Origin of the sequence: Bradyrhizobium sp. AZCC 1693 (genome assembly GCF_036924745.1) — a bacterium.
Lineage (GTDB): Bacteria > Pseudomonadota > Alphaproteobacteria > Rhizobiales > Xanthobacteraceae > Bradyrhizobium.
On sequence record NZ_JAZHSD010000001.1, the window covers coordinates 339,649 to 569,587 of the forward strand.

General features: G+C 62.7%; 206 protein-coding genes, 1 tRNA gene and 5 pseudogenes (2 of these 212 running past the window's edge). 119 read left to right on the forward strand and 93 right to left on the reverse strand.

From position 1 onward, the window contains the following. Together V1293_RS01690 and V1293_RS01695 are read left to right on the forward strand one after the other, a co-directional pair. On the forward strand, positions 1–857 hold the 3' portion of the coding sequence (locus V1293_RS01690) for a putative bifunctional diguanylate cyclase/phosphodiesterase (protein WP_334506120.1). Its footprint begins 1,093 nt before the window's first position; the window shows 857 of its 1,950 coding nt (coding positions 1,094–1,950); its start codon lies off the left edge, out of view; its stop codon occupies positions 855–857. A 337-nt stretch (positions 858–1,194) separates the two neighbouring features. Continuing rightward, a complete protein-coding gene (locus V1293_RS01695) occupies positions 1,195–1,539 on the forward strand; it encodes a hypothetical protein (RefSeq protein WP_334506122.1) in 345 nt (114 codons plus the stop codon). Between the two features lie 544 nt (positions 1,540–2,083). Here the strand turns inward: V1293_RS01695 and fabA are convergent. Further along, entirely contained in the window at positions 2,084–2,614 is a 531-nt protein-coding gene (fabA, locus tag V1293_RS01700) for a bifunctional 3-hydroxydecanoyl-ACP dehydratase/trans-2-decenoyl-ACP isomerase (RefSeq protein WP_334506124.1), read from the reverse strand. Positions 2,615–2,652: 38 nt separating this feature from the next. Continuing rightward, positions 2,653–3,273, reverse strand: coding sequence for a TetR/AcrR family transcriptional regulator (locus V1293_RS01705; RefSeq protein ID WP_334506126.1), 621 nt, complete (start codon positions 3,271–3,273; stop codon positions 2,653–2,655). 225 nt (positions 3,274–3,498) lie between these two features. Between V1293_RS01705 and V1293_RS01710 the strand changes: the two genes are divergently transcribed. Further along, positions 3,499–3,888 carry an MAPEG family protein gene (locus V1293_RS01710; RefSeq protein ID WP_334506128.1) on the forward strand — a complete coding sequence of 130 codons (390 nt, stop codon included), beginning with the start codon at positions 3,499–3,501 and terminating at the stop codon, positions 3,886–3,888. 12 nt (positions 3,889–3,900) lie between these two features. Here V1293_RS01710 and V1293_RS01715 read toward each other — a convergent pair whose 3' ends face one another. The 4 genes from V1293_RS01715 to V1293_RS01730 form a co-directional block, all read right to left on the reverse strand. Then, positions 3,901–4,452 (reverse strand): TIGR02281 family clan AA aspartic protease, encoded by a 552-nt coding sequence (locus V1293_RS01715; RefSeq protein WP_334506130.1) that lies wholly within the window; start codon positions 4,450–4,452, stop codon positions 3,901–3,903. A 28-nt stretch (positions 4,453–4,480) separates the two neighbouring features. After that, on the reverse strand, positions 4,481–4,684 hold the full coding sequence (locus V1293_RS01720) for a DUF1289 domain-containing protein (RefSeq protein WP_334506132.1): 204 nt from the start codon (positions 4,682–4,684) through the stop codon (positions 4,481–4,483). Positions 4,685–4,729: 45 nt separating this feature from the next. Beyond that, a complete protein-coding gene (locus V1293_RS01725; RefSeq protein WP_334506134.1) occupies positions 4,730–6,334 on the reverse strand; it encodes a sensor histidine kinase in 1,605 nt (534 codons plus the stop codon). A gap of 201 nt (positions 6,335–6,535) precedes the next feature. After that, on the reverse strand, positions 6,536–7,492 hold the full coding sequence (locus V1293_RS01730) for an NAD(P)-dependent oxidoreductase (protein ID WP_334506136.1): 957 nt from the start codon (positions 7,490–7,492) through the stop codon (positions 6,536–6,538). An 89-nt stretch (positions 7,493–7,581) separates the two neighbouring features. On the opposite strand from V1293_RS01730, the gene V1293_RS01735 reads away from it, so the two are divergent. From V1293_RS01735 to V1293_RS01745, 3 genes are all read left to right on the forward strand, one after another. Continuing rightward, positions 7,582–8,019: a VOC family protein gene (locus V1293_RS01735; protein ID WP_334506138.1), complete on the forward strand. Its 438-nt coding sequence runs from the start codon at positions 7,582–7,584 to the stop codon at positions 8,017–8,019. 177 nt (positions 8,020–8,196) lie between these two features. Beyond that, complete coding sequence (locus tag V1293_RS01740) at positions 8,197–9,342, forward strand: Mrp/NBP35 family ATP-binding protein (RefSeq protein ID WP_334506140.1); 1,146 nt, start codon at positions 8,197–8,199, stop codon at positions 9,340–9,342. 182 nt (positions 9,343–9,524) lie between these two features. Further along, on the forward strand, positions 9,525–10,613 hold the full coding sequence (locus V1293_RS01745) for a TRAP transporter substrate-binding protein (protein ID WP_334506142.1): 1,089 nt from the start codon (positions 9,525–9,527) through the stop codon (positions 10,611–10,613). 280 nt (positions 10,614–10,893) lie between these two features. On the opposite strand, the gene V1293_RS01750 is transcribed toward V1293_RS01745, so the two are convergent. Next, on the reverse strand, positions 10,894–12,252 hold the full coding sequence (locus V1293_RS01750) for an MATE family efflux transporter (RefSeq protein ID WP_334506144.1): 1,359 nt from the start codon (positions 12,250–12,252) through the stop codon (positions 10,894–10,896). Positions 12,253–12,593: 341 nt separating this feature from the next. Here V1293_RS01750 and V1293_RS01755 point away from each other — a divergent pair, with 341 nt between their 5' ends. Beyond that, on the forward strand, positions 12,594–13,682 hold the full coding sequence (locus tag V1293_RS01755; RefSeq protein WP_334506146.1) for a TRAP transporter substrate-binding protein: 1,089 nt from the start codon (positions 12,594–12,596) through the stop codon (positions 13,680–13,682). 188 nt (positions 13,683–13,870) lie between these two features. Here V1293_RS01755 and V1293_RS01760 read toward each other — a convergent pair whose 3' ends face one another. The 7 genes from V1293_RS01760 to gph form a co-directional block, all read right to left on the reverse strand. Then, positions 13,871–15,526, reverse strand: a complete 1,656-nt coding sequence (locus tag V1293_RS01760) for a TRAP transporter large permease (protein WP_334506148.1) — start codon at positions 15,524–15,526, stop codon at positions 13,871–13,873. A 28-nt stretch (positions 15,527–15,554) separates the two neighbouring features. After that, a complete protein-coding gene (locus V1293_RS01765; protein WP_334516588.1) occupies positions 15,555–16,136 on the reverse strand; it encodes a TRAP transporter small permease subunit in 582 nt (193 codons plus the stop codon). A gap of 207 nt (positions 16,137–16,343) precedes the next feature. Beyond that, entirely contained in the window at positions 16,344–17,945 is a 1,602-nt protein-coding gene (locus V1293_RS01770; RefSeq protein ID WP_334506150.1) for a TRAP transporter large permease, read from the reverse strand. Continuing rightward, positions 17,942–18,481: a TRAP transporter small permease subunit gene (locus V1293_RS01775; RefSeq protein ID WP_334506152.1), complete on the reverse strand. Its 540-nt coding sequence runs from the start codon at positions 18,479–18,481 to the stop codon at positions 17,942–17,944. The genes V1293_RS01770 and V1293_RS01775 overlap by 4 nt, the downstream gene beginning before the upstream one ends. A 356-nt stretch (positions 18,482–18,837) precedes the next feature. Next, positions 18,838–19,866, reverse strand: a complete 1,029-nt coding sequence (moaA, locus tag V1293_RS01780; RefSeq protein ID WP_334506154.1) for a GTP 3',8-cyclase MoaA — start codon at positions 19,864–19,866, stop codon at positions 18,838–18,840. Between the two features lie 146 nt (positions 19,867–20,012). Continuing rightward, complete coding sequence (locus V1293_RS01785) at positions 20,013–20,456, reverse strand: hypothetical protein (protein ID WP_334506156.1); 444 nt, start codon at positions 20,454–20,456, stop codon at positions 20,013–20,015. Between the two features lie 154 nt (positions 20,457–20,610). Further along, on the reverse strand, positions 20,611–21,297 hold the full coding sequence (gene gph / locus V1293_RS01790) for a phosphoglycolate phosphatase (protein WP_334506158.1): 687 nt from the start codon (positions 21,295–21,297) through the stop codon (positions 20,611–20,613). A 157-nt stretch (positions 21,298–21,454) separates the two neighbouring features. Here gph and V1293_RS01795 point away from each other — a divergent pair, with 157 nt between their 5' ends. Further along, positions 21,455–22,195: an SDR family NAD(P)-dependent oxidoreductase gene (locus V1293_RS01795; RefSeq protein ID WP_334506160.1), complete on the forward strand. Its 741-nt coding sequence runs from the start codon at positions 21,455–21,457 to the stop codon at positions 22,193–22,195. A gap of 12 nt (positions 22,196–22,207) precedes the next feature. Here the strand turns inward: V1293_RS01795 and V1293_RS01800 are convergent, their stop codons facing one another. Both V1293_RS01800 and V1293_RS01805 read right to left on the reverse strand, forming a co-directional pair. After that, positions 22,208–22,741, reverse strand: a complete 534-nt coding sequence (locus V1293_RS01800) for a cupin domain-containing protein (RefSeq protein WP_334506162.1) — start codon at positions 22,739–22,741, stop codon at positions 22,208–22,210. 14 nt (positions 22,742–22,755) lie between these two features. Then, positions 22,756–23,178 (reverse strand): cupin domain-containing protein, encoded by a 423-nt coding sequence (locus V1293_RS01805; RefSeq protein ID WP_334506164.1) that lies wholly within the window; start codon positions 23,176–23,178, stop codon positions 22,756–22,758. Between the two features lie 191 nt (positions 23,179–23,369). On the opposite strand from V1293_RS01805, the gene V1293_RS01810 reads away from it, so the two are divergent. The 7 genes from V1293_RS01810 to V1293_RS01840 all read left to right on the forward strand — a co-directional run bounded on the left by V1293_RS01810 (position 23,370) and on the right by V1293_RS01840 (position 29,231). Further along, entirely contained in the window at positions 23,370–24,392 is a 1,023-nt protein-coding gene (locus V1293_RS01810) for a helix-turn-helix transcriptional regulator (protein ID WP_334506166.1), read from the forward strand. Between the two features lie 139 nt (positions 24,393–24,531). Next, positions 24,532–25,230 (forward strand): ribose-5-phosphate isomerase RpiA, encoded by a 699-nt coding sequence (gene rpiA / locus V1293_RS01815; protein ID WP_334506168.1) that lies wholly within the window; start codon positions 24,532–24,534, stop codon positions 25,228–25,230. Positions 25,231–25,254: 24 nt separating this feature from the next. Next, positions 25,255–25,800, forward strand: a complete 546-nt coding sequence (locus V1293_RS01820; protein ID WP_334506170.1) for a DUF2059 domain-containing protein — start codon at positions 25,255–25,257, stop codon at positions 25,798–25,800. A 141-nt stretch (positions 25,801–25,941) separates the two neighbouring features. Beyond that, positions 25,942–27,327, forward strand: a complete 1,386-nt coding sequence (gor, locus tag V1293_RS01825; RefSeq protein WP_334506172.1) for a glutathione-disulfide reductase — start codon at positions 25,942–25,944, stop codon at positions 27,325–27,327. Positions 27,328–27,598: 271 nt separating this feature from the next. Continuing rightward, complete coding sequence (locus tag V1293_RS01830; protein WP_334506174.1) at positions 27,599–27,829, forward strand: AbrB/MazE/SpoVT family DNA-binding domain-containing protein; 231 nt, start codon at positions 27,599–27,601, stop codon at positions 27,827–27,829. After that, a complete protein-coding gene (locus V1293_RS01835) occupies positions 27,826–28,227 on the forward strand; it encodes a PIN domain-containing protein (RefSeq protein WP_334506175.1) in 402 nt (133 codons plus the stop codon). Before V1293_RS01830 ends, V1293_RS01835 begins: the two co-directional genes overlap by 4 nt. 152 nt (positions 28,228–28,379) lie before the next feature. Then, positions 28,380–29,231 (forward strand): 3-hydroxybutyryl-CoA dehydrogenase, encoded by an 852-nt coding sequence (locus tag V1293_RS01840; protein ID WP_334506177.1) that lies wholly within the window; start codon positions 28,380–28,382, stop codon positions 29,229–29,231. A gap of 313 nt (positions 29,232–29,544) precedes the next feature. Here V1293_RS01840 and V1293_RS01845 read toward each other — a convergent pair whose 3' ends face one another. Next, positions 29,545–30,135, reverse strand: coding sequence for a cysteine hydrolase family protein (locus V1293_RS01845; RefSeq protein ID WP_334506179.1), 591 nt, complete (start codon positions 30,133–30,135; stop codon positions 29,545–29,547). A gap of 122 nt (positions 30,136–30,257) precedes the next feature. On the opposite strand from V1293_RS01845, the gene V1293_RS01850 reads away from it, so the two are divergent. Further along, a complete protein-coding gene (locus tag V1293_RS01850; protein ID WP_334506181.1) occupies positions 30,258–30,470 on the forward strand; it encodes a hypothetical protein in 213 nt (70 codons plus the stop codon). A gap of 223 nt (positions 30,471–30,693) precedes the next feature. On the opposite strand, the gene V1293_RS01855 is transcribed toward V1293_RS01850, so the two are convergent. Both V1293_RS01855 and V1293_RS01860 read right to left on the reverse strand, forming a co-directional pair. Next, a complete protein-coding gene (locus V1293_RS01855) occupies positions 30,694–31,188 on the reverse strand; it encodes a hypothetical protein (RefSeq protein ID WP_334506182.1) in 495 nt (164 codons plus the stop codon). Between the two features lie 100 nt (positions 31,189–31,288). Then, complete coding sequence (locus V1293_RS01860) at positions 31,289–32,194, reverse strand: alpha/beta hydrolase family protein (RefSeq protein WP_334506183.1); 906 nt, start codon at positions 32,192–32,194, stop codon at positions 31,289–31,291. Between the two features lie 170 nt (positions 32,195–32,364). Between V1293_RS01860 and V1293_RS01865 the strand changes: the two genes are divergently transcribed. Genes V1293_RS01865 through V1293_RS01875 form a run of 3 tightly spaced genes read left to right on the forward strand, consistent with a single transcriptional unit; the run spans position 32,365 to position 35,901 of the window. Continuing rightward, on the forward strand, positions 32,365–33,753 hold the full coding sequence (locus tag V1293_RS01865) for a class II 3-deoxy-7-phosphoheptulonate synthase (RefSeq protein WP_334506184.1): 1,389 nt from the start codon (positions 32,365–32,367) through the stop codon (positions 33,751–33,753). A 1-nt stretch (position 33,754) separates the two neighbouring features. Further along, positions 33,755–34,108 carry a diacylglycerol kinase gene (locus V1293_RS01870; protein WP_334506186.1) on the forward strand — a complete coding sequence of 118 codons (354 nt, stop codon included), beginning with the start codon at positions 33,755–33,757 and terminating at the stop codon, positions 34,106–34,108. 44 nt (positions 34,109–34,152) lie between these two features. Continuing rightward, positions 34,153–35,901, forward strand: coding sequence for an NAD+ synthase (locus V1293_RS01875; protein WP_334506188.1), 1,749 nt, complete (start codon positions 34,153–34,155; stop codon positions 35,899–35,901). A 10-nt stretch (positions 35,902–35,911) separates the two neighbouring features. On the opposite strand, the gene V1293_RS01880 is transcribed toward V1293_RS01875, so the two are convergent. Both V1293_RS01880 and V1293_RS01885 read right to left on the reverse strand, forming a co-directional pair. Next, positions 35,912–37,081, reverse strand: coding sequence for a DUF2865 domain-containing protein (locus V1293_RS01880; protein ID WP_334506190.1), 1,170 nt, complete (start codon positions 37,079–37,081; stop codon positions 35,912–35,914). 249 nt (positions 37,082–37,330) lie between these two features. After that, positions 37,331–37,654: a hypothetical protein gene (locus tag V1293_RS01885; protein ID WP_334506192.1), complete on the reverse strand. Its 324-nt coding sequence runs from the start codon at positions 37,652–37,654 to the stop codon at positions 37,331–37,333. A gap of 463 nt (positions 37,655–38,117) precedes the next feature. On the opposite strand from V1293_RS01885, the gene cysS reads away from it, so the two are divergent. The 4 genes from cysS (at position 38,118) to V1293_RS01905 (ending at position 42,155) form a co-directional block, all read left to right on the forward strand. Next, positions 38,118–39,533, forward strand: coding sequence for a cysteine--tRNA ligase (gene cysS, locus V1293_RS01890; RefSeq protein ID WP_334506194.1), 1,416 nt, complete (start codon positions 38,118–38,120; stop codon positions 39,531–39,533). 117 nt (positions 39,534–39,650) lie between these two features. Further along, entirely contained in the window at positions 39,651–40,163 is a 513-nt protein-coding gene (locus V1293_RS01895) for a GNAT family N-acetyltransferase (RefSeq protein WP_334506196.1), read from the forward strand. Beyond that, on the forward strand, positions 40,160–41,758 hold the full coding sequence (gene cimA, locus V1293_RS01900; RefSeq protein ID WP_334506198.1) for a citramalate synthase: 1,599 nt from the start codon (positions 40,160–40,162) through the stop codon (positions 41,756–41,758). Before V1293_RS01895 ends, cimA begins: the two co-directional genes overlap by 4 nt. A gap of 19 nt (positions 41,759–41,777) precedes the next feature. Further along, positions 41,778–42,155: a VOC family protein gene (locus tag V1293_RS01905; RefSeq protein WP_334506200.1), complete on the forward strand. Its 378-nt coding sequence runs from the start codon at positions 41,778–41,780 to the stop codon at positions 42,153–42,155. Positions 42,156–42,167: 12 nt separating this feature from the next. On the opposite strand, the gene V1293_RS01910 is transcribed toward V1293_RS01905, so the two are convergent. Then, positions 42,168–42,788, reverse strand: coding sequence for a TIGR00730 family Rossman fold protein (locus V1293_RS01910; protein WP_334506202.1), 621 nt, complete (start codon positions 42,786–42,788; stop codon positions 42,168–42,170). Positions 42,789–43,000: 212 nt separating this feature from the next. Between V1293_RS01910 and V1293_RS01915 the strand changes: the two genes are divergently transcribed. The 10 genes and pseudogenes from V1293_RS01915 to V1293_RS01960 all read left to right on the forward strand — a co-directional run bounded on the left by V1293_RS01915 (position 43,001) and on the right by V1293_RS01960 (position 55,501). Next, complete coding sequence (locus V1293_RS01915; RefSeq protein WP_334506204.1) at positions 43,001–44,995, forward strand: ABCB family ABC transporter ATP-binding protein/permease; 1,995 nt, start codon at positions 43,001–43,003, stop codon at positions 44,993–44,995. A gap of 45 nt (positions 44,996–45,040) precedes the next feature. Further along, positions 45,041–45,751, forward strand: a pseudogene (locus tag V1293_RS01920) (phosphatidylserine decarboxylase); the annotation flags it as partial. Positions 45,752–45,826: 75 nt separating this feature from the next. Beyond that, positions 45,827–46,717 (forward strand): CDP-alcohol phosphatidyltransferase family protein, encoded by an 891-nt coding sequence (locus V1293_RS01925; RefSeq protein ID WP_334506206.1) that lies wholly within the window; start codon positions 45,827–45,829, stop codon positions 46,715–46,717. A gap of 130 nt (positions 46,718–46,847) precedes the next feature. Further along, positions 46,848–47,567: an RraA family protein gene (locus V1293_RS01930; RefSeq protein ID WP_334506208.1), complete on the forward strand. Its 720-nt coding sequence runs from the start codon at positions 46,848–46,850 to the stop codon at positions 47,565–47,567. A 36-nt stretch (positions 47,568–47,603) separates the two neighbouring features. After that, complete coding sequence (locus V1293_RS01935; RefSeq protein WP_334506210.1) at positions 47,604–48,572, forward strand: Bug family tripartite tricarboxylate transporter substrate binding protein; 969 nt, start codon at positions 47,604–47,606, stop codon at positions 48,570–48,572. Positions 48,573–48,762: 190 nt separating this feature from the next. Then, complete coding sequence (locus tag V1293_RS01940; RefSeq protein WP_334506212.1) at positions 48,763–49,536, forward strand: motility protein A; 774 nt, start codon at positions 48,763–48,765, stop codon at positions 49,534–49,536. Positions 49,537–49,564: 28 nt separating this feature from the next. Continuing rightward, positions 49,565–50,392: an OmpA/MotB family protein gene (locus tag V1293_RS01945; RefSeq protein WP_334506215.1), complete on the forward strand. Its 828-nt coding sequence runs from the start codon at positions 49,565–49,567 to the stop codon at positions 50,390–50,392. A gap of 158 nt (positions 50,393–50,550) precedes the next feature. Then, positions 50,551–52,449, forward strand: a complete 1,899-nt coding sequence (locus V1293_RS01950) for a potassium transporter Kup (protein WP_334506217.1) — start codon at positions 50,551–50,553, stop codon at positions 52,447–52,449. 154 nt (positions 52,450–52,603) lie between these two features. Continuing rightward, a complete protein-coding gene (locus tag V1293_RS01955; RefSeq protein WP_334506219.1) occupies positions 52,604–54,529 on the forward strand; it encodes a potassium transporter Kup in 1,926 nt (641 codons plus the stop codon). 399 nt (positions 54,530–54,928) lie between these two features. Then, the gene (locus tag V1293_RS01960) at positions 54,929–55,501 is read left to right on the forward strand and encodes a hypothetical protein (protein ID WP_334506221.1); all 573 of its coding nucleotides are present in this window, start codon (positions 54,929–54,931) and stop codon (positions 55,499–55,501) included. 96 nt (positions 55,502–55,597) lie between these two features. On the opposite strand, the gene V1293_RS01965 is transcribed toward V1293_RS01960, so the two are convergent. Together V1293_RS01965 and V1293_RS01970 are read right to left on the reverse strand one after the other, a co-directional pair. Beyond that, on the reverse strand, positions 55,598–56,071 hold the full coding sequence (locus V1293_RS01965; RefSeq protein ID WP_334506222.1) for a VOC family protein: 474 nt from the start codon (positions 56,069–56,071) through the stop codon (positions 55,598–55,600). A 119-nt stretch (positions 56,072–56,190) separates the two neighbouring features. After that, on the reverse strand, positions 56,191–56,625 hold the full coding sequence (locus V1293_RS01970) for a hypothetical protein (RefSeq protein WP_334506223.1): 435 nt from the start codon (positions 56,623–56,625) through the stop codon (positions 56,191–56,193). 436 nt (positions 56,626–57,061) lie between these two features. Between V1293_RS01970 and V1293_RS01975 the strand changes: the two genes are divergently transcribed. The 5 genes from V1293_RS01975 to V1293_RS01995 all read left to right on the forward strand — a co-directional run bounded on the left by V1293_RS01975 (position 57,062) and on the right by V1293_RS01995 (position 62,804). Continuing rightward, positions 57,062–58,783 carry a pyrroloquinoline quinone-dependent dehydrogenase gene (locus V1293_RS01975; protein ID WP_334506225.1) on the forward strand — a complete coding sequence of 574 codons (1,722 nt, stop codon included), beginning with the start codon at positions 57,062–57,064 and terminating at the stop codon, positions 58,781–58,783. Between the two features lie 79 nt (positions 58,784–58,862). Further along, positions 58,863–59,228, forward strand: a complete 366-nt coding sequence (locus V1293_RS01980) for a c-type cytochrome (RefSeq protein ID WP_334506227.1) — start codon at positions 58,863–58,865, stop codon at positions 59,226–59,228. A gap of 36 nt (positions 59,229–59,264) precedes the next feature. Next, positions 59,265–60,047 (forward strand): substrate-binding periplasmic protein, encoded by a 783-nt coding sequence (locus V1293_RS01985; protein ID WP_334506228.1) that lies wholly within the window; start codon positions 59,265–59,267, stop codon positions 60,045–60,047. A 460-nt stretch (positions 60,048–60,507) separates the two neighbouring features. Further along, the gene (locus tag V1293_RS01990) at positions 60,508–62,016 is read left to right on the forward strand and encodes an amidohydrolase family protein (protein ID WP_334506230.1); all 1,509 of its coding nucleotides are present in this window, start codon (positions 60,508–60,510) and stop codon (positions 62,014–62,016) included. Positions 62,017–62,048: 32 nt separating this feature from the next. Then, positions 62,049–62,804 (forward strand): ThuA domain-containing protein, encoded by a 756-nt coding sequence (locus V1293_RS01995; protein WP_334506231.1) that lies wholly within the window; start codon positions 62,049–62,051, stop codon positions 62,802–62,804. A gap of 31 nt (positions 62,805–62,835) precedes the next feature. Here V1293_RS01995 and V1293_RS02000 read toward each other — a convergent pair whose 3' ends face one another. Next, positions 62,836–64,236 (reverse strand): ABC transporter substrate-binding protein, encoded by a 1,401-nt coding sequence (locus V1293_RS02000; RefSeq protein ID WP_334506233.1) that lies wholly within the window; start codon positions 64,234–64,236, stop codon positions 62,836–62,838. A 242-nt stretch (positions 64,237–64,478) separates the two neighbouring features. Here V1293_RS02000 and V1293_RS02005 point away from each other — a divergent pair, with 242 nt between their 5' ends. Next, entirely contained in the window at positions 64,479–66,674 is a 2,196-nt protein-coding gene (locus V1293_RS02005; protein ID WP_334506235.1) for an ATP-binding protein, read from the forward strand. Positions 66,675–67,106: 432 nt separating this feature from the next. Here V1293_RS02005 and V1293_RS02010 read toward each other — a convergent pair whose 3' ends face one another. Continuing rightward, complete coding sequence (locus V1293_RS02010) at positions 67,107–68,300, reverse strand: OpgC domain-containing protein (protein ID WP_334506237.1); 1,194 nt, start codon at positions 68,298–68,300, stop codon at positions 67,107–67,109. 906 nt (positions 68,301–69,206) lie between these two features. Between V1293_RS02010 and V1293_RS02015 the strand changes: the two genes are divergently transcribed. After that, the gene (locus V1293_RS02015) at positions 69,207–70,184 is read left to right on the forward strand and encodes a helix-turn-helix domain-containing protein (protein WP_334506239.1); all 978 of its coding nucleotides are present in this window, start codon (positions 69,207–69,209) and stop codon (positions 70,182–70,184) included. 252 nt (positions 70,185–70,436) lie between these two features. Here V1293_RS02015 and V1293_RS02020 read toward each other — a convergent pair whose 3' ends face one another. The 5 genes from V1293_RS02020 to V1293_RS02040 form a co-directional block, all read right to left on the reverse strand. Continuing rightward, positions 70,437–71,066 (reverse strand): L,D-transpeptidase, encoded by a 630-nt coding sequence (locus tag V1293_RS02020; protein WP_334506241.1) that lies wholly within the window; start codon positions 71,064–71,066, stop codon positions 70,437–70,439. A 119-nt stretch (positions 71,067–71,185) separates the two neighbouring features. Further along, positions 71,186–72,574 carry a sensor histidine kinase gene (locus V1293_RS02025; RefSeq protein WP_334506243.1) on the reverse strand — a complete coding sequence of 463 codons (1,389 nt, stop codon included), beginning with the start codon at positions 72,572–72,574 and terminating at the stop codon, positions 71,186–71,188. Then, positions 72,561–73,253, reverse strand: coding sequence for a response regulator transcription factor (locus V1293_RS02030; RefSeq protein ID WP_334506245.1), 693 nt, complete (start codon positions 73,251–73,253; stop codon positions 72,561–72,563). Before V1293_RS02030 ends, V1293_RS02025 begins: the two co-directional genes overlap by 14 nt. 269 nt (positions 73,254–73,522) lie before the next feature. Then, positions 73,523–73,975, reverse strand: coding sequence for a hypothetical protein (locus tag V1293_RS02035; RefSeq protein WP_334506247.1), 453 nt, complete (start codon positions 73,973–73,975; stop codon positions 73,523–73,525). A gap of 462 nt (positions 73,976–74,437) precedes the next feature. Continuing rightward, the gene (locus V1293_RS02040; protein WP_334506249.1) at positions 74,438–74,608 is read right to left on the reverse strand and encodes a hypothetical protein; all 171 of its coding nucleotides are present in this window, start codon (positions 74,606–74,608) and stop codon (positions 74,438–74,440) included. A 349-nt stretch (positions 74,609–74,957) separates the two neighbouring features. Between V1293_RS02040 and V1293_RS02045 the strand changes: the two are divergent. Beyond that, positions 74,958–75,116 (forward strand): annotated as a pseudogene (locus V1293_RS02045) (PRC-barrel domain-containing protein); the annotation flags it as partial. A gap of 104 nt (positions 75,117–75,220) precedes the next feature. Here the strand turns inward: V1293_RS02045 and V1293_RS02050 are convergent. The 5 genes from V1293_RS02050 to V1293_RS02070 all read right to left on the reverse strand — a co-directional run bounded on the left by V1293_RS02050 (position 75,221) and on the right by V1293_RS02070 (position 81,789). Next, positions 75,221–75,442: a hypothetical protein gene (locus V1293_RS02050; RefSeq protein ID WP_334506251.1), complete on the reverse strand. Its 222-nt coding sequence runs from the start codon at positions 75,440–75,442 to the stop codon at positions 75,221–75,223. Between the two features lie 148 nt (positions 75,443–75,590). Beyond that, entirely contained in the window at positions 75,591–76,670 is a 1,080-nt protein-coding gene (locus V1293_RS02055) for a hypothetical protein (protein ID WP_334506253.1), read from the reverse strand. 4 nt (positions 76,671–76,674) lie between these two features. Then, a complete protein-coding gene (locus tag V1293_RS02060; RefSeq protein WP_334506255.1) occupies positions 76,675–77,895 on the reverse strand; it encodes a vanadium-dependent haloperoxidase in 1,221 nt (406 codons plus the stop codon). A 743-nt stretch (positions 77,896–78,638) separates the two neighbouring features. Then, positions 78,639–79,598, reverse strand: coding sequence for a c-type cytochrome (locus tag V1293_RS02065; RefSeq protein ID WP_334506257.1), 960 nt, complete (start codon positions 79,596–79,598; stop codon positions 78,639–78,641). An 880-nt stretch (positions 79,599–80,478) separates the two neighbouring features. Further along, positions 80,479–81,789 carry an adenylate/guanylate cyclase domain-containing protein gene (locus V1293_RS02070; protein ID WP_334506259.1) on the reverse strand — a complete coding sequence of 437 codons (1,311 nt, stop codon included), beginning with the start codon at positions 81,787–81,789 and terminating at the stop codon, positions 80,479–80,481. A gap of 424 nt (positions 81,790–82,213) precedes the next feature. Between V1293_RS02070 and V1293_RS02075 the strand changes: the two genes are divergently transcribed. From V1293_RS02075 to V1293_RS02095, 5 genes are all read left to right on the forward strand, one after another. Next, positions 82,214–83,185 (forward strand): Bug family tripartite tricarboxylate transporter substrate binding protein, encoded by a 972-nt coding sequence (locus tag V1293_RS02075; RefSeq protein WP_334506261.1) that lies wholly within the window; start codon positions 82,214–82,216, stop codon positions 83,183–83,185. Positions 83,186–83,883: 698 nt separating this feature from the next. Beyond that, complete coding sequence (locus V1293_RS02080) at positions 83,884–84,333, forward strand: GNAT family N-acetyltransferase (RefSeq protein ID WP_334506263.1); 450 nt, start codon at positions 83,884–83,886, stop codon at positions 84,331–84,333. Between the two features lie 163 nt (positions 84,334–84,496). Continuing rightward, positions 84,497–84,826, forward strand: coding sequence for a rhodanese-like domain-containing protein (locus tag V1293_RS02085; protein ID WP_334506265.1), 330 nt, complete (start codon positions 84,497–84,499; stop codon positions 84,824–84,826). A 6-nt stretch (positions 84,827–84,832) separates the two neighbouring features. Further along, positions 84,833–86,005 (forward strand): aminotransferase, encoded by a 1,173-nt coding sequence (locus V1293_RS02090; protein WP_334506267.1) that lies wholly within the window; start codon positions 84,833–84,835, stop codon positions 86,003–86,005. Positions 86,006–86,050: 45 nt separating this feature from the next. Then, positions 86,051–87,115 (forward strand): polyamine ABC transporter substrate-binding protein, encoded by a 1,065-nt coding sequence (locus V1293_RS02095; RefSeq protein ID WP_334516590.1) that lies wholly within the window; start codon positions 86,051–86,053, stop codon positions 87,113–87,115. A gap of 440 nt (positions 87,116–87,555) precedes the next feature. On the opposite strand, the gene V1293_RS02100 is transcribed toward V1293_RS02095, so the two are convergent. The 7 genes from V1293_RS02100 to V1293_RS02130 form a co-directional block, all read right to left on the reverse strand. Next, positions 87,556–88,491, reverse strand: coding sequence for a lipid A biosynthesis lauroyl acyltransferase (locus V1293_RS02100; protein WP_334506269.1), 936 nt, complete (start codon positions 88,489–88,491; stop codon positions 87,556–87,558). A gap of 20 nt (positions 88,492–88,511) precedes the next feature. Beyond that, positions 88,512–89,789, reverse strand: a complete 1,278-nt coding sequence (locus V1293_RS02105; RefSeq protein ID WP_334506271.1) for a beta-ketoacyl-ACP synthase — start codon at positions 89,787–89,789, stop codon at positions 88,512–88,514. Between the two features lie 167 nt (positions 89,790–89,956). Beyond that, positions 89,957–91,159, reverse strand: coding sequence for a beta-ketoacyl-ACP synthase (locus V1293_RS02110; protein WP_334506273.1), 1,203 nt, complete (start codon positions 91,157–91,159; stop codon positions 89,957–89,959). Then, complete coding sequence (locus V1293_RS02115) at positions 91,152–91,625, reverse strand: 3-hydroxyacyl-ACP dehydratase FabZ family protein (protein WP_334506275.1); 474 nt, start codon at positions 91,623–91,625, stop codon at positions 91,152–91,154. The genes V1293_RS02110 and V1293_RS02115 overlap by 8 nt, the downstream gene beginning before the upstream one ends. 112 nt (positions 91,626–91,737) lie before the next feature. Beyond that, complete coding sequence (locus V1293_RS02120; RefSeq protein WP_028346689.1) at positions 91,738–92,031, reverse strand: acyl carrier protein; 294 nt, start codon at positions 92,029–92,031, stop codon at positions 91,738–91,740. Positions 92,032–92,377: 346 nt separating this feature from the next. Further along, on the reverse strand, positions 92,378–92,995 hold the full coding sequence (locus tag V1293_RS02125) for a GyrI-like domain-containing protein (RefSeq protein ID WP_334506277.1): 618 nt from the start codon (positions 92,993–92,995) through the stop codon (positions 92,378–92,380). 718 nt (positions 92,996–93,713) lie between these two features. Continuing rightward, complete coding sequence (locus V1293_RS02130) at positions 93,714–94,055, reverse strand: hypothetical protein (protein ID WP_442894196.1); 342 nt, start codon at positions 94,053–94,055, stop codon at positions 93,714–93,716. 298 nt (positions 94,056–94,353) lie between these two features. Between V1293_RS02130 and V1293_RS02135 the strand changes: the two genes are divergently transcribed. Then, complete coding sequence (locus V1293_RS02135) at positions 94,354–94,974, forward strand: ParB-like protein (RefSeq protein ID WP_334506280.1); 621 nt, start codon at positions 94,354–94,356, stop codon at positions 94,972–94,974. 10 nt (positions 94,975–94,984) lie between these two features. Here V1293_RS02135 and V1293_RS02140 read toward each other — a convergent pair whose 3' ends face one another. From V1293_RS02140 to V1293_RS02150, 3 genes are all read right to left on the reverse strand, one after another. Next, a complete protein-coding gene (locus V1293_RS02140; protein WP_334506282.1) occupies positions 94,985–95,470 on the reverse strand; it encodes an MgtC/SapB family protein in 486 nt (161 codons plus the stop codon). Between the two features lie 37 nt (positions 95,471–95,507). Next, positions 95,508–96,086, reverse strand: a complete 579-nt coding sequence (locus V1293_RS02145) for a peroxidase-related enzyme (protein WP_334506283.1) — start codon at positions 96,084–96,086, stop codon at positions 95,508–95,510. A gap of 108 nt (positions 96,087–96,194) precedes the next feature. Then, a complete protein-coding gene (locus tag V1293_RS02150; RefSeq protein ID WP_334506285.1) occupies positions 96,195–97,952 on the reverse strand; it encodes an ATP-binding protein in 1,758 nt (585 codons plus the stop codon). A 650-nt stretch (positions 97,953–98,602) separates the two neighbouring features. Between V1293_RS02150 and V1293_RS02155 the strand changes: the two are divergent. Next, a pseudogene (locus tag V1293_RS02155) lies at positions 98,603–100,354 on the forward strand (putative bifunctional diguanylate cyclase/phosphodiesterase); the annotation flags it as partial. 95 nt (positions 100,355–100,449) lie between these two features. Then, the gene (locus V1293_RS02160; protein WP_334516591.1) at positions 100,450–101,709 is read left to right on the forward strand and encodes an MFS transporter; all 1,260 of its coding nucleotides are present in this window, start codon (positions 100,450–100,452) and stop codon (positions 101,707–101,709) included. A 27-nt stretch (positions 101,710–101,736) separates the two neighbouring features. Here V1293_RS02160 and V1293_RS02165 read toward each other — a convergent pair whose 3' ends face one another. Together V1293_RS02165 and V1293_RS02170 are read right to left on the reverse strand one after the other, a co-directional pair. Then, positions 101,737–102,714 carry a tripartite tricarboxylate transporter substrate binding protein gene (locus tag V1293_RS02165; protein ID WP_442894327.1) on the reverse strand — a complete coding sequence of 326 codons (978 nt, stop codon included), beginning with the start codon at positions 102,712–102,714 and terminating at the stop codon, positions 101,737–101,739. A gap of 97 nt (positions 102,715–102,811) precedes the next feature. Next, the gene (locus tag V1293_RS02170; RefSeq protein WP_334506289.1) at positions 102,812–103,612 is read right to left on the reverse strand and encodes a transporter substrate-binding domain-containing protein; all 801 of its coding nucleotides are present in this window, start codon (positions 103,610–103,612) and stop codon (positions 102,812–102,814) included. Positions 103,613–103,732: 120 nt separating this feature from the next. Here V1293_RS02170 and V1293_RS02175 point away from each other — a divergent pair, with 120 nt between their 5' ends. The 10 genes and pseudogenes from V1293_RS02175 (at position 103,733) to V1293_RS02220 (ending at position 113,053) form a co-directional block, all read left to right on the forward strand. Further along, positions 103,733–104,458 carry a TetR/AcrR family transcriptional regulator gene (locus tag V1293_RS02175; protein WP_334506291.1) on the forward strand — a complete coding sequence of 242 codons (726 nt, stop codon included), beginning with the start codon at positions 103,733–103,735 and terminating at the stop codon, positions 104,456–104,458. A gap of 14 nt (positions 104,459–104,472) precedes the next feature. Then, the gene (locus V1293_RS02180) at positions 104,473–105,375 is read left to right on the forward strand and encodes an amidohydrolase family protein (RefSeq protein ID WP_334506293.1); all 903 of its coding nucleotides are present in this window, start codon (positions 104,473–104,475) and stop codon (positions 105,373–105,375) included. A 13-nt stretch (positions 105,376–105,388) separates the two neighbouring features. Next, on the forward strand, positions 105,389–106,393 hold the full coding sequence (locus tag V1293_RS02185) for a Bug family tripartite tricarboxylate transporter substrate binding protein (protein ID WP_334506294.1): 1,005 nt from the start codon (positions 105,389–105,391) through the stop codon (positions 106,391–106,393). A 55-nt stretch (positions 106,394–106,448) separates the two neighbouring features. Continuing rightward, positions 106,449–107,174, forward strand: coding sequence for a PIG-L deacetylase family protein (locus V1293_RS02190; RefSeq protein WP_334506296.1), 726 nt, complete (start codon positions 106,449–106,451; stop codon positions 107,172–107,174). Beyond that, positions 107,171–107,863 carry a 4-carboxy-4-hydroxy-2-oxoadipate aldolase/oxaloacetate decarboxylase gene (locus V1293_RS02195; RefSeq protein WP_334506298.1) on the forward strand — a complete coding sequence of 231 codons (693 nt, stop codon included), beginning with the start codon at positions 107,171–107,173 and terminating at the stop codon, positions 107,861–107,863. Before V1293_RS02190 ends, V1293_RS02195 begins: the two co-directional genes overlap by 4 nt. Before the next feature lie 7 nt (positions 107,864–107,870). Further along, complete coding sequence (locus tag V1293_RS02200; protein ID WP_334506300.1) at positions 107,871–108,713, forward strand: hypothetical protein; 843 nt, start codon at positions 107,871–107,873, stop codon at positions 108,711–108,713. A 95-nt stretch (positions 108,714–108,808) separates the two neighbouring features. After that, positions 108,809–109,759: a catechol 2,3-dioxygenase gene (locus tag V1293_RS02205; protein WP_334506302.1), complete on the forward strand. Its 951-nt coding sequence runs from the start codon at positions 108,809–108,811 to the stop codon at positions 109,757–109,759. A gap of 125 nt (positions 109,760–109,884) precedes the next feature. After that, positions 109,885–111,099 (forward strand): cytochrome P450, encoded by a 1,215-nt coding sequence (locus tag V1293_RS02210; RefSeq protein WP_334506304.1) that lies wholly within the window; start codon positions 109,885–109,887, stop codon positions 111,097–111,099. Between the two features lie 93 nt (positions 111,100–111,192). Beyond that, positions 111,193–112,236 (forward strand): DUF3616 domain-containing protein, encoded by a 1,044-nt coding sequence (locus tag V1293_RS02215; RefSeq protein ID WP_334506306.1) that lies wholly within the window; start codon positions 111,193–111,195, stop codon positions 112,234–112,236. A gap of 80 nt (positions 112,237–112,316) precedes the next feature. Continuing rightward, positions 112,317–113,053, forward strand: a pseudogene (locus V1293_RS02220) (DUF2272 domain-containing protein). A gap of 148 nt (positions 113,054–113,201) precedes the next feature. Here the strand turns inward: V1293_RS02220 and V1293_RS02225 are convergent. The 3 genes from V1293_RS02225 to V1293_RS02235 form a co-directional block, all read right to left on the reverse strand. Next, positions 113,202–114,155 (reverse strand): hypothetical protein, encoded by a 954-nt coding sequence (locus V1293_RS02225; RefSeq protein ID WP_334506308.1) that lies wholly within the window; start codon positions 114,153–114,155, stop codon positions 113,202–113,204. 372 nt (positions 114,156–114,527) lie between these two features. Next, positions 114,528–114,601: transfer RNA gene (locus tag V1293_RS02230), tRNA-Gln, on the reverse strand. Between the two features lie 192 nt (positions 114,602–114,793). Beyond that, positions 114,794–115,498 (reverse strand): TetR/AcrR family transcriptional regulator, encoded by a 705-nt coding sequence (locus V1293_RS02235; RefSeq protein ID WP_334506310.1) that lies wholly within the window; start codon positions 115,496–115,498, stop codon positions 114,794–114,796. Between the two features lie 139 nt (positions 115,499–115,637). Between V1293_RS02235 and V1293_RS02240 the strand changes: the two genes are divergently transcribed. Next, positions 115,638–117,926, forward strand: a complete 2,289-nt coding sequence (locus V1293_RS02240) for an arylsulfatase (protein ID WP_334506312.1) — start codon at positions 115,638–115,640, stop codon at positions 117,924–117,926. A 190-nt stretch (positions 117,927–118,116) separates the two neighbouring features. Here the strand turns inward: V1293_RS02240 and V1293_RS02245 are convergent, their stop codons facing one another. The 3 genes from V1293_RS02245 to V1293_RS02255 are packed head-to-tail and all read right to left on the reverse strand — an operon-like array spanning position 118,117 to position 123,044. Then, positions 118,117–118,677 carry an invasion associated locus B family protein gene (locus V1293_RS02245; protein WP_334506314.1) on the reverse strand — a complete coding sequence of 187 codons (561 nt, stop codon included), beginning with the start codon at positions 118,675–118,677 and terminating at the stop codon, positions 118,117–118,119. A gap of 57 nt (positions 118,678–118,734) precedes the next feature. Then, entirely contained in the window at positions 118,735–121,881 is a 3,147-nt protein-coding gene (locus V1293_RS02250) for a multidrug efflux RND transporter permease subunit (protein WP_334506316.1), read from the reverse strand. After that, entirely contained in the window at positions 121,878–123,044 is a 1,167-nt protein-coding gene (locus V1293_RS02255; RefSeq protein ID WP_334506318.1) for an efflux RND transporter periplasmic adaptor subunit, read from the reverse strand. The genes V1293_RS02250 and V1293_RS02255 overlap by 4 nt, the downstream gene beginning before the upstream one ends. Positions 123,045–123,304: 260 nt before the next feature. Between V1293_RS02255 and V1293_RS02260 the strand changes: the two genes are divergently transcribed. The 6 genes from V1293_RS02260 (at position 123,305) to V1293_RS02285 (ending at position 129,237) form a co-directional block, all read left to right on the forward strand. Next, positions 123,305–123,544, forward strand: a complete 240-nt coding sequence (locus tag V1293_RS02260) for a hypothetical protein (RefSeq protein ID WP_334506320.1) — start codon at positions 123,305–123,307, stop codon at positions 123,542–123,544. 260 nt (positions 123,545–123,804) lie between these two features. Continuing rightward, the gene (locus V1293_RS02265; RefSeq protein ID WP_334506322.1) at positions 123,805–126,312 is read left to right on the forward strand and encodes a TonB-dependent receptor; all 2,508 of its coding nucleotides are present in this window, start codon (positions 123,805–123,807) and stop codon (positions 126,310–126,312) included. A gap of 23 nt (positions 126,313–126,335) precedes the next feature. After that, the gene (locus V1293_RS02270) at positions 126,336–127,025 is read left to right on the forward strand and encodes a Fe2+-dependent dioxygenase (protein WP_334506324.1); all 690 of its coding nucleotides are present in this window, start codon (positions 126,336–126,338) and stop codon (positions 127,023–127,025) included. Next, complete coding sequence (gene exbB / locus V1293_RS02275; RefSeq protein WP_442894197.1) at positions 127,022–127,978, forward strand: tonB-system energizer ExbB; 957 nt, start codon at positions 127,022–127,024, stop codon at positions 127,976–127,978. Before V1293_RS02270 ends, exbB begins: the two co-directional genes overlap by 4 nt. A 3-nt stretch (positions 127,979–127,981) precedes the next feature. Then, entirely contained in the window at positions 127,982–128,449 is a 468-nt protein-coding gene (exbD, locus tag V1293_RS02280; protein ID WP_334506325.1) for a TonB system transport protein ExbD, read from the forward strand. Then, the gene (locus V1293_RS02285; protein ID WP_334506327.1) at positions 128,446–129,237 is read left to right on the forward strand and encodes an energy transducer TonB; all 792 of its coding nucleotides are present in this window, start codon (positions 128,446–128,448) and stop codon (positions 129,235–129,237) included. The genes exbD and V1293_RS02285 overlap by 4 nt, the downstream gene beginning before the upstream one ends. Positions 129,238–129,291: 54 nt before the next feature. Here the strand turns inward: V1293_RS02285 and V1293_RS02290 are convergent, their stop codons facing one another. The 8 genes from V1293_RS02290 to V1293_RS02325 form a co-directional block, all read right to left on the reverse strand. Next, positions 129,292–129,696, reverse strand: coding sequence for a hypothetical protein (locus V1293_RS02290; protein WP_334516594.1), 405 nt, complete (start codon positions 129,694–129,696; stop codon positions 129,292–129,294). 64 nt (positions 129,697–129,760) lie between these two features. After that, a complete protein-coding gene (locus V1293_RS02295; RefSeq protein WP_334506329.1) occupies positions 129,761–130,441 on the reverse strand; it encodes a site-2 protease family protein in 681 nt (226 codons plus the stop codon). Between the two features lie 51 nt (positions 130,442–130,492). Further along, the gene (locus V1293_RS02300) at positions 130,493–130,885 is read right to left on the reverse strand and encodes a GFA family protein (RefSeq protein WP_334506331.1); all 393 of its coding nucleotides are present in this window, start codon (positions 130,883–130,885) and stop codon (positions 130,493–130,495) included. A gap of 72 nt (positions 130,886–130,957) precedes the next feature. Beyond that, positions 130,958–131,347, reverse strand: a complete 390-nt coding sequence (locus V1293_RS02305; protein ID WP_334506333.1) for a RidA family protein — start codon at positions 131,345–131,347, stop codon at positions 130,958–130,960. 35 nt (positions 131,348–131,382) lie between these two features. Next, a complete protein-coding gene (locus V1293_RS02310) occupies positions 131,383–132,129 on the reverse strand; it encodes an SDR family NAD(P)-dependent oxidoreductase (protein WP_334506335.1) in 747 nt (248 codons plus the stop codon). Positions 132,130–132,275: 146 nt separating this feature from the next. After that, positions 132,276–133,010: an SDR family oxidoreductase gene (locus V1293_RS02315; RefSeq protein WP_334506337.1), complete on the reverse strand. Its 735-nt coding sequence runs from the start codon at positions 133,008–133,010 to the stop codon at positions 132,276–132,278. Between the two features lie 124 nt (positions 133,011–133,134). Beyond that, complete coding sequence (locus V1293_RS02320; RefSeq protein WP_334506338.1) at positions 133,135–134,955, reverse strand: IlvD/Edd family dehydratase; 1,821 nt, start codon at positions 134,953–134,955, stop codon at positions 133,135–133,137. 191 nt (positions 134,956–135,146) lie between these two features. Then, a complete protein-coding gene (locus V1293_RS02325) occupies positions 135,147–136,178 on the reverse strand; it encodes a LacI family DNA-binding transcriptional regulator (RefSeq protein ID WP_334506340.1) in 1,032 nt (343 codons plus the stop codon). A 193-nt stretch (positions 136,179–136,371) separates the two neighbouring features. Here V1293_RS02325 and V1293_RS02330 point away from each other — a divergent pair, with 193 nt between their 5' ends. From V1293_RS02330 to V1293_RS02395, 14 genes are all read left to right on the forward strand, one after another. After that, entirely contained in the window at positions 136,372–137,439 is a 1,068-nt protein-coding gene (locus V1293_RS02330) for an ABC transporter ATP-binding protein (protein ID WP_334506342.1), read from the forward strand. A gap of 39 nt (positions 137,440–137,478) precedes the next feature. Then, positions 137,479–138,798 (forward strand): ABC transporter substrate-binding protein, encoded by a 1,320-nt coding sequence (locus V1293_RS02335; RefSeq protein WP_334506344.1) that lies wholly within the window; start codon positions 137,479–137,481, stop codon positions 138,796–138,798. A 122-nt stretch (positions 138,799–138,920) separates the two neighbouring features. Continuing rightward, positions 138,921–139,880, forward strand: a complete 960-nt coding sequence (locus V1293_RS02340) for a carbohydrate ABC transporter permease (protein ID WP_334506346.1) — start codon at positions 138,921–138,923, stop codon at positions 139,878–139,880. Next, a complete protein-coding gene (locus V1293_RS02345; RefSeq protein ID WP_334506348.1) occupies positions 139,873–140,808 on the forward strand; it encodes a carbohydrate ABC transporter permease in 936 nt (311 codons plus the stop codon). Before V1293_RS02340 ends, V1293_RS02345 begins: the two co-directional genes overlap by 8 nt. Positions 140,809–140,856: 48 nt before the next feature. Continuing rightward, a complete protein-coding gene (gene denD, locus V1293_RS02350) occupies positions 140,857–141,843 on the forward strand; it encodes a D-erythronate dehydrogenase (protein ID WP_334506350.1) in 987 nt (328 codons plus the stop codon). A gap of 33 nt (positions 141,844–141,876) precedes the next feature. Further along, positions 141,877–142,824 (forward strand): sugar kinase, encoded by a 948-nt coding sequence (locus tag V1293_RS02355; RefSeq protein WP_334506352.1) that lies wholly within the window; start codon positions 141,877–141,879, stop codon positions 142,822–142,824. After that, positions 142,821–143,471 (forward strand): bifunctional 4-hydroxy-2-oxoglutarate aldolase/2-dehydro-3-deoxy-phosphogluconate aldolase, encoded by a 651-nt coding sequence (gene eda / locus V1293_RS02360; RefSeq protein WP_334506354.1) that lies wholly within the window; start codon positions 142,821–142,823, stop codon positions 143,469–143,471. The genes V1293_RS02355 and eda overlap by 4 nt, the downstream gene beginning before the upstream one ends. A gap of 55 nt (positions 143,472–143,526) precedes the next feature. Further along, positions 143,527–144,696 carry an acetyl-CoA acetyltransferase gene (locus V1293_RS02365; RefSeq protein WP_334506356.1) on the forward strand — a complete coding sequence of 390 codons (1,170 nt, stop codon included), beginning with the start codon at positions 143,527–143,529 and terminating at the stop codon, positions 144,694–144,696. Positions 144,697–144,813: 117 nt separating this feature from the next. Further along, complete coding sequence (locus V1293_RS02370; protein ID WP_334506358.1) at positions 144,814–145,014, forward strand: hypothetical protein; 201 nt, start codon at positions 144,814–144,816, stop codon at positions 145,012–145,014. A gap of 149 nt (positions 145,015–145,163) precedes the next feature. Then, a complete protein-coding gene (locus V1293_RS02375) occupies positions 145,164–146,366 on the forward strand; it encodes a CaiB/BaiF CoA transferase family protein (protein ID WP_334506360.1) in 1,203 nt (400 codons plus the stop codon). Positions 146,367–146,377: 11 nt separating this feature from the next. After that, positions 146,378–147,544 (forward strand): acyl-CoA dehydrogenase family protein, encoded by a 1,167-nt coding sequence (locus V1293_RS02380; RefSeq protein ID WP_334506362.1) that lies wholly within the window; start codon positions 146,378–146,380, stop codon positions 147,542–147,544. Positions 147,545–147,557: 13 nt separating this feature from the next. Then, positions 147,558–148,694, forward strand: coding sequence for a thiolase family protein (locus tag V1293_RS02385; RefSeq protein WP_334506363.1), 1,137 nt, complete (start codon positions 147,558–147,560; stop codon positions 148,692–148,694). Then, entirely contained in the window at positions 148,691–149,050 is a 360-nt protein-coding gene (locus V1293_RS02390; protein WP_334506365.1) for a Zn-ribbon domain-containing OB-fold protein, read from the forward strand. Before V1293_RS02385 ends, V1293_RS02390 begins: the two co-directional genes overlap by 4 nt. Before the next feature lie 526 nt (positions 149,051–149,576). Further along, entirely contained in the window at positions 149,577–150,104 is a 528-nt protein-coding gene (locus V1293_RS02395) for a carboxymuconolactone decarboxylase family protein (protein ID WP_334506367.1), read from the forward strand. Positions 150,105–150,117: 13 nt separating this feature from the next. On the opposite strand, the gene V1293_RS02400 is transcribed toward V1293_RS02395, so the two are convergent. Beyond that, positions 150,118–151,374, reverse strand: coding sequence for an Hsp70 family protein (locus V1293_RS02400; RefSeq protein ID WP_334506369.1), 1,257 nt, complete (start codon positions 151,372–151,374; stop codon positions 150,118–150,120). 230 nt (positions 151,375–151,604) lie between these two features. Here V1293_RS02400 and V1293_RS02405 point away from each other — a divergent pair, with 230 nt between their 5' ends. Then, on the forward strand, positions 151,605–153,938 hold the full coding sequence (locus V1293_RS02405) for a Tex family protein (protein ID WP_334506371.1): 2,334 nt from the start codon (positions 151,605–151,607) through the stop codon (positions 153,936–153,938). A gap of 49 nt (positions 153,939–153,987) precedes the next feature. Here V1293_RS02405 and glsA read toward each other — a convergent pair whose 3' ends face one another. Genes glsA through V1293_RS02425 form a run of 5 tightly spaced genes read right to left on the reverse strand, consistent with a single transcriptional unit; the run spans position 153,988 to position 159,520 of the window. Further along, a complete protein-coding gene (gene glsA, locus V1293_RS02410) occupies positions 153,988–155,847 on the reverse strand; it encodes a glutaminase A (protein WP_334506373.1) in 1,860 nt (619 codons plus the stop codon). Positions 155,848–155,869: 22 nt separating this feature from the next. Continuing rightward, entirely contained in the window at positions 155,870–157,924 is a 2,055-nt protein-coding gene (locus V1293_RS02415; protein WP_442894198.1) for a TRAP transporter permease, read from the reverse strand. Between the two features lie 51 nt (positions 157,925–157,975). Beyond that, complete coding sequence (locus V1293_RS02420; protein ID WP_334506377.1) at positions 157,976–159,136, reverse strand: TAXI family TRAP transporter solute-binding subunit; 1,161 nt, start codon at positions 159,134–159,136, stop codon at positions 157,976–157,978. A 58-nt stretch (positions 159,137–159,194) separates the two neighbouring features. Next, positions 159,195–159,287 (reverse strand): hypothetical protein, encoded by a 93-nt coding sequence (locus tag V1293_RS36085; RefSeq protein WP_442894328.1) that lies wholly within the window; start codon positions 159,285–159,287, stop codon positions 159,195–159,197. Positions 159,288–159,298: 11 nt separating this feature from the next. Beyond that, on the reverse strand, positions 159,299–159,520 hold the full coding sequence (locus V1293_RS02425) for an acetyl-CoA carboxylase biotin carboxyl carrier protein subunit (protein ID WP_334506379.1): 222 nt from the start codon (positions 159,518–159,520) through the stop codon (positions 159,299–159,301). A 141-nt stretch (positions 159,521–159,661) separates the two neighbouring features. Between V1293_RS02425 and V1293_RS02430 the strand changes: the two genes are divergently transcribed. Both V1293_RS02430 and V1293_RS02435 read left to right on the forward strand, forming a co-directional pair. Next, a complete protein-coding gene (locus V1293_RS02430; protein ID WP_334506381.1) occupies positions 159,662–160,639 on the forward strand; it encodes an IclR family transcriptional regulator in 978 nt (325 codons plus the stop codon). Continuing rightward, positions 160,569–162,128, forward strand: coding sequence for an acyl-CoA carboxylase subunit beta (locus V1293_RS02435; RefSeq protein WP_334506383.1), 1,560 nt, complete (start codon positions 160,569–160,571; stop codon positions 162,126–162,128). Before V1293_RS02430 ends, V1293_RS02435 begins: the two co-directional genes overlap by 71 nt. A gap of 116 nt (positions 162,129–162,244) precedes the next feature. Here the strand turns inward: V1293_RS02435 and V1293_RS02440 are convergent, their stop codons facing one another. The 4 genes from V1293_RS02440 to V1293_RS02455 form a co-directional block, all read right to left on the reverse strand. After that, complete coding sequence (locus V1293_RS02440; protein WP_334506385.1) at positions 162,245–163,525, reverse strand: MFS transporter; 1,281 nt, start codon at positions 163,523–163,525, stop codon at positions 162,245–162,247. Positions 163,526–163,803: 278 nt separating this feature from the next. Continuing rightward, positions 163,804–163,989 (reverse strand): hypothetical protein, encoded by a 186-nt coding sequence (locus V1293_RS02445; RefSeq protein ID WP_334506387.1) that lies wholly within the window; start codon positions 163,987–163,989, stop codon positions 163,804–163,806. Beyond that, positions 163,986–165,677 carry an FAD-dependent monooxygenase gene (locus V1293_RS02450; RefSeq protein WP_334506389.1) on the reverse strand — a complete coding sequence of 564 codons (1,692 nt, stop codon included), beginning with the start codon at positions 165,675–165,677 and terminating at the stop codon, positions 163,986–163,988. The genes V1293_RS02445 and V1293_RS02450 overlap by 4 nt, the downstream gene beginning before the upstream one ends. A 12-nt stretch (positions 165,678–165,689) precedes the next feature. Further along, a complete protein-coding gene (locus tag V1293_RS02455; protein WP_334506391.1) occupies positions 165,690–166,460 on the reverse strand; it encodes an enoyl-CoA hydratase in 771 nt (256 codons plus the stop codon). Positions 166,461–166,597: 137 nt separating this feature from the next. On the opposite strand from V1293_RS02455, the gene V1293_RS02460 reads away from it, so the two are divergent. After that, complete coding sequence (locus V1293_RS02460; RefSeq protein WP_334506393.1) at positions 166,598–167,134, forward strand: PaaI family thioesterase; 537 nt, start codon at positions 166,598–166,600, stop codon at positions 167,132–167,134. Between the two features lie 62 nt (positions 167,135–167,196). Next, positions 167,197–167,817, forward strand: a complete 621-nt coding sequence (locus tag V1293_RS02465; protein WP_334506395.1) for a TetR/AcrR family transcriptional regulator — start codon at positions 167,197–167,199, stop codon at positions 167,815–167,817. 448 nt (positions 167,818–168,265) lie between these two features. On the opposite strand, the gene V1293_RS02470 is transcribed toward V1293_RS02465, so the two are convergent. Then, positions 168,266–169,372 (reverse strand): IS110 family transposase, encoded by a 1,107-nt coding sequence (locus V1293_RS02470; RefSeq protein ID WP_334506397.1) that lies wholly within the window; start codon positions 169,370–169,372, stop codon positions 168,266–168,268. Positions 169,373–169,571: 199 nt separating this feature from the next. Then, positions 169,572–170,486, reverse strand: a complete 915-nt coding sequence (locus V1293_RS02475; RefSeq protein WP_334506399.1) for a LysR family transcriptional regulator — start codon at positions 170,484–170,486, stop codon at positions 169,572–169,574. Positions 170,487–170,586: 100 nt separating this feature from the next. Here V1293_RS02475 and V1293_RS02480 point away from each other — a divergent pair, with 100 nt between their 5' ends. The 8 genes from V1293_RS02480 (at position 170,587) to V1293_RS02515 (ending at position 180,038) form a co-directional block, all read left to right on the forward strand. Further along, on the forward strand, positions 170,587–172,083 hold the full coding sequence (locus V1293_RS02480; RefSeq protein ID WP_334506401.1) for a CoA-acylating methylmalonate-semialdehyde dehydrogenase: 1,497 nt from the start codon (positions 170,587–170,589) through the stop codon (positions 172,081–172,083). A 27-nt stretch (positions 172,084–172,110) separates the two neighbouring features. Then, complete coding sequence (locus tag V1293_RS02485) at positions 172,111–173,256, forward strand: isobutyryl-CoA dehydrogenase (RefSeq protein WP_334506403.1); 1,146 nt, start codon at positions 172,111–172,113, stop codon at positions 173,254–173,256. Next, on the forward strand, positions 173,253–174,326 hold the full coding sequence (locus V1293_RS02490; RefSeq protein ID WP_334506405.1) for an enoyl-CoA hydratase/isomerase family protein: 1,074 nt from the start codon (positions 173,253–173,255) through the stop codon (positions 174,324–174,326). Before V1293_RS02485 ends, V1293_RS02490 begins: the two co-directional genes overlap by 4 nt. Positions 174,327–174,360: 34 nt before the next feature. Beyond that, positions 174,361–175,248 carry a 3-hydroxyisobutyrate dehydrogenase gene (gene mmsB, locus V1293_RS02495; protein WP_334506407.1) on the forward strand — a complete coding sequence of 296 codons (888 nt, stop codon included), beginning with the start codon at positions 174,361–174,363 and terminating at the stop codon, positions 175,246–175,248. 10 nt (positions 175,249–175,258) lie between these two features. Further along, positions 175,259–176,989, forward strand: coding sequence for an AMP-binding protein (locus V1293_RS02500; RefSeq protein WP_334506409.1), 1,731 nt, complete (start codon positions 175,259–175,261; stop codon positions 176,987–176,989). A 3-nt stretch (positions 176,990–176,992) separates the two neighbouring features. Beyond that, positions 176,993–177,472 (forward strand): MaoC family dehydratase, encoded by a 480-nt coding sequence (locus V1293_RS02505; RefSeq protein ID WP_334506411.1) that lies wholly within the window; start codon positions 176,993–176,995, stop codon positions 177,470–177,472. A gap of 263 nt (positions 177,473–177,735) precedes the next feature. Then, complete coding sequence (locus V1293_RS02510) at positions 177,736–178,653, forward strand: SDR family NAD(P)-dependent oxidoreductase (RefSeq protein ID WP_334506413.1); 918 nt, start codon at positions 177,736–177,738, stop codon at positions 178,651–178,653. A 155-nt stretch (positions 178,654–178,808) separates the two neighbouring features. Then, on the forward strand, positions 178,809–180,038 hold the full coding sequence (locus V1293_RS02515; protein ID WP_334506415.1) for an NAD(P)/FAD-dependent oxidoreductase: 1,230 nt from the start codon (positions 178,809–178,811) through the stop codon (positions 180,036–180,038). 88 nt (positions 180,039–180,126) lie between these two features. Here the strand turns inward: V1293_RS02515 and V1293_RS02520 are convergent, their stop codons facing one another. From V1293_RS02520 to V1293_RS02530, 3 genes are all read right to left on the reverse strand, one after another. Continuing rightward, complete coding sequence (locus V1293_RS02520; protein WP_334506417.1) at positions 180,127–181,209, reverse strand: D-TA family PLP-dependent enzyme; 1,083 nt, start codon at positions 181,207–181,209, stop codon at positions 180,127–180,129. Positions 181,210–181,325: 116 nt separating this feature from the next. Continuing rightward, entirely contained in the window at positions 181,326–183,140 is a 1,815-nt protein-coding gene (locus tag V1293_RS02525) for an ABC-F family ATP-binding cassette domain-containing protein (RefSeq protein ID WP_334506419.1), read from the reverse strand. Between the two features lie 3 nt (positions 183,141–183,143). Then, a complete protein-coding gene (locus V1293_RS02530) occupies positions 183,144–183,629 on the reverse strand; it encodes a YaiI/YqxD family protein (RefSeq protein ID WP_442894199.1) in 486 nt (161 codons plus the stop codon). Positions 183,630–183,783: 154 nt separating this feature from the next. Here V1293_RS02530 and V1293_RS02535 point away from each other — a divergent pair, with 154 nt between their 5' ends. After that, complete coding sequence (locus V1293_RS02535; protein WP_334506421.1) at positions 183,784–184,578, forward strand: hypothetical protein; 795 nt, start codon at positions 183,784–183,786, stop codon at positions 184,576–184,578. 175 nt (positions 184,579–184,753) lie between these two features. Here V1293_RS02535 and V1293_RS02540 read toward each other — a convergent pair whose 3' ends face one another. Beyond that, on the reverse strand, positions 184,754–187,126 hold the full coding sequence (locus tag V1293_RS02540; RefSeq protein WP_334506422.1) for a xanthine dehydrogenase family protein molybdopterin-binding subunit: 2,373 nt from the start codon (positions 187,124–187,126) through the stop codon (positions 184,754–184,756). A gap of 208 nt (positions 187,127–187,334) precedes the next feature. Between V1293_RS02540 and V1293_RS02545 the strand changes: the two genes are divergently transcribed. Beyond that, on the forward strand, positions 187,335–188,378 hold the full coding sequence (locus V1293_RS02545; protein ID WP_334506424.1) for a Ppx/GppA phosphatase family protein: 1,044 nt from the start codon (positions 187,335–187,337) through the stop codon (positions 188,376–188,378). A gap of 112 nt (positions 188,379–188,490) precedes the next feature. Here V1293_RS02545 and V1293_RS02550 read toward each other — a convergent pair whose 3' ends face one another. Further along, positions 188,491–189,120, reverse strand: a complete 630-nt coding sequence (locus V1293_RS02550; protein ID WP_334506426.1) for a phasin family protein — start codon at positions 189,118–189,120, stop codon at positions 188,491–188,493. Positions 189,121–189,509: 389 nt separating this feature from the next. On the opposite strand from V1293_RS02550, the gene V1293_RS02555 reads away from it, so the two are divergent. Both V1293_RS02555 and V1293_RS02560 read left to right on the forward strand, forming a co-directional pair. Next, the gene (locus V1293_RS02555) at positions 189,510–190,199 is read left to right on the forward strand and encodes an RlmE family RNA methyltransferase (RefSeq protein ID WP_334506428.1); all 690 of its coding nucleotides are present in this window, start codon (positions 189,510–189,512) and stop codon (positions 190,197–190,199) included. A gap of 214 nt (positions 190,200–190,413) precedes the next feature. Then, positions 190,414–191,232, forward strand: coding sequence for a helix-turn-helix domain-containing protein (locus V1293_RS02560; protein WP_334516597.1), 819 nt, complete (start codon positions 190,414–190,416; stop codon positions 191,230–191,232). 24 nt (positions 191,233–191,256) lie between these two features. Here V1293_RS02560 and V1293_RS02565 read toward each other — a convergent pair whose 3' ends face one another. From V1293_RS02565 to V1293_RS02575, 3 genes are all read right to left on the reverse strand, one after another. After that, positions 191,257–191,478: a hypothetical protein gene (locus tag V1293_RS02565; protein WP_334506430.1), complete on the reverse strand. Its 222-nt coding sequence runs from the start codon at positions 191,476–191,478 to the stop codon at positions 191,257–191,259. A 128-nt stretch (positions 191,479–191,606) separates the two neighbouring features. Beyond that, positions 191,607–192,074, reverse strand: a complete 468-nt coding sequence (locus tag V1293_RS02570) for a phasin family protein (protein WP_334506432.1) — start codon at positions 192,072–192,074, stop codon at positions 191,607–191,609. 361 nt (positions 192,075–192,435) lie between these two features. Then, positions 192,436–193,911, reverse strand: coding sequence for a DHA2 family efflux MFS transporter permease subunit (locus V1293_RS02575; RefSeq protein WP_334506433.1), 1,476 nt, complete (start codon positions 193,909–193,911; stop codon positions 192,436–192,438). A 139-nt stretch (positions 193,912–194,050) separates the two neighbouring features. Here V1293_RS02575 and V1293_RS02580 point away from each other — a divergent pair, with 139 nt between their 5' ends. Beyond that, a complete protein-coding gene (locus V1293_RS02580; RefSeq protein ID WP_028346604.1) occupies positions 194,051–194,299 on the forward strand; it encodes a hypothetical protein in 249 nt (82 codons plus the stop codon). Between the two features lie 210 nt (positions 194,300–194,509). Continuing rightward, complete coding sequence (guaB, locus tag V1293_RS02585) at positions 194,510–196,000, forward strand: IMP dehydrogenase (protein ID WP_334506434.1); 1,491 nt, start codon at positions 194,510–194,512, stop codon at positions 195,998–196,000. 65 nt (positions 196,001–196,065) lie between these two features. Here the strand turns inward: guaB and V1293_RS02590 are convergent, their stop codons facing one another. After that, the gene (locus V1293_RS02590; RefSeq protein ID WP_442894200.1) at positions 196,066–198,195 is read right to left on the reverse strand and encodes a methyl-accepting chemotaxis protein; all 2,130 of its coding nucleotides are present in this window, start codon (positions 198,193–198,195) and stop codon (positions 196,066–196,068) included. Positions 198,196–198,681: 486 nt separating this feature from the next. On the opposite strand from V1293_RS02590, the gene V1293_RS02595 reads away from it, so the two are divergent. Together V1293_RS02595 and V1293_RS02600 are read left to right on the forward strand one after the other, a co-directional pair. After that, positions 198,682–199,704: an NADP-dependent oxidoreductase gene (locus tag V1293_RS02595; RefSeq protein WP_334506436.1), complete on the forward strand. Its 1,023-nt coding sequence runs from the start codon at positions 198,682–198,684 to the stop codon at positions 199,702–199,704. A 114-nt stretch (positions 199,705–199,818) separates the two neighbouring features. Continuing rightward, complete coding sequence (locus V1293_RS02600; RefSeq protein WP_334506437.1) at positions 199,819–200,097, forward strand: hypothetical protein; 279 nt, start codon at positions 199,819–199,821, stop codon at positions 200,095–200,097. Between the two features lie 90 nt (positions 200,098–200,187). Here V1293_RS02600 and V1293_RS02605 read toward each other — a convergent pair. Beyond that, positions 200,188–201,031 (reverse strand): annotated as a pseudogene (locus V1293_RS02605) (metallophosphoesterase family protein). Positions 201,032–201,100: 69 nt separating this feature from the next. Beyond that, positions 201,101–202,078, reverse strand: coding sequence for a dienelactone hydrolase family protein (locus V1293_RS02610; protein WP_334506438.1), 978 nt, complete (start codon positions 202,076–202,078; stop codon positions 201,101–201,103). A gap of 814 nt (positions 202,079–202,892) precedes the next feature. Here V1293_RS02610 and V1293_RS02615 point away from each other — a divergent pair. Then, complete coding sequence (locus V1293_RS02615) at positions 202,893–203,306, forward strand: hypothetical protein (RefSeq protein WP_334506439.1); 414 nt, start codon at positions 202,893–202,895, stop codon at positions 203,304–203,306. 69 nt (positions 203,307–203,375) lie between these two features. Further along, positions 203,376–204,050, forward strand: a complete 675-nt coding sequence (locus V1293_RS02620) for a transposase (protein ID WP_334506440.1) — start codon at positions 203,376–203,378, stop codon at positions 204,048–204,050. An 8-nt stretch (positions 204,051–204,058) separates the two neighbouring features. Here V1293_RS02620 and V1293_RS02625 read toward each other — a convergent pair whose 3' ends face one another. After that, on the reverse strand, positions 204,059–204,469 hold the full coding sequence (locus tag V1293_RS02625) for a hypothetical protein (protein ID WP_334506441.1): 411 nt from the start codon (positions 204,467–204,469) through the stop codon (positions 204,059–204,061). A 196-nt stretch (positions 204,470–204,665) separates the two neighbouring features. Here V1293_RS02625 and V1293_RS02630 point away from each other — a divergent pair, with 196 nt between their 5' ends. Both V1293_RS02630 and V1293_RS02635 read left to right on the forward strand, forming a co-directional pair. After that, positions 204,666–205,088 carry an MAPEG family protein gene (locus tag V1293_RS02630; RefSeq protein ID WP_334506442.1) on the forward strand — a complete coding sequence of 141 codons (423 nt, stop codon included), beginning with the start codon at positions 204,666–204,668 and terminating at the stop codon, positions 205,086–205,088. Positions 205,089–205,162: 74 nt separating this feature from the next. Further along, positions 205,163–206,461 (forward strand): RsmB/NOP family class I SAM-dependent RNA methyltransferase, encoded by a 1,299-nt coding sequence (locus V1293_RS02635; RefSeq protein ID WP_334506443.1) that lies wholly within the window; start codon positions 205,163–205,165, stop codon positions 206,459–206,461. A gap of 101 nt (positions 206,462–206,562) precedes the next feature. Here the strand turns inward: V1293_RS02635 and V1293_RS02640 are convergent, their stop codons facing one another. Both V1293_RS02640 and V1293_RS02645 read right to left on the reverse strand, forming a co-directional pair. Further along, positions 206,563–206,895 carry a DHCW motif cupin fold protein gene (locus V1293_RS02640; RefSeq protein ID WP_334506444.1) on the reverse strand — a complete coding sequence of 111 codons (333 nt, stop codon included), beginning with the start codon at positions 206,893–206,895 and terminating at the stop codon, positions 206,563–206,565. Positions 206,896–206,909: 14 nt separating this feature from the next. After that, on the reverse strand, positions 206,910–207,143 hold the full coding sequence (locus V1293_RS02645; protein WP_334506445.1) for a nuclear transport factor 2 family protein: 234 nt from the start codon (positions 207,141–207,143) through the stop codon (positions 206,910–206,912). 181 nt (positions 207,144–207,324) lie between these two features. Here V1293_RS02645 and guaA point away from each other — a divergent pair, with 181 nt between their 5' ends. The 10 genes from guaA to V1293_RS02695 all read left to right on the forward strand — a co-directional run bounded on the left by guaA (position 207,325) and on the right by V1293_RS02695 (position 223,240). Next, positions 207,325–208,920, forward strand: coding sequence for a glutamine-hydrolyzing GMP synthase (gene guaA / locus V1293_RS02650; RefSeq protein WP_334506446.1), 1,596 nt, complete (start codon positions 207,325–207,327; stop codon positions 208,918–208,920). 70 nt (positions 208,921–208,990) lie between these two features. Then, positions 208,991–212,302 (forward strand): DEAD/DEAH box helicase, encoded by a 3,312-nt coding sequence (locus V1293_RS02655; protein ID WP_334506448.1) that lies wholly within the window; start codon positions 208,991–208,993, stop codon positions 212,300–212,302. Positions 212,303–212,586: 284 nt separating this feature from the next. After that, positions 212,587–215,091, forward strand: a complete 2,505-nt coding sequence (locus V1293_RS02660) for a DEAD/DEAH box helicase (RefSeq protein ID WP_334506450.1) — start codon at positions 212,587–212,589, stop codon at positions 215,089–215,091. A 37-nt stretch (positions 215,092–215,128) separates the two neighbouring features. Then, positions 215,129–215,533, forward strand: a complete 405-nt coding sequence (locus V1293_RS02665) for a hypothetical protein (protein WP_334506451.1) — start codon at positions 215,129–215,131, stop codon at positions 215,531–215,533. Between the two features lie 852 nt (positions 215,534–216,385). Next, positions 216,386–217,804, forward strand: a complete 1,419-nt coding sequence (locus V1293_RS02670) for an amidase (protein WP_334506453.1) — start codon at positions 216,386–216,388, stop codon at positions 217,802–217,804. 55 nt (positions 217,805–217,859) lie between these two features. Next, positions 217,860–218,381, forward strand: a complete 522-nt coding sequence (locus V1293_RS02675) for a DUF1993 domain-containing protein (RefSeq protein WP_334506455.1) — start codon at positions 217,860–217,862, stop codon at positions 218,379–218,381. 36 nt (positions 218,382–218,417) lie between these two features. After that, positions 218,418–219,553, forward strand: a protein-coding gene (locus V1293_RS02680; RefSeq protein ID WP_334506457.1) for an IS3 family transposase whose coding sequence is annotated in 2 segments (ribosomal slippage) — positions 218,418–218,676 and positions 218,676–219,553 — 1,137 coding nt in all. Because the reading frame shifts where the segments join, the coding sequence is not laid out codon by codon here. Positions 219,554–220,523: 970 nt separating this feature from the next. Continuing rightward, complete coding sequence (locus V1293_RS02685) at positions 220,524–221,738, forward strand: MFS transporter (protein ID WP_334506460.1); 1,215 nt, start codon at positions 220,524–220,526, stop codon at positions 221,736–221,738. A gap of 183 nt (positions 221,739–221,921) precedes the next feature. Further along, positions 221,922–222,449 (forward strand): MarR family winged helix-turn-helix transcriptional regulator, encoded by a 528-nt coding sequence (locus V1293_RS02690; protein WP_334506462.1) that lies wholly within the window; start codon positions 221,922–221,924, stop codon positions 222,447–222,449. A gap of 95 nt (positions 222,450–222,544) precedes the next feature. Then, positions 222,545–223,240 carry a GNAT family N-acetyltransferase gene (locus tag V1293_RS02695; RefSeq protein ID WP_334506464.1) on the forward strand — a complete coding sequence of 232 codons (696 nt, stop codon included), beginning with the start codon at positions 222,545–222,547 and terminating at the stop codon, positions 223,238–223,240. A gap of 21 nt (positions 223,241–223,261) precedes the next feature. Here the strand turns inward: V1293_RS02695 and V1293_RS02700 are convergent, their stop codons facing one another. After that, positions 223,262–223,717 (reverse strand): SRPBCC family protein, encoded by a 456-nt coding sequence (locus tag V1293_RS02700; protein ID WP_334506466.1) that lies wholly within the window; start codon positions 223,715–223,717, stop codon positions 223,262–223,264. A 121-nt stretch (positions 223,718–223,838) separates the two neighbouring features. Here V1293_RS02700 and V1293_RS02705 point away from each other — a divergent pair, with 121 nt between their 5' ends. The 4 genes from V1293_RS02705 (at position 223,839) to V1293_RS02720 (ending at position 226,713) form a co-directional block, all read left to right on the forward strand. Further along, entirely contained in the window at positions 223,839–224,924 is a 1,086-nt protein-coding gene (locus V1293_RS02705; RefSeq protein ID WP_334506469.1) for an adenylate/guanylate cyclase domain-containing protein, read from the forward strand. Between the two features lie 85 nt (positions 224,925–225,009). Next, a complete protein-coding gene (locus tag V1293_RS02710; RefSeq protein ID WP_334506471.1) occupies positions 225,010–225,387 on the forward strand; it encodes an ArsR/SmtB family transcription factor in 378 nt (125 codons plus the stop codon). 3 nt (positions 225,388–225,390) lie between these two features. After that, positions 225,391–225,924, forward strand: coding sequence for an SRPBCC family protein (locus V1293_RS02715; RefSeq protein ID WP_334506473.1), 534 nt, complete (start codon positions 225,391–225,393; stop codon positions 225,922–225,924). A 39-nt stretch (positions 225,925–225,963) separates the two neighbouring features. Beyond that, positions 225,964–226,713 (forward strand): DUF899 domain-containing protein, encoded by a 750-nt coding sequence (locus V1293_RS02720; RefSeq protein WP_334506475.1) that lies wholly within the window; start codon positions 225,964–225,966, stop codon positions 226,711–226,713. Between the two features lie 76 nt (positions 226,714–226,789). On the opposite strand, the gene V1293_RS36090 is transcribed toward V1293_RS02720, so the two are convergent. The 4 genes from V1293_RS36090 to V1293_RS02740 all read right to left on the reverse strand — a co-directional run. Further along, positions 226,790–226,993 (reverse strand): hypothetical protein, encoded by a 204-nt coding sequence (locus V1293_RS36090; protein ID WP_442894201.1) that lies wholly within the window; start codon positions 226,991–226,993, stop codon positions 226,790–226,792. 61 nt (positions 226,994–227,054) lie between these two features. Beyond that, positions 227,055–228,554, reverse strand: a complete 1,500-nt coding sequence (locus tag V1293_RS02730; protein ID WP_334506479.1) for a tripartite tricarboxylate transporter permease — start codon at positions 228,552–228,554, stop codon at positions 227,055–227,057. Position 228,555: 1 nt separating this feature from the next. After that, entirely contained in the window at positions 228,556–229,014 is a 459-nt protein-coding gene (locus V1293_RS02735) for a tripartite tricarboxylate transporter TctB family protein (protein WP_334506481.1), read from the reverse strand. A 55-nt stretch (positions 229,015–229,069) separates the two neighbouring features. After that, positions 229,070–229,939, reverse strand: partial view of a Bug family tripartite tricarboxylate transporter substrate binding protein gene (locus V1293_RS02740; protein WP_334506483.1) — the 3' portion only. The gene runs 114 nt beyond the window's last position; 870 of the gene's 984 nt are visible here — the last part of the coding sequence; its start codon lies off the right edge, out of view; its stop codon occupies positions 229,070–229,072.

The window sequence follows — 229,939 nt, forward strand, 5'->3', positions numbered from 1 at the left end:
CCAAGGCGAGATGCCGTGGCCAGCCGGTGATCTTCTCCAGCGAGCACGAAGTCGAAATCCGCAAGCTAAGCACCATTGAACACACGTTGCGAAGGATCGATCTCGACGCAGAACTGTCGTTGCACTATCAGCCGATCGTCAATGTCGGGACGGGGCGGCTGGTCGGCTTCGAAGCGCTCGCGCGATGGCATAATCCCGAGTTCGGCGATGTCGCTCCTGACGTTTTCATTTCGGTCGCGGAGCGCACCGAACTGATCGGGACGATCACGCTGGTCCTGTTGCGCAAGGCGTTGGCCGCGGCCGGCGCCTGGCCGGAGGATATCTTCCTGTCCTTCAATTTGTCGATGCGCGACCTGATCTCGCAAGTCACCATCCTGCAGACCGTGGCCCTCATCGAAAGCAGCGGCATCGATCCTCGCCGCATCATTATCGAGGTCACCGAAACGGCGCTGATGCAGGATTACGAGCGGGTGCAGGAGTCGCTCAGGATTCTGCGATCGATGGGATTGAAGGTAGCGCTGGACGATTTCGGGTCGGGGCAGTCCAGCCTGAGCTATGTCCATCAATTGTCGCTGGACAAGATCAAGATCGACCGGGGCTTCATTCGCAATATCGCGACGCAAGAGAACGCCCGCAACATCGTCAAGACGGTGATCGACCTGTGCCGCAACCTGAAATTCGACTGCGTGGTCGAAGGTGTGGAAACGGCAGAGCAGGTGGAGATCATCGGCCGTCTCGGTTGCTCGACGATGCAGGGATATTTTTTCGCGAAGCCGATGCCGCAAAGCGAGGTCGAGAGCTTCATCGCCGACTATCGCATATCAGATCATCCGCGACTGGCCGCTGCGGCCGGGTGAGATTCGATCGACACCTGATGTCGCAGCGCCGTTGCCGTTAAGTGCAATGGGCTGGCACCGCAACATGATGGCGACAACCTGTCATCGATCGCGCGGCCATCGCAATGTCACCACGCCGTCACCCTTAATGTCGCCAAATTGACGGAACATTTATTTGTGGCTGGCACGAAGGTGCCCGATCTCGCCTCGAACTGCTCAACGCTCGAACTGCTCAACGTCCGCAACGCCGACCGGTTGTCGGCGCGCGACGCTTTGCGAGTCGATCGGGGAGATACGGGTGATGCCGGGCGCTTGCCGGCGATCCGAATTAATCAGTTGTTACAAGGGAATGAGAATCATGCGTCAAGCAACATCGAAGGCCGTGGCAGGTTCGAGCACGAACCGCCGACAGGTACTGTCACTCGCGGCGGGCATAGCCTTGCTCGCGGGCGTCACCACGGCTCACGCGCAGAGCACGGGTATCGCCGCCTGTGACGACTTCCTGACCAAATACGATGCCTGCATCGTCTCCAAGGTCCCCGAGGCGCAGCGCGCGATGTACAAGACGCAGATCGACCAGACGCGCAAGGCGTGGGTCGACATGGCCAAGAATCCGTCGGCGAAGGCGACCATGGAATCGACCTGCAAGCAGACCCTGGATGCGACGAAGGCCTCGCTCACGGCGTATGGCTGCTCGTTCTGATCGGCGTGCGCCGCTGGAAAGGAGTGGCGCCGAGTAGGCGCCATTCCTTGGCGGCGAGCGGGGGGAGCGGCCGACGATGCCGGCGAGGCGCTCTTCCGGAACTTTGGCCGAAACGACGTGTGCACCGCCGGCGCACGATTCACGATCATGCGGCGCGTCTTCAAGGCGCGGTCCGCAAACTTCTCTTTATGCCGATTAACCACTTGTTAACCATAACGCCCCAGCATTGCCCCTCTATAGAGTCGCCACGGGCGTTAGTCCGAAGGCGCGATTGATCGTTCATCTTGGGGGCGGGCTGAGGCTCGCGGGGCTCCAAGGAGTAACGTCATGTCGTCACCTGGCGTACGGCACCAGGCAAGTCTGCTTTCCGAATTCGTCCCGGCGATTTTCGGCGCGCTTGGTTTGGGTGTCCCGATTGCGGTTGCGATCATCTGGATTTGTTCCTGATCGGCATGCCCGCTTGTTTTTTGACGGCGCTCGGCTGTGAGGGGCGTGGTGGGCTGCGACCGATGAAAAGGCCGCGGTCTCCTTGTCGGACCGCATCTCAGACAGCGGCTGCGATCAGTCCGACCCTCATATCCCTGGCGAGATACACGCATGCGTCGTCGGCAAACACGCTGCCATTCGCGACGCCAACAGCCAGCTTGCCACGCCTTACGAGGCGCATGTTGACCTCGTAGCGCACCCGCCTGACGTCTGGCGTTATATGCCCCCGGAACTTGACCTCGCCGACGCCGACGGCGCGGCCCTTGCCCGGTGAGCCCGACCAGCCAAGCCAATAGCCGACGATCTGCCACATGGCGTCCAGACCCAGACATCCCGGCATCACGGGATCGCCGGGAAAGTGACAGTCAAAAAACCAGAGGCTAGGCGTGATATCCAGCTCGCCAATGATATGGCCCTTGCCGAATTCGCCACCGTCCAGGCTGATCTCGGTGATACGGTCCATCATCAGCATGGGCGGAGCGGGCAGCTGGGCATTACCCGGGCCGAAATAGCCGCCTTGGCTCGATCTGAGCAGTTCTTCCTTTGTGTAGGACGATTGCGGCGCGTGAAAGTCGCGAGGGTTGGGCAAGGAGTTCTCCTTCGGCGTTGGCTGGCGGTAACTCGGCGTCAGGCGACTTTGTCGCGACCGTTTTTTTCGATGCTGGAACTCGCAGTCAGGCGCAGGGCTCCGGCCATGAAGGCCCAAATCTCATCCGTGAGTTTTTCCGGATCGGGTCGTTGTTCGCTCATCAGGGCACCGATAAGCGCCTGGCGAATTCCGCCGCTCATCAGCGCAATGGTGAGATGTGGATCGATGTGATCGGGAACGAAGCCGTCACGCTGCGCCGCCTCGATCATGCGTGCGCCGCCGGCGAGTTGTTTGTTGGTGAAAGCTCGCTCGACATCGACGACTTCGGGCGCGCGGCTCAAGGCGCCGATGACAAGCGGCGCGAAGGGGTGGTCGTAGTGGAAGGCGATATAGGAGGCTATGCGCCGCCTTTCTCGGTTTGCCCAGCTTTCCGAGCGCCGGCACGTGTCGTTGAAAACCTCTCCATCGAGGCGGCTGTAGAACGCTTCGACAACAGCGGCGATCAGGCCTGCCTTCGATCCAAAGTGGTGATAGGCGAGCCCGACCGAAACCTGCGCGCGCTTGGCCACGGCCTGCATTTCCAGATGCCCATGGCATTGAATGAGCTCCGCTTGGGCCGCCCGGACCAATCTTTCTGGTGTCGCGATCGTTGGGGTCATCTGGAATACACTGAATTGAATTCAATTCAATGTCCTTCTCAGCCGGAATGCAAGTCAAAAGTTTCCCAGGAGACTGTGACGTATTCCGGTGATGCGCACTCTTCGGCAATCTCGGCGTGGCTCTAGCGGGAATGATTTGTCCGCGCTCGCGCCTTAACCTGCGCCGTCATGGGGGCGCCGCGGGAAGTGGCTTAGATCGTATGCATCATCGCAGGCGAGGCAATCATGACAGCCGATCTGTGGGCATTAGTTGCGGCCATACTGCTGGCCGTCGTTCAGCTTACCCTGTCCAGTGTGCTGACACTCCGTCAGCTCGGAGGTAGTTGGGTCGCAGGACCTCGTGACGAGCCGCGCGAGGTTACAGGTATGAGCGGACGCTTTGTTCGGGCGCACCGGAATCTGCTCGAGATATTTCCACAGTTCCTCGCCGCACTGTTCCTGGTGCATGCAGCTCATGCCGCTGGATCACTGTCGATAATTGGAGCCTGGTTGTTCGTCATCGCCCGGCTGCTTTATGTTCCCGCCTACGCCTTTGGCCCTGTGGGGCTACGGCCAATCTGTTGGCTCGCTGCACAGGCTGGGATTTTCATGATCGTGGCCGACTTGTTTGTTTGAACCGATAATGCCCTAGTTCGCCGCCGCGCGGCGCTTGCTCCGGCCTGCGACGTCGGGATAGCCGTGCAGCATCACCTTGTCGGCCTGCACGCCCCAGCTTTCCAGCCGATCCAGAAAGCTCATGCCGAGCAGGTTGGTCTTCATCTGCCCGCGCGGCACCACCAGCGCCGGCACCGATTTCTCGACGAGGCCGCCGACCGCGAGGCGATCGAGCGTCAGCCGCGCCGCCTTGGTGTGGCCGCCGGCGGTTTCGACGTCGACATTGTATTCGAGCATTTCGATCGGCAGGCCGATCGCCTTCGCGGTCTCCCAGGTCAGCACCACCGACGTCGCGCCGGTGTCGATCACCATCGGCGCCTTGACGCCGTTGATCTTGGCATGCAGCGCGAATTCGCCGGCCTTGCCGCGCGCGATCTGCACGGCGGGCGCCGGCTCCAGGCTGCGTTGCCGCAGCATTTTCGTGACCGAGTTGCTGGCGCGCGCGATCTGGTCCGGATCGCCATAGGCGACGACGGCGCCGGCGGTGGCGGCGAGCATCGCCAGAACGAGCATGACGCGGATCACAGCGCGCCTCCGCCAATTCGCGCGGTGATCAGCCGCGTTCGGTGCGCGGCGTCATCTGAACGAGGCCGGCGTCCGCCATGCGGGCCGCAAGCCCTTCCATGACGGCCAATCGCTCCGCCGTCTCCATGCGGTGCCAGCGCGCGATCTCCGGCAGCGTTCGTCCACAGCCGAAGCAGAGTTTGGTTTTGGGGTCCATCATACAGACTGCGATACACGGCGTTTCTTTGCTCATTTATCGATAGTGAAATGGTTTGCGTCCCTTGCGCAAGCGCTCCAGCTACAACCCGGTTCCTGCACTCATGATCGGTTTGTGACGTGCCCGCCGCTTGTCGTCGGCGGCCGCTGCGACGGTGGGGTCCGGCTGCAGGGGCGGGGCGTCCTCGGCCATCGGCGCCAGCGCGCTCATCACGCGCTCCGGCGGGAAGGTGACGATGACTTCGGTGCCGATGCGCAGCTTCGATTTCAGCGTGAAGGTACCGCCATGCATGTCGATCAGGCTCTTTGCGATCGGAAGGCCCAGCCCGGCGCCCTGTTCGGCCGATTTGATCGAGTTGGAGCCCTGGCCGAACGAGGCCAGCACGATCGGGATTTCATCCTCGGCGATGCCGGAGCCGTTATCCTTGACGCTGAGATATTGCCCTCCGGAAGCGGTCCAGCCGACCTTGAGCCAGATCTCGCCGCCCTGCGGGGTGAACTTGATCGAGTTGGACAGCAAATTGAGCACGACCTGGCGCGTGGCGCGTTCGTCGCCCCAGATCCGGGGCATGCCGTGCTCGAACACCTCGTGGATGGTGATGCCGCGGCTGGTCGCACGCAGCTTCAACAGATGGTGGCAGTCGGCAACGACGTGCACCAGCGACACCGCTTCCTCGTTCAGTTCGTAGCGGCCGGCCTCGATCCGCGACAGATCGAGAATCTCGTTGATGAGGTTGAGCAGGTGGACGCCCGAATTATGGATGTCGGCGGAATATTCCTTGTATACCGCCACCGCATGCGCGCCAAAGATTTCGCTCTTCATCACCTCGGAGAAGCCGAGGATGGCGTTCAGCGGCGTTCGCAGCTCATGGCTCATCTGCGCCAGAAAGCGTGACTTGGCGACGTTGGCGGATTCGGCGCGGTGCCGCGCTTCGTCCGAGATCGCCTTGGCCTGTTCGAGCTCGCCGATCAGCGCGTCCTTTTCGGCGCGCGCTTCCAGGGTCGCCAGCGTCGTCGAATGGAGCTGATGGGCGAGCAGGGCAAAATAGGCTTCGGCGGCGACCGCAAGCAGCGCCAGCGCGTAATTGTCGAAGGTCCCGCCCAGCACGAAATTGAGCGCGATCGCCGCCGTCACCGGTGCGGTCGCCGCCATCGCCGCAATCGGGAGCGTCGCCGCCAGCATGCTCGACACCGCGATCACCAGCAGCATCAGGAACATCATCATCGTGTTCGAGACGACGTCGACGCCGGCCGGATGCATCAGGATCGCCGTCCAGCTCAGGCCGTAGAGCAGGTCGAGCAGCACGAACCGGGTTTGCCATCTGCGCGAGGCGGCGAGCGAGGGCTGCTCGCCGAGGAAGCGCCTGCAATTGTGAATGATGGCGGCATGGATGCAGAGCATGCCGACGGTCCAGACCGCGGCCGGCACGGCGGCCTTCCAGAGGCCGAACAGCACGCCGGTTGCAACCACCAGCAGCATGACGACAAAGGAGGCCGATACGCGGGTCTGGGCGTATTGCCGGAGCAATTCGGTATCGAATGCCGGGCGGGTGCCGCTTGATGACGTTAACCGGTCCCGCGCCTCGCGCACCCGCTGCGCCGCCACGCGCCGGGTATTGACCGGCGGTGCGACCGGCGCTTCTGCCGGAAGCTGGACAACCTCAGGCTTTTCTGCGGGGTTACTCATCAAACAACACAAATCCTGCCCGCGAACCGCGCGGGCTTTTTGCATTGTCTATCTGTGGCGCTAAATCATTAAGCGATGACTTAAAGAGCTAAAAATATCCGTTAACGGGAAGTTAAAATTAACCTGTTCCCGCGAGGGAACCCCGCTTCTGTGGGGATAAGAAGCGGGGCCAATCCACCTGCCTTAACCGGTTTTTTTAACTCAGCGCTCCAGCCGGGCCATCAGGCTCGACGTATCCCAGCGCTTGCCGCCCATCTTCTCGACCTCGGCGTAGAACTGATCGACCAACGCGGTCACCGGCAGGTTGGCGCCATTGCGGCGGGCCTCGGCGATGCAGATCGAGAGATCCTTGCGCATCCATTCGACCGCAAAGCCGAAATCGAACTTGCCCTCGTTCATGGCCTTGTAGCGGTTCTCCATCTGCCAGGACTGCGCCGCGCCCTTGGAGATGGTCTCGACCACGGCCCCAACATCGAGCCCCGACTTCTTTGCGAAATGAAGGCCCTCGGACAGGCCCTGGACCAGGCCTGCGATGCAGATCTGGTTGACCATCTTGGTTAGCTGGCCGGCGCCGGCGGGCCCGAGCAGTTTGCACATCCGCGCGTAAGCGCCGGCGATGATCGGCTCGGCCGCGGCATAGGCATCTTCCTTGCCGCCGCACATCACGGTGAGCACGCCGTTTTCTGCTCCCGCCTGGCCGCCGGACACCGGCGCGTCGATGAACTTGAAGCCTGCCTTGGTGGCGGCGGCGTCGAGCTCGCGGGCAACTTCGGCGGAGGCGGTGGTGTGGTCGACGAAGACGGCGCCCTTTTTCATGCCGGCGAAGGCGCCCTCAGTGCCGAGCGTGACCGCGCGCAGATCATTGTCGTTGCCGACGCAGCACATCACAAAGTCCTGACCCTCGGCCGCTAACTTCGGCGTCGGCGCAGTGCGCCCGCCGAACTTGTCCGCCCATTCCTTCGCCTTGGCGCCGGTGCGGTTGTACACGGTCACCTCGTGGCCGCCTTTTTTCACGAGATGTCCTGCCATGGGGAAACCCATTACGCCGAGACCGAGAAAAGCGACTTTAGCCATGTGTGCTACCTTGAAGTTTTGCCGGCGACATTGGGCTGGCCGGACGGGTGTTCTTGAGGGAGCCGCACCATACAAGCTGCGCATGGGAGGGCAACGCCTTCGTTTGGCGGGCGGGCCCGGATTTGTGCTAGGATAGGGCCTCAAGAACCTCACAAAAAAGGGAGTGACATCGCATGGGCGTCAGCGTGGGCGTGCTCGACCATTTCAACATCCGGACCCGCAACCTTGCCGATACGGTCCGGTTCTATGAGGACATTCTGGGCCTGGAAAAGGGCGCCCGGCCGAACTTTGCCTTCCCGGGAGCGTGGATGTACAGCGAGGGCAAGGCGGTGGTGCACCTCGTCGATATCTCCAGTACCGAGGAACCGCAGAAGCCCGATTCCGGCGTCGTCCACCATGTCGCGTTTGCCAGCTACGGCTTTGACGGCATGAAGCGGCGGCTGGAGCAGAAGGGCATGGCATACGATTCCCGGCAGGTGCCGGGCGGCGACCTCTGGCAGATCTTCGTCAATGACCCCAACGGCGTCATGATCGAACTGAACTACGAGGCTGCCAAGGAGCAGACGGCCGCAGCCCCGTCCGAGCGGCGGGACGACGTGGGAGCGAGGTAGCCTTTTGCGCTGAACCGCTCTATTGGGTCGCATCGGACTGGCATAGCGTTTTGCAACGAGGCCCCGCTGTTCGGATTTGCTCCGAGGCGGATCGGGTCGCGTCAAGAAAGCGTGTCGATACAAGAGAGTAGAGCCCGGTTCTCACTCAGAACCGAACGGGCTCCAGGAGATGCGCGAGTGAGCGTTACGCAGCAACAGGTTCTGGATTCCCTTAAGCAGGTGGCCTCGCCGCGTGGCGTGCCCTTGACCAATGCCAACGTGCTGTCGGCGATTTCGGTCACCGACGGCAAGGTGTTCTTCTCCATCAACGTCGACGCCGCGGAAGCCCGCGCCTGGGAAAGCGTGCGCGCGCAGGCCGAGGCCGCCGTGCGCGCCATCCCCGGTGTCACTGTTGCGATGATCGCGCTGACGGCCGAGCGTAAACCCGGCTCGCCGCCATCAGCACCTGCACCGCATCGCCATGCGCATTCACATTCTTCCGGCGTGCAACCGGCTTCCACGCACCGCCCGCCACAAGGCGCGCCGTCGCCGATGTCGAAGCAGGCGGAGATTCCGGGCGTTGCCGCCGTCATCGCGGTGGCCTCGGGCAAGGGCGGCGTCGGCAAGTCGACCACCGCGCTCAACCTGGCGCTGGGCCTGCGCGATCTGGGCTTGCGCGTCGGCCTGCTCGATGCCGACATTTACGGCCCGTCGGTGCCGCGGCTGACCGGCATTCACGAAAAGCCGCAGCTCAACGATGACCGCAAGATGATTCCCATCCAGCGTTTCGGCCTTGCCATCATGTCGATCGGCTTCCTGGTCGAGGAAGACACCGCGATGATCTGGCGCGGGCCGATGGTGATGTCGGCGATCACCCAGATGCTGCGCGACGTGGCGTGGGGTACGCTCGACATTCTGGTCGTCGACATGCCGCCCGGCACGGGCGATGCGCAACTGACGCTGGCGCAGAACGTGCCGCTGAAGGGGGCGGTGATCATCTCGACGCCGCAGGATCTCTCGTTGATCGACGCGCGGCGGGGGCTCGCGATGTTCAAGAAGGTCAACGTGCCGGTGCTCGGCATCGTCGAGAACATGAGCTACTTCCAGTGCCCTGAATGCGGCACGCGGTCGGACATTTTCGGTCATGGCGGCGCGCGGCATGAAGCGGAACGGCTGGGTGTCCCGTTTCTGGGCGAGATCCCGCTGCACATGTCGATCAGGACCACCTCCGATGACGGTAACCCGGTGGTGGCGAGCGAGCCGGACGGACCGCATGCCGCGATCTACCGGGCCATCGGGACCAGGGTCCGCGACCAGCTTCAGGGCGCTATCGCCGCGGCCTGAGGCCCTTATCCGTGCCCCCTAAGACTTTGGTTTAATCGGTGCAGTCATGCCTTTGTCGCGTTTTCGATAGCGAACTTCCGTGTTAAAGCCGCCCCGCCAGAGCGCCCCGGATAACGTGGAATTCGCCCCGCCGGAGGACAGCTCGAGGAATATGGGAAACGACCCGTCGTAAGGAGACTTGAATGAAGCGTCGTGATTTTTTGAAGGTTTCAGCGGCCGGTGCTGCCGCGACAGCCGTTGCCTCGCCGGCGATCGCGCAATCATCGCCCGAGATCAAATGGCGCCTGACGTCGAGCTTCCCGAAATCGCTCGACACCATCTATGGCGGCGCTGAACAGGTGTCGAAATACGTCGCCGAGATGACCGACAACAAGTTCCAGATCCAGGTGTTCGCAGCCGGCGAACTCGCGCCGGGTCTGCAGGCGCTCGACTCGACCTCCAACGGCACCGTCGAGATGTGCCACACCGTTTCCTACTATTACGTCGGCAAGGACCCGACCTTCGCCATCTACGCCTCAGTCCCGTTCGGCCTCAACGCGCGCCAGGCGAACTCCTGGTGGTATCAGGGCGGCGGTGAGGCACTCGGCAACGAGTTCTTCAAGAAGTTCGGCGTGATCGGTTTCCCCACCGGCAACACCGGCACCCAGATGGGTGGCTGGTTCCGCAAGGAGATCAAGACGGTTGCCGACCTGTCGGGCCTCAAGATGCGCATCGGCGGCATTGCCGGTCAGGTGCTGCAGAAGGTCGGCGTGGTGCCGCAGCAGCTCGCCGGCGGCGACATCTATCCGGCGCTGGAAAAGGGTACCATCGATGCGGCCGAGTGGGTCGGCCCCTATGACGATGAAAAGCTCGGCTTCGCCAAGGTCGCCAAGTACTACTACTACCCGGGTTTCTGGGAAGGCGGTCCGACGGTCCACTCCTTCGTCAATCTGGAAAAGTGGAATGCGCTGCCGAAGAACTACCAGGCGATCCTGACCAACGCGTGCGCCAATGCCAACAGCTGGATGAATGCGCGCTACGACATGCAGAATCCGACGGCGCTGAAGCGTCTGGTCGCCGGCGGCACGCAGCTTCGTCCCTTCACCAATGAAGTGCTGGAAGCCTGCCTGAAGGCCACCAACGAATTGTGGGCCGAGATCTCCGGCAAGAACGCTGACTTCAAGAAGTCGATCGACGCGATGCAGGCCTACCGCTCCGACCAGTATCTGTGGTGGCAGGTTGCCGAATACACCTACGACAGCTTCATGATCCGCTCGCGCACGCGCGGCTGATCTAGTTCTAGTCCTTAAGCAGAAGCCCGGTCTCCGCGAGGAGGCCGGGCTTTTTGCGTTCGGCCGGCCAGGGCCATGGCCGGCTTGCCCTGAACGTTCGGATTTTGCGCGAAGTTGTGACGCTGGAGCGCCTCTTCGGCGGCACACCACAGGGTCGGACACAAAATCGCGAAAACAACCCCATGCAAAGTAGAATGGGTGCCGGCTCGCAGCACTCGTGCTGCGCTGCGTCCGGGGTAGGAGAAGAAAAAATGGTCCGTCGTCACGGCCCAACCTGATCTCATCCCGCGCTGGCCTCCTGGTGGAAAACCAGCCGTTTCCGGAGCTCGCGGCGCAGCAACCAGAGGCTCAGCAGCGCCTGCATCGTGGTCGTGACAATGGACAAGTACCAGATGTGTTCTGCGCGGAAACCGGATTGCGCCGACAACCATAAGGTCGGGATCACATATGTTATCAAGCGCAGGGTCGAACTTATGAGCTGCGGCCTCGTATTGCCCAGGCCCTGGAACGTACTCGAGCACACAAAGATCAAACCCTGCGCGACGAGGTTTAGCGAAACCATTTTCAGGAACAAGGCGCCGTCGGCAATCGTGGCTTTGTCTTCTGTAAAGCCTCTTAGCAAAAGCTCGGGCCGCCACTGCGTAACGGCCGTTGCGGCAGTCATCACCACAGTGACTGCCATCAGGACGTGTCCGATTGCCTGCTTTACCCGTACGCCGTTTCCCGCGCCGAAATTCTGTCCGATGATGGGGGCTGCCGCGAACGCAATGGCCATGGCCGGTACCTGAATGAGCCCGAGCACGCGAGAACCGATGCTGAAGCCGGCCTGCGCGGATGGACCCAAATCCCCGAGGGCATAATATATTGTTGCCATGTACACGAACATGATTGCGAACTCGCCGCCAGCCGGAAGACCGACGCTCAAGATGCGCCTCCACTGTGCAATCTGCGGGCGCCATTGTTCGGGATCGAGCGCGAGATAGTTTTCCGCTTTTTGGAAATACACCCAAAGGACGAGAACGCCGCCAGCGACTGCAAGGGAGCTGGCGAGGCCAGCTCCCTTCACACCCATGGCATAGCCCGTTCCCCAGCCCAGGATGAGCACAGGGGCTAGAATGATGTTTATTGTCACCGTAAGCGCCTGGACATACATCATGGGTGCTACGATGCCGATGCCACGCAATGCCGACGACATCGCAAACATCGCAAACTGCAGGCCGAGAGCTGGCATAAACCAGACAAGGTACGTCGTCCCTGCCGCGACTGTTGCAGCGTCTGCCGCAACCGAGTTCATGTAAGGCCGTGCCACAGCGAAGCCCGCGGCCATGGTACACGCACCGCCGACGACCGATAGCCCGAGCGACTGATTGAATTTCAGATTTGCATCAGTCCGATCTCGGCGGCCGACGGCTTGTGACACTGCCGCCAGCGTGCCGACGCTCACAACTTGCGTCAGAGCATTGGTGATAAATCCGGCATTGCCTGCAGCGCCGATGCCGGCAATGGCTGCTTCGCCCAGAGCGGCCACGAAGTAGAGGTCGATCAATCCGCAGAGCAATACCAGAACAAGGCCTGCGAAAATGGGGACGGCCATGGTCAAGGCATGGCTCAAAATTGAACCCTGAGTGAGGTCTTTCATGATGATGGAGTCCGATGAAAAGCTGGAAGGGATCAGTGGCGCAGACCGATGGCCGCGAACCGGGAGAGTTCGCGTGGCCAGGTACTGCGCTTCTCAGCTTCCTTGGTTCACCGGTGCCATTCTCTGGTTGGTTCTGAAAATCACTCGAAGCGAATTCGCGACCAAACTAGCGCGGATAACCAAGGCTCGCCAAGGGGAGGCCGAGAGCCCGGTTGCACCCCGCTGGCTTAAATTTGGGGTTTACCCCCAATGTCGGGATGGAAATCGGGAACCGGATGTTCCATGCTGGCTGGAAGCCTCGCCAAGAAGGCTGACACACGCAACCAACAGGGATGGATTCAATGAAAAGAAGAGATTTTCTTAAAGTCACCGGCATTGGCGCGGCCGGCGCCGCAACGCTGGCGGCCCCCGCCATCGCGCAGTCGATGCCGGAACTCAAATGGCGTTTGGCGGCGAGCTGGCCGAAATCACTCGACACGCTGTGGGGCGGCGTCGAGTACATGGTCAAGCTCGTTGCCGAAGCTACCGACAACAAGTTTCAGGTTCAGGCCTTTGCCGGCGGCGAAATCGTGCCGGGGCTGCAGGTCCTCGACGCCGTGCAAAACGGCACCGTCGAGATGGGCCATACGGCCTCCTACTATTACTTCGGCAAGGATCCGACATTTGCGTTCGGCACCGCGGTGCCGTTCGGGCCCAACCAGCGGATCAACCAGGCCTGGTACATGCTCGGCGGCGGACGGGACCTGCTCAACCAGTTCTACAAGGGCTACAACGTCACCTCGTTTCTGGCTGGCAATACCGGCTGCCAGATGGGCGGCTGGTTCCGAAAGGAGATCAACACGGTCGACGATCTGAAGGGACTCAAGATGCGTATCGGCGGCTTTGCCGGGCGCGTGATGCAGAAACTGGGCGTCGTGCCGCAGCAGCTCGCCGGCGGCGATATCTATCCCGCGCTTGAAAAAGGCACGATCGATGCGGCGGAATGGGTAGGGCCCTATGACGACGAGAAGCTCGGCTTCTACAAGGTCGCGCCGCATTATTACTATCCCGGCTGGTGGGAAGGTGGCCCGATGCTGCTTGGCCTCGTCAACCTCGATAAATGGAACGCGCTGCCGAAATACTACCAAAGCGTCATCGAGCAGGCAGGCCAGGCCGCCAATAGCTGGATGATGGCCAAATACGATCAAGGCAATCCACCCGCGATGAAAAAATTGCTCGCCGGAGGCACCAAGCTCCATGCTTTTTCGCCGGCGATTATGCAGGCCAGCCTCAAGGCGACCAAGGAATTGTACGCCGAAACATCAGCGACCAATCCGAACTTCAAGAAGATCCTGGAGTCGATGAACACGTTCACGTCCAATGGATACCAATGGTTCCAGGTCGCGGAGCTCGGTTACGACAGCTTCATGGCGCGCAACCCACAGGGTTGATGGCGTCGCAGCTACCCCGATAAGCCAAAACCCCGGAGCGAAAGCTCCGGGGTTATTCGTTTCCGAGCGCTGTCATCGTCCGCGAAGGCGGACGATCCAGTACGCCGTGCATTCTCGGCGAATCGCTGACGTTGGCGATTACGTCATGCCCCGCCTTCGCGGAGCATGACGGGGAGAGAATTCGCTCGCTACTGTTTCGGTCCGCCAAAATCCAGCGGCGGCATCTCGATCTGCGGTACCTCGATCTTGATCGTGTTCGGATCGACCGTTGAGGCAGTGCCCTTATAGTGCATCACCATCTGCGGGAACGCGATCACCAAGAGGACCATGATGACCTGGATCACGACGAACGGCACGGCGCCCCAATAGATCTGGCCGGTGGTGACAGGATCCATGCGCTTGCCTGTCACACGATCGAGGTACGATTCTTTCGGTGCCACTGAACGCAAATAGAACAATGCGAACCCGAACGGCGGATGCATGAATGACGTCTGCATGTTGACGCCGAGGATCACGCCGAACCAGATCAGATCGATACCGAGTTTTTCCGCCACCGGCCCGAGCAGCGGGATGATGATGAAGGCCAGTTCGAAGAAGTCGAGGAAGAAGGCCAGAACGAAGACAAGCGCGTTGACGAAAATGAGGAAGCCGATCTGGCCGCCGGGGAGGGAAGTCAACAGGTGCTCGACCCACACGTGGCCGTTCACGCCGTAGAAAGTCAGCGAGAATACCCGCGCACCGATCAGGATGAAGACGACGAAGGCGGAAAGCTTCGCAGTCGATTCCGTCGCCTGCCGGATCAGGTCCCAACTTAGCCGTCGCTTGGCGGCGCCGAGAATGATGGCGCCGGCAGCGCCCATCGCGCCACCCTCGGTAGGGGTCGCGATGCCGATGAAGATCGTGCCGAGCACGAGGAAGATCAGGAACAGCGGCGGCACCATGACAAACGTTGTTTGTTGCGCCATCGCGGACAGGAAGCGGAATCCCGTAAGCTTGTCGATCACCCAGTTCACGACCGCCACGAAGAAGGCGAACAGGATGCCATAGAACATGCTGAGCACGACGTAGTCGGCGCCGCGGGCCTCCGAACTGCGCATCATGAACCAGCCGAACACGCAACTGGCGATGAAAAGTGCGCCAAGAGACCATAGCCCGCGGCTGCCGTCCTTCTCGCGGAAGCCAATGGCCTCCGCCGGCAGCCCCGGAGCCGCCTTCGGGAAGATCATCGTCACCAGAAAGGCATATCCGGCATAAAGGCCCGCAAGCACGATACCCGGGATGAAGGCGCCTTCGTACATGTCGCCGACCGACTTGCCGAGCTGGTCGGCCATCACGATCAGAACCAGCGAAGGCGGAATGATCTGCGCCAACGTGCCTGAGGCCGCGATAATGCCCGTCGCCATCCGGCGGTCGTAACCATAGCGCAACATGATCGGCAGCGAGATCAGGCCCATCGAGATCACGGAAGCGGCAACGACGCCGGTCGTAGCTGCCAGCAGGGCGCCGACGAACACGACGGCATAGGCGAGACCGCCGCGGATGGTGCCGAATAATTGTCCGATGGTATCGAGCAAGTCCTCGGCCATGCCGGATCGCTCCAGCACCAATCCCATGAAAGTAAAGAACGGGATCGCGAGCAGCGTGTCGTTGTTCATCACGCCGTAAACGCGCTCGGGAAGCGCTTGCAGGAAGTCCGGGCGGAACTCTCCCAGTTGAATGCCCACGATGGCGTAAAGCAGACCGACCGCGCCGAGCGAAAATGCCGCCGGATAGCCAAGCAGCAGCATGATCACCAGCGACGCGAACATAATTGGCGCCATGTTGGCGATAAGAAAGGCTGTCATCTCTTGTCCTCTGCCTGCGCGCTTGCGATCAGCGTTTTTCGATCGCCTCGACCAGGTGTTCGACCTCGGCCTCGAGCGCGTGGACCTGTGATGCGTGTGGATCCGGAATAAGGCCGCGCATCACGGCGATGCGCTTGATGAGCTCGGAGATGCCCTGAACCAGCAAGAACGCGAAACCGATGATAACCAGCGATTTAGCCGGCCATTGCGGAAGCCCGCCTGCGTTGCCCGACTGCTCGTTGACTTCGAACGACCGCATAAAGAACGGGCCGCCGGTGATGATCATAACGACGCACAGCGGAATCAGAAAGAAAGCGTGTCCAACGACATCGATCACGCTGCGTGCGGTCTTCGGCAGCCCGTTACTGACGATGTCGATCCGGATGTGTTCGTTGTCGAGCAAGGTCCACGGCGAGCAAAGGAGAAAGACGATGCTGAAAAGCACCCATTGCAGCTCAAGCCATGAGTTGGATGAAATGTCGAGCGTCTTGCGCAATACGGCGTTGACGGCCGATATCACCACGGCAACGAGAATCAGCCAGGCCAGACGCTTGCCCGTCCACCTCGTGAACGCGTCGATTCCACGGCTCAGTTTCAAGAGCGCTTGCAACAGTAACCCTCCCCAATTCGCATCTGCAGTCTTGACGGCACCCTGAGGGCGCAGCGGCTTGTCCAGCCGGGCTAGCATGAAGCCATCGCACCAAACCAGCGGGCGCGGCCGTCGTCAATTGGAAGTTTGTTGATATTGAAAGGGAATTAGCCTTGTGGATCGGGGTCGTCCAGCCCCCGGGCGCCGGCCTGTCTGGACCCGTGCTCGCTATTGCTTTTGAGGGCCGAAATCCAGCGGCGGGAGCTCGATTTCCGGCACCACGATCTTGACCTTGCTGAGATCGACGTCGACCGGTTTGTCGAGCAAAGCCGTCACCGTGACGGGGAAGGCGATCACGATCGCCACCATGATCGCCTGCAGGCCGATCCAGGGCAGCGCCCCCCAATAGATGTCGGAACTCTTGACCTCCTTCGGTGCGACACCACGCAGGTAGAACAGCGCAAAACCAAACGGCGGATGCAGGAACGATGTCTGCATGTTGACGCAGAGCATGACACCGAACCAGATCAGCGCGGCATCGGGTCCGACGACCGGCGCCAGCACCTTCTGCGCGATCGGCGCCACCATCGGCAGGATGATGAAGGCGATCTCGAAGAAGTCGAGGAAGAATGCCAGGAAGAAGATGAAGAGGTTGATGAAGATCAGGAAGCCCCAGACACCGCCGGGAAGCGAGGTCAGATGGTGCTCGAGCCAGACGCCGCCGGAGACGCCGAGGAACACCACCGAAAAGCAGGTCGAGCCGATCAGGATGAACACCACCATGGTGGAGAGCCGCATGGTCGACTCGTAGCCCTGTCTGATCAGATCGCGCAGGTCCGGAATGCGGACGGCTTCCAGGCAGAGCCAGACAACGGCGAGATAGACCACCGCGAAGGTCAGCTTGAACAGCTTGCCTTCACCGAGCATGATTCCGACGATAGCGCCGACGCCGGTGGCGGCGACGCCGATCAGCAGCATCTTGTGGCCCTTGCTGCTCAGCTCCTTGTGGTGAATGGCGGCGAGAACGATGGCGCCGATCGCTCCCATCGCGCCGGCTTCGGTCGGCGTCGCCAGACCGAGCATCATGGTGCCGAGCACCACGAAGATCAGCACGGCCGAGGGAATGATGCCCATCAGGCATTTGCGCCACAGCGGCCAGCCGGTCAGTGTCCGCGCTTCCTTCGGAACCGCGGGGACGTGACTTGGCTTGAAGATGCCGAGGAAGAACGTGTAGCCGGCGAACAGGGCGATCTGGAGCACCGAGGGCCCCCAGGCGCCGAGATACATGTCGCCGACCGACTTGCCGAGCTGGTCGGCCATCACGATCAGCACCAGCGAGGGCGGCACCAACTGGGTGATGGTGCCGGATGCGGCGAGCACGCCGGTGATGTAGCGGACGTTATAGCCGTAGCGCAGCATTACCGGCATCGAGATCAGGGCCATGGCGATGACCTGCGCCGCCACCGTGCCGGTGATCGCGCCAAGGATGAAGCCGACGATGATGACGGAATAGCCGAGGCCGCCGCGAATCGGGCCGAACAACTGGCCCATCGAATCCAGCATGTCTTCGGCGAGACCGCACCGCTCGAGGACCGAGCCCATGAAGGTGAAGAAGGGGATCGCCAGCAGCAATTCGTTGGAAAGCACGCTGCCGAAGATGCGCCCCGGTATAGCCTGCAGGAAGTTCATGTCGAAGAAGCCGAGATAGATCGACAGGAACCCGAACGACAGGCCGAGCGCGGCCAGCGTGAAGGCCACCGGGAAGCCGATCAGCATGGCCAGAATCAAGCCGCCGAACATTAGCGGCGGCATCATTTCCAGCGTGATCATTGGGTCGGCCTCTCGTATTTCGCATCGATCACGACATAGCCTTTCAGTGCAGCGATGCGCTTGATCACCTCGGAGACGCCTTGCAGCGCCAGGAAAACGAAGCCCACGGGAACGACGAGCTTGATCGGCCAGCGCAGCAGGCCGCCGGCATTGCTCGAGGTCTCGCCGACGGCGTAGGCCTGCATGAAAAACGGCCACGACAGATAGCTGAGCAGCAGGCAGGACGGGATCAGGAAGCAAAGCGTTCCGATCAGGTCGAGCCGGAGCTGGCCGCGCTCGGACAGCATCAGATAGAGAATTTCGACGCGAACATGCTCGTTCTTCTTGAACGTGTAGGACGCGCCGAACATCACGAAGACGGCGAACATGTACCACTGCAGTTCGAGCCAGGCGTTGGAGCTGTAGCCGAACGCGTAGCGGATCATCGCATTGGCGGCGCTCACCACGCAGGCTGCGAGCACGAGCCAGTTGCAGACGCCGCCTAGTTTCTCATTGAGCCAATCGATTGAATTACTCAGTGCCAACAACGGGCGCATTATGCTCTCCTCGGACACGTCATCGACGCGCCGGATTTTTCATGGATATTGCGTAGCATCCCCTCGCCAGGCACGCAGAGCCGCCGCCGCACGGCGGGCGCGCGGGTTCGTTCCGGCGCGAAACGCGCGCAGATCCACAGCTCATTCGCTGGAGCGATTGCAACGATAGTCCTCCCCCATCCCGTGCTTACCGCCGTCTTGACTGCACCTTGAAGATGCAGCGGCCTGTCCCGGCCGTGCTGGCGTGAAAGCAGTCGCACCATTTCAGCGCGGCGAGGCGGCGTCAATTGGGGTATGGAAAATCGGCGCGCAGGGTCAATTGTTGCGCGAAAAGCCTTAATCCGGCACCGAAAATTTCAACCGCCGGTAACGCTCATATGGCGGCTAACGCTGGGACGGTTATGCCGGCGGTCGATGATGAAGTCGTGGCCCTTTGGCTTCAGCCCGATCGCGCGGTCGATCGCGGCCGACAGCAAATCATTGTCGGCGGAGGCTCGCAACGGCTTGCGCAAATCGGAGGCATCCTCGTGGCCGAGGCAGGTGTGCAGCGTGCCGGTGCAGGTGATCCGTACCCGGTTACAGGACTCGCAGAAATTATGGGTCATCGGCGTGATGAAGCCGAGCTTGCCGCCGGTCTCGCTGACCCGGACATAGCGGGCGGGGCCGCCGGTATCGTCGTCGAGGTCGGTCAGCGTGTAGTGCTTGGCGAGGCGGGCGCGCAGCAGCGACAGCGGCACGTACTGGTCGATCCGGCCTTCGCCGATGTCGCCCATCGGCATGACTTCGATCAGCGTCAGCGCCATGCCCTTGCCGTGCGCCCATTCCATCAGCGCGGGGATTTCCTCCTCGTTCATGTTCTTCAGCGCCACCGCGTTGATCTTGACCGCAAGGCCTGCGTTGCGCGCGGCTTCGATGCCGGCCAGAACCTTGTCGAGATCGCCCCAGCGGGTGATGGCGCGGAACTTCTGCGCATCGAGCGTGTCGAGCGAGACGTTGACGCGGCGAACGCCGCAATCGTGCAATTCGCCGGCGAAGCGCGCCAGTTGCGAAGCGTTGGTGGTCAGCGTCAGTTCATCCAGCGCGCCGCTTCCCAGATGCCGCGACAGCGAGCGCACCAGCGACATCACGTTGCGCCGGACCAGCGGCTCGCCGCCGGTGAGGCGGATCTTGCGCACGCCCTTGGCGATGAAGGCCGAGCACAGCCGGTCGAGTTCTTCCAGCGTCAAGAGATCGGCTTTCGGCAGAAAAGTCATGTCCTCGGACATGCAGTAGAAACAGCGCAGATCGCATCGATCGGTCACCGACACGCGCAGATACCGGATGGTCCGGCCGAACGGATCGACCATCGGACGGAACAATTGATCGGGTGACGGGGATCCGCTCATTCAAGCTGCCTTCAAGCTGCCTTGCAACTGCCTGGTACCGAGGTCTTCACGTGTTGGCTCGCTAGCATAATCTAGGCACGTTGTAAGGCGCCTACAATCAGCAAGCTTGCGGGTGCAGTGCGAGGTCCGGCAGGGGGGCGCCGGATTCAGCGGGTCGCGGGCTGCGCCGGGGCCGGGTTCGGCGCCGCGGCAGCCTTGGGCGGTTTCGGCTTCTTCGGGCGCATCGGCTTGCGCGCCTTCGGCGGCGGCGCGGCCGGCCTGAGTTCCGCGAACACCGGACTGGGCTCGATGATGGTCGTCGGCGGCGAGGCAAAATCGCCGGGATTGCGGATCACCTGGACCGGAACCGTGACCGGCTGGAACTTGGGGCTGGCGAAGGTGACGGAGAAGCCGGCGTCGGGTGCGGGCACGTCGATCGAGCAGGGGGTCTTGCAGGCTGGTCCGAGCGAGGTCGTTGCATCCGCTCCCGGTGGCACCGATTCCATCGCAACCTTCACCACCGGCGGCGCCGGCTTGAAGGAATCAAGAGAAAGCGACGAGCAGCCGGCGAGGCTCGCTCCGGTGACGGCTATCGCGACGACACGATGCATGATTGATCACTCTGAACTTGCGGCAATCCGCCACAATCCCCAATGGCAAACCATAGGAGCGCAAGAACAAAGCTGCAACCAATCAGGGCTAAATCGTTAAAGAATGGTTAACGCTGAACATTAGCGTTTCTAATACATCCGGTGAATCAGAAGGTTAAGTCCGGGACGCGACCCTGCTGAGGCTTTCCACCGCCGTCGGCAGCTCGCGCATATGGCCGATCAGCCGGTCGGGCTTCAGTTCGGCGATCGGCACATCGGTGTAGCCGAACTCGACGCCGATCACGGGAATGCCGGCCCGCCGCGCCACGCCGACGTCGGGGCCGGCGTCGCCGACCATGATGGTCGCAGCCAGGTCGCCGCCCGCCCGCGCCACCGTCTGCTGCAGGATGATGGGGTCAGGCTTGGAGACGCCGAACGTATCGGCGCCGCAGATGGCGGAAAATCGTTCGCTCAGGCCCAGTTGGTCGAGCAGCCGCTTCGACAGCCATTCCAGCTTGTTGGTGCACACCGCGAAGCGGCAGCCCTGCGCCGCAAGCTGATCGAGGGCGGCTTCCAACCCCTCGAACGGCCGCGAGGCGTCCGCAATGTGGGCGGCGTAATAGTCAATGAAATCGCGCATGAGGCGGTTGACGTCTTCCACGCTCATCGCCTGGCCTTCCAGCTCGAGCCCGCGCTCGATCAGCTTGCGGGCGCCGGCGCCGATCATGTTGCGCGCCGATTTCAGAGGCACCGGCGGCAGGCCTTCACGGCCGAGCACGAAATTGAGCGCGGCGATCAGGTCGGGCGCGGTGTCGACGAGGGTGCCGTCGAGGTCGAAGACAACAGTGCGGGGAAGGGTCATGGGAATTCGCTAGCGGCAGGCAAAGCATCATGCAAGTAGGGAAGTTCAAAATCCCGGGAGGAACCGCCATGCGAGAGTTTGCCGGCAAGACAGCCTTTGTGACCGGCGGAGCCGCAGGCATCGGACTTGCGCTCGGCCGGGCGTTTGCTCAACCGGCATGAAAGTGATGCTGGCGGATATCGAGACGGATGCGCTGCAGGCCGCCGTCAAGGGCCTGCAGGAAATCTCTCCCGACATACGCGGCACCATCTGCGATGTGGCCGACGCCGCAAGTGTCGAGCGCGCGGCGAAGGCTGCATTCGACGCCTTTGGGAATGTGCATGTGGTCTGCAACAATGCCGGTGTCGCTGCCGGCGGCGGTTTCGACCACATCTCGCTGGATAATTGGCGATGGGTGATCGACGTCAATCTGATGGGCGTGCTTTACGGCATCAAAAGCTTTCTGCCGCACATCCGCGCCCATGGCGAAGGCGGCCATATCGTCAACACCGCGTCGATGGCGGGTATGCAGACCGGTTTGGGATTCAGCCCTTATGGGGCGACCAAATTTGCCGTCGTCAGCATGTCTGAGGGTCTTAGCCTTCAGCTCAAGCCGCTCGGCATCGGCGTCAGCGTATTGTGCCCGAGCTTTGTCCGCACCCGCATCGGCGAGAGCGGGCGCAACCGGCCGGAGCGCTACGGGCAGTCGCAGCCGCTCGATCCTGCCGCTCCGGCGGCAGCCATGGTGGCTGAGATCGCGAGACAGATCGAGGCGGGGCTCGATCCCGCGACCGTCGCCGCGCGCGTGCTGGAGGCCATTCGCCAGGATGAACTCTACATTTTCACCCATCCCGGCATGCGCGCCGAGGTCGAGCCGCGATTTGCCGCCATTCTGGCCGCAATGGACAAGGTGCGATAGCGGTTTCCCATCTCAGGGGGCGGCGAGCACGTCCAGGCCGACCCTCGCATTCTCCTCGGGACTTGCATTCCAATAGCCGAAGCTGTCCGCGGTCGTAAGCGCCTGACGGAGTCTTTCGGGCGTTATCGCGCCGGGTTGCTTCGCGGCATTGCCGGCCGGCAGGCTCATCGCTCGCAACAGGCTGCCCAGCTTCGGCGTCGTCACGATGATCGACACGGCGGGTTCGGAGAAGCGATTGCGAAAGGCGTGCCGCGCGTTTGGCGGCACATGAAATACATCGCCCGGCTGAATGCGTATCCATTCATAGTTGCCACCCACCTGCGAAAGCCCCTCAAACTCTCCCGAAATGTGCACGAACGTTTCCGGGTCGACGTGGCTGTGGAGCGGTACAAATACGCCGGGTGGGATGGTGCCTCGCATAATGCACGGCGAAATCTGTGGTCCGGTCAGGAATTCCAGGAGCGGTCCGAGGGCCTCGAAGTGCTCGAGGTCCTGCCAGTTCACCAGATGGGCCATCGGCGTATCTTGCGTGCGGTGATTTTGCATCGCATGTCTCCCGGTCATCGTTTCGGATCGGGCGCAATCAGCTCGCGATTATCCGCGTCGACCACGAAGACGACGAGGAGCTGTGCGGATTCGGAGCCGCTTGCATTTTCGCTGATCACGTGGTGCGAGCCTGGCAGTTCGAACCAGCTTGCTCCCGCGGCATAGACCTTGGGCGGTTCGTCGTTGATTTGACTGCGGATCTCGCCGGACAGCACCTGCGCAAAAATCAGATGGGCGGCCGGATGCGTGTGCGGCGGCGACTTCGCGCCCGGCCTGTAATAGACCACCGACGCGACGAGGCTTTTTCCGGCAATGCTCGGTATCGGCTGCTTCAGCGACGAAATCACGGTTTCGCGCGGCGGCTCGACGGTTGCGGCGTTGGCTGGCACCGAAGCCGAGGCGATCAACGCAGCCAGCGCGCGGGCGCTCATTTTCATGGCGTCTCTCCATGGGCTCGACGGAAACGATCGCTGCAGTTCCATCCGGCGGAACTGCAGATCTGTTGAGCAATGCTAGGGAAGGTGGGCCTGCCCGGCTTGGGCAGAAGTGAACAGAGATTTGGGAACGAGTGCACATGGTGCGGGATTTTTCCCGGTCTCGCGCGATGCCGGCCAGGCAAGGAGGTGCCGTGAGCGCTGTTCCGAACGATCAGCCTTTTCGTTTCTCGACACGCAGCCTGACACCCGCGGAGCGTCTGCCGGCATGGTATGAGGTGTTTTGCCGGTCGGCCTCGCGGCGCTTTTGCAGCGTGGCCGATGAAGCCTGTCACGCCGATATGCAGATATGGTCGTTCGGGCCGGGCGATTCCTCCAACGCGTCAGCTACCCAGGTCCGGATTCAACGGACCACGCTTACGCATGCCATTGAGACGCACCGCACGCGAGAGCTTCTGACCGACGGCTGCGACGACCTCGTCCTCACGATTCAGGAGGCCAGTGAAAGCTCGGTGACCCAATGCGGCAGGGAAGTAATGGCGAACGCGGGCGCGGGCGTTCTGACGTCGAACGCCGATGTCAGCGCGATGTCGTTCGGTGGGTCGTCGAAATTCGTCAGCGTCGCGGTGTCACGCAAGATCATCATGGCGCTGGCGCCGGGCGCGGAGGACGCGATCGCCAAACCCACGCATCTGGATTCCGCCGTGTTGCCGTTGCTGGTCAGCTATCTCGGCATCCTCGAGGATCAATCCGCGGTGCAGTCGCCGGAAGTGGCGCAGGCCGTGTCGCTGCATATCCACGATCTCTGTGCGCTGGCGATCGGTGCGTCGCGCGATGCGGCCGAACTCGCCGGTGGACGTGGATTGCGGGTAGCCCGGTTGCGGATGTTGAAGGACGATATCGCCCGGCATCTGAGGCACGGGCCGGTAACGGCCGCGGACCTCGCCCGGCGCCATCGCGTGACGCCGCGCTATGTGCACAAATTGTTCGAGACTGAGGGCATGTCATTGTCCCAGTTTGTCCGCGCCAAGCGGCTGGCGCTGGTCCATCGCAGCCTCAGCAATCCGAACCTGGCCGACCGTACCATCGGCGCGCTGGCGTTTGAGGCCGGTTACGGCGATCTTTCGACTTTCAATCATGATTTTCGTCGTCACTATGGAATGACCCCGTCCGCCCTGCGCGCGGCCGTCATTGCCGCCGGCAAGGGAAAGGCCTGATTGGGCCCTTGCTTTGGGGGAGGCGAGGCTGGTCAACCCCAAAATCGGCGTTTTGAGAGGCTGTCGACGCTGTTCCTGCCGGCAAAACGACGCTAGACATGCGCCCGCGGATCGGCGGATTTCGAAAGGCATTCGGCACGTGGATATGGACCAACTAAAGCGGCAGGCGGCGGCGCGGGCGCTGGAGCATGTGCAGGATGGCATGAAACTCGGGCTCGGCACCGGCTCGACCGCCAGGCATTTCGTCGATCTGCTCGGCCAGAAGGTTGCCGGCGGGTTACGCGTGGTGGGTGTGCCGACGTCGGAAGTGACCCGCGCCCAGGCCGAAGCCTGCAAAATTCCGCTGACCACGCTCGATGCGATAGATCGCCTTGATCTCACCGTCGATGGCGCCGACGAGCTCGATGGCGCGCTGAACCTGATCAAGGGCGGCGGCGGCGCGCTGTTGCGGGAGAAGATCGTGGCGGCGGCCTCGGATCGCATGATCGTGATTGCCGACGATACCAAATGGGTCGATGTTCTCGGCCGTTTCCCCCTACCTGTAGAGGTGATTCCGTTCGGGCTGGCCGCCACCCAGCGGGCCATGGCCACGGCATTTGCCCAAAGCGGCGTTTCCGGGCAAATGGGGCTCCGCAAGGGCAAGGACGGCCACGTTTTTGTCACCGATGGCGGCCACTGGATTGTCGATGCCCATCTCGGGCGCATCGCCGATGCGCCGCGTCTGGCGGGCCTGTTGAGCCTGATCCCGGGTGTCGTCGAACACGGGTTGTTCATTGGCCTGGCCAGCACCGCCGTCCTGGCAGGTGCCCAGGGAATTCGCGTAGTTGAGCGGCGGTAACGCCGGTAATCGAGGAGAATTGGAATGAAGAGCCTTTCACGGATTTTGTCGGCGGCCGGCCTTGCAGTGGGACTGGCCCTGACCGCCGTTCCGGCCGAGGCGCAGCAGAAGAACGCGCCCGCGGCGCCCGCGACCACGCCACTCAAGCCGGGTTCGCCGGCGGCGATCGCCGCTGCCAAGGAAATCCTGGCGATGAAGAACGCGAGCGCGATGTACGCCAACGCCGTTCCCAATCTCGTCGAGCAGACCAAGAACGTGCTGCTGCAGAGTAATCTGAACTATCAGAAAGACCTCAACGAGGTCGCCGTGATCGTTGCCAAGAATCTCGCCGGCCGCGAAAAGGAAATCGGCGAGGGCATGGCGCAGGTCTACGCCAACGAGTTCACCGAGCAGGAGTTGAAGGATCTCGTCACCTTCTACAAGTCGCCGCTCGGCCAGAAGCTGCTCGCGAGCGAACCCCGCGCCATTCAGTTCAGCATGTCCTACATGAACCAGTGGGCGCAGGCCTTTGCCGAAACCATCAACGGCCAGTTCCGCGCCGAGATGAAGAAGCGCGGCAAGGACATCTGATCTCCAGGTGAAGCATGCCCTCGGACCTGATCCGAGGGTGGACTTCCGATTCGCATAGCAATCAAATCTACGCAGACCTATCTGCGTAGATAACGCGTCAAACAAAAAGAGAAACCAGAAGCGGCTTCGGGCGGGTTTGAAATGGCTGAGTTCGACGTCGATCTGTTCGTCATCGGCGGTGGTTCGGGCGGCGTTCGCGCCGCCCGCATCGCAGCCAACCACGGCGCCAAGGTCATGGTCGCCGAAGAATACCGGATGGGCGGCACCTGCGTGATCCGCGGCTGCGTGCCGAAAAAGCTGTTCGTGATCGGCTCGCACGTCCGCCACGAGATCGAGGATGCCGCCGGTTTCGGCTGGACCATATCGGACGTCTCCTTCGACTGGCCGACGCTGGTCGCCAACAAGGACAAGGAGATCGCGCGGCTCGAAGGAATCTACGCCGCCAATGTCGAGAAATCAGGCGCGCGCATTGCAAAGACCCGTGCGGTGCTGGAAGACGCCCACACGCTGCGGCTGATGACCGGCGAAAAGGTTACCGCAAAATACATCCTGATCGCGACCGGCGGCGCGCCTAACCATGGCCGCGAGATCCCCGGCATCGAGCACGTCATCTCCTCGAACGAGGCGTTTCATCTCACCGAATTGCCGAAGCGCATCGTGATCCAGGGCGGCGGCTATATCGCGCTGGAATTCGCCGGCATCTTCGCCGGCTTCGGCTCCGACGTGACCGTGATCTATCGTGGCGACAACATTTTGCGCGGTTTCGACGAGGACGTCCGCAAGCACGTGCGCGCCGAGATGGAAAAGCAGGGGATTACGATCATCACCGGCTGCACCATCGATAGAGTGGACAGGCACGGCAACGAATTCACCACGCATTTGTCTGATGGTTCGAGCATCGCCTCCGACAAGGTGATGTTTGCAATCGGCCGGCACCCGAACGTCGCCAACCTTGGCCTCGAGAAGGCCGGCGTTGCCATCAACCCGGCGAATGGCGGCATCGCCGTCGATGAGTGGTCGAAGACCTCGGTCGACAACATCTATGCGATCGGCGACGTCACCCATCGCCTCAATCTGACGCCGGTGGCGATCCGCGAGGGCCATGCCTTCGCCGACAGCGTGTTCGGCAAGCGCCCGGTCCAGGTCGACCACGCCACCATCCCGACGGCTGTATTCTCGCAGCCCGAGGTCGGCACCGTGGGCCTGACCGAAGCGCAGGCGCGCGCGCTGGTGAGCCATGTCGACATCTACAAGGCCGATTTCCGCCCGATCAAGGCGACGATGTCCGGCCGCGACACCCGCGTGCTGATGAAGCTCGTGGTCGACGGCACGACGGATCGCGTGCTCGGCTGTCACATCGTCGGCGATACCGCCGCCGAAATCGTCCAGGCGGTTGCGATCGCCGTGAAGATGAAAGCGACCAAGGCCGATTTCGACGCCACGATTGCGCTGCATCCGACTGCCTCGGAAGAGCTGGTGACGATGCGCACGCCGACGGCGCGGTACGTGCGCCAGGCGGCGGAGTAGGCTGGCGGTCAGCGTGTAGGGGTGTAGTCCGCTGTCAAGGCAAGCATAGCCGGATGATGCGGGCTAGTTGCTGCATCCGACCGCGGCCGAAAAGCCGGTGCGGACGCTGACGGCGAGATATGCGCGCGAGGCGGTGGTGTAGCGGAGCGCAGACAGTCCGATCTACGCGCGCTTCTACGACCGTGCGGAATTTTCCTGGCCCGGCCGGCTTGAAATACGATGATATCCTGAATATGATATCCTGAATTTCGATGATATCATGGAGGCGGTAATGCTGGTGTCCAAGTGGGGCAATAGCCTCGCGGTCCGCTTGCCCAAGAAGCTGGTCGAGGCGTTGAAACTCAGCCCCGGCGACGAACTCGACGTTGTTGCGGCCTCTAAGGGGAGGGTCGCGGTCGAGAAAATCGACAAGCGCGCAGAATTTCTGCGACAGGCGGAAGCGTTCCGTTTTCCTTTGCCCGAAGGCTATAAGTTCGACCGCGACGAGGCGAACGAACGGTGAGCGCATTCTTCGACAGCAATGTCCTCATCTACGCCTTCTCGACCGATGCCCGCCGCGAGCGCGCACTGGCCGCAATTGCAGGCGGTGGTGTCATCAGCGTGCAGGTGCTGAACGAGTTCACCAACGTATTGCGCAAGAAGCAAAAGCAGGAATGGCCCGTTATCGAAGCGGTCCTGCATTCCCTGCGTTTCCGGTTTCCCGAGATTGTGCCGCTGACGGCTGACACACATGCTGCCGCACTCGGGCTCGCGCGCGAACACGGCCTGGCCCTCAACGATGCTCTCATCGTTGCGGCAGCCACCGGGGCTGGCTGTGACACTCTCTACAGCGAAGATATGCAGCACGGCCGCGCGATTGCCGATCTGACGATCCGCAATCCGTTTGTTGAGAGGGCGTAGCACGGAGGGATTGCATCCAGGTATATCTTCGCAGCATTCCGGCGGTCTCGGATATCTTCGCGCTCACGGGCGCTATTTGCTGCAGGCTACCGATGGCCGCCACATTCTGATAACCACGTAGTCCGGCATTCAAGAACAGAGGTATGCGAGCAATGATCGAATCAATCGGTATCGTCGGCGCGGGCACGATGGGCAACGGCATCGCGCAGGTGTGTGCCGCCGCCGGACTTCCCGTGGTCATGACCGACATTTCGGATGCTGCGCTCACCCGCGGCATGTCGGTCGTCTCCAACAGCCTGGAGCGACTGGTAAACAAGCAGAAGATGTCCGACGCCGACAGGCAGGCCGCGCTGGCCCGGATCACGACGAGCACCGACACGGCGAAATTTTCCACCTGCGATCTCGTGATCGAGGCGGCGACCGAGAACGAAGATTTGAAGGTCAAGATCCTGAAGGATCTCTGCACGAAGCTATCGCCGCGGGCGCTGCTCGCTACCAACACCTCCTCGATCTCGATCACAAAACTCGCCGCCGCGACCGATCGTCCCGACCGCTTCATCGGCCTGCACTTCTTCAATCCGGTGCCGCTGATGGCGCTGTTGGAACTGATCCGGGGTTTGCAGACGTCCGACGATACACATGCCAAGGCGGAAGCCTTGGCAAAACGGATCGGCAAAGTATCCATAACGGCGAAGAACAGCCCGGGCTTTGCGGTCAACCGCATCCTCTGTCCGATGATCAACGAGGCGATCTTCGCGCTTCAGGAAGGTATCGCCACGGCGGAAGACCTCGACGCCGGCATGAAGCTCGGCTGCAACCATCCGATCGGCCCGCTTGCGCTGGCCGACATGATCGGCCTCGACACCATGCTTTCGGTGATGGAAGTCTTCTATGAGGGATTCAACGATCCGAAATATCGCCCCGCGCCGTTGCTGAAGGAAATGGTCGCCGCCGGCCATCTCGGCCGCAAGACCGGGCAGGGGTTTTACAGCTACGGGAAGTAGGGTAGCGGCGCGTGCAGGATGGGTGGAGCGAAGCGATACCCATCATTTGTTGTGTATGCGGCGCCTTTCGCGAATGGCTGTAGGCGTCCCACGCGGCCGCGACGATGGCGTCGAGTTCGCGTTGCAGCGGCTGGAAGGCCGGATCGACGAAGCGGCTGCGATAGCGCTTCTCGAATTCTTCGCGCGGCAATCTGACGGCCGGCATTCCCTTGCGAACGTCCGGCTCCGCCATGGATCGATCCTCACGCGATTTGACTGCCGTGGGGTAAACGCCGGAGCCGGAGCGGCAGTTCCGAGGGCCTCGCCGGAGCGCTTAATCCGGGCGCCACAGGTTGAACAGCTCCGCGGCGCTGACCAGATCGATCTGCTCGTTGAACCGCGTCCGGTACATGGTCATCAGCGCATCGTGGCCGGTGTCGGAAGAACTGCACAAGGCGTCCTGCACGATCACCACGCGAAAACCGAGATCGACCGCGCCGAGCACGGTGGAAAGCACGCAGACGTCGGTCTCCGCGCCCGACACCACAACCGTCCCGACGTGCCGCTCCACCAGCAAATGACCGAGCCGCGAGCCGAAGAATGCCGAATAGGCGGGCTTGTCGACGACGGGCGCCGGCGGCGAGTAGCGCGCAAGCTCAGGCACGATATCGAGCGCGCGGGATGCGAGATTGCTGCGCGTCGCGCGATGCCATCTCGTGAAATAGGCCTGCCATTGACCGCGCCGGTCCTGCGGCCGCTCGGGCGTGATGAAGCGTGTGAATACCGTCCGCTCGGTGTACCGCGCGCATATGTCCGAAATCACGGGCAACACGCGTTCCATCCACGGCGTTTCCCACACCCCACCCTTGGCGAAGATGTTCTGCATATCGATGCATAGATGCGCGGCGTCGCTGATTCCGGCCATTCTCGATCTCTCGCCTCGTCGGAGAGCTAATTCGGTGAGCCGGAACTGGTTTCAAGGTTGGCGAGACGGAACGGTCGCGGTCCCAAGCGCGTTGCACATCGAGCAGGTCAAGGGAGGTCGTGATGGCCTACTTTTCCGGAATGCAGGACGGGATTGAGCAGGGCGGCAAGATCGTGGCGGACGTCGTCAGCGCCTTGCTGTTGTTGGCTTTTGCGATCGCATTCTTCGGGTGGCTAGGCGGCGCGATTGCGTTTCTGATTCTCGAAGCCGGACTTCTGGCACTCGAATACGTCTTGCCGCGCGACGATGGTGACGCGGCGGGTGTGGTAAGGTAGGGCCGGTCGTCAGGCAAGCCGCCTGATAGTCATCCTTGCGCAGGCAAGGAGGCTCTCATGTCCGTGAAGATCGATGCCGACGACCTGACAGCAACAGTACGCTACGCGCTGCAGACCACCCGCGCCACGGCAGCATGTCCCGCGTTGTGCCGTCACAAGGCGACGGGAAATGGCAGCCATGCAGGAACAATCCACGAGGAACGCTATTGGCGGCGCGTCCCCATCACCAGCGTTCCCTGGAGCAATCATGCTGAAACCCCTCCTTGTCGCGTCCACGTTTCTGCTCGTCTTTTCCATTCAGGCCGAAGCGCGGCCCCATCACCGGCATCACGGTCACCGGGCGCACGCCTGGTGCGGCAGTTACTTGAGCAAATATCTTGGCAAACCGGACCGTCGCCTTGCGCTTGCACGCTCCTGGGCGAGCGAAGGCATGAATGCCGGCGGCCCCGGAATCGGCGTGGTGGTGGTCTGGGCGCACCATGTCGGCATCATTACCGGGCAAACACCTGACGGCCAGTGGATCGTTCATAGCGGCAATGATGGCGGCGCGGTTCGCACGCGAGCCCGATCGCTTGCCCGAGCGATAGCATTCAGGCGTGTATGATCCGGACGTTCCGGCTGCACGATCCAGCGACGTCCCGCATGCAAAAATGCAAAGCCCGACAGTCGATCCGAACTGTCGGGCGAGCAATAGTATCAATTGCGAGGAATGAGCCATTGTCGAATTTTGTTTCGGCGCGGTCTATCCGGGAAACCACGGTTTGTTGCAGTTCCGCCAAGCGGAACCGCGCACCATTCGAAAACTGAATCGGAAGAACCTAGTCTCCCGCCTCGATCCATTCCGCTGCCCCGCGCCACAGCGTGTCGCGATGTTCGGGCCGGAAGAATCCCATGTGCCCGATCCTGCTCGCGCCGGTGTCGGCCGGCGTCACCGTGATGATGTCAGGCTTGATGGAGGTAAATCCCGAGCACAGCAATTCGACCGCGGGCCGCGTCGCCCAGGGATCGTCGGACATGCAGAGCGCGCGCAACGCGCCTTGGTATTTCGAAAAATTCTGCAAGGCTTCGAGTTTGGCGTCGTCGAACAGATAGCGTGGGCTCATCACCCAGCCGACCCATTGCAGGAACGCATCCTTCGGCAGGTCCATGCCGAGGCCGGCCTTGCCCGGCATGTAGCCGAGCGCGCGGGTGAGGGGGAGGCCGACAAAATTCAGCATGGCGTAGACGCGGTAGCGCTCCGGCGCCGTCATCAGTTTCCAGTAGCCGGCCTGGGCGGCAATGAACAGCGCGCGCGAAATCTCCGAATTGTTCGGCAACAGGCCGAGCGCCTGGCCGCCGAACGAATGTCCGACATAGGCGAAGGGAAGCGCCTTGTAGCGCTCGTGCATCCAGGCGACCGCAGCCGTAATATCCTGTGCGGCCCAGTCCGACATCGAGGCCTTGAAGCCGACCAGTGATTTCGGCCTGATGTAGCCGGTCAGCGCCTGCTGCCTGCTATCGCCGGTGCCGCGGTAATCGTAGGTCAAGACCGCGCAGCCGCGCTTGGCGAGGTAGCCGGCAAAGCCGCGGTAGAGTTTTCGGGGGACGGCGGTCGCCGAATTGATCAGGACCGCGTGGCGCTTGGCCCCGCGGGGCAGAAACAGTGTCGCGGCAAGGGGATATCCATCCGTCGCGGGCACCGTGATGTCGTCGCAAAATACGTCGTCCAGCCCCGGCTCGGCCACTGCTTCTTCTCCTCAGGTTGCGAGCGGCCACAGCAAAAGCGAAATCGGCTTTTGCCGCAAGGGCTTGTCGGGACTACCGGAAATCTAACTGGCGGTCGGCGAAAGGCCTGTGTATAAACCGGCCTTCACAATCGCTTGTAAGTAGCGGTTTTTGCTCAGGAGTTAACGTCATGTCCGAGCGGTGGACGCCTGATAGCTGGCGCACCAGGCCGGTGCTGCAAGTGCCCAATTATCCCGATGCCAAGGCATTGGCCGATGTCGAGGCGCAGCTCGCCACGTTTCCGCCGCTGGTGTTTGCCGGTGAGGCGCGCAATCTGAAAAAGGCGCTGGCCCGCGTGGCCGCGGGCGAAGCCTTCCTGCTGCAGGGCGGCGATTGCGCCGAGAGCTTTGCCGAGCATGGCGCCAACAACATCCGCGATTTCTTCCGCGTGCTGCTGCAGATGGCCGTGGTGCTGACCTATGCCGGCGCGCTGCCGGTGGTGAAGGTCGGCCGCATCGCCGGACAATTCGCCAAACCGCGTTCGTCGAACACGGAAAAGATCAACGGTGTCGAACTGCCGAGCTACCGCGGCGACATCATCAATGACATCGCGTTCACCCCGGAAGCGCGCATCCCCGATCCGCAGCGCCAGTTGATGGCCTACCGGCAATCGGCCGCGACTCTCAATCTGCTCCGCGCGTTCGCGACCGGCGGCTTTGCCAATCTCGGCAGCGTCCATCAGTGGATGCTCGGCTTCCTCAAGGATTCCCCGCAGTCGCGGCGGTACCAGGAACTGGCGGATCGCATCTCCGACGCGCTGAATTTTATGCGCGCCTGCGGCCTCGATCTGGAAAGCCATCCCGAGCTGCGCGCCACCGATTTCTACACCAGCCATGAAGCGCTGCTGTTGGGTTACGAGCAGGCGATGACGCGGGTCGATTCCACGACCGGCGACTGGTACGCCACCTCGGGCCACATGATCTGGATCGGCGATCGCACCCGCCAGCTCGACCACGGCCATGTCGAGTATTTCCGCGGCATCAAGAACCCGATCGGCCTGAAATGCGGTCCCTCGCTGAAGCCGGACGAACTGCTGAAGCTGATCGACATCCTCAATCCCGACAACGAGCCCGGACGGCTGACGCTGATCAACCGCTTCGGCTCCGACAAGGTCGGCGACCATCTCGCGCCGCTGATCCGCGCCGTGCAGCGGGAAGGGCGCGTCGTGGTCTGGTCGTGCGATCCCATGCACGGCAACACCATCACCTCGACCTCGGGCTACAAGACCCGTCCGTTCGACCGGGTGCTGTCGGAGGTGAAGTCGTTCTTCGCCATCCATGCGGCGGAGGGGACGCATGCCGGCGGCGTGCACCTGGAAATGACCGGGCAGGACGTCACCGAATGCATCGGCGGCGCCCGCGCCATCACCGACGAGGACCTCAACGACCGCTATCACACGGTCTGCGATCCCCGCCTCAATGCCGAACAATCGATCGACATGGCCTTCCTGATCGCCGAACTGCTCAAGCAGGAACGCGCGGGCAAGGAAAAGCCGATGCCGGCCGCAGCGGGACTCTGACTTGCTGCGACTCTGGCGGGCCACCATCAACACGCGCAACGGCCTCGCTTTTGCGATCCGCTCGGAGCAGGCTGTCCGCGAGGAAATTTTCGCGCTGGCGCTTTCCGTGCCGCTGGCCTGGCTGGTCGGCGCCACGGCCATGCGCCGCGTGGAACTTGTCGCGGCCGTAGCCTTTGTCCTGGTGGTCGAGCTTCTCAACACCGCGATCGAGAAGCTCGCCGACCGCCTGACCACCGACCACGATCCGAAGATCGGCCAGGTCAAGGACATGGGGTCGGCCGCGGTCGGCGTGGCGCTTTTGATGGCCGGCCTGTTCTGGCTGTTCGCCCTCGCTGAACGCATAGGCGCAATTTAAAGCGAGCAATTGCAGTTTGCTCTTGTGCAAGGCACCATCGCCCCATGACCGAGACCTTTACGATCACGCTGGCGCAGTTGAACCCGACGGTCGGCGACGTCACGGGCAACGCCGCCAAGGCGCGGGTGGCGCGCGAGAGGGCGAAAGCCGATGGCGCCGACCTCGTCGTGCTGCCCGAATTGTTCATCTGCGGTTACCCGCCGGAAGACCTGGTGCTGAAGCCCGCGTTTCAGGCCGCCTGCCGCGCCGCGGTCGAAGAGTTGGCCCGCGAAACCAAGGGCGGCGGTCCGGCCATGCTGATCGGCACGCCCTGGGTCGAAGACGACAAGCTCTATAATGCCTGCGCGCTACTCGATGAGGGCCGCATCGCCGCCCTTCGCTTCAAGGCGAACCTGCCGAATTACGGCGTGTTCGACGAAAAACGGCTGTTCGCGCGCGGCCCGGCCGCGGGGCCGGTCACCGTCAAGGGCATCCGGGTCGGCGTGCCCATCTGCGAGGACATCTGGCTCGAAGAATCAGAGGAATACGAAAACATCGTCGAGTGCCTCGCCGAAACCGGCGCGGAAATTCTGGTGGTGCCGAACGGCTCACCCTACGCGCGCGACAAGAACGATTTGCGCCTGTCGATCGCGGTGGCCCGCGTCACCGAAAGCGGCCTGCCGCTGGTCTATCTCAACCAGATCGGCGGACAGGACGAACTGGTGTTCGACGGCGCGTCGTTTGCGCTCAACGCCGATCTCTCGGTCGCGGCGCAGCTGCCGGCGTTCGAAGAGAGCATCGTCACGCTGAACTGGACCAAGGGCGCCGACGGCTGGCGCTGCTCCGGGCCGGTGATGCCGCTCATCGAGGGCGACAAGGGCGATTACGCGGCCTGCGTGCTGGGCCTGCGCGACTACGTCCGCAAGAACGGATTCCCCGGCGTGCTGCTCGGCGTCTCCGGCGGCATCGATTCCGCGCTGTGTGCGGCGATCGCGGTCGACGCGCTCGGCGCCGATCAGGTTCGCGGCGTGATGCTGCCGTTCCGCTTTACCGCGCAGGTCTCGCTCGACGATGCCGCAAAGCTCGCGAAAGCACTCGGCATCCGTTACGAGGTGCTGCCGATCGCGGATGCCGTGAACGGCTTTGAAAAAATCCTTTCCGGTCCGTTCGCCGGCCTGCCGCGCGACATCACCGAGGAGAACTTGCAGGCGCGCACCCGCGGCACGCTGTTGATGGCGATTTCCAACAAGACCGGCGCGATGGTGGTTACGACCGGCAACAAGTCGGAAATGTCGGTCGGCTATGCCACGCTCTATGGCGACATGAATGGCGGCTTCAATCCGATCAAGGACATCTACAAGACCGAAGTGTTTCGCCTCTCAAGCCTGCGCAACGCGTGGAAACCGGACGGCGCGCTGGGACCTTCGGGCGAGGTCATTCCGGTCAACATCATCACGCGACCGCCGACGGCGGAGTTGCGCGAAAACCAGACTGACCAGGATTCGCTGCCGCCATACGAGATGCTGGACGGAATTCTCGAGCGGCTGGTCGAGCGCGAGGAGCCGCTGGCCACGATCATCGCAGCCGGCTTCCCGGCCGAAATGGTGACGCGGATCGACCGGTTGCTCAACATTGCCGAATACAAGCGCCGGCAGGCGGCGCCGGGCGTCAAGGTGACAGAAAAGAACTTTGGCCGCGACCGCCGCTATCCCATCACCAACCGCTTCCGCGACAATGGCAGGGCGCTTCCCGCGCCCGACGAGAAGCTGGTCGCACGCGCCGGCCGCGCCTCGGCGGACGCGTTCGAGGGGTAATTTCGCTACATTATTGCTTCGGTGGAATGAAGGTCGGGCCGACGGTGCGGATCTTGTCCTTGTCGGCGGCGGTAGCGGTCGTATCGGCCGGGGCTGCTGTCGCAGCCGGCGCGGCGGCGGTGCCGGCAGGCGCTGCGCCTTTCTTGGGCGGTGGCGTTGCGCCCTTCGGCTGCGCGCGCTGTTGCATGCGCCTCGCGCTCTCCTCGGTAACGATGATGTCGCCCTGTTCGACGCCGGCCCTGTCATCGACTGACTTCAGCGCTTCCGACCAGGTCTGGCCGGCGGCCTTGCAGGCGCAGGACGGGTTGAACTCGGAGCGGAATTTGAACGCGTTCGGCAGCGACGTGTAAGGCTGGCCGCTGATCGAGACCGCCTGATTGATGTCCTCGCCAGGATTGCGGTAGGTGAACAGCGTCGCTTCCGTCGCCGGGCAAAGTGCCTTGCAGGTCTTCTCGTCGTCCTGAAACCGCGCCTGGTAGGTGGCGAACGACACCGGAAAGTAACCGCCGTCGCAGGTGCGGACGCAGACGGTGCGGAAGGTGCCGGACGGCGCGCCGAGGTCGGCGCTGGGCGGCGGCAGCGTCTGGTTGTTGTTGCCGAACAGACTGTCGATGAAGTTGCCGGGACCGCGCGCGGCAGCGGCATATTGCGGGCCGCAATTGTTCTGCCCGAGCGCCGTCAGCACCGAGCGGCGCTGGTTTTCGCGGTCGGCGCCGCCGATGCCGCCGCTGCGCAGGCGCTCCAGGCTGGTGGTGATCTGGTCGAGATTGGCGCGCATCTGCTGAATCTGGTTGTTGACCGGGCCGCACTGGGCGGACCGGCCGTTGAACAGCGAGAAGAAGCCCGAGCTCTCGCAGCCCATGCGCTTGGCCTGCAGCGTGACCCGATCGAGTTCGGCCTGCTGCTTGGCCTGGGCTTCCTGATAGCGGCGGATCTGTTCGTCCTTGGCGGGGTCGCCGGTGCCGGCGCCGCGGTCGATGGTCGCCAATTGTCCTTCGAGCCGGATGCAGATCGGATTGGCCTGCGCGCCCTGCTGCTGCGGCGGGGCGTCCTGGTTCATCTGCGCCATGGCGTCATCGTTCGACTGAGCCAAGGCGGGTGTGCCCGGGGCAGCGATGCCGAGCAGGATGGCGCAGGTCAAAATCCGAAAGGAGAGGGGCGCGTTGCGAATTTCCAGCATATCCGGCCATTGAGAGCTGATCCGCGCGGCTTGAAAGCCCTAATCGCGGCCAAGGCGGCGTGTTGCAACCAAGGCCGCATCCAATACCCCCTTCTCAGGGCAGCGTCACGTCGTTTCCGGGGCGCGGATGTGGCAACCAGCCCTTGATATTCCGCGATAATCGCCTCCATGGCGCTTTCGCGCGAGAGCCTGCCCGGACTTGATCCGTGGGTGAATCCCGGTTCTGGTTCAACCGGAACCGAAAAGGCGCTAGCGCTGGCAGGTGATGGCGACGTATTCGCTGCAACCTTGGCCAGAGCATCTATCGCCGCCGTCTTTCGGAACCGCGCCGGTAACTTCGTCGGGATCGACGCGGCGATAGGCGGTGGCCTGTGCAAATTCCCGTGACTGGCAGTAGGAGCGGGCGGCGTGGGCGCCGCATTTTTCGCCTCTGGCGAGGCATTCATCCACGCCGTAACCATCGGCCTGGTTGGCAACGATGAAAACGCGGCTGTCGGCGGAAGCGGCCGAGGCGGCAAGCAGGAAGGCGCTGGCCAGGAAGGCACTGGCAATGCGTGCGCAGGAAAGTCGCATGGATGACACCGGCAGGGGATAAGGAATCGCTCCACACAGATAGGCCCAAAGGGTTAATAATGATTAACCATGAGCCCACGGGGCGGCAGCGAATGGCGGGGGTTCGGCGGCCTGTTCGGCCCCAAATCGGGCACGAGCAAGGCCTTGACGACGTCCTTCCGATACCGCAATGGTGGAACCATGAACGGTCTCCTCGCCATCTGCAGCATTTGCCGCGAGATTATTAGCTAGCGATTCGCTGGCTGAGGCCGTCTTTTCTCAAAAACTGAGATCACTGGACGCCCGGCCGGCAGCGCACCGGCTCTCGCATTCGCATGTTCTTGCGGCGAATGGGTTGCGAATGCGAGAGCCGGTGCGCTGCAAGAAACTAAAAGTTTAGTGCCGCCTGCGATTTGAAGTTCCTGGTCGATCTCGCTGCTACCACTGAAGGAACTTCAAATCTCGGCACTGGGATGGGTATTCCATGGAATTACGACTCTACGATACGTTGACGAAGGAGAAGCGGCCGTTTGTGCCGCTTAATGCCGACAGCGTCGGCATCTATGCCTGCGGACCGACGGTCTATGACTTCGCCCATATCGGCAACGGTCGCGCGGCGATCGTGTTCGACGTGCTGTTCCGCGTCTTGCGCCATCGCTATGGCGCCGACCACGTGAAGTACGTTCGCAACATCACCGACGTCGACGACAAGATCAACGTGCGCGCCGCGCGCGATTATCCCGGCGTGCCCTTGAATGAGGCGATCCGCAAGGTCACCGAAGAGACCTATCAGCAGTATCAGGACGACGTCACCGCACTCGGCTGCTTGGCGCCGACGGTGCAGCCGCGCGCGACTGAACATATCCCGGAAATGCGGGCGATCATCGAGAAACTGGTTGCCGGCGGCTTTGCCTATGTCGCCGAAGACCATGTGCTGTTCTCGCCGCAGGCGATGAACGAAGCCAATTCCGTGATGCCGCGCTACGGCGCGCTGTCGAAACGCTCGCTCGACGAGATGATCGCGGGCGCCCGCGTCGACGTCGCCCCCTACAAGCGTGACAACACCGACTTCGTGCTGTGGAAGCCGTCGAAACCGGGCGAGCCGTCGTGGCCGTCGCCATCGGGCATCAAGGCGGAAGGCCGCCCCGGCTGGCACATCGAATGCTCGGCGATGGCCTGGAAGCATCTCGGCGAAAAATTCGACATTCATGGCGGCGGTATCGACCTGGTGTTCCCGCACCATGAGAACGAACTCGCGCAGACCTGCTGCGCCTTTCATTCCGACCGCATGGCGAATGTCTGGATGCACAACGGATTCCTGCAGCTCGAAAGCGAGAAGATGTCGAAATCGCTCGGCAACTTCTTCACCATCCGAGAGATGCTGGCCGATTGGCCGGGCGAAGTGCTGCGTTTGAGCATGCTGAAGACGCATTACCGCTCGCCGCTCGACTGGACCCTGAAGGGCGCGGAAGAGAGCGCGAGGACGCTCGACGATTGGTACGCGGTCGCGGCCGACGCCGAGGGCGGTCAACCGTCGCCGGTAATGGTCGAGGCGCTGTATGATGATCTCAACACGGCGCAGGCCAGGGCTGTCTTGCACGGCCTGCGCAATGCGGCGGCGTCCGGCGGCGCGCGCGAACGCGGCGAGTTTGCGGCCTCGCTCCGGCTGCTCGGCTTCCTCTCGATGAGTGCTGCGGCATGGAAGGGACGCAAGCAGCAGGCGAGCGGCGTCGATGCGGAGCAGGTCGATCGCCTGATTGCGGAGCGCACGGCGGCGCGCGCACGAAAGGATTTCAAGGAGTCCGATCGTATCCGCGACGAGCTTGCCGCCATGGGTGTCGCCATCAAGGACGGCAAGGATGCGGACGGAAAACCCGTGACCACATGGGAGATCGCGTGATGGACAAGCCCGATACGCCGTTCCCGAAGCACTGGCGCTATTACATCTTCATCAAATGGGCGCTGATCGTTGCCGCGGTCATCCTGGCCTTGCGATTGTTCGGAGTGTTTTGACGCGATGGGACAGGCATTGCCCAAACCCGGCCTGCGGCCGTTTCTGCCGGCGGATGTTCCGATGCTGGCGGCGATCTTCGTTGCCGCCATCGAGGGGCTGACCGGCGATGACTACAGCGAAGCGCAGCAGGAAGCCTGGGCTCAGGCTGCCGAGGATGAAGAAGCTTTCGGCAAGAAACTCGCCGGACAATTGACGCTGATCGCGACCATCCAGAACGCGCCGGTCGGCTTCGCCTCGCTGAAAGGGCCTGATCACATCGATATGCTGTTCGTCCATCCGAGCGTCGCCGGGCAGGGCGTCGCCTCGATGCTGGTCGACGCGTTGGAAAAACTGGCGGGCGCACGCGGGGCTAAAACCCTGACGGTCGATGCCAGCGATAACGCGGAGCCGTTTTTCAAGAAGCGCGGTTACGCCGCCAAACAGCGCAACACCGTCTCGCTCAACGGCGAATGGCTCGCCAACACCACGATGCAGAAGACGCTGGCTGACAATGCCGCGCCGGGAGTTCCGTCATGAGCCGCGAACGCCTTTATCTCTTCGACACCACGCTACGCGACGGCGCGCAGACCAACGGCGTCGATTTCACGCTGCACGACAAGCAGATCATCGCGCAGATGCTGGATGAACTCGGCATCGACTATGTCGAGGGCGGCTATCCCGGCGCCAATCCGACCGACACCGAATTCTTTTCGGACAAGCCGACGTTCGAGAGCGCCAAATTCACCGCCTTCGGCATGACGCGCCGTCCGGGGCGTTCGGCCTCGAACGATCCGGGGCTTGCGGCGCTGATCGAGGCCAAGGCCGATGCGATCTGCTTTGTCGCCAAATCCAGCGCCTATCAGGTGCGGGTGGCGCTGGAGACCACAAATGAGGAAAACCTCGCCTCGATCCGCGACAGCGTCGTTGCCGCGAAGGCGGCGGGGCGCGAGGTGATGGTCGATTGCGAGCACTTCTTCGACGGCTACAAGGAAGATGCCGATTTCGCGCTCGCCTGCGCCAAGGCGGCCTATGAGTCCGGGGCGCGCTGGGTGGTGCTGTGCGACACCAATGGCGGCACCATGCCGCACGAAATCGAGACCATCGTAGGCACGGTGACAAAACATATTCCGGGCAGCCATGTCGGCATCCACGCCCATAACGACACCGAGCAGGCGGTGGCCAATTCGCTGGCTGCCGTGCGTGCCGGTGCGCGGCAAATCCAGGGCACGCTGAACGGGCTCGGCGAGCGCTGCGGCAACGCCAATCTCTGTTCGCTGATCCCGACGCTGCGCCTGAAGAACGAATTCTCCGGCGCCTTCGAGATCGGCGTCACCGCGGAGAAAATGACGACGCTGATGAAGGTATCGCGGACGCTCGACGACATGCTGAATCGCGCACCCAACCGCCATGCGCCCTACGTCGGCGAAAGCGCCTTCGTCACCAAGGCCGGTATTCACGCCTCGGCGATGATGAAGGACCCGCACAGCTACGAACACATTTTGCCTGAATCGGTCGGCAACCATCGCAAGGTGCTGGTGTCCGATCAGGCCGGCCGCTCCAACGTGATGGCCGAACTCGACCGCGCCGGCATCACCTACGAGAAGACCGATCCCAAATTGGCGCGCCTGGTCGAGGAATTGAAGGAGCGGGAGGCGGCGGGCTACGCCTATGAATCCGCCAACGCCTCGTTCGACCTGCTGGCGCGGCGCACGCTCGGCCGCGTGCCGGAGTATTTCAAGGTCGAGCAGTTCGACGTCAATGTCGAGCAGCGCTACAACGCCAATGGCCAGCGCGTCACCGTGGCGCTCGCGGTGGTCAAGGTCGATGTCGCCGGCGAGCGGCTGATCTCGGCGGCGGAAGGCAACGGCCCGGTCAATGCGCTCGACGTCGCGCTGCGCAAGGACCTCGGCAAGTACCAGAAATACATCGAGCGCCTGAAGCTGATCGATTACCGCGTGCGTATCCTCAATGGCGGCACGGAAGCCGTAACGCGGGTCTTGATCGAGAGCGAGGACGAGAACGGCGATAGCTGGATCACGGTCGGGGTCTCGCCCAATATCATCGATGCCTCGTTCCAGGCGCTGATGGATTCGGTGGTCTACAAGCTGGTGAAATCCGGCGCGCCGGCCTGAGTTGAGAATGTAGCACGAAATGATCGACCACATCTCCGTCGGCGTCAGCGACCTCGAACGTTCCGCACGCTTTTATGAAGCAACGCTTGCAGCGCTCGGCCTATCGCGTCTGGTAACGCGCCCCGCCACCATCGGCTTTGGCAAAACCTACCCCGAATTCTGGATCAACCTGCGCGCCGGCATGGCACCGGTCCCGCCCGAGAGCGGCGCGCATATCTGTCTTCGCGCCAAAACCACCGGCGATGTCGATGCGTTTCATGCCGCCGCGCTGAAATCCGGTGGCCGCTCCGACGGCGCGCCGGGCCTGCGGCCGCATGACCGCGTGAGGTATTACGCGGCGTTCGTTGTTGACCCCGATGGTAACCGCATCGAGGCGGTGACGTTTCCGAGTGAGTGAAGCGCCGACTACCTACAGCTTCCGCGCCAATTCCGGCGCCATTTCCTTGGTGCCTTCGGGGGCGCGGGCTGCGGCGGCGCGCAGGCGCGGCACGATGTCCTCGACCCGTTCGGCCTTGAGGATGTCGATATCCAGCGCCGGGCGGATGAACTCGGTTTCACGCATATGCGCCAACAGCGCGATCAGCGGCTCCCAGAAGCCGTCGATGTTGGCGAGCAGCACCGGCTTGGAGTGGCGGCCGAGCTGCTGCCAGGTCATCTGCTCGACCAGTTCTTCCAGCGTGCCGACGCCGCCGGGCAGGGCGACGAACGCATCGGAATGTTCGAACATTAGTCGCTTGCGCTCGTGCATGTCGGGCGTGACGATCATTTCCTGAACGCGCGTCAGCATATTTTCGCGGGATCGCAAAAAGTCCGGAATGATGCCGGTGACCAGGCCGCCGTGATCCAGCGTGGACTTGGCGACCGCGCCCATCAGGCCGACCGATCCGCCGCCATAGACAAGCCGGATATTGTTCTCGGCAAAAGCCTTTCCCAGAGCATGGGCAGCTTTTACAAAGCTTGGGCTGGAACCGGGGCCGGAGCCGCAATAGACGCAGACGGTTTTGATTTGTTCGGTTTTGATTTGATCCATGGAGATCATGTGGCACTGCACCCATTAAAGCTCAAGTCTGGTTGACTTCGCTGATGCAGCAGAAATAGGCCCGAAATCAAACCAAACGGGGGAAAGATTTATCTTTCAAGGCTGTACGGCAGAGTTAAAGGCTCTATATGACGAGCATATGCAGACTATCGAAAATTCCCTGAAGGCGACTGGTGCGCCACCTTGCTCTGGGCGCGACGCCAATGGCTGACCCTGATTCGCACCCGCACGCCGGCGCCGCCCCTCCGGCCAGCAACTCTCCCGAAAAAGCGACCCTGGTGGGGACGCTGGTGCATCTGTGGCCCTATATCTGGCCCGGCGACCGCGCCGACCTGAAGATGCGCGTGGTCTGGTCGATGGTGCTGCTGCTGGCAGCCAAGCTCGCGACGCTGACGGTGCCGTTCACCTTCAAATGGGCGATCGATGCGCTCAATGGCGCTGGCTCTGCGCCGGTCGAGCCGTCCAACTGGATGCTGTGGCTGATTGCCTCGCCCCTGCTGATGACCGCGAGCTACGGCGCGGTGCGCGTGCTGATGGCGGTGCTGACGCAATGGCGCGATGGCATTTTCGCTCGCGTGGCGATGCATGCGGTGCGCAAGCTCGCCTACATCACTTTCGTTCACATGCACGAATTGTCGCTGCGCTTCCATCTGGAGCGCAAGACCGGCGGCTTGACGCGCGTGCTGGAGCGCGGCCGTACCGGCATCGAAGTGATCGTACGGATGGTGATCCTGCAGCTGATCCCGACCATCGTCGAGGTCTCGCTCTTGATGGCGGTGCTGCTATGGCAGTTCGACTGGCGCTACGTGCTGGTCACCGCGATCACGGTCGTGATCTACATGTACTACACTTACCTCGCCACCGAATGGCGGATCGAGATCCGCCGCAAGATGAACGATTCCGACACCGAGGCGAACACCAAGGCGATCGACTCGCTGCTGAACTACGAGACGGTGAAATATTTCAGCGCCGAGGCGCGCGAAGCCGAGCGCTACGACCGTTCGATGGAGCGCTACGAGCGCAACAGCGTCAAGACCTACACCTCGCTGGCGGTGCTCAACGCCGGGCAGGCGGTGATCTTCACGTTTGGCCTCACCGCAACCATGCTGATGTGCGCAGTGGGCATCCGCAACGGCACCAATACGGTCGGCGATTTCGTCATGGTCAACGCCATGATGATCCAGCTCTACCAGCCGCTGAATTTCATGGGCATGGTCTATCGCGAGATCAAGCAGGCGATCATCGACATCGAGAAGATGTTCAACGTGCTGCAGCGCAATCCCGAGGTCAGGGATATCCCGGGTGCAATGCCGCTGGTCGTCAGCTCCGGCAATGTGCGCTTCGACGACGTGCGCTTTGCCTACGATCCGGAGCGGCCGATCCTCAAGGGTCTCAGCTTCGAGGTGCCCGCCGGCAAGACGTTTGCGATCGTAGGTCCATCCGGCGCCGGCAAGTCGACGATCTCGCGGCTGCTGTTTCGTCTCTACGACGTCTCCAGCGGCAAAATCCTGATCGACGGCCAGGACATCAGGAACGTCACGCAGGCGAGCCTGCGCGCCTCGATTGGCATGGTGCCGCAGGACACCGTGCTGTTCAACGACGCCATCCGCTACAACATCCGCTACGGCCGCTGGGACGCCGGCGATGCCGAGGTCGAGCAGGCGGCGCAACTGGCGCAGATCGACAGCTTTATTCGAAACTCGCCGAAGGGGTACGAAACCCAGGTCGGCGAACGCGGCCTGAAACTGTCGGGCGGCGAGAAGCAGCGCGTGGCAATTGCGCGCACGGTGCTGAAGGCGCCACCGATCCTGGTGCTCGATGAAGCAACGTCCGCGCTCGACAGCCATACCGAGCATGAAATCCAGGAAGCGCTGGAGCGCGTCTCGCGTGGCCGCACCTCGCTGGTGATCGCACACCGGCTGTCGACCATTGTCGGCGCCGATGAAATTATCGTGCTGGATCAAGGGCGCATCGCCGAGCGCGGCACCCATATCAGGCTTTTGGCGTCCGGCGGGCTCTATGCCAGTATGTGGAATAGGCAGCGCGAAGCCGAGGAGGCGCGGGAGAAGCTCGCCCAGATCGACGATGGCAACGTTGCGCCGAACCGCGCCCCGCCGCCGGTCGATGATCCGCTCAACGAGCAGCCGCAATCCAAAGATCCCTTGTCCAAAGATCCCTTGGCAACCGCCGCGGAATAATCCAAATACGGCGCTACTTCCCGGAACCGGAAGTCGGCCAGACAACAGCGAGCCCTAATGTCGATTGCGAATTCCATCCGTGCGCAGATCCCGCCGATCCATCCCGAGGGCTATCCCTTCATTGGCGGCTTTGCGCTCGTCAGCCTGATCCTGTTCTGGATCTGGACGCCGTTGGGCTGGATCGGCTCGCTCCTGACGATCTGGTGCGCGCTGTTCTTCCGCGATCCCGTCCGCGTCACGCCGGTGCGCGACGGCATCGTGGTGGCGCCGGCCGACGGCCGGGTCTCCATGGTCGCGCAGGTTTTGCCCCCGGCCGAACTCGGCCTCGGCGACCGGCCGCTGCCGCGCATTTCGATCTTCATGAGCGTGTTCAACTGCCACGTGAACCGCAGCCCGGTGGCGGGCCGGATCGACCGCATCGCTTACCGGCCCGGCGCCTTCATCAACGCCGAGCTCGACAAGGCCAGCGAAGACAATGAGCGCAATTCGCTTGTCATCTCCACGACGAACGGACGGATCGGCGTGGTCCAGATCGCCGGCCTGGTGGCGCGGCGGATTGTCTCATTCGTGCGGGAAGGCCAGTCGATCGGCGCCGGCGAGCGGTTCGGCCTGATCCGTTTCGGCTCGCGCCTGGACGTTTATCTGCCCGAAGGCACGCGATCGCTGGTTTCCGAGGGCCAAACGGCCGTGGCCGGCGAGACGATTTTGGCCGATTTCGGGTCGAGCGAGCAGGGGCGGACGTTTCGGGCCGATTAACCACCCGCCGGCCGCCTAAATGCCAGGCCGCCGCCAATGGTGAACCGGGCTGCCGCTTGCTATATAATGGCAGGCATGCTGACCCCCGATCCCAAATACACTGAACTGCGCCGCCGCCGGTTTCGCCCGATCCCGGTGCGGATGCTGGTGCCCAACGTCATCACCTTGCTGGCGATCTGCGCCGGGCTGACGGCGATCCGCCTGTCGATCGAAGGGCGGATGGAGCTCGCGGTCGCCGCCATCGTCTTCGCGGCGGTGCTGGACGGGGTCGACGGCCGTGTCGCGCGCATGATCAAGGGCCAGTCGAAATTCGGCGCCGAACTCGACAGCCTTGCGGATTTCGTCAATTTCGGCGTTGCGCCCGGCCTGATGCTGTACTTCTGGCAGCTGCAGGAATTGAACAATGGCGGCTGGATCGCGGCGATGGTGTTTGCGATCGCGGGCGGCCTGCGGCTGGCGCGTTTCAACGCCTCGATCGACGATCCGAACAAGCCTGCCTTTGCGGCGAACTACTTCACCGGCGTGCCGGCGCCGGCCGGCGCCATCCTTGCGATGCTGCCGTTCTATCTGGCGTTTCTGGGCGTCTCGAAACCGCCGGCCATGCTGACCGCGGGCTATACACTTCTCATCGCGTCCCTGATGGTGTCGCGCCTGCCGGTATTTTCCGGCAAGACGGTGCGGATGCGTGTGCCGCCGGAAATGGTGCTGCCGGTTTTCGTCTCCGTGGTGTTCTTCGTCGCGCTGTTGATCGGCTATCCCTGGCACATCTTTTCGATCGGCTCGGTGCTCTACCTCCTGAGTCTGCCCTGGGGGTGGAAGTCTTATCGCGACCATGAGCGCAAGGCCGCCCTTGCCGCGCAGCCGGCCGCGGCGACAGAGGCCGCCGCCGCGGCGTCAGCTCCGGCGGCGACATTTTCGCCGGCCGCTGGCGATACCAAGGACGAACGGCCGTCGCGGCTGAACTGAGCATCCTCGCTACTCTCCGATATAGCTGCCATGAGCCGCAGCCGAGTTGGGTTCTGCCCCAATCTCGGCTATAGGGGCTTGGCGACGTACGGCCTCAAAGAGCCGGGCCGAAAAATCAGGAGAGAACGCCGTGAACAAAGCCGTTACCGCCCCGCTGCCTGCTTCCGTCCTCGAGGCGCTGGCGCGCTATGACACGCCGACGATCTGCAATGCGATGGAGATCGTGGCGCCGGAACGCCGCCTGATCGGCTACACCACCAAGCCGCTGGTCTGCCCGTTCCCCGATTTGCCGCCGATGGTCGGCTACGCCCGCACCGTGACGATCCGCTCGGTGCTGAAATCCACCCTTCCGGCCGATGAGCAGGCCCGCCGCCGCATCGCCTATTACGAATATGTCGGCACCGGCTTTGGCCCGCGCATCACCGTGATCCAGGATATCGACGGCGCCGATGTCGGTTACGGCGCGTTCTGGGGCGAGGTGCAGAGCAACGTGCACAAGGCGCTCGGCTGCCTCGGCGTCATCACCGACGGCTCGATCCGCGACATCCCGCAATGGGCGCCGGGCTTTCAGGCGCTGGCCGGCTCGGTCGGGCCGTCGCACGCCTGGGTTCACGCCGAACACTGGGGCGGCGAAGTGCGCGTCGCCGGCATGACGGTGCATTCCGACGATCTGATCCACGCCGACCAGCACGGCGCCATCGTGATCCCGACAGATATCGCGGCGAAGATTCCGGAAGCCGCCGAACTCTGCGGCCGGCGCGAGACGCCGATCCTGGAGATCACGCGCAGCCCGGACTTCACGCTGGAAAAACTCAAAGAGGCGCTGAAACGTTCGTCCGAGATCCACTGACAAAAAGTCGGGGTTCAACAAACAGGGGGAAACGTCATGAAGGGGTTCTGCGCGGCGCTGTCATTCTTGATCCTCTTCGGTGCCGCGCCAGTGCAGGCGCAAACCTACCCCTCTCGTCCCATCACGCTGGTGGTGCCGTTCCCGCCGGGCGGATCGACCGATGCGGCCGCCCGGATCATGGCCGAGCGGATGCGCGCGACGCTCGGGCAGTCCGTCGTGATCGAAAATGTCGGCGGCGCCGGCGGCAGCATTGGTGTCGGGCGCGTCGCCCGCGCCGCGCCTGACGGCTACACCTTCGACATCGGCCAGTGGGACACCCATGTCGGCAGCATCATCTACAAGCTCGACTACGACCTCGAAAAAGATTTTGAGCCGATCGCGCTTGTTTCGAACAATCCCCAGCTCATGGTCGCCAAGAATGACCTGCCGGCGAAGACGCTTGCCGAGCTGGTCGCGTGGATGAAGGAAAATCCCGGCAAGATCAACTTCGTCAACCAGAACGCGGCGGCGAACGTCACCGGCGTAATGTTCGAGAACCTGACCAGGCAGAAGGTGCAGTTCATTCCCTATCGCGGCGCAGGCCCCGCGATGACCGACCTCATCTCCGGCACGGTGGATCTGCTGGTGGTGCAGGGCGCGGTGGCGCTGCCGCAAATCCGCGCCGGCAAGATCAAGGCGCTGGCCAACCTCTCGGCGACGCGCTCGGCTTCGATGCCGGATATTCCGACCGCGGACGAGACCGGCGTGCCCGGCCTCTATATGTCGGGCTGGTTCGGCTTCTGGGCGCCGAAGGGCACGCCGAAGGATGTCATCGCCAAACTCAACGCCGCGACGGTGGAGGCACTGGCCGATCCGGCGATCCAGAAGCGCTTTACCGAACTGGGCCTCGACGTTGCGCCCCGTGCGCAGCAAACGCCGGAAGGATTGGCCGCTTTCCAGAAGGCCGAGATCGAAAAATGGTGGCCGATCATCAAGGCCGCCGGCATCGGCGCGCAGGCGCAGTGAACGCCAACCGCTATGGTTAGCGAACCCTTGAGATCGTGCGGCTCGCTGCCCGCAATTCTACGACCGCGCTTTAGGTTTAACCTTTACGCCTCTTTAATGGCGCGGTCGTAGGGTGCCTCTTGCGCAGCTCCGGATGAGCCGCGCGACCGGTCAGAATGGCCGGTAGTTCGCGTATGCGTCGGAGTTCAGAATGGATATCACTACGCTCCTTGGCCTGGTCGCCGGCGCCATCGTCCTGTCGACGCTGATCCTGATGGGCGGTGACTTCCGGATGTTCTACGACATCCACGCCGTCATCATCATCTTCGGCGGCTCGACGGCGGCGACACTGATCCGCTTCCCGCTGAGCGCCATCCTGCACGGCATGCCCTTGGGTGCAAAATTCGCCTTCACGATGAGCCGTCTTTCGGCACGCGATCTGGTCGACGAATTGGCCCGCATCGCCGAAATCGCCCGCAAGCAGGGTCCGGTCGGCCTGGAAAAGGTCGAGACGGATGAGCCTTTCCTCGCCAAGGGAATCCGCTACGTCGCCGACGGCTACGATCTCGAATTCATCCGCGACAACATGGAGCGCGATCGCGACAATTTCCTGATGCACCTGAACGAGGGGTCGAAGATCTATCGCGCGATCGGCGATTGCGCGCCGGCGTTCGGCATGATCGGCACGTTGCTCGGCATGGTGCAGATGTTCTCGAACATGTCGGACCCTTCGAAACTCGGACCCTTCATGGCGGTCGCCTTGCTGGCGACGCTTTACGGTGCGCTTGTCGCAAACCTGATCTGTCTGCCGATCGCCGACAAGCTGCATGGCAAGCTGATCGACGAGGAAACCAACCGCACGCTGATCATCGACGGCATCCTGATGATCCGCGACTCCAAGAGCCCGGCGCTGGTGCGTGAAATGCTGCTGGCCTACCTGCCCGAAAAACATCGCCACGAGGAAGGCGAGCTGGTTCCAGCCTGATCGGCTGATAGCGGCACGGACATAAAGCATGGCCAAGAAAAAACGCGAAGAGGCACACGGCGGTCACGGCTGGTTCGTGACGTTCGCCGATCTGATGGCGCTGCTGCTGGCATTTTTCGTGATGCTGGTCGCATTCTCCACGCAGGATTCGGCCAAGTTGAAGATCGTCGCGGGTTCGATGCGCGATGCGTTCGGCGTCCAGACCGAATCCCGATATTCGGGAATCGTCGAAGCCGACGGCCTGCCGACGCGGCCGAAGCTGAAGAATGTCGAGCATATTTCGCCCGAGGATTCCTCCAATACGCCGACGCCGGACGATAAGGACCGTCAGCGCGAAAGTGGCGCCCGCCTGAAGGTTGATCGCGAGTTCGCGCTCGCTTCGGCCTCATTGCGCCAGGCGCTGCAGGACATGCCGGAACTGACCGAAATGTCCAGGCACATCATTTTCGAAGAGACCAGCCAGGGCCTCAATCTCGAAATCGTCGACCAGGATGGCCGCTCGATGTTCGCCGACGGCTCCAAGGTGCCCTACGACCGCACCCACCGGCTGATCCAGAAACTGGCCGTGCCGCTGAAGGCGACACCGCTGCGGGTCAACATTGTCGGCCACACCTCGGCCGGCTTCGTGCCGGCGCGCAGCGAATATGGCGCGTTCGATCTGTCGGCGGACCGCGCCAACGTCGTGCGCCAGATCCTCGAGCGCGAAGGGCTGCCGGCATCCCATATCTTTGCCGTCGGCGGCAGGGCCGACAGCCAGCCATTGTTTCCCGACGATCCGACATTGCCGGCAAACCGTCGCGTCACCATCACATTGATGCGCGAGAATCCGCCGCTTCCGCCAAATCTGAAGCCGTAACGCGGTGAGACTACCATAATACCATCTCGCGATTTCGATCTGCTTTGCGTGAGCTCCGCATCGCATGCGGTGCTATGCTGGACCGACGATTGACAGGCAGCGCGGAAGCGTCGATAGCCGCCCGGATCAATTCAACGACGAGAACGTTTCTCTCCACCATGACTGTCAGCGTCACATCTACCGAAGCCCATGAGGGGCAGGCCACCTCTGGCTTTTTGGCCCTGACGCTGGGTAGCATCGGCGTCGTGTTCGGCGATATCGGCACCTCGCCGCTGTATGCGTTCCGCGAGGCCGTCACCCATGCCGCGAATGGGGCGCCGGTGTCGCGCACCATCGTTCTCGGCGTGCTCTCGCTGATCCTGTGGTCGTTGTTCATCGTCGTGACCGCCAAATATGTGCTGCTGCTGTTGCGCGCCGACAACAACGGCGAGGGCGGCACGCTGTCCCTGATGGCGCTGGGGCAGCGGGCGTTGGGCCGGCGGAGCTTGCCGTTGCTGGCGCTCGGCGTGGTCGGCGCCTCGATGTTCATCGGCGATTCCATGATTACGCCGGCAATTTCGGTGTTGTCGGCGGTCGAAGGTCTCAAGCTGGTCACGCCCGCGCTCGAACATTATGTGGTGCCGCTGACGATCTTCATTCTCGTCGTCCTGTTCTCGGTGCAGAGCAGCGGCACCGCGCGCGTCGCCTCCGCCTTCGGACCGGTCATGGTGGTCTGGTTCGCGACATTGGCAGTGTTGGGCCTCATCCACATCAGCGACGATCCGACCGTCATGGCGGCGATCAATCCCTGGTACGCGATCCAGTTCATGCTTTCCCACGGCACCATCGGGCTGGTGACGATGGGCCTGGTGTTTCTGGCCGTGACCGGCGGCGAGGCGCTATATGCGGATCTCGGCCATTTCGGACGCAAGCCGATCCAGGCCGGATGGCTCTATTTCGTATTGCCGGCGCTCTTGATCAATTATTTCGGGCAGGGCGCGCTGGTGTTGTCCGATCCGGCGGCGATCGAAAATCCGTTCTACCGGTTGGTCCCCGGAGTCCTCTTGCTGCCGCTGGTGGTGCTGGCGACCGCGGCGACCGTGATCGCGAGCCAGGCGGTGATAACAGGCGCCTTTTCGTTGATCCGCCAGGCCGTGCAGCTCGGCCTGCTGCCGCGCTTCGAGGTTCGCTACACCTCGGAAACCCATGCCGGCCAGATCTATCTGCCGCGCGTCAACCGGCTGCTGCTGATCGGGGTCGTGCTGCTGGTGCTATTGTTCCGCACCTCGAGCGGTCTGGCGTCGGCCTACGGCATCGCCGTTTCCACCACCATGGTCGTAGACGGCATCATGGGCTTTGTCGTGGTGTGGAAATTGTGGAACTGGCGCGCGGCGACGGCGGCGGCCGTGATCCTGCCTTTCGTCGTCGTCGACATGAGCTTCTTTGCCGCCAACCTCTTGAAGCTGTTCGAAGGCGCCTGGGTGCCGCTGCTGTTCGGCATTGCCGTGGCGGTGATGATCTGGACCTGGCGCCGCGGCGCCGGCATCCTGACCGTCAAGACAAGGCGCATCGAGGTGCCGCTGGCGGATCTGATCAAGAGCCTGGAAAAGCGTCCGCCGCACATCGTCAAGGGCACGGCGGTGTTTCTCACTTCCGACCCGAGCTTCGTGCCGACCGCGATGATGCACAACCTCAAGCACAACAAGGTGCTGCACGAGCACAATGTGATCCTGACCATCGAAACTGCTCAGACGCCGCGCGTCGATCCGGCCGAGCGCGTCAAGATGGAAACGATCAGCGAGAAGTTCTCTCTCGTGCGGCTGCGGTTCGGCTTCATGGAATCGCCGAACGTGCCCAAGGCGCTGGTGATCGCGCGCAAACTCGGCTGGCAGTTCGACATCATGGCGACGTCGTTCTTCGTGTCGCGGCGGTCGCTGAAACCCTCGGCGCAGTCGGGCATGCCGCTATGGCAGGACCATCTTTTCATCGCCATGAGCCGGTCGGCCAATGATGCCACCGACTACTTCCAGATCCCGACGGGCCGGGTCGTCGAGGTTGGAACTCAGGTAACCATCTGATATTTATAAGAAATTTATTCCAGAAAGGTTCCGGCATCCATGCTTCTGGCGCATACCGGAGGCCTGAATTCCGGCTAACCTATGCAGGCACGCCGGGAGTATAGGGCTGCGCTTCTGCATTTGTGCAGTGCGGCAAACGACCGAGGCCCGTTTCATGTCAGTCCAGTTTGCGATCCCCGCGGCGGAAACGCCCGCGGCCAATGGGCATGGCGAAGCGCATTCCACCGCTACCTTCAAGGCGCTGATGCTCGGCAGCATCGGCGTCGTCTATGGCGACATCGGCACCAGCCCCTTGTACGCGCTGCGCGAAGCGGTGGTTGCCGCCAGCGGGACTGCGGCCGATGCCGCGCCGCAGGCCGTGCTCGGCGTGCTCTCGCTGATCCTGTGGGCGCTGATCGTCGTGGTGACGCTGAAATACGTCGTCATCCTGCTGCGCGCCGACAACAACGGCGAGGGCGGAACGCTGGCGCTGATGGCGCTGGCGCAACGCGCGGTCGGCAAGGGCGGGGCCGCGATCGTGCTGCTGGGCATCATTTCCGGCGCGCTGTTTTACGGCGACGCAGTCATCACGCCGGCGCTGTCGGTGTTGTCGGCGATCGAGGGCATCAAGCTCGTCACCGTGACTTTCGAACATTATGTCGTGCCGCTGACGGTGATTATCCTGGTGGCGCTGTTTGCGGTGCAATCCCGCGGCACCGCCCGCGTTGCCGCGTTCTTCGGACCGGTGATGTGCGTCTGGTTCGCCGTCATCGCAATCGCGGCGCTGCCACAGATCGCGCGCCATCCCGAAGTGCTGCTGGCGCTCAACCCGTTCCATGCCGTCTCCTTCATGCTCCATCACGGCATGATCGGCTTCGTGACGCTGGGCGCGGTGTTTCTGGCCGTCACCGGCGCGGAGGCGCTCTATGCCGACCTCGGCCATTTCGGCAAGCGGCCGATCCAGACCGCGTGGCTCGTTATCGTGCTGCCGTCGCTGGCGGTGAACTATCTGGGGCAGGGCGCACTCCTGATCGCCGATCCCAAGGCGATCGAGAATCCGTTCTTCCTGATGTTCCCGGACTGGGCGCTGATCCCGATGGTGGCGCTGGCGACGGCGGCGACCGTGATTGCGAGTCAGGCCGTCATCACCGGCGCCTATTCGCTGACGCGCCAGGCGATCCAGCTCGGCCTGATGCCGCGGTTCGAAATCCGTCATACATCGGAAGCCCATTCCGGCCAGATCTATATTCCGCGCATCAATCTGCTGCTGTTCGTAGCGGTGATGCTGCTGGTGGTGCTGTTCCGCTCGTCGAGCGCGCTGGCCTCGGCCTACGGCATTTCCGTGACCGGCACCATGGTGGTCACGGCCATGATGGGCTTTGTCGTGATCTGGCGGGTCTGGAAATGGTCGCCGGTCGCGGCTGCAGCCCTGATCGCCCCGTTCCTGTTTCTCGACATCACCTTCCTCGCGGCCAATCTGCTGAAGGTGTTCGAGGGCGGCTGGGTGCCGCTGGCGCTCGGCGGCATCGTGATGCTGTTGATGTACACGTGGCGCCGCGGCAGCCGGCTGCTGTTCGAGAAATCACGCAAGCTGGAATTCCCGCTCGCCGATCTGGTGGCGATGCTGGAGAAGCGCCCGCCGCAGCGCGTCTCCGGCACGGCGGTGTTCCTGACCTCTGATCCCGAATGCGCGCCGACGGCGCTGATGCACAGCCTGAAGCACTACAAGGTGCTGCACGAGAAGAACGTCATCCTCACCATCGAAACCGCGCCGACGCCGCGGATCGACCCGGCCGAGCGGGTGCGGATGGAGCAGCTCAGCGAGACCTTCTCGCGGGTCACGCTGAAGTTCGGCTTCATGGAATCGCCCAACGTGCCGAAGACGCTGGCGATCGCCCGCAAGCTCGGCTGGCAGTTCGACATCATGTCGACGTCGTTCTTCCTGTCCCGCCGCGCGCTGAAGCCTGCCGCGCATTCAGGCATGCCACGCTGGCAGGACCTGCTGTTCATCCGCCTCAGCCGCTCCGCCAACGACGCCACCGATTATTTCCAGATCCCGACCGGCCGCGTGGTGGAAGTGGGAACGCAGGTCACGATCTAGGGCATGATCCGGAAAAGTGTGAAGCGGTTTTCCTCGCGACAAACGCGGAACGCGTTTGCGCGGAGATCATGCTTAAACAATAAGCTAAAGCGCGATGACGATTCGCCCCCAATTCATCGCGCTTTAGGGGTCTGAACCCGCAAGTTCCGCCTACATTGTCGCAGGACGGCAACAGCCTGATTATTTCTTCGGCGGAACAGAAACATCTGACTCCACACGCATCCCGGTTTGGATCAGTCTCTTGACGCCGGGCGGCGGATCGAAGTTTTACCCGGCTGGCCGCAGCGCGCGAATGCCCGCGGCATTTCATGTGCGACTGTGGAACTGCGCGCGGAAGCCCAGGCTGGAGTGGCAAAAATATTCCGATGCGATGATGTGGTTTTGTGAGGAGTGGCGCAAATGAGTTTCATCCGCGCGAACGACGACCCCAACCCCGATAGTCCCGACGATCCGCTTTACTACGCACCGCGCTCGGCGCGCAGCGTGGCGGACCCGCGATCTAACGCGACACCGCAGGTAAGATCGGACCATTTTCCTCCCGCTCCCCCTTTGTCTCGTTATGATGAGATGCGCGAGGAAGCCTTCGCCAAATTCAGCCATCCGTTGGAGTCCCAGTTCGTTTACGAACGCCGTCGACCACGCGGACTGCTCGCCACTGCGGGTGCCATTGCCGCAGCGATCGGTGTCACTGCGATCCTGGCGCTCGTTTTGTTCAACGTGTTTCCAAGGTCAAAAAGTGATCCCTCGGAACTCGCCGTTTCCATTTCGACTCCCGCATCGGCGACGCCGGCCCAAGTGACGACGTCCGAAGACTCCCAGGAGCTGCTTCAGAGATTCAAGCAGTTTCAAAAGATACAAGGAAGCGAAGACGCGGCTGTTTCCGAACCTGCCTCCGCCGGAACGGCTAAAGAAGCGCCCGAAAAATCCCAGGCTCTGCTTGAAAAATTCATGCAGTGGCAGCAAAGGAAATAGCGCGAGGAACAGGGAAGGCCGGCCGGAGCGATCGTTCTGCGATCGCAAATGGACGCCACCAGACCTTGCGACGCGTGAACATGCGACGCGTGAACATCAGCCGCGTCGCGCCGCTTTGATCGCGGCGACGTCGATTTTCTTCATGTCCATCATGGCATCGAATGCGCGCTTTGCTTCGGCGCCGCCGGCCGCCAGCGCCTCTGTCAGCACGCGCGGCGTGATTTGCCAGGAGACGCCCCACTTGTCCTTGCACCAGCCGCACGCACTCTCCTGACCTCCATTGCCGACAATGGCGTTCCAGTAGCGGTCGGTCTCTTGCTGATCATCGGTGGCGATCTGAAACGAGAAAGCTTCGTTATGCTTGAACGCGGGACCGCCGTTGAGGCCCATACACGGCACGCCGGCGACGGTGAATTCCACCGTCAGCACGTCGCCCTGCATGCCGGAGGGATAGTCACTGGGTGCACGGTGGATGGCGCCCACGGCGCTGTCGGGAAAGGTTTCGGCGTAGAAACGGGCAGCAGCTTCCGCGTCCTTGTCGTACCACAGGCAAATCGTGTTCTTGGCCATTGCTTGTCCTTTCGGTGGGCTTGCGCGCCGTCCGCCTAGTTCTATCGATGCCCTGCTGTCTGGGCCGCTCTTTATCCTTCGGTTCTATCCTTAGGCTCTCCCAACGCCAAGAGACGAAGTCAGGTTCGATGAGAATCCTCGGAATCAGGCGCAACGGCTTGTCGGCGTGCTGCTGGTTGAACCAGCCGACCGTCATCGGTGCAGCGGCGGCTGCCTCGATCTCGCGATTGGCCAGCGCAGCAACGATATCGTCCTCGAACACGAACGGAGACGTGGCGGCACCGATCGTCCCGCACCGCGAGCACGACGCCGCTGCGATGATAAGGACGCGAAACCTGCACACCGCCCGCGGGCTGCGTATCCTTGCGGGCGATGACGTCGAGCACGGGGTCGCAATCGGCGCGGCGATACCGGATCGCACTGACCACCCATTCCCGCGTCAGCTTGACACCGAGTTGCTCGGCAATTTTCTCGCCGAGTTCGATCTGAAACCCCGGGACCGGTCCGCTCTTGCTTGCAAACGGCAGCGCGTTGGGGCTGGCGCAGAGCGTCAACGCGCCGCGCTCGATGACGATTTTCCAGCGAGCGAGCATCTGCCGACGCGCGTGCTACTATGCTAGACTGCAGCAAAGCCCGTGTAGGCCCAGGAATGCCCCAGGCGCGCGGAGGGTAGGCCGACAGCCGATGGTGCGATGCATCAAACGCGGTGTCGGCAATGTCGCTGTCAGGATCACGTCGCCCACAAAGGGAACACGATCGTGTCGGATAGTTGTTCAAGGAAGCGGCTGCTGAGATGCGAGCCCACCGCAGCCGCGAAAGGGCTGGCTTGCGCTCGGGATGTAGCACGAGCGGGGATGGGCGTCTCATGAACACCAAATCGGAATGCTCCCGCACGCGGCACGACAACGATCGCGTCGGCAGCTGATCGGGTGCAGCGGGCCCGGCAATGGAAGGTAAGTAATGTAGCAAAACGAACGGGAGGAAGTACCCATGAAGAAACGGCCAGGCTACCTTGTTGAATTTGTTGCGCTTGCCATCGGTGCGACAGTCGCCGCACCGTCAACGTTTGCTCAATCGGTGGATACCGCGCGCATCGAAGCTGCCGGCCAAAATGACTGGCTGACCTATCACGGATCCTACAAATCCCATCACTACAGCCCGCTCGCACAGATCAACACCAACAACGTCGGCAATCTCGCCGTTGCCTGGATCCACATTCCGGGCCGGTCGACCCGCGGCTTGCAGTCGATGCCGCTGGTCGCTGATGGCGTGCTCTACTACACCGGCTCCTACAGCCGCACCTTTGCGCTCAACGGCGCCACCGGCGAAGTGATCTGGTCCTATTTCCCGGAACTGGACGAGGCGTTGATCGCCCGGCAGACCCACTCGCCCTACAATCGCGGCCTCGCGCTCGGCGAAGGCAAGGCCTATGTCGGAACGATGGATGGCCGACTGATCGCGCTCGACATGAAGACCGGGAAGGTCATGTGGGACACCAAGCTGCTGGATTCGCAAAAGCTGACGGTCGGCTTCACCGGCGCGCCGCTTTACGCCAAGGGCACGGTGATAATCGGCGCACAGGGCGGCGAGTGGCCGGGCCGCGGCCCGATCTTCGGGGTCGACGCCGCGACTGGAAAGAAGAAGTGGGAGTTCCTGACGGTTGCCGGCACCGACGAAGCCATGAAAACCTGGGGCAGTGATTCATGGCGCACCGGCGGCGGCGGCGGTTGGATGCCCGGCACCTACGATTCCGAGACCAACACCATCTGGTGGGGCACCGCCAACCCGGCGCCGCTCTACGACTGGTCTGGCAGCGACTACAAGACGCAGGGCGCGCGTCCCGGCGACAACCTCTATACCTCCTCGGTGATCGGCCTCGATCTCGAGTCCGGCAAGCTGAAGTTTTATCACCAGGAGCTGCCGCACGACGCCTGGGACTTCGACAGCGCGGTCGGCGAGTTCGTGATGCTCGATCGCGACGGCCAGAAGCTCGTCGTGCACCCCAACAAGAGCGGCTACATCTTCGTCTACGACCGCTCCGCCAAGGTGAAGAACGTCTGGCGGATCACCGAGAACAGCAACTTCGTCAAGAACATCGATCCCAAGACCGGCGAATTGACCGGCCGCCGCGACTTCTCGGCCGGCAAGGTCGAGGAGCCGCTGTGCCCGCATATTTCCGGCGGCGTCAGCTTCAACGCCGGTTCCTACAATCCGAAGACCGGCCTCTACTACAAGCTCGGCCAGGAATGGTGCATGACGCTGGACGTCGTGAAGACGACGCCGGTGACCGCTCCACAGGCCCAGCTGAACATCGGTGCCAACTTCAAGATCGCACCGCCGCCGAGCGGCGAGATCTATGGTCATCTCGACGCGCGTGACCCAGTGACCGGCGCGAAGAAATGGGAGGTGCGTTTCCCCGAGCCGCCGCTTGCGAGTGTGCTGTCGACCGGCGGCAACCTGGTCTTCGTGCCCGACTCGCGGGGGGTGGTTCATGCTTATGACGCGGAATCCGGGACCGAACTGTGGAACCACAACAACGGCACCGGCCATCAGGGCGGCATCATCAGCTATTCCGCGGGCGGCAAGCAATATGTCGCCATGACGGCCGGCTTTGGCGGCATGGCGTCGGACGACTACGCGCCGACCTTCGGCGGCGTGTACAAGAGCATGCCGCGTGACGATGGCGCGCTCGTCGTCTACAGCCTGAAATAGGCGGTCGCAAACGATTTGCCGGGGGCGGGCGCAAGCCTGCTCCCGGTGCATTGGGGAGGCGGCGGGTGTTCTTGTAGAAATGGAGCGGCACGTCTTGAAATTGCAGTCCAGGAAGATCGCCGGACGAGTGTCTACGGTCGCGGGCGCATGGTTACTGTGTGCCACGGCGGTTCACGCGCAGTCTGCCACCCCTGCGCCCGACAACGGGACGTTCGACGTCGAGCAGGTGTTCGCGGGGACTTGCGGCTTTTGCCACTCCGACGGCGGTCGGGCTGCCGGCAAGGGGCCGCAGTTGATGAATTCGCCGCGCGACGACGACTTTATTCGCAACCGCATCAAGCATGGCAAGCAAGGCGCGATGCCGGCATTCGATGGCGCCTTCACCGACGCGCAGATCGACCAGATGGTCAAATTCATCCGGGCCTTGAAACCGCGCGAGGGCTGAGCCGCCGAGACCCGACCAACCCCACGGGGACACGGAATGAAGACCATTCTCCCGCTCTCGGTCGTTGCAGCCTTCGCGTTGATCGGTCCGGCGTTGATCTGTCCGGCGCAGGCACGATCGCTCGACACGATCCGCTCCACCGGCGTGATCGGGCTTTGCGCTCACCCCAACTCGCTTCCATTCGCAAGCAAAGCCGGCGATCCTCCCGGCTTTCAGGTTGAATTGGGACAGGCGCTGGCACGCGATCTCGGCGTCTCGCTGAATCTCGACTGGATTATCACCCGGTACCAGATGCGCAGCGCCGGCTGCGACATTCTTCTGGATGTCATTGCCGATCGCGAGGCGCAAAGCGAGACTAATTTGAGGATCTCAAAACCCTATTATCGCACGGGCGTTGCTCTGGCTGTGCCGTCGGCCAGCAAGTTGACGTCGTTCAAGAGCCTGAACGAAAACACGAAGGTTGGGGTTCAGGTCGGATCCATGGCGGCGATGATCATCGGCCAGCGGCGTGTGCCGACGTCGACCTTCGGGTTTGAGATCGACAGCCTCGAGGCCCTGGCAAACCATGAGATCGACGCGGCGGCGGTAACGCCGACGGTGGCGAGCTATTTCAATCTGACGCATCCGGACAAGGCACTCCGCATATTGGATCGCGACGAGAGCGAGGCGAACCTCAATTGGAATGTCGCTGTTGGCATGGTCCGCCCGGATGACAGTCTGCGCGATGCGATTGATGGGGCTCTTGAGCGGCTGCGCGCCGATGGCACGGTCGAACGAATCTATCGGCGCTACGGTGTCATCCTGCAATCGCCGAAATAGCTGCGCCGGTGCGCGGCGGCCGCCTCAAGCCCCCTCGATCACGCCCAACCATTGCCGCTCGACCTTTCGGCGTCAGAGGCGCATTCTTGTGCGTGTTCATCTGGTCTCTCCGGGGAAATGGCAGTGGGTTGCGCTCATTCCGGTAAACCCGCCGGTCGCAAGAGGGCGGCGTTTGGACAGCGTGACTGTCGGATTACCTCGCTTGCGCCAATCGAGATTTGAGCATTGAATTCAGCGATCATGCGCCACTACCGCAAGTAGTTTTCTCAGCATGCCTGCGCTCTCGCAGGATGACACGATAAAGAGAAGCGCTTGGGCGTAAAGCGCGTGCGATGGCTTCATCCGTAGCTAGGCGGAAGCTACGCCCCATGATCCATCCAACTGACCGGGAGTGAACGAAACTCGCGAGCCTATGCGCGCAACTGACCAGCACCGTCGACGCCAAAAAGGGAGGAGAACGATGAGTACCTGGCTTAGTGAACGAGAGCAGCGCCTCGTCGCAGGCGCCGAGGCAGCATCGGCGGCAACGCCGATTCCCACTCAGATTGTTTCCAACGGCGAATATCTGCCACCCCCGCAGAGCGCCACGCAAAAGAAGGTCGAGGCGCGGATCAACGAGCTCGCCGACCTGAACGGCAAGCACCTCGGCTTGAGCCGCAGGCAGTTCCTGCACACGAGCTGCGGCATGGCGGCGGCGTTCCTCGCCATGAACGACATCTACGGCAATGTCTTCCAGGTCGCGGCTGCCGAGGCCCGCGAGCCCGAGCTGATGCTGGCCCGCGCGCAAGGCCTCGCCGGCCAGTTCATCTTCGACGTCCAGACCCATTTCGTGCGCGACGATTTCGACCACAAGGAGCTCTTGGACCTGGCCGGGTTCGCGAGCCAGCACTGGAATCCGAAGATGAAGGAGGAGGGCGTCGCCTCGCTCGCCCGCTACAAGTTCCAGAACTATGTGAAAGAGATCTACTACGACAGCGACACCAACATGGCGCTCTTGAGCGGCGCGCCGTTCGACGATCCGAGCTGGTGGCTTCTGTCCAACGAGCAGATCGTCAAGGCGCGCGAAACCATCAACGATTTCGCGGGCTCGCGCCGCCTGCTGGCGCACAGCGTCATCACCCCCAAGCAGCCCGGCTGGATGGAGGAGGTCGACAAGGCGATCGAGGTCTATAAGCCCGATTCCTGGAAGTCCTACACGATCGGCGATCCGCTGGCCCCCTCCAAGTTCCCATGGCGGCTCGACGACGAGCAGGTGATGTACCCGTTCTACGACAAAGCGGTGAAGGCCGGCATCAACACGCTGTGCATCCACAAGGGGCTGCTGCCGCCCGATTACGAAAAGTCGTTCGCCGGCGTGTGGGAATATGCAACCGCATGGGACATCGGAAAGGCCGCGAAGGATTGGCCGCAGATGAACTTCGTGATCTATCACTCGGCGCTGCGGCCGTTTCTCGAGCTGCCGGATCAGGCGTGGGCGGAGTTCACGTCAACGGGCCGCATCCGCTGGGCCACCGATCTCGCGGAAATCCCGCAGAAGTTCGGCGTTACCAATGTATATGCCGAGCTCGGCACGTCCTTTGCCAACTCGGCGGTGGCGCATCCGAAGTTCTGCGCCGCGCTGGTCGGCACGCTGATCAAGGGCATGGGGGTTGATCACGTCATGTGGGGTACTGACTCGGTCTGGTACGGCTCACCGCAGTGGCAGATCGAGGCGCTGCGCCGCCTCGAAATTCCGGAGGACATGCAGAAGAAATACGGGTTTGCGCCGCTCGGCGACGCCAATAGCGCCACCAAGCAGCTGATCTTCGGCGGCAACGCCACCAAGTTCTACAAGATCAGGCTGAAAGCGGCTGACAACACCAGGATGCCAACCTTTTCCGCGGACCGGCTTGCGGCACTCAAGAGCGAGTATGCACTGGCGGCCAAGGAGCCCTCGAACCTGCGCTACGGCTACGTTCGCGCCGCCTAAGCGCCAACGGCTTCGGCGGCACGGGAGGGATTGTGAGGCGACGTGAGTTCATCGCGCTGCTCGGCGGCGCGGCGGCAATCCGGCCACTCGGCGCGCATGCGGCGCGCCCGCCGGAGCGCGTGCTCTATTTCACATACTCGGCCGGCTACCGGCACGATGTCATACCGCTTTCAAAGGAAATCCTGCCCCGGCTTGGTAGCAATTCGGGTGTCTTTGAAGTCACTGCAACGGAAGACACGTCTGAATTTTCTACCGAAAACCTTAAGCGCTACGCCGCGGTGATGTTCTTCACGTCAGGAGAACTTCCGATGAGCGACGCGCAAAAGACAGCTCTTCTTCATTTTGTGCGCTCGGGCCGCGGGTTCGTCGGTGTTCATTCGGCGACGGACACATTCTACACCTGGCCGGACTATCTCGATCTGGTCGGCGGCTACTTCAATGGTCATCCCTGGCATCAGGCCGTGACAATCGAGGTGGTTGATCCCGGCGATCCGCTGGTGGCTTTTCTCGGGAATTCGTTGCAAGTCGAGGACGAGATCTACCAGATCAGCGACTTCGACCATCGTGGATCGCGCGTGCTCCTGCGCCTCGATCCAGGCTCGGTGGACCTTGGCAAGACCGGCGTGCATCGGCGATTCTATGGTTGGCCTCTCGCATGGACGCGATACTACGGCGAGGGACGCGTGTTCTATACGGCGCTAGGCCACGAGCCGTCAGTTTGGCAGGACGCCCGCTACCAGCGAGTCCTGGCGAATGCCATCCTCTGGTCTGTGCGAAGGTCACCCTAGCGCGACTTGTGCAGGGGTGGGAACGGCTCGGCTATCCGCGGATCGCCGCATTGGCTTTCTCGGCGGCGCTGGTCATCGCAATCTTCGCCGGTTTCGCTCCGGTGACCGCTTCATTCACGCCGATCATGAAAGCGTCCAGGATGGGTCTCGAGAGCGGATGGAAAAGGATCGCCTTGGCGCGCTCGACATCGGCATTCTGCAAGTTGGTCAGCGCCGCCTCGGCGGCTTGTGCGCCGAACGCCTTCTTGAAGTCCTGGCTCGACCACGCCGACACGCGTGTCGTCGCCAGCCCCGCTGCGGCGGTCCGCAGCGAGGTCGGCTTGCTGGTCGCCCACAGCAGAAACAGGAAAGCCGCCCGCTTGTTTCGTGACCTGGAATTGATGCATGCCTGCCAGTGCGACATGAAGGGCACGGACGTGCGACCAGCGACATGTGGAAAGGCGGCAAACACGGCCTTGCCGGCAACGTGGCTTCTTGCCGGATTGGAGATGTCGGTAGCGAAATTGCTGCTGTCGATCGCCATCGCCGTCCTGCGCTGCAGGAAGTCGTCCAGCACGTGATACCATTCGTAGCCGCTCACACCGCCGGGGCCGGCTTGACTAAGCAACTTTCCGTACATCTCGATGGCCGCGATTGCCTCCGGGGTCGCGAAGGCGGCCCTGTTGTCCTTGACCATGTCCCCGCCATAGGAGAACACGAAGCTCATGGCCGGTGGGGACGAATTGCCACCGGCTTGCGCCCGCATGGCTATTCCGGACATCTCATCGGTCTTGATCGCGTTGGCGGTGACTAGCAGCTCTTCGAAAGTCCGGGGAACCTGAAGGTTCCTGGCTGCCAGCGCATCGCCGTTGATGAACAAGGTCACCGCCTCTGATGTGATCGGGATGGCGTAGCGTTCGCCGTCCCGCCACAACGGAAAGGCGCGGGCCGTCTTGAGAACGTCGTTCTCATCATACCAGCCGGGATCGGTCAGCGACTTGTCGGAATAATAGGCGTTCAGCGGTTCGACCCATCCTGCCGAGATGCCCTGGCCGTAGGTCGTGAACATGAAGACGTCGGGTGTGCTGTCGCGACGGTTGAGCTGGACCGGCAGCGCGCCCAGGTACGTGGTCTCCAGCCGGAAGTCGGGAACGACGCTGATACCGGTGAGCTTGGTGAAATCAGGCAAAAGCGGAGTGATCGCGTTGGACCAGGGATGGATCGCGCCCGCGAGCGTGAGCGTCTGCCCGGCAAACTGCTTCCAGTCTATCGCCGCGTTGGCATAGGCCGCGGCGGCATCCTCCGCGAAACCCCACCGCGGCAGCATGGCGAGGGCCGGCAAGGTCGCCCCGGCCGCGCCCAATCCCTTGACGAAGCGGCGCCGGCTGGCCGACCTTGGACTGCCCGGCAACTTTTCAAGCAACTTTTCAGGCAGCTTTTCACTTGGAGCCATATGGTTGCTCCGGTGGTTGCTCCGGCCGCGGGATCGGACTTCACAGCGCACGGGATTTTCCCGTGACGTTCTGGCCCTTGCGGGGGGAGACTAACGGGCTTCTAAGCCGCTATGATCTGCACGGTTGAGCGTGCCGGTTCCCGCTCATCGGCGCGGACTATGGCTATATTTACATTATACTAGCGATACTCCGCGCCGGCATCAGAAAACAGCCGCCACGCGGGCGTCGAGGCTTAAGGCCAATGTCAGTCTTTCTGAGCCAGTCCTCTCGATGGTTTGCCCCTCCGCTGGCGCTGGTGGTCGCGGTTCTTCTAACTGTGGCTGTTGCGACCGGGCTTCTCGGCTTCCAATATTTGCAGGAGCGACAAGCGGCAAATCTCGCGCAGGAGCGCAACCGCCAGGTGCTCGAGACGCTGGATCGCCTGAAAGCCGTCATCGCCGACGTTGAGGCGCAAAGGCGCGGCTATCTGCTGACTCTCGATCCGCAATATCTCAAGGCCTATGGTGTCTCCGACGAAAGCGTACGGCGGGACGCCCAGGCGCTCCAGGCGCTGGTAGCGGGCGATCCATTGCAGAGCCATCGTGCCGGACACCTGGCGCTGACCGTCGCAGCGAAGCTGCGCGAGATCGATGAAATCGTCAAAACGGTCCGCACCTACTCCGGGCCGGCCGCGCTGGCGATGATCCGCAGCCTCGACGAGATAAGGTCGCAGATCGACCAGATGGTGGACCACGAGCGCTTCCTGCGCGTGGATCAGGAGAGGCGCGCCGAGGCACTCGAACGACGCAAAGCCTGGCTGATCGCGACCGCGATCGTCATTGTCGCAGTCCTGGCAGGGGTGGCGTTGGCGCTCGCACGGCTCGAAGCGACCCGGCGGCGTAAAGCGACAGAGGAGAACGTTCGGCTCCAGAACGATATCCTGGCGCGCGACAAGAAGATCCGGCGCCTGGTCGACTCCAACATCATCGGGATCATCATCTGGGAAGTCGAGGGGCGTATTCTTGAGGCCAATGACGAGTTCCTCCGCATGGTGGGATACGACCGGGAAGATCTTATCGCGGGTCACCTGCACCGGACAACGATGACGCCGCCGGAATGGCGCGACCGCGACGCTCGTACCGTGGCAGAGCTCAGGCGGATCGGGACTGCCCAACCATTCGAGAAGGAGTACGTGCGGAAAGACGGAAGCCGCGTGCCGGTGCTGATCGGCGGGGCGATGTTCGGGGAAGGTACAAGTCAAGGTGTTGGCTTTGTTCTCGATTTGACCGAGCGCAAGCGGGCGGTAGAAGCGCTGCGGCAGAGCGAGGAGCGCTTTCGCACCCTCGTGCAGTTCTCCTTCGACGTCTACTGGGAGACCGATGCGCAACATCGCTTTAGTCACCAGGAGTTCGCGGAGAGCCTTGCCGACGCGCCGGAATTGGGCTCCGAGATCGGCAAGACCCGTTGGGAAGTGCCTTACCTGGAGCCTGATGAAGAGGCCTGGCGCAAGCACCGCGAGACGCTCGATGCCCACCTGCCATTCCGTGATTTTGAGCTCGCGCGGCTTGGGCCCGACGGAAGCAAGCGTTACGTGTCCGTCTCTGGCCTGCCTGTGTTTGACGATACGGGGCGCTTCGTCGGCTACCGCGGCGTCGGGCGGCACATCACCGAACGCAGGCGCGCGGAGGAAGCCTTGCGCGCCATGCAGGCGGAGCTCGCACACGTCAATCGCGTCACCTCGATGGGGGAGCTGTCGGCCTCGATCGCCCACGAGGTCAACCAGCCGATCGCCGCAACGGTTACCAACGCCCAGGCCGCCCTGCGCTGGCTGCGCGCCCAACCGCCCGATCTCGACGAGGTTCGCGCCTCCCTCAGCCGTATCGTCGAGGACGGCAAGCGCGCCGGCAACGTCATCAGCGGGATCCGGGCCCTCATCAACAAGGTGCCGCCGCGGAAGGACCGGTTCGACCTCAATGAAGCCGTCCTCGAAATGGTCGCGCTGACCCGAAGCGAAGTGCTCAATCATGGCATCTTGCTGCAGACCGAGCTCGCGCCGGGATTGCCCAGGGTGGACGGCGATCGCACTCAACTGCAGCAGGTGATCCTGAACCTGATCCTCAACGCCGTTGAAGCCATGGGCGGCCTCGACGAGGGGACGCGCGAGCTGCGGATCACCACGGAGAGGGAGGCCGCCGGCGGCGTGCTCGTCACGGTGCGCGATTCCGGCCCGGGCCTGAACCAGGCGGATGTGGAGCGCGTTTTCACGGCCTTCTACACGACCAAGCCCAAGGGCATGGGCATGGGCCTTGCGATCTGCCGGTCGATGGTCGAGGCCCATGGAGGGCGGATGTGGGCGAGCGCGAATGAACCTCGGGGCGCCGTCTTTCAATTCACCCTGCCGCTGGAACGAGACGAGAGCATTCCAGCCAAGCACGTCCGGCCCAAGCCGGCCGCGTGATATGGCAGCTTCGCCGGAAGCCTCACGCTGCGTAACTCAGTAAGGCCGCATCAGTTGGTGGCCTTTTTCATCTAGCCGGCCGGGGAGAAGCGGCCCCAGCAGGGGGGCTAGGGGCTGAGCTGGGGCCGCCCATTCCAACCGCCAGCAACGCGGATACAAGCGGCCAACGGTCCGCCAAACTACCGCAACTCGGTTTGATCGTTCCGAACTAGTTTGGAGTACCTCGGTTGGCGGCCTCTTTCATATCAGACCAAACCGTGCGATCTCGCCCATAGGCAGCTTGACGCGCGCGGATTGGGCGATGTCCGCCCTCAGGCGTAACTCAGAAGAAATTTGTCGCGCTGAGTTCTTCTCAGTTGGACCCGATTCGGACATTGCCGGCTACAGGGCGGCGGCCCATCTGCGGGTTTGGAGATTATTCTTTCGGCAATCCTACCCGTCTGAGAATGTCGCGGTAACGGGCTCAGTCGGCTGCGTCCACAGTGGCTGCCGCCCGGGTTTGATCCTCGTCGAGTTCAGCAGCATCGCGGCGACGATCATTACCAGGATGCCGCCGACGCTGAGTGCGATCTGCATCCCAACCCCGTTCGAGATCTCGAGCAGCGCCGCGTGGCTACCGCAGGCCAAGAGAACGCCGAGGCAATAGATCGGCAGCGAGTTCTGGCCGCAGCGGATCGCGCCACGCAGCATCGGCGTCTTCAACGCCTGCCAGTCGCGCGGCACGAGCCGTTCCGCCAGGACCGCGATCGCCAAAAAATGCAGCAGCCGCACGGGATCGAGATTCGATTTGTCCAATGGGTGAAACAGCTTCGCCAGGGCCTGCGGGATCAAGGTTTCCAGCGGCTTGATGTGCCAGCTCAAGGCGATGACCAGGCTGAAGAGCAAATACAGGACGGCAACGACCAGCGCCGTGCGTGACGTTGTCCATGACTGGACACGCTTGCCCGCGATCATCCACCACGCGCCGAGTACGACCAGGAACTGCCAGGCCAGTGGATTGAAGGCCCAATGGCTGCTCGGCCACGCCGGTACCGTCCAGCCGAAGACATGCACCAGCGCATAAAGCGCGAAGGAGGCGCCCAGCGTCGCGTTCGGGCAGCGCAGCAGCAGCCACAACAACGGCGCGAACAGCAGGTGAAGCAGCACGAAGACGGGCAACACGTCGGCATTGACCGGACGGTATTGCAGGATCACCGCGTGCGCGAGCGCCGCGCCCGGATGTTCCAACAGAATGCGCGTATTGCTCTCGTCGGCAAGATGGTCGCGGCCTGCGAGGTGAACCATGATGGCGCAAGCGAGCGTGAGCAGCAGAAATGCGGCATAAATGTCCCATCCTCGCCGCAGCGAACGGCTTATCACGCCGCTCCAGCCCTCGCACCGACGCGCTCTACCGTAGGCCAGCGCGCAGGTCACACCCGAGACGAACATGAACACTTCCGCGGCATCGCTGAAGCCGTAGTTCCGCAGTGTCAGCCAGCTTCCGATGTTGTTGGGGACATGGTCAAGAAAGATGCACCATAGCGCGACGCCGCGGCAGGCATCGATGCGCAGGTCGCGGCCAGACCCCTTGAACTCCGGCGGTGGCTCGCCGACCAATGGCTTCGAGGCGTGAATTCGAGCGAGCATCTGGTTGCCCTGTCCGGCGTGCGAGCACGCTTTCGGTCGGACGCAGATCGATGAGGCACTCCTCCGGAACGCCTTCGCATTTCAAATTGCGCGCGATGCTCCCGGAGTGTGCGGGTGTCGAGCGGCTCGCCGACCGAATTGATGCGGTTACGAGGCTCGGCTACCGGATGGTTGGGCCCCTTCCGTCGCGGTGTCGTCGCCCAAAACGCCACCCCGATTGCTGGGGCCGGCAGGATCGCTGGCATCCCAATTCGTTCCCGGGGTTTCATCGCTGGCAATCGGGATCAGAAGCTGCTTGCGCATCTCGGCGAGTCGGGCACGGCAATATTCCCGGTAAAGTAGATCGAGTATGACGGGCATGATCGAACCCTCGCTTGATCATCACTGCTAACGCCCCTGCCATCATTGTCGGGCATTTCACCCGCGGCTGAGTTTGAACAGAGCCAGCGGAATCTGTTTCTGATGCGATCTGATTGCTATCTCGTGCGCAAAGTACGGAGCGACTTCGCTATCAGACGATCAGACATCCATGCGCTGCAAGTCGATCGCATCCCGCGCGGATCGTTGAGTTCGATCAGAACAGCGTAGCAGAGCTGTACTTGAAGTCGCTGCGCTGGTGATGTTCACAACGTGATGCCAGCAACCAGAAATAGCTTCATCATGGTTATATCCTCTTAAAAGAGATATTTGCACCACGACTTTCGCCAATCACCTAGTCCAAATTTCCTCGCCGCGACGTGAACCATTTCACATGCAGCGTCGATCGCGAAGAGTGACACTAACAGACGGACGGTGTAGCTTCTTGGACTTCTGCGCACCTCGTAACGGAGCTCGGTGCGCGAATCGCAAATTGCAGATATTGGCGGTGGATTATCGGAGTACCTTATCAAGGCTGGGAGATTCCGCATGCCCGCGGGTGCAGCCGATTTCATGTCGCTTCGATTTTCGACGCGAGAGCTTGCGGAGCGGATGCGCGCACCGATGTGGCGCGAGGAGTTTGGACGACGCATAGTCCACGTCGATATCGATCCTTCATCGGATGTTCCATTTCGTGCCGAAGCAACGCTGCAATCGCTTCAGGGTTTGCGCGTGCTCGCATGGAAGGGATCGGCCATGCGTTTCAAGCGTTCGCAAACGAACATTGTTGATGGTGATGACTCGATCGGCCTAATCGTCAGCTCTCCCGGCAGGAGTCAGCTATCGCAGCGTGGCCAGGAGATCGAGTTCCGCGCCGGCGATGCAATCGCGCTTCTGCATTCGGAACCAGCCACCGTCACCTATGTAGAAGGATTGCAATTTGGTCTGGCCGTGCCGCGCGACGCGCTTACGGCGCGCGTGACGAATGTCGAAGACTTCGCCATGCGGCCGATTTCTCGCCGAACCGAAGCGCTCCGACTTCTGATGATTTATCTGAAGTCGGCATTGAAAGAGGGCGCTCTAGCCGCCCCTAAGCTACGTGATGCGATCGTGACTCATATTCACGATCTCGTGGCGCTCGCAATCAGTGAGCGCGCTCCCTTGGGCGAGAGCAGCGCGAGCGCGGTTATTGCTGCGCGCCACAGCGCCGCCGTCGACCACATCGCGGCACACTTTCAGGACCCGGAGCTCAGCCTGGAGGCTGCAGCCCATTGCCAGGGCATCTCTCCTCGTTATCTGCAGCGCCTGATGGCGTCATCGGGAACGTCGTTCACCGGGCTCGTGAATGAGCTACGGCTGCAACGGGCATTCACGTTGCTAACCGTGCCTCATGGCAGCGTGCAGCGAATTTCCGACATCGCGCTCGAGGTCGGCTTTTCGGATATATCGCATTTCAACCGACTCTTCCGGGCCCGCTTCGGCGTTTCGCCACGTGACGTGCGCAGCGCCGGAGGCTGTGCCACATGACCTCTGCTTTGCACATTTTGCGGCACGTGCTCATACCGAAGAGTTGAAGCATTGGCGTTTGCACCGTCACGTTTATCCCTCGGCCGACCTCCCTGGAATGGACCTAGCCTGCGATGGGAGCGGGTTGCCGGGAATGTCGGACGTTGGCACACAAAGCAAACGTGTTGAAGGCCAGCCCAGATGTCCGCTTCTGTGCGCAAATGCGGACATCGCCAAGTCCTTGGGCGTTTCGGGATTTATGAGTACACGCCCCTACGCGCTCCGGCCCGGCGGCAGCACGACGACGACCGCGCCCGGCTTCACCCGGTTCACGAGATCGATGACGTCTTCGTTGGTCATGCGGATGCAGCCGGACGAAATGGCCTGACCGATATATTCCGGCTGGTTGGTGCCGTGGATGCGGTACAGGGTGTCCTTGTTGCCTTCGTAAAGGTAGAGCGCCCGCGCGCCGAGCGGATTGGCCGGACCTCCGGGAATGCGCTTCGGGTAGGGGCCGAGCCGAGCCTGGATCTCCGCCGTCGGGATCCAATCCGGCCATTCAGCCATGCGGCCAACCGTGGCGACGCCGGACCAGGCCAGCGCTTCTTCGCCCACGGTCACGCCGTAGCGGACCGCCTTGCCGCCCGGCAGGACGTAATAGAGAAATCGCGCGTTGGTATCGACCAGGATCGTGCCCGGCTGCTCCTTGCGCGTGTAGTCGACAATATGCCGGCGATAAGTCTCCGGAATGCTCGCCTGCGCATAAGGCGGGTGGGCGAGCAATTCCCGGTCCCTTGGGGTCAAACTGGCATTCGACGACGGTGCAAGCGTTGCTTGCATGCAGCCGCCGAGAACGGAACCGAGCAACCCCACAAAAAGCAACGCGAACCCGGACTTTGGCATCGCCAGTCCCCCAAAGCGTTACATGTTGGTCCATTTGCTGCTCAAATAGTGCAAAAATCAAGGCGGCACGGAAGCGACCTCGCAATATCGAAGTCGTTCGGGTCTTGCCGGTGTGGCCCTTATTCGCGACTACCGATCGGCGCGCAAAACCAGAGTTTGAGCGTGAGACCCGGCGAGTTATCGAGCATTTCGATCCGCGCGCCGTGAAGATGGGCGACGGCGGCGACCAGGCTGAGCCCCAGACCGTTCCCCGGGGAGTAGCGGCTGTGTTCGAGCCGGTAAAAGCGCTTGAAGACCTGCTCGTATTCGTGGGCGGGAATTCCGGGCCCGTCATCGGCGATCGAGATGACCGGCTTGCCATCGATGTTTTCGTTGGTGACCACGACTTGCCCTCCGGCGCGGCCATGCTTGATCGCATTGTCCACGAGATTGGCGATGGCATCGAAGATCAGGTCGCGATCGCCGGTCACCAGCACCTCGCGATCGCCGACGACGGTGAGGCGGGTGCCTTCCTGTTCAGCCGCAGCATCGTACAGCTCGACAACCTCGCCGGCGATTTCCACCAGATTCACGGTGCGGAATGCCCCCCTTCGTGCCTGGGTCTCGATTTGCGCAATCCGCGTGAGCGACGAAAATATCCGCAAGACGGCATCGAGGTCTGCGATCGTGTCGCCGATCAGCGCCTTCGCGTCCTCGCCGATGCGATCGCCGTGATAGGCCTTCTCCAGCCGTCCGCGCATGCGCGTCAGCGGCGTGCGGAGGTCGTGCGCGACATTGTCGCTCACCTGCTTGACTTCTCCCATCAATGTTTCGATGCGGTCCAGCATCAGGTTGAGGTTCTCCGCAACGCGGTCCCATTCGTCATGGGTGCCGCGGAGCGGGATACGCTGATCCAGGCCGCTCTGCATGATTGCCCGGCTGGCGGCGTTGATCGATTCAATCCGCCCCACGGTTCGGCGCGTCACGAGGATGCTCGCTACCCCCGCAATCACAAACAGCAATGCGGCGACCGAGATCATGGCCGTCTTGATCTGGTCAGCGAAGCTGTCGAGGTCGCTGATATCCCTTCCCACCAGCAGACGGTCGCCACTTGGAAATGTCTGGAGCATCGCCCGCAGCAGCGGCCGGTTTGCCGCGTTGGGCAACGCCTCGTTCGCGCGAAACTCTATCCATCCGTGGGCTGCGGTGGCTGTCGGTGGCCATTCCCTGAGATTGCCGGCCAGCACTGCCAATGAGGGGGCGGCCAACATATAGACATTGTCTGCAAATTTGCCGTCGGCGATGCGTTGTTGAATTTCCGCGATCAGCCCATCGCGCCCCGACCGTTCATATGCGCCCTGCAGGCTCGAATACTCCGTCATGATGCCGCGATCCGACCGGCTGCGCACATAGGAGGAGGTGGACAGGTAGACATAGTAGAAAAGCGCCGACACGATCATGCCGAACGTCCCGATCGCGATCAGCGCCTGCTTGAAGGTCGATGACGTAAGCGTCTTAGCCAGGAGCACGGAGAGAGTACCCGACACCGCGAACCGTATGGATCAGCGGATAGGCCTGCTGGCCGTCGACCTTGCGACGCACGCGCCCGACATAGACGTCGATGATATTTGTGGAGGGATCGAAATGAAGGTCCCAGACGTGCTGCAGCAGCATTGCCCGGGATACGACGCGGCCTTCGTTGCGGACCAGATACTCGAGAAGCTGGAACTCCCGGGGCAAAAGGAAAATGTCCTTGCCGCGCCGGCTGGCGGTCCGCGACACCAGGTCGAGCGCGAGATCGCCGACACGCAAGATGGTTTCCTTGACAATGGTGTCGCTGCGCCGGCCAAGCGCCTCGACGCGGGCCAGGAGTTCGAGGAACGAAAAAGGCTTGACCAGATAGTCATCGCCGCCGGCGCGCAAGCCGCGCACCCGATCGTCGACTTCTCCGAGTGCACTGACGATCAGGACGGGTGCGGCGACGCCGTCGTCGCGCAACTGACGCATGACGGCGATGCCGTCGATGTCGGGCAGCATGCGGTCAATCGTGATGACGGCATAGTCGCCGGCGGCGCCGCGGCTCAGCGCGTCGTTGCCGTTGGTGGCCAGATCCACCGTGTATCCGCTGGTCGTGAGCGACTCCACGAGCTGACCGGCGGTTTCCGGATCATCCTCAACGACCAGAATGCGGCGGTGACTTCCCGTCATGGTCTTCCGTCTCCGAACGGCCGGCCCTGCACGCTGGAAACTCGCTTATGTAATCTGAAGGTCGCATGAACAAGGTGACGGCCGCCACCCGCCGAACCGGATCCCTTTTCCGGAAACATCCGCCAGTGGCGACCATCACCATGTCCGGATCCTTGCGCACGGACGGCACGGACGCGCTGGGACCCGGTACGACCGCCGAGGCGCTAGATGTCGCTTCGGCGACTCACCAGTTCAATAAGGCAGCGGCATTGCCTCAATCGCGATACGCTTCAGTAGTAGCCGTAGTCGCCACAGACGTTGACCCATCGCAGTCCGTATGGCGTCCACGTCCTGCGCCAGCAGCTGTCGTAGGCGGCGTAGGCGAAGGGCGCGCCAATGAACGCAAAGCGATGGTGGCGGTGATGGATAAAGTGGCCGTGGTGTCGGAACGCGAAGCTTGAAAACCGAGGCGAGAATCCAGCATGCGCAAAACGCGAGCCGACGAAATGGCTGCCGCCGCCGCTGAAACGCGGGCCTCCACTCATGCCGCCGACATGCATTCCTCCTCCCATGCCGCCGGCACGCATTCCGCCTCCCATTCCGCCGCCATGCATTCCACCTCCCATGCCGCCGCCGCCGTGCCCGCCCCCGCCACCACCGCCGCGAGCGAGCACCGGTGACGCCAGGGCAAGCGTCGCAGCCATCGCACCCGCGATGAGGCCATTAAGGATCTTGTTGTTCATCCCAATTCCTCCGTGGTTGAATTGCAGCGACGAATACCGTCGCAAGAAGAAGACGGCCAGGAGAGCCAAATGATCCATGATTTCAAATGAAAACGGCGACAGTTTCTGACACGAAAGTTAGTTTCGCCGCTTCGCTGTACGAAGCATTCCGCACATCGCCAGCCGAACCGGCAATGTCCGTAAGGTGTCAATATTGGAAATACCAGACGCGACGTTGCGGCGTAGGCAGAAGCAGCGGAACTATTCTGGCGTCCAATCCGACAGAACGAGGAACGTGACGTATGGATGCGAGCGCACGGGATGTGAGGCAAAGGCGTTGCAGCGTTCGTTGCCGGACGAGGCGCTAAGTATCGTCGCGCGGGCTTTGGCAGAGAGTTCGACGAGCCAATTGCTATGCCGAACGGGCGCGATGCCCCATAACTTAGGCAGCGCCGCCAATGCGTTTTCTAGTTGCGCCGGCCGTTAGCCACCGGACCGATGCAAAAACGGATCAACGGACTCAGCTAACAGGGTGGCCAATTGGGTGGCAACAGGCGTGGACTGCTTTTCGGGCGGCAGCCAGCCGACAGAACGGACCGCCAGTCCAGCACCAGCGGCAACTATCGCAATTGCAGCGAGATGTTTGATCCTCATGGCGATGGTTCCTTCATCGGCCCCACAGACTAACCGGCCACTCTCTGAAATGGTTCCAGAGCGCATCTGATCTTGTCTGCAATCGCGGCCGTCACGCTACTCACTGCAGCAAGCACTATGCCGCGGTCGTACTCACCATCGACCGAGCGTCATACTGCCGGTGCGATCATAGGTCATTGCAAGAATTTCCATAGCCTGGCCGGGACAAAAGCTACCGAACTTGGGGCCAATGACCCGATATTCTGCGCGGCAAGTTCCTCAATGCGTCGGCTTGGCGCTCCGATTGCTTCCCCCCCTTCCGTCCTAACGGCGTCACGATCAGAAGTCAGGGAACGAAAGCTGCGGTGCGGCGCAATCCGAATTGATCGGCAAAGCCGTCGTGCTTACCGACGGAAAGGCAGGCACGGTCGAGAACGTTTGGCTGGATGAATTGCACGGGCTTCGGATTTCCATCGAAGGTCATGAAGGAAGATGGCCGGTCTCAACGATCAAGCTTGCGGAGTCCTAGACCTCGCATCGGCTGCGGGCCGGCCCCAGCTCAGCCCTTACCCCCCCTGCTGGGCCGCTTCTCTCCGGCCCGCGAAATGAAAAAGGCCGCCAACTGAGGCGGCCTCACTGCACTCCAAGCTCCTTGATCGCCAGAGCCGAAATATCCGCAGGATCACGCACGCCAGTTTGCCCGATCTCGATTATCTTCTTAGCGACCATCTCGGCTATCGGATCGTTCCGGTCAACGAGGCCGATAGTCCGCAAAGCTTGCTCGTAGGCCGTCGTCAAGCGGCTGATTTCCTCAGGCCCCATCGGCATGTTTTGCAGTAGACGACAAATGGGCATGGCTCAGTCCACCAGGTACGCAAGCAAAATCATACCACGGGGGAATTTGGGAGGGGCGGGAATAAGAGGTAGCTCGCGCGCCCCCGGGGGCACGTTGAGAACAAATCAGGACCAGACCAAAACCGGCCACTGCGAAATTCAACCTGGGTCAGTAGGGTTCAAACAGGCCAGTACCGGCGGAACTATAGGGGTGACCACTGATCAATTCCCGGTGTGCCGCTTCCCAATCTTTTGCAGCCTTCACCGACTCCTCGAAAGCTGCGCCGCTTTCGAGCAGCGCACGTTTGAGCGCGGGCTCGAGCGGCTGTTCGGCGCCAGTATCGTCGAGGGGCATCCTGTCCTCACGCACGGCCTTCATTAACCGGGCAATCTCGCCTGCCGCGTGGGCCGGTGTGTGCATCAGCACCAGCCGGCGCATCGGCATGGGGTTGTTCGGCACGTGACAGTTATCGCATTGCGCGTCGCGCATCCGCAGCGCAAGTGTTCTGTAGGTGAGCTCGAGCTTTGGCAGATAAGGATTGTCTCGCAGGAACAAGCCGTCGAAGAGCGTCACGCGCGGCTGGATGTGTCCCTCCTTGTCCATCCACATCCATTTGCCGTCGAACCTGGGCCATACCGGTTGCGTGGAGACAACAGGGCTGTCGCTGCCCCGCTCGGTAAATTGCCCGATGATGATCTTTGCGGTCTTTGGATTGACCCAGAGCAGAACCGAATTGGCGGCCTGGTAAACACTCCACTTCGCCTCGTCGTGCCAGAACGGGTACGGAAACTGCCCGGGCGGCAACAGGTTGCGGAATCCCGCGCGCAGACGGATCAGGTACAATCGCTCGCGCTCGACGTATTCGGTGCTGTACTCGCCGCTGTACATAAACAGCGAGAGGTAGAGGCCGGCGATCACGTCGGGCGCAAACTGCGTGAGATTGGTGTTATCGAGCGCTGCCCCGGCGTCCTGATTCCGGCGCCCCCACAGCAGCCTCGGTGCGAGGCTGCGCCGCAACGCGGAGTCGCCGAACAGGCTGCGCCGGCATCGGTCGAAGGCTGCCTGGTCAGAGGGTGAAGCAGGCGGACAGACATGCTGCAACTCGAGTGCGACCTCGGAGGCCATCCGCCCGATCTGGTCGGTAAGGTCGGGCAGATCGTCGTCGATGTCAGCGGCATCAGCGGCAAGGAGGGCGGCGAGCAGCAGCGCGCCGCCGGTTACCAGCCGCCTTGAGATGGCGCCGAACATGGGCCTACCGCGTCGGCTTGATGTAATTTGCCACGAGATGGTCGGCGATCTTGCGACCCATCGCTTCTCCGACCTCCAGCGAATTGCGGAAATGAATGCCGCCCCAGATGCGCACCTCTTTGTGCTCCTGGGCCATCTGCGCAAAGCTGGTGAATTGGCGTGAAAGGCGCGCGTCGGAAGTATCGCTCGCGGTGAAGCTTTCCGTCCCGTTGCCGAAAACAGCTTCCAGAACGCCTCGCGCCGCACCCGCGTTGATCGCCGCCTGCGCCGGGTATTCCGGATGCATCGGCGTGGTGTTCAGAGGCTGCCAGCCTGCGTCGCGTTCAGTCGCATCGTTGCCGTCCTGGTCGCCGTTGCGGATCGCGGTGATCGGCCGCCAAAAATTGTATTGGAATTTGGCGTCCCAATCGACAATGAAGCAATTGGCGAGCGCCATGGACATCAGTGCGAACGCTCGCGCACTTTCTGCCACAGGGAGGCTGCGCCGGGCGGAAGCCTGCCTGGCCGCCTGGAACCACGCGGGCCCAAGGTTGGCCTGCGTCCAGAAGCGCACGGCGTCGGACTGCGCTTCGGTCCGCTTCATGCTTTTTACGCCGCCCATTTCCCTGGTTTCGTTGTAATCGCGCGCGTAAAGCGCACCGTTGAGGGCCGGGGGCGGAGCCGGGCGGAACTGACTCGCGCTGTCCATGCCCCACGGCTTGGCCGTCGCATATTGAGGGAACAGCGGCGGCGTGGTCGGGACCCATACGCCAGGCGTGGTGAGCGGGCGGTATGTGTCGGGCATGTTTGTCGCGTCGCTCTGACGTTCGGTGAAAATGGCGCCCGCAACCTTTTCGCCCAAATCAATACCCGCAGCCCGTGCGGAGTTGTCCGGAATGGTTTGCATCGTCTCCGCGAAGGCCGCATCGATCCGCGCCTTCTGGCCAGGATACTGGCGCATGAGAATTTCGCGGGCAGCCGCCGCTGCCGCGCCCTCGGCCGAGGCGTTCGGGTCACTTGGAAGCTCTGGCATGTAACGCGAATATCGGTTCTGCACCGAGTTGACTGCGTCAGACATAGAGACGTTCACCAGGGCCATGCTGCGCGTCCAGGGATTACCGGCCACGTTGACCGCCTTCATCACGCCCATGGCGGTGTTGTTCCAGTCGGTGATGACGTCCGCGCGGACCAGTGTATTTGCTGAAATCAGGGACAGGCCGACGATTGCAACTTTCAGCACGTTCATCGTTGCCTCCTTCGAAAAGTTGGATTTTCGAATGACTGCCAGTGGATGTACCTCCGTCATCATCTTGTCGTGCGTGCAGCCGCATCCGCGCCCGTCACGCGAAAGCGTCGCCCAACGACCAAGGGTCCATTACAATTTCGCCAAGTGGTCCGATCGCGGCGGTACTTAGCGAAGGTCGAGCCTGTGCTCGGCCGTGTCCGCTGTCGAAGCTGATATCGCGGACCAGCGGTCGTCAAAACTCGCAGCCGGGAGCTTGTTTGCGTCAACCGTGACGCCTTTCAATATAGTCGTGCTGGCGGAGACGGCGATGCCGTCTGTCGAATGCGAGTGCGATCTCATGTTAGCGGCGGTTGCGGCAACAGCGAGCAGAGCGACCGCCACGAACCCAGTAATCGTTCGATGCCTCGTCATGAGGACCTCCTACTGTGGTCCGAACGCCCCTTAGTGTGGGTCACGGGAACTTCGCGAAGGTTCAACAACAATGCGGCAAGTATGGATTGCGTGAATCAACAGACGGACAAGCAAGCTGTCTTAAATTCAAATCGCCGCTCAGACTGGGCTCAGGTCATTAACTCATAAAATTTCAGAGTGGTCGACCACCTTCCGCGTCGGTGCGCATTCCGGACTCAGGTCGGAGATCGCGTGAGGTCTGCAAGGTGCCGAGGCGCCGACATTCAATGAGATCGCGCTCCGACTCGAACATTGACATCGGGCTCACGGTCTTTGCGAGCAGCCAGGAAACATTAAGGCATAAGCGACGCCGTATAGGCGACCAGCGCGATCATGTCGTCGATGCTGAGCTTTTCAACAACAGGTTTCATGAGTTCGCTATTGGCGCCCTTCCGCGCGCCCGTTTTGAAGTCGTAAAGCTGACGGAACGTATATGTGGGCGAACGAGACGCAATTCCGGGCGCTACGGCAGTCCCTCTGAGGTCGGCACCATGACATGCGGCGCACTGGACGCGGAGATCGCCGGTAGCTGCCAACGCCCGCCCTTTCTGGATGCTGCCAAGCGGGACGTAGGCGACGAAACGAGCGCGCGAGTCCCGACTGACAAAGTGTTCAACGTTTTCCGGAATTTCGATGATGCGCTGGCCGATGGGCTCGTTCTCGCCGCCGTCCATCGGGGCCAGGAACAAGTCCCTGACATGTGTCTTCGGGACGGTGTCGGTTTCTACGACCGCGATGTTCGATCTCGGCTTGATTGACGCAAAATAGTCGGCAGCCTCCTTGAGTTCCTGACCGGTGACGGCTTTGGACGTCTTGATCATCAGGTCGGTGGCGATGCGGGGCACCGAATTCGTACGCAAGCCCGTCTTGAACTCCATTGTTTGCTGGATGATGTATTCCGCGGAAAGACCAAACAGGCTGGCATTCTCAGGGCCGCCCGGTCCGTCTGCCCGGTGGCAGACGCCGCACGCGAGCACGTCAGGCTTTCTTCCCTTTGCCACGATCTCTGGCATTGCCGGATGGTCTTCGGGATGCCAGTCCGGCGCGGTGAACAGATCCCGCACTTGGGTGAGCGTAAAACCGGCGGCACTGTCGGGCACGCGCCGGATCGTGCCGTCGTCAGCGGCGCGTTGAAAATTCGGCGGGTTTACCGGATAGGCCCATGCTGGCGGGCCGTCTTGGCTTTGTGCAGGCGCGCTCGCCGAAGCGAGCGACGCCAGCGAAAGGGCGAAAAGCGCTGAAGAAACTCTCATGGCTAAGACCTCCATGCGCATGGGCGGACCTAGACCTTCGAAGGCGAAAGCGTCACTATCGACCATTCACGAGGCAGCGCCGCAGAAATCTACGGGCGCGGCAATTCCTCCATTAGGGATTTCAGGAAGCATTCAAGGGTCGAGATTGGCTGGCGTCAACAAGCGATTTGGGTGTAGTCCGGTTGGGGGCAGGCAGTGCCAGACCGCGCAAACGTTTTCAGCTTCGCATCCTGCAACCGAAATAGCCGCTGATCCCGCGATCGGCTCTGGGCCAAAAACGGGAGTTCGGTGGCGGGAGAGCGCAATTTGCGTCGTGTCTGAAAGTGCAAATTACGGCATGGGCATAAGTTCAGTTGGTAGCGGTCTCTTACCCTGGGGGCAGCCCGTTCGGCCCTTGGGGGACTGAATCGGAGCTGGAGACTCGCTGGAATGATTCGGATCAGATGCCGATGTCTTGGTCGCGCTCATGTACTCGGCCACGGTAGCGTTCGATGACCATTCCACGTAACTAACAACGACGAACGCAAGTACGAGCAAGGTGAGAAGCACGACCGCCACCGTGGTGCCTATTCCCCGCCAATGGATTTGGCTATTGAATAGTGGCATCGCTCGTCTCCCGAAACGGGGTTTGCGTCGGCCTTAAATCCACTCGCGATTTTCAAATGTGAACCGCCTCACGTCTCACGGTCACTTGATGCCGAGACAGAACGACGACGTCTTTCTGCTTGGGAGCCGTCGCACACGAGCAATCATTTGGGCGGACAAGCTTAATGACAATGCGGATCGCTTGTGCGTCAGCCGGCTGATCGGACAGAGCAGCATGGAAGGCTTCTTCCAAAGCAACCGACAAACTCCTTTTCAGAAAATTCGCTTTGTGCCACTACCGTTCGGCCGCGAACAATCTGACGTTCTCTGTGAGGCCCTTCAGGGAATGACTACCTTCGTCATGAAACCTGATGTTTGATCCTGCGACAAGATCACGGACTGTATTCGACACCAGAACCTGTCCGGGCTTTGCCATCGTTGCGACACGCGATGCAATGTGGACTGCGATGCCGCTCAGATCATCATCGGCCATTTCGACCTCGCCGGTATGAAGGCCAGCCCTTACCTGCAGCCCAAGAGCTTCAACGCCTTCATTGATCGCCAGAGCGCACCGGATTGATCGCGCCGGCCCGTCAAAGGTTGCCAGGAAGCCGTCTCCCATTGTCCTCACCTCATGCCCTTTATGTCGCGAAATCTCCCGCCGCACGAGCGCGTTGTGCCGATCAAGCACATCGTGCCATGCACGATCTCCGATTGTCTCGGCACGCTTGGTTGAGTTTACAATGTCAGTGAACAGAACGGTGGCAAGCACGCGATCAGATTCGATTGCGGACCGCGAGCCTGTCAGGAACTCTTCAACCTCATTCAATACCCGTTCTGTTTCGCCAGTCCACAACATGTGATCACTGCCGGGCAGTTCGAGATATTTCGCGTTTGGGATTTGCCGGGCCATGAACCGGCCGGCTTCAACGTTGACGCGAACGTCCCCTTGTCGATGAATAATGAACGTCGGCACCCGTATCGACGGAAGGATTGGACGAACATCGATTTCGCTGTTCATTCGCATAAGAGCGACAACTGCGGAAGGACTTGCACCTAGACGTTCAAAACGGGCCCAAGACAGCTTGAACGTCTCATCTGATGCCACACTGGGGGCAAACAAGCGCAGGCTCTCGCCGGTCCCCCAATTTTTTTCCATGCGATCCAGAGCGGCTTCGATTTTGTCCGGCGGCAAAACCCACGAGCGGAAGTGGCCATAGGCGCCGTACAGGACCAACGCTCGGGTGCGCTCCGGGTAGGTGGCCGCGAACAAGATTGACATTGCACCGCCTTCGGAGATGCCGAACAGGGCAGCCTGTTGCGAGCCCACGGCATCCATCACCGCGCGAACATCGTCCATGCGCTCTTCCAGGGTTGGCACACCAACCGTTCTGTCGGAAAGTCCGGTGCCGCGCTTGTCGAACATGATCAGGCGGGCGAAGGACGCCAATCGGGTCCAAACCCGCGCACGATAGGGCTCCTCCCAAGCGGCGTCGAGGTTCGAAATGAAACCAGGAACGAACACGAGGTCGAAGGGCCCTTCGCCGACGACCTGATAGGCGATGCGAACATCACCGCTCTTTGCGTACTGGGTTTTCGGAACCATTGCACATCACTTCACGTAAAGTGGCGTGGCGTGATCGGCTTCGTCGACTTCCTAGTGAGCAGGTTCGATCTGAATCTTACCAGTTTGCCGCGGTACGCGGAAGCCAAAACCGCGTAGCCCAGCATCAGCATGCGGTAACCGGCTGCTTTCTCAACCAGCTATCACACAAGCCGATTTGGATGTGCTGGTCCGCGGAATCACGAACGAGTGCAACACGGTTCTTGATTCATGCCTTCCGCCGGTCGTGCAACTGATGTAGCCTGATCATGAGCTGCCGAGCGGGACGTGCCGAAGTCCCTTTTATTTAGCCGCAGCGCTCATGCCGTCGGCAGGCGCGCATCAAAATCAAACTGACATCTGAGTGTATGCGGGTCCCATGCGGCTCCGCAGGGCTTCGCATCCCAGCAGCTTGGGGAGTCCGCAAATGAAAGTTCCGCGCCGTCAATTCCTGCATCTGGCAGTAACCGCTTCCACGCTCCCAATATCATCCCGGTTTGCTATCGCGCAGAGTTACCCGACCCGACCGGTGCACCTGCTCGAAGGCTTTGGCGCCGGCGGAGCGCCCGACGTCGTCGCGCGATTGATCGGTCAATCGCTGTCGGCGCGACTTGGACAATCGTTTGTCATCGAGAACCGCAGCGGCGCTACCGGCAACATCGCAACTGAGGCGGTCGTGCGGGCATCTCCGGACGGTTACACGCTGCTGTTGGTCAGCGCAGGAAATGCGATAAATGCGACAATGTTCAACCTTAGCTTCGACGTCATCCGCGATATCGCGCCGATCGCAGGTATCGTTCGGGTGCCCTTGGTCATGGAGGTCCACCCGTCGATTGCCGCCAGGTCAGTCGCGGAGTTCATCGCCTACGCGAAGGCCAATCCCGGCAAGGTCAATATGGCGTCAGCCGGGATCGGATCTCTGCCCCACGTGGCCGGCGAAATGTTCAAAACGATGGCCGGCGTCGATCTCTTTCATGTGCCTTATCGGGGCGCGCAAGTATTTCCTGCCCTTCTCAGCGGCGAAGCGCAGGTCTATTTCGGCCCGCTACTCTCATCGATCGAATATGTCAGGGCCGGCAGTTTCCGCGCCTTGGCGGTAACGACTATGGCGCGCTCGCCAATATTGCCGGACGTTCCAGCTCTGGGCGAAACCTTGCCCGGTTACGAGGCAAGCGCATGGTACGGCATTGGCGGTCCAAAACGCACGCCGGAAGAAGTCATCGAAAAACTGAACAAGGAAGTCAATCTCAGCATTGCCGATCCGAAACTCCAGGCGCGGCTCGCCACTCTGGGCGGCACCGCTCTTGGCGGGTCGCCCGCCGACTTCGCCAAACTGATCTCGGACGAGGTCAAGAAATGGAGCAGGGTGGTTGTGGCGGCCAATATGAAACGGGAGTGAGCAGCGGGGGAGCTGCCGAACTACGGGATTTCGGCCGGCGTACGTCCGTTTCGGTGCCAAAACCAGAAGTCTTCAACGGCTTGGGTCATGTTCCGCTAGCTCAGTGGATGTCGGCGCTTCGGTCCCGTCACCATCTACCACCGCCGGGTCGCGCCATACCCGCGTATCAAACATCTGATTACCTGCCGATCGCAGTAGTTCATGCATTTGTTATCATTCGTCCCACCACCGGGGTTGGCACATCTGCCCACGCAATTTGCGGCTCGATCCTCACATCCCGCGGCTGTCACTGCTTCTGCCGGTGAGTTGAGGAGCACTCCGATGCCTATGAGGGTGATCGCGAAGAAAAGGTGCCGTGCCATGTTCGAACCTCCTGAGAAAGGTGAGCGGGCCACTCTAAATCCTAACCTCTCGACGAGGCTAAACCTACTTTTTTCCGATCAGGCCCTTGGGCGGCGGGTTGGCTATTGCTGTCGAGGAGGGCAAGCGTGCTGTGCTTAATTTTCAACGCAAAAACGTTAAAATTGTGCAAGCCCGACAACCGCGCCGTCTCGGTACGCTGTAAAATGTTCTCAGTGATGTCCGAGTGGGTCATTCTCAGACATCGGCGTACGCAGTCACTACATCCGCTCATCTTTCAATAGCGGGCATTGCGCTACGCTGGTTCGGCAGGTCCGTTTGACTAGGGGCAGATGACAATGGGTGCCGTTTACCGTCTGGCGAAGCGCAAGGACGCAAGTGGTTTGTACGACATTCGGCGACGATCGATCCTTGAACTCGCGCCTCCAACGATGCCCAAGGCCGAGGCCGAGGCGTGGGCGTTACAACTCACGCCTTCCGGGATGGAGCAAAAGCTCCGTGAGCTGGAAGTGTGGGTTGCCGAACTGGACGACGTCGTCGTCGGATGGGGGGCCATTCGCGGCGACATGCTGGAGGGCTTGTATGTGGCGGCCGAATTTGCCGGGCAGGGCGTAGGCGCCGGATTGCTCGATCGGCTGGAAGGGCTGATACGCGACCGCGAGTTCCCCTCGGTGCGCGCTGAGGCCAGCTCAAACGCCCGGGATTTCTACCTTCGCCGCGGCTACCGGGCGGCCGGTCCTCAAACGCCCAAAGGGGCCTGGCCGGTCGCGAAAGAACTTCTGCCCTGAAAACCGGGCGGGAGGAGAATAAGTGCGTTGGGCGGCGGTTTGGTTTTGACCGCCGTTTAAACCGTTCGCGGCGCTTGATTTTCGCGCCGCGAGGGGCGACTTTGGCGCCCGCTTGGCCGGGCTGATCGGAGCCCCGCGCGGCGGGTTGTCAGGAGGATATTGCGTGGCGGACCATCAGGTGCACGATTTGACGCCGGAAGATGTGGCGAAGGGGATGGCGGAGGGACGCTATCTGCTGGTCGACGTCCGCGAGCCCAATGAGGTTGCGGTGGAAGCCTATCCGGACGGCGTGGTGGTTCCGCTGCAGTCCTTCGACCCGGCGGCCATTCCGGACCCTGCGGGCAAGCAGGTGGTGTTCGCCTGCCGCTCCGGCAAGCGCTCGGTGACGGCGTCGCTGGCGGCGCAGGCGGCGGGCCTTGCCTATGACAAGCATCTGGCGGGCGGCATTTTGGCGTGGAAGGCTGCGGGATTGCAGACCAGGACCGGCGGCTGACGCGCCATGACGTCCATGAACAAGGTCTTTGCCGACCTTCCGGTCACCGTGTTCGAGGCGATGTCGCAGGCGGCCCGCGACAACAACGCCATCAATCTCGGCCAGGGCTTTCCCGACGACCCCGGGCCGGAGGACATCCGCCGCGCCGCGGCTGATGCCACGGTGAACGGCTACAACCAATACCCGTCGATGATGGGCATTCCCGAACTGCGGCAGGCGATCGCGGCCCATTACGGCCGCTGGCACAAGCTCATCCTCGATCCGATGACGGAAGTGATGGTGACCTCGGGCGGGACCGAGGCGCTGACGGCGTCCATCCTCGCCGTCGTCGAACCCGGCGACGAGGTCGTGGTGTTCCAGCCGGTCTATGACAGCTATCTGCCGATCATCCGCCAGGCCGGCGGCATTCCGCGCCTGTTGCGGCTCGAGCCGCCGGACTGGCGGCTGACGGAAGAGATGCTGGCGAGCGTCTTCAATCCCAAGACCAAGGCGGTGCTGTTCAACAACCCGCTCAACCCGGCCGCGGTGGTCTATCCCCGCGAGGACCTCGAATTGCTGGCGCGGTTCTGCCAGAAGTTCGACACCATCGCCATTTGCGACGAGGTCTGGGAGCACGTGATCTTCGATGGCCGCGAGCACATCCCGCTGATCACGATCCCGGGCATGCGCGACCGCACCATCAAGGTCGGCAGCGCCGGCAAGATCTTTTCGCTGACGGGATGGAAGATAGGCTTCGTCTGCGCCGCGCCGCCGCTGCTCAGGGTCGCGGCCAAGGTGCACCAGTTTCTGACCTTCACGACAGCGCCGAACCTGCAGGCCGCCGTCGCCTACGGCCTCGGCAAGCCAGATGAATATTTCTACGACATGCGCAAGGAGCTGGCGCGGAGCAGGGACCGTTTGACCAGGGGATTGGAGAGCATCGGCTTTCCCGTGCTGAAGTCGCAGGGCACGTATTTTCTCACCGTCGACCTGTCGCCGCTCGGTCTCAACGAAACCGACGTCGAGTTCTGCAAGCGCATCGTGACCGATTATAAAGTCGCCGCGATCCCGGTATCGGCGTTCTACGAGCAGGACGCGGTGACCTCGGTGGTGCGGTTCTGTTTTTCCAAGAAGGACGAGACGCTGGATACCGCGCTGGAGCGCCTGTCGGACGCGGTGCACGGCCGCCGCAAGAGGTAGCAGATGCGTGACCGCCTCCGACGTTCGCTTCGCGTGATCGGTGTGATGACGGTCGCGCTGTCGCTCTCGCCCGCGCAGGCCGAGGAGCGCACGGTTAATTTCTACAACTGGTCGAACTATATGGCCCCGGGGGTGCTGGAGGACTTCACCAGGGAAACCGGCATCAAGGTGGTCTACGACACGTTCGACGCCAACGAGACGCTGGAGACGCGGCTCCTGGCGGGGAAGTCAGGCTACGATGTCGTCGTTCCAACCGGCTATTTCCTGCAGCGCCAGATCACGGCAAAGGTTTTTCTCAAGCTCGACAAGTCCAGGCTGCCGAACCTCGCCAATGCCTGGCCGGTCGTGACCAGCCAGCTCGCCACCTATGACCCCGGCAACAATTACGCCGCCAACTACATGTGGGGCACCACGGGCATCGGCTACAACGTCAAGACGATGCAGAAAATTCTCGGCCCCGACGCCAAGATCGACAGTTGGGATATCGTCTTCAAGCCGGAGAATCTCGCAAAATTCAAAGACTGCGGCATCCACATGCTGGATTCCGCCGACGACATTCTGCCCGCGGCGCTCAGCTATCTCGGCATCGATCCGAACTCGACCAGGCAGGCCGACCTGGAAAAGGCCGCCGAGCTCGTCAGCAAGATCAGGCCCAACGTCCGCAAGTTTCATTCCTCGGAATATCTGGGCGCGCTGGCGTCGGGCGAAATCTGCTTCGTGGTCGGATGGTCGGGCGACATCATGCAGGCGCGCAGCCGCGCCGCGGAAGCCAGGAATGGCGTCGAGATCGGCTATACGATTCCGAAAGAGGGCGCACAGATGTTCTTCGACAATCTCGCGATCCCCGCTGATGCGAAGAACGTCGCGGAGGCCTATGAGCTGATCAACTATCTCTACCGCCCCGACGTCGCGGCGAAAAATTCCGACTTCCTGTCCTACGCCAACGGCAATCTGGCGAGCCAGAAGCTGGTCGATCCGAAGATCCTCAATGACCGGAATATCTACCCGGACGAGGCGATGCAGAAAAAACTGTTCGTGATCCAGGCCCGCGACCCGGCGACACAGCGTGTCATCAACCGGCTGTGGACGAGGGTGAAGACGGGGAAGTGACGGCTCTGCCGTCATTCCAGGGCGATGCAGAGCATCGAACTATGGTGCGCAGTTGCGCACCTGAGAATCTCGAGATTCCTCGATGCGCAATTGCGCATCTGAGGTCTGGTGCTTACGCACCATCCCGGAATGACAGTGTTGATACTTGTCGTGCGTAGCCCAACAAACTTCTGTTGCCGGAACCCAAGCGAGAATCTATAGCTCCCTCCGGGGAGCATCACATGACCAACATTCTCACGTTCTTTTCAACGCGCACGCTGCTGCAGATTATCTTCATCCTGGGATCGGCCGTCGCGATGAAGGCGTGGAGCCTCGGCTTGCTGTTCGGCGGTTAGGCTTTCCGTAGCCCGGGTGAAGCGAAGCGCAACCCGGGAAAATGCGAGACAGCGCGAAAATAGACCCGGATTGCGCTTCGCTCCATCCGGGCTACGCTCGCTTAACTACCGCCACCGCCTGTGCAGCCACAGCCACTGGTCCGGATATTCCCTGACCCAGCCTTCGACCACTGATGTCACCGCCTGCATCGTGCCCTGGATATCGATCTGGCCCGAAGCATCGCGCACCGGCTTGACCTCTTCGGACAGTTCGGCGCGGAATCTGTGGTTGGGGAGGCGGATGATGCGCACGCCGTGCACGGGGCAATCGACCTGCCGCAACAGCCGCGCCAGTGTCGGGTTGGCCTTGGTCTTGCGGCCGAAGAACGTCACCTCGACGCCGTTGCCCATGTATTGATCGACCAGCATCGCGACGTGCTGGCCCCTTTGCAGCGCCTCGGCGAGCTTGAGCGGCGCCTCGCGGCCGGCCGGCACCAGCGTGCCCATCTTGACGGCGCGGATCCGTTCGATGGCGCGGTCGGCGGCCTCGATGTTCGGCCGGCGGAACAGGATCGCGCAATCCAGCCCATGGGCGACCGCGCCGAGCGCCGGAATTTCCCAATTGCCGAGATGGCTGGCGAAGATGATCGCCGGCTTGCCGTCGTCGCGCAGGTGATCGAAGATCTGCTTGGTTCGCGCGCCGAACTCGACGCGGCTCGGCTTGTCCGGATGATCGACGTCGTAGTCCCAGATGTGATCGAGATGGGCGAACTCGGCGCCGATGCGGCCGAGATTGTCCCAGACGCCGGCCAGAATGGTCTCGATCTCTTCCGGCGACTTGTCGGGAAGAGCTGCCGTGAGATTCTCGCGCCCGATGCGGTCCTCGCGCAGCCGCCGGCCGATGAAGCGGGTGGCGCGGCCGAAGAAATTGGCGGTCTTGTCCGGATCGAAATAGCGCGTGGTGCGCAACAGCGCGATCGTCAGCGCGCCGACGGCGGCTTCCGCCACGGGCTTTGCGGCATCGCGCAGGCGCGCCTTGGTGCGTAGGAGCAGGCGTTTCATGGTCTACAAGCAGCTACGCGCTAGACCGGTTCGCGCGTCAGGATCAGCGAGGCGTTTTGCCCGCCGAAACCGAACGAGTTCGACATCACGGCGGTAACCTTGGCGTCGCGCGCGGTGTTGCCGACCACATCGAACAGGATCGCCGGATCCGGAATTTCGTAATTGATGGTCGGCGGAATCCGCTGGTGTTCCAGCGTCAAGAGCGAGAACACGGCCTCGACCGCGCCGGCCGCCGAGATCGTATGCCCGACCATCGACTTGTTCGACGACACCGGAATCTTCGGCAAATGGTCGCCGAACACCACCGCTGTCGTGTTGTATTCCATCTTGTCGTTTTCCGGCGTCGCGGTGCCGTGGGCGTTGATGTGGTCGATCTGTTCGGGCTCAAGGCCGGCATCCGCGAGCGTCTTGCGCATGCAGCCGATGATCGGCTTGCCGTCCGGGCTGGAGCGGGTGCGGTGGAACGAATCCGTCAGTTCGCCGCAGCCGGCGACCACGCCGAGAATTTTCGCTCCGCGGGCGATGGCCGATTCATAGCTCTCCAGCACCATCGCGCCGGCGCCTTCCGCCATCACAAAGCCGTCGCGGTTCTTCGAGAACGGCTTTGAGGCGGCCTGCGGCGGATCGTTCTGCGTCGACAGCGCCGACAGCAGCGAGAAGCGCACCATCGCTTCCGGGTTCACCGAGCCGTCGGCGCCAACGCATAGCGCAGCGTCGGCGTCGCCGCGGCGGATCGCCTCGACGCCGAGCTGGATTGCGGTCGCGCCGGAGGCGCAAGCCGTGGAGAGCGAGATCGGCGAACCCTTGGTGCCGAACGCTTCGGCCAGATGGCTCGCCACCGAGCCGAACATGAAACGGTGATGGTAGGCCGCGAACCGGCCGCCACCGCTGAGGCGCAGCATGTCGTCGTAGCCGAATTCGGTCTTGCCGATCGCGCGCCCGAGCTCGAGCCGTTGCGGCCATTCGACCTCGACCGGCGCCACCGCCAGGAACAGCGGGCCGGGAAAATCGGCCTTGGCGCCGATCGCGGCCTGTTCGAGCGCTTCTTCGGTGGCCATTTCGGCCAGCCGCTCGGTCAGTCCCGTCGAGGTGACGGGATCGACGGTGACGAAATCGACCGTACCGGCCATGGTCGACTTCAAGCCGTCGATCGGAAAGCGCGTCACGGTCTTGATGCCGGACTCGCCCGCGGTCAGCTTGCGCCAGTTGTCCTGCTTGCCGGCGCCGAGCGACGTCACCACGCCCATGCCGGTGACGACGACGATCGGCCTACCGAATTTATCTGATGGTGCTGACATGGTTCCCCCGATGTTGCGCCGTAATTCGCGGGACACCGTTCCTTCGGATCGTCATCCCGCTCAATCTCTCTTCTTGAGCATGATCTCCGGGCAAACGCACCGCGTTTGTCCCGAGGGAAAACCGGTATCCACTTTTCCCGATCATGCTCCAAGCGCTCTCGCGCCGATTACTTGACGGCCTCGACCAGAGCCATGCCTTCGCCCTGCCAGTGACCGGCCCCCACCACCACAATCTGGTCCGGGGGACCTGCCTTTTCAACCTCAAGCCCGGTCGGATCATTCGGCGGAAACAGCGTGCCGCGGGAGAGCGAGAGCGCAGCCAGCGCCAGTCCCAGCGGAAACTGGGTCTCCAGCGTGTGGCCGAACATCGTTCCGGTGGCGCGCACGGCGAATCCAGGGTGCTGGCGCAAGAAGGCTTTTTCTTCGGACGTCACCGGCTCGACGCCGGTCGCGCCCGTGATCAGATGGCCGCTGTCGCCGGGGACGCCGAGCTTCGGCCACAGCGCTTCCAGCGATTTGGTCACCGCGCCCGGCTGCTTGCGCTGCGCGAGGTCGGCGACCACCTTGGTCAGTTTTGCATATGGCTTGGCGCCGCGCGCTTCGGCGTGCTCGCGGGATTCCAGCACCAGGAAACAGCCGGCGGAGCCGAGCGCAAAACCGCTGTGGCGATCGCGCTGCCAGACCGGCGCGTACGTCTCTTTCAGATTGAAGTCGCCGAATTCATAGAGGACCAGCAGATCGGAGCGCTCGCCATTATGGGCGGCGCCGACCAGCGCGATTTCGCTCTGTCCGGACGAGATGCGCGCCAGCGCGATCCGCGCCGCGTCGATACTGGCGGCTTCCTCGCCCATGAAGGTGCGCGACGTTCCGCACACGCCGTGGACGATGGCGATGTTGCCGGCGAGCAGGTTGGAGAGCTGGGCCAGAAACAGCGTCGGCCGCAGATCGTTCATCAGCCGTTCGTTGAGGAATCCGGGGCTGGAATTTCCCTTGGCGTCGGCGGTCATGATCGCGAGGTCGACCGCGAGGTCGCGCTCGCCGCCGCCGGCGGCGACGATCATGTCCGTCCGCCCCAGGATTTCCTTGTTGCCTTTGATGCCGGCCGAATCCAGCGCCAGCCCCGCGGCGTAGGTGCCGATGCGCTGCCACGCTTCCATCTGGCGCTGGTCGCCCTTCTTCGGGATCTGGGCGTCGAAGGTAACAGGCGCCAGCGGATGCACGATGTAGGGCGCGAACCGCTTGTCGTCGACGTTGATCTTTTTGGCGTTCAGCGCATCCCAATGCGCGTCCAGCCCCTCGCCGAGCGAGGAGACGATACCGATGCCGGTGATCCAGACTTCCTTGGCGGGCGGGGAATTTGGCTCAGTCATGCGTCATCGCCTGCAGTGGGAAGCCGATCTCGTTGGCCTTCGCGTCCATGTGCACGCGCAGGGCCGGGTCGGGGAAGGGGGCAAGGCCGAAGGTGAGTTCAGCGCTGCACTTCAACTCCTTGCCGATGCGTATTTTTGCCTTCGTGACGGCAAAGCCGGAGCCTTCGTGCTCGAGCTTCGCATCGATCGTCAGCAAAGAGCCGGGGCTGACGTAACCCCGCATCTTGGCTTCCTTCACGATGGCCAGGAACGGCATGCGCTCGAACTTCAGGACGCCGAGTATCAGCCAGCCGGAGCTCTGCGCCATCGCTTCGGTCAGCAGCACGCCGGGCATGATCGGGAAACCCGGAAAATGCCCTTCAAAGATGGTATGCGACGCCGGAACCTGGGCCTCGACCGTAATTTTCTTCTCGTCGAGATTGAGGTCGACGATGCGATCGATCAGCTGAAAGTAATCAAGGTTCATGGCGGGCGACTAAAGCGTTTTCCAGCGAAGTGGAGGCCGGTTCGCGTCAAGAAAACGCGTCAAAACCAAGAATCTAGAGCCCCGTTCCGATTCAATCGGAACGGAAATGGCTCTAGGCGCCCGGCGCTGCATTCTTGGCGGCGACCAGTTCGTCGATGCGATCGGCGAGATTCTGCAGCACGAAATACTGCTCGGTCGTGGCCTTGCCGTCGTTGACCTCCTGGGTCCATTTTTCGAGCGGCATCTTGATCCCGAACGCCTTGTCGATGGCAAAGGCGATGTCGAGGAAGTCCAGGCTGTCGATTCCCAGATCGTCGATGGCGTGGCTCTCCGGCTTGATCGTGTCGCGCGGAATGTCGCAGGTTTCCGCGATAATGTTGGCGATCTGATCGAATGTGGAAGACATCATTAAGCCTTTGATATATTGGAGCTAATCCGGAACGGCTTGGAGGAGGCGGGTGAACGGCCCCGGAAGGCCCTGATCCCCCGGCCGGAGTCGAGTGCCCGTATATCGGAGCGGGCCGCTTAGTTCAATGGAGGCGGCCGTTCCCGTGACATTGGATTTGGGAGCGAAAATGGCGGTTTTTGGTCGCGGGATCAGTGGTGGCACGGTTGTGATCCGGGCCGCAATTGATTGATATCGCTGCCCCCACACATCCTGCGAACGACGCTATCCGCCCTGGGCGCTTAACTCGATTCATTCATGAGCGATGGTTGCAAGCCGCGTTGCCATCGTTCAAAGGGCGTGGCCTTCAGCCGGCGCTTCTGACCGGCTGCCGCAGAATCGTCTTGAGCTTTTCCGGTGGCGTCTTGCGTGGATCGCTCAGATAGATCTCGTGATGTGGCCCTGCAAATGTCACCTCCTTCGCAGGCATAATCTCGTTGTGGAGCCTGGCCAGCGTCGGGCCTTCGTCGTCATAGCTGCCGATATGCAGCGTCTGCAGGCATTGGCCTTCGTCCAACGGCTCAAGGCGTAGCGAGACCGGAGGCTCCCCAAGCTTGTCCCGCGATCTTGCCAGGGCAGCCTCGTACAGGGATCGCTCAATGAAGTCAGGCACCATGATCATCATCGTCCATTGCCACAGATGCTTCCGGCGCTCGACAAAATCGTCGGGATTGTCAGCCCACCAAAGGCCTTCGAGGGGCGGAACGACGTAATCTTTTCCCGACTTGGCTTTGCTGGAAAATTTCATCGCGTAGCTCACGGAATACAGCCACTCGATGGCAGCCTTGTAGGCCGGATCGCGATTGGGGTCGCCTTTTCCGTTGATCTTGACGAATTTCATGACCGGCACGTCGACGGTAGCAAAACTGCCATTAGGCGCGCTGTAGAGCGTTGAGAGCTTCTTCTTGAAATCGATCTTGTCCACGTTCGTCTCTGGTCGGTTATTGGTGCGCTGTGTCCAGGCCCGATGGGTGGAGCGCAGCGAAACCCATCGCCGCCTCAGGCCGCAATTGATTGACATCGCTGCGCTCCAGCCATCCTTGTATCAGCACGACCTGCTAGGGTGTGAGCGTTCCGCAAGGAATGGCCCCGGCCCGGGTGGCCGCCCGGACCGGGCCGCCGATCGTTGGATCGTAACCCATCGAAGCATTGTGAGCTGATCTTCGTAGCAGGATCACGATCGGCATCTTCGTCGAGGCCCGCATTGTTGAATGAGCATCAGGCTCGCATTCAAGGGAGGATCGAGAAGATGAGCAAGCGTAGCATAATTTGCGCCGGCATCGATACTGGCAAGCACAAGCTCGATGTGGCGCTGCATGGGGCGAAGCCCCACGGGCGGATGACCGAGGCTATTCACACGAGACCGCGGGTGCAGCAAGCACCCGGCATTCCCTGCTCCCTCCGATTTCGGGGGGAGGGACAAGTTCATGCAAACCTCGGGCGCAAATGCGCCGCGAGAATGCGGGCGCACACTCGGTCGTCATCACCCGCCAACGGGTCGCGCGAATGCGCGCCCGATGACAGGCTCCGGCAGGTGATCCAGTATTCCAGAGACAGCAGTGATTGAATCGATAGGCCGCAGCGTACTGGATACCCGCCTTCGCGGGTATGACGATCTGATTTGGTGCGACGATCGTGCTTCGCTACCCCTGCGGCGTCACCGAAATCCTGGCACAGTCGCGGCGGCCCATCAGCACGCAGTCCTGGGTCTTGCGCAGATCGGCGATGCTGACCGCAAGCCAGATGCCGATGGCGGTCAACGCCACGGTGAAGGCGAGCGCTGCGACATTGGCGAGCATCCGATGACGGAAATCGTCGCCCTCGTCGCGCGGCCGCTCGTAGCGGGACAGATCGTTCACCGCGGGCGACGTGCTGGTGCTGGGGGGCTTGGCGTTGGGCGTCTTGATGTTAGGCGTCTTGGTCGGATCGGGTTCTTCCCGTCCGCCCGGAGGGTGGGCGGAGGTACGCGGCCGGAACTTGAGCACGACGTGCTCATCGTCCGAAATAAGAGGCCGCTGGGTTTTCACTGCCGCCGATCCGCGAAAAATCCTGCGTCTTTCTTAGCACGTCGGCAGCGTTTCCAACATGAAATGTTGCTGGGCGCGGAGCAGCCATCCATCCGCGCAACGTTTGATGGAACCTGCTGCCGTCGATCGGAAGTCCGTGGCGTCAGGCCGCAAACCTCGGGTCGCGGCCATTTGAGGGCTCGCGCCATCATGGCATGGTAAGCCTTGTTTCTGAGCCATTTTGCGGATTAGGGCACGAAGTACGGGGGGGCAAACGATGGCCAATACGCGCGACCCGATCCTCAAGCCGGTCCCGATCCTGTCACTGCGTCCGACCCAGATGACGGTCGGGCTGCGAGAGGTAAAGGAGAAGCGCAAGCGCTGGCGGGAGCACAAGTCGGAAAAGAAGCGCGCCGAGCTGCTCGGCAAGCACATGATCCCGGTCGTGCTCGGGCCGGATGAGCACCATTACGTCGTCGACCATCATCATCTGGCGCGTGCACTGCATGACGAGGGCGTCGAGCATGTCCTGGTCACGGTCATCGGCGATCTCACCATGGTCGAGCGCGAAGCGTTCTGGACCGTGATGGACCACAGGAGATGGGCCTATCCCTACGACGCCATGGGTGAACGCCGGCACTACGGGGATCTTCCGAAATCGGTGTCCGGGCTCAAGGACGATCCGTTCCGCAGCCTCGCCGGCGAATTGCGCCGCGTCGGCGGCTTTGCAAAGGACATTACCCCGTTCAGCGAATTTCTGTGGGCGGATTTCCTGCGCCACAAGATCTCGCGCAAAAGCGTCGAGGAGAATTTCGACAAGGCGATGGAGAAGGCGCTCGGCTTTGCCAGGAGCAAGGACGCGGTCTATCTGCCAGGCTGGTGCGGACCCGCCGATTAATTAATAGCGGCTACGTCGGTAGTTTGTCCGACGGAGGCGGTTCCTGTGCCGTCTCGTCCTTGCCGCCAAGCCTCTTGTGCAACCAGCGTTCCATTCGGCCGCCAACGGTCAGGATCGCAAACGTGATGGCCAATGCGATCGTGACCAATCGCCATTGTCCGAGACCGCAGACAATTCCGATGCAGGCCGCCAGCCAGGTGCAGGCGGCACTGGTGAGCCCGCGAACCCTGAAATGACGTCCCGCGTGGACAATGACCCCGGCGCCGAGAAAACCGATCCCGGTCAGGATTCCCTGAATCACCCGGCTGCCGGCGTCCGACACGATGTTGGCGTTGTCCGAATGGACCATCACCGTCAGCATGGCCGTCGCAAGGCTGACCAGCCCCAGCGTCTTCAATCCGATCGGCTTTCCCTGCAGATCGCGGTTGAGACCGATCAGGCCGCCCGCGAGCGTGGCGACGCCGAGACGCAATATGATTTCGGTCCACTCCAGCAACGCGGGAAACCTCCGGGCCTCAGGCTAATTCTCAGGGCTATTTCGGCAGCCGCCCCATCATGTAGAATTCGTCGTTCGGGCGCATCGCGGTGACGTTGGCCAACCGGTTCGACAGCGCAAAGAAGGCCGCGATCGCTGCGATATCCCAGATGTCGTCGTCGGAAAAGCCGTGGCCCGCGATCTCGGCGAAATCCGCTTCCGAAACCGTGTTGGCCTCCTGGCTCACCTTCATGGCGAAGTCGAGCATGGCGCGCTGCCGCGGCGTGATGTCGGCCTTGCGGTAGTTGACGGCGATCTGGTCGGCGATGACAGGATTCTTGGCCCGGATGCGCAGGATCGCCCCATGGGCAATCACGCAGTAATGGCACTGGTTGGCGGCGGACGTCGCCACCACGATCATCTCGCGCTCGGCCTTGGAAAGCCCGCTGTCCTTTTCCATCAACGCGTCGTGATAGGCAAAAAAGGCGCGAAACTCGTCAGGACGATAAGCCAGCGTCAGGAAGACGTTCGGGACGAAGCCGGATTTCTCCTGCACCGCGAGGATCCGGGTGCGGATGTCCTCCGGCAGCTTGTCGATGGCGGGCGGCTGAAATCGTTTGGTGGCGGGCTTGCTCATGAAAGGTTCCGGCTTAAGGCCGCGAGGCGGCGTTGCCGGGACCATATAGCGTTTTGGGCTGAGGTGGATACCGGCCCGCGTGAAGAAATCACGCGAGCCTTGCTGCCGTCAGCGCAGCGGCTTTTTCAGGAGCGAGAACCGGTCGGGGTCCAGCCCCATCGAGGGCTGCAGCATCGGCGCTTCCACCGGCGTCATGACGCGGGCGGCAGGCCGGTCGTTGATGCCGGGATCGTTCGGCACGTCGCGGTTCGAGGTGGCGCCGCGCCAGCGGTCCAGCACGGCCGAGACGAAATGCATGTCGTGGCCGGCGGTGACCGACGGCACGGACGCGATGGTGGCTTCGCTGCGCGGCAGTTGGTGGACCGGAACCTCCTTGAAGCGCAGGCGCGTCGGCAGCGCCACGCCTTCGCCGAAGGCCAGCACTTCGCGGGTGCCGAGCGAGGGCACGAACGACAGGAGGTTCGCGGCGGCGTCCGAGACCGCCGAGCGCAACAGCGCCTGGTCGCGGTCGTTGGCAAGCCGCATCGCAAACAGCGTGTTGCACTGGGAGATGATGGTGGCGTCGAGTTCTGCCGGACGCTGGGTGACGAGGCCGAGAAAGACGCCGTATTTGCGGCCCTCCTTGGCGATGCGCGAAACGGCTTTCCGGGTCGGGCCGAAACCGATGTTGCGGTCGGCCGAGGCGTAGCGGTGCGCCTCTTCGCAAACGAACAGCAGCGGCGACACGCCGTCGCTCCACAGGCCGAAATCGAACGCCATGCGGCACAGCACCGACACGACGGAATCGACGACTTCGGCGGGGAAGCCGGCGAGCTGCATAATGGTCATCGGCCGGCCATTGGCGGGCAGGCGGAACAGATGGCTGATCACCTCCGCCATGGTGTCGCCGCCGACATTGGCGTTGTCGAACATGAAGGTGTAGCGCGGATCGTTGCGCACGGTCTCGATGCGCGAAATCAGCTTGTGATAGATGATGCGCGAGGAGCGGTTCTCCAGCTTGCCCATCCGTTCATCGATCAGCGAGATCAGATCGGTCAGCCGGTAGGGCACCGGCGTATCGACGGTGTAGCCGCCCGACTTCTGGTCCATGCGCTTGAGCCCGAGCCGGTCGGAGTTCTGGTACTGGGTGTAGATCCCCTTCGCCATCGGGATGACTTCGGCGAGAACGTCGAGTTCTTCCGGCACGCCTGGACGGCCGCCGAACAGGACGTCCACAATCTCTTCGAAATTGAACAGCCAGAACGGCAGTTTCAGGTTGCGCGGGTTGAGCACCAGCGCACGGTCGCCGAAGCAGCGGCCATACTCGTTGTGGACGTCGAGCAGGAATACCCGCAGGTTCGGCCGGGCTTTAAGAATCTCGTTGAGCAGCAGCGAAACGCTGGTCGATTTGCCGACGCCGGTGGAGCCGAGCACCGCGAAGTGCTTGGAAAGCATCTCCTCGACATCGACATAGGCGATGACGGAACGGTCCTGCTGCAGGGTGCCGACGTTGATCTGGTCCGATCCGCTCGGCGCATAGACGGTGCGGAGGTCCTCGGCGGTAACGAGGTCGACGGCATCGCCGATGGTCGGATAGTTGGTCACGCCGCGCTGAAACTTGGGGCGGTCCCCACCGGAAATCTCGCCGAGCAGGTCGACCGATGCGGTCGCCATGTATTCATCGGAGCTCGGCTGGTTCTCGCACGACACCTCGGTGATCATCGCAATGATGGTGGTGGCGGTCGCACAGCGAATACTGATGAAGCGGCCGACGGTGGCACGCGCTTCGGAGACGGGCATCGGGCCCGCGGCCAGAAGTCCGACCCGGGCGAGGGAGCCACGCACGGAAATCACACGTCCAAAGGATGTCACGGTATTGGATCTCATGAATTGGGGTCTGGCCCCCCATTATGGGCAGCGCCGGCTAGCGAAACGGTTAAACAGGCGGGGTTTCGTATCAGCTAAATCCGCGGCATCTGGGTCAGGATTCGTTTTTGCAGCGGAGTCCCGTCAGCACCGTCGGGTGTCAGTTGCGCTGGAAAATAAGGGCTTTCTTGCATTTCCGGCCATGCGTGACGCCGGCTTCGGATTAATCATTCGTTTACCACCTCGCACGAGAGCCACCGGCCGCCGGGCGCGTCTCGGTAACCTCCGATGCTGGATCGCGGAATGGAGCCAGCACGTGTGCAAGGTAACCGATTGCTAACCGCAAGTTGTAACGCCCCTTCCATTAGTGCTGCGTAACAATATCGCAGGGGGGCGCTTCGGAAGTCCGGGTTCCTTTGCGGGGTTCGATCGCACGCTAACTTTCATCTGGCGCAGCACCTGCCGCCAAACCGGAGCATCTTGGCGGAACACGCGCGGGGGAGGCATCTCGGGTGGACATCGACAGCGGCCAGCAAATGTCGGGCGATGCTGCCGGCCCCGCGCAAGGAGCCGGAGCAATCACGCGGCTTGCGGCATGCTGCGTGCTGCTCGCGACGGCGGTTGTCGGCGACATTGCGACCCTGGAATGGAGTCTTCGCGAACGCCTCCTGCTGGCGCTCGTCGCCGTGCTGGCGGTGGCCGCCGGATTGCTGCTGCGGCGTGACCGGTTGACCGATCAACGGCTGGCGGTGGAGCGGCGCCAGCTCTCGATCGCCGTGAACAACATCCCGCAAGGCCTTGTTCTCTATGATGCATCCGCGCGGATCATCATTTGCAACCAGCCCTATCTCGACATGTTCGGACTATCGCCCGATGTGGCCAAGCCCGGCTGCAGCATGCAGCGGCTGATCGCCCACCGGAAGGAAACCGGATCATTCGACGGCGACGTCGATGCGTTCTGCAACGCGATCATCCAAACGGTGAGGCTCGGCAAAGCGACGCGGCAGCTTACGGAAGCGCCGGGTGGCCGGGCGATCGAGATCATCAACCGGCCGCTGAAAGGCGGCGGATGGGTCGCGACCATCGAAGACATCACCGAGCGCAGGCGCGCGGACGAGAAGATCGCGCATCTGGCGCATTATGACGGTTTGACCGACCTGCCGAACCGGATCCTGTTCCGCGAGCGGTTGGAAGCCTCGCTGAAAGCGATCCGGCCGGGCGAGCAACTGGCAGTGCTCTATATCGACATCGACGAGTTCAAGAGCGTCAACGACGCGCTCGGCCATCCGACCGGCGATGAATTGCTCAAGGGCGTCGCCGAGCGTCTGCGCGGTTGCCTCAAGGAAACCGACGTGGCGGCCCGGCTCGGCGGCGACGAGTTCGCCGTGATTCAAACCGCTATCAAGGATCGTTCGGAAACCGCTCGGCTCGTTGATGAAATCCATTCGGCGATCAGGCAGCCAATGGAATGCATGGGGCACCTGATCACGACCGATGCCAGCATCGGCATCGCACTTGCCCCCGGCGACGGGGCGGACCTCGATCAGTTGTTGAGGAATGCGGACCTCGCGCTCTACGGCGCCAAGGGCGACGGACGGCGAACCTACCGCTTCTTCGAGGCCGGCATGGATCGTCGCGCCCGGGCGCGGCGAAGCCTCGAGCTCGAGCTGCGCCAGGCGATCAGCGATGGCAGCCTCGAGCCCCATTATCAGCCGGTGGTGAATATCGAGGACGGCAAGATCAGTTGCTGCGAGGCGCTGCTGCGGTGGCGGCACCCCGAACGCGGCATGATCTCGCCGGCGGAATTCATCCCGATCGCGGAAGACAGCGGCCTGATCAATCAGCTCGGCCTGTGGGTGCTCAATACCGCCTGCGCCGAGGCCGCCACCTGGCCGGATCATGTTCGCGTCGCGGTCAACGTCTCGCCGGTGCAGTTCAGAAGCCAGTCGCTGGCGCTGAACGTGGCGGCGGCGCTCGCGGCCTGCGGTCTTCCCGCCAGCAGGCTGGAACTCGAGATCACCGAGGCCGTGCTCATTCGCGACGACGAAGCGGCGCTCGACATGCTGCACCAGTTGCGCAAGCTGGGTGTCCGGATCGCGCTGGATGATTTCGGCACCGGCTATTCCTCGCTCAGCTACCTGCAGCGTTTCCCGTTCGACAAGATCAAGATCGATCGCTCCTTCATCAGGGATCTCGCCGGTCCCGGCGCGTCCTCGTCCATCGTTCAGGCGGTGGTGAACATCGCGGCAGCCAGCGACATGACGACGACGGCGGAGGGTGTCGAAACCGAGCAGCAACGGAATCTGCTGTACATCCTCGGCTGCACCGAGATGCAGGGCTATCTGTTCAGCCCCGCGATACCAGCCGCCGAGGTGAGGCGGTTGTTGCTCTCGCACCGCGCCAGGGCCATGTCGGCTGCTTGAAGTCGGCTGCTTGAAACGCCGGGCGCAGCTTGCTATCCAGTTCTGCATAACAAGAAACAGGGCAGGTGGACCGCGATGAATCGCGACAACGCATCTTGAGCGAGCCGGCGCCGCCTTCCGCGCTCGCACCATTCCGCGTCAGGAACTACCGCTTTCAATGGCCGGCCGATCTGCTCACCTCCTGGGCGTTCGAGATGGAAACGCTGATTCTCGGCTGGTACGTGCTGGTCGAGACCGGATCGGTGCTGCTGCTCACCTTGTTTGCCTCGCTCGGCTATGTCGGTACGCTGGTAGCGCCGATGTTCGGCGTTGTCGGCGACCGGATCGGTCACCGTGATTTGCTGGCGATGATGCGCGCGACCTACGCGGTGCTGGCGGCCGTGTTGATGACGCTGGCGCTGTCGGGCCAACTTGCACCGGTCTACGTCTTCATGGTCGCCGCCGTGATGGGCATCGTCCGCCCATCGGACCTCGGCGTGCGCGGTGCGCTGGTCGCGACCATCATGCCGCATGGCCAATTGATCGGCGCGATCAGCATCTCGCGCACGACAATGGATACCGCGCGCATCGCCGGCGCGCTGAGCGGCGCCGGATTGTTTGCCGCGCTCGGCATGGGTCCGGCCTATGTGGCGATCGTCTGCCTTTATATTACCGCCACCGCGCTGACGCTGTGCATCGTGGCCCCGGCAAAGCCGGGCTCCGCGGGCGAGGCCGCCAGCGATGTGCTGAAGGCATCGCCGATGCGCGACCTGAAGGATGGCGTCGCCTATGTCTGGACCACGCCGCGGATGCAGGCCGCGCTGTGGGTGGCGTTCCTCGCCAACCTGACGGCCTATCCGCTCTCCAACGGCCTGCTGCCGTATATCGCCAAGGCGATCTACGGCACCAACCAGACCGGACTTGGTTATCTGTCGGCGAGTTTCGCGATCGGCTCGCTGGCCGGTTCGATCGTGTTGAGCCTGGTCCGCGATCTCCGGGTGGCGCGGCTGATGATCGGCGCCACCGTCGTCTGGTACGCAACCTTGCTGGTGTTTGTGCAGATGCAGACGGTGCCGACCGCGATCATATGCCTGGTGGTGGCGGGCTTCTCGCAAAGCCTGGCCATGATCTCGATCGCCGTTATCCTGATGCGGACCGCGAGCGAGAATTTCCGCGGCCGGGTGATGGGGGTGCGCATGATGGTGATCTACGGCCTGCCGATCGGCCTGTTGGCCGCCGGCAGTCTGATCGACGAGATCGGATTTGCGGCGACCGGAACACTTTACGCGGCGGTCGGCCTGGCCTTGATGCTGGCGGTCATGCTGCACTGGCGCGCTGATCTCTGGCACGTGCACGCGCCGGCGAATGCGCGGTGATCCAACTGGCAAAGTCCGCGCAATCGCTCACTGCACCTTGATATTCGCCTCTTTCAGCACCGGCTCCCACTTCGCGGCCTCCGCGCGCATGAAGGCGTCGAAATCCCTGGGCGAATTGCCGACCGGCGTGGCGCCCATCTTGTCCAACGCCGTGACAACGACCGGATCCTTCAGCGCAGCGGCAAGGTCGGCGTGGATTTTTGCGACCAGGTCAGGCGCCATGCCGGCGGGGCCGAGAAAGCCCCACCAGACCGAGGCGTCGTAGCCGGGGATGCCTGCCTCCGCGATCGTGGGAACGTCAGGCAATGCCTTCGAGCGCTGCGCCGTCGTCACCGCAAGCGCGCGCACCGCATTGCCTTCGAGCTGGCCGACCACTTCGGGCAGCGGATTGACGCTCATCGGAATCTCGCCGGCGATGACGGCGGTCAGCGCAGGGGCGCCGCCCTTGTAGGGGATCGCCTGGATCTTGACCTTGGCCATGTAGTTGAGAAGCTCGCCGGCGAGATGGGCCGAGGTGCCGTTGCCGGACATGCCGTACGATAATGACTCCGGCTTTGCGCGCGCCGTCGCCAGCAACTCCTGCAAATTCTTCACCGGGCTATTCTTGGACACCACGATCGCGAGCGGCGAATAAGCGATCTCGCTGATGGCGGTAAAATCCTTGAAGGTGTCGTAGGGCAGCTTTGGATAGAAGAACTGGTTCAGCGGATGGCCGCTGGCGACCAGGATCAGCGTGTAGCCGTCCGGCGCGGATTGCGTCAGCGCCTGCGAGGCGATGATCCCGCCGGCGCCCGGACGATTTTCGATCACTGGCTGCTGGCCCCAGGTCTTCGACAGCGATTGCCCGAGCGTGCGCGCCAGCACGTCGACGGCGCCGCCGGCGGCGTAGGGCACCAGAATGCGCACGGGCCTGGTCGGGAACGTCTCCGCATGGACGTTGGTGCCGGCCAGCGAAAGCAGGGCGGCGGCGGCGACACTGCGGATGATTGTTCTGCGTGAGGGCATGAAGCGAAATCCTTCCTTGTTGGGCGTATCATTTGATAAATTCATCGGTCCTGCCTCGTTCGCGCGCACCAATTCCCGGCGAAGCAGCGTGGCATCGCTACTCCGCGGCCGAAATCACGGCGCCGCGCAATCCGGCCCGCGCGATCGCGGCCCCCACCACGCCTTCCGACTTCACTTCATTCGTGAACTGGCGGATGAAAGCCATTGCCTGCGCGCGTCCTTTGGGAATGGCGATGGCGTGCCGCTCGATCCCCCAGCGGCCTTCGAGAACTTTCGACCCCGGCAATTTCTCCGCCATTTCGAACAGCGTGGCCTTGTTGGTCGCGTAGGCATTGATCGCGCCGGTCGACATCATCTCGATCGCGACATCGAAGGTGGCGGCGCGAACGACCTGGGCATGCTTGAAGTCGCGCGAAAGGGTGGCGTCGGAGGAACTGCCTGCGGTCACGCCGACGCGCAATCCTGGCGCATCTACCTCCGCCGGCGTTGTCAGCGCGGACCCGCGCGGGACGAGATAGCCGAGCTCGATTTCGAGAAAGGGCGGGCCGAAGTCCATATCCCGCGCCCGCACCGCCGTCGCATTGGTAAAGGCGACATCGACCTCTCCACTTTTAACAGCGGCGAGGACCTCGGCGTTTTTGGCGAACACGACCGGCTCATAGGGGACGCCGAGCCGCCGCGCGAGCGCCTTGCCGAGTTCGTAGCCGACGCCCCGCGGTTCGCCCGAACCGGCATCCGGCAGGATCGAGGTCGGCGTGCCCGGATAGAGCCCGGCCCGCAATACGCCGGATGGCGCCAGTATCAGGCGCGGTTCCGGATCGACCGCGATGGCAGGGGCGATGCCGCACCACGCCAATGCGCCGGTAACGATCAGAAACGCAACGATGATCCGGCGCATCCGGCGACTCTCCCTTGTCATCCCGGCCAGTCGCGGGGGCTGCTCGCCACCCAGATGTTTGTTGACTAGACCTGATATTTTGTACAAACGTACAAAAGTCGAGAGCGGAAAGCAAATGCCATGACGCGAAATCCCAACATGCGGGAAGCCATCCTGAGCGCGGCCGAGCTGTTGTTCTCGACCCGCGGCTTCAATGCCGTGTCGATCCGCGACATCGCGCTGGAAGCCGGCGCCAATCCGGGCAGCATCACCTATCATTTCAAGAGCAAGGACGGCTTGCTGCTCGAAATCTACAAGCGCCATTGCGGTCCCATGAACAAGCGCCGCATCGAGTTGCTGGTGGCGGCACGGCGCGTGCGCGACGTTCAGGACCGGCTGGAGGCGATCGTGCGGGCCTATGTGCAGCCGGCGTTTTCATCCAGCAGCGATCTTGCCGGCGGCGGGGCGCGCTTCACGCGGCTGCGGGCCGTGATGTCGGCCGAAGGCAACGCCGTGGTGGGACGCATCATCGCCGAGATCTTCGACGACACCACCAACGCCTTTATCGAGGCCATCGAGGAAAGCCTGCCGCATCTGCCGCGGACGACGATCGTCTGGCGATCGCAATTCCTGCTCGGCGCACTCTATTATACCCTCGTCAGCCCGGAGCGGGTCACAAGGCTGTCGCGCGGCGAAGCTGATGGCGCCGATATGGCGGAAGCGATCGAGCAACTCGTCGCGTCGACGGTCGCTTCGTTGCAGGCCTCCGACGTTGATCACATCGACAGCGCATCCCCTCGGGTGAAACCGATCCAGCCGCTGGCAAAGGGCGTCGCCGGGAAGCGGAAAGAAAATTCGGCTTCGTGAATAATCGAGACGCCATGAAGCGCGACCAAAGCACTGCAGAAGGCAACATGCACAAGCCGACGATTCCCGGACCCGATCCTGATACGCGAACACCGAAATTCAAGCTCCCGGCGCTGGCGTGCGACGCGCATACCCACATCTTTGGCCCCGGCGACAAATACCCTTACGCGCCCGGACGGCCTTATACGCCGCCCGATGCGCCGCTCGAAGATTTCCAGGCATTGCACAAAAAACTCGGGATCGGCCGCGCCGTCATCGTCAATGCCAGCGTGCACGGCACCGACAACCGGGTGGCGCTTGACGCCATCGCCGTGAGCGATGGAACCTTTCGCGCCGTCGCCAATATCGACGATACCATTGCGGAGCGCGGCCTTCGCGAATTGCATGAGGGGGGCTTTCGTGGCTGCCGCTTCAACTTCGTGCGCCATCTCGGCGGGGTGCCTGACATGAGGGTGTTCCATCGCATCGTCGCGATGGTCGCCCCGCTCGGCTGGCATATCGATCTGCATTTCGACGCGATCGATTTGCCTGAATATGCCGAGATGCTGGCAAAATTGCCGGTGCGTTACACCATCGATCACATGGGGCGCGTCAAGGCATCTGACGGCCTCGACCAGCTTCCGTTCCGGACGCTGATTGACCTGATGACGCGTGACGAGAAATGCTGGGTCAAGGTGTGCGGCTGCGAGCGGGTGTCATCCGGCGGACCACCGTTCCACGACGCGGTGCCGTTCGCGCGGCGTATCATCGAGACCGCGCCCGATCGCGTGATCTGGGGAACCGACTGGCCGCACCCGAACGTCAAGGTGATGCCCAACGACGGCGACCTGGTCGACCTCATTCCGCTGTTTGCGCCGGAGCCCGAGCTGCAGCAGAAGATCCTGGTCGACAATCCGGCGCGGCTGTTCGAGTTTTGAAGGAGCGCATTCGATGGCGGATAAGCGCGAGCGATACACAATGAGCCGGCGCCCCGCCTCGTTCGCCGGGATGGCTGCGCTGGCGGCGGCATTGTTGCTGCCGCAAATCGCCGGCGCGCAAAACTATCCGAACCGGCCGGTGCGGCTGATCCTGCCGTTCGGCGCGGGCGGGGTTGCCGACGTCACGGCGCGGCTCGTTACCGAAAAACTCGGCGAAAAGCTCGGCCAGCGCTTCGTCATCGAGAACATGGCGGGCGCCGGCGGCATCAATGCCGCGCGCGCGGTGCTGTCCGCACCTGCCGACGGCTATACGCTGGCGCTGCTCTCTAACGGCACCGCCATCTCGGTATCGTTGTTCAAGAACCTTGGCTTCAATCCGGTGGCCGACTTCGTGCCGGTGTCGAGCATGGGCTATTTCGACTTCATCTTCGTGACGCAAGCCGGTTCGCCATATCCGACGCTGGCTGAATTCATCAGGGCGGCCAAGGCAAAACCCGGCACGCTCAATGTCGGCACCATCAACGTCGGGTCGACCCAGAATCTTGCGGCGCAATTGTTCAAATCGACCGCCGGTGTCGATGTCACCATCGTGCCGTTCCGCAGCTCGCCGGATGTGCTGATCGCGCTCTTGCGCGGCGATATCCAGATGGCGATCGAGAACTACAGCGCGGTGCAGTCGCATGTTGCCGACAAGGCGGCCATTGCCGTGTCGTCATCGGGGCTCGTCCGCACGTCGTTCCTGCCTGAGGTGCCGACGGTGAAGGAAGCCGGCGGCGGCGATTTCGAGGCGCGGTCGTGGAACGCGATTTTTGCGCCCAAGGGCACGCCGCCGGAGGTTATCGCTACGCTGAACGCCGCGCTGCGCGAGGTGCTCGAGACGCCGGACTTGAAGAAGCGCGCGCTCGATCTCGGCATCGAGGCCAAGGCCAGTTCGCCCGAGGAAATCCTCGACCGGCTCAAGGCCGATATCGACAAGTGGGCGAAAGTGATCGAGCGGGCAGGAATTGCCAAACAATAGTCACGCGGCCGGTGCGGCCGGCCACGTGTACAAATCGAAGAAGGAAATCCCGATCATGAGCAATGCTGGCAAAACGGGCCTGGTGGTCACGGCGCATCCCGGCGATTTCGTCTGGCGCGCGGGCGGCGCGATCGCGCTGCATGTGAAGAAAGGCTATCGCGTCAAGATCGCCTGCCTGTCGTTCGGCGAGCGCGGCGAGAGCCAGTTCGCCTGGAAGGAGGCGGGCGCGACGATGGAGAAGGTCAAGGCCGGACGGCGCGACGAGGCGCAGCGCGCGGCGGAGATGCTGGGTGCGGAAATCGAATTTTTCGACGCCGGCGACTATCCGTTGCGGCTGACGGATAAGCATTTCGACCGCATGGTCGATATCTACCGCGAGCTCAATCCGTCCTTCGTGCTGACCCACGCGCTGGAGGATCCCTATAATTTCGACCATCCGAACGCCGCGCACTTCGCCCAGGAAACCCGCGTGGTCGCGCAGGCGATGGGCCACAAGCCCGGCGCCAAATACACCTATTCCGCGCCGCCGGTGTTCCTGTTCGAACCGCATCAGCCGGAGATGTGCAATTTCACGCCGCAGGTGATCCTCAACATCGACGAGGTCTGGGAGATCAAGCGCAAGACGTTCGAGATTCTGGCCGCGCAAAAGCATCTGTGGGCTTACTATGAGCGGGTCGCGCTGCAGCGGGGCGTGCAGGGCGGCCGCAATACGGGCAAGCCGATGACCTATGGCGAGGCCTATCAGCGGCTGTTCCCGATGGCGATGGAGGAACTGGCATGAAGACGGTCGTCGTCCGCAATATCAAGCGAGCCGATGCTGAGCTCGTCAAACGGCTGGGCGCGCTCGGCGTCGCCACCGCGCATGAGGCCTATGGCCGCTTCGGGTTGATGAAGCCCTATCTGCGCCCGGTGTGGAGCGGGGCCGAGACGGCAGGCACCGCCGTAACCGTGCTGGCGCAGCCCGGCGACAACTGGATGATCCATGTCGCGGTAGAGCAATGCCAGCCCGGCGACATCCTGGTGGTCGGTTGCACCACAGACAATACCGACGGCATGTTCGGCGATCTCTTGGCTACCTCTCTGATGGCGCGCGGCGTCAAGGGACTCATCATCGATGCCGGCGTGCGCGACGCCAAATCGCTTCGTGAAATGGGTTTTCCGGTGTGGTCGAAGGCGATCTCGGCCAAGGGCACGGTGAAGGCAACGCTCGGCGCGGTCAACGTGCCCGTGGTCTGCGCCGGCATCAACGTGGTGCCCGGTGATGCGGTCGTTGCCGACGATGATGGCGTCGTGGTGATCGGGCGCAAGGATGTCGACGACGTGGTTGCGAAGGGCGAGAAGCGCGTTGCCGACGAAGACGGCAAGCGCAAGCAACTCGCCGCGGGCGTACTCGGGCTTGATATGTACAACATGCGCGAGCCGCTGGCGAAGGCCGGCCTGGTCTATGTCGACGAACTGGAGGACGACTGAGGTGGCGATGCGCCTGCGCACCTTGCTCGGCGACCATCCCGGCACGGCCGCGCTCAAGAACGGATCGATCAGATCGGATCTGGTGGAGTTCGATTTCGCGCAGTATTCGCCGACCAACAGGGGCTTCAAGCCGATGGTCCGCGAAGGCGCGTTCGACGTCTCGGAGATGGCGATCGTCACCTATCTGATGGCGAAGTCTTTTGAGAAGCCGATGGTGCTGCTGCCGGATATCGTGCTGGCGCGGTTCCAGCATGGGCATGCGCTTTACAATGCGAAAAAGGGAAAGCTCGCGCCGCGTGACCTCAACGGCAAGCGCGTCGGCATTCGCTCCTTCACCACCACGACTGGCGCATGGCTGCGCGGTATCCTCGCCAATGACTACGGCGTCGATCTCGATTCGATCGACTGGGTGACGTTCGAGGATGCCCATGTCGCCGAATTCGTTGATACGACCAGGCGGGCAGCCGCAGGCAAGCAGATCGTGCAGATGCTGATCGACGGCGAACTCGATGCCGTGCTTGGCGAGAAATCGGACCATCCGGATTTGAAGCCGCTATTCGCCGACGTCGCGGCCGAAGAGAACGCCTGGTTCGGGAAACACAAGGTGGTACCGATCAACCACATGGTGGTGGTGAGCCGGACCTTGTCCGACCGGCACCCGGACGTGGTGCGGGAAGTCCATCGGCTGCTTGCCGAATCTGCCGCCGCTTCATTCGCCGCGCCCCGCTTCAGCCCGGACGAGATGCGGCGCTCGCTGGAGCTGATTATCGATTACTCCGCGCAGCAACAACTCATTCCGCGCGCGTTCGCCGTCGACGAATTGTTCGACGATGTGACGCGGGCGCCGTAATTGTAGGGTGGGGAAAGGCGCATTGCGCCGTGCCCACCATCTGGTTTGAACTGGTGGGCACGCTGCGCTTTGCCCACCCTACAGAGAGACCGACAATGACCCCCGAGCCGATCTTCGATCTCGCCCATCTCGGCCACATGGAATTGCTGACGCCGAAGCCCGACGAGAGCCTGAAATTCTTCGTCGACGTCATGGGCATGACGGTCAGCGGCCAGAAGGGCTCGTCGGTCTACTTGCGCGGCTGGGACGATTACGAGCGCTATTCGCTCAAGCTGACGGCCTCGAAAACCTCAGGCATGGAGCACATGGCGTTGCGGGCCCGCAGCCCGCAGGCGCTGGAGCGCCGCGTCGCCGCGCTGAAGGGTTCCGGCTTCGACATCGGCTGGATTGACGGCGACATGGGGCAGGGACCGGCGTTCCGCTGCCGCGACCCCGATGGCCACATCGTCGAGCTCTATTACGAGACCGAATGGTATCAGCCGCCGCCGGAACTCAAGCCGGCGCTGAAGAACCAGGCGCAGCGGTTTCCGGCGCGCGGCGTCAATGTCCGCCGGCTCGATCATCTCAATTGCCTCGCGGTGGACATCAAGGCCAACCGGCTCTTCTTCGAAAACTATCTGGGCCTCCGCACTACCGAACAGATCGTGCTCAACGACGGCACGGAAGCGGCGATGTGGATGACGATGTCGAACAAGAGCTACGACTTCGCCTATACCCGCGACCATTACGGCAAGGCGGGCCGCTTTCATCACGTCACCTACGCGCTCGACAGTCGCGAGGAGATCCTGCGCGCCGCCGATATCTTTCTCGAAAACGGCATCCATATCGAGACCGGCCCGCACAAGCACGCGATCCAGCAGACCTTCTTCCTCTACGTCTACGAGCCCGGCGGCAACCGCGTCGAGGTCGCGAACGCCGGCGCCCGCCTTATTCTTGCGCCAGACTGGAAGCCGATCGTCTGGACCGAGGAGGAGCGCAAGAAGGGCCAGGCGTGGGGGCTGAAGACGATCGATTCGTTCCATACGCACGGCACGCCGCCGGTGTGAGAGGCGCGCAGGGATCATCGATAGCGACAAATTTTCGGCGAGGATGATCGAAAGTGCCAGCCTTGCGGCTTCACTGTCGCGCACCATCTTGATCAGGTGGCGAATCGGCAGTGTGGAACGGCGCGATGGCACAGCATGTGGATTTCGATTTCACCAGTGAGGCGTTTTTTCGTGATCCGCAGGCCGGCGTCGCGCAACTGCGGGCGATCGGTCCCGCCGTCGCGACGCGATTCCCGATCGTAGGCCGGGTCTGGGTCACCACGACCTACGAGGCGGCGGCGCGGGTGCTGAAGGACAGCACGCTCTTCACGCTGCGCAAGGAGGGCGGGGCGCTGGTCGGGCTGCCCTGGTGGATGCCGAAAGTGATCGGAACGGTCGCCAATAACATGCTGACGATGGACGAGCCGGATCACACGCGGCTGCGAAGTATCGTCGATGAGGCGTTCCGCCGCCGCGCGGTGCTCGACATGGAGCCGCATATCCGAGCGATCGCCGATCGTCTCTCCGATGAATTGTTTGCGGCGGGAAGCCCCGCTGATCTGGTGCAGCGCTACGCGCGGACGCTGCCGCTTGCGGTGATCTGCGAACTACTCGGCCTGCCGCCGGCCGACCGGCCGAAATTCATTGCCTGGGCCAATTCGATGGCGCATCTCACCAATGCATTCGGTTTTCTGCGGTTGATCGGCGGCCTCTTCAAGATGCGCCGCTATTTGCAAGAACGCCTGCGGATCGCCCGTGAAGAGGGCGGCGAAGGATTGATCGCGGAACTGGTGCGCGTCGAGCAGGAGGGCGGACGCATCACGCCGGACGAAATGGTCTCGATGGTGTTTCTGCTGTTGGGTGCGGGTTCCGAGACCACCACGCATCTGATCAGTGGTTCGGTGTTCGAACTGCTGAAGGATCCGGCGAGGCGCGACTGGCTCGCGGCGGACTGGGGCCGCGCCGGGCTCGCGATCGAGGAATTTTTGCGCTTCGTCTCGCCGGTGCAATTCTCCAAGCCGCGCTACGTGCGCAGGGATGTCGACCTCGAGGGCGTGAAACTGAAGAAGGGCGACCGGGTGATGGCGATGCTCGTCGCCGCCAATCTGGACTCCGGCGCGAATGAGTGTCCCGAACGGCTTGATCTCGAGCGGCGGCCGAACCGGCATCTATCGTTCGGCACCGGGATCCATTTCTGCCTTGGCCACCAGCTCGCGCGGATCGAAGGGATCTGCGCGCTGCAGGCGCTGTTCACGCGCTGGCCGGGATTAAAGCTGGTGGTCGAGCCGTCGGAAGTTCATTGGAGAAGGCGGCCGGGCATTCGCATGATCGCAGAGTTGCCCGTGATGGCCGGCGTTTGATCGGAATTGCGAACGCGGTTGTATTATATGATTTGACACGCGTGCGATGCAGGCGCAGTGTGATCGCTTTACGGATTTTTGGGGCAATGACGCATGACCCGCCTGTTGGTTGTCGCCATCCTATCCACACTCATCACTTCCGGAATAGCTGCAGCACAAGCCGCTAATCTGATCGCGACCTATCGCGGCGCCTGCGACGGCTCGGCTGCGGTTGCGCTCGACCGGGATCGTTTTGCCGTGGCCGATGACGACAGCAATGTCCTCAACGTCTACCGAACGGGACAAGAGGCAGCCATTCTGGAACTCAACCTGGATCAGTTCCTCGAAGCGCCGAAAAAGAAGAAGCCCGGACCGGATGGCAATCCGGTTTTCAAGGAAGCCGACATCGAAGGTGCGGCGCGTATCGGTGATCGCATCTACTGGATCGGTTCGCACGGCCGCGATTCCGATGGCAATGCGGAGCCGGGTCGGTCACGCCTGTTTGCGACCCGTATCGTATCGCATCCGGATGGATCGCGTCTGGAGCCGATAAATCCCCGCGCGTATACGTCCCTGCGTGAAGACATGTTCGACGACTCAAAGCTGAAGCCGCTGAAGCTTTCCAAAGCTTTTGCGTCCGGCGAGAAGAAAGGGCCAGCTCCTGAAGCAAAGAACGGCTTCAATATCGAAGGCCTCGCTGCAACACCTGAAGGCGGCCTCCTGATTGGATTTCGCAATCCGCGTCCCGGCAAACAGGCGATAGTCGTCCCTCTCAATAATCCGGCCGACGTAGTGGACGCGGGAAAGAAGCCTGTCTTCGGCAATCCAAGGCTGCTTGATCTCGAGGGGCGTGGCATCCGCAGCATCGAATGGATAAACAACGTCTACGTCATCGTCGCCGGGCCGTATGGCAAAGCCAAGGAGTCGAAGATCAAGCCGCCATTCGCCCTCTTCACCTGGAGCGGCAACGAGGCCGACGTCAAACCGCGCATGATGAAGAAAATCAAACTCCCGGACGATTTCGCACCCGAAGCGGTATTCGAAATTCCGGGCAGTTCAAACATGATGCTGCTGTCCGACGATGGAACCGACAAGTGCAAGGACGCGGACAAACCCAGGAAATCTTTTCGAGCTTTGACCGTTCCGGCGCCGAAGTGACGTCGGCATGGCGCGCTCGCTCGATGGTGCAAGGTATACCGGCGTACTGCGACGTTTGAGACTGCAGGAAAGGATGAGTGATGTCATTTCAGGAAAAACTTATTGCTCATGCTCTGGAACAGTGGACGTGGTTTGGTCGGGACAAGGACCGGGACGACAAGTTCGTCGACGCGAATGGGAATACAACGACGAACGAAACATCAAACGGAGTGCCGAACAGGCGCAAGGAAACCGTTGAGCCGTTCTCCAGCCGGGTTGCGAACTATTGGCTGGGCATTCCGAGCAAGCAGTATGACGATCTCGTCAAGAAATTCGCCAAAGCCAACGGCAGACTCGATGGGACTATCGATCTGGCATGGTCGGCGGCGTTCATTTCCTATTGCATGCAGATGGCCGGGGCCGGCTCCAACTTCCCCTATCGTCTGGCCATACGACCTGGATGGTCCAGTCGATCAAGAACAGGAGCAACGGGAAACTGAAGGCGGCGCTTGTCGGCTTCCGGCTCGGTGAAATTCCGCTCAAGCCCGGTGATCTCATTGCGAGGCCGCGTCAAGCGGGGATCACTTACGATAATGCGGTGGCGAAAGGCTGGTTCATCAGCCATTCGGATATCGTGGTGGAGGTCGATAAGGAGAACGAAGTTGCCTATGTGATCGGTGGCAATGTCGGGCAGTCGGTCAGCAAGGCGAAAGTTACGATCGATTCCGACGGAAAGCTGAACGATACGGACGGCTGGATGGTCCACATCCAGAACAACATCACGATCAAGGAAACGGTCGTTGCGGCGTTGCCGACCCATGAAGCAAGAGTTGGATAAAGCGACGGGCAGGGTGCCGTAACGCGGTGCCGCGAAGGGCGTCCCTCTGTTCACAGGATTGAGTATCCACGTCGCAAGAACGAGGGGGCGTCAGGCTCGGCGAGAGCAACGGGTACTCAAGCCGATCCGTCACGTGCCGACCTGAGCCCTAGGGAAGTGGCAGTTTATCGTCTCCGAGCACGACTGATTCGAACACGCCCTCGTTCATCAGTGCTTTGATACTATTCCGCACCGTCCTGCGCCGCGATAGATATTCGGGTGCCCCGACCTCGAAGAGGGCATCGAGCTTCTCATCCAATGTTGGCTGCTTCAATGCGTCCTTGATGTCGGCTTTGCTGCCGCGTCCCTGGTGGGTGATGTCCGACACCCAAATCGCGAGCTCGGGCTGCTTGTCGACGAGATCGTGAGTGCTTGCCAACCGCTTGACCTTCCGGCGCACGATGTCCAGGGCTGTGGACACGGAGGCCTTGACCGCATCCTGCTCGTTGAGGAGCCAGTGCATCAGCTTTGCCGTGTTCAGGGCTTCCGCATCGCCGACGGTTGTCGTGTCCGGGTTCAGATAGGTCATGAAGGACACGAGCTGATCTTCAACCTTTCCGTTGGGCCGGTGAACCGTTGTGACTTCCTCCAATGAATAGGACCGCCCGTCAGTGACGCGATGCAGCCGTCCAGATTCGATCGTCAGGTCGGGGAAGTAGTCCTGCGCGGTTGGCAGTCCGATCAGTTTGCGAAACAGAAGAATAAGATTGTCATCAGGCGTGTGCGCCGCCAGCTGATAAAAGCCAAATGTAAATCGAGCCCGGTCATACGTGTTGACGAGAAGTTGATGGCCGCCAGCGCTCTCCGCAACGACGGTCGGCCAGATGAAATGCGCCCATAGCCCAAAATCGGTGCTGGCCTCATGGCGATCGTAGAAAAGTGCTGGAAGCTCGTTCATGAACTTCGTCTGCGCGAGTCCCTTATGTATTCCGTCGCCATCTCTGAATGGAACGGTGTAGGCAACGAAGAACTTCCTGGTGCTCCCAGCTGGTTTGGCGAACCATTTGGTGAACTTGGTTTGTGGCTCACCATCCTGGGTGATTTTGAAATCGATCGCTGTCATTGACTACTCCCACATTCGCCAGGATCGACGCCAGATACCCGTCGAGCGGTTGTCGCGCGGGCTAGGCTCGGCCTGACGCTTGCGAGCTTTTCGGCGAATGATCGCCATCAATTTATGATGGAAGCAAGAATCTGGGGCAACCAAATACTGGGGCGACGCAGGGGATGCCGGGTGCCTCCGCTAAGCCCCCTATGTTCGAGCGCGCCACTACCACTTCCTTGCGCGCGAGACCGCGGGTGCAGCGCGCACGGGCATTCCCTGCGCCTTCGCATTTTCGAAGGTGAGCCGATCAAGACTCGGACGCATCGCGACTGCGAGACCGTGAAGCCATGTCTGAGTGGAGCACCATCGGCGTAACGGGCCATCGGCGGCTGGCTGGGGAACTAGGATTCGAACCTAGACAAACAGAGTCAGAGTCTGTTGTGCTACCGTTACACCATTCCCCAATAATTGCTCATGACATCAATAGGTTAGTCGGATGTCCGGGCAATTGGCTGGAGCGGGATTGTGTAAATCGCCGCTTTTGCTGGTGCGTCGTTCTACTCGCTCGGTCCGGGCCTTGGCAAGCGCGGAAGGAGAGGCATTTTCGGGCCCACTTGCAGGGGCTGCTGCGGGCGGCATTTGCCGCGGTCCCGGGGTCAAGCCCGTGGACGACGAGCCTGTTTCTTGCGCCGGCGCGAAGGGCGAACTGTCGGCGCCGTCATCTCCGTCTGCAGCAACAGCCGCAGGCAGTTCGCCAGCCGATCTTCCATTTCCCGGTCGTGAATGGATAGCGGCCCGGGATCGTTGAGGATGGCGTTGACCAGCGTTCCCAGCACGATCTGAAAGCCGAAGGCGATGGCGCGCGTTTTTGCCGCCTTGTTGGCCCGGCCCATGGCGCCAAGCAGAATCGGCGTGGCGTCCGCCACGTTGGCGCGCGCCAGCCCCTTGAAGGTGGACCACCGGTCCGGCCTCGTGTCGTCGTGCTGAAGTGCTGCGCGCAGCACGCCTTCGTGGTTTCGGATCCAGCCGATGGTCCCGCGGACGAGGAGACGGCTGAGCTCGGCGAGATCGGCATCGGCCAATCGCCTGTCTTCCTTCATCCGCGACAGCCGGCTTCCGCCGTCGCGCGCGGCGAGCTCGATCAACGCATTGAAATAGGCGTCCTTGCTCTCAAACCGGCTGTAGAAGGCGCCAACGGTGGCGCCGACCTGCCGGCACAGCGCCTCGATCGACAATTCCGCGAGGCTGTGCGTGCGCAACATCTCCGCGCCGGCCTGGAGCAGGGCGGCCGTGGTCTCGCGGCTGCGCTTCTGCCGCGACGGGGTGACGCCGGGAAGGTCGAGTTCGGCCGGTCGCTGCATCCGGAACTTGCGTCTCCCGTTCGAAATAATCATAATCATAATTCGGATTATAGTTTTTGGCAATGCAGGCGGCGCGTTGCCGTGACCTCGGCGAACCGGCGGATCAACCGCGGTCGCTCCAAAAAAACGGGAGGAGAGCATGGCGGCAGGCAGCGCAAAACCGTTCGGCGGCACGATCGGCAAGACGGTGGCTGGCTCAAAACCCTGGTGGCCGCAGACGCCGAAGCCGCCGCAGGGCGCGCCGAACATCCTGGTCGTGCTGTTCGACGATGTGGGATTCTCCGATTTCGGCTGCTACGGCTCGGCGATCAGGACGCCGACCATCGACAAGCTCGCCGCCGAAGGTCTGCGCTATTCGGGCTTCCACACTACGGCAATGTGCTCGACGACGCGCGCCGCGCTGCTCACCGGGCGCAACCATCATTCGGTCGGCGTCGGCTGTCTCGCCAATTTCGATAGCGGTTACCCCGGCTATCGCGGCAAGATCGCGCGCGAGGCGGGTACGCTGGCGGAAATGCTGCGGCCGCACGGCTATCGCAACTACATGGTCGGCAAATGGCACGTCACGCCTTTGACCGAAAGCGGCGCCACCGGGCCGTTCGACGGGTGGCCGCTCGGCCGCGGCTTCGACCGCTTCTATGGTTTTCTCGATGCCGAGACCGATCAATTCGCGCCGGAGCTCGTTTCCGACAACACGCATGTCGATGCACCCGGCGTCTACGCGGACGGCTATCACCTGACGTCCGACCTGATCGACCAGTCGATCCGTTTTATCGCCAATCACACTGCCGACCGGCCCGATATTCCCTGGCTGACCTGGGTGGCGCTCGGCGCCTGTCACGCCCCGCATCAGGCGCCGATGGACATCATCAAGAGCTATGATGGGATGTTCGCCCATGGCTGGGACGTCGAGCGCGAGCAGCGGATGGCGCGGCAGAAGGCGATGGGGATCGTGCCGCCGGAAACCCGATTGCCCGCCCGCAATGACGGTGTGAAGGCATGGGAAGAGCACAGTGCCGACGAAAAGCGTGTCTTCACGCGGCTGCAGGCGGCGTTTGCCGGCATGCTCGATCACGCCGACCAGCATCTGGCGCGGCTGATCGGCTTTCTTGACACGGCCGGCATCCGCGACAACACGCTGATCCTGGTTTTGTCCGATAATGGCGCGAGCCAGGAGGGCGGGCCGCTCGGTTTCGTCAACGCGATGGGGCCGTATAATTTCCGTCCTGAACCGATCGCGGAAAAGCTGCGCCGGATCGACGACATCGGCGGACCGGATTCGCACAGCAATTTTCCGCACGGCTGGGCGATGGCGTCGAACACGCCGCTGCGCCGCTACAAGCAGAACACCCATGGCGGCGGCATCCGCGATCCCTTCGTCATGAACTGGCCGAAGAAGATCGCCGCCAAAGGTGAGGTGCGCCATCAATTCGTCCATGCTTGCGACCTGACGCCGACCTTGCTCGACCTGATCGGCATCGCGCCGCCGGCCGAAATTGGCGGCGTTGCGCAGATGCCGATCGAAGGCGAGAGCTTTGCGCGCTCGATTGCCGATCCAGCCGCGCCGTCAAAGTCCTCGCCGCAATACTTTGAAATGTTCGGGCATCGCGGGATCTGGCAGGACGGCTGGAAGGCGGTTTCCTTCCATCCCTCCGGCACGCCGTTCGAGAACGACAAATGGGAGCTGTTTCACCTCGCTCAGGATTTTTCGGAGACCAACGATCTGGCGGCGCAAGAGCCCGAGCGGCTTGAAGCGATGATCAAGCTGTGGTGGCGCGAGGCCGAGAAACACAATGTGCTGCCGCTCGACGACCGGTTCGGCCCGCGCTTTGCGGAAAACGCCGCGCGCTTCCATGGCGCACGCAACAAGTTCACCTTTCACGCCGGCATGGGACACGTGCCGACCGACGTCGCGCCCGATGTCCGCAGCCGCAGCTACACCATCGAGGCGCATGTGGAGATTGGCGATGATGGCGCTGAGGGCGTGCTGATCGCCCACGGCGATGCGACGTCAGGCTACAGCCTCTACATCAAGGACGGCGTGCTGGTGCACGATCTCAATATCGGCGGCGGCCATGAGATCGTGACCTCGAACCGCAAGGTGCCGTCAGGCGCGCACCGGCTCGGCGTGCATGTCGAGCGTCTGCTGCGCAAGGAGCCGCCGGCCAAGGGCTCCCGCACGGGCGTGACGGCCTATACGCTCCTGATCGACGGCGAGGCGGCAGGCTCGATCCAGACCCAGCTCGCCTTCAACAATTTCATCTCCTGGTCCGGCCTCGACATCGGCCGCGATCGCTCCAGCCCGGTCTCGCACTACGCGGCGCCGTTCGAATTCACCGGGCAGTTGCTGCGGGTGACGGTCGACATGCATGACGACCAGAAGCTCGACGGCGAGGGGGTGGGGGCGGCCGAGATGGCAAGGCAGTAGCCGATCAAACCTCAGCTGTCGTCGCCCCCTTGTGCGCAATTGCGCACTGGGGCGGGCGATCCGGTATTCCAGAGGCGCTAATGATTGAAACAATAGGCCGCGGCGTACTGGATTTCCCGCCTACGCGGGGAATGACACCTTGTGTGGGGCGGCGCCGTCACGCTGCTCGTCGCAACCGACGAAACCTGCCCTACTTGATCTTCTCATACGCCGCGCCGAAATCGGCCAGCGGCATCGGAATCGTGATCGTCTCCTTGGCCAGATTCTGGAACGACACCATCAACTGCTTGCCGGATTTCAACGCGGCCAGCACGTCGGGCGAAATCTGGAGGTTGGCGTAGCAGCCGCGGGCTTCGCAGGTCTGGATCTGCAGGTCGGATGTCTTGCCCTCGTCGACCTGGAATTTGGCACCAGCCGGCAGGTTGAGCCCGAGCGGCAATTGAACGAGCGCGATCGGCGCGCGGGTCTCGGCTGATACCCGGATATTGATCAGGACGATCAACTGGCCGGTCTTGGTCAGAACCGCGCTCTGCTCGATCGCGCATTCGAGCGGCGCGCCGCGGCTTGCGCTGCTGCACCGTGCAACCCAGCCGGGAGGTGCGGCAGTATTCGCGCTTTCGGCGGCAGGTGCCGGTGTTGCCTGCACCACGGGCGTGGCGTTGTTCTTGGCTTTGGGCGCCTGGGCGTGGCTATGGTCGCACAAACCCGATATCGCTGCGGCGGCGATCGCAAATTTTACTAAAACTTTCACTGAACCGGCTCCGAAATAAACTACCTTCGGATGTGTCGGTTCCAGTGCAAAGTCAAGTCATTCCGCCGCTTGCTTGACCGAGGCTCGCCCGCCCGGATGCGCCTCATGATCGGGATCGGCCGGCCGGCCCCAGCGCGCGAACGCGTTCGAGAGCCTGTCGAGATAGAGATAGACCACCGGCGTCGTAAACAGCGTCAGCGCCTGGCTGACGATCAGGCCGCCGACCATGGCATAGCCGAGCGGCTGGCGGATTTCCGATCCGGTCCCGCTGCCGAGCATCAGCGGCACGCCGCCGAGCAGCGCCGCCATGGTCGTCATCATGATCGGGCGGAAGCGCAATAGCGCCGCCTTGCGGATCGCGGCTTCGGGCTCGAGCTCTTCGTCGCGCTCGGCCGTGATCGCTAAGTCCACCATCATGATGCCGTTCTTCTTCACGATGCCGATCAAAAGCACGATGCCGATCAGTGCGATCAGGCTGAAGTCGAATCCGAACAGCATCAGGATAGCGAGTGCGCCGACGCCGGCGGACGGCAGCGTGGACAGGATCGTGATCGGGTGGATGTAGCTTTCGTAGAGGATGCCGAGGATCAGATACACCACGACGAGGGCTGCAAGGATCAACAGCGGCACCGTGCCGAGCGACTGCTGGAACGCCTGCGCGGTGCCCTGGAAGCTCGAATTAAGCGTCGCCGGCGCGCCGAGCTCGACCATCGCCTTCTGCACCGCGTCGGTGGCCTGTCCCAGCGCCACGCCCTGCGCGAGGTTGAAGCTGATCGTGATCGCCGGAAATTGGCCCTGATGGCTGATCGACAGCGGCCGCACCGGCACACTGGTCCAGGTGGCAAAGGTCGACAGCGGCACCTGGTCGCCGGTGCTGGGCGATTTGACGTAGATCTTGTTCAGCGTGTCAAGGCTGCCCTGCAGCTCCGGCAGCACCTCGAGCACCACCTTGTAGGTGTTGAGCTGGGTAAAATACTGCGTCACCTGGCGCTGGCCGAACGCGTCATAGAGCGTATCGTCGATCAGTTGCGGCTGGATGCCGTAGCGCGAGGCGGTGTCGCGGTTGATCTTGAGCTCCAGCGTGGTGCCGTTGGTCTGCTGGTCGGTGGCGACATCGCGAAGCTCCTGCAGCGTCTGCATCTTCGCCAGGATCTTCGGCGCCCATTCGTTGAGCTCGGCAAGGTCGGCGTCCTGCAGCGTGAACTCGAACTGGGTTCGCGTCGGCCGGCCGCCGAGCCGCACGTCCTGCGCCGCCTGCATATAGAGGCGGGCGCCCTCGATCTTCTCCAGCTGGGGACGCAGGCGGGCGATGATCTGTTGCGCGGTCGCCTTGCGTTCGTCGCGCGGCTTCAGCGTGATGAACAGATTGCCGTTGTTGCCGGCGCGTCCGCTGCCGCCGATCACCATCGCGACCGAGGCCACATCCGGGTCGGCCTGCACGATCTTGCCGAGTTCTTCCTGGTGCCGCTTCATGTCGGCAAAGGAAATGTCCTGGCTGGCCTCCGAGGTGGCCGTGATCAGGCCGTTATCCTGCTGCGGAAAGAAGCCCTTCGGGATGATGACGAAGAGGTAGACCGACAGTCCCAGCGTGGCGAAGAAGATCATCAGTGTCGTGAGCTTCCAGCGCAGCGCGAGATCGAGGCCGCGTTCATAGGCGTGCAGCATCGCATCGAAACCGCGTTCGCTCCATTGGTAGAACCGGCCATGCCTGGTCTCGCCATGCGCGCGCAGGAAGCGCGAGGCCATCATCGGCGTCAACGTCAGCGACACGATCATCGAGACGAAGATGGTCATCGCCAGCGTCACGGCGAATTCGCGGAACAGCCGCCCGATGATACCGCCCATCAACAACAGCGGGATCAGCACCGCGACCAGCGAGATACTGATCGACACGATGGTAAAGCCGATTTCGCTGGCGCCCTTGAAGGCGGCGGCCATCGGCCTCTCGCCTTCCTCGATATGGCGCGTGATGTTTTCCAGCATCACGATGGCGTCGTCGACCACGAAGCCGACGGCGATGGTGAGCGCCATCAGCGAGAGATTGTCGAGCGTGTAGCCGAATACCCACATCAGCGCGCAGGCGCCGAGCAGCGCCAGCGGCACGGTCACCGTCGGGATCACGGTCGCCCAGAAACTGCGCAGGAAGATGAAGATCACCATGACGACCAGCGCGATGGTCAAGAGCAGGGTGAATTGCACATCCTCCACTGCGGCGCGGATGGTCTGGGTGCGGTCGCTGATAACCTCGATCTTGATCGCCGGCGGGATCGCCGCCACCAGCCGCGGCAGCGTCGCCTTGATCTTGTCGACGGTCTCGATGACGTTGGCGCCGGGCTGCTTGAATATCACCAGGAACACGCCGCGCTTGCCATTGGCCCAGGCCGCCTGCTTGGCGTCTTCCGGGCCGGTGACGGCCTGGCCGATATCGCGGATCCGCAACGGGCCGCCGTTGCGGTAGGCAATGATGACGTCGTTCCAGTCCTTGGAATCCGGCAACTGGTCGTTGGCGTAAATGGTGTAGGAGCGGCGCTCGCCGTCGATATTGCCCTTCGGGCTGTCGACGGTCGTGATCGCGATCTGGCTGCGCACATCTTCGAGCGACAGGCCCTTGGCGACGAGTTTCGCCGGGTCGATCTGGATACGGATCGCGGGCTTCTGCTGCCCGCCGATGATGACCTGGGCGACGCCTGAGATCTGGCTGATCTGCTGCGCAAGCTGGGCGTCGACGGCGTCGCTGACCGTGGTCAGCGGCAGCGTGTCCGATGTCGCCGATAACAGCAGGATCGGCGAGTCCGCCGGGTTGACCTTGCGATAGATCGGGGGCGAGGGGAGGTTTTTCGGCAACTGTCCGCTTGCGGCGTTGATTGCAGACTGCACGTCATTGGCGGCGGCGTCGATCGAGCGGTTGAGATCGAACTGGATATTGATCGCCGCGGTGCCGAGGTAGCTGGTCGAGGTCATCTGCGCGACGCCCGGAATTTGCGCGAACTGGCGTTCCAGCGGTTGCGCAACCGACGATGCCATGGTTTCCGGACTGCCGCCGGGCAGGGATGCCGTGACCTGGATGGTCGGAAAGTCGACTTGCGGCAGCGGCGCGACAGGCAGCAGAGGATAGGCGACAAGGCCGACGAACAGGAAGCCGGCCATCATCAGCGACGTGCCGATCGGGTAGCGAATGAAGGGAGCGGAGATTCCCTGGCTCATTCGCTGGTCGTCCTGGCCTGAGCCTGATCCGAACTGGCGACCGCCGTCGTCACCAGCGTGCCCGGCTGAACCTTAAACTGGCCCGCCGTGATCACCTGCTCGCCGGGCGCCAGCCCTTCGTCGACCACGGAACGGCCGTCGATCGCGCGCGTCACGCTGATCTTGCGGAGTTCAGCCTTGTTCTCCTTGTTGACCGTGTAGGCATAAAGGCCATTGGCGCCATGCTGAACGGCATCGTCGGGGATTACGGTTGCGTCCTTCAGCGTTGCGATCAGCAGCCGGGTTGAAACCGACTGGCCCGGCCACAGCGCATGATCCTTGTTGTCGAACACGGCCTTGAGCCTGACGGTGCCGCTCGACGTGTCGACCTGGTTGTTGATCAGCGAAAGCGTGCCGGTCGAAAGCATCCGCTTGCCGTCGGTGGAGAGCGCGATCGTCTTGGGAGAGCCGGCGGCGAGCGCGGTCTTGATATCCGGCAACTGGTCTTCCGGCGCGGTGAAGATCACCGCGATCGGCTCGATCTGGGCGATGGTCACGATGCCGGTCTGCGATGCGGCATTGACGATATTGCCGACATCGACCTGCCGGAGCCCGACGATACCGGAGATCGGCGCCCTGACGGTGGCGTAATCGAGCTGGGTCTGCGCGTTCTCGATCGCCGCCGTGTCGGCCTGGATCTGCGCCGTGAGCTGCGCGACGGTCGAGCGCTGCGTATCGGTCTGTTGCCGGGTGGCGAATTCGCCGAGCTTGGTAAAGCGCTGCAGGTCGAGACTGGCGTTGGCAAGGTTGGCTTCGTCCTGGGCCTTCTTGGCCTTGGCCTGGTCGAGCGCGGCCTGGAACGGCCGCGGATCGATCTCGACCAACGTATCGCCCTCCTTGACGAACTGGCCCTCCTGAAACGCGATCCGGTTGATCTGACCGTCGACGCGGGTGCGGACCACCACGGTGTTGAAACCTTGCACGGTGCCGAGGCCGGTCTGGTAGACCGGAAAATCGGCCTGTTCGACCGCCGTAATTCGCACGGGGACGGCGGCTCGGGCAGGCACGCGCTTCCGAGCGTCAGCCTGCGCCGGATGGCTCTGCAATCGCTGCCAGCCCGAATAACCCAGCCCGGCGATTGCTACGATCAGCAAAGCCCAACGAATGGTGCGTGACTTCGACATGGACATAGCGGCTCAAGGCTCGAAGGAAATTCCCAGCATTGCCGATATAATGTCCGCCCACTTGCCCTGTACAAACACTAAGGCTTGAGAATCCTAAACAATTGGAAAGGTTTGAAACCGCCGTCGGGCGGCGTCCTGCGCCAGCGCCAAATGGCCCGCGATCGCTCGCGATCTCTGGCCTGTCTTTCGAGCAGGGTTGAATGCGGGATCGATGTCGTCCATATCGCGCGCGTCAAGCGGTAAACGATCGGGGGTGCAGGATGGACGAACTGAATGGGCGCATAATGGCGTGCCAGATTCTGATCACGGGATTGATTGCGCGCGTCGCGAACGATTCGCCCGACCCGTTGCGCTTCCTCACCGACTTTCGCGATGAGATCAAAGCCGTGGTGAAGGGCGTCAACATATCAGGCATGGACAACACCGATCGCGTCCGCCAGGTCGCGCAATCGACGGTCGATGAATTGTTTTCGCTGATGAAGCCGCCGAGCACGGACTGATGGTCGTAAAGGCGATGATGCAACTAATGCCTGATTTTACGGCGTTTCCTGCATCTCTTTAGAACGTTTACAAAGTAGTTTTAGAACCTTTCAAACGGCGATTTAGAATCATTGTGATTTAGAATCATTGTGATCTGGATGGATTCAACCGGACTGTTGCCCCAATCGCGTTGACCCCAAAATTTCCGATCGGTACTGACCGCGCGGGACTATTCGCCGCATGTCGATTTGCCGCGAATTAAAACGATCAGGGGCACGTAATGAATTTTGCAAAGGCACCGAGGTCGCTTCGTTTTGAAGCGGCGGTCAACTCGCTCGGTCAAACGGTTGAAAACAATTCCGGCAAGAAGGTTTCCGCCGTTGCGGGCCTCATTGCGGTGGCGTCGTTTTCCGGCGCTGAAGCGCAGCAATCCAACCTCCCGCCGGTGACGGTCGATGCCCCGGTCGCTCGCCCGCGTCCTGCTGCGTCAAAACCTTCGCCGGACCAGCTCAGCGCCCGCAGCGCGCTGCGTCGCGCCGCCCGCCGCGCACAGCCGGCGCAGGTCGCCCCCGTGCCGTTCCCGAATGCGGGGAGCCTGGCGGCGGATCGCAATCCCTATGCGGATGCCGCCGCGCCCTACAAGGTCGATCGCGTGCAGGCCTCCGGCAAGTTTCCGGAGCCGCTGCTGAACACGCCGAAAACCATCACGGTGCTCAGCAAGGAAGTGTTGGCGGATCAGAACTCCACCACGCTGAAGTCGGCCGTTCTGAATACGGCTGGCGTGACGCTCGGCACCGGCGAGGGCGGCAATGCCTTCGGCGATCGCTTCTTCATCCGCGGCTTCGATGCCCGCAACGACGTTTTCCTCGATGGTATGCGCGACGCCGGCGTCAGCGTCCGCGAGAACTTCTTTACCGAGCAGGTTGAGATCTTGCGTGGACCTGCCTCGTCTTTTGCCGGACGCGGCACCACCGGCGGCGCGATCAACATTGTGACCAAGCAGGCGTCGACCGAGAAAAGCTTCTATAATATGGACACCACGTTCGGCACTGACCACACCAAGCGGGTCGTGCTCGACGTCAACCAGGTGATCAGCCCGACGCTTGCGGTGCGCGCGGGTGGCCTGTTCCAGGATGCCGGCGTCGCCGGCCGCGACTACATCAAGGACGACCGTGACGGCGGATTTATCGCGGCGAAGTGGACACCGCTCGATACTGTCAAATTGTACGCGAACTACATTCACACCAATCTGCATGGCTTGCCCGATTTCGGTGTGCCCTATTACCGGCCCGGGGCGCCACAGCCCAACAACCGGTTCACCAACACGTCGGGCGGTCCGTACCCGGACTTCGGCGTCAACCGCAACAATTTCTACGGCCTCGTCAATCGCGACTATTACAGCATCAAGCAGGACATCGGAACCTTTGGCGGCGAGGTCGCGATCACCCCGGATTTGACGTTGAGCAACAAGAGCAGGGTACAGCGCTCGGTGCTTGACTACATCGGAACGCTTCCGGAAGGGCCGAACACCACCACAAACACGATCAACCTCAATCCGCAAAGCCGCTATCAGGTCACCGAAAATATCGCCAACCAGACCGAGGCGACGTACAAGTTCGGTTTAGCCGGATGGAAGCATACCGCGCTCGGCGGCGTGGAAGTCTCGCGCGAGATCGCGAGCATTGACAAGTATGCCAACCTCAGTTCGGAACAACTGGGTGGAACCGCCCTCGGATCGATACCCAACGCCAGCATTTATGCGCCCCAGTACACGTTTGCGAATGTCGGCATCAACCCGACCTGGGCCGGCCTGCCGACCAAGGTCGCGATCGACACCAAGAGCGTCTATCTGCTCGACACCGCCAACTACAACGATTTCGTCATCCTCAACGGCGGCGTTCGCCTCGACGATTATCACATCAAGGTTAGCGGGTTCAGCACGGCGAGCGTGTTCGGCGCGCAGGACCAGCGTTACAGTCTGCCGAATTTCAACCTCGGCATGGTCCTCAAACCGCTGCCGATCGCGAGCATCTACACGGCCTACGCGACATCCTCGAATCCGGTCGGCGCCGAATTCGACGGCACCAGCGTGCAATATGGCGGACTGGCACCGTCATTGAACGGCAACCCCAACCAAATTTTCGGGCCTGAAAAGAACAAGGCGGTCGAGGTCGGCACCAAATGGGAGTTGTTCGACCGGCATTTGCTGCTGACCGCGGCGCTGTTCCAGACCGAGAAGGAAAATGCGCGCGAGTCGCGAAATACCACGGTGAATGGGCAGACGGTGTCTCTTATCACCGCCGGCGCGGCCTATAAGATCCAGGGCATCGATCTCGGCGTCGGTGGCAAGATCACGGACAAGTGGAGCGTGTTCGGCGGACTTGTGCTGATGAAATCGGAGGTGACGAAGTCGCTCGTACCTTCGCCGCAACCGCTGATCTATCCGACCAATGTCGGTTTGAAGCTGGCCAACGTCGCGCACCAATCGTTCAGCATGTTGAGCAAATACCAGCTCACCGATGTCTGGGAGATCGGCGGCCAGGCGGTGTACCGGTCCAAGATGTATGGCGGCACCTTCCTCGCCGCCAACCAGGGCACGCAACTGCCGAGCTATTGGCGCTTCGATACGTTCGTGGAAGCCAAGGTCAACAAAAACTGGACCGCAAAGCTGTTCGTCGCCAACATCACCAACAAGCTCTACTACGACGCGTTGTACCAAAGCGCGACCCCGTTCGTGTTCGTGGCGCCGGGCCGTAGCGTGAGCATGGTGCTTTCGGCACGGTTCTAGATTAATTCAGGGGATGTAGTGGTATGCTGATCTGCGTCCCCGAGGTGCTGAGCAAGGATGATGTGGCGGATTTCCGCCGCATCATGGACGCCTCCGCCTGGGAGGACGGCCGCTCCACCGCCGGCGCGCAATCCGCACTGGTGAAGAAGAACGAGCAGCTTCCGCCGGACAGCGAGGTCGCGCGCGCGCTCGGCAATCGCGTGCTTTCGGCATTGACGGCCAGTCCGCGGTTCATCTCGGCGGCGATCCCGCTGCAGATCTTCCCGCCGCTATTTAATCGTTACGTGGCCTCCGGCGGGCACCATTTCGGCCTCCATGTCGACAACGGGGTGAGGGGAGATCGTCTCACCGGCCAGCGGATCCGGACCGACCTGTCGGTGACGCTGTTTCTGTCGGAGCCGGACGAGTATGACGGGGGCGAGCTGGTGGTCGAGGATCTCTATGGTTCCCACGAAATCAAGCTCGCGGCCGGGGACCTCGTGCTTTATCCTGCGTCTAGTTTGCATCTGGTCACGCCGGTCACACGAGGTATGCGTGTGGCATCTTTTTTCTGGCTGCAGAGCATGGTACGGGATGCACACGCCCGTAGCCTGATCTTCGATCTCGACACCTCGATCCAGGCCCTTGTGGAGCGGCTGGGGCGAGACGACCCTGAAACGGTCAAATTGACCGGTATCTATCACAACCTGATCCGCTACTGGGCCGAAGTATGAAGAACATGTCTCTTTCTCGCGTGACGACATTTGCGGTGATCTCGGCGCTGGCGATGCTGTCGCTGGCGGGGCCGTCGTCGGCCCAGCAGGGCACGACCCCTGCGGCGCCGACCGCACCTGTGGCCCAGCAGGCGCCCGCCGTATCGCAGTTGCCCGTTGCCCCGGCGGCGCAGTCGGCTCAGCCTGCCGCGCCTTCCGATGCGGCGGCGACGCCGGCCGAACGTGAAGGAAAGCCTCTGAAGGCCACGGCCGCCGAACTCAAGGAATTGTCGCCTTGGTCGATGTTCAAGTCGGCCGACGTACTGGTCAAGGCGGTGATGCTCGGCCTCGCCTTTGCTTCGCTCGTGACCTGGACCATCTTCATCGCCAAGATGCTCGAACTGACCGTGGTTCAGCGCAAGCTGCGCTCGGCGCTGGCCAAGATCGCCGACGCGCGGTCGCTGGCGGAAGCGCAATTCGCGCTCGGCGCCAAGGGCAGTGTGCTGGCGTCCTTCCTTGCGGCGGCGATGCGCGAGGCGCGGCTATCGGCGGGCATCTCCAGCGACGCGGGCATCAAGGAGCGCGCCGCTTCGAGCTTTGCGGAAATCGTGCGCGCCGAGGCGCGGCGGATCCGGCTCGGCATGGGCCTGTTGGCGACCATCGGCGCGACGTCGCCCTTTGTCGGACTGTTCGGCACCGTCTGGGGCATCATGAACAGTTTTATCGGCATTTCGAAATCGCAGACCACGAACCTTGCCGTGGTGGCGCCCGGCATCGCCGAAGCGCTGCTTGCCACCGCGATCGGTCTCGTTGCCGCGATCCCGGCCGTCATCATCTACAATCACTTTGCGCGCGTCACCAAAGGCTACCTCGAACTGGTCAGCCGTGCATCGGGTGCCGCGGGACGGCTGCTGTCGCGCGATCTCGACCGTACCCATGTCAGCGGCTCGCATTCCCGCACGGCGGCGGAGTAGGCGATGGGCGCCTCGATCGCAGAACACGACGTCGATGACGACAGCGATTTCGCGGAATCGCACGAGATCAATGTCACGCCGTTCATCGACGTCATTCTCGTTCTGCTGATCATCTTCATGGTCGCGGCGCCGTTGTCGACCGTCGACCTGCCGATCGATCTGCCGACCTCGACCGCAACCCCGCAGAAGAAGCCGGACAAGCCCACTTATGTGAGCATCAAGCCGGATCTCTCGGTTGCGATCGGGGAAAACATGGTCAAGCGCGTCGACCTGGTGCGTTCGCTCGATGGGATGGCCGATGCCAGCAAGGAGCGCCACATCTTCCTGCGCGCCGACCGTGCCGTGCCCTATGGCGAATTGATGGACGTCCTCGAAATCCTGCGCGCCGGCGGCTATTCCAAGATCAAGCTGGTGGCGCTCGAAGGCGTTCCCGAAGCAGCGGCGTCGCAGGCGGCGCCGGCAAAGCCTTGACCGCGCTCGACGAGCAAAAACCCTCCCGGCGGCTCTGGGTTTTTGCCGCGGTGACCGCGCTCGTGCTTCACGTCGGCGGCGCGGCGCTGGCGATTGCGCATTTGCAGACCGAAGAAGCCGATGACGCCCTCGGCGCGTCGGCGATCGAGATCGGGCTCGAAATGGCCTCTGTCCGCCGGGAGGTGACCGACCTCCCACCGGGTCCGGACACCGATGCTTCCGCGGCTTCGCCTCAGCTCTCCGAACAGAAGGCCGAGGTCAAGGAAACCGAACTCCCGCAGGACAAGCCGACCGAGCCCGAAGAGGCCGACCGGGTGGTGACGGAGAACGAGTCGAAGAAGCCGAAAGAGGACGATCCGAAGATCGCGGCGGTGCAGACGCAGGCTTCCACCGAGTCGATTGCCGCCGAAGCCACCGCGACGCCGAGTTCTGAGGCGATTCCGGAAGGGCAGCGTTCCGTCGCGCCGGTGATCGGCACAGGCGAGAGCGCGCGGCGTGCACGCGCGACATGGCAAAAGGAGCTGGTTGCGCATCTCGACAAGCACAAGCGGTACCCGAAGGAACGGCAGCAAAAATCCGCCGAGATCCAGGTGCGCTTCACGCTCGACCGCCTGGGCCACGTGCTCGCGACCGATATCGAAAAGGGCTCGGGCGATCCGGCCTTCGACGAGGCCGCGCTAGCGATGGTGCGGCGCTCCGATCCGGTGCCGATGCCGCCACCGGTGATCGCCGACGAAGGCCTGACCTTCACGTTGCCTGTGATCTTCCGCGTCAAGAACAAGAGCTGAAGCTGCGCAAGGCGAGGCGCGCGAAGCCGTGCCCGCTGCGCGAAGACGCCCGCGTCAGCGCCAGTAATAGCGGATGCTGACATACACCACGGCAAGGCACGCAAAGATCAGCGCCACCGGGAGCGGCCGCTTTGTCGCCGGGCCGGATGCGGCAGCTTTGGGCCGTGGGGGCGGCCGTCGGAACGCGGTGACGGTGCCGGTGGCCGGCTCGCTCGCGCGCGAGGGAATTTCGGGTGGCGTTCCGGAGCCGCCCATCTCGGCATAGTAGCTCTTGTACATGAGCTGGATGGTGGCCTCGGAGGCGTCCGCCTCCGTCATCCTCGCCAGTAGCTGCCTATAGCCTTCCAGAAAGCTCTGCGCCTCGGCGGGCAGGGCGGAAAACCCGTTGAGCTTGGCCAGCATTTTCCAGGTTGCAAAATCTGCCCTCGCACGGGTATCGGCGCGTCGTGCAATCAACATATCGGCAGCTTTTGTCGCCATGGCCGGGGTCGGTTCTTCCCTGTGTGCTGTCTCTATCTGAAGTTTAAGCGTTGCCGGTGATGAAGAGAAGCGCGCTGATCACATATCCGGTCAAAGTTCGAAGTATCACCGAAATAACATCAAGATTTAGGCCGAGCTGCGCGCCGATGACGGGAAGCAGGATCAGAAGTCCGAGCAGGATCAACATCCCGTACGGTTCCAGTCGCGACAGCGGGTAAGCCAGCACCTGCGGCAAGAGTCCGACGGCGACCCGGCCGCCGTCCAGCGGCGGGATCGGCATCATGTTGAAGATCGCCAACACGATATTGATCAGGAAAGCGTTTTTGAGATTGTCCGCGGTCCATTTCGCGGCGTCCGCCGGCACCAAGGGCAGGGCATGAAAGGCAAACGCCACCATCGTCGCCAGGATGATGTTGGTGGCGGGCCCCGCCAGCGCCACCCAGACCATGTCGAGCCGGGGGTTGTTCAGGTTCCGGAAATTCACCGGGACCGGCTTGGCATAACCGAACAAGAACGGCGAATGCGACAGCAGCAGCACGGCCGGCAGAATCACGGTGCCAAAGGGGTCGATATGCTTGAGGGGATTGAAACTGACCCGGCCAAGCTGCCAGGCAGTCTTGTCGCCAAGCCGGTACGCCACAAAGCCGTGGGCGGCCTCGTGAAAGGTGATGGCGATGAGGAGGGGGAACACCCAGACCGAGATGTCGTAAAGAGAGATGTTCAAACGGTCTGCCCCCGGTTTGCGCTTCGAAGACGCCAGCCTAGCATGCCCGCGCTACTGGAGAACCGTCTCCGGATACTGCCGCAGCCCGTCGTCGAGCCGCACCCACGCCATCTTCTCCGAGACCCAGATGTGCTCGGTCGGCGCAAAGGCGTTGCGGTCGTCGAAGACGGCCAGCGCAACGCCCACGACGGTGCCGTTGGTCCGGCGCGAAAACAGCCGCGTCCCGCAAGCCTTGCAGAATACCCGGTCGAGCGCCTCCGAGGAGGGATAGCGGGCCGTCTCGCCTTCAACCGTCAGCGCCCGCTGGTCGAACAGCGCGCGGGCAAAAAACGGCGAGCCCATCGCCTTCTGGCAGTTGCGGCAGTGGCAGATGCGGACGTTGAGCGGCTCGCCCTCGGTCTTGAACCGGACCGCGCCGCAGAAACATCCGCCTTCTCTGATCATTGCACCCTCGCGACTGGATTCGACATTCTGGGATTCATGCCAAGAGTTCCCAAGCGGGCCACCAATTGCCTGTCATGCTTCGGCGATTGCTTCGATTTCCAACAGCCAGGCTTCGTCGAAAATGCCGGCAATGATGACTGTGAGCGCGGGAGCATGGTCTCCCAAGGCATCCTGTCGCGCTTGACGGTTTTCGAGGGCGAATTTTCGATCGGACAGGAAGATGGTCACCTTGACGAGGTTGCCGATGGTCATGTCCGCGGCTTCGAGCTGCGCAAGGACATTGGTCCATGCAAGTCTCGCCTGTGCACTAAAGCTCTCCGGCACTGTGCCGTCGCGAGTCACGGGAATCTGGCCGCTGATGTAAAGCCGCCGGGCGCCGTTCGTTGTTTCCAAGGCTTGAGAATAACCACCAACGGCTTGAGGTGCAGATTTGGCGTTTATCGATCGAAGTTGAACGGGCATCAGAGGTCTCGTCTCGGCGCTGAGTTCTTACGAATTTAGTACGTCGCCCGGCCGCCGGAAATGTCGAATACGGCGCCGGTCGAGAAGGCGCAATCCTCCGACGCCAGCCACGCCACCATCGCCGCGAGTTCTTCCACCAGCACAAAACGACCTTTTGGAATCTTCGACAGCATGAAGTCGATGTGCTGCTGCGTCAGCTGGTCGAAGATCGCGGTTTTCGCCGCCGCGGGTGTCACCGCGTTGACCAGGATGTCATGCTGGGCGAGTTCCTTGCCGAGCGATTTGGTCAGCGCGATCAGGCCGGCCTTCGAGGCCGAATAATGCGCCGCGTTGGGGTTGCCTTCCTTGCCGGCGATCGAGGCGATGTTGACGATGCGGCCGTATTTCTGCGCCAGCATCGCCGGCACCACCGCCTTGCAGCAGATGAAGGGGCCGTCGAGATTGATGCGCAGCACCTTGCGCCATTCATCGAGGTCGGTTTCCCACACCGTCTTGTTGATGCCGGCGATTCCGGCGTTGTTGACAAGGATATCGATCTTGCCCAGCGCCTTCAGCGTCTCATCGCGGGTCTTCTCGACGGCGGCGAGGTCGGAGACGTCGACCTTGAAGGCCGAGACGGCAGCGCCGATTTCCTTTGCGGTCTTTTCCGCAAACGGCAGGTCATGATCCCAGATCGCGACTTTCGCGCCGGAGGCGACGAAGCGTTCGGCGATCGCGCGGCCAAACCCCTGAGCCCCGCCGGTGACGACAGCGCAACGGCCGTTCAGATCGATCTTGTTCATGGGAAGGTCCTTTTACGTAAACCGTGCCGCGCTGGTTGTCTTCTTCTCCCTCGCCCTGCTCTTCGCGGGGAGAGGGCGGGGTGAGGGGCTCTATCCGCGAGCACTGCCGGCGAGTTGAATATCGTGCCTTGCCCCTCGCCCGGAAACTACAGCGTCCAGCCGCCGTCGATGACATGCGCGACGCCGGTCGTGAACGCGCTCTCGTCGCTGGCGAGATAGACGGCAAGGGCTGCGATTTCCTCGGCGGTGCCGAGCCGGCCCATCGGTTGCCGCGAGACGAACATCTCGCGCCCGCCGGGGCCCGCCGCCGCCGCCCGTTGCAGCATCGAGGGCGTCTCAATGGTGCCGGGGCAGATGCAGTTGCAGCGGATGCCTTTGGCGATGAAGTCCACCGCCACCGACTTGGTCAGCGCCGCGACCGCGGCCTTGGTCGCGCCATAGACGTAGCGATTGGGCGCAGCCTTTACCACGCCGGCTGCCGAGGAGATGTTGACGATTGTACCTTTGCCATTCTCCAGCATGCCCGGCAGGAATGCGCGGATCGTACGGTGCATCGACTTGACGTTGAGGTCGAAGGAAAAATCCCAGTCCTCGTCGGAGCAATCCAGCACGGTGCCGTTATGCACGAAGCCTGCCGCATTGAGCAGGATGTCGGTGTTGCCGGCGCGCCCGGCCATGGCGGCGACGGCAGCGCTGTCGCGGACGTCGAGCTTCGCCACTTCCGCGATACCTTCGCCCTTGAGGGCTTCGAGCTTGGCCTCGTCGATGTCGGTGGCGAACACCGTCGCCCCCTCACGCGCAAAAGCCAGCGCACAGGCGCGGCCGATTCCCACGGCGGCGGCGGTGACGAAGGCGCGCTTGCCCTTCAGGCGGTCTGACATTTTTTCTTCCTTGAGCGATTGAGTATTGTTTCTCGACGTCATACGCGGGCTTGACCCGCGTATCCATCTTCTTCGCAAAAAGGATGGATTGCCGGGTCAAGCCCGGCAATGACGGTCTTATTGCCTAGTGATTATCCCGCGCCACGCCGACCGTGCCGGCAATATTTTGATAGCGCGTGGCGAGTTCCATGCAGGCGCCGGTGGCCTGCTGGCCGACGGTCGAGCGATAGACCTCCTGCCACGGCGTCTGGTTGGCCGGGTAGGGGAAGCCGCCCTTGTCCTTCAGCTCGGCGCGACGCTTCTTCAGTTCATCGCTCGTGATCAGGATGTTGGCGTCGCCTTTGTTGAGGTCGATGCGAACCTTGTCGCCGGTCCGCAAGATCGCAAGCCCGCCGTCCGCGGCGGCTTCCGGCGAGGCGTTGAGGATCGACGGCGAGCCTGAGGTGCCGGACTGCCTTCCGTCGCCGATGCAGGGCAGGGACAGGATGCCGCGTTTGATCAGCGCCGCCGGCGGCTGCATGTTCACGACCTCGGCACCGCCGGGATAGCCGATCGGCCCGGCGCCGCGGATGAACAGCACGCAGTGCTCGTCGATGTTGAGCGAGGGATCGTCGATGCGGTGGTGATAATCCTCAGGCCCTTCGAACACGATGGCGCGGCCTTCGAACGCATTCGGGTCTTTGGGGTTGATCAAATAGCGGTCGCGGAATTCCTTCGAGATCACGCTGGTCTTCATGATCGCGGAATCGAACAGGTTGCCGCGCAGCACCAGGAAACCCGCATCCTTTACCAGCGGCTTGTCGTAGCTCCAGATCACGTCGCCGTCGGGCTTGGGTGCCTCGCGGCAGTTCTCGCCCATGGTGCGGCCGTTGACGGTGACAGCATCCTCGTGGATGCGCTTGTGCGCCATCAATTCACGCACCACCGCCGGCACGCCGCCGGCGCGATGATATTCCTCACCAAGATAGAAGCCGGCCGGCTGCATGTTGACCAGGAGCGGGATGTCATGGCCGTGCTTCTGCCAGTCGTCGATCGACAGCTCGACGCCGATGTGCCGCGCCAACGCGTTGATGTGGATCGGGGCGTTGGTCGAGCCGCCGATCGCCGAATTCACTGCGATGCAGTTCTCGAACGCCTTGCGGGTCAGGATGTCGGAGGGCTTGAGATCCTCCCAGACCATCTCGACGATGCGCTTTCCCGTTTCATAGGCGATCTGGCCGCGTTCGCGGTAGGGCGCGGGGATCGCCGCGCATCCTGGCAGCGACATGCCGAGCGCTTCGGCAAGCGAGTTCATGGTCGAGGCGGTGCCCATCGTGTTGCAGTGGCCGACCGAGGGGGCCGAGGACGCCACGATTTCGATGAACTCGTTGTAGTCAATCTCGCCGGCGGCAAGCCGTTCGCGTTGCTTCCAGACGATGGTGCCGGAGCCGGTGCGCTCGCCGTTGAACCAGCCGTTCAGCATCGGACCGCCGGAAAGCACGATCGCGGGCAGATTGACGGTTGCCGCCGCCATCAGGCAGGCCGGCGTGGTCTTGTCGCAGCCGGTGGTCAGCACCACGCCATCGAGCGGATAGCCGAACAGGATTTCGACCAGGCCGAGATAGGCGAGGTTGCGATCGAGCGCCGCGGTCGGCCGCTTACCGGTTTCCTGGATCGGATGCGTCGGAAATTCCATCGCGATGCCGCCGGCCGCGCGGATACCCTCGCGCACCCGGTGCGCCAGTTCGAGATGGTGCCGGTTGCACGGCGAGAGGTCGTTGCCGGTCTGGGCGATGCCGATGATCGGCTTGCCGGACTGCAATTCCTCCCGGGTCAGGCCGTAGTTGAGGTAGCGCTCGAGATAGAGCGCCGTCATTCCCGGATTATGCGGGTTATCGAACCACTCGAGGGAGCGTAGCCTTCGGCCCTTGCCATTGGTGGGCGCCTTGTTGTCGGTTTTTTTCATTGATTCCTCCCGCACTGCAAACTGATGGCGGCTCAAAACACGGCAGCACTTGCACCATCCTGAAAATTCCATCCGCTGCAAACGCAGCCGCCGCGTCCAGTTCAGATTTCGCGGACTCGATCCTAATCCGCCCTAAAAGATAGCGCTACCATTTTCTGCCGCGGCGCGACCAAGGCTGTGAGCGACGCGCATCAGGTGCTTGAAGGCATCGAGCTTTCGCGGACCATCAACTGAAAGCCAAGGTCGATAACCGGCTCCTTCGGGCGGCGGCCCTCGATCGCGTCGATCACCATGCTGACGGCGTGCCGGCCCATTTCGTAGCGATTGGTGCGCACGCTGGAAAGCGAGGGGACCGCAGAGGCGGTGAATTCCAGATCGTTGAAACCGACAATGGCCAAGTCGCGGGGAACCGAAATCTGCCGGCGCTGGCATTCGAACAGGACACCGAGCGCAAGGTCGTCGTTCACGCAGAAAACGGCGTCGATGTCGGGCGTCTGCGCAAGGAGGTCGGCGAACAGCGTGCCGCCAAGCGTGACGGTGGTCGGCACGGAAGTCGTGACGACGAGCGTCGGATCGAACAGCGAGGCCGCCTTCATGGCATCCCGATACCCTTCGAACCGCCGCTGCACGCGAGGGTCCATTCGCGCGCCGAGGAATCCGATGCGGCGGTATCGTTGCTCCAGGATGTGCGAAATTGCCGCAAAAGCTGCGTCGTAATGCGAGAAGCCGACCATCATGTCCACTGGACTGTCGCCGATCTCCATGATCTGCGTGATCGGGCAATTCATGGATTCCAGGATCGCGCGCGAATCCGCGGTCTGGTTGATGCCGGTGACGATCAATCCCGCGGGCTTCTGCGCCCGGAACAGGCGCAGCAGCTTTTCCTCCTGCAGAATGCTGTAGCGGGTATTGGCAAGCTGAATGGTGTAGCGGCTACCTTCGGAAGAATCGTAGATGCCGCGCAACACATCGGCGAATACGTTGTTGGTGAGGGAAGGGATCACGACGCCGATGACTTCGGTACGGTGCGAGGCCAGCGCACGCGCGGCGAGATTGGGGACGTAACCCAGTTCCTTCACGGCGCTGTCGACGCGTTCCCGCTTGTTCACCGATAGCGCTTCGGGGTTCCTGAAAAAACGCGATGCCGTGATTGGGCTGACGCCAGCAAGCTTGGCGACCTCGGTGAGGCGGATTTTGCCAGACTTTGTCTGTTTTCGTCCCATCTAGCGCTCATATCACAACAGATTAGACGTTTGAACAATTATTGACAGCGCTACCATCGGATTGCTAAAAACCGCCAAACTGCGGATGATGATGACGGTTGAATTCGGCTTCCGGCATTAGAGTCGAAAAGACAGCAGAGCGCCGCCGTCCACCTGTGGCGCCACAAAACAGAAGATGAGGGGAGAGAGTTCGATGTCGTCGGTACAGATTCGCGACGTGCGAAAGTCGTTCGGCAATTTTGAAGTTTTGCACGGCGTGTCGATTCCGATCGAGGATGGCGAGTTCGTCGTGCTCGTCGGCCCCTCCGGTTGCGGCAAGTCGACCTTGTTGCGGATGCTCGCCGGTCTCGAAAACATCACCTCGGGCACGATTTCGATCGGCGATCGCGTGGTCAACAATGTCCAGCCCAAAGAGCGCGACATTGCCATGGTGTTTCAGAACTACGCGCTCTATCCGCACATGACCGTCGCCGACAATATGGGCTTCTCGCTCAAGCTGCGCGGCGCGAGTGCCGATGAAATCTCGAACGGGGTGAAGCGCGCCGCGGAAATCCTGGCGCTGACGCCGTTGCTCGAACGTTATCCCCGGCAGTTGTCGGGCGGCCAGCGCCAGCGCGTCGCCATGGGCCGCGCCATCGTGCGCGATCCCCAGGTGTTCCTGTTCGACGAGCCGTTGTCCAACCTCGACGCCAAGCTGCGGGTTGCGATGCGCACCGAGATCAAGGAACTGCATCAGCGCTTGCGAACGACGACGGTCTACGTCACCCATGACCAGATCGAGGCCATGACCATGGCGGACAAGATCGTGGTGATGCATGATGGCGTCGTCGAGCAGATGGGCACCCCGCTCGAGCTCTATGACACCCCGGCCAACCAGTTCGTCGCCGGGTTCATCGGTTCGCCGGCGATGAACTTCCTCAAGGGCAAGGTGAAGTCGAACGGCAGCGCCGGGTTCGAAGGTCCGAACGGCGTCAAGCTGCCGCTGGCATCGGCGCCCGCCAACTCTGACGGTCAACCGGCGGTCTATGGCGTGCGGCCCGAACATTTCACCATCGCCGACGACGGTGCCGAAGCCGAGATCGTCGTGGTCGAGCCGACTGGCTCGGAAACGCAAGTGTTCGCCAAGCTCGGCGGCGAGCAGGTCGTCGCCGTATTCCGCGAACGTCATCAATTCAATCCGGGCGACAAGGTCCGGCTGAAGCCAGACCCGGCACTCGTGCATCTGTTCGACGAGCAGACCGGGAAACGACTGAACGCCTGAAAATAAAGTCAAAATTATAAAACAACGGGAGGATGGACTATGCAGGATTTTACCCGCCGCTCTCTGCTTCAGGGTGGCACTGCGCTGGCGGCGGCTGGCGCGCTGACCGGACCGGCACTGCTCGATTTCGCCAAGGCCTGGGCACAAGCCTCGCCGTGGAAGGCTGAGTCCGGCGCCAAGCTGACGGTGATGCGCTGGAAGCGCTTCGTGCCGGCGGAAGACGATGCCTTCAACGCCATGGTCGCCGCATTCAAGGCCGCGACCGGCACCGAAATGAACGTGTTCTCGGAGTCGTTCGAGGACGTGCAGCCGAAGGCCTCCGTTGCCGCCAACACCGGCTCGGGCCTCGATATGGCGTGGGGACTGCACACGCTGCCGCAGTTGTTCCCGACCAAGGTCCTGAAGATGAACGACGTTGCCGATTATCTCGGCAAGAAGTACGGCGGCTGGACCGATGCCGCGGCGAAGACCTGCATGCTGGGCAACGACTGGCTCGGCATTCCCGTCGCCACCGTCGGCGGCTACATGACCTACCGCAAGTCGGCGACCGACAAGGCCGGCTTCAGCGAGTTTCCGAAGGATTTCCCGGGCTTCCTTGAGCTGTGCAAGGCGCTGAAGAAGAACAACACGCCGGCCGGCTTCGCGCTCGGCCATGCCACCGGCGACGCCAACGGCTGGCTGCACTGGATCCTGTGGGGCCACAACGCCTGGACCGTCGACAAGGACGACAAGGTCATCATCAATTCGCCGGAGACCGCGAAGGCGCTCGAGTACGTCAAGGCGCTCTCGGAAACCTTCATTCCGGGCGCTGCATCGTGGAACGATTCTTCCAACAACAAGGCCTTTCTCGCGGGCGAACTCTATTGCACCGCCAATGGCATCTCCATCTACGTTGCCGCCAAGGATGATCCGACCAAAAAGGAAATTGCCGACGACACCTATCATGCGCTGTATCCGGTAGGTCCGATCGGGAAGCCGACCGAATTGCAACTGGCGGTGCCGATCCTGGCGTTCAACTTCACCAAATATCCGAATGCGGCGAAGGCATTCACCGCCTTCATGCTGGAGAAGGAGAACTACGATAAATGGCTGATGGGCGCGCGGGGCTATCTGACCCATACGCTCAATGCCTATGATGCGTCCCCGGTGTGGACGGCGGACCCGAAGAACCAGGTGTTCAGCCAGGCCAGCAAGCGGGCGCTTCCGGCTTCCGGCATCGGCACGCCCGGCGAGAAGGCGGCAACCGCGATCGCCGACTTCATAGTGGTCGACATGTTCGCCAACTATGCCACCGGTTCGAAGGATGCCAAGACCGCCATGGCGGAAGCCGAGCGGCAGTTGAAGCGCATCTATCGCTGACCAACCGGCGCGGGCGGCGGATATCGGCCGCCCGCGCCGTCAATAAAGCATGATCCGGAAAAGTGGGTACCGGTTTTCTGAAAAGATCATGCTCAAGACAGTGAGTAATCGGGACATCGCCCATGGCTGACATCGCAATCGCGCCAAGAAGCGCCAAGTCGGAAATCCGCGAGGCGACCGCATGGGATCAGCTCAAGCACAACCGCAACTGGCTTGGCTTCTGGTTCATGGTGCCGGCGCTGGCGTTCCTGATTTTCTTCCTGGCCTATCCGCTGGGTCTCGGTATCTGGCTTTCCTTCACGGACACTCGCATCGGCCGCATCGGCCAATATGTCGGAGTCGAAAATTACGAGTGGCTGTGGGACGATTCGATTTTCTGGCTCTCGGTCTTCAATACGCTCCTCTACACTTTCATCGCGAGCGCCATCAAATTCGGAATTGGCCTCTATCTCGCGCTTCTTCTGAATGAAAACATGCCGTTCAAGGCGATGCTGCGCGCGCTGGTGCTGATCCCCTTCATCGTGCCCACCGTGCTGTCGGCGCTGGCGTTCTGGTGGATCTTCGATTCGCAATTCTCGATCATCTCGTGGTCGCTGAAGCAGATGGGCCTGATCACCCAGAACATCAACTTCCTGGGCGATACGACCTGGGCGCGGATTTGCGTGATCTTCGCCAATATCTGGCGCGGCGTTCCGTTTGTGGCGATCACGCTGCTGGCGGGTCTGCAGACCGTGCAGCCGTCGCTTTATGAAGCCGCCACCCTCGACGGCGCAACGCGCTGGCAGCTTTTCCGGCACATCACGTATCCGCTGCTGACGCCGATCATCGCTGTCGTGATGACGTTCTCGGTGTTGTTCACCTTCACCGACTTCCAGTTGATCTGGGCGATGACGCGGGGCGGCCCGGTCAACGCCACGCATCTGATGGCGACCTTGTCGTACCAGCGCGCGATCATCGCGGGTCAGTTGGGCGAGGGCGCGGCGATCTCGAGCGCGATGATCCCGTTCCTGCTCGCCGCGATCATGGTGTCCTGGTTCGGGCTGCAACGCCGCAAGTGGCAGCAGGGTGAAAACAATGACTGATCTCCCCACCTCGCGGATCGATCTCAAGGCCGTCCTGCACGGCTCGGCGCCGACAGTCGCGAAGGATGATCACAGCGAAGGCATGAGCTATCTGCAGTCGGTGCCGCGCCGGCTGGTGACGCTCTATCTGCCGCTGTCGATCATCGTCATTATCCTGCTGTTTCCGTTCTACTGGATGGGTTTGACGGCGATCAAACCCGACGAGCAACTGATCGACCTCGATAAGTTCAATCCATTCTGGACCTGGAATCCGACCTTCAAGCATATCTATAAATTGCTGTTCGACAGCTATTATCCGTACTGGCTCTGGAACACGATGTATGTCGCGGTTTGCGCCACCATCCTGTCGATCATCGCAAGCGTGCTCGCCGCCTATGCCATCGTTCGGCTTCGTTACAAGGGCGCTAACCTGGTCGGCGGGCTGATTTTCCTCGCCTATCTGGTGCCGCCCTCGATCCTGTTCATCCCGCTTGCCACCGTCGTATTCCAGTACGGGCTGTTCGACTCGCCGATGGCGCTGATCCTGACCTATCCGACGATCCTGATTCCGTTCTCGACCTGGCTATTGATGGGCTATTTCAAGACCATCCCGTTCGAGCTGGAAGAATGCGCGCTGATCGACGGCGCCAGCCGCTGGCAGATCCTGATCAAGATCGTGCTGCCGCTGGCGATCCCCGGCCTGATTTCGGCGTTCATCTTCTGCTTCACGCTGTGCTGGAACGAGTTCATCTACGCGCTGACCTTCCTGCAATCGACCGCCAACAAGACGGTGCCGGTCGCGATCGTCAACGAATTCGTCGATGGCGACATCTATCGCTGGGGCTCGCTGATGGCGGGCGCGCTGGCGGGCTCGCTGCCGCTGGTCATCCTTTACGCCTTCTTCGTCGAGCATTATGTGTCGGCCATGACGGGAGCCGTAAAAGAGTGAGCGCTTGAGGCCCGTGTCGGATAACAGGGTTCAAAAAGGAGACGGGTCTTGCACATTCTGATTCTCGGCGCCGCCGGCATGGTGGGCCGCAAGCTGACCGACCGGCTGCTGCGCGAAGGCCGCCTTGGCAGGCACGAGATCACCCGCATGACCTTGCAGGACGTGGTCGCGCCCGCGAAGCCTGCGAATGCCTCGATCCCGATAAGCGTTGTGGCTTCCGATTTTGCCGATTCCGGCGCGGCGGAACCGCTGATCGCCGATCGGCCGGAGGTGATCTTTCATCTCGCCGCGATTGTCTCCGGCGAGGCCGAGGCCGAATTCGACAAGGGCTACCGGATCAATCTCGACGGCACGCGCTACCTGATCGACGCCATCCGCCACGCCGGCGGCGGCTACAAGCCGCGCCTGGTGTTCACGTCCTCGATCGCGGTGTTCGGCGCGCCGTTCCCGGAAAAGATCGGCGACGAATTCTTCCATACGCCGTTGACCAGCTACGGCACGCAGAAGTCGATCTGCGAGCTCCTGATCAACGACTACACCCGCAAGGGCTTGCTCGACGGCATCTCGATCCGCCTGCCGACGATCTGCGTGCGGCCGGGCAAACCGAACAAGGCGGCCTCCGGCTTCTTCTCCAATATCATCCGCGAGCCGCTGGCGGGCGAGGAGGCGGTGCTGCCGGTCTCCGAGGACGTGCGGCACTGGCACGCCTCGCCGAAATCGGCGGTCGGTTTTCTGGTCCATGCCGGCACCATGGACCTCGGTGCGATGGGGCCGCGGCGCAATCTCAGCATGCCCGGCATGTCGGTGACCGTCGGCGAACAGATCGCAGCGCTGGATCGCGTCGCCGGCAAGAACGTTACCGCGCGCATCAAGCGTGTGCCCGATCCGACCATTATCGGCATCGTCTCCGGCTGGCCGCGCGACTTCGTCACCGACCGCGCGCTCAAGCTCGGATTCACCACCGCCGAGAAGACGTTTGACGACATCATCCGGATCCACATCGAGGATGAGCTGGGCGGCAAGTTCGCAGGCTAACGTGACGTCACGTTTCTTCACGCGGATGCGGTCATGAGCAAGGTAGCCTGCATCGGCGAATGCATGGTCGAGCTGAAGCAGGCCCAAGGGACCGAGCCCGGCCTGTTTTCGCGCGGCTATGGTGGCGACACGCTCAATACCGCCGTCTATCTCGCCCGGCTCGGCGTCGGCGCCGATTACATCACCGCGCTCGGCGACGATGCCTTGAGCGATGAGATGGTGGTGGGCTGGGCGGCGGAGGGGGTCGGGACCAGCCGGGTGGCGCGGTTGCCGGGCAAGCTGCCGGGCCTCTACATGATCCAGACCGATGACAGGGGCGAGCGCCGCTTCTTTCACTGGCGCGACAGCGCCGCCGCCCGCAGCCTGATGGATTTGCCGCAGACGCCGGAGATCCTGAATTCGCTTGCCGGCTATGACGTCATCTATCTCTCGGCGATCACGCTCTCGCTGTATGGCGGGGAGGGACGGGCGCGGCTGTTCGCGGCGCTGAAACGCGCCCGCGAAACTGGGGCGCGCTTTGCTTTCGATACCAATTTCCGGGCGCGCGGCTGGCCCGATCTCGACATCGCGCGCGCCGTTTTCCAGGAGGCCTTTGCCGCAGCCGATATCGTGCTGGCTTCCACCGAGGACCTGCTGCCGCTCTATCCGGGCGTAACCAACGAAGCATTGCTGGCGCGGATCCCTGGGGCCGAGGTGGTGTTGAAGCTTTCGGAGCCGGCGAGCATCGTGCGCCTGGAAGGCGTTCCTTATCCAATCAAGGCCAAGCCGGTGGAGGCGCCCGTCGTTGATACGACGGCGGCCGGCGACAGTTTTGCGGCCGCCTACGTGGCCGCGCGCCTCGTCGGCGCGGACCCGATTGAGGCCGCCCGGGCAGGGCATCGCCTGGCTGGCGTTGTGGTATGCCATCCCGGGGCGATCATCCCGCGCGCGGCGATGCCGTCCGGACTCATTCCCGCTACCTCTCGCAAGGCATCTCCATGACCGCAGCCACCAGGCAGGAACAACTCGCCGCCATCTTCAAATCGGCCACGGTGATCCCCGTGCTCACCATCGAACGGCTGGAGGACGCAGTGCCGCTGGCGCGTGCGCTGGTTGCAGGCGGGGTGCGCGTGCTGGAGGTCACCCTGCGGACGCCGGTTGCCGCCGATGCCGCCAAGGCGATGATCGCGGAGGTGCCGGACGCCATTGTCGGCATCGGCACGATCCTGAACGCCGACGATCTGGCGCGGGCAAGGGCGCTCGGGGCCAAATTCGGCATCAGCCCCGGCGCGACGCCGGAGCTTTTGAAAGCCGCCGCCGCAAGCGACCTGCCGTTTGCGCCCGGGATCGCGACAGCTTCCGAGCTGATGCAGGCGCTGGCGGCCGGCTTCGATCTCGTCAAATTCTTTCCCGCCGAGCAGGCCGGCGGTATCAAGGCACTTCGGGCGCTGGCCGGGCCGTTTCCGAATATCAGGGTTTGCCCGACCGGCGGCATTGGGGAAGCCAATGCGGCGACCTGGCTGGCCGAGCCGAATGTAGTGGCGGTGGGCGGTTCCTGGCTCTGTCCGGCGGCCGACATCCGGTCCGGCAACTGGGCCGGCATAACCGCCATGTGCAAGCGCACCCTGGAATCGCTGAAACCGGCGTGAAGTATTTTTCCTGATAGGCTACAAAGGCTTCAGAACCGAAACAGGGAGATCGACCATGACAGCCAGCATCGTCGGATGGGCGCACACGCCGTTCGGCAAGTTCGACGCGGAAACCGTCGAGAGCCTCGTGGTGAAGGTTGCGACCGAGGCGCTGGCGGATGCCGGCATTTCAGCCGAAGACGTCGACGAGATCGTGCTCGGGCATTTCAATGCCGGCTTCTCGCCGCAGGATTTCACGGCCTCGCTGGTGCTGCAGGCCGACCCCAAACTGCGCTTCAAGCCGGCTACCCGTGTCGAGAATGCTTGTGCAACCGGTTCGGCCGCGGTGCATCAGGGCATCCGGGCGATTGCCTCCGGTGCGGCTAAAATCGTGCTGGTGGTCGGCGTCGAGCAGATGACGCGGACCCCCTCGGCCGATATCGGGCGTTATCTTCTGAAGGCGTCCTATCTGCCCGAGGACGGCGACACCGTCGGCGGCTTTGCCGGCGTGTTCGGCAAAATCGCGCAGGGCTATTTCCAGAAATATGGCGACCAGTCGGACGCGCTGGCGATGATCGCGGCCAAGAACCACAAGAACGGCGTCGCCAACCCCTATGCGCAGATGCGCAAGGATTATGGCTTTGAGTTCTGCCGCTCGGAGAGCGAGAAGAACCCGTACGTCGCAGGCCCCCTGAAGCGCACCGACTGTTCGCTGGTGTCGGATGGCGCGGCGGCGCTGGTGCTGACGGATTTGGAAACCGCGAAGACCATGGGCAAGGCGGTGAATTTCCGCGCCACCGCGCACGCGCAGGATTTCCTGCCGATGTCCAAACGCGACATCCTGCAATTCGAAGGCTGCACGGTCGCCTGGCAGCGCGCGCTGGCGCAGGCCGGCGTGCAGCTCTCCGATCTTTCCTTTGTCGAAACCCATGACTGCTTCACGGTTGCCGAACTGATCGAATATGAAGCGATGGGCCTGACGCCGCGCGGGCAGGGCGCACGCGCGATTCTGGAAGGCTGGACCCAGAAGGACGGCAAGCTGCCGGTCAATCCATCCGGTGGTCTGAAGGCCAAGGGCCACCCGATCGGCGCCACCGGCGTCTCCATGCATGTGATGAGCGCGATGCAGCTCGTCGGCCAGGCGCCCGAGGGCATGCAGCTCAAGAACACCAAGCTTGCGGGCATCTTCAACATGGGTGGCGCGGCGGTGGCAAACTACGTCTCCGTGCTGGAAGCTGCGAAGTAACCGCAAAAGTGCTATCGTAGGGTGGGCAAAGGCGCGTGCCTTGCCCACCGACCGCTCGATGAAATCAGGCCACTGGGCGCGCTTGCTTTTGCCCGGGCCACCTCCGGAGCGTGCATCATGAGCAACGAGAGTTCGTTGTCATCGACCGAACTGAACAACCGGATCAGGATTCTGGAAGACAATATCCGGCAGTTGATCGAACAGGCGGCTGCCGCCTCCGGCGAACAGAACGAAGCGCGTATCGCCGACCGCCTCAGCCAGCAGAATGATGAGCTGGAGCGCCTGACCCGGGAGCGCGACGCCAGGTCCAAGAAATAGTAGTCGAATAGCCGTCGAAGAAGTAGCCGCCATCGCGCGCATACGGCCATACGCTGAGCGCGCCTTGATCTTCGTAAGTGCCTGCCGTTACTTGGTCCGCACAACAATGCGAGGCCGTATGGCCGTGGTGCGGGGAGCGGGGCTGAGCCATGGGACCATTGGAAGGCATCAAGGTCATCGACATGACGACCGTGCTGATGGGGCCCTATGCCACCCAGATGCTCGGTGACTACGGCGCCGACGTCGTCAAGGTGGAATCGCTGGATGGCGACGTGACGCGGCAGATCGGGCCGACCCGTCATCCCGGCATGGGGCCGGTGTTCCTCAACACCAACCGAAGCAAGCGCTCAATTTGTCTCGATTTGAAGAAGCCCGCCGGGCGCGACGCTGTGCTGCGGCTGATCAAATCCGCCGACGTGCTGGTATACAACGTGCGCCCGCAGGCCATGGCGCGGCTGAATCTCGGTTACGACGTCGTATCGAAAATCAACCCGCGCCTGGTCTATGCCGGTGTGTTCGGCTTCGGCCAGGATGGGCCCTATGCGGCGAAGCCCGCCTATGACGATCTGATCCAGGGCGCGACGGCATTGCCGGCGTTGATGGCGCAGACCGCCGATGGCGTGCCGCGCTATGTCCCGAATGCGCTGGTCGACCGCATTGTCGGGCTCACGGCCGTGGGTGCGATCTGCGCCAGCCTTGTCGATCGCAACCGTACCGGCTGCGGCCAGCGCGTCGATATCCCGATGTTCGAAACCATGGCCGGTTTCGTGATGGGCGACCACATGGGCGGCCTCACCTATGAGCCGCCGCTCGACAAAGGCGGCTATGCGCGACACCTGTCGCCGGACCGGCGGCCCTACAAGACTTCGGACGGCTACATCTGCGTGATCGTCTACAACGACAAGCAGTGGCAGAATTTCTTCGATGCCACCGGGCGCGACGATCTTCGCGTCCATCCGAAATTCGCGACCTTCGCCGGCCGCGCCGTCAACATCGACACGGTCTATGCCGAACTGGCGCGCATCCTCGAAACCAGGACCACCGCCGAGTGGACCGATATCCTTGAAAAGGCCGACGTGCCGGTCATGCCGATGCATGATCTCGAAAGCCTGCTGGGCGATCCCCACATCGTCGCGACCGGTTTCTTCCCCGTAGTCGATCATCCGACCGAGGGCCGTATCCGCAACATGCGGCCTTCGGCGCGATTTTCGGAAACGCCGGTTGAAACCATACGGCTGGCCCCGCGCCTGAGCGAGCACAGTGCGGAAATCCTCAGCGAAGCGGGGTTCTCGGCGGACGAAATTGCCGCTCTGGTGCGCGATGGCGTCACCAAGACCGTGCCAAACACGTAAGGACGAGATAGATGGATTTTGCGCTGTCGGCCAACCAGGAATCGATCCGCGACGCGGTCGGAAAAATCTGCTCACGCTTCGACGATGCCTATTGGCTGAAGAAGGACAAGGAGGGCGGCTACCCCGCCGATTTCCACCGCGCGCTGGCGGACGCCGGCTGGCTCGGCATCTGCATCCCTGAGGAATATGGCGGCTCGGGGCTCGGCATTACCGACGCCGCGATCATGATGCGGGCGATTTCGGAATCGGGCGCCGGCATGTCCGGTGCGTCCGCCGTGCATATGAACGTGTTCGGGCTCAATCCCGTCGTCGTATTCGGCACCAAGGAACAGTGCACCCGCATGTTGCCGCCGATCATCGACGGCCGCGACAAGTCATGTTTCGCGGTGACCGAACCCAATACCGGCCTCAATACCACGCAGTTGAAAACCCGCGCGGTGCGCAAGGGCGACAAATATGTCGTCAACGGCCAGAAGGTCTGGATTTCTACCGCGCAGGTCGCCAACAAAATTCTGCTGCTGGCGCGCACCACGCCGCTGGAAGAGGTGAAGACGCCGACGCAGGGCTTGAGCCTGTTCTACACCGACTTCGACAAGAAGCGCGTCACCGTGCATGAGATCGAAAAGATGGGCCGCAAGCCTGTCGACTCCAACGAATTGTTCTTCGAGAATTTCGAAATCCCGGTCGAGGACCGCCTCGGCGAAGAAGGCCGCGGCTTCGAATATATCCTGCACGGCATGAATCCGGAGCGCATCCTGATCGCGGCGGAAGCGGTTGGTCTCGGGCAGATCGCGCTGTCGCGCGCTGCGGCCTACGCCAAGAACCGCATCGTGTTCAACCGCCCCATCGGCATGAATCAAGGCATTCAGCATCCGCTGGCGAAGAACTGGATGGAACTGGAAGCCGCGTGGATGATGGTGCTGCGCGCAGGCTGGCAGTACGACCAGGGCATGCAGTGCGGCCCGGCCGCCAATGCTGCAAAGTACCTCGCTGCAGAAGCCGGTTTTCACGCCTGCGAGCAGGCGGTGATGACGCATGGCGGCTTCGGTTACGCCAAGGAATATCACGTCGAGCGCTATTTGCGGGAATCCCTGATCCCGCGCATCGCGCCGATCAGCCCGCAGCTCATTCTCAGCTTCATCGCCGAGAAAGTGCTCGGTCTGCCGAAGTCGTATTGAGAAACAGACGACCATGAGCTTCATCACCGGCGTCGGGCTGACATCTTACGGCAAGCACGAAGGCTCTTCCTCGCTCGATCTCATGAGCAAGGCGGCTGAGCTTGCGATTGCCGATGCCGGGCTGAAGCGATCCGAGATCGACGGCGTTCTCTGCGGCTATTCGACGGTTTCGCCGCACATCATGCTGGCGACCGTTTTCGCCGAGCATTTTGGTATCCAGCCATCCTATGCTCATGCGGTGCAGGTCGGCGGGGCCACCGGGCTCGCCATGACCATGCTGGCGCATCATCTGGTCGACGCCGGCGTCGCAAAGCATATGCTGGCGGTCGGCGGCGAAAATCGTCTGACCGGGCAGAGCCGCGACGCCTCGATCCAGGCGCTGGCGCAGGTCGGTCACCCCGACTACGAGGTGACTTTGGGGCCGACGATCCCCGCCTATTACGGCCTCGTCGCGTCGCGCTACATGCACGAATATGGCGTCACGCAGGAAGACCTCGCCGAATTCGCGGTGCTGATGCGCGCCCACGCCCTGACGCATCCCGGTGCCCAGTTCCACGAGCCGATCACCGTCGCTGACGTGATGGCTTCAAAGCCGGTGGCGATGCCGCTGAAGCTTTTGGATTGCTGCCCGGTGTCCGACGGCGGTGCGGCGTTCGTGGTCAGCCGTGAGCGAACAGGTGCGACCGGCGTTCGCGTGCGCGGCTGCGCGCAGGCGCATACCCATCAGCACGTCACGGCCGCGCCCGCCTTGAGCGAGCTCGGCGCGGAGATTGCGGTCGCCAAGGCGAAGGCCGCGTCCGGCGTAGCGATATCGGACGTGCGCTACGCCGCGGTCTACGACAGCTTCACCATTACGCTGGCGATGCTTTTGGAAGACCTCGGTCTTGCCGGGCGCGGCGAGGCGGCCGCGCGGGTGCGGGCAGGGCATTTTGGCCGCGAAGGGGTTATGCCCCTCAACACCCATGGCGGGCTTTTGAGCTACGGCCACTGCGGCGTCGGCGGCGCGATGGCGCATCTGGTCGAGACGCATTTGCAGATGACGGAGCGCGCCGGACCTCGGCAGGTCCGCGATGCCTCGATCGCGCTCTTGCACGGTGATGGCGGCGTGCTGTCGTCGCATGTGAGCATGTTCCTGGAGCGGGTGCGATGATCGACAAACTCGCCGACTGGACCACGGGCGCCGAGGCCATCGTCTATCAATCCTGCGGCGCGTGCGGGAACGTGCAGTATTTCCACCGCAATTTCTGCGCCGCCTGCGGTGCGCCGGATCCGACTGAGAAGCGCGCCAGCGGAACCGCGACGGTCTATGCGACGTCGCTGGTGTGCCGCGCCGCAACGCCGGAGACGCGCGCGCATGTTCCCTACAATATCGTGCTGGTCGATGCGACCGAGGGCTTTCGCATGATGGCCCATGGTGCCAACGATCTCGCGATCGGCGACATCGTCATCGTGAGCTATCGGCCGTTTGCGGGAAAGCTGGTCCCGTATTTCGAGAAAGCGAAGTAAGCTTCAGGCAAAATGCTCACGCTACGAAGCAACCCAGAATTACGCGGAACAGGTGAAAATCTGAGTGCTTCGACGCGTCAACATTCAGTGCCAGTAGAACACAACGCTGGCGATGACGAGCATCGCTGTTACCGCCAGTGTCTGCGCAAGCGCTTCCGAGGCCGCCTTCCTGGTGGCTTCCTTCATGCCTAACTCCCTAGACTTGGGCATGAGTCATCCTTGCCCGTGAAGGCCTGATGAACTCAGTTTGGTTTTACTCGGAACACCCCGCGACGAGTATTCGCTCCTTTGAGTCCCCACTCAGCGAATATCGACAGTCCTGAGAATCGACCAGCATTGAGGCGGCAATTTGTCTCGCTCGTAGCCGGTTTGTGCACGAGAGAGGGAGTTTTTTGGCGCGAGTCTAGCGGCTTGGGCGCAGGCCCGAACCTGAGGCGGCGACGTTTCGACAGTTGATCAGCTTTCTGCTGCGGTGCATGATCCCCCTGTCAACAAATCAGAAAATCTCCAAACCCCAAGGTGATCAATGGCCCGCGTCGAATATAGCGATCCCGCCAAGCACAATGAGCGCACCCGCGAATTGCTGGGCAAAAACCGCAATGCGAACATCTTCCGGATGATGGCGCATTCGCCGAGCTATCTCGAACAATACTGCCGGCTGGGCGGGGCCATCAGGCACAAGGGTGAACTGGACCCGATCGTGCGCGAACTCGCCATCACCCGCACCGGCATTCTGTGCGAGGCGCCCTATGAAATCGTCGCCCACAAGCGGATCGGCAAGAATGTCGGGGTTACCGACGAACAGAACGAGGCGCTGGAGAACTGGGAAGCGGCGACCTGCTTCAACGAAGTGCAGCGCGCCGCGCTCGCCTTCACCGATGAAATCGTCCGGCGTCACAAGGCGACGGACGCGACCTTCAACGCGATTGCCTCGAAACTGACGCCGGCTGCATTGGTCGAACTGCAGCTCGCGGTCGGCTTCTACATCATGACGTCCAAGTTCCTGGAAACGTTTGCCATCGATCTGCAGCCGGTGACGGAAGTGGTGGGCTGATCTGCGGCCGTTCTCAGCTCGCAGGCCCGTATCGTCGCAGCGCCTCCAGTGTCAATCCCTTGCCGACCGCGCCGAAGATGTCACCCTCGACGATGCGGGCCGACGGCATGGCCTTGGCGATCGTGTTGCGAACGTGGGCGAGTTTTACCGAGCCGCCGGTCAGGAACACCGAGTCGATATCACCGGCGGCCAGTCCTGCCTGGATAAGGCAGTTGTTGATACGCGCCGCGATGCGATCGGCCAGCTGCTTTGTATGGCTAACAAGATCGGGGCGGCTGATATCAGCGCCAAGACCGGGGGTAACCCACTCCAGCGGAATGTCCGCCCGGCGCTTCTCGGAGAGCGCGATCTTGGCCTCTTCGACTTCCATCGCCAGCGTATGGCCGCGCTGTTCGTGCACCACGCGTATCAGCCGGTCGAGAAGTTCCGGCTCGCTGGCCTCCTGCCGGACCTGGCGGATATCGGCCATCACGCGCGGTTCATACATGCGGTTGATGCTCGACCAGGTCGCGAGGTCGTGGAAGTAGCTCGACGGCACGTCAAGCCCGGCACGCTTCATGGCGCTGCGGAATCCGAACAGCGGCATGATCACGCCGAGGCTGAGCTGACGGTCGAAATCGGTGCCGCCGATGCGCACGCCGTCATTGGCGAGAATATCGGCCGCCCGATCGGCCTTGCCGTGGCGCTCGGGCCCCAGACGCACGATCGAAAAGTCGGACGTGCCGCCGCCGATATCGGCGATCAGTGCGACTTCCTCGGATGTGATCTGTCGCTCATAGTCCAGAGCCGCGGCGATCGGCTCGAACTGAAACGTGACCTCGTCAAAGCCGATCCCCCGCGCAATCGTTCGCAGCGTGTCCTCCGCCTTGCGATCAGCGTCCGGCGCGTTGTCGACGAAGTGCACCGGCCGGCCATGAACAACCTCGCGCAGTTCGCGGCCGGTGGCCTGTTCCGCGCGGCGCTTGATCGCGCCAAGGTAATAGGCGATCACGTCGCGGAAGCTGACCCGTGCGCGTCCGAGCCGGGTGGTTTCGTCGATCAGCGAGGTGCCGAGCACCGACTTGAGGCTCCGCATCAGGCGGCCGGGCGCGCCTTCGACATAAGCTTCCACAGCCCTGCGGCCGATCAGAACGCCGCCGTCCACCTCATAGAACATCGCACTGGGTATAGTGGTCTGTGCGGCCTCCAGGGCCACCAGAACCGGCGCTTGGCCCTCGATGGTGCCAAGCGTCGTGTTCGACGTTCCGAAATCAAGGCCACAGATTGACATGGATGCTCCTGGAGGGAGCGTCCGTTTACACATTACAACGCCATCGATCCACCTTTATCTTGTGTCGTCGCAACCGGTTGTTCGCACATATTGAATTGTTCGATTAAGGCCATCCACAGATCAATTTGTTTCCCGCGACGCCTTGATGAAATAATCTGCGATGGTCCATAAGCGGCCTCCGGCGGCGGGGGCGACTCACCTGCCGCGCTGGTTTCGGGAAAGATTTGGCCGTGGCAAATATCAATCGACAGATCGCGGAAGAACTCGGCGTTCGCGAGCAGCAGATCTCGGCGACCGTCGAATTGCTCGACGGCGGCGCCACCGTGCCGTTCGTGGCGCGCTATCGCAAGGAAATCACCGGTGGGCTCGACGATGCGCAACTGCGCACGCTGGAAGAGCGGCTGACCTATCTGCGCGAACTCGAGGAGCGCCGGGTCGCCATTCTCAATTCGGTCCGCGAGCAGGGCAAGCTCGACGCCACGCTGGAAGCCGCAATCATGGCGGCCGACAGCAAGGGGCGTCTGGAAGACATCTATCTGCCGTTCAAGCCGAAGCGCCGCACCAAGGCCGAGATCGCCAAGGAAGCCGGGCTCGAACCATTGTCCGAACTGTTGCTGACGCAGCCGCAGAACGATCCGTTGGCGGTGGCCGCGACCTTCGTCGACGCCGAGAAGCAGGTGGCGGATGTCGCCGCGGCGCTCGAAGGCGCGCGTGCGATCCTGGTGGAGCGCTTTGCCGAGGATGCCGATCTGATCGGGCGCTTGCGCGAAGAAATGTGGTCGAACGGGGTGATGACATCCACCGTGCGCAAGGGCAAGAAGCTCGAAGGCGAGAAGTTCAAGGACTATTTCGACTACAACGGAGCCCTCCACAAGCTGCCGTCGCACCGCATTCTCGCGCTGTTCCGTGGCGAGAAGGAAGAAATTCTCGAGCTGCAGATATTGCCCGATGCGCAAGTTCCGGTCGCCAACGTGCCGAGCGCGTATGAATTGAAGATCATGCAGTGCTTTCTCATTTCCGATCAGGGCCGCCCGGGCGACCGCTGGCTGGTCGAGACCGCGCGCTGGGCGTGGCGCACCAAGATCCAGGTGCATCTCAACATCGACCTGCGGATGCGGCTGTGGACGGCGGCGGAGACCGAGGGCGTGCGGGTGTTCGCCTCGAATTTGCGCGACCTGCTGCTGGCGGCGCCAGCCGGCGCGCGCGTCACCATGGGGCTCGATCCCGGCTATCGCTCCGGCGTCAAGGTCGCCGTCGTCGACGCCACCGGCAAGGTGGTGGCGACGAGCACGGTCTATCCGCACGAACCGCAACGGCAGTGGGACGCGACGTTGGCGACGCTGGGCAAGCTCGCGGTCGCGCACCGCGTCGACCTGATTGCGATCGGCAACGGCACCGCCTCGCGCGAGACCGACAAGCTGGCGACCGAACTGGTCAAGCTGCTGCCGGACCTGAAGATGTCGAAGATCGTGGTGTCCGAAGCGGGCGCATCGGTCTACTCCGCCTCGGCCTTTGCATCCGAGGAATTGCCGGAGCTCGACGTCACCTTGCGCGGCGCGGTGTCGATCGCGCGGCGCCTGCAGGATCCGCTGGCCGAGCTCGTCAAGATCGATCCGAAGGCGATCGGTGTCGGGCAATACCAGCACGACCTCGGTGAAACCAAATTGGCGCGCTCGCTCGATGCCGTGGTCGAAGACTGCGTCAACGCCGTCGGCGTCGATGCCAACACGGCTTCCGCGCCGCTGCTGGCGCGGGTGTCGGGCATCGGCGCAGGGCTGGCGCAAAGCATCGTGCAGCATCGCGACGCCAACGGCCCGTTCAAATCGCGAAAGGCGCTGAAGGAAGTGCCGCGGCTGGGACCGAAGGCGTTCGAGCAGTGCGCAGGGTTCCTGCGCATCAACGGCGGTGAAGACCCGCTCGATTCTTCCGGCGTCCATCCGGAAGCCTATCCTGTGGTGCGGCGGATACTCACCGCAGCAAAGAGCGACATCAAGGCGCTGATCGGCAATGCCGAGATCGTGCGCCAGCTGAAGCCGCAGGCCTTTGTCGACGAAACCTTTGGTCTGCCCACGGTCACCGACATCCTGCGCGAGCTGGAAAAGCCCGGCCGCGATCCGCGTCCGGCCTTCAAGGCCGCCGTCTTCAAAGAAGGTGTCGAGGAGATCAAGGACCTCAAGCGCGGCATGATCCTGGAAGGCACGGTGACGAACGTCGCGGCCTTCGGCGCCTTCGTCGATATCGGCGTGCATCAGGACGGCCTGGTGCACATCTCGGCGATGTCAAAAACCTTCATCAAGGACCCGCGCGAGGTGGTGAAGCCGGGCGACATCGTCAAGGTCAAGGTGCTGGAGGTCGAGGTCGCCCGCAAGCGCATCGCGCTGACGCTGCGGCTGGATGATGAAGTCGGCGCCAAGGGCCCGAAGCTGTCGGAAACCAAGATGCGCGAGTATTCCAAGGCGTCGATGACGTCATCCGCGCCGCGCAAGGCGCAGGACCAGGGCGGCGCACTGGCCGATGCGCTGCGGCGCGCGGCCGAGAAGAATGGACGAGGCAAGGCTGGGTAGGCGGAATAACAGCCAGCCACTCGGCGATGAGCATCCGGGACACGGAAGCCTAGCTCGGCGTCAACAGATTCAGCTTGGCGTTGGCGAGGATCAGGCGATCGGCCAGCAATTGCGCGAGGTTGCGCATGATCCGCTCGCCGGCGCGCGGATGCTGCTTTCGGAAACGTTCGAAATCGCGGAGCGGGATTTCATAAGCCGTCGCGGCCATGTCGGCGAAGACGTCGGCGGAGCGGTGCGGCTCCAATAGCGCCATCTCGCCGAACGGCATTCCCGCCGTCAGCGTCGCCAGACGGATGCCGTCGGGCAGGGTGACATGGACCACGCCACTCCTGAGAAAGAACACCGAGGTCGCGGGATCGCCGGCGGCGATGATCTTTTCGTTCGCCTGATAGGTCCGGATCGAAGCGAGCGAGGCGAGATCGGTCAGTTCCTCGTCCGTCAGCCCCGCCAGCAGCGCCTGTTCGGAAAGTTCGGTCGCCTCGAAAAAGTCGATCGAGCCGCCGTAGCGATAGACCACCTGGTCTTCCGCCCATTCGATGGCGGCATCGAGCAAATAGTAGTTGCGGATGTTGCTGAGGCCTTCCGTCCATTCCCCGATCATCTTCCAGTCCGGCGACGACCGCCTGATGCCGGACAGGATCACCGTGACGTGGTGGGCCGCGAGCTCGTGGAATTCCTCGGCGAGCAGGCGGGTGCCGGCGCGGGTCATGGCCGTGACGCGGCGCAGGTCGAAGATGACGAGCTGCGGCCGCGGCTTGGCCGCAAGCTGGCGCGAGACGTAATCGACATTGGAGAACGACAGCGTGCCCACCAGTTCGATCACGCGGACGTCCTGATAATGGGCCGCGAGGATGCTCTGTTCCTGCGCGCGCCGCACGCGCCGCGACGGGCTGTTGCCGATGTCGTAATCGGCGATGATGCTGTTGCGGGCGTCGTCGCTGCGGTTCAGCATATGCAGGTCGTAATGCGATGACAGCGCCTCGCAGACCTTGATGCCGCGCACGCTGTTGCCATGCTTGTCGAGTTTCGGCGAATAGCTGCCGAGGCCGAGCCGCGCCGGTAGCGCCGCAAGGATGCCGCCGCCGACCCCGCTCTTGGCGGGGATGCCGATCCGGTAGATCCATTCCCCGGCGTAGTCGTACATGCCGGAGCTCGTCATGACGGAAAGCGTCCGGGAGATGGCGTAAGGCGTCAGCACCTGTTCGCCGGTTACGGGATTGATGCCGCGATTAGCCAGCGTGGCCGCCATGACCGCGATATCGCGCGCCGTCACCAGGATGGCGCATTGCCGGAAATAGACCTCCAGCACGGCAGCCACATTGTCCCGGATCACGGCATTGGTGCGCAGCAAATAGCCGATCGCGCGGTTGCGGTCGCCGGTGGTGCTCTCGGAAGCGTAGACGGCGTCGTCGACGTCAAGCTCGCGCCCGGCAAACCGGCCCAGCGCCTGCCGGATATATTCGAACGCGGCGTCCCCCTTGGCCTCATGGATCAGGCCGGAGCAGGCGATCGCGCCGGCATTGACCATCGGATTGAAGGGATGGTTCTCGGCGTTGAGGCGGATCGAGTTGAAGGGATCGCCCGACGGCTCGACGCCGATCACACTCTCGACCCGCGCCGCACCCAGCGTGTCCAGCGCCAGCGCGAACACGAACGGCTTCGACATCGACTGGATGGTGAAGGGGACCTGCGTGTTGCCGATCTCATAGACATGGCCGTCGAGAGTAGCGAGGCTGATGCCGAAATGGGCGGGGTCGGCCTTGCCGAGTTCGGGGATGTAATCGGCGACCGCGCCGCTGGTCTCGCCAGCGAACTCGGCGTGGCACGCATTCAAAAACCGCAGCAAGGGCGGCTTCGAACTGGTCCAGGCCGCGGGGCCGGCGTTAAGCGGAGGAGGCGATTGTTTCATCGCCTCCTCTTGTGCAACGCAATCAGGGTGCGCGCAACTGGTCCGGCACCAGGGTCTGGCGACGTATGAGGACGAACGCGATCAGCGCGGTGGGTATGAGAATGGCGAGACCGAGCATCGTGACCTGTATCTGTGACAGCGGCATGATGCCGCCGCCGGGCGTGGCCACCACGAACCCGCCGATCACGAGCAATACCCGCAGCGGCCATTCCAGTAGGCCGGTGCCCCTGAGGTCGCCGACGAAGACCTGATAGCCCTGGATGCCACCGCAGATGAACAGCGTTCCGAAGCCCGCCAGCGCCATCAGCCCGAGCCCTTCCAGATACGGGCTTGGTCCCTGCAGCACCAGCGCGGGGTTCAGCACGAAGAAGAACGGAATGAAATAGATGATGCTGCCGACCCACATCGATTCCCATCCGGTCTTCATCGCCGGAGAGCCGGCTATGCCGGCTGCGGCAAAGGAGGCGATCGCGACCGGCGGCGTGATCGAGGACAGCATGCCCCAGTAGAAGATGAACATGTGCACGGCCATGCGGTTGAGGCCGAGCTTTTCCAACGCGGGCGCCACCAGAATGGCGAGAAAGATGTAGCAGGCCGTCGTGGTCAGCCCGAGCCCAAGGATGAGGCTGGTGAAGGCGCACATGCCGAGCAGGAGGAACGCATTGTCGCCGGCGATGCGCAACAGATCGTTGGCGAGGCTGGAGACGACGCCGGTCATCGAAAACGCGCCGATCAACAGGCCGCAGCCGGCCAGGATGCCGACCAGCTCGACGAAGGTGCGGCCGTTGACCTCGAGGAACTTGCTGATGGTCGCAAGTGTCCAGCGCGTGTCCTTGGAGAAGATCTGGTTCAGTACCAGCAGCAGCGCGGTCGCATAGAACGGCGCGTGGCTCTCGCGCTTGAAATACAGCAGCATCACGATCAGGAGCGCGATGACGAAGACATAGTACCATCCTTCCTTGATGGTGTCCCAGACCTTCGGCAGCTCGGCGCGCGGAATGCCCTTCAGCCCGTGGCGCGCGGCATAGGAATCCACCTGCATGAACAGACCGACATAATACAGCACGGCCGGTATGATCGCGGCGAGGGCGACGTCGGCGTAGCTGACATTGAGGAACTGCGCGATCACGAACGCGGTCGCGCCCATCACCGGCGGCGCCAGCACCGCGCCGGTCGACGCGCAGGCCTCGATTGCCCCGGCATAGGAGGCGCGGAAGCCGCTTTTCTTCATGACAGGAATGGTCATAGTGCCGGCGGTCAGCACGTTGGAGATGATCGAGCCGGACATCATGCCGAGCAAGCCGGAGGCAAAGATGCAAACCTTCGCGGCGCCGCCCCGGAAGGTGCCGCACAGCGCAAAGGCGATGTTGATGAAGAATTTGCCGGCGCCCGTCATCATCAGCGCGGTGCCGAACACCAGAAAGCCGATCACGGTGTCGGCAAAGGCCTGGATCGGGATGCCGAGCAGGCTTTCGCCCGACAGCACGTGATAGGAGGTCGCCTGTTCGAGCGTCGATTGCGTGCCGCGGAACGGGCCCAGCCACTTGGCATCGGCGAACAGGGGATAAACCGTAAACGGCAGCACGCTCAGCAGCAGGCTCCAGCCGCCTGTGCGCCGCAACGCCTCCATCAGCACCGCCCACATGATGACGCCGGCGACGATGACGGGCGTCGGCGCACCGCCGAATTCCCAGCCGGCTTCTGCCGCCTTGCGGACGCTGCGCATCAGGAGAATGGCGCAGGCGAAAGTGACGACAAAGAGCAGGATGTCATACCAGGGAATTCGATCCAGCGGCGAACTCTCGGCTCCCGGAAAGATCAGGAACGTGAATGGCAGCATCAGCGCAATCAGGAGATAGAAATACTCCGTGTTGAGCTGCGTGTAGCCGATGAAGAAGCGCAGGGAGAATTGCTGGTTGATGCACAGCAGGATGGTTACCGCGGTTGCAACCACCAGCGCCCAGCGCCACGCCCCGCGCAGCGCGCGCACGCGTGTGACTTCGGCTTCCTGCATGTTGGCATGCGGGTCGTCGAACTCAATTCGTTTTGCAGGCACGACTACGCTATCGCTCGACATCATTTCCCCCGAGACGGTGTTGGCCTTCGACTTGAGCGAATAGCGGCGGTGCTATTCGAATCCGTTCGGCATATTCGCCTTTGCCAGCGCCGCAGCGCGCGACTTCATCCAGGCATCGAAAAACGCCTTGTCATCCGATGGCGGATTGGACTTGGTGAAGTCCGTCCACGCCGCCGCCAATACCTGCTGGCGCTTGAGCAGTGCCTTGTTGTGGGCATCCTGTTCGTCGCTCCACTGTCCGGCTTCCTTCAGCGCCCTCACGGCGCCCGGATGCACCGGAACCACCCAGTTTTTGGTCTGGCGGTCGGCCGCAAGGCCGGCCGCGCCGGGCGCGGAATCCTTATAAGCGTCGTAACCCGTGATCATCGCCTTGGTGATGGCATAGACGTCGTCGGCGGCCAGCGATCCGTAAGACACGAAGATCGGGTAGGGGTAGTTGCCGAGTTCGATCGGCTTGTCCTTGGAGATGCCGGCGCCGCAAGTCGCGGTGTGCGGGAAGAAGAACGAGCCAACCTTTTTCACGCGCTCCCAGCCGGCCTTGTCGCCGGGGGGCAAAGGCGGCCAGATGATGCCGCGCGGCGATGTCTCGAGTTCTTTCGCCGGGCCGGTGATGGTGGTGGCGAACGCGGCATCGACGTCGTTGTTGATCATGCCCTTCCACATCGCGCCATAGCTCGAGAATTCGACGATCTTGACGTCGCTCTGCTTGAGGTCGCCGAACGCCAGGATCGCGAGCGCGTTCTGGTTCAGCGCCGGCGAACCGACCACGAAGCCGACCCGCTTGCCCTTGAGCTGCTTGATCTCGGTCACGCCGCTATCCTTGGCGACCCCGAGCGTAGCGGCGTTGCAGTCGACGGTAGACAGCACCAATTGCAGGGCTTGCGGACCCCATTCCTTGGTGCCGAATTCGAACACGCCTTCCTGGGCGAAATAGGAGCCGGAGCCCATCGCGGACATGGCCGCGCGCTTGGCGCGCAACGGCGCCAGTCGCGCCACGTCATTGCCGGCAGGCAGCACGCGGACGTCGGTACCGTATTTGTCCTTCATCATTTTGCCGATGCCGACGGCGATGTTGAAGCCCGCCGTTCCGGTGTCATAGGCGGTGACGACCATGGTCGGCGGCAGCTTGACGTCGTCGGACCAGGCCGGCGAGGCCAGCAGCAAGGCGCCTGCAAGGACAATTGGCGCGAGCAGCTTCAACCGATGAATCATAATTTTTCCCCTCAGATAGTTTTCGCTATGCGAAAGTCACACGTTAGCGTTGATCATGTCATCGGCTGCTTGTGATGGCAACGTCAGGTGCGCCTACGTCAACACCTGGGCTGGACAGATTGTCGCGGAACGCATCGCAGGCAAGTCTTATGACGCGATCCGTTAAGCTTCGATGATTGCGACGACCTGTCCTTCAGCGATGACGTCGTCGAGCTTGACCAGGATAGCCTTGATTCTTCCTGCCGTCGTCGACGTGACCGGAATTTCCATCTTCATGGCTTCGACGAAAGCAATCTCGTCGCCGTCGCCGACGTTTCCGCCGGTTGTGACGGGAAGCGCGCACACGCGACCGGCGACTTCGGTGACGATCTTGATTTCTGGCATTTCCGTCCTCCCGGGGACCGTCTGACGGACTGGCTGTCCTCGTGAACGGCTTTTTGTTGTGGCCGCAGATTGCCTGAGGTAGTTTGTTCTGCAAGTGGAATTTTATTCCGCAGGGCGAAATTAGGCCATGGAGCCATAACAATGGGAAGACGCTCGGAACGGCTTAGCAAACAGGGAATGCTCGCCAGCGATCTGGCGGGCGAGGGTGATGTGATCCAGGTGGTGTCGCGGGCGTTCGACGTCCTGCGCTGCTTCGAGGGTCATGAAGCGAGGCTCGGCAATCTGGAAATTTCCAGTCGCTGCGGTCTGCCGCGCTCGACGGTATCGCGGCTCACCCACACGCTGACGCGGATGGGCCAGCTCGTCTATCTGCCGCGGGACCAGAAATACCGCATCGGTCCAAGCGCGGTGGCGATGAGCACCTCGATGATGAAGGGGTTGCAGCTTCGCAATCTGATCCGGCTACGGCTGCAGGATGTCGCCGATCAATTGCCGGGCACCGTCGGCTTCGTGATTCCGGACCGCTATCATCTGGTCTATCTCGAATTTGCGCGTGCGGCGAACGCGCTTGGCTTGCATGAAGGCACCGGCAGCCGCATCTCGATAACGAGCACTGCGGCCGGCTTTGCCTACACCGCAGCGCTCGATACCGAAATCGGCGACGCCTTGATCGCCGAAATGGAGCGTGAGATTCCCGAAAACGCGGGACAGTTGAAATCGCGCATCGAAGACAACCGTCGCCATTTGCGTGAACACGGCTATGTCGTGGGATGCGGCACCTGGAGCCCGCATATCAACGGCTGCGCGGTGCCGGTATGGTCGCCGCAATATCAAACCTTTGTCGTCGTGACGATCGGCCTGCTCGCCGCGATGTTTGATGAGAAGCGGTTGCACCAGGAAGTGGCGCCGCTGATGCTCGAACTCGGCGTTGCGATCGGCGGCCTGCTCGAAGGCGCCGAGGGCGACATCTTCACAAGCCGTATGGAAAGAAAGCCGCTTCCGGCGCGGCCCCACAATAACAACAAGATCATCAAGACGGAGGATACGAATGAACTGGAAGCCGGAGCTCGACGAGCTCGCTCGGCGCGAAGCGTTCGCGCGCGAGATGGGAGGCGTTGACAAGGTCAAGCGCCAGCATGACCAGGGCCGGCTCACCGTTCGTGAGCGCATCGACAGACTGATCGACAAGAATTCCTTCCACGAGATCGGCGCGATTTCCGGCATCGCCGAATACGACGACAACAGCGAGCTCAAGCACCTGACGCCGGCCAACTGCGTGTTCGGCCGCGGCAAGGTCGACGGCCGTACCGTGGTTGTGGTCGGCGACGATTTCACCGTGCGCGGCGGCTCGGCCGACGCCTCGATTTCCGCCAAGCCGCTGATGGCCGAGGAGATGGCGCATGATTTCCGCCTGCCGATCATCCGCGTGATCGAAGGTTCGGGTGGCGGCGGTTCGGTGAAGACGATCGAAACAAGGGGCGCGGCCAATCTGCCGGGCGGCGTCGGCGGCACGCGCTGGTACTGGTTTACGACCGCGAACATGGCGCGCGTGCCCGTGGTGGCTCTTGGGCTCGGTTCGGTCGCGGGGCTTGGCGCGGCGCGGCTAGCCGCGAGCCATTATTCGATCATGACCCGGAATTCGGCAATGTTCGTCGCGGGTCCGCCGGTGGTGAAGCGTCTCGGCCAGGATCTGACCAAAACGGAACTTGGCGGCGCCGAGATCCAGACCCGCGCCGGCGGCGTCGACGATGCCGTCGACACCGAGGAGGAGGCGTTCGAGCGCGCCAGGCGCTTTCTGTCCTATCTGCCGCCCTCAGTGTACGACCTGCCGCCGACCACGCCCTGCGCGGACGATCCGGAGCGCGCGGAAGAATCGCTGCTGAAGGCGGTGCCGCGCAACCGCCGCCAGGTCTACAAGATGCGCCCGATCATCGACGCCGTGGTCGACAAGGGCTCGTTCTTCGAGGTCAACGCCAATTTCGGCCGCCCTGTTATCACCGGGCTTGCCCGGCTCGAAGGCCGTGCGGTGCTGCTGCTGGCCAGCGATCCCTTCCACTATGGCGGGTCGTGGACGGCGGAAGCGTGCCAGAAGGTGGTGCGCTGGGTCGATTTCGCGGAAACCTTCCATCTGCCGGTCGTGTATCTGATGGATTGTCCGGGCTTCATGATCGGGCTCGAGGCCGAGAAGTCGGCGACCATCCGCCACGGCGTGCGGGCGATGGCGGCGGTCAACCAGTCGACCGTTCCCTGGTGCACCATCATCGTGCGCAACGCCTTTGGTGTTGCCGGCGTCGTGCATCAGCCGGCCAATCGCTATTCGATGCGCTACGCCTGGCCGTCGGCCTATTGGGGCTCGCTGCCGCTGGAAGGCGGTATCGAGGCGGCCTACCGCGCCGACATCGACGGTTCAGATGACCCGGCCGCGAAGCTGAAGGAGATTGAGGATCGCCTCAACAAGCTGCGCTCGCCGTTCCGCTCCGCCGAGAAATTCTGGGTCGAGGAGGTGATCGATCCCCGCAGGACGCGTTCGCTATTGTGCGAATTCGCGCGATTGGCGGAGCCGATCCGCAGTGTAGGGCCGCCGAGCAACATGTCGACGCGGCCGTAGGGGGATGTCATTCCGGGGCGATGCGAAGCATCGAGCTACGATGTGCAATTGCACATCGGAGAATCTCGAGATTCCGGGTCTGGTGCTAACGCACCATCCCGGAATGACGCGTTACATTATGCCACCACCGGCTTCGGCCGTGAGATCGCCAGCACAATCAGCGCCGCCACCACACAGAGCGCGCCGGCGACGAAGAAGGCCGGCAGGTAGGTCTGCAGCACCGTCCGCGACAGGCCGGCCCCGAAGGCGGCGACGCCCGCGCCGAGCTGATGGCCGGCGAAAATCCAGCCGAACACCAGGTTGGCCCGCTCGGGGCCGAACCGCTGCGCGGTGAGCCGCACGGTCGGCGGCACGGTCGCGATCCAGTCGAGCCCGTAGAACATCGCGAACACGGACAGGCCGTAGAACGAGAAATCGGTGAACGGCAGGAACAACAGCGACAGGCCGCGCAGGCCGTAATACCAGAACAGGAGCCAGCGGTTGTCGTAGCGGTCGGACAGCCAGCCGGACGCGATGGTCCCGACGAAATCGAAAATGCCCATCGCCGCGAGCAGGCTTGCCGCCTGCACCTGCGGAATGCCGAAATCGAGGCACATCGGGATCAAATGCACCTGGACCAGGCCGTTGGTCGAGGCGCCGCAGATGAAAAAGGTGGCGAACAGGATCCAGAACACACCCGACTTCGAGGCATCGCGGAGCGTGCCGAGCGCCGCCGCCATGATCGGCGTGTTGTTCGGCGGCGGCGCCGGCAGCGGCTCGGTGCCTTCATCGCCGAACGGCCGCAAGCCGACGTCGCTTGGCCGGTCGCGCACGACCATCAGCACGGCGAACGCGGCCACGCCCAGCATCACGCAAACCAGCGCCAGCGCGAGCCGCCAGCCATAAGCATCGGTCAGGCTCGCCAATAGCGGCAGGAAGGCAAGCTGCCCGGTCGCAACGCTCGCGGTGAGGATGCCGACGACAAGCCCGCGCCGGGCCACGAACCAGCGCGCGGCAATCGTCGCGCCCAGCACCAGCGCCGTCATGCCGGTGCCGAGCCCGATCACCACGCCCCACAGCAGCATCAACTGCCAGACCTGTGTCATCGCCAGCGACGCGACGAGGCCGGATACGACGATCAGCAGCGCCAGCAGCGTCACATTGCGCAGGCCGTAGCGGTTCATCAGCGCGGCGGCAAACGGCGCCATCAGCCCGAACAGGATGAAGCGGATCGACAGCGCCGAGGAAATCTCGGCCGTGGTCCAGCCGAATTCCTTCTGCAGGGGCACGATGAAAACGCCGGGGGCGCCGACCGTGCCGGCGGAGATCAGGGCGGTGAGGAAGGTCACGCCGACCATCACCCAGCCGTAGTGGATGTTGCGGCGGGCGAGGGTGGCTGACAGCCAGTTCGAGATCATTGAACCTCAGAGGATTCCAGAGGGAAGATTTGCTTGGTTTGCCTTAGGTATCCTGACGTGATGGTCGTCTGACTTGAATGTCGTACTTCCCTCATTTCAGGACATGACGGGGAAGAGCTGGCATCAGGATCGATCCGTGCGGGGCCAACTCTGGAATTGGATTATACTTATAATATTATGCGCTGCAAAAAATCGCAACGGATCATCCCATGAAAAATCTCGCCCTTCGCATGAGAGAAGTTGATCGATCGTTGTCCGGGCGAGGATTGTGGCGAACGCTATTCCAGCCCGTCGAGCGCGGTCTCGATGGCCTTCCTGAAGACCGCGACGTCGCCGAGTTCGTGGCCGAGCACGAGCGCAAGCCGGGTCAAGAACAGTGCTTCGCGCGCAGGTCCCGCCTGATCGATCGCCGTCGCCAGCGTCTCATAGGCGGTCTCGAAATCCTCGAACGGCATGGCGCTCATGGCGTCTCGCTTCCCAGGCAAAGGCTCGCGGTTTTCAGGATCTCGCCGGGGACGACGGCCTTCCATCGCCCGGCAATGTGCAGGTCGGGCCGCAGCAGATAGAGCGTACCCGGTCTTGCGGCGAACAGACGGGCGATTTCGCCGTCATGGTCAGCAATGGTTTCCGCTTCGGCGGCCGAGCCGTGCGAGGTGACCAGCATCGGGACGAAGCGCTTGTCGATCCGGCCGAGTTGCGCGAGCAGCGCCACCTGTTCGCGGGTGGGTTGCTCCTCGCAGAACAGGATCGCCGTCATGCCATCGCCGGCGCGATCCAATAGATAGCTCCCGTCGTTGAGCCTGGCATTCGGCGCGACGCTGCCGCAAGGAGCGCCGCCGGCAAATTCAGCATTGCGTTCGGCGTAGGGCGTCAGCGGGCTTTCCGAGTAGGTGTAGGGTTGCATCTGGCGCGGATTGGCGAGCCCTCGCGGAAATTCGTGCTTCAAACTGAGCGACAGCGCCGCCTCGCGCGCCAGTCGCCAGCCGCGCGTCGGCGGCGTCATGAAGCGCGTGCTCTTGGTGGCATTGGCGAAGACGTCGAGCGTGGCGCCGCGCCGCTCCGGCGAATAGCTGTCGAGCAGCCGGTCGTCCGACTCGCCGCGGAGGACGAGCGCCAGCTTCCAGCCGATGTTTTCGGCATCCGCGAGACCGTTGTTCAGTCCGCGCACGCCGAAAATCGGCACGATGTGCGCGGCATCGCCGATGAAGAAGACGCGGCCGTGCCGGTAGTCGTCGAGGCAGAGCGTATTGGCGGAATAGACGCTCCACCATTCCAGCTCCCACGGTTTGGTGTGGCCGATATCGGCAAGGATGGCGCCGACGCGGGCGCGGATGTTTTCCTCCTTCAGGGCATCCGCCTCGCTTTCGCCTTCGCGGAGCTGGTAGTCCACGCGCCAGATATCGTCCGGCTGCTTGTGAATCAGCACCGTGCCGCCGGGATTGCCGCTTGGTTCGAAAAAGGCGCGGCGCTCGGTCGGAAAGTCGTGATCCATGCGGATATCCGCGATCACGTACCGGCCTTCGTAATTGTCACCCTTCAGCCGCAGCCCGAGCATGGAGCGGATCGGCGAGCGCGCCCCATCGGAGGCCAGCACATAGTCGGCATCGAGCCGGTAATCGCCCTCCGGCGATGAAATCCGAACCGATACGCCATCGTTGTGACGTTCGATGGCCGACAATTCGCTTTGCCAGCGCATGTCGATGAGGCCGCTGGCCGCGACCGCATCGTGCAGGAATTTTTCGATATACTGCTGCTGCAGATTGTACATTGGCAGATATTTTTCGCCCGGCGGTTGCGGCATCTCGAGCCGGAAGATCTGTTCGCCGCGGTAGTAGCTGCGGCCGAACCGCCAGCCGAGCGCCTTTTCGACAAACGGCGCGACCGCGCCGATCCGTTCCAGGATATGCATGCTCGGCCGCGCGATGCAGATGGCGCGGCTGCCGTCATTAAATGTGTCCTTGCGTTCGACCAACACGCTCTTGATGCCGTAGCGCGCCAGCACCAGCGCCGCCGTCATGCCGATCGGGCCCGCTCCTGCGATCAGGACGGGATGCCGCGTCGCGACGCTGTCAAGTTCGGGGACACGCCGCGCCGCGAACCGCGGATAGTCGAAATAGAGCGATTCCAGCGCTCCCTTGCCGGCAGGTCTCATGTCTCCCTCCGTCTATTTCTTGCGGTCGAGAAACCCCTGCATCAGCCGCTGCGGCTCGCCGGTCAGGAAGGATTGTCCGAACACACCGACGCTCAAGTTGACGGATTCGGTCAGCGGCAGTTCCTCCCATTGGCGCAGCAACGCCTTCTGCGCGCGCAGCGCTTCGGGACCGCATTCGAGCAGGGCGTTGACCGTATGCTCGACGGCGGCATCGAGTCCGCCTTGCTTCGCGACCACGTCGACCAGGCCCCAGGCGAGCGCGGTGGGCGCGTCGATATTCTCCGCGGTCATCACCAGCCAGCGGGCGCGGCCCCAGCCGATCAGCCGCGGCAGCAATGCGGCGTGGATCACCGAGGGGATACCGACACGTACCTCCGGCATGCCGAATTTGGCGTCATGGGCCGCAATCCGGAAATCGCAGGCGGCGGCGACTTCCAATCCGCCGCCCAGGCACCAGCCGGGCAGCCGCGCAATCACGGGCGCCGGAAAGTTGCGCACGGCCTCGCACAGATCGCGCAGCCGCGTGATGAAGGCTTCCGCTGATTTCTGGTCGAGACGCGCCATCTCCTTGATGTCGGCGCCGCCGATCATGCTCTTCTCGCCTTGGCCGGCGAGGATGACCGCGCGAATACTCTTGTCGCCGGCGAGCTTCTCGAACCCTTCGCGCACATCATCGGTGACGGCGGAGGACAGGATGTTGAGGGTGCCCGCATTGCAGATCGAGAGACGAACGACGCCCCGATCGTCGCGGTCGACACCGCAGTGGGGATTGAGCATTTCCATTTTGTTTTCCGGACTTGTTCGGGACGGTTGACGTCACTTCCAAGGACATTGCGGCGGCTTGTCAAGGGGACGCAGGCAGGTGTTGCGCGGCGGCACGCGCCGACATAGAATTACGATCATAATTCAAAGGAGCCATTATGACTGTAACCGAGACCGCCGACCTGTTTTCGCTCGATACGCGCAGGCATCGGGTGGTGGAGTGGCAAGCGCCGGGGCCAGTGGCGAAGGCGGCTACCGGGATGTCCGGTCTGGAGACGATGTGTGCGATCCGCGACGGCATCCTGCCACCGCCGCCGATGGCCCGGTTGATCGGCTTCGAGATGCGTGTCGCCGAACCGGGCCGGATCGTGATGGAACTGGATCCGGATGAAAGTCTCGAAAATACCATCGGACTGCTCCACGGCGCGACCGCCGCGGCGCTCCTGGATACCGCTATGGGTTGCGCCATTGCCACCATGCAGCCGGCGGGGCAGACCTCCGTCACGCTGGACCTCAAGCTGACGTATTTGCGGCCGTTGTCGGCGCGATCAGGCAGGATCTCGGCGGAAGGCAAAGTGGTAAAACTCGGCCGCCAGACCAGCTATGCCGAAGGCTTCGTCCGCGACGGCGCGGGCAATCTTGCAGTGCACGCGACCGCCACATTCACGATGATCGGTGCTGAAAAAGCGAAATAGATGCAGCTTTTCGCCCGCACAACTGCTATTATATGACTGCAGACATTTCATGGGACGCCTTGATGCGTTATTCGAAAGAGCACAAGCAGGAGACCCACGCGCGGATCGTGAAGAAGGCCTCGGTGCGGCTTCGCGAAAAGGGCGCGCATGGTATCGGCGTCGCCGACCTGATGAAGGAGGCCGGCCTGACCCATGGCGGCTTCTACGCCCATTTCGATTCCCGCGAGGCGCTGGTGATCGAGGCCTTTGCCTATGCGATGGACCGCTCGGTCGAGCACTGGCGCAAGATCGCCGCTGAGACGCTGCCGGAGAAGCGGCTTTCGACGATCGTCGATTCCTACGTCTCGACGGTGCACCGCGACGACCCCGGTCGCGGTTGCGCGGTCCCGACGCTCGGCGCCGAGATCGCCCGCGAAAGCGCCAAGACCCGCAGGGCCTTTAGTGCCAAGCTGGAACAGTTGATCGATGTGATGGCCGAACAGATTCCGGATGTGCCGCGGAAGACGGCGCGCCGGCAGGCGATGGGCACGCTGGCGACGATGATGGGCACGCTGGTGATGTCCCGCGTGGCCGGCAGCGGTGATCTGTCCGACGAAATTCTGGTTGCCGGCCGCGAGGCGGCGCTTGGCCGAGCCGCCGCGGCGAAGCCGGTTGCGAAGAAGCCGCGGGCGAAGGTGAATTAGAATCGACGGCCTCTCACGTCGCCGCGGCCTAGTGCGCAATTGCGCATCAGGCGCCGGGACCCATATGTGGACGGCCCCTGCTGGCAAGAGGCGGAACTGGTTTTTGATCGAAGCGATTGCGGCCATATGTCCGGTCTGATGATGCGGTCGCACATGACCGCTGCCAAGATGGGGTCCACAGCACGAGCTCCAAACATAGCCGCGGCGTCTTTGCACCAACGGGTCCCACGGAGTTTTGCCTCGTGACTGTGATCGATCGATCAGGTTCCATCTTCCGTTCTCGAGCAAGCTTCGGCTGCGGCGTGAGGCTTTGGGCCTCATGCCGAAGTTGATGATCTGCGGGTCGGATATCGGGTCATGTGATTACCTTGGTTGTGTTGTGGGCGAGGCCCGGAGTGCTTCGTTTCACCGATGGCGGCTAGCTTTCGAGCGCCGCGCGCAAGCGTCGTCAAGGCTGGCCGGAGGCCACCGCCGTAGGCGGCGCGCAGCGGCCTTGACGTCGCGAGCACGGCGCTACCCTTGGCCTCGGGGAGACGATGCCGGCGCGCGCCGGGTCGTAGCGTTCACCGCTGACCATCAGTTTCCAGGCGATGCGCGCGAGCTTGTTGGCGAGCGCCACGGCGGCAAGTTTCGGTGGCTTGCGCGCCACCAGATCGCGCAGCCAGGGCGAGGGATGCGCCTTGCCCTTGTTGACCTGCTGGATGACCGAGGTGGCGCCCACCACCAGGGTGCGGCGCAAGGCCTCGTCGCCGGCGCGGGTAATGACGCCGAGCCGCATCTTGCCGGCGGTGGAATGATCCTTCGGGGTCAACCCCATCCAGGCCGCGAAGTCGCGACCGCAGCCGAAGGCATGCGGGTCGGGTGCTTTGACCGCCAGCAAGCAGCCGCCGATCGGGCCGATGGCATCGACCTCGGCAAGGCGCCGGCTCATCTCGTTCTCCCGGTGCCAGACCTTCAGCTTCGCCTCGATCTCACGCAGCTCGAGCTTCAGCCGGCCGTACTCGTCGCCGTGGATGGCGAACAGCTCTTTGGCAAGCGCGGGCACTGTTCCGTCTTCGGCAATACGCGCCAGCAGCGGCCCGACATGGGCAGGCCCTTTGGCGGCCGTCAGCCCGAACTCGGCCGCGTGGCCGCGGATGGTGTTGATGAGCTGCGTGCGATAGTCGATCAGCCGCTGGCGCGTCGTCATCAACATTTGCGCCGCTTGCTCTTCCGCACTCTTGATCCTCACGAAGCTCATGCGCGGCCGGCTCATTGCCTCGCAGACCGCATCGGAATCTCTCTGGTCGTTCTTGTTGCGCTGCACGTACGGCCTTACGTGCTGCGCTGGCAGCAGCTTCGGCTCGTGCCCCAGCGCCGTCAGCTCGCGTGCCCAGTAGTGCGACCCGCCGCAAGCTTCCAGGCCCACCTTGGTCGGCGGCAGCTGCGCGAAAAAGCTCAGGAAGTCGCGTCGGCGCAGCTTCTTGCGCAGCACCGGCCGCTCGGCCGCATCCACCCCATGCAGCTGGAAAACACTCTTGGACGTGTCCACACCAATTCGGATAATATCGCTCATGGACGGCTCCCTTGTTTGAGATCTTTACCGACCTCATTCTGGCACATCGATGCCGTCGGGGGCCGTCCACCCCAACATACGCCGCGGCCCGTGGAAGGGGCACAAGTGGAGACACCTTTTGTTGCCCTTCACATCGGTGGTTATGGGTCCCTGCTTTCGCATGCTTTCGCAGGAACGACGATGGATTTGTGTTAGGTCCTCATCTTCCGCCAAACAGCGCGCGCTCGCTGTCCACGGTTTCGCAGATGTAATCCGCCACCGCCCTGATCCGCGCGAGATCCTTGCTGTCGGCGTGCATTAGCATCCAGAACGTGCGGGAAATCCTGATCTCGTCCGGCAACACCGGCCGCAATTCCGGATGCGCCGTCGCCATGAAGTGCGGCAGCACCGCGATTCCAAACCCCGCGATGGTGGCGTTAAGTTGCGCGATCAGATTGGCGCTGCGGAATTTGGCGGAAATTTTTGGCGAGACCTGCGGCAGGTAGTCCAGTTCCGGCGTGAACAGCAGTTCCTCGATGTAGCCGACGAAGCGGTGCCCGGGCAGGTCGCCGCGCGACACGATTTTTGGCGCGCGATCGAGATAGGCGGGCGCGGCATAGAGCCCAAGGCTGTAGTCGAGCAGCTTGCGCCCGACGATCCGGCCTTCCTTGGGCATCGTCAGGCTGATCGCGATGTCCGCCTCGCGCTTCGACAGGCTGAACAGCCGCGCCGTCGCCACGAGCTGCAGGTCGAGATCGGGATACCGCTCGGTGAATTTCAGAAGCCGAGAGGCCAGAAAATGGCTGCCGAACCCGTCGGGGGCGCCGATCCGGACCGTGCCGGTGAGCTGGGCGCGCGAGCCGCCGACCGCCTCCTGGTTGGCGACGATGGTGGATTCCATCGCTTCCGCGCTGTCGGCGACGCGCTGGCCGGCTTCGGTCAGGAGGTAGCCGGTTTTGCGGCGATCGAACAGTTTTGCGGAGAGATGCCGTTCCAGCCGGTCGACCCGCCGGATCACGGTGGCATGATCGACCGACAGCTGCTTCGCGGCAGCCGAGACCGATCCGCCGCGCACGATGGCGAGGACGAAACGGAAGTCATCCCAGTCGATCGTCTTGGTGCCTTGATCCAGCATTTCCGCACATCTATGGTGCAATATATCGGACTTGTATCCTAAGAAATGCAGGTCAAAAAGGGCTCCAACACGATCCATCCGGGCTCTAGGGAGAAAATTCATGCGCTCAATCGGACATTTCATCGGCGGCAAAGAGGTCAAGGGCACGTCCGGGCGGACGGCCGACGTTTTCGAGCCGATGACCGGCGACGTCCAGGCCAAGGTGGCGCTGGCCTCCAAGGCCGAGGTTCGCGCCGCCGTCGAAAACGCCAGGGACGCCCAGGTCGAATGGGCTAACACCAATCCGCAGCGTCGCGCGCGCGTGATGATGAAGTTCCTCGAACTCGCCCAGCGCGATTACGACAAGCTCGCCGACATGCTGGCGCGCGAGCACGGCAAGACCGTTCCCGACGCCAAGGGCGATATCCAGCGCGGCCTCGAGGTCGTTGAATTCGCCTGCGGCATCCCGCATCTGATGAAGGGCGAATACACCGAAGGCGCCGGCCCCGGCATCGACATCTATTCGATGCGGCAGCCGCTTGGCGTCGTCGCCGGCATCACGCCGTTCAATTTCCCGGCGATGATCCCGATGTGGAAATTCGCGCCTGCAATCGCCTGCGGCAACGCCTTCATCCTGAAGCCGTCCGAGCGTGATCCCGGCGTGCCGATGATGCTGGCCGCCTTGATGATCGAGGCAGGGCTGCCGGCCGGGATCCTCAACGTCGTCAACGGCGACAAGGAAGCGGTCGACGCCATTCTCGACGATCCCGATATCCGGGCCGTCGGCTTCGTCGGCTCGTCGCCGATCGCGCAATATATCTATGAGCGCGCGGCCGCTACCGGCAAGCGCGCGCAGTGCTTCGGCGGCGCCAAGAACCACGCCATCGTGATGCCCGACGCCGACATGGACCAGACCGTCGATGCGCTGATCGGCGCGGGCTACGGCTCGGCCGGCGAACGCTGCATGGCGATTTCGGTCGCGGTGCCCGTCGGCAAGCCCACCGCCGACCGGTTGATGGAAAAGCTGATCCCGCGGGTCGAGAGCCTGAAGATCGGCACCTCGATCGATCCTTCCGCCGATTACGGTCCGCTGGTGACGAAGGAGGCGCTCAACCGCGTCAGGAATTATGTCGATATCGGCATCAAGGAAGGCGCGACGCTCGCGGTCGATGGCCGCGGCTTCAAGATGCAGGGCTATGAGAACGGCTTCTATATGGGCGGTTGCCTGTTCGACAACGTCACCAAGGACATGCGGATCTACAAGGAGGAGATCTTTGGACCCGTGCTGTCGGTGGTGCGCGCCCACGACTACAAGGAAGCCCTCGCACTGCCGTCGGACCATGACTACGGCAACGGCGTTGCGATCTTCACCCGCGACGGCGACGCCGCACGCGACTTTGCCGCCAAGGTGAATGTGGGCATGGTCGGCATCAACGTGCCGATCCCGGTGCCGATCGCGTACTACACCTTCGGTGGCTGGAAGAAGTCGGGCTTCGGCGATCTCAACCAGCACGGCCCGGATTCGATCCGCTTCTACACCAAGACCAAGACGATCACCTCGCGCTGGCCGTCCGGGGTCAAGGAAGGCGCGGAGTTCTCGATCCCGACGATGAATTGACGCGCGCGTCATAACCGGGGCGCGGAGATGCAGTTCGCTCTCAATGAGGACCAGGTGGCGGTTCGCGACATGGCGCGCGAATTCGCCGCGGAGAAGATCGCGCCGCATGCGCTCCGCTGGGACGAGGAGAAGCATTTCCCCGTCGACGTGATGCGCGAGGCCGCAAGCCTTGGCATCGGCGGCATCTACATCAAGGACGACGTCGGCGGCTCCGCCATGACCCGCTTTGACGCCGCGCTGATCTTCGAGGCGCTCGCGACGGGCTGTCCGACCGTGTCGGCCTACATTTCGATCCACAACATGTCGTCGTGGATGATCGATGCCTACGGCAACGACACCCAGCGCCAGAAATGGCTGCCAAAGCTCTGCACCATGGAGCTGCTGGCGAGCTATTGCCTGACCGAGCCGGGCTCCGGCTCGGACGCCGCGGCGCTGCGTACCCGCGCGGTGCGCGACGGCGATCATTATGTGCTCAACGGCCAGAAGCAGTTCATCTCCGGCGCCGGCAAGGGCGATCTTTATGTGGTGATGGTGCGGACCGGCGGCGACGGACCCGGCGGCATCTCGACGCTGGTGATTCCGGCCGACACGCCGGGCGTCTCGTTCGGCGCCAACGAGCGCAAGATGGGCTGGAACGCGCAGCCGACGCGCGCGGTGATTTTCGAGAATGCCCGCGTGCCGGTCGAGAACCGTCTGGGCGAGGAGGGGATCGGCTTCAAGATCGCGATGGCCGGGCTCGACGGCGGGCGCATCAATATCGCGGCCTGTTCGCTCGGCGGTGCGCAGAGCGCGCTCGACAAGTCGCTGGCTTACATGAAGGAGCGAAAGGCTTTTGGAAAACGCCTCGACGAATTCCAGGCGCTGCAGTTTCGCCTCGCCGACATGGCGACCGAACTGGAGGCGGCGCGGACGCTTGTGTGGCGTGCCGCCGCAGCTCTCGACCGCAAGGACGCGGACGCCACCATGCTCTGCGCGATGGCCAAGCGTTTTGGCACCGATGTCGGCTTCGAGGTCGCCAACCAGGCGCTGCAACTGCACGGCGGCTACGGTTACTTAAGCGAATACGGTATCGAGAAGATTCTGCGCGATCTGCGCGTGCACCAGATCCTGGAAGGAACCAACGAAATCATGCGGCTGATCGTGTCGCGCAAGCTGATCGAGGGTGCGCGATGACGGATGTGGCTGTTGCAGAGGGCGACCTGATCGCGCGCAAGGAAGGTTCGGCCGGCATCCTCCGCTTGAACCGGCCGAAGGCGATCAATGCGGTGACGCTGGAGATGTTCCACGATGTTGACAAGGCGCTCGATGCGTTCGAGGCCGATCCTGATGTTGCAGTGATCATACTGGAAGGTGCCGGCGAGCGCGGGCTGTGCGCCGGCGGCGACATCCGCGCGCTCTGGGAAAGCTCCAAGGTCAAAGGCGATCTCGGCAAGATCCTGTGGCGCGACGAATACATCCTAAACGCCCGGATCAAGAAATTCCCGAAGCCGTATGTCGCATTCATGGACGGCATTGTGATGGGCGGCGGCGTCGGGCTATCGGCACATTCGAGCCATCGGGTCGTGACCGAGAAGACAAAACTGGCGATGCCCGAAGTCGGCCTTGGCTTCTTTCCCGATGTCGGCGGCACCTGGCTGTTGTCGCATTCGCCGGGAGAGATCGGCACTTACTTCGGCTTGACCGGTCGGACCATGAATGGCCCCGACGCAATCCATGCCGGATTTGCCGACGCCGTCGTGCCGTCGGCCAAACTGCCTGCCTTGCGCGAGGCGCTCACCAAGGTAAGGGCCGGGATCACTGCCCCAGAGGTCAAAGCCCTGATCGCGGGTTTCGCGACGGGTGAGACCGCAGGTCCCGTCGCGGCGACGCAGGACAAGATCGATCGCTGGTTCGCCTATGACCGCATGGAAGACATCGTCGCGGCTTTGCAACGCGATGGTTCGGAGCTCGCGCAGGCGACATTGAAGACGCTGCACGAGAAATCCCCGCGCGGCATGGTGGTGACGCTGAAACTGCTGCGGCTGGCACGCACCGCGCGCTCGCTCGAGGAATGTCTGGTTCGGGAATACCGCGCCGCGCTGAAAGTCTTTGCCAGCGATGATTTCCGCGAGGGCGTGCGCGCTGCGGTGATCGACAAGGACCGCAATCCAAAATGGTCGCCGGCTAGAATCGAGGACGTGACGCCGGCAATGGTCGCGCCTTACTTCGCCGAGATCGGCGCCGAAGAACTGAAGTTTCCCTGATCAAAACAGAAAAATTCCAAGCGGAGGATTCGAGATGGCAAATATCGCATTCATTGGCCTCGGCAACATGGGCGGGCCGATGGCGGCCAATCTGGTCAAGGCCGGCCACAAGGTCACCGCGTTCGATCTGGTGGCGGCCTCGCGCGATCAGGCCAGGGCGGACGGGGCTGATATCGCGAAGACTTCGGTAGCCTCCGTCAAGGGCGCCGACGTCGTCGTCACCATGCTGCCGGCGGGCAAGCATGTGCTGACGGTATGGAACGAGGTCGTCCCAGTGATGGCCAAGGGTACGCTGATCATCGATTGCTCGACCATCGACGTCGAAAGCGCCAAGCAGGCGCATGCGCTGGCTGCCAAAAGCGGCATGCTTTCGGTCGATGCGCCGGTGTCGGGCGGAACCGGCGGCGCCAAGGGCGCGACACTGACGTTCATGTGCGGCGGCGAGGACAAGGCGTTTGCGGCGGCAAAACCCGTGCTGGAAAACATGGGCAAGAAGCTCGTGCATTGCGGCGGGGCGGGTGCGGGGCAGGCGGCCAAGATCTGCAACAACATGATCCTCGGCATTTCCATGATCGGTGTCGGCGAGGCGTTTGCGCTGGCGGAAAAGCTCGGCCTGTCGCATCAGGCGCTGTTCGACGTCGCCTCGACCTCCTCGGGGCAATGCTGGGCGCTGACGTCCTATTGCCCGGTGCCGGGCCCGGTGCCGGCCTCCCCGGCGAACAACGGCTACAAGCCCGGATTTGCCTCGGCGCTGATGGTGAAGGACCTCACCTTGGCGCAGGACGCGGCCAATGCCGCGGGTGCTGTGACGCCTCTGGGCAAGCACGCGCAGGAGATCTACAAGGCCTTCGACGCCGCCGGCCATGGTGGGGTGGATTTTTCCGGGATTATCCAGCACGTTAGGAGCCTCGCCGGGAAATAACGGAGACCTGATGACGACCTTCCAGGAAGCGCGCGCCTTTCTGCTCAAGCACCGCGCGGATTACGATACGGCCGTGAAGGGTTTTCGCTGGCCGGATCCGGTTCCGTTCAACTGGGCGCTGGACTGGTTCGATGCGGAACTCGCTGCGAATGGCGATAGCCGGGACCGTGCCGCGCTCTGGATTGTCGATCCCGGCGATAGGGAGACAAAACTCTCCTTCGCGACGCTGTCTCGCCGTTCCAATCAGGTCGCGAACTTCCTGCGTGCGCAGGGCCTGAAGCGCGGCGATCATTTGTTGCTGCTGCTCGGCAATGTCGTCCCGCTGTGGGAGACCATGCTGGCGGCGATGAAGCTCGGCGTGGTCGTGATCCCCGCCACCACGCTGCTAACCTCGGACGAGTTGCGCGACCGGCTCGATCGTGGCAAGGCGAGGGTGGTGGTGGCTTCGCAGGATCAGGTCGCGAAGTTTACAGGGCTCGGCAGCGACAATCTGGTCCGCATCGTGGTCGGCGCGACATCGAAGCATGACGGCTGGCTGCCGTTCGAGCAGGCCGCGAGCGCGCTGGAGACCTTTACATCTGACGGCCCGACCAATGCCGATGACCCGATGCTGCTCTATTTCACCTCGGGCACCACGGCAAAGCCGAAACTGGTGCGGCACAGCCAGCGCAGCTATCCCGTCGGCGCGTTGTCGACGATGTTCTGGCTCGGGCTGCAGCCGGGCGACGTGCATCTTAATATTTCCTCGCCGGGCTGGGCCAAGCATGCCTGGAGTTGCTTCTTCGCGCCGTGGAACGCGGGCGCGACTGTGTTCGTGGTCAACCAGCCGCGCTTCGACGCCAAAGCCTTGCTCGCGACCGTCGGCCGCTGTGGCGTCACCACGCTGTGCGCGCCGCCAACGGTGTGGCGGCTGTTCATTCAGGAGAAGCTCGCCGACTTCAAGGTGAGTCTGCGCGAAGTCTGCGGCGCGGGCGAGCCGCTCAACCCCGAAGTGATCGACCAGGTGAAGGCGGCGTGGGGCCTGACCATCCGCGACGGCTACGGCCAGACCGAAACCACCGCGCTCGCCGGCAACTCGCCGGGCCAGAAAGTCAAGGTCGGCTCGATGGGTCGTCCGCTGCCGGGCTATCGTGTGCAGATCACCGATAGTGACGGCCATGTCACCAAGGAAGGCGAGGTGACGCTGGTGCTCGGCGCCGACCGCCCGGCGGGCCTGATGCAGGGCTATCAGGGCGAGGATGGCAAACTGAGTGGGACGAGCGGCGATCTCTATCGCAGCGGCGACGTGGTGTTTGCCGATGACGAAGGCTATCTCACCTTCGTCGGCCGCTCCGATGACGTCTTCAAGTCTTCCGATTACCGCATCAGCCCGTTCGAACTGGAAAGCGTGCTGCTGGAACATGAACAGGTCGCGGAAGCCGCCGTCGTGCCGAGCCCCGATCCGATCCGGCTCGCAATCCCCAAGGCCTATGTGCTGCTGGTCTCGGGAGCGGAACGCACGCCGGAAACCGCGCTCTCGATCTTCAGGCACCTGCATACGCGGCTCGCGCCTTTCAAGCGTATCCGCAAGATCGAACTGGTGACGGAACTGCCGAAGACGATCTCCGGAAAGATCCGCCGCGTCCAGTTGCGCCGGCTCGAACATGATAATAACCGCAGCGACGGTTTGCGCGGCGCCGAGTTCCGCGAAGAAGAATTCCCGGAGCTACAGAAAGTGCGAACCGCCGGGCTGGAGAGTTAGCGAATGAATGAAGTCTGGAAGAAGCCGCCGGTCTCCTTTGACGCCTATCAGGCCATGGTCGGCAAGGAGATCGGGGTGTCGTCCTGGCACCTGATCGACCAGAACAGGATCAACCTCTATGCCGACGTGATCGAGGACCATCAGTTCATCCATGTCGATCCCGAACGCGCCAGGAAGGAAACCGCGTTCGGCAACACCATCGCGCATGGGTTTCTGACGATGTCTCTGCTGAGCATCATGTCCTACGAGGTGATGCCGGTCATTGAAGGCACGGCGATGGGCGTCAATTACGGCTTTGACAAGCTGCGCTTCCTGTCGCCGGTCCGCGCCGGCTCCCGCGTCCGCGGCCGCTTCACGCTCATGGAAGCCAAGCTGCGCAAGCCGAAAGAGCTGCAGTCGCGCACCAATGTCACCGTCGAGATCGAGGGCGAGGAAAAACCCGCTTTGGTCGCCGACTGGATCGGGCTGATCTATTTCAACTAGGTTTCCCTGTCATTGCCGGGCAAAAGCGCGAAGCGCGTCTTCAAACCAGTTGACCCGGCAATCCATCACTGCTCAAAAACTATCAATCTCTTGGCGCTTTCGTACCCTCTCCCCTTGTGGGAGAGGGTGGCGAAATCGAGCGGAGCGAGATGAAGCCGGGTGAGGGGTCTCTCTCCGCGGCGACAGACCCCTCATCCGGCGCGGATTGCATCCGCGCCACCTTCTCCCACAAGGGGAGAAGGAAGAAGAACTAGGGAATTCGCATGGCAATCAGGTTTGACGGACGCGTCGCTATCGTCACCGGCGCAGGCAATGGTCTGGGACGGGCGCATGCGCTGGGGCTGGCGAGCCGCGGCGCCAAGGTGGTGGTCAACGATTTCGGCGGCGCGCGCGACGGCACCGGCGGGTCGCTGACGCCGGCCGAAACCGTGGTCGAGGAAATCCGCAAAGCCGGCGGGACCGCGATGGCCGATGGCGCCGACGTCTCGAAGTTTGGACAAGTCACAGCGATGGTCGAACGTGCCACCAAGGAATGGGGCAGCGTCGATCTCCTGTGCGCCAATGCCGGCATTCTTCGCGACAAGTCGTTCGCAAAAATGGACGTAGCCGACTTTGCCAAAGTGCTCGATGTCCATCTCGTCGGTACGTTTTACTGCTGCAAGGCGGTGTGGGATGGCATGCGCGAGCGCAACTATGGACGCATCGTGCTGACCACCTCGTCATCCGGCCTGTTCGGCAATTTCGGCCAGGCCAATTACGGCGCCGCCAAAGCCGGCATGGTCGGCCTGATGAACGTGCTGGCCGAGGAGGGCCGCAAGAACAACATCCGCGTCAACACGATCTCGCCGACCGCGGCGACCCGGATGACGGAAGAACTGCTGCCGCCGCAGGCGCTGGCCTTGATGCGCCCCGAGGCGATCACGCCGGCCGTGGAGTTTCTGCTCAGCGAAGACGCCCCGACCCGCACCATCATGGGCGCCGGCGCGGGTTCGTTCGCGGTGATCAAGATCATCGAGACCGAAGGCATCAACCTCGCCCAGTCCGACTGGACGCCCGATGCGATATCAGCGCATTTTGCCGAGATCGACGACGTCTCGAAGGCGAAGGCGCTGCAGGGCGCGTTTGAGCAAACGCAGAAGTATGTCGCGCAGGCTGCCGCACGGGCGGGGATCAAGTTGTAGCGCCGCAGCGGCACGTTACACTCCCTCGTCATGGCCGGGCTTGACCCGGCCATCCACGCTTTTGCCACCTGCCAAAAGCCAGACGTGGATGCCCGGGACAAGCCCGGGCATGACGACTGTTATTGTGGTGGGCGAATCCGGCTTACACTCACACCATGTCATCGCCTCCCAATAACGTCGCCGTCATCGGCGCCGGCCCCGCCGGCCTGATGGTCGCCGAAGTGCTCGCGCAGGGCGGCATCAAGGCCACCGTCTATGATGCGATGCCATCGGCCGGCCGCAAATTCCTGATGGCGGGGCGAGGCGGGCTGAACCTCACGCATAGCGAGCCATTGCCGCAATTCCTTGCGCGCTACCGCGAGGCGATGCCGCATCTGAAAACTGCCATCGAGGCGTTTTCGCCACAGGCACTGCGCGACTGGAGCGACGCCCTGGGACAACAAACCTTCGTCGGCTCCAGCGGCCGGGTGTTTCCGAAAGCATTCAAGGCGTCGCCCTTGCTGCGGGCATGGTTGCGGCGGCTGGACGCGATGGGGGTTAAGCTGTCACTACGTCATCGCTGGAGTGGCTGGGACGAACAAGGTCGCCTGCGCTTTCAAACACCGGATGGGGCGGTCACGGTCGAAGCGGCCGCGACCGTGCTGGCGCTCGGCGGCGCAAGCTGGCCGCGGCTGGGCTCCGACGGCGCATGGGCGGAGATACTCGCTGCCAAAGGCGTGCAGATATCGCCGCTGCGCCCGGCCAATTCCGGCTTCACCGTCGCCTGGTCGGACATCTTTCGAGATCGCTTCGAGGGACAGCCACTCAAGGGCGTGGTGCTGACATCAGGTGCGCATAGCGTCCGCGGCGAGGCCGTCGTTACCCGAACCGGTATCGAAGGCGGCGCGGTCTATGCGCTGTCAGCCGAGTTGCGCGAGGCGATCGACCGCTCGGGACGAGCAACCCTCCACATCGCGCTGCGGCCCGATCTCGACATGAAAGACCTGATCGCGAAGGTATCGGTGCCGAAAGGCAAACAGTCCCTGTCGAATTTCCTGCGCAAGGCCGGCAGCCTCCCACCCGTTGCGATAGGATTGCTGCAGGAGGCGGCCAGGGCATCCGGCACTTCGCTCGCGTCGATGTCGCAACCCGACCTTGCTCGACTGATCAACGCCGTCCCGATCGAGCTCACCGGCACAGCCCCGATTGGGCGCGCGATTTCGACCGCGGGCGGGATCGCGTTCAGCGAACTCGACGGCGACTTCATGCTCCGCCGTTTGCCCGGCGTGTTCGCGGCTGGCGAGATGCTGGATTGGGAGGCGCCGACCGGCGGCTACCTGTTGCAGGCGTCGTTCGCGACCGGCGCTGCCGCGGGGCGGGGTGCGTTGAAGTGGCTTAATCCGTAGGATGGGTTGAGCGAAGCGAAACCCATCGGGACTTGCCGAGCTGATGAATGATGGGTTTCGCTGCGCTCTACCCATCCTACGGGGCCGCTTAGCGCAACTTCCCCCGCGCCGCCACCGGCAGCGTGCCCAAAATCTCGTCACCGCGCACCATCACCACCTCGTCCATCATGTTGACGACGACGCAGACATGATTGGGCACGATCCGCACGACGTCGCCGACGACAGGCCGCGTGTTGCTGCGGGCCAGGTCGAGAAAGCCGTGCTCTTCCGCAAAGCGCGCGATCTTGGCTTCCGGGTGCTCCAGGATCAGCCCGTAACCGTCGAGCCCGCCGCCGGGATCGGAGGTCAGCGTCTTCGAGCCGGCGTCCAGAATGCCTCGATCCGGGCCGGCGCGGCTGACCACGGTGGAATAGATGTTGAGCGCGCAATCGTCCCAACCGGCGACGCCGGCGGCGACCTGCATGCGGTCGTTGTAGATATAGGTGCCGGGCCGGTGCTCGGTGCCGCCCTTGAGCTTGCCGAGATTTTTCAGGTTTGGCGAACCGCCGGTGGAAACCATCGCAGCATCGAGCCCGTGCGCGCGGACGCCGGCCAGTGCTTCGTCGAAGAACTTCTGCGCCTCGGCCCAGCCGGTTTCGGTCGGATACAGCATGAAGCCCGCAAACGTCAGCCCCTTTGAGGCGGCAATCTCGCGCGCCAGCGCAATGGCTTCGGCTGGCGTTTCGACGCCGGCGCGCTTGCGCCCGGTGTCGCATTCGACCACGACCGACAGCGGGCGGCCGGAAGCGGCGACGGCCTGCGGCAGGCCCGCGATCACGGTCGAATTGTCGGCGGCGACCGTCATGTTGGCCTTGGCCTGCAGCGCGGCAAGGCGGGCCATCTTCTCCTCGCCGATCAGGTTGTAGCTGATCAGGATGTCGTCGATCCCGGCTTCCGCCATCACCTCGGCTTCGCCGAGTTTCTGGCAGGTGATGCCCTTGGCGCCGGCCGCGACCTGCATCTGTGCCAATAGCGGGCTCTTGTGGGTCTTGATATGCGGCCGGTTGGCGACGCCGGCCGTATCACAGGCCACCTGGACCCGCGCGATGTTGCGCTCGACGCGGTCCATGTCGATGACGGCACAGGGCGTGCCGTATTCGCGGGCGATCTTGGCGGCGAGGGGCGTTGTCATGCTCTTCTCTCTGTTCGAAATCGTATGAACCCGTAGGATGGGTGGAGCGCAGCGATACCCATCAATTCCCGTCGATGCACTATGATGGGCATCGCTTCGCTCCACCCATCCTACACTCAGGCCTGTTCAATTTCCTCGCGCAAAACTTCCAGCTCCAGCCAGCGGTCTTCGGCCGCCGCGAGCTCTTCCTGCGCCTTTGCGATCGCCGCGGAGGCCGCATCGAACTTCTTGCGATCCTTGGCGTAGAGGTCGGGATCGTCAAGCAGCTTCTGCTGTTTTGCGATCGCGGCCTGCAATTTTGCGATCGTCTTCGGCAGGGTTTCCAGCGCGTGCTTCTCGTTGAAGTTCAACCGGCGCTTTGATGCCGCTGAAGGCGCGGCCGCCCTGACTTCCTTCTTCTCCTCGACGGCCGCCGGCGCCTGCGGCGCTTCGCGCGCCAGATCCTCGCCGCGCTGCGCCAGCATGTCGGTGTAACCGCCGGCATATTCGATCCAGCGGCCATTGCCCTCGGGCGCGATCACCGACGTCACCACGCGGTCGAGGAAGTCGCGGTCATGGCTGATCAGGATCACCGTGCCTTCGTAGTCGCCGAGCATCTCCTCCAGCACGTCGAGGGTTTCGAGATCGAGATCGTTGGTCGGCTCGTCCAGCACCAGCAGGTTCGATGGTTTTGCCAGCGCACGCGCCAGCATCAGCCGGCCGCGCTCGCCGCCGGAGAGCACCTCGAGCGGGGTGCGCATCTGCTCCTGCGCGAACAGAAAATCCTTCATGTAGCTGACGACGTGCTTCGGCTTGCCGCCGACCATGACGTGGTCGCCGCGTCCGCCGGTCAAGGCTTCGGCCAGTGTCGATTTGGGGTCGAGGCTTTCGCGGTGCTGGTCGAGCGTCGCCATCTCGATATTGGCGCCGAGCCGGATCGTGCCGCTGTCAGGCGGATCATTGCCGATCAGGAGATGAACCAGTGTGGTCTTGCCGGCACCGTTCGGGCCGACGATGCCGATCCGGTCGCCGCGCTGTACCCGGATCGAGAAGCCATCAACGATTCTGCGATCGCCATAGGCCTTGCTGATGTTCCTGGCCTCGATGACCATCCGGCCGGATTTCTCGGCTTCCGCGGCGGCGAGGTTGGCATTCCCGGTCGCGCCGCGATAAGTGCGCCGCTGGTCGCGCAGCGCATGCAGATTGCCGAGCCGCTTGACGTTGCGCTTGCGCCGGCCGGAGACGCCGTAGCGCAGCCAGTGTTCCTCGTTGACGATCTTGCGGTCGAGTTTGTGCTGGTCGCGCTCTTCCTCGGCCAGCACCTCATCGCGCCAGGATTCGAACGCCGAAAAACCGCGGTCGATCTGCCTGATCTGGCCGCGGTCGAGCCAGGCGGTCGCGCGCGACAGGTTGGAGAGAAAGCGGCGGTCGTGGCTGATGAGGACGAGCGCGCATCGGCGGCTTTGCAGTTCGCCTTCCAGCCATTCGATGGTCGGAAGGTCGAGATGGTTAGTCGGCTCGTCCAGCAGCAATATGTCTGGCGAGGGCGCCAGCACCCGCGCCAGCGCCGCGCGGCGGGCTTCGCCGCCGGAGACATGCGCGGGGTCTTCGTCGCCGTGCAGCCCGAGCTGCTCGATGAGATAGCGCGCCTGGTAATGATCGTCGCCGGGGCCAAGGCCAGCCTCGACATAGGCCAGCGTCGTCTTGTGATCGCCGAAATCAGGCTCCTGCGGCAAATAGCGGATGGTGGCGCCGGGCTGCACGAAGCGGCTGCCGCCGTCGGGCTCGACGAGGCCGGCGGCGATCTTCAGAAGAGTCGATTTGCCGGAGCCGTTGCGGCCGATCAGGCAGACACGCTCGCCCGACGACACCGATAGTTCCACGCCCGACAACAGCGGCGTGCCGCCAAACGTCAGCCTTATATCCTTCAACTGGATCAGCGGCGGCGCCATCGTTCAATCCTGGTTCGGCGCAGGCTGCTGCGCCCGCTGGCGCTGGATGCGGCGGATGGTTTGGTCGAGCGCCGACAAAAACGCCGAGCGGTCGCGCGGCGAGTAGGATTTCGGCCCACCCGTCACTTCGCCCGATGAGCGCAGGTCGGTCATGAGGTTGCGCACGGCCAGCGTCATGCCGATCGATTGTTCGGTGAACGGCTTGCCATTCGGCGCAATCACCTCGGCGCCCGATTTCACGCAGCGGCTGGCGAGCGGGATATCCGACGTGATGACGATATCGCCTTTGCCGGCGCGCTCCGCGATCCAGTCATCGGCGGCATCCATCCCGGAACCGGCGGCGATGCGCGCGATCAGCGGGTCCTGTGGCACGCGGATGAAATTGCCGGCGACCACGCTGACCGGCAAGCCGTGCCGGATCGCGACGCGATAGATCTCGTCCTTCACCGGGCAGGCGTCGGCATCGACATAGATGCGGGTGGGGTTCAATTCAGGCATATCTCGGCGGTGTGTTCTTGCCCGCGCGTGGTAGCCTATTCGATGCCTGAATGCGAGGAAAACAGGGGGCGGAACACGCTTGCCACGGTACATTCTTTGCGTACGATAAATGGCTGAAAACAACCAAGAACAAGAGGAAACCGGCATGCCCATCGAGCCGTATCGCGTCCATGCCTACAACACCGCAAAACAATCCGAAAACAAGATGCATGACGACACCGTCGCAAAGCGGTTCGGATTCTCGGGCGGGCTGGTCCCGGGCGTCGACGTGATGGCCTACATGATGCACTTGCCGGTCGCCAAATGGGGCCGCGCCTTTCTCGAACGCGGCCTGATCGATGCCCGTTTCGTCGAGCCGGTCTATGACGGCGAACTCGCGGAGCTGACGGCGGAGGAAAGCAATGGCGTGCTTTCGATAGAGGTGCAGAGCCGCGGCGAGCTTTGCGCCACTGGCACCGCGTCATTGCCGGCATCTGTGCCGGCTGTTTCGATCGCAGACTACAAGGAAGTTGCGGCCGCGGCGGAGCGCAAACCGGTCAATGCCGCTTCCTACGAAGTCGGCAAATGGCTCGGCACCGCGCCGCTCGACTGGGCCGACGGGGCGGCCAGCGAATATCTCAGAAATATCAGGGAAGCCGATCCGATCTACGCGAAGGAGGGTCTGGGTCATCCCGGTCTGCTGCAACGGGTGATGAATCGCGCGCTGGTCGACAACGCCATTTTGGGGCCCTGGATTCACGCCGGCAGCCGGATGCAATTGCTTTCGGCCGCCAAGAGCGGCGATGTAATCACGGCGCGCGCGAAGGTCATCGGCAATTACGACAAGAAGGGCCACCGCTTCGTCGAACTCGACGCGCTGGTCGTCGGCAACGGCCAGACGCCGCTGGCGCATTGCCACCACGTCGCGATCTACCAGCCGCGCGAGCAGGCTGCGGCGTAGAGGGCAGGCTCGCCTAAACTCATCCCGTCATTCCCCGCGAAGGCGGGGAATCCAGTACGCCGCGGCCTCTCGGTTTTATCGCTGACGTCTCTGGGATACTGGATCGCCCGCCCCAGTGCGCAATTGCGCACAAGGCGGGCGATGACTGTTTTCTATGTGGCTGGCAGCGCAGCCCTCACGCCGCCTTCGCCTTCGCATCCTGGATCGCGCGCCACACCCGTTCCGGCGTCAGCGGCATGTCGATCTGCGTGATGCCATATTCCGACAGCGCATCAATCACGGCGTTGACGACGCAGACGAGGCTGCCGGCGCAGCCGGCTTCGCCGCATCCCTTGGTACCCAGCGGATTGGATTTTGCGGGCGAGGGATGGTCGCCGACTTCCATCGGCGGGATGTCCTCCGCGCGCGGCAGCGCGTAATCCATGAACGAGCCGGTGATCGGCTGGCCGCTGGAATCGTAACTGACCTGCTCCATCAGCGCCTGGCCGATGCCTTGCGCCACGCCGCCATGCAACTGGCCGGCGACGATCATCGGGTTGACCACGGTGCCGAAATCGTTGACGGCGAAATAGCGCACGATTTGCACGACGCCGGTCTCGGGATCGATTTCCACTTCCGCGACATGGCAGCCATTGGGGAAGGTGGAGGGCGTGTCCGTGGTGGCATGGTCGACGTCGAGCGACAGCGGCACGCCCTCCGGCATCTTGCCCTCGCGCACGCGCTGCGCCACCTCCATGATGCCGATCGAGCGGTCGGTGCCGGCGATGGTGAAGCGGCCTTGTGCGAATTCGATATCGCCTTCGGACGCCTCCATCAGATGCGCGGCGGCCTGCTTGCCTTTTGCGATCACGAGCGCGGAAGCCTCCACGATCGCCTGGCCGGTTGCGGTGATCGAGCGCGAGCCGCCGGTGCCATTGCCGAAGCGGACGAGATCGCTGTCGTTCTGCTCCATCGTAATCCTTTCGAAGGGAACGCCGAGCTGCGCCGAAAGCACCTGCGCGAACGGCGTGGCGTGGCCCTGGCCGTAATCGAGCGTGCCGGTGGTCAGCTTCACCGAACCATCCGGCTCGAACGTGATCTTGCCGAGTTCGCCGCTCGGAGGCGCAGTCACTTCGAGATAGGAGCCGACGGCGAAGCCGCGCAGCTTGCCGCTCTTTTTGCTTTCCTTCTTGCGCTTGGCAAAATTGGCGTGGTCGGAAATCTCCAGCGCCTTGTTGAAGACGCATGCGAAATCGCCGCTGTCATAGGTGACGCCGGAGGCCGCCGCGAACGGCAGTTGCGCCGGCTTGATGAAGTTGCGCCTGCGAAGCGTGAGACGGCTGATCCCCATTTCGTCGGCGGCGCGGTCGATCAGCCGCTCCATGTAGTAGTTGGCTTCGGGCCGGCCGGCGCCGCGATAGGCGCCCATCAGCGTGGTGTTGGTCAAAACCGTCTTGATGTCGACGCCGAGCAGCGGCGTGCGGTAGACGCTCGCGAGATTCTTGCCGGTGTTGAGCGACAACGGCCCCGGTGCCACGCCGGTGATGTAGGCGCCGAGATTGCCGTAACCCTGCAGGCGCACCGCGAGAAACTTGCCTTCGGCATCGAGCGCCAGTTCGGCGTGGATGAGCTGCGCGCGGCCGTGGCTGTCGGAGAGGAAGCTGGTCGAGCGTTCATCGGTCCATTTCACCGGGCGGCCCAGTGCCTTCGCCGCGTGCAGGATGCAGGTGTATTCGGGATAGCTGACGTTCTTCATGCCGAAGGAGCCGCCGACATTGGCGGTCAGGATGCGGACCTTGTCGTTCGGCACGTTGAGGATTTTCGCCAGCGTCACCTTGTTGCCGGAGACGCCTTGTGTCGGCACCTGCAGCGTGAAGCGTTCGGCCGCCCTGTCAAAGGCCGCCAGCGCCACGCGCGGCTCCATCGACACCACGGCAACGCGGGTGTTGACGATGTCGAGTCTTGTCACATGCGCAGCAGTGGCAAACGCCGCGTCGATCTTGGCCGTATCGCCATAGTGGTAGTCGAGCGCGACGTTACCAGGGATATGATCGTAGAGCTGCGGCGCGCCGGGCTTGGCGGCTTCCGCGGCATCGGTCACGGCGGGAAGCGGCTCGATCTCGAGTTCGACGGCCTCCGCCGCATCGCGCGCCTGCGCCGGCGTTTCCGCGACCACGAAGGCGATGGGATCGCCGACAAAGCGAACCTTGTCGGTCGCCAGCGCCGGACGGTTGGTCTGCAACAGCGGCGAGCCGTCGCGGCTCTTCAAGGGCAGGCCACAGGTGAAAGGGTTGTAACCGGCGGCTTCGAGGTCCTTGCCGGTCCAGACGCCGAGCACACCGGGCATGGCCTTGGCGGCGGCGGTGTCGATCGCCTTGATGATCCCGTGGGCATGGCTGGAGCGCACCATCCAGCAATAGGCCTGGCCGGGCAGGGTGAAATCGTCGGTATATTTGCCCTTGCCGCGCACCAGCGTGTCGTCTTCCCTGCGGCGCACAGGCTGCCCCACCCCGTATTTTTGCAGTGCGATAGCGTTGCCCAGGGAGGAGGCCGGCGTGTGATCTTGCATCGAAAACACCTGAAATGCTGGATTTTCTTGGATTTTCCCGTTCGGCGCGGGTTCCCGCTCAGATAACGCACCGCGTCATGCCCGACAACGCCTGATTGGGCATAGTCCTATGTGATGGGTTGTTGCGTAGCCCCTTGGCGCTGCTAAAGTTTCCGTGAACGGTAATTTTCTTCGTCGGCCCGGAAGTGGCCGCGGAAAGACAGTTTTGATGAATGAGGACACGCGGCTGCGCGAAGGGCTTCCGGCCTGCGCAAGCCCGTCAGGGTCGGTTGCGGCGGCCACGGCAAACGGTGTCTATGCCGCGCTCGACCTTGGCACCAATAATTGCCGGCTTTTGATCGCCAGTCCGGCCGGCGACAGTTTTCGCGTGGTGGATTCGTTTTCGCGGATCATCCGGCTCGGTGAGGGCATTTCCGCAACCGGTTCCATCAGCGAGGCGGCGATCGACCGCGCCATCGCGGCGCTGAGCATCTGCAGCGACAAGATCCGCTATCGCAAGGCCCACCGCCTGCGGCTGATCGCCACCGAGGCCTGTCGTGCCGCCGCCAATGCCGAAAACTTTCGCGCCCGCGTCGCGGCCGAGACCGGCATCCGGCTCGAGGTGATCGATCGCGAGACCGAGGCGACGCTGGCCGTGATCGGCTGCTCGCCGCTGCTCGACGCAAAAGGGCGGGGCGCGATCCTGTTCGACATCGGCGGCGGCTCTACCGAACTGGTCCGGATCGAGCGCGATCCCGCCGAGCAGAATGCGCCGCCGCGGATCAAGGCGTGGATGTCGATCCCGCTCGGCGTCGTCACGTTGGCCGAGCATTTCGGCGGACGTGACGTCACGGCGCAAGCCTATGCGCGGATGGTGCGCGAAGTCGCGCAATATGTGGCGCCGTTCGCTGGCGAGCACGGCATGGATTTGCACGACATGCATATGCTGGGCACGTCCGGCACCGTGACGACGCTCGCCGGTGTCCATCTCAATCTGGCGCGCTATGACCGCCGCCGGATCGATGGCATCTGGATGAACGGTTCCGACGTCACCACGGTGATCCAGCGGCTGCTCGGCATGAGCTATCAGGAGCGCGCCAACAATAATTGCATCAGCGTCGAGCGCGCCGATCTGGTGCTGGCCGGCTGCGCCATTCTCGACGCGATCCGCGATGCCTTCCCGCTGCCGCGGCTGCGCGTCGCCGACCGTGGCCTGCGCGAGGGCATGCTGGTCGAGATGATGCGCGAGGACGGCGCCCTCCGGGCGTGCTAATGCGCATCCATCCGTGCAGTTGGTTCGGAAGCCTCCCCGCTATGTCCAGCAACGCAAGAGCGGCTGAGTGTGTCAGCCGCTCTTCTGTCAATGTTGAAACCGGGAGGCTGGACTAGGCAGCACGCCGGATCTCTTCCAATTTTTCATTGATCTGTCTTCCAGCGTCGTCGGCCAATTTGAGCGACATGTCGGCGATCCGATGGCTGCTCTCCAGAACAGTTCCCACGGTCTCACGCAGCATGTCACTTTGTACGGCTGCAACGTCTTGCGGCGTTCGGCAGGTCCACAATTCATTCATGCGATCCATATTTTGTTCGACCTGACGCCGGACAAGCTGGAAGTACTCTCGCGACATCCCGCCCATCACATTGGCAGCCGCCGTGCTGGCGTAAAGCATGGTTTGGACGTTGCGGGTCGATCGTTCCGTTGCCTGCTGCGCACCGTCACCCGACAAGCCGAGCGTGCGACCGAATTGCTCCGTAGACCGGCCCATGACCGTGGTTGCCATCTCCAGACCGAAGCGCCAGGCGTTCTGTAGCGTTTCGGCGTTTTGCTGGAGCAGATTGGCACCTGCCCGAGCCACTTCCTGCCCGGTGTCAGCCGCGACTTGGCCGACGCGCGTCGTCTGCTCGGCTACAGCCTGTCCGATACGGCTTGTCTGTTCGGCAGTCCTCTCGGCGGCGCGGCGGGCAGCGTCCTCAATGCCTTGTGTAGACTTTTCCTCCTGGCGTGGGTTTGCCATCTTTGTTCTCCGCTGATTGCAGGTTGATGACTTGCCCCAGCTCCTTCCCGAGCAACGCAAACACTGTGGGACCGTTCCGGGCCAGCCCATCTTTTCCCGCGACCCTCGATGGTTCTCTGGGAGCGACCGCATATCGCGGATGTTCCGCAACTGGCTCTCACCTGCCGCAAATTCGGCTGGCTACTCAAGTCACGATTCCCGGCAAATGTTCGCTGCTGGGCTATTTCGTCGATCTTGTGATATTGCGTATGCCCACCATCGGGCTGATGGTGATGAGCACCCGAATGGCGGGAGCGGCCGGTCCTCATCCTCGCTTCAATGCCTGGCGGGTTCCGTGCTATTGATTCCAATCTCCGAGCCGCGGCTGACTTTTCAACACAAGCATTGACATGGCAAAAGACACCACCGGACGGCTGCACGTCACGGTCAAGAGCGGTGGCAAGCGCAAGCTGTCGTCAAAACTCTGGCTGGAGCGGCAGCTCAATGATCCCTATGTGGCGCAAGCCAAGCGGGATGGCTATCGCTCGCGCGCGGCCTACAAGCTGATCGAGATCGACGACAAGCATCATTTCCTCAAGCATGGCATCGCGGTGGTCGATCTCGGCGCTGCCCCCGGTGGCTGGAGCCAGATCGCGGCCAAACGCGTCGGTGCAGTCAACGGCAAGGGCAGGGTGGTCGCGATCGATCTCCTGGAGATGCCGGAGATCCCCGGCGTCGATTTCGCGCAGCTCGACTTTCTTAGCCAGGACGCGCCCGAAAAGCTGATCGCGATGATGGGCGGGCGGGCCGACGTCGTGATGTCCGACATGGCGGCGAATACCACCGGCCATCGCAAGACCGATCAGCTGCGCATCATCGGCCTCGTCGAAAGCGCGGCAGCCTTTGCCGCCGACGTGCTCAATCCCGGCGGAACATTTCTGGCAAAAGTCTTTCAGAGCGGCGCCGATGCCGAGCTGGTGGCGCAATTGAAGCGCGATTTCGCCAGCGTGCGCCACGTCAAGCCGGCCTCGAGCCGGCAGGATTCGTCAGAGCGCTATGTGCTGGCGATGGGATTTCGCGGGCATCGCGAACAGCCTTGAGCGCAACCTTTACGGTGCGATGACTGGACCGCGTCTCCAGCGGTTGCAGTACGAGGCGGAAGCGGGCGCTAGGTCTTGTGCGAATCCCCTGGAACTTTCCTCCCGTAAGGCGTATTTCATTAGCCAGGCGTGGTTTGTTATCCGCATGCAGCCCTGGCGCCACCGGGAATTCTGCAGCGAGCCGCGCCTCCGTCTGGGAAGGAGTATTCCCGTGATGGAGCAGAGGACCAGGGTTGGTAATCGACTGTTAGCTGCGTTGCCGCCAGCAGACCTCGATTTGCTTGTGCGTCATTTCCGGCTGATTGAGCTTGAACGGGACGCCGTGCTGGTGCGGTCGGGCGATCCAATAGAGCGGATCCATTTCCCCCTAAGCGGCTTGATCGCCTTCATCATGGATATGCCGAGCGGACAAACGGTTGCGACCGCCGTCGTCGGCAATGAGGCAGCCGTGGGCCTCCTGACGACTCTGGAGTTTTCCCGCTCTCCGATGACGGCGGTGGTGCGGGTGGCCGGGCTCGCACTGCAAATTTCGCCAACACGATTTCATGCCGCGCTCGGCCGTAGCAGAGCCTTGAACGGCGCGGTTCAGACCCTCAACAGGGCACTGATGGCGCAATTCCAGCACGTCGCGGCCTGCAATGCGCTGCACTCGGTCGAGGCGCGTCTGGCGAGGTGGTTGCTGCAGGTGCACGATCGGGCTGACGGGGACGTCCTGCCGCTGACCCAGGAGACGCTTGCGGAATTTCTCGGCGTGCGGCGGACGACGGTGACGCAGGTCATTTCCAAGCTTCGCGAGTCCGGCGCAATCCGATCCAATGCGCGGAGCTCGATCGAGATTGACAGGCCGCGGCTCGAAGCGGCGGCATGCGAATGCTACCAGCTCATGCGCCGTAGAATTGATCGTATCGTCCTGACGGAGGAGATGAAGCCGCCACCGCAGGGGGATGAAATCCCCCTGTTTGCCAACGCGGGCGAAGTGCGGCGGCGCACACCGACACAGGGAGGGACCGGCCAACGGCCACGGGGCCATTGACCGGATTGCAGCGCCTCGACGGCTCTACGCCGGTTGCAGGACGAATGCGGCCTCGTGCATGCGCCATTTCTCTTCCGGCTCATGAACCCAGGCCTCCCGGGCAAACCATTCGTGATTGGCCTGGCAGATCAAACAAAAGGTGCGCGCAAAAAACACCGGGCTGCGTCGAAACCTCTCCCGGTCCGCTTTCATACCTGTCGGAATAGCGTGCCCGGTCCCGGGGCATTTGATCATGACCACGCCCATTACTACTCCTCCGTTGCTGGATTTTTTGTGCCGACGGCAAGTTGCTTCGCCACCGGTTGGAATGCGCCCTTCTCATGGGAGCGCTTGTTCCTGCCGATCCCGGCGGGCTGCAAAGGTTCGATTAAGAACTAGGCCGCCTTCTGCAGCACGCTGGCAAAGCTCTTCTTGATCGGATCGGCCGTCTCGGTCGCCACCTTGCGGGTGAGCTCCCAAAGCTGCCGGCTCTGCGCGGTCGCATTTTCGAAGTTCTTGGCGTGCTGTGCGGCCGAGAGCTGCAGGATTTCCGACGGCGATTTCATGCCCAGGAGGTGGATGAGAAAATCAAAGGCTGAGTTCGTATTGGCGCCGGAGAACTCGATGACTTTGGCGGCGTAATCCGCAGCGCCTTTTACGTTGGTTGAATAGGCTTCCCGGAGGGCGTCGTTGATCGCTCCCGAGGCCATCTTCATCTTCTCGATGTTTTCTTTTGCCCTGATCATGTTCTGCTCGGCGAGCCCATCAAAAATGCCCGGCACTGCGGGGAACGACATGGCAGAGCGCTTCTCGGCGCCGGCTTTCGGATCGGCATTCGCTTCCATCGTATTGGCTTGATTCACGCGTCTTCATCCTTTCAATCGAAACTGATTTCAACGGAAGAATTCCCCGTCTTGATGGGGTTCCGACACGGAACGGCTCCGCGCCGCGTCCAACCAGCTATGGCTGACAGTTGCGGATGCTTCCGTTCGCTTTCTGACTCTCGTGTCAGATTCTTTCTTGCGGAGCGCAACGTGCTGCGCGGCGAGGAACGGGGCAAATTCGGGTAGCGTTCACGAGGACGGGCAGAGCGGAAAGCGAAACCCATCGATGCCGCCCGGCAGGCCGATGGGTTTCGCTTGCGCTCTACGCATCTACCCATGCAGATCCCGGCAAAAACGCGTGCTGAAATGATGGGGGACGCCGGCTTCTCGCGCCGGCCTATCAGCCCAGCCGCTGATCCCGCGCGTCCTCGGTGCCTTCGCTGGCGGCCTTGGTCGCTGCTTTCGCGGCACCCTTGCGGCTCGAAATCTCGACCGCCTTGCGGCCGGAGATTTCGTGGCCGGCGTCGTCGGGCATCTGCCGGAAAAAATAAGCCGACGCCGCCGAAATGACCGCGACCACGAGGAACGCCGGTGGGAACACGCCGGCGTTCAGTTCGGTGACGTGTTGATAGAGCATGGTCGATTCCACCGAGAACGCGCCGACCGCGACGCCTGCGGAGATCGCCAGTTGCTGGTTGACGCTGACGAGCGTGGTGGCGCGGCTCATCTGCGCCGGCTCGACCTCGGCGTAGGCGACGGTATTGATCGCGGTGAACTGCAGCGAGCGGAAGAAGCCACCGACCACGAGGATGATGAAGATCAGCAATAGCGGTGTCGTCACCGTGAACAGGGCGCAGGCGGCGAGGAAGACCGCGCTGACGACGGCGTTGACCGTCATCATGTTGCGGAAGCCGAAGGCGCGGATGATGCGTGCGGCCAGCGTCTTCATGCCCATGGCGCCGACCGCGGAGGCGAACGTGACGAGGCCGGACTGGAACGGCGTCAGGCCAAAACCTTCCTGCATCAATAGCGGCAGCAGGAACGGCAGCGCGCCGATGCCGAGCCGGAACAGGAAGCCGCCGATGATGCTGGCGCGCATGGTGGAAAGGCGCAGCAGCGAGAAATCCAGCACCGGCGATCCGGTCCGCCTCGCGTGCATCACGTAGAGCGTCATCGAGATCGTGCCGACCGCAACGAGGCCGGCGACGACAGGCCAGGGCAACAGGCCGATGCCGGCGACCGAGAGGCCGAAGGCGATGCCGGCCAGTCCGATCCCGGCCAGCACCAGCCCATAGAGATCGAAGCGCTCGGGATCCTCGCTCTTGATCGGGTCGATATACTTCATCGCCATGAAGATGCCGAGCAGCCCGATCGGGATGTTGATCAGGAAGATCCAGTGCCAGGAGAAATAGGTGGTGATGAAGCCGCCGAGCGGCGGCCCGATCACCGGCCCGATCAGCGCCGGCACCGTCACCCAGGTCATCGCATTGACCAGCGCGCTCTTGTCGATCGAGCGCAACAGCACCAGCCGCCCGACCGGCGTCATCATCGCGCCACCCATGCCCTGCAGGATGCGGGCGATGACGAAATGGGTCACGTTCTGCGACAGCGCACACCCGATCGACCCGATCATGAACACGCCGATGGCGATCGAGAACACCATGCGCGCGCCGAAACGGTCGGCGGTCCAGCCGCTGGCCGGGATGAACACGGCGAGTGACAGCAGATAGGACGTGATCGCAAGCTTCAGCGTCAGCGGGCTGGTGCCGATGTCAGCCGCGATCGCCGGCAGCGACGTCGCGATCACCGTCGAGTCCATGTTCTCCATGAACAGGGCAGTGGCGACGATCAGCGGGATCAGGCGTTGCTTGTCCATCGGGATCAGGAGATTGGAGAAAGAGGCAGGCGAGGGCGCTGTATCATCCCGCCGTCACACAGGCCATTGCGGAACGGAGCAAACCACCTAAATCCTGCGTGACGCTGGTATGCACCGCGCCAGCCGCTGGGAGGTCCGCATGATCTACGTGCTTGCTGCCTTGTTGCCGCCGCTCGGGCTGCTGCTGAACGGGCAGCCGTTTTCGGCGATCTTCAACCTGGTCCTGATCGTGTTTTGCCTGGTTTTCGGGCTGATTTTCCATGTCCTGCTGCTGGTGCCCTCGGCGCATGCGCTGATCGCGGTTCACATGAAGCGGGAGGACCGCCGGCACCGCGAGGTGGTGGAGGCGATCCGCCAGCACGGCCCGCCGCCGGGCTACCGGCCCTAAAGGCTGTCGCTAACCCCTTGGGATTGCGGCTTTTCCCGAAAAGCCTGTGCATAGCTGGCAAACGCTTTGATTCGGCGTCCCGCCATGCTATCGACCACCGTCAACCCCACCGATGGGCTTCGATTCGACGGCGATGCCGATAGCATCGCCGCAGGCGGCGCTCATCCATAAGAACTGATCGCGGCAATGAGCCGCGGAAAGGAGTTGGCAATGGCGCAGGGACTTCAGGGTATCCGTGAAGCCTTCACGTTCGATGATGTGCTTCTGAAACCCGGTCTCTCGGATATCCTGCCTTCTGAGGCCGATATCCGCTCGCATGTGACCCGCGCGATCCCGCTCAACATCCCGATCATCGCGTCCGCGATGGACACGGTCACCGAAGCGCGCATGGCGATCGCGATGGCGCAGGCCGGCGGCGTCGGCGTCATCCACCGCAATTTCGATCCCGAAGGGCAGGCCGCGCAGGTCCGGCAGGTCAAGAAGTATGAATCCGGCATGGTGGTCAATCCGCTGACCATCGGCCCCGACGCGATGCTTTCGGACGCGCTGGCGCTGATGAAGGATCATGGTTTTTCGGGCATTCCCGTCGTCACCGGCGCCAGCAAGAATTCGCCCGGCAAGCTGATCGGCATTCTCACGAACCGCGACGTCCGCTTTGCGACCGATCCGAAGCAAAAAGTGTCGGAGCTGATGACGCACGAAAACCTCGTCACGGTGCGCGAGGGCGTCAGCCAGGACGAGGCCAAGCGGATGCTGCATAAGCACCGCATCGAAAAGCTGCTGGTGGTCGACGACCAGTATCGCTGCGTCGGCCTGATCACCGTCAAGGACATGGAAAAGGCGGTCGCGCATCCCTTGGCCTGCAAGGACGAGCACGGCCGCTTGCGGGTGGCTGCGGCAACCACCGTCGGCGAGGGCGGCTACGAGCGCACCGAGCGGCTGATCGATGCCGGCGTCGATCTGATCGTGGTCGACACCGCGCACGGCCATTCTTCCCGCGTGCTCGAGGCGGTCAACCGCATCAAGCGGCTTTCGAACGCCGTGCAGGTGATTGCCGGCAACATCGCCACGAAAGAGGGCGCGCAGGCGCTGATCGACGCGGGCGCGGATTCGATCAAGGTCGGCATCGGCCCGGGCTCGATCTGCACCACGCGCATCGTCGCCGGCGTCGGCGTGCCGCAGCTCACCGCGATCATGGACGCGGTGGAAGCGGCGAAGAAGGCAAAGGTGCCCGTCATCGCCGACGGCGGCATCAAATATTCCGGCGATCTGGCCAAAGCACTCGCCGCCGGCGCCGACATCGCCATGGTCGGCTCGCTGCTCGCCGGCACCGACGAGACACCGGGCGAAGTGTTCCTGTGGCAGGGCCGTTCCTACAAGGCCTATCGCGGCATGGGCTCGGTCGGCGCGATGGCGCGCGGCTCGGCCGACCGCTACTTCCAGCAGGACATCAAGGACACGCTCAAGCTGGTGCCCGAGGGCATCGAGGGCCAGGTGCCGTACAAGGGTCCGGTCGGCAACGTCATGCACCAGCTCGCCGGCGGCCTGCGCGCCGCGATGGGCTATGTCGGCGCGCGCAACCTCGCCGAATTCCACGAGAAGGCGCAGTTCGTGCGCATCACCGGCGCGGGCCTGCGCGAAAGCCACGTCCACGACGTGACGATCACGCGGGAAAGCCCGAACTATCCGGGCGGGGCGTAGTCGCACGCAGGCATCTCCGGACGATGCGAAACATCGAAGTGGTCTGATCTTCGCAAGCGTCGCGCTTATGCCGCGCGCACGGCTTCCAGAAACTTGCTGACCTCGAGCTTGAGGCGGCTCGAGTCGGAGGCGAGCAATTGGGCCGCGGACAGCACCTGCGACGAGGCCGATCCGGTCTCACTCGCGCCTTGCTGCACGTCGCTGATGTTGGTGGAGACTTTCTGGGTGCCGTGCGCCGCCTGCTGCACGTTTCGCGCAATCTCCTGCGTGGCTGCGCCCTGCTCCTCGACGGCAGCGGCAATCGTCGAGGAGATTTCCGACAGCTTCCCGATCGTATCTCCGATCTCCCTGATAGCGCCGACGGACTCCTGCGTCGCTGCCTGGACGCCGATGATCTGCTGATGGATTTCGCCGGTCGCTTTCGCTGTCTGCTGCGCCAGCGCTTTCACCTCCGCGGCGACCACAGCGAAGCCGCGGCCGGCTTCGCCGGCGCGTGCGGCTTCGATGGTCGCGTTCAATGCCAGCAGATTGGTCTGGCTTGCGATCGAGTTGATGAGCTCGACGACATCGCCGATCCGGCTTGCTGCCTGCGACAACGCGCTTACGCGTTCATTGGTGCGGCGCGCTTGCTCGACCGCGTCGCCGGCTACGCGTGCGGACTCCTGAACCTGCCGGCTGATCTCGTTGACCGAAGATGTCAGCTCTTCAGTGGCGGAAGCCACCGATTGCACATTGGTGGATGCTTCATCGGACGCAGCCGCGACCGCCGTCGTCAGCGTCTGCGAGCGGTCCGCCGTCGTGTTCAAAGTGCTGGCGGAACCTTCAAGCTCGGTCGCTGCCGACGACACCGTGCTCACGATGTCGCCGATCACGGCCTCGAAATCGCGTGTGATGCCGTTGACGCGGCGGCCGCGCTCGAGCTGCGCTTCGGCGTTACGCGCAGCATCCTCGTCCGCGCGCTTTTTCGCAATCAGCGCATCCTTGAAGATCTGCAGCGCATTCGCCATGGTGCCGATCTCGTCCTTGCGATCGCCGTCGGGGATTGCGACGTCGAGTTCGCGGTCGGCAAGCCGCAGCGTCACTCCGGTTAGCCGCACCAGCGGGCCGATCACCTGGCGCATCACGGCGATCATGACGATGAACGAGGCCACGAGCACGACCAACAGAGCCGCAAGGGCCCAGGTCAACCGCATCTGCGCCTGTGCAATCGCAGCATCGTTGGCGTTGTGGGCAAAGGTCAGCGCGGCATCGCGCAGACCGAGCACGCTGTTCAGGACGCGACCGATCCAGGCCGGCCATTCGGCCTCGCTGATCGGGCAGGGACTGCCCTCGCGTGCGGCCGCGACGACCTGTCGAAACCGCGGCTCTGCTTCGGTCATCAGGGTCGTGCGCACTTGGTCGAAGACGCCCGCAAGCGTCGGCGCATCGCCGGTATTGTGGACTCCCTGCTCGATTTGCTTCCAGATCAGCGCAACCTGACCGGTCAATTCGGTCACTTCGACGCGCTGGGCTGCCGACAAGGGCTGGTTGCGGGCAAAAAGGCCGAGCACGGCGGCGCGCGCACCATTGATGGCACGCATGCTCTGTGCGCTTTGCGCCAGTTCCGCCGCAGGCAGCAGATTCTCGATGTCGCTGCCGGTGCGCGACAGGTTGATCAAGCCGTCGCTCGTCGCCGTAGTGAGGGCGTCGACGACGCGCGCAAGTCCATCCACGATCGCCGTCTGGGTATTGGCGGGTCGTTGCGGCTTGGGCAGGATCACTGCCTGGCGTGCGGCACCGCGCGTTTGCTGCAGCGCCTGCTCGGCCGCTTCGATCGACTTCGTCGGCAGCTCCGCCGCGCGAACGGCCGCCTTGGCCGCGCCGATGGCGGCATTCGTGCTGGCGACGGTCTTGTCGAGCGCCGATAGCTTCTCGGGCGTGGCCGGGTCGGCCGCGGTTGCAACCACGAACCAGGCGCTGCGTTCGACGGGAATCTGGCTGTTGGCCTTCATCACCAGCTCGAAGGCGGTCAGCGAGCGCGCGGCCGCTTCCCGCTTGCGCAGATCGCCCCATCCACCCCAGGCGACCGCCATGGCGAAGGCCACGGCCAAGAGACACGTGATCAGATTGCCCGCCAGGATCCGCCATCGCAGACTGATGCCGCCCTTTGTTCGATTCGCAGACGAAGGTTCGGGCGGTAAGGAAAGCTCTGGCATCGAATGGCCTCTTCGAGAGCGGGATGGCGAGCATACTTCGCAACTGCAACCAAACCCTTAATTGATCGTGGCTATTCATTGCCGGCACTCCAAGCAAATTGCGGGGCTGGCTCGCGGATCGCGCCGGGTTATCGGGCGCGAACGGCGCCTTGTTTCTCCATGACGACGTCGTGGCGAGATGCACTTCGCTCGTTCTGATGAATCCCACAAATTGCGGAGATCACGGGGATCAATCTTGCCGATAGTCTGGGGTGGCCAATAACGACCTCATCGATCTTCCAACGGGCGGGAGATCGGTCCATAGGAATGGTCGGCGCTCGACGTTCGCGATGCCTTGCAATTGCGCCGATTGCTTGGGGAAACATGAACCGGCTGGCCTTCATCTGGAGATGCCGGGTTCGGACCGCCCCGGAATGAGAGGCGGGTTTGCGTCGCGGCGATGCGTCGCCTAAATGACAGCAACAACCCGGTGAGGAGAAAGCCATCATGTCCCAAGGCAAACGTATCGTTCTCGCCTCGCGCCCCGTTGGCGAGCCCAAACCCTCCGATTTTCGCCTTGAGGATTGCCCGGTCCCGACGCCCGGCGCCGGCGAAGTGCTCCTGCGCACGATCTGGCTGTCGCTCGATCCCTATATGCGCGGGCGCATGAGCGATGGGCCGTCCTACGCACAGCCGGTGCCGATCGACGGCGTGATGGAAGGCGGCACCGTCAGCGAAGTGATCGCATCGAACAATCCCGGCTTCGCCAAGGGCGACATCGTGCTCTCGCGCGCCGGCTGGCAGACGCATGCGATTTCCGACGGCAAGGGGCTTGCGAAGATCGATCCCAGGATCGCGCCGATCTCGACCGCGGTCGGCGTGCTCGGCATGCCGGGGATGACGGCGTATACGGGCCTGCTCGACATTGGCAAGCCGCAGGCGGGCGAGACCGTCGTTGTTGCGGCGGCTTCCGGCGCGGTCGGCTCGGCGGTCGGCCAGATCGCCAAGATCAAGGGGGCGCGCGCGGTCGGCATCGCCGGCGGCAAGGACAAATGCGCCTACGTCAAGAACGAGCTCGGCTTCGATGATTGTCTCGATCACCGCGATCCCGATCTCGCGGCGAAATTGAAGGACGCCTGCCCGAAGGGCATCGACGTCTATTTCGAAAACGTCGGCGGCGCGGTGTTCGAGGCGGTGTTCCCGCTGCTCAACGCGTTTGCGCGCATGCCCGTCTGCGGCCTGATCGCGCATTACAACGATACGCAGGCAGTAGCGCCGAAATGGGCGCCGTCGCTGATGCGCGCGGTGCTGACCAAGCGGCTGACCATTCGCGGCTTCATCGTCAGTGATTTCGCCGCGCGTCACGGCGACTTCCTGCGCGACATGTCGGGCTGGGTGCGCGAGGGCAAGGTCAAGCACAAGGAGTTCATCACTGAAGGCCTCGACAGCGCGCCAGCGGCGTTCATGGGGCTTCTGAAGGGCGCGAACTTCGGCAAGCAACTGGTGCGCGTCGGGCCGGACAAGGTTTGAGGCCTCTGCCGAGTTGCCGGGAACACGCGAGGCGACCTCACGGTCACTTGAGACCGATGGGGGAACGTCCTTTCGCAACCATCGTTTGGCTTTGACATCCAATGGAGAAGCCAAATGATGAACTGCAAGAAACTATCGCTCGGCCTGGTTGCCGCAACGATGATGCTGGCCACTCCTGCAATGGCTCAAGTGGTCTATCAGGATCCCGGCGTGACGGGCTTTAACTATCCGAACTCCGCTTACGTCACACGAGGCTACGGCGCCAGGACCACGGCCCCGGGCTACTATTACGGTTACCGGTTTCATCCGGCCCCGCGCGTCGGCGCCTTTGCGACAGCACCATGGGATGACGGTTCCTACGCCTCCTATGGCCTCGTTGAACGCCAGTGGTGATGCGCTCTGACGTGTGAAGCGTGATCCGAAAATCTTTCGAGAGGGTCATGCTCAAATCAACGCGATGGAGCGGGTGACGATTTGAAAAAGTCATCCGCTCCGGGATTTCCTGTCAATCAGCGAATCCAGACCAACATCGGTCTGTCCCGCCGCTCTGACGTAGCGGACTTCAAAACTGTCGGGCTGGAAGCGGTACTCCACCAGCCCGACTTCCTTGACGCCGATCAACTTCCTGCATCCGGTCCGGAATAATGAAACCGGCGGATGGCGCCCAGACATGGCGGGTGTGGCGATAGGTGAAGTCGCGGCGCTGGTGAACGTGACCGCTTGCCACCAGCCGGAGATCGACCGCCGCAAACATCTCGATCAAACTTTTGCGCCTGGGCTGCGGCACATAGCGGATCGCCGTTGCCTCTGTCTCGGGATCATCAGGCGTGTGCAGATAAAGCGGCTTGTGCAGGAACAGTGCGACCGGCCTGCCGTTCGCGCGCGCCAGCTCGGCGGCGAGCCACTCGAACTGCTCGGCCTCGCTCTCGATCCCGGTGTTCATGATCAGCGAGTTTAGCCCGACAAAGCTCCAGCCCGCCGCGTCGAAGCGCCAGCGGTCTTCGCCGATCACGGTGAGATAATTCTGCCGCTCTTTCTCGGTCGCCGGTTGCGTCGGCGCCGGATCAACGGCCGTCGGGTTGTCGCCGATGTCGTGATTGCCCGGCAAGTGCCGGCACGGCACCGGCAGCGCGTCATGCAGTTCCTTTGCAAACTTTAGCTCATCCGGGCTGGTCGGCGCGTCGAAGGCGAGATCGCCGCTATTGATCACGAGATCGGGCCGCGTCGCGTCGATGTGTTCGCTGACGCGATGAAAATTGTCGGTGAGTTTTTGCAGACGGCGGGCGAGGTGGGTATCGGAAATTTGCGTCAGGCGAAATTTGCTCATGGACCATTCCTTTCGGTACGATCATAACCGCACCCGAAGTCGGAACGATGACGGGAATACAACGCTCGCTTACCCCAACGTCCTTCGCCAGAACGCCAGCATCTCCGCGTTGAACAATTCGGCATCGCCGTCGCGGCTTCCGATCTTCGCGCCCTTGCGGCCATAACCGGCCTTCAGCGCGTAAATCATCAGGTCGCGGTCGACGAGCTTGCTGTCGGCTACACCGTGAAGCGGATGGATGAAGGCGCCGTCATTGGCGATATAGGCCGTCGGCGCGGCGGGGGAGACGGAGGCCTCGGCGACATTCTCGATGCCGGTCCCCCGATCAAAACTGTGCTGCGCGCCGCCGATCAGCCGCATCGTCGCTCTTCCGCCGGAAAGGCGGATGGCCTGGCAATGGCCCTGCACCTGCATCGGCGAGCACCATTCATCGGCATCGCCCATGATGACGCGGATTTCGGTTTCATCGACCGATGGATCGAGGAACTGGTGGCCGCTCCAGGGATAGGCGGCGAGCACGCTGCGAAAACCGGCGCCGGCGCCGACCACCGCATCGGCAAAGCGCCGCGTCGCCGCCGTCAGCGCCGCCGAACCGCCGCGGCTATGGCCTTGCGCGCCGATCCGGGAAGCGTCGATCTCGGGATGATCAGACAGCACCATCCACGCGGCCAACACGTCATAGGCGCTGGCGGCAAATGAGAACTGGGTCTGGTTGGCAACGGTTGAGGTCACATCGCGCGCGCCAAAACTGTCGAGCACGAAGGCCGCAAAGCCGTCGGAGACCACGGTTTCGGCATGCTTGATGTGCGAGGGCGCGACGCCGAGGCTGCCCGGCACCACCATGACCAGCGGCAGTTTTCCGTTGCGTTTGCGATGATCCGATGAAGGCAGGAACAACTTGCCATCGATCGCAAGCTTCGGCAGCTCGGCGGAATTGCTGATGACCTGGAAATAGTTGGCCGGGTTGGCGGTGGGAATTTCGAAATTCTGTCCCTTGCTGGGTCCCTTGACGCCGTTGAAGACGATGTCCTGATCGCGAAATCGCAAAGTTGCTTTCCTCCCGCGGCTGCTCTTTTTTGGCGACCGTCAGGGGATATAGTAGAGCCAAGTTCTCGATATGTATCGGCTCTCGCTGGATTTATTTTCTGTCGAGGAATGAAGACATGCTAACGAAACAGAAAAGATGGGGGCGCTTCGGGTGGCTTCTGTGTTTCGTCACGTCGAGAGTGTGACGCTGCGGCTATCGGCCAGTGAGAAACTCACAGAAATTCTAGTCAAACTTGATCAACAAAAAAATCTATTTACAACGTTAGGCAGTTCAAATTACAAATCACAGTTGGTCGTTGAGTCTGCAAGTGGCAGCCTCTTGCGGCACTTGGAGTTCTTGTGGCTGGGAATTCAGGCTTCTCGTCGCTTGACCGAAGATCGAGCGAACGTGCTTCCGCGCAACTGGTCGGGCGGGATGTGCCTTTCGCCTGTCGAAGCGAGCCCCCGAAGAGGGGCTCCATCGCTAAAGTGGCACACAATTCAAACGTCTTTTCAATCGGTTCATCGGGCAGAGAGAGGGCCCGGCGATTGAACGTGCTTGGGCCAACTGTTCGCGTTGAGAGCTGGTGCGACAAGGCAGTGGTGTCAGTTGTTGGAAGAAGCCACGTCAACAGGCTAATGCATCGCCTAGCCGGAATCGCGTTGTGGATCATTCCCTTCATCGGCACTTTCAGCGGTGTTTCGTTATCTCAGAATTTGAACCGAAGTCCGTGATCGCTAGAATCGAGGCGGCGAGCTGCGCTGTGCTCTTTGGATGGTTTTTGTTGATGGCGGAACACTCGTTGGGCAACGTTGCCGGTGATTGCGAGCTGCTATGAATCAAGCGACTCGTTTGTTCGGATTTTTCGTGACCTTCCTTACGCCGATGGCTGCGGTCACCTACGTGGTAGCTCGCGGGCTCCAGAATAGTGGCGAGGACGCCCTGCTGCGAGTTTTGGTGATTTTGACCTTTTCTTTGTTGACAGCATTTGTTTGCGCACTCGCGCAGCCGATCCAGGCCGTGGATCCCGTAAGGTTGGCAAGACTCGGACTCGCTAATGTCTGTTTTGTTGTGATCGACAGCCTGATCTTTGCGCTTCTTGTTTATGATCGAATCTGGTCCGGAGATGCGTGTCAGTCTGCTGCCGATAAGTGTGGCAAATATCCCGTGATGTGGTTGGCCTTGGCAGGAATGCATCTTTGCTATGCCGTCTGGGCTTACGCTGGCACACGACATTCTTCCCGATAGGAGACAGCTATGAGTTACGGTGACAGTGCACACAATTGACTCTTCGCGCTCTGGTTGCCATCATGGCGCATGGCCCGCCTCGCCCGCGTCGTTATTCCCGGCCTGCCGCACCACGTGACGCAGCGTGGCAACGGAGGTGCGCGCACGTTCTTCGGCGATGACGACTACGCGTTTTATCGCGACCTGCTGGCGGCGTCCTGCCGCGCCGCCGGCGTGGAAATCTGGGCGTGGTGCCTGATGCCGAACCACGTCCATCTGATCTTGGTGCCGTCGGATGCGGACGGATTGCGCCGCGCGCTGGCGCCGGTGCACCGCCGCTACGCCGGCATCATTCATGCGCGCCGCAAGCGGACCGGCCATTTCTGGCAGGGCCGCTTCGGCTGCGTGGCGATGGACGAAGAACATCTCGCCGCGGCGCTGCGCTATGTGTCGCTCAACCCGGTGCGGGCGCGCCTCGTCGACCGTGCCCGCGACTGGCGCTGGTCCAGCGTGCGGGCACATCTCGGCGGCCGGGACGACGGCGTCACGGCGCTCGCGCCGGTTCGCGAGCGCTATCCGGATTTCGCGAATTTCCTGTCGGAAGAGACCGATGCCGAGATGATCGCGCGGCTGCGCAGCGCCGAGACCATCGGCCGGCCGCTCGGCGGCCGCAAATTCCTCGACACGCTTGAAAGGAAGACACGGCGGGTTCTCAGCCCCGCCAAACGCGGCCCGAAGCCGCGCATCAGCATCAAGAAGAGTTAAGTGCACTGTCACCGTAATATGCCAGTTTCGACCTGGGTGTCGGCGGCGGCGGCCAAGGCCGCCTTCGGCAGGAGGATTTCAAATTCCACCGCGGGCTTTGCCGGATTGAGGCCGAGATACGCCAGCGCCGCCTGCCGCATGTCCGAGATCGCGAAGGCGAGCAGGACCAGCACGGCGGAGGCGGCGAGGCCGTGCTTGAAGACGTCGCGCCGGCTACGGTAGCCGCTGCGGAAATAGACCGCCAGCACGATCGCGACCGCCAGCGCCGCCGCGATGCCGGCCAGGGCCGACATGATGATGCCGAGGCCGCCGTCCGGTCCGTCGCTGAACCCGAAGGTCCGGAGCAGGGAGGTCACGGAATCGCCGGGCAGCTCGGCCGCATTGGCAGCGCCGGTCAGGATCGGGGAGGTGATGTTCATCGCCTGCTTGCGGGTTGCTCGATGGCCGGTTCGAGACCAGAACCATTGGAATTCTCGATAGTTGGTCGCCAAGGCTCCTTCTGTGGTTCAAAAGGCTCTCCCTGTGGCTCAAGCGAGCCCGCCAAAGTGGATTTGTCAGGCGAGGAGCGCCTCGTTATTGCTTTAGGGCCTGGTGCAGGGTTCGGGGGAGATTCTCATGTCGGTTCAAATGGTTTTGCTGCCGGTCTTCGTTCTGGTCGGGCTCACCTTCTTCCTGATGCTGTGGATGGTGACGGCCCGCACGCGCGCGGTGAAGGCCCGGGAAACCAGCCTGAGGGATATCGCGCTAGGCCAGCCGAAATATCCACCCCGCGTGGCCCAGATCGGCAATTGCTTCTCAAATCAGTTCGAAGTACCCCTGCTGTTCTACATCCTGATCGCGCTGGCGCTGCCGCTGCGCCGGGCTGATCTCTTCATCGTGCTGATGTCCTGGGTGTTCGTGGTGACGCGATTTGCCCATGCCGGCATTTTCGTCACGTCGAACAACATTCAGCAGCGCAGCCTGGCGTGGTTTGCCGGCGCGCTGGTGCTGCTGGCGATGTGGATCTACTTCGCATTGAAGCTGCTGCTTCTGATCTAGTCTCTTATTTTGACGCGTTTTCTTCACGCGAACCGGTACCCACTTCGCTCGAAAACGCTAACGGAAAGCTCTTGATGACTCCCGCTGCCCGGCTGTCCGCCGCCATCGAACTGATCGAGACCATCGACGCCCAGCGCGTGCCGGCCGCAAAGGCGCTGAAGGAGTGGGGCACCGCGCATCGCTATGCCGGCTCGGGCGATCGCGCCGCGATATCAGGCCTGATCTGGGACGTGCTGCGGCGGCGGGCATCGAGCTCCTGGCTGATGGATGCGGATACGCCGCGCGCGCGCGTGCTCGGCATGATGCGGCTCGAGCGCGGCATGAGCACGGAAGCGATATCGGCGCTGTGCGACGGCGGACGTTTCGCGCCGGAGCCGCTGAGCGAGACTGAGCGATCAGCGCTCACCTCGCGGACCCTTGACGGCGCGCCGCCGCACATCGCCGGCGACTATCCGGAATGGCTGGATGCGCCGCTGGCTGCTGTCTTCGGCGACGACCGCGTGGCGGAAGCCACCGCAATGGCGAGCCGTGCGCCGCTTGACCTGCGCGTCAACACGCTGAAGGCCAAGCGCGAAAAGGTGCTGGCCTCGCTCAGGCATCTCGGCGCGCAGGAAACGCCGTGGTCGCCGATCGGCCTGCGCATCGAGCTCGGCGCCGACGCGCGCAATCCCGGCATTCACGCGGAGGAAGATTTCATCAAGGGCGCCGTCGAAGTGCAGGACGAGGGCTCGCAGCTTGCCGCGTTGTTCTCGGCGGCAAAACCCGGCGAGCAGGTGATCGATCTCTGCGCCGGCGCCGGCGGCAAGACGCTGGCGCTCGCGGCGATGATGCAAGGCAAGGGCAGGCTGATCGCGACCGACCACGACAAGCGCCAGCTCGCGCCGATCTATGAGCGGCTCTCCCGCGCCGGCGTCCACAACGCCGATGTCCGCGCGCCGAAAGGCGACACTGATCCATTGGCCGACATCAAGGCCTCAGCCGATCTCGTGCTGATCGACGCGCCCTGCACCGGCACCGGCACCTGGCGCCGCAACCCCGACGCCAAATGGCGAATGCGCCCCGGCGCGCTGGAAGTTCGCTTGAAGGACCAGGCCGAAGTGCTTGATCGCGCGAGCACCCTGGTCAAGCCGGGCGGCCGCATCGCTTATGTCACATGCTCGGTGCTACGAAGCGAAAACGGCGAGCAGGTTCGTGCGTTCGTGACGCGTCATCGGGAGTTTTCGATTCAGCCACTGAACGAGACGGCGAGCGTGCTCTGGGACAAGGCGGAAGATTTTGAGGAAGCCGCACTCAAGTCTCCGGAGGGGTGGCTGATGACCCCGCGCCGCACCGGCACGGACGGGTTTTTTGTGTCGGTGCTGAAGAAGGCGTGACGATCTATCCCCGTCATTGCGAGCGAAGCGAAGCAATCCACCTCGCGGCATAACGGATGGATGGATTGCTTCGCTACGCTCGCAATGACGCGGTTAGAACTTCAATCCACAATGAACAACTTCACGCCCGTCTTCGTCGACGACCGATGCGCGGCGTCGCCGAAATCCGATACCTGATAGCTCATGCCCGGCTTGAGCTTAAATTTGCGCCCGTCGCGCAATTCGCTATCGAGCTCGCCTTCCAGCACATAGAGCACATGCCCGCGATCGCACCAGTGATCGGCGAGATAACCCGGCGAATACTCGACGATCCGCACGCGCAGATCGCCGATATTGAGCGTGCGCCACAGCGCTTCGCCGGTTTCTCCGGGATGTTTCGTCGCGGCGACCTGGCTCCAGTCGGTGACGGTGAAGGGCAGTGTCGGAATTTTCATGCGGGAGTGTCCGTTTATGTGAGCAGGCGTGAGGAGATTTCGTCATTCCGGGGCGATGTGAAGCATCGAATTATGGTGCGCAACTGCGCACCCCTGAGAATCTCGAGATTCCGGGTTCGCGCTCCGCGCGCCCCGGAATGACAGCCTGCGTAAAGCGCGAGGATGCGTTCGAGGTCGTGCGAGTTCCAGGCGGCGATCCACTCCCGGCCGAGCGTGGCGAGGTCGGCCGCCGCGTAGTGGCTTTGCATGGTTTCCTCCCTTTTCTCCCGATTTACGCTGTGCAAATCGCCCGGTGGGTTCTTGAGCGCGTGTCGGAGCAAATTAGGTCAATAATACTGACCTATATAGACTTGTCCATCCCCGCAGAAGAATGTGGGCTGGCCGTTTCTCGCGGTTGCGAGGCCGCCCCCCGTCGCGTATCTGCTTGCCATGACAGCCCCACAGAAAGCCCGCGAGCAGACCACCTCAGTGGCCTCGGCGCATGACAAGATTCTGATTGTCGACTTCGGCAGTCAGGTGACGCAACTGATCGCGCGCCGGGTGCGCGAGGAGGGCGTCTATTCCGAGATCGTGCCGTTCCAGAAGGCGGAATTAGCCTTCGACGAGATGAAGCCGAAAGCGGTGATCCTCTCCGGCGGTCCGGAGTCGGTGCACGAAAAAGGCTCGCCGCGCGCGCCGCAGGCCATCTTCGATTCCGGCGTCCCCGTGCTCGGCATCTGCTACGGCCAGATGACCATGGCCGCCCAGCTCGGCGGCGAGGTCGAGGGCGGCCACCACCGCGAATTCGGCCGCGCCGATGTCGAGGTGAAGACGGCAAGCAGATTGTTCGACGACACCTGGTCGATGGGCGAACGCCATCCGGTTTGGATGAGCCATGGCGACCGCATTACAAAAATGCCGCCGGGCTTCACGGTCGCCGGCGCCTCGCCGAACGCGCCGTTCGCGGTGATCCAGGACGAGAAGCGCAGATATTACGGCCTGATGTTCCACCCCGAAGTGGTGCATACGCCCGACGGCGCCAAACTGATCCGCAATTTCGTCCGCAAGGTCGCAGGTCTCACCGGCGACTGGACCATGCGTGCCTTCCACGAGGAGGCGATCGAAAAGATCCGCGCGCAGGTAGGCCCGGGCAGGGTGATCTGCGGCCTCTCCGGCGGCGTCGACTCGGCGGTGGCCGCGGTGCTGATCCACGAGGCGATCGGCGACCAGCTAACTTGTGTCTTCGTCGATCACGGCATGCTGCGGCTCGACGAGGCCAAGACCGTCGTCGACCTGTTCCGGCATCACTACAACATCCCGCTGGTGCATGTTGATGCGTCGAAACAATTCCTCGGCGAGCTCGCAGGGGTCACCGACCCCGAAATCAAGCGCAAGACCATCGGCCGCCTGTTCATCGATGTGTTCGACGCGGAAGCGAAAAAGCTCGGCGGCGCCGATTTCCTCGCGCAAGGCACGCTCTACCCTGATGTGATCGAGAGCGTCTCCTTCACCGGCGGACCTTCGGTGACCATCAAGTCGCACCACAATGTCGGCGGTCTCCCCGAGCGCATGAACATGAAGCTGGTCGAGCCCCTGCGCGAACTCTTCAAGGACGAGGTCCGCGTGCTCGGCCGCGAGCTCGGCCTGCCCGAAATTTTCGTCGGTCGCCATCCGTTCCCGGGCCCCGGCCTCGCCATCCGCTGCCCCGGCGACATCACAAGAGAAAAGCTCGACATCCTCCGCAATGCGGATGCGGTCTATATCGACCAGATCCGCAAGGCCGGCCTCTACGACCAGATCTGGCAGGCCTTCGCCGTGCTGCTGCCGGTGAAGACGGTCGGCGTGATGGGCGACGGCAGAACTTACGAATATGTCGTCGGCCTGCGCGCCGTCACCTCCACTGACGGCATGACCGCCGACTTCTATTCCTTCGACATGAGCTTCCTCGGCGCGACGGCGACGCGGATCATCAACGAGGTGAAGGGCGTCAACCGGGTGGTGTATGACGTAACGAGCAAGCCACCCGGGACGATCGAGTGGGAGTAGGGAGCAACCTTGCTCGATTCGGATCATCTCCTGATGTAACCAGTCGACCTTATCCGTGGAAGTTCGCCACGTGCTTTCGGACGTATTGAAGCGCAAGCACCTCTATGACTTCTTCAGCCGCTCGGCTTTCGAGAAGGCTCATGTCTATCAAGCGCAGGGACGCGTCAAGGGACTGGAGGTCAGCGAAGACCTGACACACCTTCGCGCCAGGGTACGGGGAAGCGGATCGAACGAATATCGCGTCGATATTCAACTCGAATTCAGCGGCGATCAGCTCGATGACCTTGACGGCGAATGTAGCTGTCCGATGTCTTTCAACTGCAAGCATGCGGCTGCGACCCTGCTCGAAGCCACCAGCGGGAAGCCGCTGCCGGCTCCTGCGCCGATGGCGGCCGGCCAAGCTGCGGCGGCCCCGATGCCCGTTCTGGGCTACGAAGTCACCAACTGGCTCGACAATGTCGGCAACGCGGTGCGCGGCGACGATTATCCCGCCGAGCTGAACCAGCGGCTGCTTTATCGCCTGCACCCCTCCCGAGAAGGCGTACAGACGCCGGTTCTGGCGATATCGCTGCTCTCGGTGAGGATATTGAAAGGCGGCGATTTCGGCGGCAATCCCGCGCAACCCAGCGTGTCCGATTTTGCGCCCGAGCGTGCGCCAAAATATTACCGCGACGCCGATATCGATATTCTGACTCAACTCTCGGCCTCGTCCAGAGGAGCTTATTACAGCCCCCGGCCGCTCCCGGCTAAGCTATTGCAGCGGATCGTCGCGACCGGCCGCGCCTATTGGCTCGATCACACACGACAGCCGTTGCGATGGGGAGACAAGCGTGAGGGGCGGATCGAGTGGCGCCAGGCCAGCAAACGTGGCGTTGCTCCCTGCCTGCTCGTGCCGGGAACGATTGCGCTCAATGCCGAGCCGCCGGTCTATATCGACGAGTCCACCGCGACGATCGGCCCGGTGGAGTTGAGCTTGCCGCCCAGGCTTGCCCGTCAGCTCTTGTCGGCGCCAGAGATTCCGCGCGACCAGGTCATGGAGGTATCGCGTCGTCTTGGCCAACGTCTGCCGGAACGTCATCACGGCTTGTTGCCGGCGACGCCGGCGCCCGCAGTGCAGATCGACGAGCAACCGGTCCCGGTATTGCGCCTGCGACTGGGGCAGATGACAAAGAGTTCCTACTACGGTTACCGTGACCCGCAAACAATCAGCGGCCCGGTCGCGGTCGCTCAACTTGGCTTCCGCTACGGCCCGATCGAGATCGACACATCGGAACGGGCGAGCCGGGTGGAGGCATTTCACGCCGGACAGGTCTATGCGATCAAGCGCCGCCAGCCGAAGGAGAAGGAGGCGCGCAAACGCCTGACCGAACTGGGTTTCGTTGACGCGAGGTCGAAGTTTTCCTTTCTCGATTCCCGCCATGCCCGCGACCTGACGCTCGGCGAGCCGTACGATTGGCTCGACTTTCTCAACCTGGACGCGGCCGAACTGCGGGCGCAGGGTTTCGAGATCCTGATCGACGACGACTTTCCCCACCGGCTGGCGGCATCGGGCGACTTCGACGCGGAGTTCGAATCCAGCGGCATCGACTGGTTCGAACTGGCCCTCGGAATCGAAATTGACGGTGAGCGGCACGATCTTGCGCCGATGCTGGCCGCGCTGGTCTCGAAGCCGGACTTCACTCCCGATCTGATCAAAGAGCTTGCCGAAAACAGCGACTATTTCTATCTGCCGCTTGCCGACGGTCGCCATGTTTCATTGGCCGCCGATCGCTTCCTTCCGCTGGTGCTGGCGCTGCATGGCCTGAACCTGAGCGGGATTTCCCCGGATGGTTCGGGAAAGCTGAAGCTGTCACGTGCGGACGTCGTCCCGCTCCTGGGGGTTGAGAACGACAAATTCGCTTTCCGCGGCGCCGACAATCTTCGCCGTCTCGCCGGTCTGCTTCAAGCTCACGGCTTGAATGACCAGCGCCTGCCGGAGAGTTTTCGCGCCGAACTTCGGCCCTACCAGGCGCAAGGCGTGGCCTGGCTCGACCTGCTCCGCGAAAGCGATCTGGGCGGCGTGCTGGCCGACGACATGGGGCTCGGCAAGACCGTGCAGATCCTGGCCTTCCTTGCCCTGGAAAAGGCGCGGGAGCACATCGCACAGCCGGTGCTGATCGTCGCGCCGACCAGCCTGATGACCAACTGGTTCAACGAAGCGCAGAAATTCACGCCGGACCTGAAAGTGCTGGTGCTGCACGGTCCCGATCGCAAGCACAGCTTTGCGGCGATTCCCGAGCATGACGTCGTGCTGACCACTTATCCTTTGATCGCGCGCGACCGGGAGGTGCTGTTGTCGCGTGATTGGCATATGGCGGTGCTGGATGAAGCGCAAACGATCAAGAATCCCGACGCTGCGACCACCCGCTGGCTGCGCGACATCAAGGCGCGACACCGCTTCTGCCTGACGGGGACGCCGATGGAAAATCATCTTGGCGAACTCTGGTCGATCATGAGTTTCGCAAACCCCGGTTATCTCGGCGACAAGGCCGGTTTTACCCGTCAGTGGCGGACCCCGATCGAGAAGCGCGCCGACAAGGTCCGCGCCGCCGCGCTCGCCCGGCGGGTCAGGCCGTTTCTGCTGCGCCGGACCAAGGCGGAGGTGGCGGCGGAACTGCCTGCCAAGACCGAAATCGTCGAGCGGATCGTCCTGGAGGGTGGCCAGCGCGATCTCTATGACGCGATCCGCCTGTCGATGTCGGACAAGGTTCGCAAGGCGATCCAGCAGCGCGGCCTGGCCAAGAGCCACATCGTCGTGCTCGAAGCGTTGCTGCGAATGCGGCAGGTCTGCTGCGATCCTGCCCTACTGAAGCTCGACGGCGGTGTCGAGCGGCCGTCGGCCAAGCTCGACCGCCTGATGGAAATGGTGCTGGAGTTGCTGAGCGAGGGACGGAAGATCATCGTCTTCTCGCAATTCACCTCCATGCTCGACCTGGTTCGAAAGCGCCTGGACGCGGAAAGTGTTCGCTATGGCGTGTTGACTGGTGAAACCAAGGACCGCAAGCGCGAGATCGACGGTTTTCAGAACGGTACGAACGACGTTTTCCTGGTCAGCCTGAAGGCCGGCGGCGTCGGCCTGAACCTGACGGCTGCCGATACCGTGATCATCTTCGATCCCTGGTGGAATCCCGCCGTCGAGGAGCAGGCGATCGATCGTGCCCACCGCATCGGGCAGGACAAGGCGGTTTTCGTCTACCGGCTGGTGGCCGCCGGCACGGTCGAAGAGAAAATGGAAGAGCTCAAGGAACGCAAGCGCGCCCTGGCCGACAGCCTGTTCGACCGCGACGGACGGATCGCTTCAGCCCTTACGGAAGAGGATGTGCGAGCGTTGTTTGAGGACTGAGCACGCGAGCGGATGTCGTTCGGGTTCAAAAGTCACGCAGGTCCCGTAGGGCGGAATGGCGTAGCGTATTCCGCCAATCTGGTATGGTGGATGAAATACGCCGCGCTATTGCGCCCTGCGCGCTGGTGTGCGTGTGTTCTGCCTCTACCGACGGCATCAGCCGCCGGGGACGATCGAGCGGGAATGACGTAATCCGGGTTCCGTGGCTTCGTGGCCCGCATGGCAGCAAGGCGTACGGGCACGGACGCTCGATTGATGAAACTTTCTGTACGGAATGTACCTTGATGAAATCCCCGCGCCGAAAACCAAATCTCGTTGCCAAGCCGACCAAGGAACCCAAGCTTTCCCGCACCCATGCTCCGGCCGATCTGTCGCCGGTGGACTGGCAACGCGGCCTGCGCCGTCAGTTCGGCCGCGAGCAGGCCTTCGGGCTCGAGAACCTGACCGACGAACCGTTTTTCTCGGAATTTCGAGTCAGTAATCCCGCGTCGAAGTCCAGCTATCGGGTCGCGATTCGCGGCTTGGGGCCGGGCGGCAATTTCTGTTCTTGCCCCGATTATGCCACCAGCGAGTTGGGCACCTGCAAGCATCTCGAATTCACGCTTGCGAAGCTGGAGAAAAAGCGCGGCGCAAGGGCGGCGTTCACGCGCGGCTACCAGCCTGCTTTTTCTGAACTGTATTTGCGTAATGAAGGCAAACGCCGCGTGCATTTTCGCGCCGGAACGGATTGCCCGCCGGAGGTAAGCGAGGCCGCAGCGGGTCTGTTCGATGCCGAGCACGACGGAACGCTGCCGGAGGGGCGTTTCGGCGAGTTGGAACGCTTCATGACAATGGCGTCGAAGTGCGGTCATGAGTTGCGCGCTTATGACGACGCGCTCGATTTCGTCGCAGGAAGACGGGATGCGGATCGGCGGGCCTCGAAGCTGGAGCAGCTGTTCCCGCGCGGCGCAGCCGATCCAAAGCTGCGGGCGCTTCTGAAGGTCCCGCTCTATCCCTATCAGGCCGAGGGCGCGCTGTTCGCCGTGCGAGCAGGCCGGGCACTGATCGGCGATGATATGGGGCTAGGCAAGACGATACAGGCCATTGCCGCGACGGAAATACTGGCACGGCATTTTGGCGTCTCGAAAGTTCTGGTGATCTGCCCGACCTCGCTCAAATATCAGTGGCAAAGCGAGATTGCGCGCTTCTCGGGACGGAAGAGCAAAAATGCGGCGCGCGTCATCAGCGGCGCCCGGGCGCAGCGGCTGAAGGACTACGCCCTGGACGACTTCTGCAAGATCACCAACTACGAGAAGCTCAAGCCCGATCTCGATCTGATCGCCGATTGGGCGCCGGAGCTGGTCATCGTCGATGAAGCGCAACGGGTGAAAAACTGGAACACCATCGCAGCACGCGCCTTGAAACGCATCGATAGCTCTTACGCAATCGTACTGACCGGGACGCCCCTGGAAAACAAGCTGGAAGAACTGATCTCCATCGTCCAGTTTGTCGATCAGCATCGGCTGGGGCCGACCTGGAAGCTGCTGCATGAGCATCAGGTCAAGGACGAAGCCGGCCGCGTCACCGGCTATACCGGACTGGAAAAGATCGGCCAGACGCTGGCGCCGGTCATGATCCGCCGCCGCAAATCCGAGGTGCTGCGGCAACTGCCCGCCCGGACCGACCAGAACCTGCTGGTGCCGATGACCGAAATGCAAATGGAGTACCATCAAGGAAACGCCGACGAGGTGGCGAAAATCGTCCGGCGCTGGCGCAAGACCAGGTTTCTGTCTGACATGGATCAGCGGCGGCTGATGATTGCCCTGCAGAACATGCGGATGTCGTGCAACAGCACCTATCTGCTGAACCAGGAAACCGACCATGGCGTCAAGGCCGACGAACTGGCGGCGCTGCTCGACGAATTGTTCGCCGATCCCGAGGCCAAGGCGGTGGTGTTTTCGCAGTGGACGCGGACCCATGACATCGTCATCCGCCGTCTCGAAGCGCATGGACACGGCTATGTCAGCTTCCATGGTGGCGTGCCGTCGGACAAGCGGCCGGCACTGATCGAGCGGTTTCGCGACGACCCCGCTTGCCGCGTGTTCCTGTCCACCGATGCCGGCAGTACGGGGCTCAATCTGCAGCACGCTTCGACCCTGGTGAACATGGACTTGCCGTGGAATCCGGCAATCCTCGAACAGCGCATCGCACGCATCCATCGCATGGGTCAGACGCGGCCGGTGCAGGTCATCAATTTCGTGGCCAAGGGCACCATCGAGGAGGGCATGCTTTCGGTGCTTGCGTTCAAGCGCTCGTTGTCGGCGGGAATTCTCGACGGCGGCAGCGGCGAGATTTCGCTCGGCGGTTCGCGTCTCAACCGCTTCATGAAGGACGTGGAAAACGTCACCGGAAGCATGGGCGAGGGCGAAGCGGTGACGCCGGCCGAGGAAGCGGGGAGCATCATCGCTGCTGCTGATGAGGATGCAGGCCCGGCGAAAGACATAAAGGCTGACGGGAACATTCGCGCTGGCGAGACGGCGCGGACTGACGGGGCTGGGGCGCCGCCTCGAGATACGGCTCCCGATCCGTGGCAAGCCCTGCTGCAGGTCGGCGCGCAGTTCGTTGCCGCACTGGCGGCTGCCAACGATCCCACGGCTGATCCCAGGGCGGCGGCGCATCCCTGGATCGAGCGCGATCCGGCAACCGGCGCGCAAAGCCTCAAGATGCCGCTGCCGCCACCGGAAACCGCGCGACAACTTGCCAATGCACTTTCTGCACTCGCGGACGGCCTGCGCGGCAAGATTGCGTGACGATGCGTTGTTTCGGGAACGCTTTAGGCGGAGATCCATGATGTTCCATGATCCTAAATGGTCTCCATCTGAAAAGAAGATCGCACGTAGGGCCCTCGACACAGCGCTGGAATCGGCGCTCGCCAAGGTAATGGCCGACTTCAAGCGAAAGGCTGACGCCGCAACGACGCCTTCAGAGATGTGGGAGATCGAAGACTATCTGCGTCAGCAACGGCGAGAGATCGATGAGACATTCGATTATCGGTACTCGCAACTTCCTCTTGTCTTTGCCCGTCTCATTCGAGAGGGGCATCTGGATGAAAGTCTCCTTTCCGGTCTGTCGGAAGAGAAGTACGAGATCATTCGCTCGTTCCTTGCTTTCGCTGCGAAAGGGTGGCGTCGGGCGGCCGTGCTCCAGGTCTGGCTCTGCGCCATGGGCGCGCAGGCAGCGGCGCGACCGTGAAGCGCAGCGCCGACAAGCTGAAGGGGCGTTAGGATTACGGGTCCAGCGCACAAAAATTGTAACGGTGGCTCAAGGGCGGCGCGCCACAAACTGGCATGACAGGCAAATCAATTCTGATTTTCCGAAATCGTGTCAAGCCCGGGAATCAAAAATATTCTGCTTTCGTTCTCACCCAAATCAGCCGCATAACTCCGCTTGTCTCACGGCGGATGAGGGGCGCTCGCGATCGTCACGAACGCGCTGTGAGATGCGATGGACGCTGACGGCGCGATAGACGTTGCGCGCCGGAAGCGTACGGCGAAGTCGTGTGGTTCGGGCGCCGCGGTGCTGGCGTTAAGTTGCGCAGAAATATCTGCGCGACGACGGAGGCAAAAGAGCCGTTCTCCGGGAAGAGCACGAAGTAAACCGTAAAGCCATTGCGCAGGGAAGGCCGGAATGCTCCCGCTGCCCTGTATGCTCGTGTGCAGTTTTGTTTGCGCAAATCGCACGCGAGACCGCGGGTGCAGCAAGCACCCGGTCTTCCCTGCGCCCTCTGATTACTGAGAGGGCAACGAAGATGCAAACCTCGGGCGCATCGCGCCGCGAGAAAGCGATGCTGTATCCACCCGTCATTGCGAGCGAAGCGAAGCAATCCATGCTGCGGCATAAAGAAAGAATGGATTGCTTCGCTTCGCTCGCAATGACGTGGAGAGAGCGGAGGCAACCAGGCAGCTACGCCGCGGGCTGCGCAACGTTCGGTCCCGATCATGGTTGCAGATCTGCCATTCTGGTCGAGGGGCTGCGGCCCACTGTCTGCCGTGGCATGCTCGACACAATGTTCGAAGGCTTCACCACATTTTCGGATCGGGCGGCATGTCTGACGAGTTGAACTGGCTTTCCGCCCGCGAGATGGCGCGGCGCTTTGCCAAGGGCGATCTGTCGCCGGTCGATGTGCTGGAAGCTACGCTAGCGCGACTGCAGGCGGTCAATCCGGTTCTCAATGCCATCTGCCTCTTGGATGAACCGCTAGCGCAGCGCCTGGCCGCAGAGTCGGCGGAACGCTGGCGCAGCAGTACACCGCTCGGACCGCTCGACGGCGTGCCTGTCGCCATCAAGGACACGGCCCATGTCGCCGGCTGGCCGATGCGCTTCGGCTCGCACGCGACGCTAGCTGTGCCCAGCACGGAGGATACGCCCGGTGTCGCCCGCCTGCGTGAGGCCGGCGCGGTGTTCTTTTGCAAGACATCGACTCCCGAATTCGGATGGAAGGGCATCACGCACGGCCCGCTGACCGGCATTACACGCAATCCCTGGGATGTTTCCCGCACGCCCGGCGGCTCCAGCGGCGGTTCGGCCGCCTTGGTGGCGGCAGGCGTCGTGCCCCTGGCCACCGGCGGCGATGGCGGCGGCTCCATCCGGATTCCGGCGGCGTTCAGCGGCGTGTTCGGATTGAAGCCGAGCTACGGCGTGGTGCCGAATTTCTTGGGCCCAATGGGCACGCTCGCGGTCTATGGCGGCCTGTCGCGCGATGTCGCTGACAGCGCCTTGATGTTGAACGTGCTGACGCGGCCGGACGCACGTGATTCCTTCGCCATTCCCTATCGCGGCATCGATTATCTCGACGGCCTCGACGGCGGGGTGGCGGGCATGTGCATCGCATGGTCGCCCGATCTCGGCTTCCCGGTTGCCGACCCCGCCGTCGTGGCCGGCATGCAGCCGGCTATCGACGCGCTGGTGAAGGCGGGCGCCGACGTGCAGAGCGTTGCTCTCGATCTTTCCGGTGCGCAGCCCGCGCTGGAGGTGATCTGGGGCGCATCGCATGCCGCGGTGGTGCGTGATTTCGACGGCGCGCAATTGGCGGCGCTCGATCCGGGCCTGCTGCGGCTGGTCATATCAGCCCAAAATATTTCCGCGAGCGAATTGCAGGCCGCCTATGCCGAGATGCGCACGCTGAGCCAGAAGATGCAGTTGTTTCATCAGGATTATGATCTGCTGCTGACGCCGACCGTTCCCATCACCGCCTTCGCCGCCGGCGTCGACACGCCCGACACCACGCGCTTCCCGCAATGGTTCGATTGGACGCCGTTGACATGGCCGTTCAACCTCACCCGCCAGCCTGCGGCCTCGGTGCCTTGCGGATTTGTCGAGGGGCTGCCGATCGGGTTGCAAATCGTGGGGCCGATGTTCAGCGAGCAGAACATTTTTCGGGCGAGCCGCTGCGTCGAGCAGGCCTGCGCCACCGGTGCGCGGCCGGGCCTTGGAGCAGGCGGCCATGCCCGCGACATGACGTGACAAGCAAGTCGCCGGGGACGATTGAGTGGAATGACGAAAGTGGTGAGGTTTTGCGATGTCTGATGCAGTGCTGAAGCGAACGACCGAAATCTTTACGACGCGATTGCAGGTGCTTGCCGGCCTGCTTGACGCCGCCGAGACGCAATGGCGGGAGAAGGCGGGCGATCCCGAGACATTTCTGGCTGCCCGGCTGGCCGATGATATGTTTCCGTTCCCGCATCAGATTGCCTTCGCCTGCAACCAGCCCAATCGGTTCGCTGCCTGGTGCATCGATGCGGCGGCGCCCGAGACCGACCCGGCGACGCTGGATTTTGCCGGCTTGAAACGGCATGTGTGGGATACGGTCGCCTATCTCGCGGAACGGACTGCAACCGCCGATGACCGCGTGCTCGATCGCGAAAAGCGGATCGATTTGTCCGGCGGCAGGTTCATTTCATTGACCGGCCCTCTCTATGTCGACGAGTGGCTGCTGCCGAACTTCTACTTCCATCTCGTCACCGGCTACGACATTCTCAGGCATGAGGGCAGAGCCGGCTCCGGAAATCTGCACAGTGCGATAAGTGGAGTTTCTGCCTGACGGCGGGCAAGATTGTCCCGCGAATCAGGAGAGACGATGACGAGACGAGCGCGCCGGAACCACACACCGGCTTTCAAGGCGAAAGTGGCGCTGGCCGCGGTGAAGGGCGATCGAACACTGGCTCAATTGGCGGAGCAGTTCGACGTGCATCCCAATCAGATCACGTCGTGGAAAGCCCAGCTTGAGGGCGGGGCCGCCGATGTGTTCGGTCCAGGGGGCGGCAACGCCATGGCGCTACCGGCCGTCGATGTGAAGTCGCTGCATGCCAAGATCGGGGAGCTGACGCTGGAGAACGATTTTTTAGAAGGAGCGCTCACCAAGGCGGGATTGCTGAGCGCAAAACGATGATCGACCGTGAGCACGATCTTTCGATCACCAGGCAGGCGGAAGTTTTGAAGATCAGCCGTGGCAGTGTCTATTACCTGCCGCGTCCGGTGTCGCCCGACGACCTCGCGATCATGCTGCGGCTCGACCGGCTGCATCTGGAGTTTCCTTTCGCCGGTTCGCGGATGTTGAGAGGCCTGCTGGCTGCCGAGGGGTGCAAGATCGGCCGCCGGCATGTCAAGACGCTCATGCGGAAGATGGGGATAGAGGCGCTCTATCGCCGTCCGCGCACCACCAAGCCCGAACCTGGTCACAAGATCTATCCGTATCTGCTGCGGGGCATGGAGATCACGCGCCCGAACCAGGTCTGGGCAATGGACATAACGTATATCCCGATGGCGCGTGGCTTCGTGTATCTCACCGTCGTGCTGGACTGGGCGACCCGCCGGGTTCTGTCGTGGCGGCTGTCGATCACGATGGAGGCGGCATTCTGCGTCGAGACGCTGCATGACGCCATGGCTCGCCACGGCAAGCCGGAGATCTTCAACACGGATCAGGGCTCGCAGTTCACCGGCTCGGCCTTCACCGGCGCGCTCGCCAGCAACGGTATCGCCATCAGCATGGACGGCAAAGGAGCATGGCGGGACAACGTGTTCGTCGAGCGGCTGTGGCGCAGCGTCAAATACGAGGAGGTTTACTTGCGGGCCTACGATAGCGTGTCCGACGCCCGCGCCTCGATCGGCCGATACCTCGACTTCTACAATGGCCGGCGTCCACATTCGAGCCTTGACGGCAGTACACCGGATCAAGCCTACTTCAACTCGCTGCCGCTCCGCACGGCAGCCTAACCCCGGCAGAGGCTCCACTTATCGACGCGGAGATTCTGTTCAGACAATCGGGACCAGCTCAGGCGTGCAGATCGGCAAGGCCAACTATATGGCGCACCTTGCCGGGCGCGTGCGCTCCGCCAAGGCGGGCTGAGCTGTTGGCATCGCCGCCATGCTCCGAAAACCACTACCGAAACTGCGGACAACGATGCACGTAATCCCAGGGAATATCATACACGCACGTGTAACGGAGATCATCTGATTGCTTTAGCGGCGGAGCCACTACCACCGGTTCGTCGACCGCATCCGGCGGTAGACCGTAGAAAACACCCCCGCCTGCAGGGAAGAAAGCGCCTGGTCCCCGGTGATGGTGATGATTCATCGATCGGGGGAATGACGGGAAAGCCGGACGCGACGGAGCAACCCCTGCACCGCGCGCAGCTCCCGGATCGGCAAATGTCTCGCTCGCGGCAAGGACAAGCGCGACTACACTGAGAGACGCGATAAACGTCGTTCTATAGGTCATGGCACTCACCCATTCATAGGTTACCGAGCAGCATTCCCAAGACGCTAAGCCGCGGTTTTTGTGCCCGCAAAGGCATAATTAATTATTAGTTAAGACGTAATCTTAATGCAGGGGCGCATTCATCTCAACTGCGCGACATTTTCTCGAAACCGCTTGATCAGCCGCTCGCGCTTGAGGCGGGACAGCCGCCTGATCCAGAACAGGCGTGCGGCCGGTGAAAACGGAGGGCGCATCTCTGGATGGGCGAGACCCTGTCGTGGCAGTGCGGCTATTGTCGCTGAACGGTGCCCAACCTATCCGATGGTGGCAGCATTTGGCGCGTTGGTCGGTCTGTCGTTGCCAGGCCGGCTAACCGTGGTTGCTTCGCGCCCCGCAAGAAAAATAATCAGTCTCGCCCATCAGCCTGTCGGTTCCATCTCCTGCCGTTCGTCTTCCACGCCGAGAGAGCTACAGTGGAGATCAGGAATGGAAAATTCTCGCTATCGCTGGGTCATTGTCGCGGCCGGGGGCTTGCTCGGCTGCGTCGCAATTGGCGGCATGTTTTCGTTGCCCGTGTTCCTGCAGCCGATTGCGCGGGATACTGGCTGGTCGGTGACCGGCATATCCAGCGCCATGACCATCGGCTTTCTCGCAATGGCCTTCTCCAGCATGATCTGGGGCACCTTGTCCGATCGGCTGGGGCCGTTGCCGGTGGTGCTGACGGGCTCGGTCGTGCTGGCGGTGAGCCTGGGACTGGCCAGCCTTGCGACATCGCTCGTCGTCTTTCAGTTCGTCTTCGGGCTGCTGGTTGGCGCCTCAACGGCAGCGATCTTTGCGCCGATGATGGCCTGCGTCACCGGCTGGTTCGATACCCATCGCAGCCTTGCGGTGTCGCTGGTTTCGGCCGGCATGGGCATGGCGCCGATGACCATGTCACCGCTGGCCGCCTGGCTGGTCTCGAACCACGACTGGCGGACCTCGATGCAGATCGTGGCGCTCGTCGTGGCCGCGATCATGATTCCGGTCTCGCTGCTGGTGCGCCGCGCGCCCGCGCTCGAGGGCGGGGCGTCCACGCCGTCGAATGCCCCGGCAGAACCGGAGATGACGCTCGCGCAGGCGCTGCGCTCGCCGCAATTCATTATCCTGCTGCTGACAAACTTTTTCTGCTGCGCCACGCATTCGGGCCCGATCATCCACACCGTAAGCTACGCCATCAGTTGCGGCATCCCGATGATCGCAGCCGTCACCATCTACAGCGTGGAAGGCCTCGCCGGGATGGGCGGCCGCATCGCCTTCGGCCTGCTCGGCGATCGCTTCGGCGCCAAGCGCATACTCGTGTTCGGCTTGCTGGCGCAGGCGTTCGGTGCGCTCGGTTATGTCTTCGTGCGCGAGCTCGCCGCGTTCTATACCGTCGCGGCACTGTTCGGCTTCATCTATGCCGGCACCATGCCGCTCTATGCTGTTTTGGTGCGCGAAAACTTTCCGCTGCGGATGATGGGCACCGTGATCGGCGGCACCGCCATGGCCGGCAGCCTCGGCATGGCAACGGGCCCGCTCGCCGGCGGTCTGATCTACGACACGTTTGCGAGCTATGCCTGGCTCTATATCGGCTCCTGGCTCATGGGGCTCGGCGCGTTCCTGATCATCCTGACGTTCAGGCCGATGCCGGTGGCGCGCGCTGCTGCGCCGGTGCCGGCGTAAGGACCCCGCACAATGCCTCTCTGCCATTTCGGGGCGCGACAAAGTCGCGAGCCATGATGTGCAATCGCACATCTGAGAATCCATCGGGCCGCACCCTTGATGTCAAGGCTTCCGATTTAATCGGATACGATATATATGGATGCGAGACTTCACGTGTTCGTGTCGCCTGAAAGGATGCGCCCAATGAGACCGAATGAAGGTCCCAAATCCGGTTCAAGCACCGGTGCGAGGGACAAAGACAGTTCAAGGGGCAATCAGAAACCGAAACTATCCGCAGGCGAGCGGCGACTTGGCGATTTCCTGTGTTTTGCGATCTACTCGGCCAACCTCGCCTTCGGCCGGGCCTACCGGAAGGGCCTTGAGGATCTCGGCCTGACCTATCCGCAATGGATCGCGATCGTGGCCTTGTGGGAGCAGGACGGCCAGACCGTGAGCGAGCTTGGCGAAAAGATGTTCCTGGAATCCAACACGCTGACGCCGGTCCTGAAAAAGCTTGAGACCATGGGTTATCTGCGCCGCCAGCGCGATCCCGCGGACGAGCGCCAGGTGCGCATCAGCCTTACCGAGGCCGGCCGGCTTCTGCGCGAGAAAGGCATGCACATCAACCTCGTGGCCTCGACCGGACTCAAGCCGGACGAGTTCGCGCGGCTGCAGGAAACCGTCGTCACGCTGCGCGACAATCTGATCAAGGCGACGGCGGAGGAGGCATGACGATCGAAGCGACGGCGCAGCTTGTTTCCAAGATGGCGGGCATTGGCGACTGCCGCTAGCGTTGTCGTGCACTGAGTGAGAATGAAAGCAGTCTGATGTCCGTCCGCGACGCAAGCCATCCGCTCGATTATCCGATCTGGACCGCGCTGACGACCACGCAGCGGGCGTTGGCCGAAGGCGATGCCCGCGCGCGGCGTTATCCGACAGAGATCACACCCTTCGCCGCAACGGCGGACATGTCGCCCGAAAGCTTTGCAGCGCTGGGCGCGCTGATGTCGCCGCAGGACATCGCCGTGCTGTTCACGCCGGATGCCGTGCAGCCGCCTGCCGGATTCAAGGTCGTGCTGGCGGACACCGGTGAGCAGTTGATTGGAACGCCGGTTGAGACGCCGGCCAACGGCGTCGATATCGTCACCCTCGGCGTCGACGACGTTCCCGACATGATCGAGCTGACCACGCTTACCAAGCCCGGCCCGTTCAGCGCGCGGACCCATGAACTCGGCACTTTTCTCGGCGTCCGCGTCGACGGGCAGCTTGCCGCGATGGCCGGCGAGCGGATGAAGCCCGCTCAATACACCGAGATCACCGCCGTCTGCGTGCATCCGTCCTACCGCGGCCGCGGCTACGGGCAGCTGCTGCTATCCGCCGTCTCCCGCCAGATCGTGTCGCGCGGAGAAACTCCCTTCCTGCACGTCTTCACCAACAATCACTCGGCCATCGCGCTCTACCGGCGGCAGGGGATGGAAATCCGCCGCCGCCTCCACGTGACGGTGTTGAAGAAAGAGGATTGATCGTCTTGACCGATACCATCCTCACGCGTTGCGGGTGCCGTTCGGTCCTCGATCCGGGCCGGGATCCTCGTCGGAGGCCACCTTGGTCAGCCTGTCGATATAATGGATCCAGCCCTTGGCGTGGCTCGCCTGGTGAGCGGCGCTCGGAAGCCCGCTGTGGGTCATGCGCAACAGCGTGCCACCATCCTGTTCGATCAGATCAATCTCGATCAGGCCCGATCCCGGCGGCACCTCGTCATTGCCTTCCCAGCCAAAACTGTAGGCGAGGCGATGCACCGGCACGACCTCGCGGAACGTGCCGCGCGCCGTCGCGCTGCCAACGCCCTTCAGGAGGTAAAGCCCGCCCGGATGCATCTCCGTCACGGCCTCACTGCCCATCCATTGCACGATCTTTTCGGGGTCCGTCAGGAAGGCGAACACGCTGGCGCGCGGCGCGGCGATCTGGGTCTCGCGCTGGACCACAAACGATTCAGGCATCAAAAACCTCACTGCTCATTGGCATGGCGGGGGCTGCAACCCGCACGAGAACATATGCCGGCGCGGGAATTTACCAAGTGCCGATAATGACAATCAATGGTCCCTGCCACATGATCGGCCCATGCAACTGAGTTCGACGCTGACATGGCTGGTCGATGCAGCCGCCGCTTCGCCGGGCGCCGACCGGTTCCTCGCCGAACTCGGCACGCGTTTGGTCGCGGACGACATGCCGCTCGCCGGCGGGGCGCTGACGCTCGCCGTGCCGCACCCGATCATTGCCCGCCGCACCTGGCTGTGGCGGGCGGGGAACGGCGAGGTGATCGAGGCGGTGGGATTTGCGCCCGTGGGATTTGGCGGCGCGGGGAGTTCGTCCGGCGATGCGGGCCGGAGCTGGTTGGCCAGGCTCGCAGGCGGTGCGGTGCATGAAGACACCGTTGGCGCGGGTGAGGGCGGGCCGGTGCTCGGCTGGATCGGACCGCGCCGGTTCACGGAAGCGGAAGCTGATCGATTGCGCGAAGCCGCCCGCTTTGCCGCAGCGCCGCTCGCCGCACTCTCGGCGCGCGCGACGCTGTCGGCTGCGCTCGAGGCCTATCTCGGCCGCCGCAGCGCCGCGCGCGTGCTGGCGGGCCCGCTGCGGCGCGAAGTCGGCGAGACCATTCGGGCGGTGTTGCTCTATGCCGATCTGCGCAGCTTCACCGCGCTGTCCGAATCCGAACCGCCCGCTGCCGTCATCGCCGCACTCGGCGGCTGGTTCGACTGTATCGGCGGCGCCGTCCACGCCTTTGGCGGCGAGGTGTTGAAATTCATCGGCGACGGCGTGCTCGCGATCTTCCCGGTCGGCGACAAGCCGCGCGAAGCCTGTGACGCGGCGCTGCGTGCGGTTGCTTCCGCGAAAGCCGGCATGGCGCATCTCGATACGACGCGGCGAGAGCAGGGGCTGCCGCCGCTGTCGTTCGGCGTGGCGTTGCACCTTGGCGAAATTCTGTGGGGCAATGTCGGCGCGGCCGACCGGCTGGATTTCACTGCGATCGGGCCTGCGGTGAACCTGGTCAGCCGGCTCGAAGGGCTCTGCCGGCCGCTCGGCCGAACGGTCCTGATCTCGGGCGCGGTCGCCGCTGAGACAAGCGCGACGCTGATCCCGCTGGGAACGCATGTGCTGCGCGGCATTGCATCTCCCTGCGCCGTCTACACGGCGCCGGACGGCTAGGCGCAGTTCTGGAACCGCCGGATCCATCACGAAAACGTTAAACCGATTGGTTGACTATCGGCGCCGCGCGACTATACTAAACCACATGGTTGAGTATTCGACCCATCTCGATGCTGTTTTTCATGCGCTGGCGGACCCGACGCGCCGCGCGATGCTTGGTCATCTGGCCGAGCGGGAGCTCACGATCGGGGAATTGGCGACGCCGTTCCACATGAGCTTCGCGGGCGCGTCGAAACACGTCCGCGTGCTGGAGAACGCCGGTCTCGTCACGCGCACGATCCGCGGCCGCACCCATCTATGCCGCCTCGAGGCGGCGCGGCTTGCGGAAGCCAATGCGTGGCTCCGGCGTTACGAGCGTTTTTGGAGCGCGAAACTCGACTCGCTGGAAGCCCTGCTGCGTGCAGAGGACGAGGCGAAAGCAAAGCAGGTGAAAAAGCAGGTGCAAAAGCAGGTGAAGGAGTAGACAATGAATGCAACGACAAAGCCCGATGCCTATGGCGAGTTGATCGAGCCGACCACGCTCAAGATCCAAAGGCTTTTGCCCGGCCCGATCGAACGCATCTGGTCCTATCTCACCGACAGCGAGCTGCGCCGCAAATGGCTGGCAGCGGGCGCGATGGAAATGAAGGTTGGCGCACCCTTCGAATTCGTCTGGCGCAACGACGAGCTCAACGATCCCCCGAGCAAGCGGCCGGCAGATTTTCCCGAAGAGCACCGGATGCAGAGCCGGATCACCGAACTCGTTCCGCTCCGCAAGCTGTCCATCGCCTGGAACAACAGCGGCGACGTTACGTTCGAACTAGAGCCGAAAGGCACGGGCGTGCTGCTCACCGTGATCCATCGGCGTCTGCCCGATCGCGCGACCATGCTCAAGGTCAGCGCCGGCTGGCATATGCATCTCGATGTCCTGGTGGCCCGCGCCAGCGACAAGGAACCGGCGCCATTCTGGGATGGCTGGGCCCGCCTGCAGCAGGAATACGACCGCCGGCTGCCGGCCTGACGTGCACGCAACAACACCGCAACAAACAGGAGATTAGCCATGCAGACCAACGTCGTGTCAGCGCAGGAGTGGGAAGCCGCGCGCCAGAAGTTGCTCGTGAAGGAGAAGGAATTGACCCACGCCCGCGACGCCATGGCCGCCGAGCGCCGGCGGATGCCGTGGCTGGCAGTGGAGAAGGCGTACAAGTTCGAGGGACCAAAGGGCGCGGCGAGCTTGCGCGATCTGTTCGAAGGCCGTCATCAGTTGATCGTCTACCGCGCCTTCTACGAGCCCGGGGTATTTGGCTGGCCCGAGCATGCCTGCCGCGGCTGCTCGATGGTGGCCGACCAGGTCGCCCACATCGCCCATCTCAACGCCCGCGACACCACGCTCGTGTTTGCCTCGCGCGCGCCGCAGGCGGATATCGCGCACCTGAAGGCGCGCATGGGGTGGGAGATGATCCCCTGGTACACCGTCACGGACAGCTTCGATGCCGACTTCGGCGTCGGCGAGTGGCACGGCACCAATGTGTTCTTCCGCGACGGCGACAGGATTTACCGAACCTACTTCATCAACAACCGCGGCGACGAGCAGATGGGGGGTACCTGGAATTATCTCGACATCACGCCGCTCGGCCGCCAGGAGGTGTGGGAGGATTCTCCCGAAGGCTATCCGCAAACCCAAGCCTACAAGTGGTGGAACTGGCACGACAGCTACGTCGAAGGCGCAGCGCCCGACAAGAGGTGGGTCGAGGTGTCGGACGCCGGCGAGGCCGCGTTCCGGGAGCAGTCCGCGAGTGCAAAGCGATGAGCCATGCTTGCTCCGGCGGATCCGGCGGCGGCGCGCGCCGCCGGAACGCCGCCGCGCACAGGGTGGCCAATGGGCTCTATCTCGCGGCCGCGCCGACCTTTGCGATGATGGCGCTGCTGACGGGGACCCTTGGCGGCGGCCCGTCGGACGCGTTGTGTTCGATCGCGAGCGCGTCACCGCTCGGTGGAATGGTCCCGATGTATTTGCTGATGAGCGTCTTCCATTCGGCGCCCTGGCTGAAGCTGATCGCTAGCCGCCGAGCGGCGGTTCGCAGTGCCATCCGACTTCTTCCAGCACAACGCTAAGGCCACCGCAGCATTCAGCCCGCGATAACGCCGCGCTCACTCGGCCAGCGCTTCCTGGCGGCTGCGCCGGATCGCCGGGAATACCATCAGCAGAAACAGCACCGCGACGAGGGCGAGCAGCGTGGCGCTGATCGGGCGGCGCAGGAAGACCGAGAAATCGCCGTCCGCCAGCAGCATCGCGCGACGGAAGTTTTCTTCCAGTTGCGGCCCGAGCACGAGGCCGAGCAGCAGCGGTGCCGGTTCGACACCCACCTTGATGAAGAAGTATCCGATCAGGGCACAGCCGAGCATCAGCCAGACATTGAACAAATTGTTGGCGAGGCCGAAGGTGCCGATGCAGCAGAACAGCACGATCGCCGGAAACAGCAGTCGGTAGGGAATTTTCAGCATCGAAACCCACACGCCGATCAGCGGCAGGTTGATGATGATCAGCATCAGGTTTCCGACCCACATGCTGGCGATGACGCCCCAGACCAGTTGCGGTTGCTCGCGCATGATCTGCGGGCCGGGCTGGATGCCCTGCATCATCAGCGCGCCGATCATCAGCGCCATCAGGGCATTGGCAGGGATGCCGAGCGTCAGCAGCGGGATGAAGCTCGTCTGCGCGCCCGCATTGTTGGCGGCCTCCGGTCCAGCGACGCCTTCGATCGCGCCCTTGCCGAAACGGGAGGGATCGCGGGCGAGCTTCTTCTCCAGCGCATAGGAGGAGAAGGGTGGCAGTGCGGCGCCGCCGCCCGGCAACACACCGAGGACGGAGCCCAACACGGTGCCGCGGACCATCGCCGGGAAGGCGGCGCGAAGATCGGCGCGGCTCGGGATCAGGCTGCGGATCGACTGGCTGACGACGCGCATCATCGCCGGACGTTCGAGATTGGCGATGATCTCGCCAAGGCCGAACATGCCCATCGCGACCGGCACGAAGTCGAGCCCGTCGGAGATCTCGGCGATCCCGAAGGTCATCCGCGGCGCGCCCGAATTGACATCGATGCCGACGAGGCCGAGCAGGATGCCCAGCAGCACCATCGCAAGCGACTTGGCGACGGAGCCGTGCGCCAGCACGACGGCCGCAATCAATCCGAGCACGAGCAGGCTGAAATATTCGACCGCGGTGAATTTCAGCGCCAGCGCGGCCAGCGGCAGGCTGAGTACGGCTATCACCACCGTAGCTACAGTGCCGGCAAAGAACGAGGCGATCGCGGCGATTGCCAGCGCAGTCCCGGCCTTGCCCTGTTTGGCCATCTCGTGGCCGTCGAGGCAGGTGACGACCGAGGAGGTTTCGCCGGGCACGTTGACGAGGATGGCAGTGGTCGAGCCGCCATATTGTGCGCCGTAGAAGATGCCGGCCAGCATGATCATGGCTGATGGAGGCGACAGGCCGAAGGTGAAGGGCAGCAGCAGCGCGATCGCCGGGATCGGTCCGATGCCGGGCAGCACGCCGATCGCGGTGCCGATGACGACGCCGATCAGGCAGAACAGCAAATTGTTGAGCTGCAAGGCGGTCGTCAGCCCGATCAGCAGATTGTCGAAAAGCTCCATATCAGAACCATGCTCCAGGCCAGATCGGCACCGGCAAGGCCAGCGCCTTGACGAAGAGCAGCACCGCCGCCGCCGAGAGTCCCAGTGCGAAGAGTAAGGTTTCGATCGGCCGCGCTTCCCGCGTCGCGAGGCTTGCGATCAGGATCGCGGCGAACGACGACAGCGCAAGGCCGAAGCGCGTGGCAGTGAGCGCGAACACGGCAACCGACGCCGTGATCGCGAGCAGGGGCTGCAGGCGGACCGGTGCGATGCCGACAAACGGGCGGCGGAGGCCGCGGATGCTGAACCAGAGTCCGAAGGCCAGCAGCATGATGGCGATGGCGCGCGGCATATAGCCCGGCCCCATGTCGGCGGCGGTGCCGCCCGACAAAGTGCGCGTCGCCGCCAGCGCGATGCCGGCGACCGCGATCAGGAACAGCCCGAAGAGCAGATCCTGCCAGTCCGTTCGGCGGGCGTTCATCGCAAGCCTCGCATTCCAAGCCGAGGTCCAGGCCCCAGTGCGGGTTCAGGTCCCGTCATTCGCCCTTGATGCCGGCTTCGCGGATGACTTCGCCCCAGCGTTTTGTGGCGTCCTTCAACCAGGTCGCCATCGCATCCGGGGTGCCGGCGCGGACTTCGCCACCCTGTTCGGCGATCTTGGCCTTGATCTCCGCTGACTCCAAAATCTTGCCGATCTCGGTATTGAGCCGCGCAATGACCGCCGGTGGCGTGCCGCTGGCCACGAGGATGCCCTGCCAGGTTCCGGCGTCGCCACCGGGCAGCTTGGCCTCCTTGAAGGTCGGCAGATCGGGAGCAGAGGGAACGCGGTGCTCGCCGGTCACCGCGAGACCGACCAGTTGTTTGTTGGTCACGAAGGGAAGGGTGGCCGACGCGCCATTGATGAGGGCGCCGCTCTCGCCGGCGACCACGGCGCGGGTCGCCGCCGCGCCGCCCTTGTAGGGCACATGCTTGAATTGGATGCCGAGCTCCTTCTGCATCACCACGGCGGTGATGTGATTGGCGCCGCCGACGCCGGAATTCGCGACGGCGAGTTTGCCGGGATTGGCTTTGGCATAGGCAATCAGTTCCGCCACCGTCTTAACCGGGATCGATTCATGCACGGCCAGCACATAGGGGCCGAACATCACCATCGTTACGGGGGCGAGGTCCTTCTCGAGATTGTAGGTCAGGTTCGAAAACAGGCTGGGCGCCGTCGCCACCGAACCGACATCCGTCAGCAGCAAAGTCGTGCCGTCAGGCGTCGCCTTGGCGACGGCGTCGGCGCCGAGATTGCCGGCCGCGCCGGGCTTGTTCTCGACCACCACCGACTGGCCGATCGCCGCCGACAATTTCGGGCTGATCAGCCGCGCCAGGATGTCTGAAGTCCCGCCGGGTGCATAGGGCAC

Bases quoted from the DNA above. Each gene is read 5' to 3' on its own strand.
- V1293_RS01830 (WP_334506174.1), top strand. From the start codon at position 27,599: ATGCTGGTGTCCAAGTGGGGCAATAGCCTCGCGGTCCGCTTGCCCAAG.
- glsA (WP_334506373.1), bottom strand. From the start codon at position 155,847: ATGAAACAATCGCCTCCTCCGCTTAACGCCGGCCCCGCGGCCTGGACC.
- V1293_RS02000 (WP_334506233.1), bottom strand. From the start codon at position 64,236: ATGGCTCCAAGTGAAAAGCTGCCTGAAAAGTTGCTTGAAAAGTTGCCG.
- V1293_RS01725 (WP_334506134.1), bottom strand. From the start codon at position 6,334: ATGAGTAACCCCGCAGAAAAGCCTGAGGTTGTCCAGCTTCCGGCAGAA.
- V1293_RS02315 (WP_334506337.1), bottom strand. From the start codon at position 133,010: ATGTCAGACCGCCTGAAGGGCAAGCGCGCCTTCGTCACCGCCGCCGCC.
- V1293_RS02545 (WP_334506424.1), top strand. From the start codon at position 187,335: ATGAATGAGGACACGCGGCTGCGCGAAGGGCTTCCGGCCTGCGCAAGC.
- V1293_RS02265 (WP_334506322.1), top strand. From the start codon at position 123,805: ATGAATTTTGCAAAGGCACCGAGGTCGCTTCGTTTTGAAGCGGCGGTC.
- V1293_RS01875 (WP_334506188.1), top strand. From the start codon at position 34,153: ATGACCGAGACCTTTACGATCACGCTGGCGCAGTTGAACCCGACGGTC.
- V1293_RS02510 (WP_334506413.1), top strand. From the start codon at position 177,736: ATGGCAATCAGGTTTGACGGACGCGTCGCTATCGTCACCGGCGCAGGC.
- V1293_RS02250 (WP_334506316.1), bottom strand. From the start codon at position 121,881: ATGAGCCAGGGAATCTCCGCTCCCTTCATTCGCTACCCGATCGGCACG.
- V1293_RS02145 (WP_334506283.1), bottom strand. From the start codon at position 96,086: ATGAGCAAGCCCGCCACCAAACGATTTCAGCCGCCCGCCATCGACAAG.
- V1293_RS02595 (WP_334506436.1), top strand. From the start codon at position 198,682: ATGTCCCAAGGCAAACGTATCGTTCTCGCCTCGCGCCCCGTTGGCGAG.
- V1293_RS02445 (WP_334506387.1), bottom strand. From the start codon at position 163,989: ATGAGCGCCATGCCGTTCGAGGATTTCGAGACCGCCTATGAGACGCTG.
- V1293_RS02170 (WP_334506289.1), bottom strand. From the start codon at position 103,612: ATGCGCCGGATCATCGTTGCGTTTCTGATCGTTACCGGCGCATTGGCG.
- guaA (WP_334506446.1), top strand. From the start codon at position 207,325: ATGACAGCCCCACAGAAAGCCCGCGAGCAGACCACCTCAGTGGCCTCG.
- V1293_RS01760 (WP_334506148.1), bottom strand. From the start codon at position 15,526: ATGACAGCCTTTCTTATCGCCAACATGGCGCCAATTATGTTCGCGTCG.
- V1293_RS02300 (WP_334506331.1), bottom strand. From the start codon at position 130,885: ATGATCAGAGAAGGCGGATGTTTCTGCGGCGCGGTCCGGTTCAAGACC.
- V1293_RS02055 (WP_334506253.1), bottom strand. From the start codon at position 76,670: ATGTTCGGCGCCATCTCAAGGCGGCTGGTAACCGGCGGCGCGCTGCTG.
- V1293_RS01735 (WP_334506138.1), top strand. From the start codon at position 7,582: ATGGGCGTCAGCGTGGGCGTGCTCGACCATTTCAACATCCGGACCCGC.
- V1293_RS02540 (WP_334506422.1), bottom strand. From the start codon at position 187,126: ATGCAAGATCACACGCCGGCCTCCTCCCTGGGCAACGCTATCGCACTG.
- V1293_RS02200 (WP_334506300.1), top strand. From the start codon at position 107,871: ATGCGCCTGCGCACCTTGCTCGGCGACCATCCCGGCACGGCCGCGCTC.
- V1293_RS02270 (WP_334506324.1), top strand. From the start codon at position 126,336: ATGCTGATCTGCGTCCCCGAGGTGCTGAGCAAGGATGATGTGGCGGAT.
- exbB (WP_442894197.1), top strand. From the start codon at position 127,022: ATGAAGAACATGTCTCTTTCTCGCGTGACGACATTTGCGGTGATCTCG.
- V1293_RS01955 (WP_334506219.1), top strand. From the start codon at position 52,604: ATGTCAGTCCAGTTTGCGATCCCCGCGGCGGAAACGCCCGCGGCCAAT.
- V1293_RS02180 (WP_334506293.1), top strand. From the start codon at position 104,473: ATGAAGCGCGACCAAAGCACTGCAGAAGGCAACATGCACAAGCCGACG.
- V1293_RS02020 (WP_334506241.1), bottom strand. From the start codon at position 71,066: ATGCCAAAGTCCGGGTTCGCGTTGCTTTTTGTGGGGTTGCTCGGTTCC.
- V1293_RS02715 (WP_334506473.1), top strand. From the start codon at position 225,391: ATGAATGCAACGACAAAGCCCGATGCCTATGGCGAGTTGATCGAGCCG.
- V1293_RS02600 (WP_334506437.1), top strand. From the start codon at position 199,819: ATGATGAACTGCAAGAAACTATCGCTCGGCCTGGTTGCCGCAACGATG.
- V1293_RS02635 (WP_334506443.1), top strand. From the start codon at position 205,163: ATGACTCCCGCTGCCCGGCTGTCCGCCGCCATCGAACTGATCGAGACC.
- V1293_RS01770 (WP_334506150.1), bottom strand. From the start codon at position 17,945: ATGATCACGCTGGAAATGATGCCGCCGCTAATGTTCGGCGGCTTGATT.
- V1293_RS02475 (WP_334506399.1), bottom strand. From the start codon at position 170,486: ATGCTGGATCAAGGCACCAAGACGATCGACTGGGATGACTTCCGTTTC.
- V1293_RS01850 (WP_334506181.1), top strand. From the start codon at position 30,258: ATGGCCTACTTTTCCGGAATGCAGGACGGGATTGAGCAGGGCGGCAAG.
- V1293_RS02425 (WP_334506379.1), bottom strand. From the start codon at position 159,520: ATGCCAGAAATCAAGATCGTCACCGAAGTCGCCGGTCGCGTGTGCGCG.
- V1293_RS02005 (WP_334506235.1), top strand. From the start codon at position 64,479: ATGTCAGTCTTTCTGAGCCAGTCCTCTCGATGGTTTGCCCCTCCGCTG.
- V1293_RS02665 (WP_334506451.1), top strand. From the start codon at position 215,129: ATGATGTTCCATGATCCTAAATGGTCTCCATCTGAAAAGAAGATCGCA.
- V1293_RS01910 (WP_334506202.1), bottom strand. From the start codon at position 42,788: ATGGATCAAATCAAAACCGAACAAATCAAAACCGTCTGCGTCTATTGC.
- V1293_RS02065 (WP_334506257.1), bottom strand. From the start codon at position 79,598: ATGAGAGTTTCTTCAGCGCTTTTCGCCCTTTCGCTGGCGTCGCTCGCT.
- V1293_RS01975 (WP_334506225.1), top strand. From the start codon at position 57,062: ATGAAGAAACGGCCAGGCTACCTTGTTGAATTTGTTGCGCTTGCCATC.
- gor (WP_334506172.1), top strand. From the start codon at position 25,942: ATGGCTGAGTTCGACGTCGATCTGTTCGTCATCGGCGGTGGTTCGGGC.
- V1293_RS02590 (WP_442894200.1), bottom strand. From the start codon at position 198,195: ATGCCAGAGCTTTCCTTACCGCCCGAACCTTCGTCTGCGAATCGAACA.
- V1293_RS02340 (WP_334506346.1), top strand. From the start codon at position 138,921: ATGGCTGACATCGCAATCGCGCCAAGAAGCGCCAAGTCGGAAATCCGC.
- V1293_RS02015 (WP_334506239.1), top strand. From the start codon at position 69,207: ATGCCCGCGGGTGCAGCCGATTTCATGTCGCTTCGATTTTCGACGCGA.
- V1293_RS01990 (WP_334506230.1), top strand. From the start codon at position 60,508: ATGAGTACCTGGCTTAGTGAACGAGAGCAGCGCCTCGTCGCAGGCGCC.
- V1293_RS01885 (WP_334506192.1), bottom strand. From the start codon at position 37,654: ATGCGACTTTCCTGCGCACGCATTGCCAGTGCCTTCCTGGCCAGCGCC.
- V1293_RS02435 (WP_334506383.1), top strand. From the start codon at position 160,569: ATGAACTGGAAGCCGGAGCTCGACGAGCTCGCTCGGCGCGAAGCGTTC.
- V1293_RS01845 (WP_334506179.1), bottom strand. From the start codon at position 30,135: ATGGCCGGAATCAGCGACGCCGCGCATCTATGCATCGATATGCAGAAC.
- V1293_RS02080 (WP_334506263.1), top strand. From the start codon at position 83,884: ATGGGTGCCGTTTACCGTCTGGCGAAGCGCAAGGACGCAAGTGGTTTG.
- V1293_RS01940 (WP_334506212.1), top strand. From the start codon at position 48,763: ATGGATATCACTACGCTCCTTGGCCTGGTCGCCGGCGCCATCGTCCTG.
- V1293_RS02615 (WP_334506439.1), top strand. From the start codon at position 202,893: ATGAATCAAGCGACTCGTTTGTTCGGATTTTTCGTGACCTTCCTTACG.
- V1293_RS01795 (WP_334506160.1), top strand. From the start codon at position 21,455: ATGAAAGTGATGCTGGCGGATATCGAGACGGATGCGCTGCAGGCCGCC.
- V1293_RS02355 (WP_334506352.1), top strand. From the start codon at position 141,877: ATGAGCAAGGTAGCCTGCATCGGCGAATGCATGGTCGAGCTGAAGCAG.
- V1293_RS02735 (WP_334506481.1), bottom strand. From the start codon at position 229,014: ATGAACGCCCGCCGAACGGACTGGCAGGATCTGCTCTTCGGGCTGTTC.
- V1293_RS02375 (WP_334506360.1), top strand. From the start codon at position 145,164: ATGGGACCATTGGAAGGCATCAAGGTCATCGACATGACGACCGTGCTG.
- V1293_RS01840 (WP_334506177.1), top strand. From the start codon at position 28,380: ATGATCGAATCAATCGGTATCGTCGGCGCGGGCACGATGGGCAACGGC.
- V1293_RS02370 (WP_334506358.1), top strand. From the start codon at position 144,814: ATGAGCAACGAGAGTTCGTTGTCATCGACCGAACTGAACAACCGGATC.
- V1293_RS02420 (WP_334506377.1), bottom strand. From the start codon at position 159,136: ATGATTCATCGGTTGAAGCTGCTCGCGCCAATTGTCCTTGCAGGCGCC.
- V1293_RS01880 (WP_334506190.1), bottom strand. From the start codon at position 37,081: ATGCTGGAAATTCGCAACGCGCCCCTCTCCTTTCGGATTTTGACCTGC.
- V1293_RS02415 (WP_442894198.1), bottom strand. From the start codon at position 157,924: ATGTCGAGCGATAGCGTAGTCGTGCCTGCAAAACGAATTGAGTTCGAC.
- V1293_RS02185 (WP_334506294.1), top strand. From the start codon at position 105,389: ATGGCGGATAAGCGCGAGCGATACACAATGAGCCGGCGCCCCGCCTCG.
- V1293_RS36090 (WP_442894201.1), bottom strand. From the start codon at position 226,993: ATGGCACTGCGAACCGCCGCTCGGCGGCTAGCGATCAGCTTCAGCCAG.
- V1293_RS02305 (WP_334506333.1), bottom strand. From the start codon at position 131,347: ATGCCCGTTCAACTTCGATCGATAAACGCCAAATCTGCACCTCAAGCC.
- moaA (WP_334506154.1), bottom strand. From the start codon at position 19,866: ATGAGCGGATCCCCGTCACCCGATCAATTGTTCCGTCCGATGGTCGAT.
- V1293_RS02660 (WP_334506450.1), top strand. From the start codon at position 212,587: ATGAAATCCCCGCGCCGAAAACCAAATCTCGTTGCCAAGCCGACCAAG.
- V1293_RS02720 (WP_334506475.1), top strand. From the start codon at position 225,964: ATGCAGACCAACGTCGTGTCAGCGCAGGAGTGGGAAGCCGCGCGCCAG.
- V1293_RS01800 (WP_334506162.1), bottom strand. From the start codon at position 22,741: ATGCAAAATCACCGCACGCAAGATACGCCGATGGCCCATCTGGTGAAC.
- V1293_RS01985 (WP_334506228.1), top strand. From the start codon at position 59,265: ATGAAGACCATTCTCCCGCTCTCGGTCGTTGCAGCCTTCGCGTTGATC.
- V1293_RS01820 (WP_334506170.1), top strand. From the start codon at position 25,255: ATGAAGAGCCTTTCACGGATTTTGTCGGCGGCCGGCCTTGCAGTGGGA.
- V1293_RS02385 (WP_334506363.1), top strand. From the start codon at position 147,558: ATGAGCTTCATCACCGGCGTCGGGCTGACATCTTACGGCAAGCACGAA.
- V1293_RS02260 (WP_334506320.1), top strand. From the start codon at position 123,305: ATGGACGAACTGAATGGGCGCATAATGGCGTGCCAGATTCTGATCACG.
- V1293_RS01730 (WP_334506136.1), bottom strand. From the start codon at position 7,492: ATGCGCAGCTTGTATGGTGCGGCTCCCTCAAGAACACCCGTCCGGCCA.
- V1293_RS01915 (WP_334506204.1), top strand. From the start codon at position 43,001: ATGGCTGACCCTGATTCGCACCCGCACGCCGGCGCCGCCCCTCCGGCC.
- V1293_RS01945 (WP_334506215.1), top strand. From the start codon at position 49,565: ATGGCCAAGAAAAAACGCGAAGAGGCACACGGCGGTCACGGCTGGTTC.
- V1293_RS01950 (WP_334506217.1), top strand. From the start codon at position 50,551: ATGACTGTCAGCGTCACATCTACCGAAGCCCATGAGGGGCAGGCCACC.
- V1293_RS02075 (WP_334506261.1), top strand. From the start codon at position 82,214: ATGAAAGTTCCGCGCCGTCAATTCCTGCATCTGGCAGTAACCGCTTCC.
- V1293_RS01935 (WP_334506210.1), top strand. From the start codon at position 47,604: ATGAAGGGGTTCTGCGCGGCGCTGTCATTCTTGATCCTCTTCGGTGCC.
- V1293_RS02535 (WP_334506421.1), top strand. From the start codon at position 183,784: ATGCCCATCGAGCCGTATCGCGTCCATGCCTACAACACCGCAAAACAA.
- V1293_RS02030 (WP_334506245.1), bottom strand. From the start codon at position 73,253: ATGACGGGAAGTCACCGCCGCATTCTGGTCGTTGAGGATGATCCGGAA.
- cysS (WP_334506194.1), top strand. From the start codon at position 38,118: ATGGAATTACGACTCTACGATACGTTGACGAAGGAGAAGCGGCCGTTT.
- V1293_RS01695 (WP_334506122.1), top strand. From the start codon at position 1,195: ATGCGTCAAGCAACATCGAAGGCCGTGGCAGGTTCGAGCACGAACCGC.
- V1293_RS02490 (WP_334506405.1), top strand. From the start codon at position 173,253: ATGACGGATGTGGCTGTTGCAGAGGGCGACCTGATCGCGCGCAAGGAA.
- V1293_RS01755 (WP_334506146.1), top strand. From the start codon at position 12,594: ATGAAAAGAAGAGATTTTCTTAAAGTCACCGGCATTGGCGCGGCCGGC.
- V1293_RS01925 (WP_334506206.1), top strand. From the start codon at position 45,827: ATGCTGACCCCCGATCCCAAATACACTGAACTGCGCCGCCGCCGGTTT.
- V1293_RS02380 (WP_334506362.1), top strand. From the start codon at position 146,378: ATGGATTTTGCGCTGTCGGCCAACCAGGAATCGATCCGCGACGCGGTC.
- V1293_RS02060 (WP_334506255.1), bottom strand. From the start codon at position 77,895: ATGAACGTGCTGAAAGTTGCAATCGTCGGCCTGTCCCTGATTTCAGCA.
- V1293_RS02675 (WP_334506455.1), top strand. From the start codon at position 217,860: ATGTCTGATGCAGTGCTGAAGCGAACGACCGAAATCTTTACGACGCGA.
- V1293_RS02365 (WP_334506356.1), top strand. From the start codon at position 143,527: ATGACAGCCAGCATCGTCGGATGGGCGCACACGCCGTTCGGCAAGTTC.
- V1293_RS02190 (WP_334506296.1), top strand. From the start codon at position 106,449: ATGAGCAATGCTGGCAAAACGGGCCTGGTGGTCACGGCGCATCCCGGC.
- V1293_RS01865 (WP_334506184.1), top strand. From the start codon at position 32,365: ATGTCCGAGCGGTGGACGCCTGATAGCTGGCGCACCAGGCCGGTGCTG.
- V1293_RS02175 (WP_334506291.1), top strand. From the start codon at position 103,733: ATGACGCGAAATCCCAACATGCGGGAAGCCATCCTGAGCGCGGCCGAG.
- V1293_RS02565 (WP_334506430.1), bottom strand. From the start codon at position 191,478: ATGGGCGTGGTCATGATCAAATGCCCCGGGACCGGGCACGCTATTCCG.
- gph (WP_334506158.1), bottom strand. From the start codon at position 21,297: ATGACCCTTCCCCGCACTGTTGTCTTCGACCTCGACGGCACCCTCGTC.
- V1293_RS02505 (WP_334506411.1), top strand. From the start codon at position 176,993: ATGAATGAAGTCTGGAAGAAGCCGCCGGTCTCCTTTGACGCCTATCAG.
- V1293_RS02575 (WP_334506433.1), bottom strand. From the start codon at position 193,911: ATGGACAAGCAACGCCTGATCCCGCTGATCGTCGCCACTGCCCTGTTC.
- V1293_RS02150 (WP_334506285.1), bottom strand. From the start codon at position 97,952: ATGAGATCCAATACCGTGACATCCTTTGGACGTGTGATTTCCGTGCGT.
- V1293_RS02070 (WP_334506259.1), bottom strand. From the start codon at position 81,789: ATGGTTCCGAAAACCCAGTACGCAAAGAGCGGTGATGTTCGCATCGCC.
- V1293_RS02205 (WP_334506302.1), top strand. From the start codon at position 108,809: ATGACCCCCGAGCCGATCTTCGATCTCGCCCATCTCGGCCACATGGAA.
- V1293_RS01960 (WP_334506221.1), top strand. From the start codon at position 54,929: ATGAGTTTCATCCGCGCGAACGACGACCCCAACCCCGATAGTCCCGAC.
- V1293_RS02670 (WP_334506453.1), top strand. From the start codon at position 216,386: ATGTCTGACGAGTTGAACTGGCTTTCCGCCCGCGAGATGGCGCGGCGC.
- V1293_RS02395 (WP_334506367.1), top strand. From the start codon at position 149,577: ATGGCCCGCGTCGAATATAGCGATCCCGCCAAGCACAATGAGCGCACC.
- V1293_RS02620 (WP_334506440.1), top strand. From the start codon at position 203,376: ATGGCCCGCCTCGCCCGCGTCGTTATTCCCGGCCTGCCGCACCACGTG.
- V1293_RS01745 (WP_334506142.1), top strand. From the start codon at position 9,525: ATGAAGCGTCGTGATTTTTTGAAGGTTTCAGCGGCCGGTGCTGCCGCG.
- V1293_RS01805 (WP_334506164.1), bottom strand. From the start codon at position 23,178: ATGAAAATGAGCGCCCGCGCGCTGGCTGCGTTGATCGCCTCGGCTTCG.
- V1293_RS02255 (WP_334506318.1), bottom strand. From the start codon at position 123,044: ATGTCGAAGTCACGCACCATTCGTTGGGCTTTGCTGATCGTAGCAATC.
- V1293_RS02430 (WP_334506381.1), top strand. From the start codon at position 159,662: ATGGGAAGACGCTCGGAACGGCTTAGCAAACAGGGAATGCTCGCCAGC.
- V1293_RS02440 (WP_334506385.1), bottom strand. From the start codon at position 163,525: ATGATCTCGAACTGGCTGTCAGCCACCCTCGCCCGCCGCAACATCCAC.
- V1293_RS02500 (WP_334506409.1), top strand. From the start codon at position 175,259: ATGACGACCTTCCAGGAAGCGCGCGCCTTTCTGCTCAAGCACCGCGCG.
- V1293_RS02090 (WP_334506267.1), top strand. From the start codon at position 84,833: ATGACGTCCATGAACAAGGTCTTTGCCGACCTTCCGGTCACCGTGTTC.
- V1293_RS02330 (WP_334506342.1), top strand. From the start codon at position 136,372: ATGTCGTCGGTACAGATTCGCGACGTGCGAAAGTCGTTCGGCAATTTT.
- V1293_RS02215 (WP_334506306.1), top strand. From the start codon at position 111,193: ATGACCCGCCTGTTGGTTGTCGCCATCCTATCCACACTCATCACTTCC.
- V1293_RS02645 (WP_334506445.1), bottom strand. From the start codon at position 207,143: ATGCAAAGCCACTACGCGGCGGCCGACCTCGCCACGCTCGGCCGGGAG.
- V1293_RS02335 (WP_334506344.1), top strand. From the start codon at position 137,479: ATGCAGGATTTTACCCGCCGCTCTCTGCTTCAGGGTGGCACTGCGCTG.
- V1293_RS02695 (WP_334506464.1), top strand. From the start codon at position 222,545: ATGTCCGTCCGCGACGCAAGCCATCCGCTCGATTATCCGATCTGGACC.
- V1293_RS02520 (WP_334506417.1), bottom strand. From the start codon at position 181,209: ATGACAACGCCCCTCGCCGCCAAGATCGCCCGCGAATACGGCACGCCC.
- V1293_RS02480 (WP_334506401.1), top strand. From the start codon at position 170,587: ATGCGCTCAATCGGACATTTCATCGGCGGCAAAGAGGTCAAGGGCACG.
- V1293_RS01705 (WP_334506126.1), bottom strand. From the start codon at position 3,273: ATGACCCCAACGATCGCGACACCAGAAAGATTGGTCCGGGCGGCCCAA.
- V1293_RS02450 (WP_334506389.1), bottom strand. From the start codon at position 165,677: ATGAGACCTGCCGGCAAGGGAGCGCTGGAATCGCTCTATTTCGACTAT.
- V1293_RS01855 (WP_334506182.1), bottom strand. From the start codon at position 31,188: ATGGCTCATTCCTCGCAATTGATACTATTGCTCGCCCGACAGTTCGGA.
- V1293_RS02515 (WP_334506415.1), top strand. From the start codon at position 178,809: ATGTCATCGCCTCCCAATAACGTCGCCGTCATCGGCGCCGGCCCCGCC.
- V1293_RS02050 (WP_334506251.1), bottom strand. From the start codon at position 75,442: ATGCCCATTTGTCGTCTACTGCAAAACATGCCGATGGGGCCTGAGGAA.
- V1293_RS02325 (WP_334506340.1), bottom strand. From the start codon at position 136,178: ATGGGACGAAAACAGACAAAGTCTGGCAAAATCCGCCTCACCGAGGTC.
- V1293_RS02525 (WP_334506419.1), bottom strand. From the start codon at position 183,140: ATGGCGCCGCCGCTGATCCAGTTGAAGGATATAAGGCTGACGTTTGGC.
- V1293_RS02115 (WP_334506275.1), bottom strand. From the start codon at position 91,625: ATGAACCTTGATTACTTTCAGCTGATCGATCGCATCGTCGACCTCAAT.
- V1293_RS01905 (WP_334506200.1), top strand. From the start codon at position 41,778: ATGATCGACCACATCTCCGTCGGCGTCAGCGACCTCGAACGTTCCGCA.
- V1293_RS02690 (WP_334506462.1), top strand. From the start codon at position 221,922: ATGAGACCGAATGAAGGTCCCAAATCCGGTTCAAGCACCGGTGCGAGG.
- V1293_RS01775 (WP_334506152.1), bottom strand. From the start codon at position 18,481: ATGCGCCCGTTGTTGGCACTGAGTAATTCAATCGATTGGCTCAATGAG.
- eda (WP_334506354.1), top strand. From the start codon at position 142,821: ATGACCGCAGCCACCAGGCAGGAACAACTCGCCGCCATCTTCAAATCG.
- V1293_RS02550 (WP_334506426.1), bottom strand. From the start codon at position 189,120: ATGGCAAACCCACGCCAGGAGGAAAAGTCTACACAAGGCATTGAGGAC.
- cimA (WP_334506198.1), top strand. From the start codon at position 40,160: ATGAGCCGCGAACGCCTTTATCTCTTCGACACCACGCTACGCGACGGC.
- V1293_RS02560 (WP_334516597.1), top strand. From the start codon at position 190,414: ATGGAGCAGAGGACCAGGGTTGGTAATCGACTGTTAGCTGCGTTGCCG.
- V1293_RS02135 (WP_334506280.1), top strand. From the start codon at position 94,354: ATGGCCAATACGCGCGACCCGATCCTCAAGCCGGTCCCGATCCTGTCA.
- V1293_RS02580 (WP_028346604.1), top strand. From the start codon at position 194,051: ATGATCTACGTGCTTGCTGCCTTGTTGCCGCCGCTCGGGCTGCTGCTG.
- mmsB (WP_334506407.1), top strand. From the start codon at position 174,361: ATGGCAAATATCGCATTCATTGGCCTCGGCAACATGGGCGGGCCGATG.
- V1293_RS02195 (WP_334506298.1), top strand. From the start codon at position 107,171: ATGAAGACGGTCGTCGTCCGCAATATCAAGCGAGCCGATGCTGAGCTC.
- V1293_RS02100 (WP_334506269.1), bottom strand. From the start codon at position 88,491: ATGAAACGCCTGCTCCTACGCACCAAGGCGCGCCTGCGCGATGCCGCA.
- V1293_RS01965 (WP_334506222.1), bottom strand. From the start codon at position 56,071: ATGGCCAAGAACACGATTTGCCTGTGGTACGACAAGGACGCGGAAGCT.
- V1293_RS02625 (WP_334506441.1), bottom strand. From the start codon at position 204,469: ATGAACATCACCTCCCCGATCCTGACCGGCGCTGCCAATGCGGCCGAG.
- V1293_RS02630 (WP_334506442.1), top strand. From the start codon at position 204,666: ATGTCGGTTCAAATGGTTTTGCTGCCGGTCTTCGTTCTGGTCGGGCTC.
- V1293_RS01895 (WP_334506196.1), top strand. From the start codon at position 39,651: ATGGGACAGGCATTGCCCAAACCCGGCCTGCGGCCGTTTCTGCCGGCG.
- V1293_RS02685 (WP_334506460.1), top strand. From the start codon at position 220,524: ATGGAAAATTCTCGCTATCGCTGGGTCATTGTCGCGGCCGGGGGCTTG.
- V1293_RS02640 (WP_334506444.1), bottom strand. From the start codon at position 206,895: ATGAAAATTCCGACACTGCCCTTCACCGTCACCGACTGGAGCCAGGTC.
- V1293_RS02310 (WP_334506335.1), bottom strand. From the start codon at position 132,129: ATGAACAAGATCGATCTGAACGGCCGTTGCGCTGTCGTCACCGGCGGG.
- V1293_RS02455 (WP_334506391.1), bottom strand. From the start codon at position 166,460: ATGGAAATGCTCAATCCCCACTGCGGTGTCGACCGCGACGATCGGGGC.
- V1293_RS02705 (WP_334506469.1), top strand. From the start codon at position 223,839: ATGCAACTGAGTTCGACGCTGACATGGCTGGTCGATGCAGCCGCCGCT.
- V1293_RS01750 (WP_334506144.1), bottom strand. From the start codon at position 12,252: ATGAAAGACCTCACTCAGGGTTCAATTTTGAGCCATGCCTTGACCATG.
- V1293_RS02460 (WP_334506393.1), top strand. From the start codon at position 166,598: ATGACTGTAACCGAGACCGCCGACCTGTTTTCGCTCGATACGCGCAGG.
- V1293_RS02110 (WP_334506273.1), bottom strand. From the start codon at position 91,159: ATGACTGAGCCAAATTCCCCGCCCGCCAAGGAAGTCTGGATCACCGGC.
- V1293_RS02210 (WP_334506304.1), top strand. From the start codon at position 109,885: ATGGCACAGCATGTGGATTTCGATTTCACCAGTGAGGCGTTTTTTCGT.
- V1293_RS02035 (WP_334506247.1), bottom strand. From the start codon at position 73,975: ATGAACAACAAGATCCTTAATGGCCTCATCGCGGGTGCGATGGCTGCG.
- V1293_RS02485 (WP_334506403.1), top strand. From the start codon at position 172,111: ATGCAGTTCGCTCTCAATGAGGACCAGGTGGCGGTTCGCGACATGGCG.
- V1293_RS02240 (WP_334506312.1), top strand. From the start codon at position 115,638: ATGGCGGCAGGCAGCGCAAAACCGTTCGGCGGCACGATCGGCAAGACG.
- V1293_RS02290 (WP_334516594.1), bottom strand. From the start codon at position 129,696: ATGTTGATTGCACGACGCGCCGATACCCGTGCGAGGGCAGATTTTGCA.
- V1293_RS02095 (WP_334516590.1), top strand. From the start codon at position 86,051: ATGACGGTCGCGCTGTCGCTCTCGCCCGCGCAGGCCGAGGAGCGCACG.
- exbD (WP_334506325.1), top strand. From the start codon at position 127,982: ATGGGCGCCTCGATCGCAGAACACGACGTCGATGACGACAGCGATTTC.
- V1293_RS02225 (WP_334506308.1), bottom strand. From the start codon at position 114,155: ATGACAGCGATCGATTTCAAAATCACCCAGGATGGTGAGCCACAAACC.
- V1293_RS02470 (WP_334506397.1), bottom strand. From the start codon at position 169,372: ATGAGCGATATTATCCGAATTGGTGTGGACACGTCCAAGAGTGTTTTC.
- V1293_RS02120 (WP_028346689.1), bottom strand. From the start codon at position 92,031: ATGTCTTCCACATTCGATCAGATCGCCAACATTATCGCGGAAACCTGC.
- V1293_RS01720 (WP_334506132.1), bottom strand. From the start codon at position 4,684: ATGAGCAAAGAAACGCCGTGTATCGCAGTCTGTATGATGGACCCCAAA.
- V1293_RS02235 (WP_334506310.1), bottom strand. From the start codon at position 115,498: ATGCAGCGACCGGCCGAACTCGACCTTCCCGGCGTCACCCCGTCGCGG.
- V1293_RS02555 (WP_334506428.1), top strand. From the start codon at position 189,510: ATGGCAAAAGACACCACCGGACGGCTGCACGTCACGGTCAAGAGCGGT.
- V1293_RS02710 (WP_334506471.1), top strand. From the start codon at position 225,010: ATGGTTGAGTATTCGACCCATCTCGATGCTGTTTTTCATGCGCTGGCG.
- V1293_RS01710 (WP_334506128.1), top strand. From the start codon at position 3,499: ATGACAGCCGATCTGTGGGCATTAGTTGCGGCCATACTGCTGGCCGTC.
- V1293_RS02390 (WP_334506365.1), top strand. From the start codon at position 148,691: ATGATCGACAAACTCGCCGACTGGACCACGGGCGCCGAGGCCATCGTC.
- V1293_RS02345 (WP_334506348.1), top strand. From the start codon at position 139,873: ATGACTGATCTCCCCACCTCGCGGATCGATCTCAAGGCCGTCCTGCAC.
- V1293_RS01785 (WP_334506156.1), bottom strand. From the start codon at position 20,456: ATGCATCGTGTCGTCGCGATAGCCGTCACCGGAGCGAGCCTCGCCGGC.
- V1293_RS02700 (WP_334506466.1), bottom strand. From the start codon at position 223,717: ATGCCTGAATCGTTTGTGGTCCAGCGCGAGACCCAGATCGCCGCGCCG.
- guaB (WP_334506434.1), top strand. From the start codon at position 194,510: ATGGCGCAGGGACTTCAGGGTATCCGTGAAGCCTTCACGTTCGATGAT.
- V1293_RS02105 (WP_334506271.1), bottom strand. From the start codon at position 89,789: ATGTCAGCACCATCAGATAAATTCGGTAGGCCGATCGTCGTCGTCACC.
- V1293_RS02320 (WP_334506338.1), bottom strand. From the start codon at position 134,955: ATGAAAAAAACCGACAACAAGGCGCCCACCAATGGCAAGGGCCGAAGG.
- V1293_RS02400 (WP_334506369.1), bottom strand. From the start codon at position 151,374: ATGTCAATCTGTGGCCTTGATTTCGGAACGTCGAACACGACGCTTGGC.
- V1293_RS02040 (WP_334506249.1), bottom strand. From the start codon at position 74,608: ATGAGGATCAAACATCTCGCTGCAATTGCGATAGTTGCCGCTGGTGCT.
- V1293_RS02465 (WP_334506395.1), top strand. From the start codon at position 167,197: ATGCGTTATTCGAAAGAGCACAAGCAGGAGACCCACGCGCGGATCGTG.
- V1293_RS02165 (WP_442894327.1), bottom strand. From the start codon at position 102,714: ATGCCCTCACGCAGAACAATCATCCGCAGTGTCGCCGCCGCCGCCCTG.
- V1293_RS02010 (WP_334506237.1), bottom strand. From the start codon at position 68,300: ATGCTCGCTCGAATTCACGCCTCGAAGCCATTGGTCGGCGAGCCACCG.
- V1293_RS01980 (WP_334506227.1), top strand. From the start codon at position 58,863: ATGGAGCGGCACGTCTTGAAATTGCAGTCCAGGAAGATCGCCGGACGA.
- V1293_RS02730 (WP_334506479.1), bottom strand. From the start codon at position 228,554: ATGGAGCTTTTCGACAATCTGCTGATCGGGCTGACGACCGCCTTGCAG.